General features: G+C 66.9%; 206 protein-coding genes and 4 pseudogenes (1 of these 210 only partly in view). 112 read left to right on the forward strand and 98 right to left on the reverse strand.

The genetic code is table 11. The annotated features are described in order from the left end of the window. Positions 1-295 carry the end of an ankyrin repeat domain-containing protein gene (locus tag IB257_RS01780; RefSeq protein WP_175213251.1) on the forward strand. 608 nt of this gene lie to the left of the window's left edge, so 295 of the gene's 903 nt are visible here — the last part of the coding sequence; the start codon falls outside the window, past its left edge; the stop codon is at positions 293-295. A 44-nt stretch (positions 296-339) separates the two neighbouring features. Here the strand turns inward: IB257_RS01780 and IB257_RS01785 are convergent, their stop codons facing one another. Continuing rightward, the gene (locus tag IB257_RS01785) at positions 340-1,038 is read right to left on the reverse strand and encodes a GntR family transcriptional regulator (protein WP_054456751.1); all 699 of its coding nucleotides are present in this window, start codon (positions 1,036-1,038) and stop codon (positions 340-342) included. Between the two features lie 164 nt (positions 1,039-1,202). On the opposite strand from IB257_RS01785, the gene gabT reads away from it, so the two are divergent. The 17 genes from gabT (at position 1,203) to IB257_RS01870 (ending at position 18,863) form a co-directional block, all read left to right on the forward strand. Next, positions 1,203-2,561, forward strand: a complete 1,359-nt coding sequence (gabT, locus tag IB257_RS01790; RefSeq protein WP_054456752.1) for a 4-aminobutyrate--2-oxoglutarate transaminase — start codon at positions 1,203-1,205, stop codon at positions 2,559-2,561. Between the two features lie 10 nt (positions 2,562-2,571). Then, positions 2,572-3,552 carry an aminopeptidase gene (locus tag IB257_RS01795; RefSeq protein WP_054456753.1) on the forward strand — a complete coding sequence of 327 codons (981 nt, stop codon included), beginning with the start codon at positions 2,572-2,574 and terminating at the stop codon, positions 3,550-3,552. Then, positions 3,549-4,322, forward strand: a complete 774-nt coding sequence (locus IB257_RS01800; RefSeq protein WP_192491772.1) for an enoyl-CoA hydratase/isomerase family protein — start codon at positions 3,549-3,551, stop codon at positions 4,320-4,322. The genes IB257_RS01795 and IB257_RS01800 overlap by 4 nt, the downstream gene beginning before the upstream one ends. Before the next feature lie 29 nt (positions 4,323-4,351). Further along, positions 4,352-5,551: a CaiB/BaiF CoA-transferase family protein gene (locus tag IB257_RS01805; protein WP_054456755.1), complete on the forward strand. Its 1,200-nt coding sequence runs from the start codon at positions 4,352-4,354 to the stop codon at positions 5,549-5,551. A gap of 119 nt (positions 5,552-5,670) precedes the next feature. Further along, the gene (locus tag IB257_RS01810) at positions 5,671-6,906 is read left to right on the forward strand and encodes an ABC transporter substrate-binding protein (protein WP_225588714.1); all 1,236 of its coding nucleotides are present in this window, start codon (positions 5,671-5,673) and stop codon (positions 6,904-6,906) included. Positions 6,907-6,933: 27 nt separating this feature from the next. Beyond that, the gene (locus tag IB257_RS01815) at positions 6,934-7,809 is read left to right on the forward strand and encodes a branched-chain amino acid ABC transporter permease (protein WP_054456757.1); all 876 of its coding nucleotides are present in this window, start codon (positions 6,934-6,936) and stop codon (positions 7,807-7,809) included. Between the two features lie 4 nt (positions 7,810-7,813). Beyond that, positions 7,814-8,716, forward strand: a complete 903-nt coding sequence (locus tag IB257_RS01820; protein WP_088140207.1) for a branched-chain amino acid ABC transporter permease — start codon at positions 7,814-7,816, stop codon at positions 8,714-8,716. Next, complete coding sequence (locus IB257_RS01825) at positions 8,713-9,474, forward strand: ABC transporter ATP-binding protein (protein WP_054456759.1); 762 nt, start codon at positions 8,713-8,715, stop codon at positions 9,472-9,474. The genes IB257_RS01820 and IB257_RS01825 overlap by 4 nt, the downstream gene beginning before the upstream one ends. After that, the gene (locus IB257_RS01830; protein WP_119451090.1) at positions 9,471-10,217 is read left to right on the forward strand and encodes an ABC transporter ATP-binding protein; all 747 of its coding nucleotides are present in this window, start codon (positions 9,471-9,473) and stop codon (positions 10,215-10,217) included. Before IB257_RS01825 ends, IB257_RS01830 begins: the two co-directional genes overlap by 4 nt. A gap of 81 nt (positions 10,218-10,298) precedes the next feature. Next, complete coding sequence (locus tag IB257_RS01835) at positions 10,299-11,651, forward strand: amidase (protein ID WP_192491773.1); 1,353 nt, start codon at positions 10,299-10,301, stop codon at positions 11,649-11,651. 184 nt (positions 11,652-11,835) lie between these two features. Further along, positions 11,836-12,582: an IclR family transcriptional regulator gene (locus IB257_RS01840; RefSeq protein WP_054456762.1), complete on the forward strand. Its 747-nt coding sequence runs from the start codon at positions 11,836-11,838 to the stop codon at positions 12,580-12,582. Positions 12,583-12,656: 74 nt separating this feature from the next. Next, positions 12,657-13,400, forward strand: a complete 744-nt coding sequence (locus IB257_RS01845) for a transporter substrate-binding domain-containing protein (protein ID WP_119451092.1) — start codon at positions 12,657-12,659, stop codon at positions 13,398-13,400. Further along, positions 13,397-14,065 (forward strand): amino acid ABC transporter permease, encoded by a 669-nt coding sequence (locus IB257_RS01850; RefSeq protein ID WP_013393489.1) that lies wholly within the window; start codon positions 13,397-13,399, stop codon positions 14,063-14,065. The genes IB257_RS01845 and IB257_RS01850 overlap by 4 nt, the downstream gene beginning before the upstream one ends. 47 nt (positions 14,066-14,112) lie before the next feature. Beyond that, positions 14,113-14,871: an amino acid ABC transporter ATP-binding protein gene (locus tag IB257_RS01855; protein WP_175162966.1), complete on the forward strand. Its 759-nt coding sequence runs from the start codon at positions 14,113-14,115 to the stop codon at positions 14,869-14,871. Continuing rightward, entirely contained in the window at positions 14,868-15,815 is a 948-nt protein-coding gene (hutG, locus tag IB257_RS01860) for a formimidoylglutamase (protein ID WP_054456765.1), read from the forward strand. Before IB257_RS01855 ends, hutG begins: the two co-directional genes overlap by 4 nt. Positions 15,816-16,112: 297 nt before the next feature. Next, the gene (locus tag IB257_RS01865) at positions 16,113-17,402 is read left to right on the forward strand and encodes a Glu/Leu/Phe/Val dehydrogenase (protein WP_054456766.1); all 1,290 of its coding nucleotides are present in this window, start codon (positions 16,113-16,115) and stop codon (positions 17,400-17,402) included. Between the two features lie 351 nt (positions 17,403-17,753). Beyond that, positions 17,754-18,863: a porin gene (locus IB257_RS01870; RefSeq protein ID WP_054456767.1), complete on the forward strand. Its 1,110-nt coding sequence runs from the start codon at positions 17,754-17,756 to the stop codon at positions 18,861-18,863. A gap of 197 nt (positions 18,864-19,060) precedes the next feature. On the opposite strand, the gene IB257_RS01875 is transcribed toward IB257_RS01870, so the two are convergent. The 6 genes from IB257_RS01875 to IB257_RS01900 form a co-directional block, all read right to left on the reverse strand. Further along, positions 19,061-19,879: an RsiV family protein gene (locus tag IB257_RS01875; RefSeq protein WP_054456768.1), complete on the reverse strand. Its 819-nt coding sequence runs from the start codon at positions 19,877-19,879 to the stop codon at positions 19,061-19,063. A gap of 34 nt (positions 19,880-19,913) precedes the next feature. Continuing rightward, the gene (locus IB257_RS01880; protein ID WP_054456769.1) at positions 19,914-20,690 is read right to left on the reverse strand and encodes a biotin/lipoate A/B protein ligase family protein; all 777 of its coding nucleotides are present in this window, start codon (positions 20,688-20,690) and stop codon (positions 19,914-19,916) included. Then, positions 20,687-20,962: a lipoate protein ligase C-terminal domain-containing protein gene (locus IB257_RS01885; protein ID WP_013393496.1), complete on the reverse strand. Its 276-nt coding sequence runs from the start codon at positions 20,960-20,962 to the stop codon at positions 20,687-20,689. Before IB257_RS01885 ends, IB257_RS01880 begins: the two co-directional genes overlap by 4 nt. Before the next feature lie 30 nt (positions 20,963-20,992). Next, positions 20,993-21,457, reverse strand: a complete 465-nt coding sequence (locus IB257_RS01890; protein WP_054456770.1) for a GNAT family N-acetyltransferase — start codon at positions 21,455-21,457, stop codon at positions 20,993-20,995. A 10-nt stretch (positions 21,458-21,467) separates the two neighbouring features. Beyond that, a complete protein-coding gene (locus IB257_RS01895; RefSeq protein WP_119451095.1) occupies positions 21,468-22,169 on the reverse strand; it encodes a glutathione binding-like protein in 702 nt (233 codons plus the stop codon). Between the two features lie 138 nt (positions 22,170-22,307). Beyond that, a complete protein-coding gene (locus tag IB257_RS01900; RefSeq protein WP_175213257.1) occupies positions 22,308-23,213 on the reverse strand; it encodes a DMT family transporter in 906 nt (301 codons plus the stop codon). A 122-nt stretch (positions 23,214-23,335) separates the two neighbouring features. Here IB257_RS01900 and IB257_RS01905 point away from each other — a divergent pair, with 122 nt between their 5' ends. Next, positions 23,336-23,803, forward strand: a complete 468-nt coding sequence (locus IB257_RS01905; protein ID WP_054456773.1) for an Lrp/AsnC family transcriptional regulator — start codon at positions 23,336-23,338, stop codon at positions 23,801-23,803. A gap of 8 nt (positions 23,804-23,811) precedes the next feature. On the opposite strand, the gene IB257_RS01910 is transcribed toward IB257_RS01905, so the two are convergent. Together IB257_RS01910 and IB257_RS01915 are read right to left on the reverse strand one after the other, a co-directional pair. Beyond that, on the reverse strand, positions 23,812-24,303 hold the full coding sequence (locus tag IB257_RS01910) for a glutathione peroxidase (RefSeq protein ID WP_059380299.1): 492 nt from the start codon (positions 24,301-24,303) through the stop codon (positions 23,812-23,814). 9 nt (positions 24,304-24,312) lie between these two features. Then, a complete protein-coding gene (locus IB257_RS01915; RefSeq protein ID WP_054456775.1) occupies positions 24,313-25,518 on the reverse strand; it encodes an MFS transporter in 1,206 nt (401 codons plus the stop codon). 264 nt (positions 25,519-25,782) lie between these two features. Between IB257_RS01915 and IB257_RS01920 the strand changes: the two genes are divergently transcribed. Beyond that, entirely contained in the window at positions 25,783-26,118 is a 336-nt protein-coding gene (locus IB257_RS01920) for a tetratricopeptide repeat protein (protein WP_082401201.1), read from the forward strand. On the opposite strand, the gene IB257_RS01925 is transcribed toward IB257_RS01920, so the two are convergent. Further along, the gene (locus IB257_RS01925; protein WP_119451096.1) at positions 26,078-27,037 is read right to left on the reverse strand and encodes a PAS domain-containing protein; all 960 of its coding nucleotides are present in this window, start codon (positions 27,035-27,037) and stop codon (positions 26,078-26,080) included. The genes IB257_RS01920 and IB257_RS01925 overlap by 41 nt on opposite strands. 123 nt (positions 27,038-27,160) lie before the next feature. Then, positions 27,161-28,579: a deoxyribodipyrimidine photo-lyase gene (phrB, locus tag IB257_RS01930; RefSeq protein WP_119451097.1), complete on the reverse strand. Its 1,419-nt coding sequence runs from the start codon at positions 28,577-28,579 to the stop codon at positions 27,161-27,163. 281 nt (positions 28,580-28,860) lie between these two features. Here phrB and IB257_RS01935 point away from each other — a divergent pair, with 281 nt between their 5' ends. Both IB257_RS01935 and IB257_RS01940 read left to right on the forward strand, forming a co-directional pair. Next, entirely contained in the window at positions 28,861-30,309 is a 1,449-nt protein-coding gene (locus IB257_RS01935) for a CoA transferase (protein WP_192492141.1), read from the forward strand. A gap of 548 nt (positions 30,310-30,857) precedes the next feature. Then, entirely contained in the window at positions 30,858-35,579 is a 4,722-nt protein-coding gene (locus IB257_RS01940) for an Ig-like domain-containing protein (protein WP_192491774.1), read from the forward strand. An 86-nt stretch (positions 35,580-35,665) separates the two neighbouring features. Here the strand turns inward: IB257_RS01940 and IB257_RS01945 are convergent, their stop codons facing one another. The 6 genes from IB257_RS01945 to IB257_RS01970 all read right to left on the reverse strand — a co-directional run bounded on the left by IB257_RS01945 (position 35,666) and on the right by IB257_RS01970 (position 41,194). Further along, entirely contained in the window at positions 35,666-36,202 is a 537-nt protein-coding gene (locus IB257_RS01945; RefSeq protein ID WP_119451100.1) for a peroxiredoxin, read from the reverse strand. 98 nt (positions 36,203-36,300) lie between these two features. Then, positions 36,301-37,866 (reverse strand): adenylate cyclase, encoded by a 1,566-nt coding sequence (locus tag IB257_RS01950; protein WP_192491775.1) that lies wholly within the window; start codon positions 37,864-37,866, stop codon positions 36,301-36,303. A gap of 30 nt (positions 37,867-37,896) precedes the next feature. Next, complete coding sequence (locus IB257_RS01955) at positions 37,897-38,061, reverse strand: hypothetical protein (protein WP_166738291.1); 165 nt, start codon at positions 38,059-38,061, stop codon at positions 37,897-37,899. 231 nt (positions 38,062-38,292) lie between these two features. Beyond that, positions 38,293-38,700, reverse strand: coding sequence for a DoxX family protein (locus IB257_RS01960; RefSeq protein WP_054456781.1), 408 nt, complete (start codon positions 38,698-38,700; stop codon positions 38,293-38,295). A gap of 167 nt (positions 38,701-38,867) precedes the next feature. Next, entirely contained in the window at positions 38,868-40,256 is a 1,389-nt protein-coding gene (gene dbpA / locus IB257_RS01965) for an ATP-dependent RNA helicase DbpA (RefSeq protein WP_119451102.1), read from the reverse strand. Positions 40,257-40,435: 179 nt separating this feature from the next. Beyond that, positions 40,436-41,194, reverse strand: a complete 759-nt coding sequence (locus IB257_RS01970) for an IclR family transcriptional regulator (RefSeq protein ID WP_054456783.1) — start codon at positions 41,192-41,194, stop codon at positions 40,436-40,438. Between the two features lie 160 nt (positions 41,195-41,354). Here IB257_RS01970 and xsc point away from each other — a divergent pair, with 160 nt between their 5' ends. The 12 genes and pseudogenes from xsc (at position 41,355) to IB257_RS02030 (ending at position 55,261) form a co-directional block, all read left to right on the forward strand. Continuing rightward, a complete protein-coding gene (gene xsc / locus IB257_RS01975) occupies positions 41,355-43,166 on the forward strand; it encodes a sulfoacetaldehyde acetyltransferase (RefSeq protein ID WP_054456784.1) in 1,812 nt (603 codons plus the stop codon). 87 nt (positions 43,167-43,253) lie between these two features. After that, entirely contained in the window at positions 43,254-44,174 is a 921-nt protein-coding gene (locus tag IB257_RS01980; RefSeq protein ID WP_192491776.1) for a bifunctional enoyl-CoA hydratase/phosphate acetyltransferase, read from the forward strand. Positions 44,175-44,307: 133 nt separating this feature from the next. After that, the gene (locus tag IB257_RS01985; protein ID WP_192491777.1) at positions 44,308-45,885 is read left to right on the forward strand and encodes an ABC transporter substrate-binding protein; all 1,578 of its coding nucleotides are present in this window, start codon (positions 44,308-44,310) and stop codon (positions 45,883-45,885) included. A 12-nt stretch (positions 45,886-45,897) separates the two neighbouring features. Then, positions 45,898-46,866: an ABC transporter permease gene (locus IB257_RS01990; RefSeq protein ID WP_054456787.1), complete on the forward strand. Its 969-nt coding sequence runs from the start codon at positions 45,898-45,900 to the stop codon at positions 46,864-46,866. After that, complete coding sequence (locus IB257_RS01995; protein ID WP_192491778.1) at positions 46,863-47,765, forward strand: ABC transporter permease; 903 nt, start codon at positions 46,863-46,865, stop codon at positions 47,763-47,765. The genes IB257_RS01990 and IB257_RS01995 overlap by 4 nt, the downstream gene beginning before the upstream one ends. After that, a complete protein-coding gene (locus IB257_RS02000) occupies positions 47,762-48,763 on the forward strand; it encodes an ABC transporter ATP-binding protein (RefSeq protein WP_192491779.1) in 1,002 nt (333 codons plus the stop codon). The genes IB257_RS01995 and IB257_RS02000 overlap by 4 nt, the downstream gene beginning before the upstream one ends. Further along, the gene (locus IB257_RS02005) at positions 48,760-49,782 is read left to right on the forward strand and encodes an ABC transporter ATP-binding protein (protein ID WP_192491780.1); all 1,023 of its coding nucleotides are present in this window, start codon (positions 48,760-48,762) and stop codon (positions 49,780-49,782) included. The genes IB257_RS02000 and IB257_RS02005 overlap by 4 nt, the downstream gene beginning before the upstream one ends. Positions 49,783-49,810: 28 nt before the next feature. Further along, positions 49,811-51,466 (forward strand): amidohydrolase, encoded by a 1,656-nt coding sequence (locus IB257_RS02010; RefSeq protein ID WP_192491781.1) that lies wholly within the window; start codon positions 49,811-49,813, stop codon positions 51,464-51,466. A gap of 1 nt (position 51,467) precedes the next feature. Then, positions 51,468-52,439, forward strand: a complete 972-nt coding sequence (locus IB257_RS02015) for a GTP-binding protein (RefSeq protein ID WP_192491782.1) — start codon at positions 51,468-51,470, stop codon at positions 52,437-52,439. Positions 52,440-52,589: 150 nt separating this feature from the next. After that, a pseudogene (locus IB257_RS02020) lies at positions 52,590-53,230 on the forward strand (SDR family oxidoreductase). Between the two features lie 189 nt (positions 53,231-53,419). Next, positions 53,420-53,812 (forward strand): nuclear transport factor 2 family protein, encoded by a 393-nt coding sequence (locus tag IB257_RS02025; RefSeq protein WP_192491783.1) that lies wholly within the window; start codon positions 53,420-53,422, stop codon positions 53,810-53,812. Positions 53,813-53,857: 45 nt separating this feature from the next. Then, complete coding sequence (locus IB257_RS02030; protein WP_199728321.1) at positions 53,858-55,261, forward strand: FAD-binding oxidoreductase; 1,404 nt, start codon at positions 53,858-53,860, stop codon at positions 55,259-55,261. Here IB257_RS02030 and IB257_RS02035 read toward each other — a convergent pair. The 7 genes from IB257_RS02035 to IB257_RS02065 all read right to left on the reverse strand — a co-directional run bounded on the left by IB257_RS02035 (position 55,241) and on the right by IB257_RS02065 (position 62,643). Further along, on the reverse strand, positions 55,241-56,818 hold the full coding sequence (locus IB257_RS02035) for a PLP-dependent aminotransferase family protein (protein WP_054456795.1): 1,578 nt from the start codon (positions 56,816-56,818) through the stop codon (positions 55,241-55,243). The two genes, IB257_RS02030 and IB257_RS02035, sit on opposite strands and share 21 nt — an antisense overlap. Before the next feature lie 107 nt (positions 56,819-56,925). Further along, entirely contained in the window at positions 56,926-57,753 is an 828-nt protein-coding gene (locus IB257_RS02040; RefSeq protein WP_054456796.1) for an ABC transporter permease subunit, read from the reverse strand. After that, the gene (locus IB257_RS02045) at positions 57,746-58,579 is read right to left on the reverse strand and encodes a taurine ABC transporter ATP-binding protein (RefSeq protein ID WP_054456797.1); all 834 of its coding nucleotides are present in this window, start codon (positions 58,577-58,579) and stop codon (positions 57,746-57,748) included. The genes IB257_RS02040 and IB257_RS02045 overlap by 8 nt, the downstream gene beginning before the upstream one ends. Before the next feature lie 91 nt (positions 58,580-58,670). Then, a complete protein-coding gene (gene tauA / locus IB257_RS02050) occupies positions 58,671-59,699 on the reverse strand; it encodes a taurine ABC transporter substrate-binding protein (RefSeq protein ID WP_192491784.1) in 1,029 nt (342 codons plus the stop codon). Between the two features lie 215 nt (positions 59,700-59,914). After that, positions 59,915-60,460 carry a GTP cyclohydrolase I FolE gene (folE, locus tag IB257_RS02055; RefSeq protein WP_119451110.1) on the reverse strand — a complete coding sequence of 182 codons (546 nt, stop codon included), beginning with the start codon at positions 60,458-60,460 and terminating at the stop codon, positions 59,915-59,917. A 111-nt stretch (positions 60,461-60,571) separates the two neighbouring features. Then, positions 60,572-61,228: a response regulator transcription factor gene (locus IB257_RS02060; protein ID WP_054456800.1), complete on the reverse strand. Its 657-nt coding sequence runs from the start codon at positions 61,226-61,228 to the stop codon at positions 60,572-60,574. Then, on the reverse strand, positions 61,225-62,643 hold the full coding sequence (locus IB257_RS02065) for a cache domain-containing protein (RefSeq protein ID WP_054456801.1): 1,419 nt from the start codon (positions 62,641-62,643) through the stop codon (positions 61,225-61,227). The genes IB257_RS02060 and IB257_RS02065 overlap by 4 nt, the downstream gene beginning before the upstream one ends. Positions 62,644-62,958: 315 nt before the next feature. On the opposite strand from IB257_RS02065, the gene IB257_RS02070 reads away from it, so the two are divergent. Continuing rightward, entirely contained in the window at positions 62,959-65,040 is a 2,082-nt protein-coding gene (locus IB257_RS02070; RefSeq protein ID WP_054456802.1) for a carbon starvation CstA family protein, read from the forward strand. Positions 65,041-65,060: 20 nt separating this feature from the next. Continuing rightward, entirely contained in the window at positions 65,061-65,273 is a 213-nt protein-coding gene (locus IB257_RS02075; RefSeq protein WP_013393534.1) for a YbdD/YjiX family protein, read from the forward strand. 56 nt (positions 65,274-65,329) lie between these two features. Here the strand turns inward: IB257_RS02075 and IB257_RS02080 are convergent, their stop codons facing one another. Next, a complete protein-coding gene (locus tag IB257_RS02080; protein ID WP_192491785.1) occupies positions 65,330-66,505 on the reverse strand; it encodes an MFS transporter in 1,176 nt (391 codons plus the stop codon). Positions 66,506-66,697: 192 nt separating this feature from the next. On the opposite strand from IB257_RS02080, the gene IB257_RS02085 reads away from it, so the two are divergent. Beyond that, the gene (locus IB257_RS02085) at positions 66,698-67,249 is read left to right on the forward strand and encodes a Dps family protein (RefSeq protein WP_013393536.1); all 552 of its coding nucleotides are present in this window, start codon (positions 66,698-66,700) and stop codon (positions 67,247-67,249) included. Between the two features lie 58 nt (positions 67,250-67,307). Here IB257_RS02085 and IB257_RS02090 read toward each other — a convergent pair whose 3' ends face one another. Next, entirely contained in the window at positions 67,308-69,512 is a 2,205-nt protein-coding gene (locus tag IB257_RS02090; RefSeq protein ID WP_217472151.1) for a TonB-dependent siderophore receptor, read from the reverse strand. Between the two features lie 325 nt (positions 69,513-69,837). On the opposite strand from IB257_RS02090, the gene IB257_RS02095 reads away from it, so the two are divergent. Further along, positions 69,838-70,704, forward strand: a complete 867-nt coding sequence (locus IB257_RS02095; protein ID WP_192491786.1) for an AraC family transcriptional regulator — start codon at positions 69,838-69,840, stop codon at positions 70,702-70,704. Between the two features lie 26 nt (positions 70,705-70,730). Here the strand turns inward: IB257_RS02095 and IB257_RS02100 are convergent, their stop codons facing one another. Further along, positions 70,731-71,231, reverse strand: a complete 501-nt coding sequence (locus IB257_RS02100) for a hypothetical protein (protein ID WP_054456804.1) — start codon at positions 71,229-71,231, stop codon at positions 70,731-70,733. Positions 71,232-71,595: 364 nt separating this feature from the next. On the opposite strand from IB257_RS02100, the gene IB257_RS02105 reads away from it, so the two are divergent. Then, the gene (locus IB257_RS02105; protein WP_175163744.1) at positions 71,596-72,330 is read left to right on the forward strand and encodes an SDR family oxidoreductase; all 735 of its coding nucleotides are present in this window, start codon (positions 71,596-71,598) and stop codon (positions 72,328-72,330) included. Here IB257_RS02105 and IB257_RS02110 read toward each other — a convergent pair. After that, on the reverse strand, positions 72,211-73,218 hold the full coding sequence (locus tag IB257_RS02110) for a LysR family transcriptional regulator (protein WP_119451115.1): 1,008 nt from the start codon (positions 73,216-73,218) through the stop codon (positions 72,211-72,213). The genes IB257_RS02105 and IB257_RS02110 overlap by 120 nt on opposite strands. A 184-nt stretch (positions 73,219-73,402) precedes the next feature. Here IB257_RS02110 and IB257_RS02115 point away from each other — a divergent pair. Next, a pseudogene (locus IB257_RS02115) lies at positions 73,403-73,567 on the forward strand (nitrilase-related carbon-nitrogen hydrolase); the annotation flags it as partial. 265 nt (positions 73,568-73,832) lie between these two features. Beyond that, positions 73,833-74,003 carry a hypothetical protein gene (locus IB257_RS02120; protein WP_166738482.1) on the forward strand — a complete coding sequence of 57 codons (171 nt, stop codon included), beginning with the start codon at positions 73,833-73,835 and terminating at the stop codon, positions 74,001-74,003. A 75-nt stretch (positions 74,004-74,078) separates the two neighbouring features. Here the strand turns inward: IB257_RS02120 and msrA are convergent, their stop codons facing one another. The 5 genes from msrA to IB257_RS02145 are packed head-to-tail and all read right to left on the reverse strand — an operon-like array spanning position 74,079 to position 77,142. After that, a complete protein-coding gene (gene msrA, locus IB257_RS02125) occupies positions 74,079-74,771 on the reverse strand; it encodes a peptide-methionine (S)-S-oxide reductase MsrA (protein ID WP_192491787.1) in 693 nt (230 codons plus the stop codon). 31 nt (positions 74,772-74,802) lie between these two features. Next, positions 74,803-75,303 carry a peptide-methionine (R)-S-oxide reductase MsrB gene (msrB, locus tag IB257_RS02130; RefSeq protein WP_119451117.1) on the reverse strand — a complete coding sequence of 167 codons (501 nt, stop codon included), beginning with the start codon at positions 75,301-75,303 and terminating at the stop codon, positions 74,803-74,805. A gap of 35 nt (positions 75,304-75,338) precedes the next feature. Continuing rightward, the gene (locus IB257_RS02135; protein ID WP_119451118.1) at positions 75,339-75,668 is read right to left on the reverse strand and encodes a pentapeptide MXKDX repeat protein; all 330 of its coding nucleotides are present in this window, start codon (positions 75,666-75,668) and stop codon (positions 75,339-75,341) included. A 42-nt stretch (positions 75,669-75,710) separates the two neighbouring features. Then, entirely contained in the window at positions 75,711-76,502 is a 792-nt protein-coding gene (locus IB257_RS02140) for a molybdopterin-binding protein (protein ID WP_119451119.1), read from the reverse strand. 10 nt (positions 76,503-76,512) lie between these two features. After that, positions 76,513-77,142: a cytochrome b/b6 domain-containing protein gene (locus tag IB257_RS02145; protein ID WP_054456811.1), complete on the reverse strand. Its 630-nt coding sequence runs from the start codon at positions 77,140-77,142 to the stop codon at positions 76,513-76,515. Positions 77,143-77,291: 149 nt separating this feature from the next. Between IB257_RS02145 and IB257_RS02150 the strand changes: the two genes are divergently transcribed. Together IB257_RS02150 and IB257_RS02155 are read left to right on the forward strand one after the other, a co-directional pair. Beyond that, a complete protein-coding gene (locus IB257_RS02150; RefSeq protein WP_054456812.1) occupies positions 77,292-78,020 on the forward strand; it encodes a response regulator transcription factor in 729 nt (242 codons plus the stop codon). Further along, positions 78,017-79,489 (forward strand): HAMP domain-containing sensor histidine kinase, encoded by a 1,473-nt coding sequence (locus tag IB257_RS02155; RefSeq protein ID WP_192491788.1) that lies wholly within the window; start codon positions 78,017-78,019, stop codon positions 79,487-79,489. Before IB257_RS02150 ends, IB257_RS02155 begins: the two co-directional genes overlap by 4 nt. Before the next feature lie 7 nt (positions 79,490-79,496). Here the strand turns inward: IB257_RS02155 and IB257_RS02160 are convergent, their stop codons facing one another. The 6 genes from IB257_RS02160 to IB257_RS02185 all read right to left on the reverse strand — a co-directional run bounded on the left by IB257_RS02160 (position 79,497) and on the right by IB257_RS02185 (position 87,620). Then, positions 79,497-82,070 carry a PEP/pyruvate-binding domain-containing protein gene (locus tag IB257_RS02160; RefSeq protein WP_192491789.1) on the reverse strand — a complete coding sequence of 858 codons (2,574 nt, stop codon included), beginning with the start codon at positions 82,068-82,070 and terminating at the stop codon, positions 79,497-79,499. Beyond that, positions 82,067-82,732 (reverse strand): TetR/AcrR family transcriptional regulator, encoded by a 666-nt coding sequence (locus IB257_RS02165; RefSeq protein WP_119451123.1) that lies wholly within the window; start codon positions 82,730-82,732, stop codon positions 82,067-82,069. Before IB257_RS02165 ends, IB257_RS02160 begins: the two co-directional genes overlap by 4 nt. 81 nt (positions 82,733-82,813) lie before the next feature. Beyond that, positions 82,814-83,971: a nitronate monooxygenase family protein gene (locus IB257_RS02170; RefSeq protein ID WP_054456816.1), complete on the reverse strand. Its 1,158-nt coding sequence runs from the start codon at positions 83,969-83,971 to the stop codon at positions 82,814-82,816. Between the two features lie 367 nt (positions 83,972-84,338). Continuing rightward, on the reverse strand, positions 84,339-85,727 hold the full coding sequence (locus IB257_RS02175) for a tripartite tricarboxylate transporter permease (RefSeq protein ID WP_119451124.1): 1,389 nt from the start codon (positions 85,725-85,727) through the stop codon (positions 84,339-84,341). Beyond that, positions 85,724-86,209 carry a hypothetical protein gene (locus IB257_RS02180; protein ID WP_054456818.1) on the reverse strand — a complete coding sequence of 162 codons (486 nt, stop codon included), beginning with the start codon at positions 86,207-86,209 and terminating at the stop codon, positions 85,724-85,726. The genes IB257_RS02175 and IB257_RS02180 overlap by 4 nt, the downstream gene beginning before the upstream one ends. A gap of 121 nt (positions 86,210-86,330) precedes the next feature. Next, complete coding sequence (locus tag IB257_RS02185) at positions 86,331-87,620, reverse strand: hydroxymethylglutaryl-CoA reductase, degradative (RefSeq protein ID WP_175160763.1); 1,290 nt, start codon at positions 87,618-87,620, stop codon at positions 86,331-86,333. Positions 87,621-87,751: 131 nt separating this feature from the next. Between IB257_RS02185 and IB257_RS02190 the strand changes: the two genes are divergently transcribed. Beyond that, positions 87,752-89,170 carry a PLP-dependent aminotransferase family protein gene (locus tag IB257_RS02190; protein ID WP_192491790.1) on the forward strand — a complete coding sequence of 473 codons (1,419 nt, stop codon included), beginning with the start codon at positions 87,752-87,754 and terminating at the stop codon, positions 89,168-89,170. On the opposite strand, the gene IB257_RS02195 is transcribed toward IB257_RS02190, so the two are convergent. From IB257_RS02195 to IB257_RS02215, 5 genes are all read right to left on the reverse strand, one after another. Further along, complete coding sequence (locus tag IB257_RS02195; protein ID WP_192491791.1) at positions 89,161-89,973, reverse strand: anaerobic ribonucleoside-triphosphate reductase activating protein; 813 nt, start codon at positions 89,971-89,973, stop codon at positions 89,161-89,163. The two genes, IB257_RS02190 and IB257_RS02195, sit on opposite strands and share 10 nt — an antisense overlap. Then, on the reverse strand, positions 89,939-90,121 hold the full coding sequence (gene nrdD / locus IB257_RS02200) for an anaerobic ribonucleoside-triphosphate reductase (protein WP_054456820.1): 183 nt from the start codon (positions 90,119-90,121) through the stop codon (positions 89,939-89,941). Before nrdD ends, IB257_RS02195 begins: the two co-directional genes overlap by 35 nt. Before the next feature lie 71 nt (positions 90,122-90,192). Further along, the gene (locus IB257_RS02205) at positions 90,193-92,187 is read right to left on the reverse strand and encodes a ribonucleoside triphosphate reductase (protein ID WP_192491792.1); all 1,995 of its coding nucleotides are present in this window, start codon (positions 92,185-92,187) and stop codon (positions 90,193-90,195) included. Positions 92,188-92,298: 111 nt separating this feature from the next. After that, positions 92,299-92,649 carry a DUF3325 domain-containing protein gene (locus IB257_RS02210; RefSeq protein ID WP_042793406.1) on the reverse strand — a complete coding sequence of 117 codons (351 nt, stop codon included), beginning with the start codon at positions 92,647-92,649 and terminating at the stop codon, positions 92,299-92,301. Further along, positions 92,646-94,253 carry a PepSY domain-containing protein gene (locus IB257_RS02215; protein ID WP_192491793.1) on the reverse strand — a complete coding sequence of 536 codons (1,608 nt, stop codon included), beginning with the start codon at positions 94,251-94,253 and terminating at the stop codon, positions 92,646-92,648. Before IB257_RS02215 ends, IB257_RS02210 begins: the two co-directional genes overlap by 4 nt. Before the next feature lie 288 nt (positions 94,254-94,541). Between IB257_RS02215 and IB257_RS02220 the strand changes: the two genes are divergently transcribed. The 3 genes from IB257_RS02220 (at position 94,542) to IB257_RS02230 (ending at position 98,266) form a co-directional block, all read left to right on the forward strand. Continuing rightward, on the forward strand, positions 94,542-95,156 hold the full coding sequence (locus IB257_RS02220) for a hypothetical protein (RefSeq protein WP_054456822.1): 615 nt from the start codon (positions 94,542-94,544) through the stop codon (positions 95,154-95,156). A gap of 9 nt (positions 95,157-95,165) precedes the next feature. Continuing rightward, positions 95,166-97,559, forward strand: a complete 2,394-nt coding sequence (locus IB257_RS02225; protein ID WP_192491794.1) for a catalase — start codon at positions 95,166-95,168, stop codon at positions 97,557-97,559. Positions 97,560-97,711: 152 nt separating this feature from the next. Continuing rightward, positions 97,712-98,266, forward strand: a complete 555-nt coding sequence (locus IB257_RS02230; protein ID WP_225588717.1) for a lipid-binding SYLF domain-containing protein — start codon at positions 97,712-97,714, stop codon at positions 98,264-98,266. 23 nt (positions 98,267-98,289) lie between these two features. Here IB257_RS02230 and IB257_RS02235 read toward each other — a convergent pair whose 3' ends face one another. Together IB257_RS02235 and IB257_RS02240 are read right to left on the reverse strand one after the other, a co-directional pair. Next, on the reverse strand, positions 98,290-99,270 hold the full coding sequence (locus tag IB257_RS02235) for a tripartite tricarboxylate transporter substrate binding protein (RefSeq protein WP_192491795.1): 981 nt from the start codon (positions 99,268-99,270) through the stop codon (positions 98,290-98,292). Positions 99,271-99,284: 14 nt separating this feature from the next. Next, positions 99,285-100,706 carry a M20 family metallopeptidase gene (locus IB257_RS02240; RefSeq protein ID WP_192491796.1) on the reverse strand — a complete coding sequence of 474 codons (1,422 nt, stop codon included), beginning with the start codon at positions 100,704-100,706 and terminating at the stop codon, positions 99,285-99,287. A gap of 118 nt (positions 100,707-100,824) precedes the next feature. Between IB257_RS02240 and IB257_RS02245 the strand changes: the two genes are divergently transcribed. Further along, on the forward strand, positions 100,825-101,736 hold the full coding sequence (locus IB257_RS02245; RefSeq protein ID WP_054456827.1) for a LysR family transcriptional regulator: 912 nt from the start codon (positions 100,825-100,827) through the stop codon (positions 101,734-101,736). A gap of 32 nt (positions 101,737-101,768) precedes the next feature. On the opposite strand, the gene IB257_RS02250 is transcribed toward IB257_RS02245, so the two are convergent. The 6 genes from IB257_RS02250 to IB257_RS02275 form a co-directional block, all read right to left on the reverse strand. Next, positions 101,769-102,743: a tripartite tricarboxylate transporter substrate binding protein gene (locus IB257_RS02250; protein WP_192491797.1), complete on the reverse strand. Its 975-nt coding sequence runs from the start codon at positions 102,741-102,743 to the stop codon at positions 101,769-101,771. Between the two features lie 114 nt (positions 102,744-102,857). Beyond that, complete coding sequence (locus tag IB257_RS02255; RefSeq protein ID WP_192354220.1) at positions 102,858-104,006, reverse strand: FAD-dependent monooxygenase; 1,149 nt, start codon at positions 104,004-104,006, stop codon at positions 102,858-102,860. Then, complete coding sequence (locus tag IB257_RS02260) at positions 104,003-104,479, reverse strand: thioesterase family protein (RefSeq protein WP_054456830.1); 477 nt, start codon at positions 104,477-104,479, stop codon at positions 104,003-104,005. The genes IB257_RS02255 and IB257_RS02260 overlap by 4 nt, the downstream gene beginning before the upstream one ends. Then, entirely contained in the window at positions 104,466-106,154 is a 1,689-nt protein-coding gene (locus IB257_RS02265; protein ID WP_054456831.1) for an AMP-binding protein, read from the reverse strand. The genes IB257_RS02260 and IB257_RS02265 overlap by 14 nt, the downstream gene beginning before the upstream one ends. A 24-nt stretch (positions 106,155-106,178) precedes the next feature. Continuing rightward, positions 106,179-107,078, reverse strand: coding sequence for a VOC family protein (locus IB257_RS02270; RefSeq protein WP_192354221.1), 900 nt, complete (start codon positions 107,076-107,078; stop codon positions 106,179-106,181). Between the two features lie 23 nt (positions 107,079-107,101). After that, positions 107,102-108,361, reverse strand: coding sequence for an alpha/beta hydrolase (locus tag IB257_RS02275; RefSeq protein WP_175160634.1), 1,260 nt, complete (start codon positions 108,359-108,361; stop codon positions 107,102-107,104). A gap of 219 nt (positions 108,362-108,580) precedes the next feature. Here IB257_RS02275 and IB257_RS02280 point away from each other — a divergent pair, with 219 nt between their 5' ends. Further along, positions 108,581-109,291: a TetR/AcrR family transcriptional regulator gene (locus IB257_RS02280; protein WP_054456834.1), complete on the forward strand. Its 711-nt coding sequence runs from the start codon at positions 108,581-108,583 to the stop codon at positions 109,289-109,291. A gap of 807 nt (positions 109,292-110,098) precedes the next feature. Here the strand turns inward: IB257_RS02280 and IB257_RS02285 are convergent. After that, positions 110,099-110,827, reverse strand: a complete 729-nt coding sequence (locus IB257_RS02285; RefSeq protein ID WP_054454791.1) for an IclR family transcriptional regulator — start codon at positions 110,825-110,827, stop codon at positions 110,099-110,101. A gap of 199 nt (positions 110,828-111,026) precedes the next feature. On the opposite strand from IB257_RS02285, the gene IB257_RS02290 reads away from it, so the two are divergent. The 4 genes from IB257_RS02290 (at position 111,027) to IB257_RS02305 (ending at position 115,254) form a co-directional block, all read left to right on the forward strand. Then, positions 111,027-111,965, forward strand: a complete 939-nt coding sequence (locus IB257_RS02290) for a hydroxymethylglutaryl-CoA lyase (RefSeq protein ID WP_175180845.1) — start codon at positions 111,027-111,029, stop codon at positions 111,963-111,965. Positions 111,966-112,054: 89 nt separating this feature from the next. Then, complete coding sequence (locus tag IB257_RS02295) at positions 112,055-113,251, forward strand: CaiB/BaiF CoA-transferase family protein (RefSeq protein ID WP_175180846.1); 1,197 nt, start codon at positions 112,055-112,057, stop codon at positions 113,249-113,251. A 2-nt stretch (positions 113,252-113,253) separates the two neighbouring features. Next, positions 113,254-114,240: a tripartite tricarboxylate transporter substrate binding protein gene (locus tag IB257_RS02300; RefSeq protein WP_054454785.1), complete on the forward strand. Its 987-nt coding sequence runs from the start codon at positions 113,254-113,256 to the stop codon at positions 114,238-114,240. Positions 114,241-114,273: 33 nt separating this feature from the next. Next, a complete protein-coding gene (locus IB257_RS02305) occupies positions 114,274-115,254 on the forward strand; it encodes a tripartite tricarboxylate transporter substrate binding protein (RefSeq protein WP_233564587.1) in 981 nt (326 codons plus the stop codon). 21 nt (positions 115,255-115,275) lie between these two features. On the opposite strand, the gene IB257_RS02310 is transcribed toward IB257_RS02305, so the two are convergent. The 6 genes from IB257_RS02310 to IB257_RS02335 form a co-directional block, all read right to left on the reverse strand. After that, positions 115,276-118,365: an efflux RND transporter permease subunit gene (locus IB257_RS02310; protein WP_175213278.1), complete on the reverse strand. Its 3,090-nt coding sequence runs from the start codon at positions 118,363-118,365 to the stop codon at positions 115,276-115,278. Further along, entirely contained in the window at positions 118,362-121,442 is a 3,081-nt protein-coding gene (locus IB257_RS02315) for a multidrug efflux RND transporter permease subunit (protein ID WP_192491798.1), read from the reverse strand. Before IB257_RS02315 ends, IB257_RS02310 begins: the two co-directional genes overlap by 4 nt. Beyond that, the gene (locus IB257_RS02320; RefSeq protein WP_192491799.1) at positions 121,439-122,605 is read right to left on the reverse strand and encodes an efflux RND transporter periplasmic adaptor subunit; all 1,167 of its coding nucleotides are present in this window, start codon (positions 122,603-122,605) and stop codon (positions 121,439-121,441) included. Before IB257_RS02320 ends, IB257_RS02315 begins: the two co-directional genes overlap by 4 nt. 104 nt (positions 122,606-122,709) lie before the next feature. Beyond that, complete coding sequence (locus IB257_RS02325; RefSeq protein WP_054454776.1) at positions 122,710-123,387, reverse strand: N-acetylmuramoyl-L-alanine amidase; 678 nt, start codon at positions 123,385-123,387, stop codon at positions 122,710-122,712. 221 nt (positions 123,388-123,608) lie between these two features. After that, positions 123,609-124,382, reverse strand: coding sequence for a hypothetical protein (locus tag IB257_RS02330; RefSeq protein WP_192491800.1), 774 nt, complete (start codon positions 124,380-124,382; stop codon positions 123,609-123,611). Between the two features lie 14 nt (positions 124,383-124,396). Continuing rightward, a complete protein-coding gene (locus IB257_RS02335) occupies positions 124,397-124,960 on the reverse strand; it encodes a hypothetical protein (protein WP_054454773.1) in 564 nt (187 codons plus the stop codon). Positions 124,961-125,330: 370 nt separating this feature from the next. On the opposite strand from IB257_RS02335, the gene IB257_RS02340 reads away from it, so the two are divergent. The 7 genes and pseudogenes from IB257_RS02340 to IB257_RS02370 form a co-directional block, all read left to right on the forward strand. Then, complete coding sequence (locus IB257_RS02340; protein ID WP_054454772.1) at positions 125,331-126,176, forward strand: DUF4189 domain-containing protein; 846 nt, start codon at positions 125,331-125,333, stop codon at positions 126,174-126,176. A 103-nt stretch (positions 126,177-126,279) separates the two neighbouring features. Continuing rightward, positions 126,280-126,759 (forward strand): YMGG-like glycine zipper-containing protein, encoded by a 480-nt coding sequence (locus IB257_RS02345; RefSeq protein WP_225588720.1) that lies wholly within the window; start codon positions 126,280-126,282, stop codon positions 126,757-126,759. 99 nt (positions 126,760-126,858) lie between these two features. Continuing rightward, on the forward strand, positions 126,859-127,527 hold the full coding sequence (locus IB257_RS02350) for an RNA polymerase sigma factor (RefSeq protein WP_192491801.1): 669 nt from the start codon (positions 126,859-126,861) through the stop codon (positions 127,525-127,527). Then, on the forward strand, positions 127,524-128,576 hold the full coding sequence (locus tag IB257_RS02355; protein ID WP_192327590.1) for a FecR family protein: 1,053 nt from the start codon (positions 127,524-127,526) through the stop codon (positions 128,574-128,576). Before IB257_RS02350 ends, IB257_RS02355 begins: the two co-directional genes overlap by 4 nt. Before the next feature lie 120 nt (positions 128,577-128,696). Next, positions 128,697-131,171 carry a TonB-dependent siderophore receptor gene (locus IB257_RS02360; protein ID WP_192327593.1) on the forward strand — a complete coding sequence of 825 codons (2,475 nt, stop codon included), beginning with the start codon at positions 128,697-128,699 and terminating at the stop codon, positions 131,169-131,171. A 70-nt stretch (positions 131,172-131,241) separates the two neighbouring features. Further along, positions 131,242-133,113, forward strand: coding sequence for a PepSY domain-containing protein (locus tag IB257_RS02365; protein ID WP_192491802.1), 1,872 nt, complete (start codon positions 131,242-131,244; stop codon positions 133,111-133,113). A gap of 106 nt (positions 133,114-133,219) precedes the next feature. Further along, positions 133,220-133,993 (forward strand): annotated as a pseudogene (locus tag IB257_RS02370) (FAD-dependent monooxygenase); the annotation flags it as partial. Between the two features lie 22 nt (positions 133,994-134,015). Here the strand turns inward: IB257_RS02370 and IB257_RS02375 are convergent. Beyond that, positions 134,016-135,101: a calcium:proton antiporter gene (locus IB257_RS02375; RefSeq protein WP_054454757.1), complete on the reverse strand. Its 1,086-nt coding sequence runs from the start codon at positions 135,099-135,101 to the stop codon at positions 134,016-134,018. A gap of 116 nt (positions 135,102-135,217) precedes the next feature. Between IB257_RS02375 and IB257_RS02380 the strand changes: the two genes are divergently transcribed. From IB257_RS02380 to IB257_RS02400, 5 genes are all read left to right on the forward strand, one after another. Further along, positions 135,218-135,688 (forward strand): low affinity iron permease family protein, encoded by a 471-nt coding sequence (locus IB257_RS02380; RefSeq protein ID WP_082401036.1) that lies wholly within the window; start codon positions 135,218-135,220, stop codon positions 135,686-135,688. Then, positions 135,685-136,767, forward strand: a complete 1,083-nt coding sequence (locus IB257_RS02385) for a flavodoxin family protein (RefSeq protein ID WP_054454755.1) — start codon at positions 135,685-135,687, stop codon at positions 136,765-136,767. Before IB257_RS02380 ends, IB257_RS02385 begins: the two co-directional genes overlap by 4 nt. A gap of 40 nt (positions 136,768-136,807) precedes the next feature. Beyond that, complete coding sequence (locus IB257_RS02390) at positions 136,808-137,074, forward strand: hypothetical protein (protein ID WP_192491803.1); 267 nt, start codon at positions 136,808-136,810, stop codon at positions 137,072-137,074. A gap of 84 nt (positions 137,075-137,158) precedes the next feature. After that, positions 137,159-137,365: a hypothetical protein gene (locus IB257_RS02395; protein ID WP_125470364.1), complete on the forward strand. Its 207-nt coding sequence runs from the start codon at positions 137,159-137,161 to the stop codon at positions 137,363-137,365. Between the two features lie 61 nt (positions 137,366-137,426). After that, positions 137,427-138,257, forward strand: a complete 831-nt coding sequence (locus IB257_RS02400) for a hypothetical protein (protein ID WP_192491804.1) — start codon at positions 137,427-137,429, stop codon at positions 138,255-138,257. Positions 138,258-138,260: 3 nt separating this feature from the next. Here the strand turns inward: IB257_RS02400 and IB257_RS02405 are convergent, their stop codons facing one another. Beyond that, on the reverse strand, positions 138,261-139,511 hold the full coding sequence (locus IB257_RS02405; protein WP_192491805.1) for an NnrS family protein: 1,251 nt from the start codon (positions 139,509-139,511) through the stop codon (positions 138,261-138,263). Positions 139,512-139,745: 234 nt separating this feature from the next. Here IB257_RS02405 and IB257_RS02410 point away from each other — a divergent pair, with 234 nt between their 5' ends. The 16 genes from IB257_RS02410 to IB257_RS02485 all read left to right on the forward strand — a co-directional run bounded on the left by IB257_RS02410 (position 139,746) and on the right by IB257_RS02485 (position 158,121). Next, positions 139,746-141,023, forward strand: a complete 1,278-nt coding sequence (locus tag IB257_RS02410) for a nitrate/nitrite transporter (RefSeq protein ID WP_054454748.1) — start codon at positions 139,746-139,748, stop codon at positions 141,021-141,023. A 10-nt stretch (positions 141,024-141,033) separates the two neighbouring features. Continuing rightward, positions 141,034-142,422 (forward strand): NarK family nitrate/nitrite MFS transporter, encoded by a 1,389-nt coding sequence (locus tag IB257_RS02415; protein WP_054454746.1) that lies wholly within the window; start codon positions 141,034-141,036, stop codon positions 142,420-142,422. 154 nt (positions 142,423-142,576) lie between these two features. Beyond that, complete coding sequence (locus IB257_RS02420) at positions 142,577-146,317, forward strand: nitrate reductase subunit alpha (RefSeq protein WP_175213289.1); 3,741 nt, start codon at positions 142,577-142,579, stop codon at positions 146,315-146,317. Further along, complete coding sequence (gene narH, locus IB257_RS02425; RefSeq protein ID WP_192491806.1) at positions 146,314-147,879, forward strand: nitrate reductase subunit beta; 1,566 nt, start codon at positions 146,314-146,316, stop codon at positions 147,877-147,879. Before IB257_RS02420 ends, narH begins: the two co-directional genes overlap by 4 nt. A gap of 14 nt (positions 147,880-147,893) precedes the next feature. Next, positions 147,894-148,541, forward strand: coding sequence for a nitrate reductase molybdenum cofactor assembly chaperone (narJ, locus tag IB257_RS02430; RefSeq protein ID WP_054454743.1), 648 nt, complete (start codon positions 147,894-147,896; stop codon positions 148,539-148,541). Between the two features lie 19 nt (positions 148,542-148,560). Beyond that, a complete protein-coding gene (gene narI, locus IB257_RS02435) occupies positions 148,561-149,244 on the forward strand; it encodes a respiratory nitrate reductase subunit gamma (RefSeq protein ID WP_054454742.1) in 684 nt (227 codons plus the stop codon). A 22-nt stretch (positions 149,245-149,266) separates the two neighbouring features. Beyond that, entirely contained in the window at positions 149,267-150,028 is a 762-nt protein-coding gene (locus IB257_RS02440; protein WP_054454740.1) for a peptidylprolyl isomerase, read from the forward strand. Beyond that, positions 150,025-151,023 carry a GTP 3',8-cyclase MoaA gene (gene moaA / locus IB257_RS02445; protein WP_192491807.1) on the forward strand — a complete coding sequence of 333 codons (999 nt, stop codon included), beginning with the start codon at positions 150,025-150,027 and terminating at the stop codon, positions 151,021-151,023. The genes IB257_RS02440 and moaA overlap by 4 nt, the downstream gene beginning before the upstream one ends. A gap of 1 nt (position 151,024) precedes the next feature. Next, positions 151,025-151,684, forward strand: coding sequence for a carbonic anhydrase (locus tag IB257_RS02450; RefSeq protein WP_054454736.1), 660 nt, complete (start codon positions 151,025-151,027; stop codon positions 151,682-151,684). Next, positions 151,681-152,178, forward strand: coding sequence for a molybdopterin-guanine dinucleotide biosynthesis protein B (mobB, locus tag IB257_RS02455; RefSeq protein WP_082401034.1), 498 nt, complete (start codon positions 151,681-151,683; stop codon positions 152,176-152,178). The genes IB257_RS02450 and mobB overlap by 4 nt, the downstream gene beginning before the upstream one ends. A 79-nt stretch (positions 152,179-152,257) precedes the next feature. After that, positions 152,258-154,195, forward strand: coding sequence for a type IV pili methyl-accepting chemotaxis transducer N-terminal domain-containing protein (locus IB257_RS02460; protein WP_192491808.1), 1,938 nt, complete (start codon positions 152,258-152,260; stop codon positions 154,193-154,195). Between the two features lie 11 nt (positions 154,196-154,206). Continuing rightward, a complete protein-coding gene (locus IB257_RS02465) occupies positions 154,207-154,878 on the forward strand; it encodes a response regulator transcription factor (RefSeq protein WP_054454724.1) in 672 nt (223 codons plus the stop codon). 78 nt (positions 154,879-154,956) lie between these two features. Next, a complete protein-coding gene (locus IB257_RS02470) occupies positions 154,957-155,973 on the forward strand; it encodes a peptidase U32 family protein (RefSeq protein WP_175160669.1) in 1,017 nt (338 codons plus the stop codon). Then, positions 155,970-156,863 (forward strand): U32 family peptidase, encoded by an 894-nt coding sequence (locus IB257_RS02475; protein ID WP_175181062.1) that lies wholly within the window; start codon positions 155,970-155,972, stop codon positions 156,861-156,863. The genes IB257_RS02470 and IB257_RS02475 overlap by 4 nt, the downstream gene beginning before the upstream one ends. Next, entirely contained in the window at positions 156,860-157,282 is a 423-nt protein-coding gene (locus IB257_RS02480; protein ID WP_054454721.1) for an SCP2 domain-containing protein, read from the forward strand. The genes IB257_RS02475 and IB257_RS02480 overlap by 4 nt, the downstream gene beginning before the upstream one ends. Before the next feature lie 122 nt (positions 157,283-157,404). Further along, positions 157,405-158,121, forward strand: a complete 717-nt coding sequence (locus tag IB257_RS02485; protein WP_192491809.1) for an SDR family oxidoreductase — start codon at positions 157,405-157,407, stop codon at positions 158,119-158,121. A gap of 35 nt (positions 158,122-158,156) precedes the next feature. Here IB257_RS02485 and IB257_RS02490 read toward each other — a convergent pair whose 3' ends face one another. Then, positions 158,157-160,319 (reverse strand): ABC transporter permease subunit, encoded by a 2,163-nt coding sequence (locus tag IB257_RS02490; RefSeq protein WP_192491810.1) that lies wholly within the window; start codon positions 160,317-160,319, stop codon positions 158,157-158,159. 24 nt (positions 160,320-160,343) lie between these two features. Then, the gene (locus IB257_RS02495; RefSeq protein WP_119451162.1) at positions 160,344-161,366 is read right to left on the reverse strand and encodes an amino acid ABC transporter substrate-binding protein; all 1,023 of its coding nucleotides are present in this window, start codon (positions 161,364-161,366) and stop codon (positions 160,344-160,346) included. A gap of 168 nt (positions 161,367-161,534) precedes the next feature. On the opposite strand from IB257_RS02495, the gene IB257_RS02500 reads away from it, so the two are divergent. The 4 genes from IB257_RS02500 (at position 161,535) to IB257_RS02515 (ending at position 166,074) form a co-directional block, all read left to right on the forward strand. Then, on the forward strand, positions 161,535-162,674 hold the full coding sequence (locus tag IB257_RS02500) for an aminotransferase class V-fold PLP-dependent enzyme (protein ID WP_054454713.1): 1,140 nt from the start codon (positions 161,535-161,537) through the stop codon (positions 162,672-162,674). A gap of 37 nt (positions 162,675-162,711) precedes the next feature. Continuing rightward, positions 162,712-164,007: an O-acetylhomoserine aminocarboxypropyltransferase/cysteine synthase family protein gene (locus IB257_RS02505; RefSeq protein WP_192491811.1), complete on the forward strand. Its 1,296-nt coding sequence runs from the start codon at positions 162,712-162,714 to the stop codon at positions 164,005-164,007. Between the two features lie 3 nt (positions 164,008-164,010). After that, complete coding sequence (locus tag IB257_RS02510) at positions 164,011-164,838, forward strand: alpha/beta fold hydrolase (protein WP_225588721.1); 828 nt, start codon at positions 164,011-164,013, stop codon at positions 164,836-164,838. A 123-nt stretch (positions 164,839-164,961) separates the two neighbouring features. Next, on the forward strand, positions 164,962-166,074 hold the full coding sequence (locus IB257_RS02515) for an acyl-CoA dehydrogenase family protein (RefSeq protein WP_192491812.1): 1,113 nt from the start codon (positions 164,962-164,964) through the stop codon (positions 166,072-166,074). A 29-nt stretch (positions 166,075-166,103) separates the two neighbouring features. Here IB257_RS02515 and IB257_RS02520 read toward each other — a convergent pair whose 3' ends face one another. Then, positions 166,104-166,568, reverse strand: a complete 465-nt coding sequence (locus IB257_RS02520; RefSeq protein ID WP_054454705.1) for a surface-adhesin E family protein — start codon at positions 166,566-166,568, stop codon at positions 166,104-166,106. A gap of 119 nt (positions 166,569-166,687) precedes the next feature. After that, positions 166,688-167,377: a GntR family transcriptional regulator gene (locus tag IB257_RS02525; protein WP_054454703.1), complete on the reverse strand. Its 690-nt coding sequence runs from the start codon at positions 167,375-167,377 to the stop codon at positions 166,688-166,690. A 123-nt stretch (positions 167,378-167,500) separates the two neighbouring features. Here IB257_RS02525 and araD point away from each other — a divergent pair, with 123 nt between their 5' ends. The 3 genes from araD to IB257_RS02540 are packed head-to-tail and all read left to right on the forward strand — an operon-like array spanning position 167,501 to position 171,045. Continuing rightward, a complete protein-coding gene (gene araD / locus IB257_RS02530; protein WP_175160679.1) occupies positions 167,501-169,231 on the forward strand; it encodes an L-arabinonate dehydratase in 1,731 nt (576 codons plus the stop codon). 55 nt (positions 169,232-169,286) lie between these two features. After that, on the forward strand, positions 169,287-169,997 hold the full coding sequence (locus IB257_RS02535) for a ribonuclease activity regulator RraA (protein ID WP_054454693.1): 711 nt from the start codon (positions 169,287-169,289) through the stop codon (positions 169,995-169,997). A gap of 58 nt (positions 169,998-170,055) precedes the next feature. Beyond that, on the forward strand, positions 170,056-171,045 hold the full coding sequence (locus IB257_RS02540) for a tripartite tricarboxylate transporter substrate binding protein (RefSeq protein ID WP_192491813.1): 990 nt from the start codon (positions 170,056-170,058) through the stop codon (positions 171,043-171,045). Positions 171,046-171,110: 65 nt separating this feature from the next. On the opposite strand, the gene IB257_RS02545 is transcribed toward IB257_RS02540, so the two are convergent. Both IB257_RS02545 and IB257_RS02550 read right to left on the reverse strand, forming a co-directional pair. Then, a complete protein-coding gene (locus IB257_RS02545; protein WP_054454686.1) occupies positions 171,111-172,076 on the reverse strand; it encodes a tripartite tricarboxylate transporter substrate binding protein in 966 nt (321 codons plus the stop codon). Positions 172,077-172,092: 16 nt separating this feature from the next. Then, positions 172,093-172,995: a dihydrodipicolinate synthase family protein gene (locus IB257_RS02550; protein ID WP_054454681.1), complete on the reverse strand. Its 903-nt coding sequence runs from the start codon at positions 172,993-172,995 to the stop codon at positions 172,093-172,095. Between the two features lie 279 nt (positions 172,996-173,274). Between IB257_RS02550 and IB257_RS02555 the strand changes: the two genes are divergently transcribed. Beyond that, complete coding sequence (locus IB257_RS02555; RefSeq protein WP_225588722.1) at positions 173,275-174,003, forward strand: GntR family transcriptional regulator; 729 nt, start codon at positions 173,275-173,277, stop codon at positions 174,001-174,003. Here IB257_RS02555 and IB257_RS02560 read toward each other — a convergent pair. The 3 genes from IB257_RS02560 to IB257_RS02570 are packed head-to-tail and all read right to left on the reverse strand — an operon-like array spanning position 174,000 to position 177,190. Further along, positions 174,000-174,950: a PDR/VanB family oxidoreductase gene (locus IB257_RS02560; protein ID WP_054454679.1), complete on the reverse strand. Its 951-nt coding sequence runs from the start codon at positions 174,948-174,950 to the stop codon at positions 174,000-174,002. The genes IB257_RS02555 and IB257_RS02560 overlap by 4 nt on opposite strands. A 1-nt stretch (position 174,951) precedes the next feature. Beyond that, positions 174,952-176,016, reverse strand: a complete 1,065-nt coding sequence (locus IB257_RS02565; protein WP_192491814.1) for an aromatic ring-hydroxylating dioxygenase subunit alpha — start codon at positions 176,014-176,016, stop codon at positions 174,952-174,954. A 16-nt stretch (positions 176,017-176,032) separates the two neighbouring features. Continuing rightward, complete coding sequence (locus tag IB257_RS02570; protein ID WP_192491815.1) at positions 176,033-177,190, reverse strand: ABC transporter substrate-binding protein; 1,158 nt, start codon at positions 177,188-177,190, stop codon at positions 176,033-176,035. A 107-nt stretch (positions 177,191-177,297) separates the two neighbouring features. On the opposite strand from IB257_RS02570, the gene IB257_RS02575 reads away from it, so the two are divergent. Continuing rightward, positions 177,298-178,245 (forward strand): LysR family transcriptional regulator, encoded by a 948-nt coding sequence (locus IB257_RS02575; protein WP_166738268.1) that lies wholly within the window; start codon positions 177,298-177,300, stop codon positions 178,243-178,245. Here the strand turns inward: IB257_RS02575 and IB257_RS02580 are convergent. The 6 genes from IB257_RS02580 to IB257_RS02605 all read right to left on the reverse strand — a co-directional run bounded on the left by IB257_RS02580 (position 178,242) and on the right by IB257_RS02605 (position 181,925). Continuing rightward, entirely contained in the window at positions 178,242-178,958 is a 717-nt protein-coding gene (locus IB257_RS02580) for an immunity 52 family protein (RefSeq protein WP_054454904.1), read from the reverse strand. The genes IB257_RS02575 and IB257_RS02580 overlap by 4 nt on opposite strands. 10 nt (positions 178,959-178,968) lie before the next feature. Next, positions 178,969-179,595: a restriction endonuclease fold toxin 5 domain-containing protein gene (locus IB257_RS02585; RefSeq protein ID WP_166738269.1), complete on the reverse strand. Its 627-nt coding sequence runs from the start codon at positions 179,593-179,595 to the stop codon at positions 178,969-178,971. 6 nt (positions 179,596-179,601) lie between these two features. After that, complete coding sequence (locus tag IB257_RS02590) at positions 179,602-179,958, reverse strand: hypothetical protein (RefSeq protein ID WP_054454673.1); 357 nt, start codon at positions 179,956-179,958, stop codon at positions 179,602-179,604. Then, positions 179,948-180,487, reverse strand: a complete 540-nt coding sequence (locus tag IB257_RS02595; RefSeq protein WP_192491816.1) for a DUF4123 domain-containing protein — start codon at positions 180,485-180,487, stop codon at positions 179,948-179,950. The genes IB257_RS02590 and IB257_RS02595 overlap by 11 nt, the downstream gene beginning before the upstream one ends. Beyond that, positions 180,459-180,842, reverse strand: a complete 384-nt coding sequence (locus tag IB257_RS02600) for a PAAR domain-containing protein (RefSeq protein WP_192491817.1) — start codon at positions 180,840-180,842, stop codon at positions 180,459-180,461. The genes IB257_RS02595 and IB257_RS02600 overlap by 29 nt, the downstream gene beginning before the upstream one ends. A 96-nt stretch (positions 180,843-180,938) precedes the next feature. Beyond that, positions 180,939-181,925, reverse strand: coding sequence for a tripartite tricarboxylate transporter substrate binding protein (locus IB257_RS02605; protein ID WP_192354241.1), 987 nt, complete (start codon positions 181,923-181,925; stop codon positions 180,939-180,941). Positions 181,926-182,119: 194 nt separating this feature from the next. Here IB257_RS02605 and IB257_RS02610 point away from each other — a divergent pair, with 194 nt between their 5' ends. From IB257_RS02610 to IB257_RS02645, 8 genes are all read left to right on the forward strand, one after another. Beyond that, positions 182,120-183,001: a LysR family transcriptional regulator gene (locus IB257_RS02610; protein ID WP_192491818.1), complete on the forward strand. Its 882-nt coding sequence runs from the start codon at positions 182,120-182,122 to the stop codon at positions 182,999-183,001. A 19-nt stretch (positions 183,002-183,020) separates the two neighbouring features. Next, positions 183,021-183,932, forward strand: coding sequence for a LysR family transcriptional regulator (locus IB257_RS02615; protein WP_175160773.1), 912 nt, complete (start codon positions 183,021-183,023; stop codon positions 183,930-183,932). A 120-nt stretch (positions 183,933-184,052) separates the two neighbouring features. Then, positions 184,053-185,240 carry a CaiB/BaiF CoA-transferase family protein gene (locus tag IB257_RS02620; RefSeq protein ID WP_192491819.1) on the forward strand — a complete coding sequence of 396 codons (1,188 nt, stop codon included), beginning with the start codon at positions 184,053-184,055 and terminating at the stop codon, positions 185,238-185,240. Between the two features lie 57 nt (positions 185,241-185,297). After that, positions 185,298-186,257 (forward strand): tripartite tricarboxylate transporter substrate binding protein, encoded by a 960-nt coding sequence (locus tag IB257_RS02625; protein WP_125470389.1) that lies wholly within the window; start codon positions 185,298-185,300, stop codon positions 186,255-186,257. A gap of 53 nt (positions 186,258-186,310) precedes the next feature. Then, positions 186,311-187,516 carry a 3-sulfinopropanoyl-CoA desulfinase gene (acdA, locus tag IB257_RS02630; protein ID WP_192491820.1) on the forward strand — a complete coding sequence of 402 codons (1,206 nt, stop codon included), beginning with the start codon at positions 186,311-186,313 and terminating at the stop codon, positions 187,514-187,516. Between the two features lie 67 nt (positions 187,517-187,583). After that, positions 187,584-188,321, forward strand: a complete 738-nt coding sequence (locus IB257_RS02635; RefSeq protein ID WP_192491821.1) for an SDR family oxidoreductase — start codon at positions 187,584-187,586, stop codon at positions 188,319-188,321. A 34-nt stretch (positions 188,322-188,355) separates the two neighbouring features. After that, positions 188,356-188,673, forward strand: a complete 318-nt coding sequence (locus IB257_RS02640) for a multidrug efflux SMR transporter (RefSeq protein ID WP_054454653.1) — start codon at positions 188,356-188,358, stop codon at positions 188,671-188,673. Beyond that, positions 188,670-189,299, forward strand: a complete 630-nt coding sequence (locus IB257_RS02645) for a TetR/AcrR family transcriptional regulator (protein WP_175160693.1) — start codon at positions 188,670-188,672, stop codon at positions 189,297-189,299. The genes IB257_RS02640 and IB257_RS02645 overlap by 4 nt, the downstream gene beginning before the upstream one ends. 39 nt (positions 189,300-189,338) lie before the next feature. On the opposite strand, the gene IB257_RS02650 is transcribed toward IB257_RS02645, so the two are convergent. Further along, on the reverse strand, positions 189,339-189,596 hold the full coding sequence (locus IB257_RS02650; RefSeq protein ID WP_192491822.1) for a DUF2798 domain-containing protein: 258 nt from the start codon (positions 189,594-189,596) through the stop codon (positions 189,339-189,341). Between the two features lies 1 nt (position 189,597). Further along, entirely contained in the window at positions 189,598-190,494 is an 897-nt protein-coding gene (locus IB257_RS02655; protein WP_054454646.1) for an NmrA/HSCARG family protein, read from the reverse strand. Positions 190,495-190,603: 109 nt separating this feature from the next. Here IB257_RS02655 and IB257_RS02660 point away from each other — a divergent pair, with 109 nt between their 5' ends. Further along, positions 190,604-191,497 (forward strand): LysR family transcriptional regulator, encoded by an 894-nt coding sequence (locus tag IB257_RS02660; protein WP_192491823.1) that lies wholly within the window; start codon positions 190,604-190,606, stop codon positions 191,495-191,497. Between the two features lie 110 nt (positions 191,498-191,607). Continuing rightward, positions 191,608-192,018 carry a VOC family protein gene (locus IB257_RS02665; protein ID WP_192491824.1) on the forward strand — a complete coding sequence of 137 codons (411 nt, stop codon included), beginning with the start codon at positions 191,608-191,610 and terminating at the stop codon, positions 192,016-192,018. Between the two features lie 30 nt (positions 192,019-192,048). On the opposite strand, the gene IB257_RS02670 is transcribed toward IB257_RS02665, so the two are convergent. Further along, positions 192,049-192,975, reverse strand: a complete 927-nt coding sequence (locus IB257_RS02670; RefSeq protein WP_225588723.1) for an alpha/beta hydrolase — start codon at positions 192,973-192,975, stop codon at positions 192,049-192,051. A 179-nt stretch (positions 192,976-193,154) separates the two neighbouring features. Here IB257_RS02670 and IB257_RS02675 point away from each other — a divergent pair, with 179 nt between their 5' ends. Beyond that, on the forward strand, positions 193,155-193,673 hold the full coding sequence (locus IB257_RS02675) for an O-acetyl-ADP-ribose deacetylase (protein ID WP_054454641.1): 519 nt from the start codon (positions 193,155-193,157) through the stop codon (positions 193,671-193,673). Between the two features lie 44 nt (positions 193,674-193,717). Here the strand turns inward: IB257_RS02675 and IB257_RS02680 are convergent, their stop codons facing one another. From IB257_RS02680 to IB257_RS02730, 11 genes are all read right to left on the reverse strand, one after another. Continuing rightward, positions 193,718-195,004 carry a hypothetical protein gene (locus IB257_RS02680; protein WP_192352061.1) on the reverse strand — a complete coding sequence of 429 codons (1,287 nt, stop codon included), beginning with the start codon at positions 195,002-195,004 and terminating at the stop codon, positions 193,718-193,720. Between the two features lie 180 nt (positions 195,005-195,184). Beyond that, complete coding sequence (locus tag IB257_RS02685; protein WP_175213306.1) at positions 195,185-195,439, reverse strand: hypothetical protein; 255 nt, start codon at positions 195,437-195,439, stop codon at positions 195,185-195,187. Positions 195,440-196,044: 605 nt separating this feature from the next. After that, the gene (locus IB257_RS02690) at positions 196,045-196,824 is read right to left on the reverse strand and encodes an SDR family oxidoreductase (protein ID WP_175160704.1); all 780 of its coding nucleotides are present in this window, start codon (positions 196,822-196,824) and stop codon (positions 196,045-196,047) included. Continuing rightward, positions 196,821-198,365, reverse strand: a complete 1,545-nt coding sequence (locus IB257_RS02695) for a class I adenylate-forming enzyme family protein (protein ID WP_175180882.1) — start codon at positions 198,363-198,365, stop codon at positions 196,821-196,823. Before IB257_RS02695 ends, IB257_RS02690 begins: the two co-directional genes overlap by 4 nt. A 24-nt stretch (positions 198,366-198,389) precedes the next feature. Further along, on the reverse strand, positions 198,390-199,277 hold the full coding sequence (locus tag IB257_RS02700; protein WP_175160708.1) for an ABC transporter permease: 888 nt from the start codon (positions 199,275-199,277) through the stop codon (positions 198,390-198,392). A gap of 1 nt (position 199,278) precedes the next feature. Further along, positions 199,279-200,250, reverse strand: coding sequence for an ABC transporter permease (locus IB257_RS02705; RefSeq protein ID WP_088140359.1), 972 nt, complete (start codon positions 200,248-200,250; stop codon positions 199,279-199,281). Between the two features lie 9 nt (positions 200,251-200,259). Further along, the gene (locus IB257_RS02710; RefSeq protein ID WP_175180884.1) at positions 200,260-201,903 is read right to left on the reverse strand and encodes an ABC transporter substrate-binding protein; all 1,644 of its coding nucleotides are present in this window, start codon (positions 201,901-201,903) and stop codon (positions 200,260-200,262) included. A 28-nt stretch (positions 201,904-201,931) separates the two neighbouring features. Next, on the reverse strand, positions 201,932-202,381 hold the full coding sequence (locus IB257_RS02715; protein ID WP_054454625.1) for a PaaI family thioesterase: 450 nt from the start codon (positions 202,379-202,381) through the stop codon (positions 201,932-201,934). Continuing rightward, entirely contained in the window at positions 202,378-203,391 is a 1,014-nt protein-coding gene (locus tag IB257_RS02720) for a zinc-binding dehydrogenase (RefSeq protein WP_192491825.1), read from the reverse strand. The genes IB257_RS02715 and IB257_RS02720 overlap by 4 nt, the downstream gene beginning before the upstream one ends. Positions 203,392-203,421: 30 nt before the next feature. Continuing rightward, on the reverse strand, positions 203,422-204,531 hold the full coding sequence (locus IB257_RS02725) for a DUF2817 domain-containing protein (protein WP_192354460.1): 1,110 nt from the start codon (positions 204,529-204,531) through the stop codon (positions 203,422-203,424). Further along, positions 204,531-205,400 (reverse strand): VOC family protein, encoded by an 870-nt coding sequence (locus IB257_RS02730; protein ID WP_192491826.1) that lies wholly within the window; start codon positions 205,398-205,400, stop codon positions 204,531-204,533. The genes IB257_RS02725 and IB257_RS02730 overlap by 1 nt, the downstream gene beginning before the upstream one ends. Positions 205,401-205,610: 210 nt before the next feature. On the opposite strand from IB257_RS02730, the gene IB257_RS02735 reads away from it, so the two are divergent. The 8 genes from IB257_RS02735 to IB257_RS02770 all read left to right on the forward strand — a co-directional run bounded on the left by IB257_RS02735 (position 205,611) and on the right by IB257_RS02770 (position 213,861). Next, positions 205,611-206,447, forward strand: coding sequence for a transporter substrate-binding domain-containing protein (locus tag IB257_RS02735; RefSeq protein WP_054454619.1), 837 nt, complete (start codon positions 205,611-205,613; stop codon positions 206,445-206,447). 13 nt (positions 206,448-206,460) lie between these two features. Beyond that, the gene (locus IB257_RS02740; protein ID WP_119451531.1) at positions 206,461-207,198 is read left to right on the forward strand and encodes an amino acid ABC transporter permease; all 738 of its coding nucleotides are present in this window, start codon (positions 206,461-206,463) and stop codon (positions 207,196-207,198) included. Next, positions 207,188-207,997 carry an amino acid ABC transporter permease gene (locus IB257_RS02745; protein ID WP_192491827.1) on the forward strand — a complete coding sequence of 270 codons (810 nt, stop codon included), beginning with the start codon at positions 207,188-207,190 and terminating at the stop codon, positions 207,995-207,997. The genes IB257_RS02740 and IB257_RS02745 overlap by 11 nt, the downstream gene beginning before the upstream one ends. After that, complete coding sequence (locus tag IB257_RS02750) at positions 207,984-208,850, forward strand: amino acid ABC transporter ATP-binding protein (RefSeq protein WP_175213314.1); 867 nt, start codon at positions 207,984-207,986, stop codon at positions 208,848-208,850. The genes IB257_RS02745 and IB257_RS02750 overlap by 14 nt, the downstream gene beginning before the upstream one ends. Positions 208,851-208,912: 62 nt before the next feature. Continuing rightward, positions 208,913-210,127: a cystathionine beta-lyase gene (metC, locus tag IB257_RS02755; protein WP_192491828.1), complete on the forward strand. Its 1,215-nt coding sequence runs from the start codon at positions 208,913-208,915 to the stop codon at positions 210,125-210,127. Positions 210,128-210,249: 122 nt separating this feature from the next. After that, entirely contained in the window at positions 210,250-210,600 is a 351-nt protein-coding gene (locus IB257_RS02760) for a glyoxalase/bleomycin resistance/dioxygenase family protein (RefSeq protein WP_054454611.1), read from the forward strand. Between the two features lie 8 nt (positions 210,601-210,608). Then, the gene (locus tag IB257_RS02765) at positions 210,609-211,538 is read left to right on the forward strand and encodes a CysB family HTH-type transcriptional regulator (protein WP_054454609.1); all 930 of its coding nucleotides are present in this window, start codon (positions 210,609-210,611) and stop codon (positions 211,536-211,538) included. Positions 211,539-211,656: 118 nt separating this feature from the next. Further along, positions 211,657-213,861 carry a rhodanese-like domain-containing protein gene (locus IB257_RS02770; protein WP_192491829.1) on the forward strand — a complete coding sequence of 735 codons (2,205 nt, stop codon included), beginning with the start codon at positions 211,657-211,659 and terminating at the stop codon, positions 213,859-213,861. A 25-nt stretch (positions 213,862-213,886) separates the two neighbouring features. On the opposite strand, the gene IB257_RS02775 is transcribed toward IB257_RS02770, so the two are convergent. The 6 genes from IB257_RS02775 to IB257_RS02800 form a co-directional block, all read right to left on the reverse strand. Next, positions 213,887-215,260: a 3-deoxy-D-arabino-heptulosonate 7-phosphate synthase gene (locus tag IB257_RS02775; RefSeq protein ID WP_192491830.1), complete on the reverse strand. Its 1,374-nt coding sequence runs from the start codon at positions 215,258-215,260 to the stop codon at positions 213,887-213,889. Positions 215,261-215,325: 65 nt separating this feature from the next. Continuing rightward, a complete protein-coding gene (locus IB257_RS02780; RefSeq protein ID WP_054454605.1) occupies positions 215,326-215,811 on the reverse strand; it encodes a heme-binding protein in 486 nt (161 codons plus the stop codon). Positions 215,812-215,952: 141 nt separating this feature from the next. Next, on the reverse strand, positions 215,953-216,561 hold the full coding sequence (locus tag IB257_RS02785) for a response regulator transcription factor (protein ID WP_119451527.1): 609 nt from the start codon (positions 216,559-216,561) through the stop codon (positions 215,953-215,955). Between the two features lie 17 nt (positions 216,562-216,578). Next, complete coding sequence (locus IB257_RS02790; RefSeq protein ID WP_192491831.1) at positions 216,579-218,015, reverse strand: ATP-binding protein; 1,437 nt, start codon at positions 218,013-218,015, stop codon at positions 216,579-216,581. Positions 218,016-218,079: 64 nt separating this feature from the next. Beyond that, positions 218,080-219,240 carry an HPP family protein gene (locus IB257_RS02795; RefSeq protein WP_370127593.1) on the reverse strand — a complete coding sequence of 387 codons (1,161 nt, stop codon included), beginning with the start codon at positions 219,238-219,240 and terminating at the stop codon, positions 218,080-218,082. Between the two features lie 92 nt (positions 219,241-219,332). Beyond that, entirely contained in the window at positions 219,333-219,785 is a 453-nt protein-coding gene (locus tag IB257_RS02800) for a MarR family winged helix-turn-helix transcriptional regulator (protein WP_054454602.1), read from the reverse strand. A gap of 80 nt (positions 219,786-219,865) precedes the next feature. Here IB257_RS02800 and IB257_RS02805 point away from each other — a divergent pair, with 80 nt between their 5' ends. After that, on the forward strand, positions 219,866-221,653 hold the full coding sequence (locus tag IB257_RS02805; protein WP_175180890.1) for a chloride channel protein: 1,788 nt from the start codon (positions 219,866-219,868) through the stop codon (positions 221,651-221,653). Here the strand turns inward: IB257_RS02805 and IB257_RS02810 are convergent. Next, complete coding sequence (locus IB257_RS02810) at positions 221,639-222,532, reverse strand: LysR family transcriptional regulator (protein ID WP_175180891.1); 894 nt, start codon at positions 222,530-222,532, stop codon at positions 221,639-221,641. The two genes, IB257_RS02805 and IB257_RS02810, sit on opposite strands and share 15 nt — an antisense overlap. A 132-nt stretch (positions 222,533-222,664) precedes the next feature. Between IB257_RS02810 and argC the strand changes: the two genes are divergently transcribed. Beyond that, positions 222,665-223,597: an N-acetyl-gamma-glutamyl-phosphate reductase gene (gene argC / locus IB257_RS02815; protein ID WP_192491832.1), complete on the forward strand. Its 933-nt coding sequence runs from the start codon at positions 222,665-222,667 to the stop codon at positions 223,595-223,597. 39 nt (positions 223,598-223,636) lie between these two features. On the opposite strand, the gene IB257_RS02820 is transcribed toward argC, so the two are convergent. Then, a complete protein-coding gene (locus IB257_RS02820) occupies positions 223,637-224,542 on the reverse strand; it encodes a LysR family transcriptional regulator (protein ID WP_254593287.1) in 906 nt (301 codons plus the stop codon). A 122-nt stretch (positions 224,543-224,664) separates the two neighbouring features. Between IB257_RS02820 and IB257_RS02825 the strand changes: the two are divergent. Beyond that, a pseudogene (locus IB257_RS02825) lies at positions 224,665-226,245 on the forward strand (ATP-dependent acyl-CoA ligase); the annotation flags it as partial. Positions 226,246-226,258: the final 13 nt, after the last annotated feature.

Below are 226,258 nucleotides of genomic sequence, written 5' to 3' on the forward strand. Positions count from 1 at the left end.
GGCCGATTGGGCCAGGACGGGCAAGTCCACGGCAGTGGCGGCGGAACTGGACAAGCTGATCGCGCAACAAGAAGAAACCCGCCGCAAGCTGCGGGCGGCGCGGCCGGCCGAAGAAGGCGCCGAGGCGGCGGGGACGACAACGGGCGCGGCAGCGGGCGCGCCGGCCAGTGCGGAGCAGGGCGCGGCAGCCGCGCAGGCTCCCGCCGCAGAAAAGAAAGCCCCGGCCGCGTCTTCCGCGGTCCAGGGCGTTTCGGGCGTGAAGCTCAATAACTACGACGAGCCCGCCGCGCCCTGAGGCGCGGGCTTGCCCAAGGCCGGCCCGCAAGGGGCCGGCCCGATTCAGATCACGTAGTTCTTGTAGCGCTCGATGTAGTCGCGGGCGCTGCCGTTCAATTCGCGCACGCAGCGCTCGGCCTCGTCGCCGTCGCCGCGCACCATGGCGTCCAGCAGGGCGCGGTATTGCTTGATCCCCATCTCTGAGCGGCCCGGCAGCAGGGCCACGCGGCGCATCGACACGCGGGTGCGGTCGTAGATGCGCTCGATCATGTCGCTCAGCACCGGATTGCGCGCCAGTTCCTTGATGTGGTTGCGGAACTGCTCGATCGTGGCCACGTGCGCCTCGATGTCGCCGCTTTTCAGGCTTTGTTCGAAGGGCTCGCCCAGCAGGGCCTGCATCGCTTCCCAGTCGGCGGGCGTGGCGTTGGCCATGGCCAGCCGCACCGCCAGTCCATCCAGGGCTTCGCGCACCTGATACAGGCGATAAGTGGTTTCCATGTCGACCAGGGCCACCACGGCGCCCTTGTTGGGCACCCGTTCCACCAGCGCGCGGTCTTCCAGCGTCGCCAGCACTTCGCGCGCCTTGGCGCGCGGGATGTCATAGGCCTGCGCCAGGTCTTCTTCCGGCACGCGGGTGCCGGGCAGCAAGGCCTGCGACGCAATGCGTTCCCGCATATCCAGTATGACTTCGTGGGTGGAGGCCGCCTTGCGTGTTTCGGGGGCGGCGGCGTCAGCAGAGGCAGTCGCGCGTTTAGTGGGCATGTAGGCACCTGGGTTGAGTGGGGCAAAGCATATCACAATTTGAACGCAAGATTGTGCACAATTTAGAATGCGTAGTTGTAAATCAGCATTGACACAATAAAACGCACAAGAATATAGTGGCTTCACTTCGTCGCCGTACCCACTCATCCAAGGAGCCCTGGGCAATGAAAGACGCCGCGCAGTCCCCTCAACTTCCCGGCCCGCAGTGCCAGGCGTATCTGGCCCGGCGCAATGCCGCGGTCGCGCTGGGCGTGGCCAATGGCCCTCCGGTGTTCGCGGCCGCTGCCCGCGGCGCCACGCTGACCGACCTGGACGGCAACGCGTACATCGATTTCGCCGGCGGCATCGGCACCCTGAACGTGGGACATGCGCACCCCGAGGTGGTGGCCGCCGTCCAGGCGCAGGCGGCGCGCTACCTGCACACCTGCTTCAACATCGTCATGTATCCGGAATACATCGAGCTGGCCGAGACGCTGGTCGGCCTGGTCCCGGGATCCTGGCCCAAGAAGGCCATGCTGCAGACGACTGGCGCCGAGGCCGTCGAAAACGCCATCAAGGTGGCGCGCCGCGCCACCGGCCGGCAGGCGGTGGTGGCCTTCGAGAACGCCTTCCATGGCCGCACCTACATGGCGCTGTCCCTGACCGCCAAGGCGCCCGCCTACAAGACCGGCTTCGGTCCCTTCGCATCCGAGGTCTATCGCGCGCCGTTCCCGGTGCGCTACCGCTCGGGGCTGACCGAAGCCGAATGCGCCGAGGCCGCCTTCAATGAATTCCGCCGCCTGGTCGAAACCGAGGTCACGCCGGAGCAGGTCGCCGCGGTGATCATCGAGCCGGTGCAGGGCGAGGGCGGCTTCCATGCCGCGCCGCCCGCCTTCCTGCAGGCGCTGCGCGCCTACTGCACCCAACACGGCATCGTGCTGATCGCCGACGAGATCCAGTCTGGTTTCTGCCGCACCGGTGAATGGTTCGCCACCCAGCATGCCGGCATCGAGGCCGACCTTTACACCCTGGCCAAGTCCATGGGCGGGGGGCTGCCGATAGCGGCGCTGGTGGGGCGCGCCGACCTGATGGACGCGCCCGCCGTGGGAGGCCTGGGCGGCACCTATGGCGGCAACCCGCTGGCGTGCGCCGCGGCGCTCGCCACCATTGCCGTCATGCGGCGCGAAGACTACGCGGCGCGAGCCAGCGACCTGGGCGGCCGGGTGCGCACACGCTTTGCGGACTGGGCCGGCCAGTACGGCATCGTCGGCGACGTGCGCGGCCTGGGCGCCATGGTGGCGTTCGAAGTCGTGCGCGGCGCGGGCGACGACAGTCCCGCTGGCGATCTGGCGGCCCACATCGTGCAGGCCGCCTACCAGGGCGGGCTGGTGCTGGTGAAGGCGGGCTTTTACGGCAACGTGATCCGCTTCCTGGCGCCGCTTTCCATTACCGACGAGGAACTGGCCCGCGGCCTGGACATCCTCGGACGCGCGGTGGCCGACGCCCAGCGCATCGCCGACGCCCGCGCGTCGCAAGCGGCTTGAGGAGCGCGCCATGCATACATTGTTGAAACTGAAGAACGCGCGCAAGGTGGTCAGCCAGCTGGGCGCGGCCAAGCCGGGCATGGAAGTGCTGGTGCTGTATGACCTGCATACCCACCATAACGTGGAGCCCCTGGCCATTGCGGTGGACGAGGCGGGCGCCGGCCTGCATCTGCTGCAGATCGCCGGCTCCGCGCGCCACGGCCGGCAGTTGTCGCCGGTGGTGGCCCAGGCCATGCAGGCGGCCGACCTGGTCATCGCGCTGACCCGCGCCAATGCCGCGCACACCGATGCGCGCCAGCAGGCCACGCGCGCCGGGGTCGGCGTGATCGTGCTGCCCGAATCACACCTGCCCGATTTCTTTCTGGCCGAAGGCTGGGACTGCGATTTCGATGCGTTGCGCCCGCAGATCCAGGGGCTGGCCGACGCGCTGACCCGCGCCGACACCGCCCGCGTCACCAGCGAACTCGGCACCGACGTGACCATGAGCATCGCCGGCCGCCGCGGCCGCGCGCTGCACGGCTTTGCCAACACCACCGACATTTCGGCGGGCTATTGCCTGGAGTCCAGCCTGGCGCCCGTGGAAGGCACGGCCGAAGGCGTGATCGTGGTCAACGCCAGCATCCCCGGCGTCTCGCTGATCCGCGACGAACCCGTGCGCATCCATATGGAAAAGGGCATGGCGGTGGCGATCGAGGGCGGCGCGGTGGCGCGCCAGTTCCGCGATCTGCTGGCCAGCTTCAACGATCCGCTGGTCTACAACCTGGGCGAGCTGGGCGTGGGCATGAATCCGCGTTGCCAACTGGACGGCACCATGCTGTCCGACGAATCGGTCTACGGCTCGATCCAGCTGGCGCTGGGCACCAGCGCTTATATCGGCGGCACCGTCAAGGCGGCGGCGCACTACGACACCATCGTCACCGACGCCACGCTGGAACTGGACGGCAGGGTGGTGCTCAAGGGCACCGAGCTGCGCCTGGAGGACGCGGCATGAGCATAGACCTGAGCCGCGACGCCGACGGCGTGGCCACCGTGCTGATGAACCGCCCGGAAAAGCGCAACGCGTTCACGCTGGACATGTACCGGGAATTCGGCCGGGTCATGCGCGAGCTCGACGCCGACGACGCCGTGCGCTGCGTGGTGCTGCGCGGCGCGGGCGGCGCTTTCTGCGCCGGCAGCGACATCGGCGGCTTCGAGGAAGACCGCGACGGCGCCGCGCAGGCGGCCGAGTACGCGCTCTTCACCCTGTCCATGACCGACACGCTCAAGCACCTGCGCCACCCCACCGTGGCCTGCATCGAAGGCGTGTGCGTGGGCGGCGGGCTGGAGCTGGCCGCCCTGTGCGACATCCGCATCGGCGGGCGCAACAGCCGCTACGGCATCCCGGTGAATCGCATCGGCCTGACCGTGGACCACCAGGAACTGGCCGACCTGATCCGCGTGGTGGGCGCTGCGCGCGTGCTGGAAATCCTGCTGGAAGGAAACATCTTCGGCGCCGAAGAAGCCATGTCCAAGGGGCTGCTGACCCGCGTGGTGGATGACGAACGCGTGGCGGAACAGACCTACGCGACCGCCCGCCGCATCGCCGCGGCGGCGCCGCTGGTCAACCGCTGGCACAAGCGCTTCGTGAGCCAGCTGCGCGAAGGACGCGCATTGACTCCGGACGAACGCAGCGAAGCCTACGAATGCTTCGGCACCGAGGACTACCGGCGCGGCCGCGAAGCCTTCGCCGCCAAGCGCATTCCTGAATTCATCGGCCGCTGATCCGGCCACCGACCCAAGACGGACCGCATATGACTCAAGCTGCATCCCCCCTTGCCGGCATCAAGATCCTGGATCTTTCGCAGATCATGGCCGGGCCGTATTGCACCATGGTGCTGGCCGATCTGGGCGCCGAGGTCATCAAGGTCGAGAAGACCGGCGCCGGCGACGACTCCCGTGAAATGGGCCCCTATGTGAACGGCGAATCCACCTGTTTCGCCCAGATCAACCGCAACAAGCAGGGCGTGGCGCTGAACCTGAAGGACCCCGAGGCCCGCGAGGTGCTGTACGAGCTGGCGCGCTGGGCCGACGTGGTGGTGGAGAACTACCGCGTGGGCGTGACCAAGTCGCTGGGCGTGGACTACGAAACGCTGTCGCGCATCAATCCGCGCCTGGTGTATTGCTCCATCTCCGGCTACGGCCATTCCGGACCCTACGCGGGCAAGGGCGGCTTCGACCTGGTGGCCCAGGGCATGAGCGGCATCATGAGCATGACGGGCGAACCCGGCGGGCGGCCCCTGAAGTCGGGCATCGCCATCTATGACGTGGGGGCGGGACTGACCGCGGTCTACGCCATCCTGGCCGCCTGCATCCACCAGATGAAGACGGGCGAGGGCCAGCACATCGACATCGCGCTGGCCGAGTGCGGACTGCCCTGGTTCGTCTGGGAAGCCGCCGCCTATTTTGCCGACGGCACGGTGCCGGAAGGCACCGGCAGCCGGCACCGCGTGTCGGCGCCATATCAGGCGTTCAACACGCGCCAGGGCTACATCATGATAGGCGCGGCCAACCAGCGCACCTGGGAACGCCTGTGCGCGGATGTGCTGGAACGGCCTGAACTGATCACCGATCCGCGCTTCATCACCAACTCCGACCGGCTGACCCACATTGCCGAGCTGGAACCCATATTGGAAGCGGAGTTTGCGCGCGCCGATGCGGCCGAATGGATCGAGCGCTGCGAACGGGCGTCCGTGCCCTGCGGTCCGATCAACGATTTCGGCCAGGCCATGCAGGACCCGCATTACCTGGCGCGCGGCATGGTGCAGGAACTGGACCATCCCGCGCTGGGCAAGATGAAGACCATCGGCATTCCGACCAAGTTTTCCAAAACGCCAGGCGCCTTGCGCACGGCGGCGCCGCTGATGGGCCAGCACACCGACGAGGTGCTGCGCCGCTTTGGCGTGGCGGAAGACAGAATTGCAGGCATGCGCGCCCGAGGAGTCATCGCGTAGCAGGCAAACCGCAGCAGGCAGTATCGAAGTCGCATCCAAGCTACAAGGGGACGCCGGCGTTGCTGACGCCGGCGGCTATTCGAAGTTGAACAAAGATGTTCACGCCGCAAGGAACCTTCATGACACAGCCCATCCATCTCTCCCGCCGCGGCTTTATCGCGGCCAGCGCCGCGCTGGCCGCCTGCGCCGCCGCGCCCTCCCTGGTCCGGGCGCAGTCGGCCCAGCCGTTCCGCCTGGGGGCGCTCAATTCCATCACCGGCGTCGGCGGCCCCTACGGGCCGGCCATGCTGGAAGCCATCAAGATCGCCATCGACGAGGTCAACGCCGCCGGCGGCGCTGCCGGCCGCAAGATCCAGCTCTACGCCGAAGACGACCAGACCAAGCCCGACGCCGCCGTGCTGGCCGTGAAGAAGCTGATCGAGATCAACAAGGTCGAGGCGGTGGTGGGCATTTGGCCGTCGTCGGTGGGCCTGGCCGCCATGCCCATCACCAATGCCGCGGGCCTCATCACCATGAACACCTGCGGCGCGCCGGAAATGCTGACCGAGAACAAGCAGGGGCTGGCCTGGATGTTCCAGGCGTCCAACGCCGTGTTCGGCCGCGCCTTTGCGGAAGTGGCGCGCCAGCGCGGCTTCAAGCGGCCGGCGGTCATGGCTTTCAATAACTCCACCTTCGTGGGGCAGGCCAACTACTTTCGTGATGCCTGGCAGGAGAAGGGCGGCAAGGTCAGCGCCTTCACCATCTACGAACCCAACCAGACCACCTACCGCACCGAGCTGACCAAGGTGCTGGCCTCCAAGCCCGACGTGATCTCGCTGAGCGCCTACCGGCCCGACGCCACCATCATCCTGAAGGAGTGGTTCCAGACCGGCCAGGACTGCAAGTTCATCATGCCCGGCTGGACCGCCAACGAAGACCTGGTGAAGGCGCTGGGCAAGGAAGCCACCGAGGGCATCATCTCGATCTCCAACGTCGCGGCCCACGAGCACCAGGCGTACAAGACCTTCGCCGCCGAATTCCGCAAGCGCACCAAGCGCGAGCCGGACATCTTTGCTTCGCAGTCCTACGACATGGTGATCACGCTGGCGCTGGCGATCGAGGCGGCGGGGGCCACCGCGGACGTGGCCGCCATCAACGGCAAGATCCGCGCCGTGACCGCGCAGGGCGGCGGTGAAAAGGTCAGCGGCTTTGCGCAAGGCCAGGCGCTGCTGCGCGCAGGCAAGCCGGTGGACTACGACGGCGCATCCTCGCGCCTGGACTTCGGCAAACAGGGCGAGACCGTGCCGGACTTTGGCGTCTTCGACATCCGCGACGGCAAGCTGGTGCTCAATGAAGTCATCGCCGGCAAAGTCTGACGATAAAAACACTAGGGGAACACAAGTATGGATGCAATCACCGTCATCAACGCCGGGATCAACGGCGTTGTGATCGGGATGCTGCTGGCCTTGCCGGCACTGGCGATCACGCTGGTGTTCGGCATCGCCCGCTTTCCCAATGCCGCCAGCGGCGACTACATGACGTTGGGCGCCTACGCCGCCGTCTTCACGCAGGCGCTGGCCGGCGGCTCGATGCTGGCGGGCGGCCTGGCCGCCGTCGCCGGCACCACCCTGGTCAGCCTGTTCTTCTATGCCTGGGTGTTCCGGCCGCTGGAGTCGCGCTCCAACGTGTCGCGCCTGATCGCGTCCATCGGCGTGGCGTTCGCGCTGCGCAGCACGATCACCTTCTTCGCCGGGCAGGACCAGTACACCTTCGACCTGCCGCTTACGCGCGCCTGGAATTTCGGCGGCGTGCGCATTTTGCCTACCGATCTCTACATCGTCGGCACGGCGGTGGCGGCGCTGGCGCTGGTGTTCGCGCTGATGCACATGACGCCCACCGGGCGGCGCATGCGGGCGGTGGCCGACAACCCGGAGCTGGCCGCGGCCAGCGGCATACGCGGACGGCGCGTGATGATCACGCTGTGGAGCATCGCGGGCGCCTATTGCGGGCTGGGCGGCGTGCTGCTGGGCATCAAGGCAGTGGTGATCCCCGAACTGGGCTGGGAACTGTTGATGCCCATGTTCGCGGCCGTGATCCTGGGCGGCATCGGCAATCCGGTGGGCGCCATCGTCGGGATCATGGTGTTCAGCATTGCGCAGGAAATCGCCAGCCTCGTGGTGGGACCTGCCTACAAGATCGTGTTCGCCTTCGCGGTGCTGCTGTGCGTGCTGCTGCTGCGTCCCCAGGGCATCTTCGGCCGTCCGATGGCGGCGAGGTGAAATCATGGAAGCCTATCTGATTGCTATCGCCATCGGGATCCTGATCTACATGCTGCTGGCCTTCGGCCTGTCGCTGCATTACGGGTTCACCGGACTGATCAACTTCGGCCACGTCGGCTTCTTCGCCATCGGCGCCTATACCTCGGCCCTGCTGTCGCTCAAGGGCGTGCCCATCCCCATCTCCATGGCGGCGGCCGCGGCCTTCGCGGCGCTGGCCGCGTGGCCGCTGGGCATGATCGCCTTGCGGCTGGGCAGCGACTACCTTGCCATCGTGACGCTGGGCTTCTCCGAGTCGGTGCGCATGATGCTGCAGACCGAGGAATGGCTGACGCGCGGGATGCACGGCCTGCCAGGCATCCCGCGGCTGTTCGCGGGCTGGGCCTCGCCGCAGACGGTGGACCTGTGGATCATGCTGCTGCTTCTGGCGGTCAACGCCGGCGCGTTGTTCCTCATCCATCTGGTGATACGCAGCCCGTTTGGCCGCGTGATCGAGGCGGTGCGGGACAACGAAGTCGCGGTGCGGGCGCTGGGCAAGGACCCGGCCCGCTTCAAGACCCGTTCGCTGATGCTGGGCGCGGGCCTGGCCGGCCTGGCGGGCGCCTTCCAGGCGCACTACCTGACCTTCATCAGCCCTGAGCAGTTCGTGCCGCTGATCACCTTCTACATCTGGATCGCCATCATCCTGGGCGGAGTGGGGCGCTTGAGCGGCGTGGTGGCCGGCACGGTGCTGCTGGTCGGATTCCTGGAAGGTTCGCGCTTCGTGCGGGACTTCGTCGGCGGCATCTCGGAGGTGCAGATGGCCAGCGTGCGCATCGGCGTCATCGGCCTGGCGCTCATCTGCGTGGTGCTTTACCGGCCCCAGGGCATTTTCGGCAATGCTGCCGCTACCCGCAGGAGAAAGGCATGACGCTGCTTTGCATCAAAGGGCTGAGCGCCAGCTTCGGCGGCTTCAAGGCGCTGGACGACGTGTCGCTGGAAGTGCGCAAGGGTGAAATGGTGGGGGTGATAGGCACCAACGGCGCGGGCAAGAGCACGCTGTTCTCGGTGGTCACGGGCTACATTCCGCCCAGTTCCGGGTCCGTGCGCTTCGCGGACGAGGACATCACGGGCGTGGCCGTGCACCAGCGCGTGCGCCGGGGCCTGGCCCGCACCTTCCAGGTGCCGCGCGAGTTCAGCCAGCTGACGGTCTTCGACAACATGATGGCGGCGGCGCCGGACCAGCGCGGCGAAAAGCTGGCGGCGCTGGTGTTCGCCCGCCGTGAGGTGGCCCGCGAAGAGGCGCGCAACGCCGAGCGCGTGCATGAACTGCTGGCCTTCCTGAACCTGTCGCGGGTCGCGGACGAGCCCGCCGGGAAACTGTCGGGCGGCCAGAAGAAGCTGCTGGAGCTGGGACGGCTCTTGATGCTGGAGCCGCGCTGCATCCTGCTGGACGAGCCGTTCGCCGGCGTCAACCCGGTGCTGATCGAGGAGCTGTCGGCGCGCATCGTGGAACTCAACCAGCGCGGCCTGACCGTCGCCATCATCGAACACAACCTGGAAGAGCTGTCGCGCATCGTGCCGCGCATGTACGTCATGGACCGCGGCCGCGTCATCGCCGAAGGCACGCCCGACAGCGTCCTGGCCAATGAACAGGTGCGCGAGGCGTACATGGGGGGAGTGATATGAGCCAGCTCGTCATGCAAGGCCTGTCCGGCGGCTACGGCGAGGTCGATATCGTGTCCGGCATCGACATGCACGTGGCGCCGCGCGAGATCGTTACCATCGCCGGCACCAACGGCGCGGGCAAGTCCACGCTGGTCAAGGCGGTGATGGGCCTGTTGCCGCGCATCGCCGGCACCATGGCCTTTGACGGCCGCGACCTGCTCACGCTGCCGGTCGAGGAGCGCGTGCGCATCGGTATCTCCTATGTGCCGCAGGTGCGCAATGTGTTCGGCGCGCTGACCGTGCTGGAGAACCTGCAGGTGGTGGAACACGTGCAGGCGCGTGAAAAGCGCATCCGCGACATGTTCGAGCTGTTCCCGGCGCTGGCCGGGCGGCGCAAGACCCACGCCGAGAACCTGTCCGGCGGCGAACGCCAGCAACTGGCCTTCGCCCGGGCGCTGATGTCCTCGCCGCGCCTGATGGTGCTGGACGAACCGTCCGCCGCCTTGTCGCCGGCGTTGACCGAGCAGGTGTTCGCCGAAGTGCGGCGGCTGCCGCAGATCGGCGTGGGCGTGCTGATGGTGGAGCAGCGCGCGCGCCAGGCGCTGGCGTTCAGCGACCGCGGCTACATCCTGGATTCCGGCCGCATCGTGCTGACCGACACGGGGCAGGCGCTGCTGGCCAACCAGCATATGAGCGATCTGTACATAGGACGGGGCGGCCACGCGGGCGCGGACCGTCCGCCCAGCGGCAGCATCCCCGCTTGAAACCGCCAGAGCCATCCCGCCGGCAGCCGCCGTCGCGGATGGCAAATCCATATTTCCATATCTCTTTGCAGGAGCCGTATCTTGCCTACTTCCGAAACCATGGTTTCCCCGGCGTCCGTTGCGCGCCGCCCGGCGCCCGGCGCCATCGCCGCCTTGACCGCCACCCAGGGCCTGGCCGCGCTGGAGCAGGGCACGCTGACCTGCGAAGCCTGGGCGCGCGCCTGCCTGGACCGCATCGAAGAGCGCAACGGCGGCGTCAAGGCCTGGGTCCGGGTGGACGCCGAGGGCGCGCTGGCCCGCGCCCGTGAATGGGACCGCCACGGCCGGCGGCGCGCGCTGGACGGCGTGCCGCTGGGCATCAAAGACACCATCGACACGGCGGCCATGCCCACCGAATTGGGCGACCCCGAGATCTTCCCCGGCCGCCAGCCCGAGGCCGACGCGCCCGTGGTGACGCAGGCGCATGAGCTGGGGTTCAACGTGCTGGGCAAGAACACCGTGTCGCGCCACGCCATCATGCTGCCGGGGCCTGCGCGTAATCCGCATGACCTGACCCGTACGCCGGCCGCGTCCTCGGCCGGTTCGGCGGCGGCCGTTGCCGATTTCATGGCGCCGCTGTCCATCGGCACGCAGACGGCGGGTTCGATTCTGCGGCCCTCGGCGTTCTGCGGCGCGGTGGGCTTCAAGCCCACGCTGGACGCCATTCCCTACGTGGCGATCCGGCGCTATTCGCGGGTGCTGGACGTGATCGGGCCGATCTCGCGTTCGGTCGACGACGCGGCCTTGTTCATGCGGGCGTTTACCGGCGATCCCCGGTTCGATCCGGCCTCCGCATTGCGCAGCGATTTCCGCCTGGGCGTTTGGCGGCCGAAGGACTGGGCCGACACCGAGCCCTGCATGCGCGAAAGCTTCGAGGCCAATCTGCGCGCCTTGTCGGCCGCAGGCGTCAAGGTCACGGAATTGGCCATGCCCGCGGCCTTCGACACCATGGGCGAGGCGCAGGACGTGATCATGGCCTACGACCTGGCGCGCGAGTACGCCGCCATCAAGCGCGATCATGCGGCGCTGTGCGATCCCGGGCTGATCGAGTACCTGACGATGGGCGAGGGCCTGTCCGCGGCCGAGTACGCGGGGGCGCTGGATGCCGCCGACGCATGCCGCCGGGCGTTCTACGACGTTGCGCGCGAAGTCGACGCAGTGGCCATGCCGTCCACGCTGGGCGAGGCGCCGCCGGCCAGTTCCACCGGCAGCTCCGCCTTCATCCGCATCTGGTCGCTGCTGCACAACCCGTCCATCACCTTGCCGGTGGCGCGCGGCCCCAATGGCCTGCCGCTGGGCTTCCAGATGGTCGGCTTCGTGAAGGAGGACGCGCGGCTGCTGTACTGGGCGCGTTGCGCCGAGCGCATCCTGGGGTCGACCGCGCACCAGCCCTGACCGGCCCCTGGCCGCGGCTTGCGCCGCCGTGCGCCGCCGGGGCGCGGCGGATGCTTTGGCGCCTTCGGGCGCTTTTTTTGCGTCTGGGCTCTGGGGTTTTCCCTATTAATTCTCAGTATTCGGGAATAAAAAGCAGGGTAAGAGCCATAAATTGATAATCTGCGCTCCGTTAGCTTGGAGCCAAATGTTGAAAGCGGATCTATCAGTCGGGGCAGGCGCGGATCGCGTGCTGTATGTGCTGGCCACCCTGGCCAGGCACGACGGCCCCCTCAGCATCGCCGCGCTGGCCGAGCAGACCGGCCTGGCGCAAAGCACCCTCTACCGCCAGGTGGCGCTGCTCAAGCGCTGGGGCTTCGTCGCCGAGCACGATGGCGAGTACGGTCCCGGCCCGCTGTGCGTGCAGTTGGCCTGGGGCTTTGACCAATCCTCGTTCCTGATCCATGAAGCGCAGCCCGACATGGCCGCGCTGGCCGCCGCTTCTGGCGAAACCATAGGCTTGCTGGTGGCGGTCAAGGATCAGGCCGTGTGCCTGGACATGATCGAGAGCCAGCATCCGCTGCGCTGTTCCTTCACCAAGGGGCGCGGCCTGCCGCTGGCGCGCGGCGCCTCGGCCAAGTCGCTGCTGGCTTTCATGCCGCTTGCCCGACAGCAGGCCGCGTTGGCGTATCTGGCGGCCGAGGCCGACGTGGACGCCGGCCGGCTGGGCCACGAACTGGAAGCCATCCGCACCCAGGGCTATGCCGTCACCGACAGCGAAGTCGATGCCGGCGTCTGGGGCGTCAGCGTCCCCATTTTTCAACGCGCCAACCAGGCCGTGGCCTCGATCACGCTGATGGCGCCGTCGACCCGGGCCGCCCAGCGGCCCGAGGCATTGACCGAAATGACCGTGGCCGCGGCCCGGCGCATCTCGGCGAAGCTGCAAGCTCATTAAGACCGCCTTCTTCCATTCCACGCCGTACCCGTAGACACCCGACTGCCGTATCCATATTCCATAGAGGACCCACCATGACCACTCGCCGCACACTGCTGACCGCCGCCCTGACGCTGGGCCTCGCCTGGAGCGCCGCCCCGGCGTTTGCCCAGGACACCATCCGCGCCGTCACCGACGCGACCTTCCCGCCGATGGAGTTCGTCAAGGACGGCAAGCGCACCGGCTTCGACATCGAACTGGTGGAAGCCCTGGCCGGCGCCATGGGCAAGAAGGTCGAATGGATCGACATCGACTTCAAGGGCCTGATTCCCGCGCTGCAGGCCGGCCGCGCCGACATTGCCGTGTCCGCCATCTACATCACGCCCGAACGCGCCAAGGTGGTGGACTTCACCGATCCGTACTACGCGGGCGGCCTGGTCGTGATGACCAAGAAGGACGGCCCGGTCAAGACCCTGAAGGACCTGGACGGCCGCAAGGTGTCGGTGCAGGTGGGCACCAAGTCGGTCAACTACCTGAAGGAACACTACCCGGCGGTGCAGCGCGTGGAAGTCGAGAAGAACCAGGAGATGTTCAACCTGGTGCAGATCGGCCGCGCCGAAGCCGCCGTGACCGGCAAGCCTGCCGCCAAGCTGTTCGCCCAGAGCACGCCGGACCTGACGGTGCTGAACGACCAGATCACCACCGAGGACTACGGCATCGCCGTGCCCAAGAACAAGCCGGAGCTGACCCGTGAGCTGAACGCCGCGCTGCAGAAGCTCAAGGCCGACGGCAGCTACCAGGCCATCGTCAACAAGTGGTTCGAGGCCCCCGCGAAATGAACCTGGATTTTTCTCCCGTCTTTGCCGACTTCGGCGCGCTGATCAATGGAGCCGTGGTCACCGTCGAGGTGACCGCGGGCGCCTTGCTGCTGGCCTGCGTCATCGGCCTGCTGGTGGGCGTGGGACGCCTGAACCCCAAGCGCTACGTCATCTACAACCTGTGCAGCGTTTATTTGCTGCTGTTCCGCGGCACGCCCTTGCTGGTGCAGCTGTTCATCTGGTTCTTCGGCCTGCCGCATTTCGGCATCACCCTGCCGGCGTTCGCCTGCGGCGTGCTGGGCCTGGGCATGTACTCGGGCGCCTACGTGTCCGAAATCGTGCGCGGCGCGATCCAGTCGGTGGACCGCGGCCAGACCGAAGCGGCGCGCTCGCTGGGCATGTCGTCCGGCCAGGCCATGCGCATCATCGTGCTGCCGCAGGCCGTGGTGCGCATGATCCCGCCGCTGGGCAATGAATTCATCGCGCTGATCAAGAACTCGGCCCTGGTGTCGCTCTTGACGATCCATGACCTGATGCATGAAGGCCAGAAGATCATCAGCGTGTCCTATCGCTCGCTGGAAACCTATCTGGTGGTGGCGCTGATTTATCTGATCCTGACCACGGCCACCATGCTGGTGCTGCGCAAGGTTGAACACCGCCTGCGCGCGGGAGGGATGGTGCAATGAACTCCGCAATGAACTCCGCTACGACCCGGGCCGCGGATCCGCAAGAAATGATCCGCATCCGCGGCCTGCGCAAGTCCTACGGCGACCACGAGGTCTTGCGCGGCATCGACTTCGACGTGCTGCCGTCCCAGGTGGTGGTGGTGATCGGGCCCAGCGGCTCGGGCAAGAGCACCTTGCTGCGCTGCTGCAACGGCCTGGAAGTGGCGCAGACCGGCACCATCGACATCTGCGGCCAGACCCTGCTGGACCACGGCGAGCTGTTGCCCGAGGCCGAGCTGAACCAGCTGCGCATGCAGGTGGGCATGGTGTTCCAGGGCTTCAACCTGTTCCCGCACCTGTCGGTGCTGGACAACGTGACGGTCGGTCCGCGCAAGTTGCGCGGCATGGGCCGCGAAGAAGCGCATGCGCTGGCGGCGGACCTGCTGGACAAGGTCGGCCTGGGCCAGAAGATGTCGGCCATGCCGGCCAGCCTGTCCGGCGGGCAGAAGCAGCGCGTGGCCATCGCCCGCGCGTTGGCCATGCAGCCCAAGGTCATGCTGTTCGACGAGCCGACCTCTGCGCTGGATCCGGAGCTGGTGGGCGAAGTGCTGCAGGTCATGAAGCTGCTGGCCAAGGAAGGCATGACCATGATGGTGGTCACGCACGAAATGGGCTTCGCCCGTGACGTGGCCGACGTGGTGGCGGTGATGGACGGCGGCGTAATCCTGGAATCCGGTTCGCCCGACGTGATCTTCACGCAGCCGCGCGAGCCGCGCACCCGCGAGTTCCTGCAGGCGGTGCTGAACGCGGGGCAGGGGGCGGCATGAGCGTGGCGCAATTCGACCCAAGTCTCTGGAAGGCCCGCGACGACAGCGCCGAACAAGGCGACACGCGCCGCCTGGCGCATATCGTCGAAGCGGCCAGTGGCCAAGCCCGCAAGGGCGAGGCGGTGCTGCTGGGCTTTGCCTGCGACGCCGGCGTGGCCCGCAACCAGGGCCGCATCGGCGCGGCCGAAGGCCCGTCGGCCATCCGCAAGTTCCTGGCGGGCCTGCCGGCGCACGGCCTCACGCGTTTGCTGGACGCGGGCGACGTGGCCTGCGAGGGCGACCGGCTGGAGGACGCGCAGGAGCAACTGGGCTTGCGCGTGGCGGAACTGATGGAGCAGGGCGCACGCCCGCTGGTGCTGGGCGGCGGCCATGAGATCGCCTGGGGCAGCTTCCAGGGCCTGGCGCGCTGGCTGGACGCCCGCGGCGACACGGAACCCGTGCTGGTGCTGAACCTGGACGCGCACTTCGACCTGCGTACCGGGCGGCCCGGCAGTTCCGGCACGCCCTTCGACCAGATCTCGCGCTATTGCGAGGAACGCGGCCGGGCCCTGCAATACGCCTGCCTGGGCGTATCGCGGCTGGCCAATACGCCGGCGCTGTACGCACGCGCCGCCGAAGTCGGCGCGGTCTGGGTCGAGGACCGCGACATGCAGGAGCGCCATCTGGCCGCGCGCCTGGCCAACGTCGACGCCTTGCTGGCCCGGGCCCGGCACGTCTACCTGACCATAGACCTGGACGTGCTGCCCGCGGCGGTCATGCCCGGGGTGTCGGCGCCGGCGCCCTATGGGGTGCCGCTGGCGGTGATCGAGGAAATCGTGCTGCGGGTCAAGGCCAGCGGCAAGCTGCGCCTGGCGGACATGGCGGAGTTCAACCCGCGGTTTGACGTGGACGGCCACGGCGCGCGGGCGGCTGCCCGCCTGGCCTGGCAGTTGTTGAACGATTGAGCGGACCGGCGTCTCATCCTTCGGATGGGGGCAGGACCATACGGGGCGGTTTCCTGGGAGGAAACCGCCCCGTTTTTCGTCCTCCTTATGGCGGGCGGCAGGGCTTGCAGCTTATGGCTGGCAGGCTGGACGCTGCCGATTTGGCGGCTTAGGATAAGGGCAGCATCAGGCTTGGGTTTGCGGCCCGTTCAACCGCCGCAACAGTTATGTGTCCCCAATTAAAATATTTTCGTTTTAAATGGGGACGCTATAACTTTCGTGGATAAAATGGCGCAACTTTGTCAGGAGAGCCAGCTCATGTCTCAAACTCCCACCCACGCATTGCCGTCTTATCTGAACGCCGAGGACCTCGGCCCCTGGGGCAACTATCTGCAACAAGTCGACCGGGTCACCCCGTATCTTGGTTCGCTGGCGCGTTGGGTCGAGACCCTGAAGCGCCCGAAGCGTTCCCTGATCGTCGATGTGCCGATCGAACTCGACAACGGCAGCATTGCCCACTTCGAGGGCTACCGCGTCCAGCACAACACCTCGCGCGGCCCCGGCAAGGGCGGCGTGCGTTTCCACCAGGACGTCACGCTCTCCGAAGTGATGGCGCTGGCAGCCTGGATGTCGATCAAGAACGCTGCGGTGAACCTGCCTTACGGCGGCGCCAAGGGCGGCGTGCGCGTCGATCCGCGCAAGCTGTCGGCCTCCGAACTCGAGCGCATGACGCGCCGCTACACCTCGGAAATCGGCGTCATCATCGGACCGTCCAAGGACATCCCGGCGCCTGACGTGAACACCAACGCCCAGACCATGGCCTGGATGATGGACACGTACTCCATGAACGAAGGCGCCACCGCCACCGGCGTGGTCACCGGCAAGCCGATCGCGCTGGGCGGCAGCCTGGGCCGCGTGGAAGCCACCGGCCGCGGCGTGTTCGTGGTGGGCTGCGAAGCCGCGCGCGATCTCAACATCGACGTGTCCAAGGCGCGCGTGGTGGTGCAGGGCTTCGGCAACGTGGGCGGCACCGCCGCCCGCCTGTTCCATGAAGCCGGCGCCAAGGTCATCGCCGCGCAGGACCACACCGGTACCGTCCACAATCCCGCGGGCCTGGACGTGCACAAGCTGCTGTCCTACGTGTCGCAACATGGCGGCGTGGGCGGCTTCTCCGGCGGCCAGGCGATGGACAAGAACGAGTTCTGGACGCTGGAAACCGAATTCCTGATCCCGGCCGCCCTGGAAAGCCAGATCACCGTCGACAACGCCGCCAAGGTGCGCGCGAAGATCGTCGTGGAAGGCGCCAACGGCCCGACCACGCCGGAAGCCGACGACATCCTGGCCGAACATGGCGTCTACGTGGTGCCGGACGTGCTGGCCAATGCCGGCGGCGTGACGGTCAGCTACTTCGAATGGGTGCAGGACTTCTCCAGCTTCTTCTGGAGCGAGGACGAGATCAACCAGCGCCTGGAGCGCCTGATGCGCGAAGCCTACGCGTCGGTGTCGCAAGTGGCCAAGGAACACAAGGTCACCCTGCGCACGGCGGCGTTCATCGTCGCTTGCACGCGCATCCTGCAAGCGCGTCAGGTGCGCGGCCTGTACCCCTGATACCCGATACGGCGGGGCGTCTCCGGACGTCACGCCGAGGAGGGCAGGAGACAAAAACGGAAATCGCCCCGCAAGGGGCGATTTCCATTTGCGTGGCTGCAAGCGCATCACGTTGCGCGCATGGATAGCACACCGACATTGCAGGCCTGCGGGCGCCGCGCCCTACGTGGGGGCTGTCGGCAGGACGCCACATCCCCCTCACTTTTTTGCGGCCTAGGGAATTTCCCAGCTTGCGTTACAAGAACTGACACATTGCGTCCCTAGAATTCGTTCCTGCCATGCGCCGAGCGCGCCGCACGCGATGCGTGCCAGCCCGGATGCGCATGTCTGTTCAATCAATGGGAATTTGCAATGAAAAAGACTTTGTTCGTCACCGCCATGCTGGCCGCGTTCGGCGCAACGGCGCAAGCGGAAACCTCGGTGACGCTCTATGGCCTGATCGATACGGGTATCGGCTACCAGCGCATCAAGGGCGATGGTTACCATGAGTCCAAGGTTGGCATGGTCAATGGCGTGTCCAGCGGTTCGCGTTGGGGCCTGCGCGGCGCCGAGGACCTGGGCGACGGCCTGAGCGCCGTGTTCACGCTGGAAAGCGGCTTCAACTCGGCCAACGGCACGTCGGGCCAGAACAGCCGCCTGTTCGGCCGCCAAGCCACCATCGGCCTGAAGAGCACCTCGTGGGGCCTTCTGGAACTGGGTCGTCAGACCAACATCGCCTCGAAGTACTTCGCCGCGATCGATCCGTTCGGCGGCAGCTACGGCCAGGCCAACGTCGGCGTGGCCTTCAGCGCCGCCAACACGGTCCGCTACGACAACATGGTGCAGTACTCGACGCCGTCGTTCAGCGGCCTGCAGTTCGGCATCGGCTACTCGTTCAATGCCTCCGACACGACCACCGCGCAGACCGGCTTCAAGACCGCCGACAATACCCGCGCCATCACGACCGGCCTGCGCTATGTCAGCGGCCCGGTGAACGTGGCGCTGACGTATGACCAGCTGAACCCCGCGAACCAGTTGAACACCGACGCCACGCCCAAGTCGTGGATGATCGGCGGTTCGTACGACTTCGAAGTGCTGAAGCTGGCGCTGGCCTACGGCCAGACGCGTGACGGCTGGTTCACCGGCCAGGGCGCCAATGCCTTCGGCAGCGGCAGCCCCACGGCCAAGGGCTTTGGCACCAACGTGGCAGTGTCGGGCTTCAAGGCCAATTCCTACCTGGTGGGCCTGAGCGTGCCGATCGGCGGCGCCAGCAACATCCTGGCTTCGTGGCAGCGCGCCGACACCGACAGCACCAAGCTGACCGGCGACGACGCCACCATGAACATCTACAGCCTGGGCTACACCTACAACCTGTCCAAGCGCACCAACCTGTACGCCTTGGGTTCGTATGCCACCAACTTCGCGTTCACCGACGGCGTGAAGAGCACCGTGGCCATGGTGGGCGTGCGTCACCGCTTCTAAGACGAGAGGCGCGCATGGGCGGCGCTGGGGCGCCGCCCTGCCGCCGCGGTTGCACTGAGCGGACTGGGCGTCTTACCCGGCCACAGACGCGAAAAAAGCGGCCACCTCCCTAGCTCCATCCTCAGTCCGCTCAACCGAACCCCGGCTTGCTGCCGCAGGGAGCGCCCGCGCAGGCCGCGGGCGTTTCCAGGGGCGGCTTATGAAGCCGGCAGCAGCTCAGGCTTCAGGATCCCGCGCAGTTCCGAATACGGAATGTTCAGCTCGGGTTCGCCATGCGAGTACGGCGCGATGGAATAGGCGTCGTACTTGACCACGATGCCCTCGCGCGTCAGCGCATAGTTATCGCTTTCCTGGAACGGCCACATCTTGTTGTAAGCCGTCGGATCGCGGCGCGCATCCGGATTGCCGGCCAGCCACTTGGCATGCGCCTGGCGCAGCGCCGCCACGTACTGCGGATGGCGGCCCGGTATCAAGGCTTCTTCCAGGCTCATCACGCGGCCGTGGCTGCGCTCCCAGTTCAGGTACTGGGTGGCCGGAATGCCGTGCGCCGCGCCAGTAAGGAATTGCTCGGTGTGCAGTTCGACGGCCACGATGTCGCCTACCGTGTCCTTCACGCTGGCCTTGAAATAGGTGGCGTCGCGCGCGCGAGCCACCGACCAGAAATACTGCGTGTATTCGGACAGCGTGTCATAGGGCCCGCGGCGGTTGGCATCGGTGCCGGTCATGTAGGCCAGCACGTGGTCTACCAGCGCGGTCAGCTTGGGGATGCCGGGAAACGCGACGCTGTCGATTTCGATGCGGGGGCAATCGCCCTCGCAGCCTGGCTTGCTGGACGCCCACTTGATGCGCTCGGTGGACAGGTCGCCGACTTTTTCCGGCGTGGACGCCGAGGCCGGAGCCTGCGTGGCCAGGGTGATGTCCGCGGGCGGCGTACTGCCGCAGCCCGCCAAAGCCAGCAGGGCCGCGCCCAGGATGAGACCGCTTATCGCGCCTTGCGGCGTGAATGTGCGACGCATTGAAACTACCTCCAGAAAATCGGGGCGCGGCCGTTCAGGGCACCACGCCGGTCCACTCGGGCGTGGCGAACTTCTCGGCCGCCTGCGCCTGCGCGCGAGCCAGCGTGTCGCTGCCTATCTGCCCGGGGGTCAGACGGTGCAGGCCGGCAAAAGTTTCCACCATGCGGTCGATGATCACTTCCCGCGCCAGCCCGGTCTGGGTGCGCAGGGGATCGACGCGCTTCTTGGCGCTGGTGGTGCCTTTGTCGGACAGTTTTTCGCGGCCGATGCGCAGGACCTCGACCATTTTATCCGCGTCGATGTCGTAGGACATGGTGACGTGGTGCAGCACTGCGCCGCCGCGGCGCGCCTGCGCCGCGCCGCCGATCTTGCCGATGTCCGAAGCGATGTCGTTGAGCGGCTGGTACCAGGCCTTGATGCCCAGGCCCTGCAGGGCGGTCAGCACCCAGGCGTCCAGGAAGGCGTAGGATTCCTGGAAGCTCATGCCATGCACCAGCGCCTGGGGGGCGCTGAGCGAATAGGTGATGGAGTTGCCGGGTTCCATGAACATCGCGCCGCCGCCGCTCACGCGCCGCACGACCTGGATGCCGTGGCGGCGCGCGCCTTCGGGGTCGACTTCGTTCTTCAAGGATTGGAAGCGGCCGATCACGACCGCGGGTGCGGCCCATTCCCAGATGCGCAGCGTGGGCGGACGCAGGCCGGCGCCGACCTCGTCGGTGATGACGGCGTCCAGCGCCATGTGCAGCACCGGGTCCTGCGGCCCTTCATGGATCAGCTGCCAGTCGTAGTCGTTCCAGTCGGTGCGCGTCATGCCAGCGCCCTCCGCAGCACCACGGCAACGGCCTCGGCCGAGAAGCCGAACATTTCGGCATCGGCGGGCAGGGCCGATTGCACGGCCAGCGCCAGTTCCAGTTCGCCGGCGTCGGCCGGCAGGCCGTTCAGGCCGCTATTGATGGCGTCCAGCGCCTCGGGCGGCTCAAGAAAAAAGTCGCCGCTGATGCGCACGTCGGCCAGGCGGCCGTCGCGCACTTCCAGATCCGCGACGACCAGTTTGCCGCCGGGGACTTTGTATTCGCCATGCATGGGCGCTCCTTGCTGTATCAGTACCAAAAACTACAGGCTGAGCTTCATGCCGTCATGGCTGGCTTTGAAGCCCAGGCTTTCATAGAACCTGCGCGCGTCGGGCCGGGCGCGGTCCGTGGTCAGCTGCACCAGGCTGCAGCCCTGGATGCGGCATTGCTCGATCGCCCATTCGAACATCTTGCGTCCGAGGCCCGCGCCGCGCGACGACGAGGCGATGCGCACGCTCTCGATCTGTCCGCGCCATTGGCCCAGCCGCGACAGGCCGGGTATGAACGATAACTGCAAACAGCCGACCAGGTTCGAGTCCTGCTCGACCACGGCCAGGAATTGATTGGGGTCCTGGCCGATTGCGGCAAAGGCGGCAGCATAGCGCGGGTCCAGCGGCAGCGCGGGATTCTCGCGCGTGGCGCCGAGTTCATCGTCGGCCAGCAGGGCGACGATGGCCGGCAGATCCCCCAGGCGCGCGCGGCGGAAAACCAGTTGCGGGTCGGGCATGGCGGCTCCTTCAGCGGGTGGTGTTCTGGGCGGTCTGGCCGAACAGGATGCGGCGCGATTCCTCGTCGCTGATGGACGGCGCCGTGTTGATGGTGTCGGCCAGGGCATAGGCGCGCTGCGTGGCGGGGCGGGCCGCGATGGCGTCGAACCAGCGCTTGAGGTGCGGGAACTCGTTCAGGTCCTGCCCCTGCTTGGCGTGCGGCACGATCCAGGGATAGGCCGCCATGTCGGCGATGGAATAGTCGCCGGCGACGAACTCGCGGTCCGCCAGGCGCTTGTTCAGCACGCCGTAGAGGCGGTTCGTTTCCTTGACGTAGCGGTCAATGGCGTAAGGGATGCGCTCTTGCGCGTAGCCGGAAAAGTGGTGGTTCTGGCCGGCCATGGGACCCAGGCCGCCCATCTGCCAGAAGAGCCATTGCGACACTTCAGCGCGGCCGCGCACGTCGGCGGGCAGGAATCGGCCGGTTTTCTCGGCCAGATACAGCAGGATGGCGCCCGACTCGAACAGCGAGATCGGCGCGCCGCCGCCGGCCGGGGCCTGGTCGACGATGGCGGGAATGCGGTTGTTCGGGGCAATGGCCAGGAACTCGGGCTTGAACTGATCGCCGCGGCTGATGTTCACCGGATGGATCTTGTAGGGCAGGCCGGTTTCTTCGAGGAACAGCGTGATCTTGTGGCCGTTGGGGGTGGTCCAGTAGTAGAGATCGATCATGGGATGTCCTGTGCGTCGCGCCGGCGGCGGCCGGCGCAGGGAAAGGCCATGATAGCGGGGCCGGCTTCGCGCCGGCCCCAATAACCGGGGGGCGGGTACGGGTTTGCCCCGGGGGCTTGCCCTGGCAGCGGCCCGCGTTCAGGCCGTGCCCGCGCGCGGCCGCCCCGGCAGGCGCCAGCTCCAGTTCAGGCTTACGCCCGCCGCCGCCAGGAAGATCATGGCCACGCCCGCGATCTGCGTGGCGTCCATGCGGTGGCCGTAGACCATGAAGTCCAGCAGGATCGCGACGGCAGGATAGATGAAGCTCAATGCGGCGGTGGACGTGGTAGGCAGCTTCTGGATGGCCGAATACATCAGGATGTACATCAGGCAGGTGTGGATCAGCCCCAGGGCCACCAGGTAGCCCCATTGCAGGGGCGCGGCGGGCAGGGCGTTGAAGTCCGCCATGGGCAGCAGCATCACCGCGCCCAGCGTCACCTGCACCAGCGCCAGCACCTGCGGCGGAATGTGCTTGAGCCGCTTGACGATGATGGCGGTGACGCCATAGAGCGCCGCCGCGCCCAGCCCCAGCATCAGGCCCGACAGATAGGCGCGGCCGTCCGCGCCGCCAGCTTCGGACAGGCGCAGCACCAGCATCAGGCCGGCGAAGGCCAGCACCGACCAGGCCAGCTTGCCGCGCGTGGGCCGCTCGCCCAGGAACAGCACGCCCAGGCCGATCAGGAAGAAGGGCTGCACGTTGTAGACCGCGGTGGCCAGCGAAATGGACGCCAGCCGATAGGCGGAAAACAGCAGCACCCAGTTCAGCACCAGCGCGGCGCCCGCGGCCAGGGCCAGCATCAGCGTGCGGGCGGTGAACAGGCCCGGCTTGAGCAGGCCGCGCGCCCAGCAATACACAAACAGGGAGAGGGCGCCGAACACGCAGCGGAAGAAGACCACGTTCCAGGCGCCTTGCCCCGACTCCAGCACAAACACGCCCAGGGTGCCGGACAGGGTCATCGCCGCGGCCATCTGGGCCAGGCCCACGCGTTCTGATGAGGGATTCATGAGGGTTCTCCAGGGCCTTGCGGCCACGATATTCGATGGAGAAATTATCCCAGGCGGATCAAGCTGGTTATATGATGTTGATGTGGTGAATCGATTCCGAAACCTTTGTTTAGGTGGAATTTATGCAAAACGACCTAAAAAGTGAAAACCCGGTCCTGGACGGTATCGACCGCCGCCTGGTGGAGATGCTGACCACCAATGCGCGCACCACCACGGCCGACCTGGCGCGCCAGGTCGGGATGTCCGCGCCCAGCGTCGCGGACCGCCTGCGGCGGCTGGAAGAATCGGGCGTGATCCGGGCCTACACCCTGGACGTGGACCCGGTCGCGTTGGGCTACGCGCTGGAGGCCATCGTCCGCATCCGCCCCTTGCCCGGGCAGCTGCGCCACGTGGAAGGCCTGATCCAGCAGATTCCGGAATTCGTGGAATGCGACAAGGTGACGGGCGACGATTGCTTCATCGCCCGCGTGGTGCTGCGCTCGATCTCGCATCTGGACGGCATCCTGGAGCGCGTGACCGAATTTGCGGAAACCAATACCGCCATCGTCAAGTCCCACACGGTGCGCCGCCGGCTGCCGCCGCTGCGCTGACGCGCGGCTCAGACCGGCGCGGACAGCGCCTTTTCGATGTCGTCCTTGATGCCGGCCGGGGTGTCGGTGGGCGCATAGCGCTTGATGACCTGGCCGTCGCGGCCCACCAGGAACTTGGTGAAGTTCCACTTGATGCCCTCGGTGCCGAAGACGCCGGGCTTCTCGCCCTTGAGCCAGCGGTAGAGCGGGTGGGCGTCCTCGCCGTTGACGTTGATCTTGGCGTAGAGCGGAAAGGTGATGTCGTACTGCGTGCTGCAGAAATTGCGGATTTCGGCTTCGTCGCCGGGTTCCTGGTGGCCGAACTGGTCGCAAGGAAAACCCAGCACCGCGAAACCATCGTCGTGGAACGAGCGGTAGAGTTCTTCCAGGCCGGCGTACTGCGGCGTGAAGCCGCATTTGGAGGCCACGTTCACCACCAGCAGCACGCGGCCGCGGTACGTGTCCAGGGACTGTTCCGTGCCGTCGATGGCGCGGGCGGAAAAATCGTAGAGGGTGCTCATGCGGGCTCCTTAGGCGTCCGAACGCGAGGGCGTCAGCGCGCCGGCTTGTTGTCCAGCGAGTGTAGCCCCGGCATCGCGGCCGTAGTAGCGCGTACCCCACAAGGTCAGCAGCAGGACGGCGGCGGTGATGCCGGCCGACATCCAGGGCAGGTCCGTCAGCGGCAGGCCGTGGCCCAGCGCCACGCTGCCCAGCCAGGCGCCGCCCGCATTGCCCAGGTTGAAGGCGCCCTGATTGAGGGTCGACGCCAGGTTGGGCGCGTCGGCCGCCTGGTCCACGATCAGCGTCTGCAGCAAAGGCACGACGGCAAAGCCCAGCACGCCCCAGATGAAGGTCATGACCAGCATGGGCGCCAGCGCGTGGATGGCCTGGCTGAGCGCCAGGAAGACCAGCAGCAGGCCGATGAAAATGCGGCGCAGCGACACTTCCAGGTTGCGGTCGCCCAGCTTGCCGCCCAGGGTGCTGCCCACGGTCAGCGCCACGCCGAAGAGCAGCAGCACGCCGGTGACGCCGCGTTCGGACACGCCGGTCACTTCGCGCAAGAGCGGCGCGATGTACGTCAGCACACAGAACAGCGCCGCGGAGGCCAGCACGCTGGCGGCCAGCGGCCAGACCACGCGCACGTCGCGCAGCACCTTGAATTCGCGCAGGATGTTGCCGGGCTGCATGGGGATGCGGGCCGGCAGCCAGGCGGCCAGCGCGGCCACGGCCAGCAAACCGATGCCGCTGACCACCCAGAAAGTCGAGCGCCATCCGGCCACCTGGCCCAGCGCCGTGCCCAGCGGCACGCCCAGCACGTTGGCCAGTGTCAGGCCGGTGAACATCAGCGCAATGGCGCTGGCGCGCTGGTTGCGCGGCACCAGGTCCGCGGCCACCACGGCTCCCAGGCCGAAGAAAGCGCCATGGCAGAAGGCGGTGAACACGCGCGCCGCCATCAGCAGCGCGTAGTTCGGCGCCAGCGCGCACAGCAGGTTGCCCACCACGAAGGTGCTGGCCAGGCCGATCAGCGTGGCCTTGCGCGGCAGCCTGGCGGTGAGGATGGCCATGATGGGCGCGCCGATCACCACGCCCATGGCGTAACCGGTGATCAGCAGGCCTGCGACGTCAATGCTGACTTGCAGGTCGGCGGCGACGTTGGGCAGCAGGCCCATGATGACGAACTCGCTGGTGCCGATGCCGAAAGCGGCGGCGGCCAGCGCGATAAGGTGCAGGGGCATGGGACAGGGCCGGGACGAAAGGAAGGCCCCGGCGCAAAGAGAAGGCAAGGGCGGAATTCTAGGGCAGCGCCGCGCAAGCGTCGGGGGAAAGCCCTATTCTGAATAAGGGTATACCCTTAAATTGACGCGGCGCGGGCCTTTGTTCCGGACCGGCCGCGGCGCCGCCAAGGGCTTGCGCGGCGCGGGGCCATTGGGCGGGTTTCGCCGCAGCCGTCCTATCATGTCCATCAGATCCAAATGCGCGCGCTGTAGGAGAAATCGGCAATGGAAGGAATGATTGAACGCCTGGAGGCGATGCTGGCCAAGGGCACGGACAACATGCTGCTGCGTTTTTCGCTGGGAAAGGCCTACGCGGAGCAGGATTGCTTCGCCGATGCCGAGCCCCATCTGCGCGCGGCGCTGGCATTCGATCCCGCCTATTCGGTGGCCTGGAAATGGCTGGGCAAGGCTTGCCTGGGACAGGGCGACAAGAGCGGCGCGCGCGCCGCCTGGGAATCGGGCCTGCAGGCCGCGCAGGCGCGCGGCGATCAGCAGGTGGTGAAGGAGTTGCAGGTGTTCATCAAGCGCTTGGACAAGGAGGCTGCGGCTGGGCACGCGTGAGCCGGAATACCTCGATGGCGTGGCGCAGCTCCTCGGTTTCGGCCCGCTGCGCAACCGTCCCAGGCGCATCCGCTATGCCGGTGTGCACGTCGCGGGCCAGGCCCACCAGATTCCTGCGCGTGGCCTCCAGCGAAAATCTTAATGCGCCGATCTCATCGTCCGGATTGCCCGGCGCCAGCGGCGTGCCCAGATTGCCGGCCGCGATCTGCCGCGTGAAGTCGGTGGCCGTGGCCAACAGGCCGGACAGGGAGCGGCCATAGGCCCAACCCGATGCGAAGATCAGGCAGACGCCAGCGGCCAGCACTGCCGTGGCCAAGGCCAGTTGCTCGATATTCAGGTTGGCCGCCATGCCATGCAGCGCGAAGCCGCCGGCGGCCAGGAACAGCGCGGACGAAAGTCCCGCCCAGGCCAGCATGCGCGCGCGTATGCCCGACGCCCGCCAGTCGCGCAGACGCGCCAGCGGGCCTCCGGGCAGGATCCGCCCCGCGCGCAACCGCAAGCCGCCGGTAATGCCGGTGCGCAGGCGCCGGTAGGCGCTGTCCGCGGTGTCGATCTGGGCGCGCGTTGGTTTGACGCGCACGCAGGCATAGCAGACGGTGACGCCGCGCTCCACCACCGGGGTGATGCTGGCCAGCGACCAATAGTGGCCGCCATGCTTGCGCCGGTTCTTGATCACGCCCGTCCATGACTGGCCCCGCTGTATCGTGCGCCACAAGTCGTCGTAGGCGGCCAGCGGCATGTCGGGATGCCGCATGGTGTCATGGCCCTTGCCCATCAGATCCGCCTGCGTGTAGCCGCTGACCTCCAGGAACGCCGGATTGGCGTAGATGATGCGGCCGCGCGCGTCGGTGCGGGTGATGAGGCACTGCTCGTCGTGCAGCGTGTATTCCTGGTCGTGGACCTGCGGATGGTCGCGCATGGCTGTGTCGTCCTGCGATCGGCGTTGGCGGAATGTCGTAGACCGATCATCCGGGACGCGGACGGAAGCGGCGTTGACCTAGGTCAAGCGGGGCCGACGTCGTTCCCGCCCGCGGCCAGCGTCTCAGGCCGGCGGCAGCCCGCTGAACGCCTCCAGCGCGCGCAACCGGCTCTGGGCCAGGTCGACAATGGGCAGCGGATAGCCGGCGGCGGCGCGCTCCATCGGGCTGGGATCATGGATGGCGCGGCCGTCCAGATGCGCCAGTTCCGGCAGCCATTCGCGCAGGAACACGCCGTCCGGATCGAACTTGCGCGACTGCGACAGCGGATTGAAGATGCGGAAGTAGGGCACGGCGTCCGCGCCCGTGGACGCGCTCCATTGCCAGCCGCCGTTGTTGGCGGCGAGGTCGCCGTCCACCAGCTGCGCCATGAACCAGGCTTCGCCCAGCCGCCAATCGATCAGCAGGTTCTTGGACAGGAACATGGCCGTCACCATGCGCAGGCGGTTGTGCATCCAGCCCAGCGCCAGCAACTGCCGCATGGCCGCGTCGACGATGGGAATGCCGGTCTGGCCCTGCTGCCAGGCATGCAGGTCCTCAGGCGCGTCGCGCCACGGCACCGCGGCGGTCTCCGGCTTCATGGGCTGGTGCATGGACAGCGCCGGGTAGGCGGCCAATAGATGCTGATAGAACTCGCGCCACAGCAATTCGTTGATCCAGGTGGCGGCGCCGCGCTTCCCGCCCTCTATTTCCCCGTGGTTTGCGGCCTGCGCCGCGCGCAAGGCCTGGCCCGGCGACAGCACCCCCGCCGCCAGATAGGGCGACAGGCAGCTGGTGGCGGGCAGCGAGGGAAAATCGCGTTCTTCCTGGTAGGCGTCGATGACGCCGTCGGCAAAGGCTTCGAGGCGTTCGCTGGCCGCGTCCTCGCCAGCGGGCCAGAGCGCGCGCACAGGCTCGGCGGGCGCAGCGAAACCCTCGAAGGCCGCGGGCAGCGGATCCGCCGGCCAGGGCGGCGGGGTCTGCGCGCGCGGGGCGGGCAGGGCGCGCAGCGGCGCCGTGCGCAGCCGTTCGCGGCAGGCCCGCGCGTATGGGGTATAGACGCGGTAGCACTCGCCCTTGCCGGTCAGCACCGTGCCGGGCCGCAGCAGCGAAGCGCCATGATGCAGGGTCCAGTCCACGCCCAGGGCTCGCAGGCTGGCGGCGACCGCGGCATCGCGGCGGCGTTCGTTGACGGCCCATTCGGCGTTGGCGTGGACCTGGCCGATGGCGTGGTCGCGGCAGAAAGCGGCCAGCGCGTCCGGCGCCTCGCTCCAGTCATGCACCGTCAGCAGCCGCAACGGAATGCCCAGGCGGCCGAGTTCGCGAGACAGTTCGCGCAGATTGCGCAGCCAGAAATCCACCTTGGCCGGCGCGTCGCCGTGCTGCCGCCATTGGCCGGGCGCGGCCAGGAACAGGGCGGTGACCGTGCCGGCTTCGGCGGCCGCGGCCAGGGCAGGGTTGTCATGCGCGCGCAGGTCGGTGCGCAGCCAGAGCAGCGTGTTCATGGGTGGTCCAGGGCAGGGGCGGCGAGGCTGGCATTCTATATTGCGCCCGCCGCGCGGACGCGCCGGCAGACCGGCCTTGGAAGACGATGTAAAAACTACGAGTAGATGTGTCCTGGCTTGCGCCGGCTGGCGCCGCGGGCCTCGCGGGGGAAAGCGGCCGGCGCGGCCGGATTGCGCCGCTTTGCGGTCAAACCATGAAACACGCTGGCGCGCCGCGGATATTGACGCCGCCTGGTCCCCGCCCTGTAATTCAAATAAACGACTAGAGCAAGATGAACGCTATGGGAAATCTGATGGACCTACGCCCGTCTTTTCTGAGGGGCCGCACACCCGCAGGCAACGCGTCCCGCGACGTCTTGCAAAAGCTCTGGCGCTCGGTGGATCTGCCCGGCGAATCGCTGGACCATGTGGTGTTGACTGGCGCCGATCCGGTACTCCCATCGTCCTTCGCTGTCGGCATGGCGGCGCAGACCAGCATGGCCGCGGCCGCGCTGGCCGCCGCGGAGATCTGGAATCTGCGCGGCGGCGCCAGGCAGCAGGTCGGCGTCGACATGCTGCACGCCGCGCAGGAATGCCGCAGCCACTACACCATCAACGGCATCACGCCCAATCCCTGGGACCCCATCACCGGGCTGTACCGCTGCGGCGACGGCGGCTGGGTCCGCATCCATGCCAATTTCGCTCATCACCGCGATGGCGCGCTGGCGCTGCTGGGCTGTCCGGCCGGCGAAGACACTACCCGCGCGATGGTCGAGCGCGCCTTGAGCCGCTGGAAGGCCCTGGACTTCGAACAGGTGGCCGCCGACGCGGGCCTGCCCGTGGCCGCCATGCGCAGCTTCGACGAATGGGACCGCCACCCCCAAGCCCTGGCGGTGGCCGCGCAGCCCCTGCTGACCATCGAGCGCATCGGCGAAGCCGATCCGCGTCCCTTGCCCAAGTACGGCAATGGCGCCCGGCCGCTCAAGGACATCCGCGTGCTGGACCTGACCCGCATCATCGCCGGCCCGGTCTGCGGACGGGCGCTGGCGGCGTACGGCGCCGATGTGATGCTGCTCAATTCCCCGCATCTGCCCAACATCGACAACATCATCGATACCAGCCGCGGCAAGCTGTCGGTGCTGGCCGATCTGGATACGGCCGACGGCCGCATCGCGCTGGGCAACCTGCTGCGCAGCGCGCACGTGTTCGTGCAGGGCTACCGCCCCGGCGGCCTGGCCGCGCTGGGCTTCGGCCCGCAGGACGCGGCGCGCATCCGTCCGGGCATTGTCTACGTGTCCTTGACCGCCTATGGCGACAAAGGTCCCTGGGCCGGCCGCCGCGGCTTCGATTCCCTGGTGCAGACCGCTACGGGCTTCAACCACGCCGAGGCGCAGGCCGCGGGCCAGGACATGCCCAAGCCCATGCCCATGCAGATCCTGGACCATGCCTCGGGCTTCCTGATGGCGTTTGGCGCGCAAGCCGCGCTGGCGCGCCAAATGACCGAAGGCGGCAGCTGGCATGTGCGCGTGTCGCTGGCGCAGACCGCGCATTGGCTGCGCGGCCTGGGCCGTGTCGAGGGCGGCCTGGCCTGTCCGATGCCGGGTTTCGACGGCCTGCTGGAAACCGAGCCCTCCGGCTTTGGCGAACTGGTGGCTCTGCGCCACGCCGCGCAGTTCTCCGATACGCCGGCCCGCTGGACGCGTCCGTCCAGCCCGCCCGGCACGCATCCGCCGGTCTGGCCATTCAACTAGGAACACCCGCTCAAGCCTGCGCGCCGCCGGCGTCTGGCTGGAAGCAGCGCGTCTCCAAGCAAGGGCCGCGGTTTCATCTGCGGTTCTGTCTGATTTTCATGTAAGCGCCTCAGCACGGCCCCGGAGCCTGTGGCCGGCGCTCTGCCTGCACTTCTTGCGTCCAGCCATGGCTGAGGCGCTTCCATCTCTTCCCACGCAAGCCCGCCCGATACCGCCATGCGCAGCTATCGGGTTTTCTGTTATGGAATCAATAAATTACATATTGATATCAACAGTCATATAAATAGCATGTCGTCATATTTTGTCATTGTTAAGTAACAACCAGAATCCCCGGGTGTAGTCGCTGGGAGTGCGCGCAGGACTTCGTCCTGGATGTGGCTCAGAACGGATCCGCCGACGCCGCAGTTCAGTAGCTTGGCGACTTTGCCTGGCCGGCGCATCTCCCGCCCGCGGGATTCCTTTCAGACAAGGTCATGACGATGCTGAAGCCATCCAAGGCACACGCTTGGTGCATAGCGGCTGCGCGCCAAGTCAGAAAGGCGCTGTGCGTGGCGCTTTCCAGTTTGCTCCTGTTCCAGGGCTGCGCCGCGCCGCTAGCCGGCGAACACCGCAAGCCGCTCCCCGACGCCGAAGGCCGAGCCGCATCCGCCAGCATTGCCGTTCAGGACCGGGCGCGGGCGATGGATCCAAGCGCGGCCGCGGCCAGCGCGCCTATCCCCGGCGGCATGGATCCCGCGCCCGATCTGGAGGGACGCCCCTTGCCCGCCAATCCCAACCAAATGGCGAGCGCGGACGCCAGGTCGACGGCCAGCGGCAAGGCCATCGGTGCAGCCCAGCAAGCGGCGGAAAGCTGGCTGCGCCAGTTCGGCACGGCCAGGCTGGACCTGCTGGGCAGCTTCCATGGCGGCGCTCTGGATATGTTGTTCCCGCTGCGCGATTCCGGGACGAGTCTGATTTTTTCCCAATTCGGCGCGCGCCGGACCAACCTCCTGCAAGAGTCATATCGGACCACGGTCAACCTCGGGCTGGGCTACCGCCATTTCGGCGATGGCTACATGGCTGGCGTCAACGCATTCCTGGACCAGGACGTGTCGCGCGGCCATCGGCGCCTGGGTCTGGGCGGCGAATGGTGGGCGGATTATCTGAAGCTCAGCATGAACGGCTATTTCCGGCTGAGCGACTGGAAGCGTTCGCCCGATGCGCGGGACTATCAGGAACGCCCGGCCAGCGGCTGGGACATCCGGACCGAAGGCTATCTGCCGCAGTATCCGCAGTTGGGCGGCAAGCTGATGTTCGAGAAGTACTACGGCGACGAGGTCGGGCTGTTTGGCGCCAGCAACCGGCAAAGAAATCCCAGCGCCTGGACCCTGGGTGTTTCCTATACGCCGGCGCCGCTGGTCACGCTGGGCCTGGACCATCGCATGGGGCAGGGCGGGCAGTCCGACACCAGCTTCAAGCTGGGCCTGAAGTACGCGCTTGGCGTGCCTTTGGCCAAGCAGTTGCAGCCGGGTGAAGTCGCGCGCAGCCGCAAGCTGGCCGGCATGCGCATGGATCTGGTCGAACGCAACAACGAAATCGTCCTGGAATACAAGAAGAACGATCCCATGACGATACAGCTGCCGGCGGCTGCTTCCGGATATCCTCGGACGGCCCTCAGCTTTCCGGTAACGCTGACGGCCGCGGATGCCGCGCCCCGGATCGAATGGTCCGGTTCCGCGGCGCCGTTTGCGATGCCATACAGCGGCGGCGCGTCCGCATCGCTGATGCTGCCCGACTACCGCAGCGGCGGCATCAACAGCTATCAGCTGATGGCGTCCGCTACGGATGTGCACGGCCGCAAGATCAGGTCCAACGTCATGACCGTGAGCGTCAACCCGCTCAGCGTCAGCGTCGCGCGTTCCAAGGCCGCCGCCATGGCGGACGGCGTGGACAACGTCAGATTCACGGCCCAGGTTCGCGGCGTCCAGGCCGAACCCATGGGGGGGCGCACCGTCACATGGGTGCTGCAGGGGGCCGGCACGATCCGGGAGTCTTCGGACCGCACCGATGCCGATGGCGTGGCGTACGCCCTGGTCAGCAGCACTGTCTCGGGCACGATCGGGGTCGAGGCAATGGAGGCGCAAGGGTTCAAGGGCAGGAGCGAGGCAGAGTTCCTCGAAGCGCCGGGCACGGCCAGCGTGGCGCTGCTCGTTGCGCAGCCCGCGTCCATTCTTGCAAACGGCAGGGACAAGACTGTATTGAAGGCGACAGTCAAGGACGGCAAGGGCAACGCAGTGGGCGCGGGCGTCGCGGTGAACTGGACCGCCACCGGCGGGCGGCTTTCCAGTAACAGCAGCAATACCGACGCGAGCGGCATTGCCGTGGCGGAACTGCTGTCCGCCACTGTTCCAGGCCTTGCGGCCATCACCGCCAGGGCCGGAGCCGAGGATCCGGGCAAGACGGGATCCGTCGCATTCCTGCTCGATGCATCCGATGCCCAGGTGCTGCGGCTCACGCCAAGCAAGACCACCGCCCTGGCCGATGGCCTGGACACGGTGACCTTCACCGCCACCGTCGCGGATGGCCGAGGCAATCCGGTGGGAGCGGGCGTCGCCGTCAACTGGGGCGCCAGCCTGGGCACGCTGGGCGCCGCTTCCAGCAACACGGACGCGAGCAGCCAGGCCACGGTCGTACTGACCGCGCCGACCGCGGCTGGCGCGGCGACCGTCACCGCCAGGGCCGCAAGCGGCGACCCGGGCAAGACCGCCGCGGTCGCGTTCGTCGCGGATGTCGCTAACGCGCGCGTCGTCCAGCTCACGCCCAGCCAGGCCAGGGGCACGGCCAATGGCGCGGATGCCGTGGTTTTCACCGCCATGGTTGAAGACGGCCGCGGCAATCCGGTGGGGGCGGGCGTCACCGTCAACTGGAGCGCCAGTCTTGGGACGCTCGCCGCTACCAGCGTCACCAACGCCAGCGGCCAGGCTTCCGCCTTGCTGATCGCGCCGATCGTTCCCGGCACGGCAACCGTCACGGCCCGGGCGGCGGATGGCGATGCCGGCAAGGCCGCGTCAGCCGTCTTCGCGGCAGACGAACTGAGGGCCCGCGTGGCCGCGCTAAGCCCAAGCAAGACCACCGGCCTGGCCAACGGCACTGACACCGTCACACTCACGGCCACGATCGATGATGGCAGAGGCAATCCGTTGGGGGCGGGCATCGTCGTCAACTGGAGCGCCGATCGGGGCTCGATAGGCGCTTCCAGTATCACCAATGCCAGCAGCCAGGCCACCGTCGTCCTGACCGCGCCTACCGCGACCGGAGCGGCGACTGTTACCGCCAAGTGCGCGCCGGCCCGCCAGGCGAAGAGCGCCGGCGGAGATCCCGGCAAGACCGCCGCCGTCGATTTCATCGCTGACGCCTCCAGCGCCCACGTCATCGAGCTGGCCGCGAGCAAGACCGACGCGGTGGCTAACGGCGCCGATACCGTGACCCTCCGGGCCGTCGTCGTCGACAAGCAAGGCAATCGGGTGGGCGCAGGTGTTACCGTCAACTGGAGTACAAGTCTGGGCCAGCTCCCGGCGGCCACCACGACCGATAGCAAGAGCGAAACCTCGGCCGTCCTGATCGCGCCGACTTCCACGGGCGTCGCGACGGTTACCGCCAAGGCTGCGGGCGGCGATGCGGGGCAGGTGGTGTCTATCACCTTCATGGCCGACGCGTCGACCGCCCGTGTGGCGACAGTCGCGGCGAGCAAGACGAGCGGCTTGGCCGATGGCACGGATACCGTGACCTTCACGGCCACGGTTGCGGACGCCAAGGGCAATCCGGTGGGCGCGGGCGTCCCGGTCAACTGGGGCGCCAGTCTGGGCACGCTGGCTGCAACGGTCAGCAAGACCGACGCCAACAGCCAGGCCTCGGCTGTATTGACCGCGCCGACTGCGGTGGGCACGTCGACCGTCAACGCCCGGGCCGCGGGCGGCGACGCGGGCCAGACTGCCACGATAGCCTTTACGGCCGACGCTTCCAGCGCCCGAGTGGTTAGTTGGGCGTTCAGTAGCAATAGCTCGCCGGTACGGGCCAATGGCGTAGACGCCATTATCCTCAGGGCCCACGTGAAAGACGCCATGGGCAATCGCGTGGCCGGGGCGACGGTCGACTGGACCACCAGCCTGGGCAGCCTTGCTAGCGCGACAAGCGTTAGCGACGTCACTGGCGAGGCTCTTGTCAAGCTGGTGTCCACCACCGCCGGTGAAGTTGTCGCCACGGCCAAGGCAGGGGCGGCGGATCCGGGCAAGATCTTGCGCGTGGGTCCCTTCGTGGCCGATCCCGGCACCGCCCGCGTGGTCGTGCTTACGCAAAACAAGACCAATGGCGTCGCCGATGGCGCAGATACGGTGAGATTTACGGCCACGGTACAGGACGCACACGGCAATGCGATGGTGAGGTGGGACGTCAACGGCACGCCGAGGCCGCTCGACATTCCCGTCAATTGGACCACTTCCGGCGGCAGGCTGGCCGCAACTGCCAGCAGCACCGATGAGACCGGCAAGGCCACAATGGTATTGACCGCGCCGAAGGTTGCCGGCAGCGTGAATGTCACCGCCATGGCCCCTGGGCGGGATGCGGGCCGGACAGCCAGCGTGACCTTTGCGGCCGCCACGCCCCGCACCCGCGTCGGCAGCGCTTCGGCCAGCAAGACCAGCATCGTGGCCAATGCCCGCGATACCGTGATCTTCACGGCGGTAGTGCTGGACGGCAACGGCAATTCAGGAGGCGCAGGCCACGTGGTCAACTGGAGCACCGATCTCGGCACGCTGGAGGCGTCATCCACCAGGACCAACGCCAAGGGCGAGGCCACGGTTGTGCTGACGGCGGGAAAGCTCGCGGGGCAGGCCACGGTGACTGCCAAGACGGGCGCAGACGATTCGGGCCGTGCCTTCCGCGTGGCATTGACCGCTGATCCGATAACCGCCCGCGTCGCTTCCCTGGCCAGCAGCAAGACCTCTGCCCGGGCTGACGGTCAGGAAAAGCTGATCCTTAAGGCGACCGTGAAGGATGCCAACGGCAATCTGGAGGTCGCGGGCGTCACGGTCAACTGGCGGACCAACCTCGGCACGCTGGCCTCGGCAACCAGCAGTACGGATAGCAATGGCGTTGCCACGATGGAACTGCGCGCGCCAGGCGCTCCAGGTATCGCCGTGCTTACCGCGAGGGCAATCGCGGCGGACGGGGGCAAGACCGTGCGCGTGGAGTTCATATCGTCGAGTACGATCCCGCCGCGGCCATGGCAATGAGCAGGCATGTGCGCGGATAAATGCGGGACTGCCGTCATGGACGGACTTGCGGCCGAACAGTAGCGGCGCATGCCCGCCAGCGCCGCCTACTGCTTGGCCTTCCAGTCGCGCAGTGCGCGCATGGTGTTGGCCACGTGGGAGTCCGGATTCATGTCGGTGTATTCATACAGGATCTTGCCTTGCGGCGAGATCACGTAGGAGATGCGCTGCGCGTACTCGGGACGCTTGTCGTGGACCGCGTCGTAGGCCTTCATGATCTTGCCATCGCCGTCGGCCGCTACCGCGAACTTGCCGCGGCATTCGCTGACCGAGAACTTGTTCAAGGTGTCGATATTGTCGGTCGACACACCGATGACGGTAGCGCCCAGGGACTTGTAATCATCGGTGGCTTCGGCGAAGTTGTGCGCCTCTATCGTGCAGCCCTGGGTGAACGCGGCGGGGAAGAAATACAAGACCACCGGACCTTGCTTGAGCGCCTCGCTCAGCGAGAACGTGTAGACCTTGCCGCCCAGCGATGCCTGGGTGCTGAAGTCCGGGGCGGGCGCGCCCACGTCCAGCGCGGCCTGGGCCGAGGGACCGGCCAGCAGGCCGCAGAGGAGTAACCAGGGGGCAATGCGCTTCATCGGAATCTCCAGGAATTTCAGGGGCCGCGCGGCAACGGGTCTACTGTAGCCGTGCAGGAGGCGAGGGTCCAGTAAGCGGCGCGGCGGCGTCGCCCGTCCTAGTCGCGTCCGGAGCCGCCGCGGCCATTCCCGTTGCCATTGCCGTCTCCGCGCGGTTGGTCGCGCTGCTGTTGTTGACGCGCCTGCTGCTGGGCCTGCTGGTCGCGCTGCTGCTGTTGACGCGCCTGCTGCTGGGCCTGCTGGTCGCGCTGCTGTTGTTGACGCGCCTGCTGCTGGGCCTGCTGGTCGCGCTGCTGTTGTTGACGCGCCTGCTGCTGGGCCTGCTGGTCGCGCTGCTGTTGCTGACGCGCCTGTTGCTGGGCCTGCTGGTCGCGCTGCTGCTGTTGACGCGCCTGCTGCTGGGCCTGCTGGTCGCGCTGCTGTTGTTGACGCGCCTGCTGCTGGGCCTGCTGGTCGCGCTGCTGTTGTTGACGCGCCTGTTGCTGGGCCTGCTGGTCGCGCTGCTGTTGCTGACGCGCCTGTTGCTGGGCCTGCTGGTCGCGTTGCTGCTGCTGGCGTTCCTGCTGCTGGGCCTGTTGGTCACGTTGCTGTTGCTGACGCGCCTGTTGCTGGGCCTGCTGGTCGCGTTGCTGTTGCTGGCGTTCCTGCTGCTGGGCCTGTTGGTCACGTTGCTGTTGCTGACGCGCCTGCTGATCGCGCTGCTGTTGCTCTCGCGCCTGTTGCCCCTGCGGCTGCTGGGGGCGGCCTGTCTGCCCGGCAGACATATCGCGTCCGCGTTGCATGTCGCCGTGGTCCGCGTTGTTCCGGTCAGCGCCGCCGCGGTTATCGCGCCCGTTGTTGTCCTGGCCGCGGTCGCGTCCGTCGCGTCCATTGTCCGGACGCTGGCCTTCATGCGGCCGGCCATTGGATTGATGGTCCACGTAGGCCTGGGGCGGCCGGCCCTTGTTGTGGTCGTAGAACTGAGCCCGGTTATTGCCGGCGTCGCGCGCGTAGCCGCGCTGTATGTCGGTCTGCGGAGAATGGCGGTCCTTGCGCGCGGCAAGTTCGCGCGGGTCCGCGTTGCGCCGGATGCCGGATGGGCCGCCGTGGTAGCTGACGCGGCGGTTGTCCACGTTGTTCACGACCACGGTGTGGTTATAGACATTGGTCACGCGCGTGACGTTCACGTTCGTGACGGAACGGTTGTAGTAGAAGCGGTCGCGCTTCCAGTAACCGCCCACATAGCCCAGGCCGTTGTAGCCAAAGCCGTAGTTGATTCCGCCATAGAAGCCCACGTGTGGACCCCAATAGCCGGGGGTCCAGAGGTAGATGCCATTGCTGAAGCCCCAATAACCGGGTGTCCAGAGCGCGCCGGCATAGGGCGCGAGCACCCATGCGCCGGGTACCCAGAAAAACCCGTAGCGGTTCAGGCTCCAGTAGCCCGGCACCCACATATAGCCGTCGGCGGGCGCTGGCGGCTGGACATAGACGGGTAAGGGGGGCGGCGGCTGGGGGCTGCGGTCCACCAGCGCCAGGTTGGCGTTGGCGGGATCGCCGTCGTCATAGACGGGCGCGGCGGGCGCCGGCGGCGGCTCATAGGTCTGCGCCGCCACGCTGGCACAGGCAGCCATCAGGACAGCCGCGGCCAGAGGGCGGGGGCGCAGGATCCGGGAACAGGTATTCATGGTTTTTCCTTGGCGCAACGGGCGCGCGGATCAATAGCCACGATAGTAGTAATGGGGGGCTGGATACGCCGGGTAGTAATAATGCGGCGTGTAGTAGACCGGCGCGGGACGATAGTGCGCGGGCCTGGCGGGTACGACCACGCAACCGGTCAATGCGCTGGTCATGGCCAGCATCAGCAATAGGCTTTTCTTCATTTTGCGACTCCTGCCGAGCGCCTGGCGTGGTTCACGCCTTTTTTGCGCTCGTCAGGATTAGGCCACAGGCCGGTCTCCACGGTTCTGCACTGTAATCGTTCCGAAACAGCTTTCCGGTGACGGATATTTGCGCCTGCGTGACCGTCGATGTCGTTCGTATCAATGTCCGCGCAAAAGAAAAGGGGCCGCCTCGGCGACCCCCTCATAGCGCGTAGCGCCGTGTTACGGCTGTCAGTTCCAGCGGCCGCCGTTACCGGCGAGGCTGAAGCGGCCCGCGCCCATGAAGGCGATGGCCAGGCCGGTGAACAGGAACATGCCTTGCAGTTCCAGCGCCCAGCCGCCGTTGTTGGTCATGCTGCTGATCTGGCCGGAGTGGGCCAGCAGGATGGCGACGACCATGTTGATGGCGATCAGCAAACCGCCCAGGCGGGTGTAGATGCCGACGATGAGCAGCACGGGGGCGAGGATTTCGCCGACGTAGGCGCCATAGGCGAGGAAGCCGGGCAGGCCGTGCGAGGACAGCATGCCGCTGATGCCGCCGACGCCGCCGCCGGTCAGTTTGAACAGGCCATGCAGCAGAATCAGAATACCGAGGGTCAGGCGCAGGATCAGCTTGCCGGTGTCGTCGGATTTGATCATGGTGAGTTTCTCATCTATTGGTTGAAAGGGGACCGCGGCCGTTGGAACAGGGCGCGAGCCTTTGGTTCCGCGCCCCGGTGATCGCGGGCAGGGCGGCCGCCGGGGCAGGCCGCGCCATTATTGCAAAACCCGAGCAAAACCATCAAGTTTTTGTCGCCCGCCGACACTCAGAACTCTTCCAGATAGCGCATGCGGAAGCGCCGGCCCTTGATATTGCTGTTGGACAGACGCGAGAACGCCTGCTTGGCGATCTGCCGGTCCAGCGCCACGTAGGAGTTGAATTCGGTGATGTTGATCTTGCCAACCTGCTCGAACGTCAGGCCACCGTCGCCGGTCAGCGCGCCCAGCAGGTCGCCGGGGCGCAGCTTGTCCTTCTTGCCGCCCTGGATGCACAGCGTGATCATGGGCGCGCGCAAGGGACGATCCGCCTTGGGCCGCAAGGCCTTGATGTCGCCCCACACCAGCGGCGCGCCCTGATACTGCTCGATCAGGTTGGCCCAGCGCATCTCCTCGGGCGAGCACAAGCTCAGCGCCAGGCCCTTTTGTTCGCCGCGGCCGCTGCGGCCGATGCGGTGCACGTGGACCTCGGTGTCCTTGGTCACGTCGACGTTGATCACGGCGCCCAGGTTCTGGATGTCCAGGCCGCGCGCCGCCACGTCGGTGGCCACCAGCACGGCGCAGCTGCGGTTGGCGAACTGGATCAGGATTTCATCGCGCTCGCGCTGTTCCAGGTCGCCGTTCAGGGCCTGGGCGCTGATGCCCTCGGCCTGCAGCCGTTCCACCAGGTCGTGGCTGCGGATCTTGGTGTTGCAGAAGGCCAGCGTGGATTCGGGGCGGAAGTGCGCCAGCAGGCGCGTCACTGCGTCGAGCCGGTCCTTTTCGTCGATTTCGTAGAAGATCTGCTCGATGCGGCTGGCGTCATGCTGCGCCTCGACCTTGACCTCGGCGGGATTGCGCAGGAAGCGGGCGCTGAGCTTGCGGATGTTGTCGGGATATGTTGCCGAGAACAGCAGCGTCTGGCGCTTGGTCGGGCAATGCGAGGCGATGGCCACGATATCGTCATAAAAGCCCATGTCGACCATGCGGTCGGCCTCGTCCAGCACCAGGGTGTTCAGGCCCGACAGGTCCAGGCTGCCGCGCTCCAGGTGATCCTGGATCCGGCCGGGCGTACCCACCACCAGGTGCGCGCCGCGCGCCAGCGATTCGGCTTGGGGACGGGCGGCGGCGCCGCCGCACAGGGTCAGGATCTTGACGTTGGCGATCTGGCGGGCCAGCCGGCGCAACTCCTGTGCGACCTGGTCCGCCAGTTCGCGCGTGGGGCAGACCAGCAGTGCCTGTGGGGTCAAGCGCGCGGGATCGAGCTTCTGCAGCACGCCCAGGCCGAAGGCCGCGGTCTTGCCGCTGCCGGTCTTGGCTTGCGCAATGAGGTCGCGGCCTTCCAGGATGAGCGGCAGGCTCTGGGCCTGGATGGGTGTCATCTGCTCGAAGCCCAGGCTCTTCAGGTTGTCGAGCAGGGCGGGCAGCAGGGGCAGGGAGGTAAAGGAAGTGTCGGTCACGATAGAAGAGTGTCGCTTTCTGCCCGGCATCGGCCTGGCGGCAAAAGGAAGGGGCGGCTGCGTCATGAGGCAGGCGCGCGTACGCCCAAGAGTGTAATGCCTGCGGCCGATGGCCCTTGCAACAAAGGCGGAACATAGCGTTCCAGACGCGCCCCTGGGCGGGCGGGAGCCGCCGGCCGCTAGGCGTCAGGCCCGTAGGTGCCCGCCAGCGCCCGGGCGGCCTCTTGCATGCGCGGCAACCAGGCGCGCGCGCCTTCGATGGACAGCCGGGCCACCGGTGCGTGCAAGGCGACCGCGGCGATGGCGCGCGTGCCATGCAGAATGGGCACCGCCATGCAGACGATGCCCAGCAGGAATTCCTCGCGGTCGAAGCTCGCGCCTTCCTTCTTGATGGTGCGCAGTTCCTGTTCCAGCGCGGCCACGTCGCACAGCGTGTTGGGCGTGTAGCGCGGCAAGGGCGCCGCGGCCAGCAGCCGCTGGCGCGCCTCGCGCCGCATGTGGGCCAGGAACAGTTTGCCGCTGGCCGAGCAATGCAGCGGCACGCGCGAGCCCGATTGCAGGTTCACCCGCAGCGGCCAGGCGGTTTCGACGCGGTCCAGGTAGATGACCTCGTCGCCGTCCAGCATGGTGCAGTTGCAGGTTTCGCCGATTTCGTCGACCAGGCTGTCCAGGATGCGGTGGCGTTCGCCGCGCAAGGGCGAATTCAGCAGGGTTTCACGTGCCAGCGCGCTCAGACGCGGGCCGCTGACGTAACTTTTGCCGGCGGGCTCGCGCAGCAGCATGCCGGCGTCGACCAGCCGCGACAGGATGCGCAGCACGGAGGGCTTGGGCAGGCCGGTGGCGTCCGTCAGCGCGGCCAGCGATACCGGCTGCCCCGAGCGGGCGACCTGTTCCAGCAGGGTCAGCGCGCGCAGCGCTGCGGAGGATTCGTCTTTCATCTTTCAATAATTGAAGATTCGGCGGCTTGCTGCGCATCGTCGCACGGATTTTGCAGAAAATGAAACGCCATGGGCTGGGAACGGGCAGGTTTCTGCTGCAGTATCGGATCATGCCGGCCCAGATGCAATCCGACACCGCCGGCCTGCCAGGAGAGAGACCATGAGCAGCAAGCAACACATGACCCCCAGCGAAGCGTTTGTGGAAACGCTGGTCGCGCAGGGCGTCAAGGACGTATTCGGCATCGTCGGCTCGGCCTTCATGGACGCGCTGGACCTGTTCCCGGCGGCCGGCATCCGCTTCGTGCCGACGGTGCACGAGCAGGGCGCCGCGCACATGGCCGACGGCTACTCGCGCGTGACGGGGCGCCACGGCGTCTGCATCGCGCAGAACGGCCCCGGCATCACCAATTTCGTGACCGGCGTGGCGGCGGCGTACTGGGCGCATAGCCCGGTCGTGGCCATCACGCCCGAGACCGGCACCGCGGGCATGGGGCTGGGCGGCTTCCAGGAAACCGAGCAGTTGCCGATCTTCTCGCGCATCACCAAGTACCAGGCCCATGTGAACCGGCCCGACCGCATGGCGGAATTCACCGCCAAGGCCTTCGACAATGCGCTGGCCGAGCGCGGTCCGACGCAGTTGAACATCCCGCGCGACTATTTCTACGGCGAGATCGACGTGGCCATTCCGGAACCGCGCCGCATCCGCCGCGGTCCGGGCTCGGAAGAGGACCTGGAGGCGGCTGCGCAAATGCTGGCGCAGGCCAAGTTCCCCGTCATCGTGGCGGGTGGCGGCGTGCTGTTCTCGGAAGGGCAGGCGGAATGCGTGGCTCTGGCCGAACTGCTGGGCGCGCCGGTGGTCACCAGCTACCTGCACAACGACGCATTCCCGGCCAGCCACCCGCTGTGGTGCGGCCCCTTGGGGTACCAGGGCGCCAAGGCCGGCATGAAGCTGCTGTCGCAGGCCGACGTGGTGCTGGCGCTGGGCACGCGCCTGGGACCCTTCGGAACCTTGCCGCAGCACGGGCTGGACTACTGGCCGCAGGGCGCGCGCATCATCCAGGTGGACGCCGACCACCGCATGCTGGGCCTGGTGCGTCCGGTGTCGGTGGGCATCTGCGGCGATGCCAAGCCGGCGGCTGCGGCGCTGGCGGGCAAATTGCGGGGACGCGAGATCGCTTGCGCCGCCACCAAAGGTGGCCGCGCCGAACAGATCGCGGCGCAGAAGGCCGAATGGGAAAAGGAACTGGACAGCTGGTCGCACGAACGAGACGACTGGAGCCTGGACATCATCGAGCACGGCGGCGGCCGCATGCATCCGCGCCGCATGCTGCGCGAGCTGGAACGCGCCATGCCCAAGCATGTCATGGTGTCCACCGACATCGGCAACATCTGCTCGGTGTCCAACAGCTATCTGCGCTTTGACGAGCCGAACTCCATGCTGGCCGCCATGAGCTTCGGCAATTGCGGCTACGCCTTGCCGGCGCTGATCGGCGCCAAGCTCGGCCGGCCCGACCGTCCCGCCGTGGCCTACGTGGGCGATGGCGCCTGGTGCATGAGCTTCCAGGAATTGCTGACCTGCGTGCGCGAGAAGATACCGGTGACGGCCGTGGTGTTCCACAATGGCCAATGGGGCGCGGAAAAGAAGAACCAGGTGGACTTCTACGGCCGCCGCTTCGTCGGCAGCAACCTGAAGAACCCGAACTTTTCGGAGTTGGCGCGGGCCATGGGCGCGGAAGGCATCAGGGTGGAGCATGCCGACCAGGTGGGCGCCGCCTTGCAGGCCGCATGCAAGGCGCAGTCCGAAGGCAAGACCACCGTGCTGGAGATGATGGTCAGCCAGGAACTGGGCGACCCGTTCCGCCGCGACGCGCTCAAGCAGCCGGTACGCTTCCTGGACAAGTACAAGCAGTACGTGAACCAGCCTTTCCATCCGGGCGAGGTGCCGCTGTCGATCGATCCGGCCAAGCGCTGATCGCGTAGCGTGCGTCCGGCGCGGCGGCGGCCGCGCCGGATTTCTTCCGCCAGGCGCCGCGGATCTCCGCGGCAGGAGCAGACAGAAATGGAAAGCGATCGCTTGTTCGAGCCGCTGCGCAATGCCGCGCTGTCGGCCGGCCGCTTGCGCACCGCGGTAGCGTATCCGCTGTGCCCGACCAGCCTGGGCGCGGCCGTGCAGGCGCGCGACGCCGGCTACATCGAACCGGTGCTGGTCGGCCCGGCCGCCAGGCTGCGCGTCCTGATGGCGGAACTGGGGCTGCGCGACAACGAAGTGGAAGTGGTCGACACGCCGGATGACGAGTGCCAGGCCGCGCGCGCGGCGGCGGCGCTGGCCCGGGAAGGCGCGGTGCGCATGCTGATGAAGGGCAGCCTGCACACGGACCACTTCATGTCGGCCGTGGTGGCGCGCGACGCCGGCCTGCGCACCGATCGGCGCATCAGCCACGCCTTCGTGATGGCGGTGGCGGCGTACCCCAAGCTTTTCATCCTGACCGACGCGGCCGTCAACATTGCGCCCACATTGCAGGAGAAAGCCGACATCGCGCAGAACGCCATCGACCTGGCGCGCGCGCTGGGCGTGGACCGCCCCAAGCTCGCGGTGCTGTGCGCTACGGAGTCCGTCAATCCTTCCATGCCCGCCACGCTGGACGCGGCGGCCCTGTCGAAGATGGCGGACCGCCAGCAGATCCGCGGCGGCGAGATCGACGGCCCCTTGGCCTTCGACAACGCCATCTCGCGCGAGGCAGCCGATCAGAAGGGCATCGTCTCGCGCGTGGCGGGCGATGCCGACATCCTGCTGGTGCCCGATATCGAGGCCGGCAACATGCTCTACAAAGAGCTGACCTGGCTGGCCGGCGCAGGTACCGCCGGACTGGTGCTGGGTACGCGCGTGCCTGTGCTGCTGACCAGCCGCTCCGATTCCATGCAGGCCCGCGTCAACAGTTGCGCAGTCGCTTCGCTGTACGCGCGGGCGCTGGCAGCCTGAATCCAGACCGTCCGCGGCGCTGGCTCCAAAAAGTCCGGCGGTTTGGTACTAAGCCTGGACCAGCAGGCTGGATACGCTAGCCCCAAGGCCATCCGATGAATGGCTCGTGACACTGGACATCAAGGGGTAGAACATGCGCAGCGCAAAAAAATGCCTGACCACGATACTGACGGCGTTGGCCCTTGCGGGCGGGGCCACGGCTGCGGACGCGCCCAAGTCCGGCGGTACGTTGGTGATAGGGTCGACGCAGGTGCCGCGGCACCTGAACGGCGCGGTGCAGTCGGGCATCGCAACCGCCTTGCCCAGCACGCAGCTGTTCGCCAGCCTGCTGCGCTACGACGCCGAATGGAAGCCGCATCCCTATCTGGCGCAGTCCTGGGAACTGGCGCCGGACGGCAAGTCGCTGACCCTGCATCTGCGCAAAGATGCGGTATTCCATGACGGCAAGCCAGTGACTTCGGCCGACGTGGCGTTCTCGGTCATGGCGGTCAAGAAGAACCATCCGTTCCAGACCATGTTCGCGCCCGTCGAGGCCGTGGACACGCCGGATCCCTACACCGTGGTGCTGCGCATGAGCAAGCCCCATCCGGCCATCCTGCTGGCGCTGTCGCCGGCCCTGATGCCGGTGCTGCCCAAGCACATCTACGACGATGGACAGGACCTCAAGAGCCATCCGCGCAACTCGGCCGACGTGGTCGGATCGGGTCCGTTCAAGTTCAAGGAATTCAAGCCGGGCCAGGAAATCGTGCTGGAGAAGTTCGACAAGTTCTTCCTGCCCGGCAAGCCCTACCTGGACCGGATCGTGGTGAAGATCAATCCCGACGCCACCAATCTGCTGATCGGGTTGGAGCGCGGCGACATCGGCGTGTTGCCCTTCATGACCGAGCCCACCATACTGCGGCGCGCCAAGGAAAATTCCGCCATCGTCATGACCAGCAAGGGCTATGAGGGCATAGGCGCCCTGAGCTGGCTGGCTTTCAATACGGCGCGCAAGCCCTTGAACGACGTGCGGGTGCGGCAGGCCATCGCCTATGCCACCGACAAGGGCTTCATCACCAAGGCGCTGAACGCGGGCTTCGCCACGCCCGCCAACGGCCCCATCATCGGCACCAGCCCGTTCGCCACGCAGGACGTGGCGAAGTATCCGCTGGACCTGAAGAAATCCGAGCAACTGCTGGAAGAGGCGGGCTACAAGAAGGACGCCAAGGGCGAACGCCTGTCGCTGACGGTGGACTACATGCCGGGTTCCGACGTGCAGGGCAAGAACGTCGCGGAGTATCTGCGCAGCCAGTTGAAGAAGGTCGGCATCGCGGTGCAGGTGCGCGCCTCACCGGACTTCCCGACCTGGGCCAAGCGCATCGCCGGCAAGGACTTCGACATGACCACCGACATCGTCTTCAACTGGGGCGATCCGGTGATCGGCGTGCACCGCACCTACCTGTCCAGCAATATCCGCGACATCATCTGGACCAACACGCAGTCCTACTCCAATCCCAAGGTGGACGAACTGCTGGAACAGGCCGGCACCGAAACCGACGCGGACAAGCGCCGCGCGCTGTACGCGGAATTCCAGCGCCTGGTCACGGCCGACGTGCCCATCGACTTCCTCACGGTCATTCCGTACCACACCCTGTCGTTGAAGAAGGTGCACGGCCTGCCGGACGGCATCTGGGGCGTCATATCGCCCATGGACGACACCTACCTGCAGTAGGGCGGAGCCGCCATGACGCGCTATCTCTTGCGCCGCCTTGCCTATGCGCTGGTGCTGCTGCTGGCCGTGGTGACGCTGAATTTCCTGCTGATCCACATCTCTCCGGGCGATCCGGTCGAGACCATCGCGGGCTCCATGGGTGGCATCAGCGAAGAACTGCGTGCGCAGCTGCGCGCGCAGTACGGGCTGGATAAGCCCTTCCTGACGCAACTGGGCATCTACCTGATGCAGGTGCTGCGGGGCGACCTGGGCTATTCCTATTTCTTCAACGTGCCGGTGGCGCAGCTGATCTGGGACCGCGTGCCTGCCACGCTGCTGCTGGTGGTGACCTCGGTGCTGAGCGCGTTCCTGGCCGGCACGCTGCTTGGCACGCTGGCCGCGCGCAAGCCCAATGGGCCGCTGTCGCAAGGCATCACGCTGTTGTCGGTGGTGGGCTACTCCGCGCCGGTGTTCTGGACGGGCATCATCCTTATCATCCTGTTCGCCTCGGCGCTGCCGATCTTCCCGGTGTCGGACATGCGTTCCGCCGGCGGGCCGCAGGACGGCTGGGCGGGTGTGCTGGACGTGCTGCATCACCTGGTGCTGCCGGCCTTCACCCTGGCCTTCGTCTACCTCGCGCAGTACAGCCGGCTGGCGCGCGCCAGCGTCATGGAGGCGCTGTCGGCCGACTACATCCGCACCGCGCGCGCCAAGGGCCTGCCGGAACGCTCCGTGCTCTACAAGCACGCGCTGCGCAACGGCGTGCTGCCGGTGGTGACCATGCTGGGCCTGCAGTTCGGCAACGTGCTGGCCGGCGCGATCCTGGTCGAGACGGTCTTCAACTGGCCCGGGCTGGGCCGGCTGGCGTTCGACTCCGTGCTCAGGCGCGACTATCCCACGCTGCTGGGCATTCTGTTGTTCGCCTCGCTGCTGGTGGTCGTGATGAATCAGCTTACCGATCTGGCCTATCGCCTGATCGATCCCAGGATCAAGACCTCATGAGCCAGACGCCTCCCGCCGTATCCATTGCCGCCATGCCGGGCCAGGCGGCGCGGCCGCCGGCCCGCCCGTCGTACGAGGCCTTGCGGGTGTTCGCGCGCAATCCCTCGGCGCTGGCCGGCGTGCTGCTGCTGGCCGCCATCCTGGCGGTGACGCTCTTCGGGCCCATGATCATGGAGGCGGATCCCTTCGAGATCGCCGGCGCGCCGATGACGCCGCCGGGCGCGGACGCGCTGCTGGGCACCGACTACCTTGGACGGGACGTATTGACCGGCATGGTCTATGGCGGCCGCGCCACGCTGCTGGTCGGCGTGGTGGCGGCGGTGCTGTCCATGGCCATCGGGCTGACGGTCGGCGCGCTGGCGGGCTACTACGGCGGCTGGATCGACGAAACCCTGATGCGCATCACCGAATTCTTCCAGGTGCTGCCGACCCTGCTGTTCGCCATGGTGCTGGTGACGCTGTTCTCGCCCTCGCTCGCGACCATCGCCATCGCCATCGGCGTGGTCAGCTGGCCGGGCACGGCGCGGCTGGCGCGCGGCGAGTTCCTGCGCCTCAAGCGCCGCGAGTACGTGCTGGCCGAGAGGGTGATAGGCGCGGGCGACGCGCGCATCATCTGGCGCGTGATCCTGCCCAACGCGCTGGCGCCGCTGATCGTATCGGCGACGCTGGCGATAGGCACGGCGATCCTGTTCGAGGCCGGCCTGTCGTTCCTGGGGCTGGGCGATCCCAACATCATGAGCTGGGGCCTGATGATAGGCAGCAACCGCCCCTACATCCTGACCGCATGGTGGGCGGTGACCCTGCCGGGCGCCGCCATCTTCCTGACCGTGCTGGCCGTCAGCCTGATCGGCGATGGGCTGAACGATGCGCTCAATCCCAACTCGCGGGGGCGGGCATGAACGCCGCGCTGCAGGCGCCCGTGCTGGAGGTCGACAGCCTGAGTCTGGAGTTCCAGTCGCGCGGCCGCGTGGCCGAGGTGCTGAGCGCGGTGAGCTTCGACCTGAACCCCGGCGAGACCCTGTGTCTGGTGGGCGAGTCCGGCTGCGGCAAGAGCATGACGGCGCTGGCCATCATGCGGCTGATACCGGCGCCGGGGCGCATCGGCGGGGGCAGCGTGCGCCTGCGCGGCGACGACCTGGCCGGCCGCGACGAGGAGGCCATGCGCCAGGTGCGCGGCAACAAGATCTCCATGATCTTCCAGGAGCCCATGACGGCGCTGAATCCCGTGTATACGGTCGGCGACCAGATCGCGGAGCCCCTGCGGCTGCATCAGGGCCTGAGCAAGAGCCAGGCGCGCGAGCGTGCCATCGAAATGCTGAAGTCGGTGGGCATCCCCTTGCCGGAGCGGCGCGTGGACGATTATCCGCACCAGATGTCCGGCGGCATGCGGCAGCGCGTGATGATCGCCATCGCGCTGGCCTGCGATCCGGATGTGCTGATCGCCGACGAGCCGACCACGGCGCTGGACGTGACGGTTCAGGCGCAGATCTTCGACCTGCTGCGCGAACAGCAGGCGCGGCGCGGCACCGCGGTGCTGCTGATCACGCATGACATGGGCGCGGTGTCGGAGATGGCCGACCGGGTCGTGGTCATGTACGGCGGACGGGTGGTGGAGCAGGGCGGCGTGCGCGAGATCCTGGCGCAGCCCCGCCATCCCTACACCCAGGGGCTGATCGCCTGTCTGCCGGAGCTGGACCGCGAGCCCGACGACGTGCGCCCGGACCTGCCGGAGATTCCCGGCGTGGTGCCTTCGATCTGGGAGCGCGGCGCGGGCTGCCCCTTCATGGAACGTTGCGGGCAGGCCATGGCGCGCTGCCGCGACGCGTTTCCGCCCCTGACCCGTGTAGGCGAGGGGCAGGAAGTCGCCTGTTGGCTGTATCCGGAGACCGCGCAATGACGTCACCGCAATCTTCCGCCTTGCTGTCCGTGCGCGATCTTGCCGTGCATTTTCCCATCGGCGGGCGTGGCCGCGACGGCAAGCCGGTGGTCGTGAAGGCCGTGGACGGCGTGTCCTTCGAGCTGCAGCGCGGCCGCACGCTGGCGATCGTGGGCGAGTCCGGTTCGGGCAAGACCACCACGGCCTTGTCCGTGCTGCGGCTGGCGGACCCGACCGCGGGCTCCATCCACTTCGACGGTACGGACATGACGGCGCTGAACGGCTCCGCCCTGCGCCGCATACGCCGCCGCGTGCAGCTGGTGTTCCAGGATCCGTATTCCTCGCTCAATCCGCGCCAGCGGGCGGGCGACATCGTGCGTGCGCCGCTGGACCTGATGGGCATCGATCCGCCCGGCGGACGCGAGGCGCGCGTGGCCCGCATGTTCGAACTGGTGGGCCTGCGCCCGGAGCAGCGGCAACTGTTTCCGCACCAGTTTTCCGGCGGCCAGCGGCAGCGGCTGAACGTGGCGCGGGCGCTGGCCAGTGCGCCGGACCTGATCGTCTGCGACGAACCGGTGTCCGCGCTGGATATCGCCATCCGCGCGCAGATCCTGAACCTGCTGCGGCGCATTCAACGCGAGCAGGGCCAGTCGTTCCTGTTCATCTCGCACGATATGGCGGTGGTGGAGCACATCTGCGACGACATCGCCGTCATGTACCTGGGCAAGATCATCGAGCAGGCCACCCGCAACGCCTTCTTCACGCGGCCGCTGCATCCCTACAGCGTCGCCCTGATGTCGGCGGTGCCGACCGTGAAGGGCGGGCGCGAGCTGGCCGCGCGCCGCGTGCGGCTGGCGGGCGATCCGCCCAGTCCGGTCGATCCGCCGCCGGGCTGCCGTTTTGCCGGACGCTGTCCGGCCGCGCAGCCGCTCTGTACCACGCGCGAACCCGGCTTGCGCGAAGTCGCGCCGGGCCACCGCGTGGCCTGCCATTTCGTCGAATCCCGCGATGGCGTCCTGGCGTCGCCGCTGCAGGGATGAGCCCACCCTCCGATAGAAGGACAGACAGATGACCGACTCCCGCGCCCGAACCACGATCTATGCCGCGCGCAGCATCCTGACCATGAACCCGATGCAGCCCCGCGCCACGCACGTGGCGGTGCGCGAGGGCCGCGTCCTGGGAGTGGGCAGCCGCGAGGAACTGGCGGGCTGGGGTCCGGCCGACCTCGATGAGCGCTATGCGGACAGAGTGCTCATGCCAGGCCTGGTCGAAGGGCATTGCCATCTGCCGGAAGGCGGCATGTGGAAGTTCGTGTACGTGGGCTTCTACGACCGGCGCGGACCCGATGGCAGGCTGTGGGAAGGCTTGAAGAGTTTCGATGCGGTGGCCGCGCGGCTGCGCGAGGCCGAACGCGTCCTGGCGGCCGGCGAGACGCTGATAGGCTGGGGCTTCGACCCGATCTTCTTCGAAGGCGCGCGCATGCGCGTGCAGGACCTGGACGCGGTGTCCGCCGAGCGGCCCGTGGTGGTCATGCATGCCAGCATGCACCTGATGAACGTGAACACGCCCATGCTTGCGCGCGCCGGCATAGACCGCGATACCGACATCGAGGGCGTGACGCGCATGGAAGACGGACGGCCCAGCGGCGAACTCTGCGAATTCGCCGCGATGTTCCCCGTCATGCGCCTGATCGGCAGTCCATTCCGCACCGTGGGCGTATCGGAAGAGGGCCTGCGCATGTTCGGCAAGGTGGCGCAGTGGGCGGGCGTCACCACGGCCACGGACCTGGTCAATGAGCTGGGCGACGAGGGCCTGGCGACGCTGGCCCGCATTACCTCCGAACCGGACTATCCCGTGCGCATCGTGCCGGCCGCGTCCGCGCTGACCTACGCGGGCGATCCGCAGCGCTGCCTGGCGAAGCTGGCCGAGGCCCGGCGCCTGAACAACGACAAGCTGCATCTGGGCATGGTCAAGCTGGTGGTGGACGGTTCGATCCAGGGCTTTACCGCCCGGTTGCGCTGGCCTGGCTACTACAACGGCGCGCCCAACGGCATCTGGGTGATCGCGCCGGCCGAGCTGGACGCAATGGTCCAGACCTACCACGACGCCGGCGTGCAACTGCACATACACACCAATGGCGACGAAGCCACCGAGCTTGCGATCGACGCGGTGGATCGCGCCTTGCGCCGCAGCCCGCGGCGCGATCACCGCCATACCTTGCAGCATTGCCAGATGGCCGACGCGGCCCAGTTCCGGCGCATGGCCAGCCTGGGCATGTGCGCCAATCTCTTTGCCAACCACATCTTCTACTGGGGCGACGCCCATCACGCGCTGACCATGGGGCCGGACCGCGCCAGGCGCATGGACGCCTGCGCCTCGGCGGCGCGCGCCGGCGTGCCGTTCTCCATCCATTCGGATGCGCCCATCACGCCGCTGGGACCGCTGTTCACGGCCTGGTGCGCCGTGAACCGCCAGACTTCGTCGGGCAAGGTGCTGGGGGAGTCCGAACGCATCGGTGTGGAGCAGGCCTTGCATGCCGTCACGCTGGGCGCGGCCTACACCTTGCACCTGGATCACCTGGTCGGCTCCATCGAGGTCGGCAAGCATGCGGACTTCTGCGTGCTGCAGGACGATCCGCTGGAGGTGGCGCCCGAGAAGCTGAAGGACGTGCGCATACTGGGCACCGTGATCGGCGGCAGGCCCTTGCCACTGCGGGAAGCCTGAGATGGCAGCCCATGGCGCACCGCGAATTGCGCTGACCGTGGTGGGCGGATTCCTGGGCGCGGGCAAGACCAGCTTGCTCAATCATGTGTTGTCCCGCAGCCAGCGCCGCGCGGCGGTCCTGGTCAATGACTTCGGCCCGGTCGATATCGATGCCGGGCTGATCGCGCAGCGCAGCGACCAGGTGATCAGGCTGGCCAACGGCTGCGTCTGCTGTTCCATGGCGGGCGGCCTGGACGATGCCCTGGCGCGCGTGCTGGCGCTGGACCCCTTGCCGGAATGGATCGTGATCGAGGCCAGCGGCGTGTCGGATCCGGGCCGCATCGCGCAGGTCGGCATGTCGGATCCCATGCTGCAGCTTGAGGGCGTGGTGGTGCTGGCAGATGCCGCGAACGTGCGCACGCTGGCGGCGGATCCCTTGCTGGCCGATACCGTGGAACGCCAGCTCAAGGCTGCGGATCTGCTGGTGTTGAACAAGACCGATCTGGCGTCCGCCGCCGAACTGGCGTCGTTGCGTTCATGGCTGCAAGCGGCGACACGCGGGGCCGCGATGGTCGAGACGCGCGAAGGGCGCGTGGACCTGCGCCATCTGCTGGGCGAAGGCGGGTCTTGCGGCCTTGCGCAGGCATGCGCCAGCGGCGCTTGCAACCATGCGGGACACGTCCACGCCGCGATGCCCGACGACCCCGACCATCCATTCCAGAGCTGGCTGTGGCACGCGCCCGCGCTGCTGGACGCCGACCGGCTCGCCAGCCGGTTGCGCGACGCGCCCAGGCAGCTGCTGCGGGCAAAGGGCTGGGTGCGCACCGATCGCCACGGCCTGGTGCTGGTGCAACTGGCGGGCCGGCGCGTGCGCTACGACACGCAGGCCAGGCCGCCCGAGGATCTGGACGAGCCGTCGCTGGTGCTGATCGGCATGCGCGGCGCCGTTGATCCCGCGGACGTCGACGCCTGGCTGGCGCCGGCGGCGGCGTGAGGGGCGGGCGTAGATAGGTATAGATTTATTGGATTGCTTGTCAATTTTTTCCTTGTTGACCGATTCGAGGCAAACGGGAGAATTCGCCGGTTCGATAGCCGGCCCTTCTCCCGGCTGCTTACTGACCTATCGGCTTACAAGGAGCGAATCATGACAGACATTTCCGGGGGCTTGCGCAAGGCCGCAATCGTATTCGGCGGCTCGCGCGGCATCGGCGCCGCCATTGTCCGGCGGCTGGCGGCCGACGGCGCGGACGTGGCGTTCACCTATGTTTCCGCGCCCGAGCGCGCGCGGCCGAGCATTTCGGACGGCTCGACATCGTGGTGGTCAACGCCGGCATCCTGAAGTTGGGCGGGGTGGCCGACGTGAGCGTGGCGGATCTCGACCAGATGCTGGCCGTCAATGTGCGCGGCGTGTTCCTGGCGATCCAGGCCGGCGCTGCGCACCTTGCGCGCGGCGGCCGCATCGTTACCATCGGCAGCAATTTGGCCGCGCGCATCGGCGGGCCGGCCGTGAGCGTCTATGCGATGACGAAGGCGGCGGTGGCGACGATGGTCAAAGGCATCGCGATCGACCTTGCACCCCGCGGCATCACCATCAACAACGTGCAGCCCGGGCCGATCCAGACCGATATGACGGTCAACCATCTTGATGCGGTCGTTCCGCTGATCCCGTTGCAGCGCGCCGGCAGCGCCGATGAAATCGCGTCGCTGGTGGCATGGCTTGCCGGCGCGGAATCAGGATACATGACGGGGGCCAGCCTGACTGCCGATGGCGGGATGACGCTGTAGCCGGCGCCGTCCGCAACACGGCGGGACGCCCAACCGGGTGGCCGGTTGCGCATTGCGCGGCCTGCCACCCGATGTCGCTTCTGGTGCAAGCGATTTCCCGTTTCTGGTTCTAGACCCTGCCTGGGGGCTCACTTACCTTTGGTCCTGAATGCTGGCGCGTGTTGCGCCCGCGTCTACCGGAGGTATGCAATGCAGAAGACCGTCACCGCGGACATGCTGGCCGAATTCGCGGCGGCCTGGAACCGCCACGATATCGACGCCTTGATGTCCTTCATGAGCGACGACTGCGTGTTCGAGACCGTGGCCGGCCCCGAGCGATGGGGCGCGCGGCACGAAGGCCGCGAGGCGGTGCGGGCGGCCTTCGCGGCGGCCTGGGTGAATTTCCCCGATGCGCAGTGGCAGAACGGCACGCATTGGGTCGCAGGCGACCGCGGCGTGTCCCAATCGACCTTTACCGGCACCGCCGCCGACGGCTCCCGCGTGGAGGCGGACATGGTGGACGTCTTCACCTTCCGGGACGGCAAGATCCGCGTGAAGAACGCCTACCGCAAGCAGCGCCCGGTATTGCCGGCCCGCGGTTGAACACGCACCCGCATCCAGCAACCGGAACGCAGCATGGATACTCAAATGTCCTTCCAACCTGTAGGTCCGGCCCCCGCTGGCCGGACGGCGATCAGCGCCTACAACCCGGCCTACGATCCGCTGGTGTCCCCGCCCGGCCGCGGGCAGGACTACGCGCCCACCTACTGGGTCGCGACCGCCGGTGAACCGCCCGAGGATGACGGCCCTGTCAACGGCGATATCGACGCCGACGTGGTGATCGTGGGCTCGGGCTTTACCGGGCTGTCGGCGGCGTTGACGCTGGCGCGCGACTTCGGCGTGAAGGCCGTGGTGCTCGAGGCCAATCGCGCGGTGTGGGGCTGCACCAGCCGCAACGGCGGACAGGGACAGAATGCGTCCGGACGCCTGTACCGTTCGCAATGGATAGCGCGCTGGGGCCTGGCGACCGCCAAGCGCCTGGACGCCGAGATCCGCGAAGGATTCGAATATTGGAAGAGCCTGGTGGCCCAGGTGGATTGCGACGCGCAACCTGGCGGCCATCTGTACACGGCGCACCGCCAGAAGAAGATGGCGTTCCTGGAAAACGAAGCCCGCGTGATGCGCGAGGTGTTCGGCTATGACGCCCGGATGTTGAGCCGGGAGGAACTGCGCGAACGCTACGTGTACGACCGCGAGGCGGTGGGCGCGATGCACGAGCCGGATGGCGTAGGCGTGCATCCGTTGAAGCTCGCCTATGGCTATATGCGGCAGGCGCGGGCCCTGGGCGTGCGCATCCATCCGGGCAGCCCGGTGCTGGGCTGGCGCGCCGAGAATGGCGGTGTGCGGCTGCAGACTCCCAACGGCTACGTGCGCGCGCGGCGCGTGGCGTTCGCCACTGGCGGCTATACCGCGCAGGGCGTCAACCGTTTGCTGGACAACCGCATCATGCCGGTGCTGTCGAACTCGCTGGTGACGCGGGTGCTGACGCCGGCGGAACGCGATGCAGCGGGCCTCAAAAGCACGGTGTTCATCACCGACACGCGAACCCTGCGTTTCTATTACCGTCTGCTGCCCGACGGCCGCATGCAGATCGGCAGCCGCAGCGCGCTGCGCGGCGCCGACGCGCAGCATCCGCGCCATCTGGCTCTGCTGCGCGAAGGGCTGGCGCGCAAGTTCCCCACGCTGGCGGGCGTGGACGTGGACTATTCCTGGTGGGGCTGGGTGGACGTGAGCCACGACATGATGCCGCGCGTGACCCAGCCCGACCCGGCGCAGCCGGTCTATTACGCCTTCGGCTACGGCGGCAATGGCGTGGCGTTCTCGGCCCACGCGGGCAAGCGCCTGGCGCAACGCATGATGGGCAAGGACGGCGTGGCCTGGGACCTGCCGATCTACGACTCGCCCTTGCCGGGGCATATGTTCGCGCCGTTCCGCAGGCTGGGCCAGGGCCTGCTGTACCGCTGGTACTACCTAAGAGACGAAGTGCTCTAGCGCGTGCAAGTCCGGGCCCTGCGGGGCCTGCTTGCCGTCCGCGGCGCGGCCGCGGTAGCGGTCGACCACCTTGGCCAGCCGGGCAATCCCCGGCTCGATGTGTTCCGGCCGGATCGATGTGAAGCCGACCCGCAGGAAGTTGCGCGGCGCGTCGGCTCCGTTCATGAAGAAGACGTCGCCGGGCTCCACCACCACGCCCTCGGCCAGCGCGGCCTCGGATAGCTCGCAGGCGTTGAGCCAGGGCGGGCCTTGCAGCCAGCAGGACGAGGATCCGGTAATGGGTATGACCTTGAAATCGGGCAGGTGCCGCGCCAGCGCGCGGGCCAGTTCGGTGCCGCGCTCCTGGTAGGCCTGCGATTGCCTGCGCAGCAGCGAATGGTGGTGCCCCAGCGAAATGAACAGCGAAAACGCCCGCTGGATGTAGGCCGAAGGGTGGCGCAGCATGAGCCGGCGCAGGGCGCGCAGTTCCGCGGTGAGTTCGCGTGGCGCCACGATGTAGCCGATGCGCAGGCCGGGCGCGAAGGACTTGGCCAGGCTGCCCACGTAGATCACGCGGCCGTCGCGGTCCAGGCTCTTCAAGGCGGGAATCGCGCCTTCGCCCCAGCGGCTTTCGCTTTCGAAGTCGTCCTCGATGATCAGGCTGTCGGCCTGGCGCGCCAGCGTCAGCAGGTTCTGGCGGCGCTCCGGAGATAGCGTGACCGTGGTGGGGCACTGGTGGCCCGGCGTGACGAAGAGGTAGTCGCAGCCCAGCAGATGGGTGCCGGTGCATAGCCCTTGTTCGTCCACCGGCAGCGGCAGCAGGTTGCGCGTGTGACTGGCGAAGATGTTGCGGGCGTCGGGGTAGCCGGGATCTTCCATGCCGACCACCGTGTCCTCGTTGACCAGCAGGTCGGCCAGCAGGTAAAGCGCATGCTGCGCACCCACGGTGATGACGATTTCCTCGGCGTCGGCCCAGACGCCGCGCCGGGGCAGCACCTGGGTGCGGATCTGCTCGATCAGCGCGGGGTCGTCGTGGGTGATCAGGTCCGGCGCCCAGCTGCGGATGTCCAGCACCGACAGCGCCTTGATGCAGCATTCGCGCCATTCCGCGGTGGGGAACAGGTCCTGGTCGAACTGGGCGTAGACAAAGGGATAGGGCTGCTTCTGCCAGTCGCGCGGCTTGGTGATGTTGCGTTGCCGGGACGGGCGGAAGCGCAGCCTTTCGTCCCAGCGCACGTCCGGCTCGCCGCCGTCGGCGGGCGGGGCGTCGGAAGCGGGCCCGGAATGGCCGCGCATGACCGTGTCGCTGACGAAGTGGCCGCTGCGTTCGCGCGACACCAGATAACCCTCGCTCACCAGTTGCTGGTAGGCGAACACGACGGTGTTGCGCGCGATGCGCAGTTGGTCGGCCAGATGCCGGCTGGACGGCACCGGCGTGCCGGGCGGCAGGTGGCCGCTGAGGATGGCGGACACCAGCATCTGGCGCACGCAGCCCTGCAGGCTGAGGTTGGGCGCGCTTTCGCGTTCGAACAGGCGCTCCCACAACACAGGCTTGAGCATCGAGGCCTGGCTGGACATGACGGCTCCTTGTCTAGGCCGCGCAGCCGGTAGCCGCTGCGCAGGCGCCGCTCTTGAGGATAGAGGAGCCGGATGGGGGACGAAATGAGGGATTGCCCGGGCGCGTTTCAGACCCGTCCCTTCCACGGAATGGCGAACTTCTCCAGATAACGGACCAGCAGGTCGAAGGCGAAGGCGAACACGCCGATCACGATGATGCCCATGATGACGGTGTCGCTGGCCAGGAACTGGGCGGCGTTCAGCACCATGAAGCCCAGGCCGCGGTCGGCGGCCACCATTTCGGCGGCCACCAGCGTGGTCCAGCCCACGCCGATGCCGATGCGCATGCCCGTGAAGATCTCCGGCATGGCGGCCTTCAGGATCACGTGCCAGACCACCTGCGCAGGCGTGCCGCCCATGGCGTAGGCCGCGTGGATCTGTTCGATCGACACCGAGCGCACACCGGCGCGCGCCGCGATCGCCATGGGCGCGAAGATCGCCAGGTAGATCAGCAGGACCTTGGGGAATTCGCCGATGCCGAACCAGATGATGATGAGCGGCAGATAGGCCAGCGGCGGCAGCGGGCGGTAGAACTCGATGGGCGGATCGAAGATGCCGCGCGCGTACCGGTTCACGCCCATCAGGATGCCGACGGGAATGGCGGTCACGCAGGCCAGGAAGAAGGCCCCGAACACCCGCGACAGGCTGGCCAGCGCATGTTCGGTCAGCGTGGAGTTGGCCACGCCGTCGGTCATGGCCGAGACGAACTTGTCGTACACCGCCAGGGGCGAGGGCAGGAACAATGGCCGCACCCAGCCGGCGCTGGTCACCAGGAACCATAGCCCGATGAGCGCCAGGCTGGTGATCAGGCTGATGTGGCCGCTGTAGCCCGCGCCCGGCGCGCCGTAGACCTTGCCCGGCGCGGCGGGCTTGTGTCCCGGGCGGCTGCTAGCCATGGAAGCCTTGGGGGGAGGAGGCTCGCTCGTCGCCATAGATGATGCCGAGGACTTGTTCGCGCATGGCGATGAAGTCGGGACTGGATTTGATGCTGCGGCCATCGCGGGTCTCCAGGTAGCGCCGGTTGAAGTCCGGCGTGAAGGTGTGCGTGATGCGGCCCGGGCGGGGCGACATGACGATCAGCCGCGAACCCAGAAACAGCGCTTCTTCGACGCTGTGCGTGATGAAGAAGAACATCTTGTTGGTCTGCCGCCAGATGTCCAGCAGCAGCTCCTGGATGGTCTCGCGCGTCAGCGCGTCCAGCGCCGCCATGGGTTCGTCCATCAGCAGCATGGCGGGGTTGCAGGTCAGCGCGCGCGCGATGCCCACGCGCTGCTGCATGCCGCCGGACAGCTGGTAGATCATGTGGCGGTGGAAGTCCTGCAGGCCCACCAGCTCCAGATTGCGGCGCGCGCGGGCGCGGCGGGTTTCCTTGTCCACGCCTTGCAGCTTCAGGCCGAACTCGGTGTTCTCCAGCACGTTCAGCCAGGGCAGCAGGGCATGCTTCTGGAACACCACGCCGCGGTCGGCGCCGGGACCCACGATAGGCCGGCCGCCCAGCGTGATCTCGCCCTCGGTGGGCGACAGGAAGCCGGCCAGCAGGCTGAGCAAGGTGGTCTTGCCGCAGCCCGAGGCGCCCAGCGCCACGACGAACTCGCCAGGCTGGATGGTCAGGTTGACGTTCTGCAACGCGATGACCGGACCGCTTTCGTGCAGGCCGGGGTAGGTGACGCTTACTTTTTCCGCGCACAGGCTATGCGTGGCGGACGAGGACTGCATGGTCATGCCGGCTCCCCTGGTTGCGACGGGCTGCGCGCAGCCCTGCGTGGCGCTGGGCAGGCGGCGCCGGACGGGCCGCCTTGGCCGCAAGCGCTCCTTACTTCTCGGCCGCCTTGGCGTACTTGTCGGTGACGTGCGGGCTGTAGTCGGCCAGGGCGCGGTCGATCTGCTTCTGGTCCTTCAGGAATTGGGCGCTGGCCGCGAAGGCGCGCGCGGCGCCCGATTCCTTGCCGCCGCCCAGCCAGACATTGGAGGCCTGTTCCTGCACGGTCGGGAAGACCAGCAGCTGGAGCGCTTCGACCATGTCCTCGGGCTTGCCGCCGATCAGCTTGACGATGCTCTTGACCTGCGGGGAATCGGCGGTCCACTTGGCGCTGTTGGCGCGGTAGTCCGCATAGGACTTGGCCAAAACGCTGGTGAAGGCGGCCATGAACTTCGGATTCTTGGCGGCCCAGGCGCGATCAACCACGATGCCGTCGAAGGTTGGCACGCTGGCTTTGCCGATCTGTTCCGAGTCGGCAATGATCTTGCCGCTCTTGGCGATCTCGGTCAGGGCGGGCGGCCAGACGTAGGCCGCGTCGATGTCGCCGCGCTGCCAGGCGGCCACGATCTGCGGCGGCTGCATGTTCAGGATGCGCACGTCGCGCGGATTGATCTTCCAGACCTGTTCCAGCCCGACCAGCAGATGGAAGTGCGAGGTGGACACGAAGGGCGTGGCGACGCGCTTGCCCTTCAGGTCCGCCGTGCTGTTGATGCCGGAACCGTTGCGCGCCACCAGCGCCTCGGATTTGCCGATGTTGTCCAGGATCCAGAACAGTTCCATGTCGACGCCGCGGGTGGCGGCCGCGGTGATGCCGGTGGAGCCCAGCACACCGACCGGCACTTTGCCGGAAGCCAGCGCGGTGGAAATGTCGCCGCCGGAGGTGAACTGGCGCCAGTCCACCTGGTAGCCGGCGTCCTTCAAGGCCTTGTCGAAACTGCCGTCGGCGATGGCCGTCAGGAATGGCCCCACGATCAACTGGTAGCCGACCACCAGCTTGGTCTGGGCATAGGCGGGAGCGGCCAACAGCGCGGCGGCCAGGCCGGCCAGGGTGCAGCGGCGGATGAGGCGGAATATCGCGTTCATGGAGATCTCCGGGAGGGAACGGCCGCGCTCCGGCGCGACCGGCATGCTGGAGCCAGTTTGCCCGGATGGAGCCAGAACGCTAGGGCCAGATGCCCTAATCAGTAGGAGCCAAAAAGGCCCGGGCCCGCCCGCCGCGCCGGCAACGCCAGTCCTGGCGCGGCCGGCGCGGCGGGCGGGCCCGCGATATGCGCCAAAAGGGGGAGAGGGGGATCGGCCTAGCGGATGAGGCTCAGGAACTCGGCCCGGGTCGACGGATTGTCGTGGAATTCGCCCAGCATGACCGAGGTGACCATGGACGAGTTCTGCTTTTCCACGCCGCGCATCATCATGCACATGTGCTGGGCCTCGATCACCACGGCCACGCCGGCCGCGCCGGTCACGGACTGCACGGCCTCGGCCACCTGGCGGCTGAGGTTTTCCTGGATCTGCAGGCGGCGCGCGTACATTTCGACGATGCGGGCGACCTTGGACAGACCCAGCACCTTGCCGTTGGGCAGGTAGGCCACGTGCGCCTTGCCGATGAAGGGCAGCATGTGGTGTTCACAGAGCGAGTACAGCTCGATGTTCTTGACCAGCACGATCTCGCGCGTGTCGGAGGTGAACAGCGCGCCATTGACGATTTCGTCCAGGTTCTGGCCGTAGCCGCGGCACAGGTGGCGCATGGCCTTGGCGGCGCGGGCGGGCGTATCGGCCAGCCCTTCGCGGGACGGATCTTCCCCTAGTTCTTGAAGAATGGCGGTGTAGTTCTTTTCCAATGACATCGGGGACTCCTGGGGGCGGCGCTGGTTGCGGCGCTTTACTGTGTAGCGTAGTGCTGCAAGTCTACCGCAGCGCGGGAAAACGATCAGGCTGGGCTCAGGTCCAGGCCCGGGTCAGACCCCGCGGTTCTCGACGGCGTACTTGATCAGTTCCGCCTGGCCGTCTATGCCCAGCTTGCGCTTGATGTTCAGGCGATGGGTCTCCACCGTGCGCACCGACAGTCCCAGCGCCTGCGCGATCTGCTTGTTGGCCTCGCCGCTGGCGATGTGGCGCAGCACGTCGCGTTCGCGCTGCGTCAGCATGGTGGCCGGCGCCGTGGCCTGCGACAGGCGCACCGCGACCGCAGCGCTGAAATAGCTGCGGCCTGCCATGACCGCGTCGATGGCGGTGACGATCTCATGCGCCGGTTCGTCCTTCAGCAGATAGCCGCGCGCGCCGGCCTTGACCGCCTGCACCATGTATTCGGGGTTGTCGTGCATGGACAGCACCAGCACCGCGATCTGCGGGTAGCGCTCGTGCAGCAGGGCGGTCAATTCCAGCCCGCCCACGCCGGGCATGTTCAGGTCCATCAGCGCCAGGTGCGGCAAGGTGCCTCCTTGCGGGTCCTCGGCCAGGCAGGCGGCCAGGAAGGCCTGGGCGGCGGCGGCGTTGCCGGCTTCGCCCACCACCCGCAGTTGCGGCACGGTTTCCAGGCGCAGCCGCAGCCCGTCCCGCACCAGCGGGTGGTCGTCGATCAGCAGCAGCCGGATGGCGTCGGGCTTGTGGTTCATGCGTCGGAACTCGCGGGGAGAGGGGCGGCGGGCAGCGGCAGCCAGGCCTGCAGCACCGTGCCGTGGGAAGTGGAGCGGAAAGTCAGCGTGCCGGACAGCGCGTTCATGCGTTCGCGCATATTGCGCAGGCCGATGCCGCGGCGCGGATCCTGCTGCACCTCGGCATAGTCGAAGCCGCGGCCGTCGTCGGCGATGGTCAGGCGCAGGTCGCGTGGCGAATAAGCCAGCGTCATGTCGGCGCGGGTGGCGCCGGCGTGGCGGATGACGTTGGTCAGGGCTTCCTGGGTGACCCGGAACAGGGCGGTGGCATAGGCCTCGGGCAGCTTCACCGGCTGCCCGGCGGTGTGCAGGCGCACGGCCAGAGGCGGGGCGCCATCCTGGCTGGGAATGGCGAATTCCCGGCCCAGATGTTCGAGTGCGGCCGGCAGGCCCAGGTCGTCCAGCAGCGTCGGCCGCAGGTTGTGCGAAATGCGGCGGACTTCGCCCACGGCGGTATTCAATCGGTCCAGCGCGCCGCCCAAGGGGGTGTCGATATGAGCGAGGACGCGTGGCTCGTCCGGCAGCGTCTGCCGCAGCCGTTCCCGCGCCGCTTCCAGCGACAGCTTGATCGACACCAGCACCTGGCTGATGCCGTCATGCAGCTCGCGCGAGAGCCGTGCGCGCTCGTCTTCCTGCGAACGCACCAGCTGGCGCGCCATCAGCCGCAGCTTGGCGTCGGACTGGCGGTGGTCGCTGATGTTCAAGGCCAGGCCGCAGGCCGCCACGCCCAGGATGGACACGGCGGCAATCCCGGCCACCCAGGCGAACATGCTGCGGATATTGGCCTGGGCGGCGGCGTCGATGCGCTCGAGCGCCTGCTGCACGTCGTCCAGGTAGATGCCGGTGCCCAGCATCCAGCCCCAGCGCTCCAGCACCACCACGTAGCCCAGCTTTTCCTCGGTCTGGTGGGTGGACGGCTTTTCCCAAAGGTAGTGCACCGCTTCGCCGTCCTGGCCGCCGCGCCGGGCGGCGGTCAGCAGATTCTGGATGACGGGCTGGCCCTTGGTGTCGCGCAGTTCCCAAAGGTCCTGCCCAACCAGCTCCGGCTGGCGCGGGTGCATCAGGTTCCTGCCCTTCAGGTCGTAGACGAAAAAGTAGCCATCGTGGCCGAATTCCATTTGCGCCAGCAGGTCCAGCGCGCGCTGGCGGGTGGCGTCATCGTCGGCCGCCGCCTGCAGGGGGGCGATGGCGCTGTAGGCCAGGTTGACGTAGTGGCGCAGCTCGCCTTCCTTGCTGGCCAGCCAGGCGTTTTCCACGACCTGCTTTTCGCGCTGCGCCAGCTGCAGGCCCTGCACGTAGACGGCCACCGTGATGGCGGCGACGGCCACCAGCAAGGGCACCGCGGCGAGCAGCAGGATTTTCAGGCGCAGCTTCATGAAGGATTTGTATCAGCGCGAACGCGAATATTGCGGCGCAGCATTTTGCTTGCCGCAGTCAGGATCGGGAAATTTCAGCCGTGATTTTACGGTTTTCGCCAAATCATGCTGCGGCGCATTGCGTAGTAACACGTAGCGGAATTGCGTAGTTTCGCGCTTGTTGCTGCGTAGTCAAAACGAAATACTAGCGTCCGCGTCGACACGGCGCTGCGTGGACGCGCGCGCGTCCGCCACCCCACAACAATGAGTCTGCCTTCCGCGGGACGATAAAAGCGTTTCACGCCAAAAGCATGGCGGGAGGCTAGAGGAGCACTTATGCAAACCAGCAGTAAGGGACTGGGTCAGCACCTGGTCTGGCTGGCGGTTGCGGTACTGGGCGCGTTCGCGCTGGGCACCGTGGCGCTGGCCAGAGGGGAGACCATCAATGCGCTATGGGTGGTGATCGCCGCCGTATGCGTGTATTTGATCGCATACCGTTATTACAGCCGCTTCATCGCCAAGAACGTGTTCCAGCTGGATCCGACGCGCATGACGCCGGCCTGGAAGCACAACGACGGCCTGGACTACGTGCCCACCAACAAGCACGTGCTGTTCGGCCACCACTTCGCCGCCATCGCTGGCGCTGGCCCCCTGGTGGGCCCGGTGCTGGCCGCGCAGATGGGCTATCTGCCGGGCATGCTGTGGATCCTGGCCGGCGTGGTGTTCGCCGGCGCCGTGCAGGACTTCACGATCCTCTTCATCTCGACCCGCCGCGACGGCCGTTCGCTGGGTGACCTGGTCAAGTCCGAGCTGGGCAAGATCCCGGGCGTGATCGCGCTGTTCGGCGCCTTCATGATCATGGTCATCATCCTGGCCGTGCTGGCGCTGATCGTGGTCAAGGCGCTGACGCATTCGCCCTGGGGCACCTTCACGGTGGCCGCGACCATTCCCATCGCGCTGTTCATGGGCGTGTACCTGCGCTACATCCGCCCGGGCAAGATCGGCGAAGTGTCCATCATCGGTTTCGTCGGCCTGATGGCCGCCATCACCTTCGGCCAGGACGTGGCCGCGCACCCGGTGATCGGCCCCATGTTCGACTTCGACGGCAAGGGCCTGACCTGGATCCTGATCATCTACGGCTTCATCGCTTCGGTGCTGCCGGTGTGGCTGCTGCTGGCCCCGCGCGACTACCTGTCGACCTTCCTGAAGATCGGCACCATCGTCGGCCTGGCCATCGGCATCGTCGTGGTCGCGCCCGAGCTGAAGATGCCCGCGCTGACCCAGTTCGTCGACGGCACCGGTCCGGTGTGGTCGGGCAACCTGTTCCCGTTCCTCTTCATCACCATCGCCTGCGGCGCGGTGTCGGGCTTCCACGCCCTGATCTCCTCGGGAACCACGCCCAAGCTGATCGAGAACGAAACCCAGGCCCGCTACATCGGTTACGGCGGCATGCTGATGGAATCCTTCGTGGCCATCATGGCGCTGGTGGCGGCTTGCGTGATCGAGCCGGGCATCTACTACGCCATGAACAGCCCGGCGGCCGTGATCGGCACCACGCCCGACCAGGTGGCCCAGGTGGTCTCCAGCTGGGGCTTCGTGGTGACGCCCGCGGACCTGATCCAGACCGCCAAGGACGTGGGCGAAAGCACCATCATCTCGCGCGCCGGCGGCGCTCCGACGCTGGCCGTGGGCATGGCGCACATCCTGCACCAGGCCATCGGCGGCCCGGGCATGATGGCCTTCTGGTACCACTTCGCCATCCTGTTCGAAGCGCTCTTCATCCTGACCGCTGTCGACGCCGGCACCCGTGCGGGCCGTTTCATGCTGCAAGACCTGCTGGGCACCTTCGCCCCGTCGCTCAAGCGCACTGACTCGCTGCCTGCCAACCTGATTGCCACCGGCCTGTGCGTGGCGGCCTGGGGCTACTTCCTGTATCAGGGCGTGGTCGATCCGCTGGGCGGCATCAACACGCTGTGGCCGCTGTTCGGCATCGCCAACCAGATGCTGGCCGCGATTGCGCTGACGCTGGGCACCGTGGTGCTGTTCAAGATGAAGCGTGACCGCTACGCCTGGGTCACGGTGCTGCCGACCCTGTGGCTGCTGGCATGCACGCTGACCGCCGGCTGGCAGAAGCTGTTCCACGCCGACCCGCGCGTGAGCTTCCTGGCCCATGCCGACAAGTACAACGCGGCCATCGCCGAAGGCAAGGTCCTGGCTCCGGCCAAGTCCCTGGGCGAAATGTCGCGCGTGGTCTTCAACGACTACATCAACGCCGGCCTGTGCGCGATCTTCATCTTCGTGGTGGTGAGCATCGTGGTGTTCGGCCTGCGTTCGGTGCAGCGCGCGCGCAACGAGAACAAGCCCACCGCCCGCGAAATGCCGTACGAAACGCTGCCGGCCGCCGCCGGCGCGGACTGAGCGCAACAGGGAGACGACGCATGCTGTTCACCAACATGAGTTCCGCGGCCGGCGCCGCCGGCCGCTACCTGGGGCAGACGCTCCGGCTGATGGTCGGCGTGCCGGACTACGAGACGTATGTGGCGCACATGCGGCGCACGCACCCTGACCAGGAGCCGATGACTTACGAAGCATTCTTCCGCGAGCGCCAGGACGCGCGTTATGGCGGGAAGAAGCGGATCGGTTGCTGCTGACAGGAAAGGCCTCGCTTGCGAGGCCTTTTTTTTCGTTGGGCGCAGGCGGCGACGGGTTATACCGACTTTCTGCGTACCCTTTCGGCGTAGACCACCAAAGGCACCGCCCCGATCGCGCACAGCGACATCACCAGAAATCCCCCTGGCGCATAGCTGCGGTACAACGCGCCGCCCAGCTGGATGCTGGCGAACATGAAGACCCCTCCCGACAGCAGCGCGTAGAGCGCGATGGCCGACGTCTTGATGGCGGCGGGCACGTGGCGCGTGATGTACCACATGATCGCTGCGTTATTGCCCGCCAGCGTGAAGCACTGCAGCAGTTGCAGGCCCGCGATCAGCGCCGGATCGGTGGTGGCGGACAGACCGGCCCAGCGGATCGCGGTCATGACGGCGGACGCCAGGATCAGCCATTGCGCGCCCGTGCGGGCCAGGATGCGGGGAGCAAGGAAGAAGAACAGGACCTCGCTGGCAACGCCTACCACCCACAGCATGGAAATCAACGCGGTCGACAGGCCGCTGGCGGTCCAGTACAGCGTGGAATAGGAATAGAGGAAGCCGTTGCTGGCCTGGACCAGCGAGGCCGCAGCGATGCACATCAGCAGCGGGCGGTCGCGCAGGACTTCGAGCATGGGCAGGCGGACCGCCGGCGCGGGCGCTTCGCCCGCAGCGGGGCGCGCCGCCCGAGGCAGCAGCCGCACGCAGGCCAGGCAGGCGATGATGAGGACGATGGACAGCCACATCACCCAGTCGGCGTCGAACGTCTTGATCAGGTAGCCGCCCGCCAGGGTGACCACGGCAAAACCCAGCGAGCCGCAGGCGCGCATGACGGTGTAGGAACTCCCCTGGGCCCGGCCGCTGGCGATGGCCATGCGGTCCATCAGCGGCAGGACCGCCGGGAACACGGCATTGAGCAGCAGCGTGATGGCCAACAGCCAGCCGGGCGCGCTGCTGAACGGATAGCAGACGAACAGCGCCAGCGACGCCGCCAGCGCCGCCGCAATCAGCGCATGGGCGCGGCCGGTCTGGTCGGCGACGTGGGCGACCACGGGCGTGGACAGGATCTTGGGCAGGAAGGACGTGGCGACGATCAGGCCGATGACGGCGGGATCCAGTCCGCGGCTGGCGAACCACAGGGGCAGAAAGGGGATGCTGACTCCCTGCAGGCCGTAATACAGGAAGTAAAACCCGTGCAGGGCGATGGCGCCTTGCCTGGGGTCGGGGTTGCCGCGCATAGCGATGGAGGGATCCGGCTGAATTGACGCGCCGTAGCATACTCCTAGCCGGACCGGATTTCAGAAGGGAGGGCGCCTTGATCCCGGACATTGGCAAAAGAACGCGTGCGGATTTACGCTAGCGAAGTCGCGGCGCAAGCAAGCCTCGCGCCGCGCGTGTGTTTTCACCATCATTCCTAGGAGTTGCGACCCATGGCCAAGAAACTGGATGAGAAGACCACCAAAGCCCTGAAAGAGCGGCGCAAGCGCCCGCTGGCGACGCCGACCGACCTGGCGTCGGCGGCCACCAGGGATATTTCCGCCGCGCTGAACCAGATACTCGCCGACGTGTTCGCGCTGTATCTCAAGACCAAGAATTTTCATTGGCACGTCAGCGGCCCCCATTTCCGCGACTACCACCTGCTGCTGGACGAGCAGGGCGACCAGCTGTTCGCCATGACGGATCCCATCGCCGAACGCATCCGCAAGATCGGCGGCACGACGCTGCGTTCCATTGGCCACATTGCGCGTTCGCAGCGCATCTCGGATAACGACGCGGACTACGTGCAGCCGCTGGATATGCTGGCCGAGCTGCGCGAGGACAACAAGGTCCTGGCCGCGGCACTGCGCGAAGCGCACAACATCACCGACGAGCACCGCGACATCGCCAGCTCCAGCCTGATCGAGAACTGGATCGACGAGACCGAACGGCGCACCTGGTTCCTGTTCGAAGCCAGCCGGGAAGGGGATTCGACCGGCCATTGAGGCCGCAGGCGAGCCCCGCGCGCCCTGTCCACCGGGCCGCGCGGCTGGCTTGCCCGCCTTAGAACGACGCGGTGACCGTCGCGTAGTAGGCGCGGCCCGGTTCGTTATAGGTGGCGGCGCCCGCTTCGCCCGCGTTGCCTTCGCGGTAGAGCTTCTTGTCCAGCAGGTTGCTGACGCCGACGCGCAAGCGCAGGTTCTTGTTGAGCTCGTAGCCCGTGCTCAACCCGACCAGGGCGTAGGGGCTGACGCTTTGCAACCCCTGGCCCGTGATGGTTTCGCCGCGGCGCGGGTTCAACGTCGGGGCTTCCTGCTTGCCGTAGTAGGTCAGGTTGGCCTGGAACGACAGCTTTTCCGTGGCGAACCAATCCAGCGTGGAATTGATCGTGTACTTCGGGATGATGCTCAGCGGCTGGCCATTGTCCTTGCTCTCGCTCTGGATCATGTAGGTGAAGTTGGTGTTCCAGTCCAGGCTGGGCGCCAGCGGAATGAAGAGATTGCCTTCCAGCCCCTCGACCACGGCCTTGCCCGAGTTGCTCCATTGCAGCACGCGCGCGCCGTTGGCCAGGCGATAGGCGATGTCCGTGCCGGCCACGATCTTGTTCTTGTAGTCGTTGCGGAAGTAGGCCGCGCTCATGCGCCAGCTGCCGGGGTCGTACTCGAAGCCGATTTCCTTGTTGACGCTGGTTTCGGGCGACAGGTTTTCATTGCCCACCAGGTAGCAGCCGTTCTGATTCGCCTGCGAGGCCAGGCAGCCGAAGCCGCGGCTGTACATCAGGTAGTTCGGATTCGACTGGTACAGGTTCGGCGCCTTGTATGCCCGCGCGATGCCGCCCTTGAGCCTGAAGGCCTCTGTGACCTTGTAGGCGGCATTCAGGCTGGGGCTCCAGTTGTTGCCGAACTTCTCGTTGTGGTCCAGGCGTACGCCCGGCGTCAGGGTGGTGCGTTCCCCGGCCTCGATATTGTCCTCGACGAACAGCGCGTAGCTGTTCTGCGTGGTCTTGGGATCGCGGTTGCCAGGCGCCACGCCGCCGATGACGCCGCCCGTGTAGGTCTGGCGCAGGCTGGCGGGATCGTCCAGGGATTCGCGCAGCCATTCCACGCCTACCGTCGCGACCTGCTCGAAGCCGAGCTTGAACGGGACGTTGACCTCGCCCGCCGCGCGCAGGTTCTTCAAGCGCGAGGTGGACCAGCCCAGGTCCATCGGGCTGCCTTCGCCGCTGCCGGCCAGGCCTTCGTTCTGGCGCGCGTTGCGGGTGTAGTCATAGCCTATCGAGGCGCGCGAGGTACCCCAGTCCCAGGTGCCGCGATGCGTCAGGCTCAGGCTCTCGCGGTAGAGCACGTTGGTTTCTTTGCCGTACAGGCTGTCGGTGAACTTGGTGGTGGAGTTCAGCATCGTGTCGCCGGCATAGAGGTTGCCCTGGCGGCTGAAGGCGGCTTCCAGGTCCAGCGTGTTACGGTTGTCGGGACGCCAGGAGAAGACCGTGTTCAGGTCCTGGTTGATCACGCCTTCGCGGCCGGCCGATTCCGCCTGGCCGTCGCCGTTGAGCAGCGAGCGGCCGGCGTTGATGTTGCGGGCGTCGGGGTTGGTCTTGTTGTAGTTGCCATAGAGCCGGAAGCTGAGGGTGTCGCTGATGGGGCCGCTCAGGCGAATGCCGACCCGGTTGGTATTGCCTTCGTCGCTGTTCTCGGGCTGGTTCAGATAGTAGGTCAGCGAACCGCTGAGCTTGTCCGTGGGCCGCTTGGTGATGATGTTCACCACCCCGCCCATCGCGCCCGAGCCATAGCGCGCGGCGGCGGGGCCGCGCAATACTTCGATGCGCTCGACTTCCTCGGCGGGCACCCAGTTGGTGTCGCCGCGGGTGTCGCGGTCTCCGCTCCAGCCATAGCGGATGGCGTTGCGGGAGGTGGCGGGCTTGCCGTCGATCAAGATCAAGGTGTTTTCCGGCCCCATGCCGCGGATGTCGACCTGCCGGCTATTGCCGCGTGAGCCGCTGGCGCTGTTGCCGGTCAGGTTGACCCCAGGTTCGCGCCGGATGATGTCGGACAGGTCGTTGGTGGGAGGACGGCGGGCGATTTCCTCGGCCGTGATCACCGAGACGCCCAGCGCTTCCTTCACTTCCTCTTCGGCGGTGCCGAGCACCTGCACGGTGGGGAACTGCTGGATGTGATCATCCTGCGTCGAGGTCGTCTGCGCGGCGGCGCCGGCGGTATGAAGCGCGCAGAATAGCGCCGCTGCGGCGTAGTTCAGGCGTTGGTTGGACAGGGACAGCACGAAGTTCTACTCCACAGGCAACGCAGCATGCGGACCGGGCGGGCAGGGTGGGGTTTTCACAACGCCCGCCGCAGATGCTCAACCCAAAGCCGGATGTGCATGATTTAATTGAGAACGATTTCTATTTGAAGCGTTCAGAATTATGTCAGCGGGAGTGCACGCCGGGTTTTGCGCCGGCACCACAATGCTTTGCGGCATCGCCAATCCTCCGGAATCCGGCATGGACGAGCTTCGGCCCGTAGCCGTTGCGGAATCAGCACATCGGGTCGTCCATTACGGGATGGCGCCTGTGGTCCCTGCGCGCGCGCAGACCGTCATGGAAGGCTGGTCTGACCTGGCCGAACTGGACCCGGGCATGGTGTTGTGGCGGCTGGACGCGCGCGATCTGCAAGGTGCGCGCATGCGTGCGGCGGTGCGGCCAGGCCTGCACCTGGCCCTGGTGGTCGGCGGCCGCGTGAACGTGACGCTGGGGGAACACAGGCTCACCCTGGGGCCCGGCGCCGATGGTAGCGTGCAAGGGGTGATGCTTTCCGCGCTGCGGCCGGACGCCTTCCTGCGCGAGTCATGCCGTGGCCATATCGAGCGCACGGTGATGCTGACCTTGCAGCCGCAATGGCTGGATCGGCATCTTCCCGGCGAAGAGGGACTGGCGCTGCGCGCGTTCGCGCAGCGCCATCTGGCGTTGCAGACCTGGAAGGCATCGGACCAGGCCGTGGCCGCCGCGCAGCAGATGTTGCGTCCGCCCGTGCTGCCGCCGCCTTTGTGGCGCCTGTACCAGAAGTCGCGCGCGCTCGACATCGTGGTCGAGGCGCTGGCGCATGCGCACGGCACGGCCACCGAGGAGGCCGCGCCGCTCAGCCCGCGCGACCGCCGCCGCATGGCCGCGTTGCGGGAATGGATAGACCAGGGCGGCGCCGATGCCTTGCCGCTGGCGGAAATTGCCGCGCGGGCGTGCGTCAGCGTGAACACGCTGCAGCGGCACTTTCGCGCCATGTGGGGCACCACGGTGGCGCAATACCTGCGCGAGGGCAGGCTGTCGCGCGCGCGGTTGGCGCTGGAGCGCGATGGCTTCAGCGTCGCGCAAGCGGCTTGCATCGCCGGCTACGGCAGCGCAGCCAACTTCGCCACCGCATTCCGGCGCCGCTTCGGCGTGCCGCCGGGGCAGGTCCGCGCGCGGCGCTAAGGCGCGGCCGAGGCCGGGGTTTCAGGTCAGCCGTGCTTGCCGAAGCCGCCGCTGGCCCACTCCGAGGCGCGCTGCACGCTCAGCTTGTAGGTCGGCGCGACATGGGTCTGGGCCAGTTGTTCGCCGGATTCATCGTAGGCGCTCAACACGGCATACGGCTCGTCTTCGTCGGGAACGATATCCAGCTTGACGGTCAGGCGGCCGGCGGCGGCGTCGATCTTCACGCTTTTGTGTAGCGTCGCGTGCAATTGCTGCTCGTGGCGGCGCAGGACTTCCCGGGCGGTCTTGACCAGGGTGATGAAGGCCGGGGAGTCGAGCGGCTTGGGGTTTTTCTTGTCGCGGCCCATGGTCCATGGACCGACCAGGGCCGGCTCGGCCTCGCCGTCCATGGTCATTTCCACGGCCCAGCCGTCGTCTTCCTCGTTCTTGATGATCCGGGCGGTCCAGCCATCGTCGCGCCACAGCGTGGGCAGCTGTTCTTTGCGGTCTTCGGGGGTTTCCGTTTCCGGTATGTGGGTATCGTTCACTGCTGTACTTCTCCTGGACTCGTTTGCCGGCAGGCCCGCGATTGGCGGGCATCGCAGCTTCCGGCTGTTGCCGGAAACCGTTGCCGCAGCGCGAACGCCATCGCGATGGCGGCAATTCCGCCTGCCGACAATAGGGTGCCGGCAACGCCGGTCTTGGCCAGCATGATACCGCCCAGCGTCGCGCCGCGGCCGATGGCGCAGGATGCAGCATTGCTTTTCCGTTTTCGTCATTCACGCAAAGCGCCGGAACCTGGACACGCCCGCATCGGGCAAGCCGATACCCCGATCGGACATTCCTGCTGGCGCCCGGCACTTCGTAGCGCCACCATCGCCTGCTCCAAACACGTATTTCAAGGAAACGAGCATGGACAATGGTCTTGCAGGACAACGGGTGGTGGTGGTCGGCGGTAGCTCGGGCATGGGGTTGGCCGTCAGCGAGCGATTGCTGGGGATGCACTGCGAGGTACTGATCGTGGGCAGGTCCCGCGACAAGCTCGACGCGGCGCGCGAGCAGTTGCGCGCGTTTGGCGCGCCTCGCCTGCACCAGGCGGATGTGACGAGTGAAGCGCAAGTGCAGCGGCTGTTTGAAGAATCAGGTCCGGTGGATCATCTGGTCTGCACGGCTGCCGACATACGCGGCGCCTACGAGCTACTGCCGCAACTCTCGCTGGACGCGCTGGACCGAGCCATCCGCTCCAAGGTCGTCGCGCCCATTCTGCTGGCCAAACATGGCGCCCCGCGCATGCCGGCGCACGGTTCCATCACCCTGACGTCGGGCATTGCCGCCTACCGGCCCCGGCCGAAGGGCATCGCCGTGGCGGCGATCAATGCCGCGTTGGAGGGTGTCGTGCGCGCCATGGCGGTCGAGCTTGCGCCGCTGCGGATCAATGCCGTATCGCCGGGCTGGGTGGATACGCCCATCTGGAATGACGTAGCCGGCGCCGACAGCGGACCGCTTTTGGCATCGATGGCCGAGCGGCTACCGGTGGGCCGGGTCGGCGCCGGCAGCGATATCGCCGATGCCATCGGCTTCCTGATCGGCAATGGCTACACCACCGGCACCGTGCTTCATGTCGATGGCGGCCATCGGCTGGTCTGAGCCAGTCACCGCGAGGCGGATCATCTCGATGAAGGCGGCCACCTGGCGCGTAGGCGTCCGGTGCAAGGTGAGCAGGCAGATGGGAAGACCTGCTCCCGCGGTCGACAACGGCCGCCACCGGACGCAAGCGGTTGTCGCTGCGGGATCCATGGCCATCCGCGGCAGGATCGATACCCCAAGGCCCGCGGACACCATCTGTATCAGGGCCGGTACGCTGTCGGCGACACCGCGGATACGCGGCTGCACCGGGGCTTCCTGCAACACGGCCTCCAGGTATTCCCGGTATCGGCAGCCGTCCATCGTGACGACCAGCGGGAATGCGGCAAGCGCGTCGGCCTTTATGTCTACGGCCTCGGATAGCGGATGCCCAGGGGGCATTACGACCACCGGCATGTCCCGCGCAATGGCTTGCGCCCGGAGCTTGGCGTCGCTTGCCGGCCATCCGTGCACCAGACCGAGGTCGGCCGTCCCATCGAGCACCGCCTGAGCCGTCGCCAGGGAGTTTCTTTCTTGAACTGCAACCTGCGTTCCGGGGTGCATGCCGGCAAAGCGCAACAGTTGCGGAACCAGCACACTGGTGCACAAGGTCTGCGGCGCGGCGACCCGGATCGTGCCTCCTGAATCGTCGACGTTGTCGCGAACTTCCCGGAAGGCGTCATCGGCCCGGGCAAGCAATTCGCGTGCTCGAATGGCCAGTCTCTCTGCGGCCGGGGTGGGTTGCAGGCGATTGTTCTGGCGGATGAAGAGCGCCTGGCCGACGCTCTCTTCCAGCGCCCGTATCTGTTCCGTAACGCTGGGTTGCGACAGATGCACCTGTTTGGCGGCTTTCGTGAAGCTCAACGTTTCCATCGCCGCGACGAAGATCTTCAGCTGTCGTAGTTGGAACATGTGGGTACGCGGTTGTGCTGGGTGGGCCTGTGTGCAGGTGGCTGTCTGCTGCCGAGTGTACTTCCGGTCCAAGACGGGCGGTTCAGGCATAGCGGGCGCCCTTGGCCAGCTCAGGCCGCGGGCAGGCATGACACCCCGAAGGCATCGAACCGCATGCGCCGGTGCTGGGCTCGGCTGGCGCAGCAAGCAACGCAAATTGATGCCGACCGTCGTGGAACGGTTGATCTGGGGCTATGGCGACGGCTCCACCATGCCCGTGTTCGATACACCCCGCGGAAAACTGGGTGCCGTGATCTGCTGGGAAAACTACATGCCGCTACTGCGCATGGCGATGTACGGGACAGGCATGAGCCGCCGTGGCCGAACTGATACGGTCGCGGATACGTAGCAGTTTCCGGTGCAGCAAATTGCATGAAGTTCGACGGTAAACTCCGATTGTTTGCAGGGCGTATGGCGCTCGCTCTGCCCATTTCCAACCTCTTTTTGCGTTGCCATTTTTAAGCAAGCGTCAGAGGAAGGCATGGGGAAAAATCTCCGGTTCCTATTTGCGGTACCTGCTGATAGCGCTCGGCGGCGCTGAGGTCGTTTGTCGTTGCCTGGCCCGCGAGTCGTAAATGAAGCTGCTGAAGCAGCGTTTTGAGGAAATGATGAATTTTTGGGTCCCTGTAGTCTTCGGTACGTTCAAGCTTCTGGTGTTGGGCACGGGCATGTTTCTCGCCATCAAGTCCCATTACGATGGAGAAAAAAAGGAGAAAGAGGAAAAGAAGGAGATAAAGGCTCCGTAAGCGAGCCTTCGTTGCTACGCAAGGGTTTAGAGCGCGGCCGACTTTATTCAGCGCGGCCGGCTCCATTTATCGTCTTCAGTTCACCAGCACAGGCTTGTCCCGATACTGCTGCGGAAACGTCTTGGCCAGGTTTTCGACCTTGGGCACGTCGTTGACCATGATGTACATGCTGTACGGATGGCGCACGAGATAGTCCTGGTGGTAGTCCTCGGCAGGATAGAAGGCTTTCAGCGGTTCTATCGTCGTGGCAAGCGCCTTGGGGTACACACCTGTCTTATTCAGCTGCGCGATGTAGGCTTCGGCCACTTTGCGCTGGCCGTCGTCCGCAGGAAAGACCGTTGAACGGTATTGGGTACCGCTGTCCGGACCCTGGCGGTTGAGCTGGGTGGGATCGTGGGCCACCGAGAAATAGATCTGCAGCAGCTGGCCGTAGCTGACCTGGGCGGGGTCGTAGGTGATCTCGACCGCTTCGGCGTGGCCGCTGCGTCCGCCGCTGACGGTATCGTAATTGGCGGTGGACGCCTGGCCGCCGGCGTAGCCGGAGACGGCGGAGCTGACCCCCTTGACGTGCTGGAACACGGCTTGCACGCCCCAGAAGCAGCCGCCGGCGATGACGGCTTTTTGCGGTGCGGCGGCGGCGGGCTGGTCCATGGCCGGGGGCGGAATGATGAAGGCGGTTTCCGCGGCGCTGGCCGGGGCGGCGCCCAGCAGGCCGCAGGCGGCGGCCAGCGCGGCGCAAAGTTTGCGGGGCAGGTGGATGGCGGACATGGTGTCTCCTGATGGATGGGGCGGCCGGAGTTCAGGCCTGCGGGGTGAACGCCAGGGCCACGCCATTCATGCAGTAGCGTAGCCCGGTCGGACGCGGGCCGTCGTCGAAGACGTGACCCAGATGGCCGCCGCAATTGGCGCAATGCACGGCGACGCGCGTCATGCCGAAGCTGCGGTCCTTGGTTTCGCCCACGGCGCCGTCCAGCGGCTGCCAGAAGCTGGGCCAGCCGGTGCCGCTGTCGAACTTGGTGGAAGAAGAGAACAGCGGATGGGCGCAGCCGGCGCAGGCGTAGGCGCCCTTGCGATACTCCTTGTCCAGCGGGCTGGAGTAGGGACGCTCGGTGCCTTCGCGGCGCAGCACTTCGTATTGTTCGCGCGTGAGCCGTTCGCGCCATTGCGCGTCGCTTAGCGTGTAGGGGAAGGCCTGGGCGGCGGCGGCCGGGCCGCCGCGCGCCGCCAGGACCGGGGCCAGGCCGGCGGCGATGGCCGCCGCGCTGCCCAGGCCCAGGAAATGCCTGCGGTCTAGTTTCATGACATGCTCCGGATCAGGGGCGGGCCGGGTGGGCGCTATTGCTTCATGCCATCCTTGGACATGCCGCCTTTCGACATGCCGTCCTTGGACATCGAATCCTTGGACATGCCATCCTTTGACATGCCATCCTTGGACATCGAGTCCTTCGACATGCTGTTCTTGGACATCGAATCCTTGGACATGCCTTCCTTCGACATGCCGTCCTTGGACATGGAATCCTTGGACATCCCGCTCTTGGCCATTCCGTCCTTGGCCATCGAGCCGCCGCCCATGGCGTCCTTGCTCATGCTGTCCGCGGCATGGACCGCCGCGGCGCCGAAAGCCAGGCACAGGGACAGCGCGGCGGTGGTAGCGATTTTCTTCATGATGCGTTCCTTTATGGAGAGTGAAAGCGTGAAAGATTCCACCTAGCTGCCGCCGAACCAGTTGTAGCCCTGGTCCTCCCAGTAACCGCCCGGGTAGGTGTTGGTGACGAAAATTGCCTGTATGTGCTTGGGGTTCTTGTAGCCAAGCTTGGTAGGCATGCGCAGCTTCATGGGGAAGCCGTACTCTGGTGGCAGCGTCTGGCCGTCATAGGTCAGCGCCAGGATGGTCTGGGGGTGCAATGCGGTGGGCATATCGATGCTGGTGTAGTAGTCGTCGGCGCACTTGAAGCCCACGTACCTGGCGCTCAGGTCCGCGCCCACGCGCTTGAGGAAGGCGGAGAACGGCACGCCGCCCCATTTGCCGATGGCGCTCCAGCCTTCGACGCAGATGTGCCGCGTCACCTGGTCGATCTGCGCCATGGCGCGCAGTTCCTCCAGCCGCCAGCGGCGCTTGTCTGCGACCAGTCCGCTGACTTCCAGGCGGAACGATTCCTCGTCCACATGCCGCACCTCGTCAATGCCGTAGTAGGCATTGAAGGGGAAGGGCCGCGTGATCATCGATTCGGGATAGGTCGGCGCCAACTGGTCGGGGTCGAAGATCCAGCCCTGCACCCGGTCGTTGAAGCGCGAAACCGCGGTCAGCGCTTTCTCTACGCTTTCGTCGTCCGACAGCGAGCAGCCCGACAGCATGGCCAGTCCGCCCAGGGTCAGGCTGCTGCGCAGGAAGGCGCGGCGCGAGGGCTGTTCGACCCGCTTTTCCAGGATCCTGCCGGCTTCCTTGAGGATGGCCGGGCCGTCCAGGCCGGGCAGGGAGGGGCGCTTGTGCTTGTTCACGGATGGCTCCTTATTTGCCGCGGATCATGGCGATCAGGCTGCGCGGCACCAATGCAACCATCACCAGGTGGACCGCCACGAACGCCGTCAGCAAGGCCATGGCAATGAAGTGCACGCGGCGCGCGGTCTCGTAACCGCCCATCAGTTCGCGCAGCAGTTCGAACTGCACCGACTTCCACAGCACCAGTCCGGAAAGCACCAGCACCGCGATGTCGAGCATCACGAACAGATAGGCCAGCCGCTGCACCTGGTTGTAGCGGCGCGGATCGGCGTGGGCGAGCTTGCCGCGCAGCGCCGCGCCCAGGTCGGCGGCAATGCCGCGGATGCTCAAGGGGAAGAACTTGCGCCAGAGGCGGCCGGTGGCCAGATTCATGGCCAGGTACAGGATGCCGTTGAAGAACAGCAGCCACATGCCGGCGAAATGCCATTGCAGGGCGCCGCCCAGCCAGCCGCCCAGCGTGATCTCCCGTGGAAACACGAAGTCGAACAAGGGCGAGGCGTTGTAGATGCGCCAGCCGCTCATTACCATGACCACCACGGCCAGGGCGTTGAGCCAGTGCATGGCGCGCAGCCAGCCGGGATGGATGGGTACATTGGCCGGCGGGACCGGAACGTCGTGGCTTGCGGGAGGGGCCAGCATGGCGGGACTCCGGGGGGGCTTGTTGTCGTTGGAGCCATTCTTCCCCGGGGCCGATACCGAAGTCCTCACGCAAACTTAAATTAATTGTGATAACTCGGCGGCGCGGATTGGCGACAATAGGCGCATAACCCCTTTAGAGTTTCCTGCCCATGGACACGCCCCGACGCGTACTCATCGTTGAAGACGACGCCCACATCGCCGAACTGCTGCGCCTGCATCTGCGGGACGAAGGCTACGCGGTCGAGCATGCCGCCGACGGCAACGAAGGCATGCGCAGGCTGGAGGAAGGCGGCTGGGACGCCCTGGTGCTGGACCTGATGTTGCCCGGCATCGATGGCCTTGAAATCTGCAAGCGCGCGCGCGCCATGGCGCGCTATACGCCCATCATCATCACCAGCGCGCGCTCCAGCGAAGTGCACCGCATCCTGGGCCTGGAACTGGGCGCGGACGACTACCTGGCCAAGCCGTTCTCGATGCTGGAACTGGTGGCGCGGGTGCGGGCGCTCCTGCGCCGCAGCGACGCGCTTGAGCGCAACGCGCGCATCGACGCCGGCAGCCTGGCCCTGCACGGCGTGGCCATCGACCCGGTGGCGCGCACGGCCGAGGTCGACGGCCGCCGGCTGGACCTGACCCCGCGTGAATTCGATCTGCTGCATTTCTTCGCGCGGCACCCGGACAAGGTTTTTTCGCGCATGGATCTGCTGAACCAGGTATGGGGCTACCAGCACGAAGGCTATGAACACACGGTCAATACCCACATCAACCGGCTGCGGGTGAAGATCGAAGCGGACCCGTCGGATCCGCAGCGCATTCTGACGGTCTGGGGCAAGGGCTATAAATTCGCCGCGGGGCCGGGCGGCGCGGGAGGCGCATCATGAAGCGGTTCACGCTTACCCAACGGCTGTCCGCCGTGTTTGCGTTGCTGTTGCTCGCCAGTTGCGGCGCCTCGGCCTGGCTGCAGATCGCGGCCAATTCCCGCTACGAGCAGGAGGTGGTCCAGCGCCTGTCCGGCGGACTGGCGCAGCATATCGCCGGCGCCAACGAATTGATGGACACCAACGGCTGGAAGCCCGCTGCGGTGCGCTCGCTGTTCGACATGCTGATGGCGGTGAATCCGGCGGTCGAGGTCTACTTGCTGTCCAACGACGGCCACATCGTGGGCGATGCCGCGCCCGCCGGCCAGATCAAGCGCGAGCGTGTCGACCTGGGGCCGGTCAAGCGCCTGTTGGCCGGCGAGATGCTGCCCATCACCGGCGACGACCCGCGCAGCCTGGACGCGCAGAAAGTCTTCAGCGCCGCGCCGGTGCGCGTGGGCGGGCAGGACAAGGGCTACGTCTACGTGGTGTTGCAGGGGCAGGCGCACGACGCGCTGGCGATGGCCGTGTCGCGCAGCTCCGTGCTGCGCACGACCTTGTGGTCGATCGCGCTGGTCGCGTTGCTGGGCCTGGTGGCTGGCCTGGCGGCGTTCGCCTTGATCACGCGGCCGCTGCGCGGGCTGACGCGCGCGGTGCGCGCCTTCGACGGCGACGACGGGCAGGCCCTGGCCGCGCTGGAGCGCCCGGGTGACGCCTCGGAGCGCAATGGCGACGAGATCGCGGTGCTGCGGCGCAGCTTCGTGCAGATGGGCAAGCGCATATCCGACCAATGGCGCGAACTGACCCGGCAGGACCAGCAGCGGCGTGATCTGGTCGCCAACATCTCGCACGATCTGCGCACGCCGCTGACCTCGCTGCACGGCTATCTGGAAACCCTGAGGTTGAAGGACCAGACGCTGGACCCGGACGAGCGCCGCCGCTACCTGGACATTGCGCTGGCCCAGAGCCGCAAGGTCGGCCGCCTGGCGCAGGAACTCTTCGAACTGGCGCGGCTGGAGTCCGGGCTGGTGCGGCTGGAACCCGAGACCTTTTCGTTGCCGGAATTGGTGCAGGACGTGATCCAGAAGTTCGAGCTGGCGGCCGAGGCGCGCCAGCAACGCCTGACCACCGACATCCCGCGCGAACTGCCGCCGGTGCGCGCGGACCTTGGGCTGATCGAACGCGTGCTGACCAACCTGCTGGACAACGCCATCCGCCACAGCCCGCCCGGCGGCCTCATCGAACTGCGGCTGGGCAGCGCGCATGACCTGGTGCAGGTGCAGGTCAGCGACACGGGCGAGGGCATTCCGCAGGCGCTGCGCGCGGGACTTTTCACGCGGGCCAGCGCCTTGAATCGAAGCCCTGGCGACGGCGGCGGGCTGGGGCTGGTGATCGTGCAGCGCATCCTGCAGCTGCACCACAGCGAGATCAGGCTTGTGGACCGCGCCGGATCGGGCGCGGTGTTCCAGTTCGACCTGGCCGCGGCGCGCTAGCGGGCTTCTACGAGTCGGATGCGCCCAGGCTGGAAGCGGCTGCCAGCCGCCGCACCGTGCCGCGCGACGCGTCCACTTCCAGGACGTCGCCTGTGACGACCTGCCGCATGATGCCTTGCACATTGACGATAGCCGGTATGCCGAACTCGCGCGCCACGATGGCGCCGTGCGACAGGTAGCCGCCCGCCTCCATGACCAGGGCCCCGGCCCGCAGGAACAGCGGCGTCCAGGCCGGGTCGGTGGACGCGGCGACCAGGATGCCGCCGGCCGGCATGGCCAGTCCTTCGGAGGGCGAGCGGGCGACGAAAGCGCCGGCCCGCGCATGGCCGCCCGCGGCGGGCGTGCCGCGCCAGGATCCGGCGGCGCCGGCATCGGCAGGCGCAGGGGGCGGCATGTCCGTGGCGGCGCCTGCGGCATCTTCGGCGATGACGTCCTGATCGGGGGCCGCGGCCCAGGACTCCAATTGAGCGCGGCGCAGGGCGGCGCGGCGGCCCGCGGCGGCGGGCGTCAGCCTGGCGTCGGCCAGGGCGAAGAGTTCGGCCGCATTCAGGTGGAAGATGTCGTCCGCGGCGGCCAGGCCGTCGGCGTGGACGTAGCGGCGCCCCAGCGCCAAGGCGTTCTGGCGCGCGGCGGCAAGATAGGCCACCAGTACGCTGCGCGCGGCCTCGCGCTGCCGGCCCTCGATGCGGGCAGCGGCCAGCAGACGGGCGATCAGCGGGCGCTGCCAGAAAGGTAGCGCCGCGCGCAGGCGCAACCGGGCCTGGCTTGCGGCGCTGTCCTGCCGGGCGCGCAACGCGGCAGGGTCGGCGTCGGTCAACTGCAGCACGCTGTCCAGCAGATAGCCGGGGTCCTCGCGCCAGCGCGGGTTGCGCAGATAGGTTTCATAAACGGCGCGATGGCCGTATTGGCGCAGGAAGTCCGCGAAGGCTTGCTTGAAGGGAGCTCCATCCGGCAGGGCGCGCTGCCAGCCGGCGCTGTCGCGCAGGGGATCGCGCAGCCACTCCATCACGCTCGCGTCGCCGGCGGCCAGTTTGGCCAACGCCATGAGGGCATAGCTTTGCGCCGCGGTCACGCTGGGTTCGCCGCCGGCCATCAACGCGGCCGTGAGCGCATGGCCTTCGCCCGGGCAGGCTTTCTCCACCAGTTCCAGCAGCTTGTGCAGCGCGCCGCCGCCCGAGCCCTGCAGGAAGAACAATTGATCCGCCGCCAGCACCGTGTGGAACTGTTCCCGCAGGCGCGCGCCCAGCGCGGCGTTGGACGCGGGCGCGGGCTCGTCCAGCCAGGCCTGGGCGCGGGCGAACAGGCGCGGCAGGTCCTGTTCCGCCTGCTTGCGCAAGGGGGCTGCGCGGCGCAGGTAGCGCAGGATGCGCGCGCCATGCCGCAGGCGTTGCGCCAGCGTCAGGGGCGTCACTGCGATTTCGGGCTGGGGACCGCCCAGCAGCGCATTCATGGCTTTCGGCGGCACGCCCAGCGCGTCGTAACCCAGCCATTGGATGACCGAGGCGTCCAGATAGACCCGGCCCTGGAACAGCGCCGCCAGCCGCACGCCCGGCAGGGTGGAATAGCCGCTCAGTTCAAAGCCCGTGGTCAGCATGCGCTGCGCCATGACGCGCCCCGTATCCCATTCCAGCGCCGACATGGCCAGCGGCAGCACTTCGCGGGTGTTGCCGCGCGACCAATAGGCTGGCTGCGCGCGCAGCGCCGGATAGGTGTGGCGCGCCGCCGCGGTGATGGGACGGGCCTGCACGATCCAGAAGCGCCGCCCATCCCAGACCCATTCGATGTCGTAGCCGCCGCCGGCATAGTCCAGCGCGCGCGCCGCGTCGCGCACGATATCGCTCAGGGCTTCGGCCTGCGCGTCGCTCAGCACGGCCTGGGCAGCGCGCGCGGCCGGCGTCGGAGCAAGCAAGGTGCCGGCGCCTTCCGCGGCTTGGCTGGCGTGGCGCTTGGCGCCGATGCGCCGGCCGACCAGCGGCCAAGCCTGGCGCAGATAGTCTTCGCGCAGGCGGTACTCGTCGCCTTGTGCCGCGCCGTCGACCAGCGACTCGCCCAAGCCCCAGTTGGCGTGGATGACCATCTCGTCATGCCGCCCCGACACGGGATCGAGGGTGAAAGCGATGCCCGAGGCGACCGCGTCGATCAGCGGCATGACGACCACGGCCATTCCGGCCGGGTTCAAGCCGAGCTTCTGCCGGTAGGCGCAGGCCTGCGGCGTCCATTGCGAATCCCAGACCTGCCGGACCGCGTCGATCGCCGCATCCGCGCCGCGCACGTTCAGGCAGGAAAGATGGATCCCCGCGAACGAGGCGCCCGCGGAATCTTCCTGTGGCGCGGACGAGCGCAAGGCCAGCGGCCGTTCGAGCCAGCCGCGCGCGGCCAGTTCATCGCGCAGCGCCTGGGATACAGCGGGCGGCGATGCCTGGCCCGGTTCGCGAGCCAGGCTCAACGCTGCCGGCAGCACGAAGCCGTCGGGCACCGGCACGCCCAGTTGCGACATGCGGCCCAGCTGCCAGCCCTTGCCGCCGGCCGTCTGCGGGCCGGCCAGGGCGGCGGCGGCCCAGTCCAGCGCGGCGGCGCTCATGCCGCCGCCTCGGGCGTCACGCCGCGCACGAAGAGGCTGATGGCGGCATCGAACTCTGCCTTCAGGCTGCTGCGGGGCTGGTCCAGCCAGCGCAGCATCGCGCCCAGGTACAGGAATTGCAGCTGATGGGCCAGTTGTCCGGCGTCCAGATCGGTCCGCGCCTGGCCTGCCGCCTGCGCCTCTTCGATCAGCGCGGTGTACAGCGCCTGCATGCCGCTGCGCGGATAGCGGCCGTCGTCGCGCGCGCCGGGCTGCAGCGTGGATAGCCGGTAGCGCAAGTACGGCCCCAGATAGGTCCGATGCGATTCGGACCAATGTGCCGAAGCATGCAGTATCCGCGTCAGGCGCTGTGCGAGGGTGGGCAGGGCGCGCAGCGCGGGCTGCAGTTCCCGCTGGCTTGCCGCCAGTTCGCCATGGAAGCGGTGCGCAAGCAGGGCTTCCTTGACGGGAAAATGGTTGTACAGCGTGCCCTTGGAAACATCCGCCTGCGCGGCGATCTGTTCCATGGTGACCACGTCATAGCCCAGGGTCTCGAACAGGCGCCAGGCGGTTTGCGCCAGGTGGTCCAGGGTCTGCAAGCGCTTGCGTTCGCGGCGTCCGGCTTCGGGTGCGGCGGCTTCGGGTGCGGCGGATTCGGATGGAGATAGGGCGGAGGTATCCATGGGCGGAAATAATTGAACGACGAATAATATTGTACGTCGTTCAATTATTTTAGGAAGCCCCCGCGTTTGGGCCGACCTGTTTCAGGCGGAGGCGGGCATCTCGCCGTGCAGCAGGTAGTCCATCAATTCACGCACCGAGCGCATGGCGCTGCCGAACGGCAGCTTGGACGCGCCGCGGAAGAACAGGCCGCGGCTGACCTCGCCGCGCATGGCGGCCGCCAGCTTCAGGTCGATGCAGAATTGTCCGAAGCGCGCCAGGCCGTCGCGCAATCCGCATTGCGTCAGGCAGTCCATGCGCTGGCTGCAGCGGCGCGCATCGCAGCGGGTGTTGGCTTGCAGGGTCTTTTCCTGCCGCAGATAGCGCGTCAGCCAGGGCGTTTCCACGGCGCGGGCGGGCAGGCCGGCCACGCTGGTGAATTCGGCCAGCTTGTCCGGGTCGGCGTCAATCAGCACCCGCTTGAAGTTCTCATGCGCGTCGCCTTCGCTGGTGACGGCAAAGGCCGTGCCGACCTGCACGCCGTCGGCGCCGTTGGCCAGCCAATGGCGCACCTGCTCGTGGCTGCCCACGCCGCCCGCGACGATTAGGCGGGGCGCGTCCGAACCCAGCGCCAGTTCCTGGAACAGCTTGTGGCAATCGGCCAGCACATGCTGGAAGTCAAAGCGCTCGCTATGCACGTCATCCAGCCGGGCCGCGCCCAGATGGCCGCCGGCGTAGCCAGGGTGTTCGATCACCACGGCATCGGCCATGCGGCCCTTTTTCATCCATTTCTTCAGCACCACCGCCACGCCGCGCGCCTCGGACAGAATGGGGACCAGCGCTACCTTCGGGTAGTCGGCCGTCATCTCGGGCAGGTCCAGCGGCAGGCCCGCGCCCATCACGATGGCGTGGGCGCCGCTCTCGCAGGCCTGGCGCACCAGGGCGGGATGGTCGCGCACCGCCTTCATGACGTTCACGGCCACCAGGCCGCGGCCTTGCGCGGTGTCCAGCGCGGCGCGTACCTCGCGGTCCAGCGCGACCTGGTTGGCGCTGTCGATGACGTCGCGATCATGGCAGCGTTCGGTTTTTTCCAGCAGGTCGGGATGGTGGTGGCGCAAATCCACACTGGCGATGGTGCCCATGGCGTTCTGGCTGGCGACCGCGCCGGCCAGGCGATGGGCGGATACGCCGACGCCCATGCCGCCCTGGACAATGGGCAGCAATTCGCGTCCGGCGAGGGTGAGTGATTTGAACCACGTCATGATGAGTCTTTCCTCTTTTCAAGTGGAAAGAGGCTAGAGCAAGGGAGTTCGCGTCGCCTTGCGCAGGATCAAGCGGCGAACAATGGAGGGCCCGGCTTAGGCGCAGGCCCACCGCCGGGCCGCCCCAAGGTGGGCCAGCCCCCTCGGGGGGCAGCTAGCCCCGCAGGGGCGCGGCGTGGGGGCCCTACCAGGCGCAGGCCCACCGCCGGGCCGCCCCAAGGTGGGCCAGCCCCCTCGGGGGGCAGCTAGCCCCGCAGGGGCGCGGCGTGGGGGTCCTCCCAGGCGCAGGCCCACCGCTGGGCCGCCCCAAGGTGGGCCAGCCCCCTCGGGGGGCAGCTAGCCCCGCAGGGGCGCGGCGTGGGGGCCATTAGCCTAGCAGCTTGACGATTGCCGGCACCGACAGCACGGCGGTGTAATAGCCCATGAACTGCACGCCCGTATTGAAGCCGAACAGGCGCGACAGCAGGCCGCCGATCAAGCCCATGGTCAGGATCACCAGCAGGCCGAGGAACTGGCCTTCCCAGATGCTGATGACGATGATCAGGCCGACGAAGGTGGCGATGATGGCTTCATGGCTGACCTTGCGCGACACGAAGAGCGCGGCGCGGCGTGCGAAATTCATCGCGAACGGATAGGACACGACCGCGGCCAGCAGCACCGCCAGCATGCCGTAACCCAGGAATTCCCAATGGTTGAGCAGATTGTGCAGGTTGTGGGTCTGGCCCGATGCGGCATCCACCGTGAAGCGCGGCGGCGCGTTGAAGAGCGGCGCGGCCGGGCCGGCGGCAACCGGGCTTAGCGGCAGGCCGAAGGCGATCAGCGGGATCAGCGCCTCGGCGATGTAGGTGGCCTCGGTCACGCCGTTGCGCGCGCTCAGCACCGTCGTCAGGCGGTGGTAGGCATGCTTGATGCGCGAGCCGACCAGTTCCCCCAGCACCACGGTCATGGCCACGGGGCTGAACACGAAAGTGGCGCTGGAGATCGCGGCCGTGGCCAGGGTCCAGCGCGTCTGCGTGCGGTCCATGACCTTCAGCGGGTTGGGAAAATAGCCCGACCAGCCCTTGACGTCGGGCGCCAGCGAGAACGTGCGCACCTTGTCGCGCATCATGCGCGAGCGGCCCTGGGGCGAGATCACCGTGAACAGATCCGCGATCAACGGGCCGATGGCGATGCCCAGGAAGTAACTGATGCTCAGCTTGACGCCGTACTTGGCCGTGAGGCTTTGCAGCGCGATGATGACCACCACGAAGGGCACCAGCAGCGCCACGGCGGCCCAGCGTCCGGCCGAGAAATAGGCGATCAGCACCGCGGCGGCCAGGAAGATCCAGGGCGCGGACTTGGTGATGGCGGCGCCGAACGGAGCCAGCAGCACCGCGAACAGCACGGCCAGGGGCACGGCCACGAAGGCCGCGACGATGGCGCCGGACACCATCTTGCGCAGAGCGATGTGCGGCACGCCCAGCTTGCGCAGCATGTTCGCGTCCTGCAGCAGCGGCGTGGCCAGCGTATCGCCCGGGATGCCGAGGAGGGCCGTGGGCACTGCGTGCGTCATGTGTTTGGCGACCGCGCCGGCCAGGAAGAAAGTGAATACGCCAGCGGGCGGCACGCCCAGCAGTACCACCAGCAGGGTCAGCGGCGCCAGTGTGGTGGTTTCGTCGGTACCGGACACCAGGCCGATGGCCGCGAACACCACCGCGCCCAAAAGCCCCATCGCGGCGGCCACCATGATTTGTTCAAGCAGGATGGGGTCGCTCATGCCAGCGCCTCCTTGCTTGGGCCGGCCTGCGCTGCCGCGGCGGGTTGCGGTTGCGCGGGTTGGGCGGCGGCTTCGGCGAACAGTTCGTACAGACCCAGTTCCTTCAGTTCGCGCTTGGTGGGTTCAGGCAGGTCCGCCAGGGAGCCCAGGCCGCCCGGTTGCTCGGCCAGTTCAGCCAGGACTTCGGCGCGCCAGGCAGGATCATGGGCGGCGCTGTGTTCGATGACTTCGCGCTTGGGGGGAAACAGCCGGGCGCAGATCACGCCCGCCAGCACGCAGCCGGCCAGGCCGGCCAGCATGGCGTAGGCGTGAGCAAGTTCGGGTGATGCCACGATGCCGCGCAGCCAGCGGCTGGCGGCGTAGAAGCCCGCCACGCTGATGACGATGCCGAGGCCGATGGCCCAGGCCAACTGGCGCAGGTCCACCGTGTCGCTCCAGACTTCCGCCAGGCGCCAGGAGGGCGCCGGGGTGCTTGGTTTCATGTCTCTCTCCTCTGTGGTCGGGCGGCATCCGGGGAGTCCGTGCGCCGCCTCTGTCGTTGTCCAGGGCCCGCGAGGGGCGCCTGTCGCTGCATGCAAAGCCGCCTGACCTTGCGGGACAAACTCATCGCGGGTTGCGCAGTTCCTCCAGCAAGGCCAGCGCGCGGTCGGTGCGGACGTCTTTTTCCGCCGCCATGCGCTTGGCGACCGCGTCGATCTCCGCGCCCGTCGCGCCGGCCACCAGCGCGATATTGCGGGCGTGCAAGGCCATATGGCCGCGCTGTATGCCTTCGGTGGCCAGCGCGCGCAGCGCGCCCAGGTTCTGCGCCAGGCCCACAGCCACGGCGATTTCGCCCAATTCCTGGGCGGAGCGCAGGTCCATGATCTTCAGCGCTACCTGCGCCAGCGGATGCGTCTTGGTCGCGCCGCCCACCAGGCCCACCGGCATCGGCATTTCTATCGTGCCGACCAGCGCGCCCGAATTGTCTTTCTCCCATTGCGTCAGCGAGGTGTAGCGTCCCGAGCGGCTGGCATAGGCGTGGGCGCCGGCTTCGACCGCGCGCCAATCGTTGCCGGTGGCAACGATGACGGGGTCGATGCCGTTCATGATGCCCTTGTTGTGCGTGGCGGCGCGGTAGGGATCGACGGCGGCGAAGGTGTAGGCGTCCAGCACGCCCTCGATGATCTCGGCGCCGCTGCGCTCTTTGGTGTCCAGGACTTGCGGCGTGAGACGCACGCGGGCGCGGGCCAGGCGCAGGTCCGCCAGGTTGGACAGGATGCGCAGCCGCACCGAGCCGCCGGTGATTTGTTCGACCAGCGGCGCCACGGCCTCGGCCATGGTATTGACCGTATTGGCGCCCATGGCGTCGCGCACATCTACGATCAGATGCATCACGATCATGGGACCGCGCGGCGTGTCGGGGAATACATGGACCTCGATGTCCTGGCAGCCGCCGCCCAGCTCGATCAGCACCTTGTCGCGGCTGTTGGCCAGCGTGACGATGCGTTCGCGCTCGCGCAGCAACGCCAGGCGCGCCCCTTGCGGGTCGCCCAGTCCCAGCACCTGCACCTGCGCGCGCATCAGCGGGCGGGTACTGGAGGTTTCGAAGCCGCCGCATTCGCGCGCCAGCTTGGCCATGTAGGATGCGGCCGCCACCACCGAGGGCTCTTCGACCGCCATGGGCACCAGCACGTCGCGGCCATTGACCTGGAAATTGCCGGCTACGCCCAGCGGCAGCTCGAACGAACCGATGACGTTCTCGATCATGCCGTCGGCGCGGTCCAGACCAAGCGCGCCCGGTTGGGCAAGCAGCGCGCGCTCCGCGGGCGTGAGCGCGGCGGCGTCGGCAATGGCTGTCAGGCGTTGCGCGGGGGTCAGGGCGCGGAAGTTGGGCAGGCGTGAATCGGCCACGATGAGGTGTCTCCGTATAAGAATCAAGTGGCCTGATTCTAGGTAAACTGTACCGCTATTGAGAGGTACAGTTTTGGCAAACAGTACCATTGCACTGCACCAATTCTGATAGTCCAGCCAACAGGAATACGCGCGTGGAAGCAGCACACACCGGCGGCAGGCCCCAGCGCGCCGCGCCCATCGCCGAAAGCCTGGCCAAGTTGATCGGCCAGCAGATTGCCGATGGCCTCTACCGGCCGGGCGACAAGCTGCCGTCCCTGCGCGAACTGGCGCAGTTGCATCGCTATGCGAAGAACACGGTGGTGGTGGCGTTTGAAATGCTGGTGGCGCAAGGCTTGGTGGAACCGCGGCGGGGCTCGGGCTTTTTCGTGCTGGAGACGGAGTTCGCGCGCCAGGCTGCGGAAGAAGAGCCAGGGCAGTTGAGCCGCGCCATGGACATCGTGTGGCTGATGCGCGAACAGCTCAAGACCCAGCCCGACGCCGTGGCCGTGGGGGACGGCTTTCCGCCCGTGGAATGGCTGGCGGACATGCGCATGGACCGCTATCACCAGAAGGTGGTGCGCACCGGGTTGGGCGCCTTGTTCCGATACGGCAGCCGCTTCGGCTATGCGCCGCTACGCGAGAGCCTGGTGCGCAAACTGGGCGACGTGGGCATCAACGCGGCGCCGCCGCAATTGGTGCTGACACAGGGGGCGAACGAAGCCATGGATCTGGTGATCCGCTATTTCGTGCCGCCGGGCGCCGCCGTGCTGGTGGACAACCCCGGCTACTACCCTCTGTTCGGCAAACTGAAGCTGGCCGGCGCGCGCATGCTGGGCGTGCCGCGCCTGGCGGACGGCCCCGACGTGGCTGCACTGGAAGCGCTGCTGCAACGCGAAAAGCCGCGCCTGTTCTTCACCCAGTCGCTGGCGCACAACCCCACTGGCTCGGACATCTCGCTCGCCAAGGCCTACAGGGTCCTGCAACTATCCGAACGCTACAACCTGACGGTGGTAGAGAACGATCCGCTGGCTGATTTCAAGCCCACCTCGGCCGTGCGCCTGTCGGCGCTGGATCAGCTGGAACGCACGATCTACATAGGCAGTTTTTCAAAGTCCTTTTCGGCTGCGCTGCGGGTGGGCTTTATCGCATGCAACGCGGCCCTGGCCAGCGATCTGGCCGACCTGAAGGCGCTGGTGCATGTCAGCAGCTCAGAGTATTGCGAACGCATGGTGGACGTGATGCTGCGCGAAGGGCACTACGAACGGCATCTGGTCAGGCTGCGCCAGCGGCTGGAGGCGGCGACCGGCCATGCCTTGCAGGTGCTGGACGCGCTCGGCGCCGGGGTATACACCCGGCCGACCAGTTCGCTGTACCTGTGGTCGACCTTTCCGGGTGTAGAGGACTCCCTCAAGCTGGCGGCCGATTTGATACCCGAGAAGGTCACCATGGCGCCGGGGCGCGTGTTCAGCGTGGATCCCACGGCGGTGTCGCCGTGGTCCCGCTGCAACGTGGGCGCGGTGGGATCGCCTCGTTTTCTGGCCACCATGCGGCAGCACCTGGCTCAGCGATAGGCGAACTCCTCGAACCATTGCATCAGCAGCGCCAGGGCCGGCGAGCTTAGCGCGCGTACCGGCGGCGCATCGGGCGAGCGGCGCGCGCCTTGCACGGCAAAGCGGCGCACGCCGCGACGCGCCAGCTCGCGGGCCAGGGTCAGCAGCCGGGTCTCGTCCAGCCAGTCCGGGTGCCAGGTGATGCGGCACTCGAAGTCGATGTCGGCCGCCAGCAGTTGCGTCAGGCAGGCCAGCGCGGGGCGCTGGGAATCGCGGCGGCCGGTGATGTCGTCATAGCCCTGGGCGTCGGCCTTGATGTCCAGGCCGATCCAGTCCAGATGGCGCAGCAAGTCGGCCAGGCGTAGCGGATAGATGCCGGCGGTATGCATGCCGACGCGGTAGCCCATGCGCCTGACGTCGCGGATCATCTGCGGCAGGCGCGGTTCGCTCAAGGGCTCGCCGCCGGAGAAAACAATGGCGTCGAGCAGGCCCTTGCGCGTCTCCAGGAAGGCGCGGACCTCGCGCCAGTCGTAGCGGGCGGCGCGGGTCTGGAGCTCGACGTTATGGCAATAGTGGCAGCGCCAGGGGCAGCCCGAAATGAATACGACCGCCGCCAGTTGCCCGGGCCAGTCCACGGTGGAAAACGGCACCAGCCCGCCGACGGCATGCGAATGCCGGGGCAAGGGCTGGGCCACCGGTTGCGGCGCGGCCGGGTAGGCCGGGCGCGCCGTCAGCCGCCGCGTGCCCGGGCCGCAGCCCGTGGCTGACGCGGCGGCTCGCGTGGCGCCCTCAGGCGCGGCGTTCGACGAAGAAGCGGCGTTCATTGAATTCGCCCTGTTTGCCGGTGTTGAAGGAAGTGACGGGGCGGTGGTAGCCCATGACGCGGGTCCAGATCTCGCAGCGCACGCGCTGGCTGTCGTCCAATTGCGCGGCGGGAGCGGTGGTGACTTCGGGAGCGATCAAGGTTTGCATGGCGGTTCCTTATGGAGTGGATGCCGGGCGGTTGCCCGGCGGTCCGGTCCGGGGCCTGTCGTTTACAGGTCCTAGGCCGGGGTGCAGCATGCCGCTTGCTTGGCCAGCAGTTCGGCATCGCATTTCGGGCAGAACTCATGGTGCCCCGCCAAATAGCCATGGTTGGGGCAGATGGAGAAGGTCGGCGTGACCGTGATGTAGGGCAGCCGGAAGTTCGACAGCGCGCGGCGCACCAGCTGCTTGCACGCGGCGGAAGAAGAAACCGCTTCGTTCATGTACAGATGCAGCACGGTGCCGCCGGTGTACTTGCCCTGCAGCGTTTCCTGCAGTTCCAGCGCATGGAAAGGATCGTCGGTGTGGCCGACCGGCAGCTGGCTGGAATTGGTGTAGTAGGGCTGCGTCTCGCTGCCCGCCTGCAGGATGGCGGGATAGCGCTTCCTGTCTTCGCGGGCGAAGCGGTAGGTGGTGCCTTCGGCGGGCGTGGCTTCCAGGTTGTACAGGTGGCCGGTCTCTTCCTGGAACTCGGTCATGCGGTCGCGCACGCGGTCCAGCAAGCGCACGGCCAGGGCATGGCCCGCGGCGGTGGTGATGTCCTCGGCGTCGGCCGTGAAGTTGCGGACCATCTCGTTGATGCCGTTCACGCCCAGCGTGCTGAAGTGATTGCGCAAGGTGCCCAGGTAGCGGCGGGTATAGGGGTAGAGGCCTTGATCGATGTAGCGCTGCACCACCTTGCGCTTGGTTTCCAGCACGTCGCGGCCCAGTTCCAGCAGGTGGTCCAGCCGCTGCATCAGCCGTGCTTCGTCGCCGCGGCAGGTGTAGCCCAGGCGCGCGCAATTGACCGTCACCACGCCGACCGACCCCGTCTGCTCGGCCGATCCGAACAGGCCGTTGCCGCGCTTGAGCAGTTCGCGCAGGTCCAGCTGGAGGCGGCAGCACATCGAGCGCACCATGTGCGGCTCCAGGTCCGAGTTCAGGAAGTTCTGGAAATAGGGCAGGCCGTAGCGCGCTGTCATCTCGAACAGGCGCTCGGTGTTGGGGTGGTCCCAGTCGAAGTCGGGCGTGATGTTGTAGGTCGGGATGGGGAAAGTGAACACGCGGCCCTTGGCGTCGCCGGCCATCATGACTTCGATGTAGGCGCGGTTGATCATGTCCATCTCGGTCTGCAGGTCGCCGTAGGAGAAGGGCATTTCCTCGCCGCCGATATACGGGATCTGGTCCTTCAGGTCCGGCGGGCAGGTCCAGTCGAACGTGAGGTTGGTGAAGGGCGTCTGCGTGCCCCAGCGGCTGGGCACGTTCAGGTTGTAGATGAGTTCCTGCATGGACTGCTTCACGTCCGCGTACGTCATGGCGTCGCGGCGGATGAAGGGCGCCATGTAGGTGTCGAAGGAGCTGAAGGCCTGCGCGCCGGCCCATTCGTTTTGCAACGTACCCAGGAAGTTGACGATCTGGCCGATGGCCGCGGACATGTGGCGTGGCGGCGTGGCTTCGACCTTGCCGGGGATGCCGTTGAAGCCTTCGGTCAACAGCTGGCGCAGCGACCAGCCGGCGCAATAGCCGCTCAGCATGTCCAGGTCATGGATGTGGATGTCGCCTTCGCGATGGGCGCGGCCCGCCTCGGGCGCGAATACGTTGGACAGCCAGTAGTTGGCGGTGACCTTGCCGGCCACGTTCAGGATCAGGCCGCCCAGGCTGTAGCCCTGGTTGGCGTTGGCGTTGACGCGCCAGTCGCGCTGGTCCAGGTATTCCTCCATCGCGCTTTCCACGTCCACCAGCGTGTGGCGCAGCGCGCGCAGCCGGGCGTGCTGTTCGCGGTGCACGATGTAGGCGCGCGCAGTGCGCCAATGGCCGGCCTGCACCAGGGCTTCTTCCACGCGGTTCTGGATGGTCTCGACGCCCGGGCAGGGGTTGTCTTCCAGTGCGGCGATGACGGTGTCGGTCAAGGCCTGCGCGCCCGCCAGGTCCAGTTCTCCCGTGCTGTTGCCGGCCGCCGCCATGGCTTGGGCGATCTTGTCGCGGTCGAACTCCGCGACCCGGCCGTCGCGCTTGAGGATGTGCTGGATATGCATGACTGACACCATATGTAGTAGGGTGTGAAAACTCTACCACCACATATGGTGCGGGCGCCGCCCGGCACCGCCTGGATATCAGGCTTGCTTGATGCGCGTCAAACCTGCGCTTCAGAAGCCGATGCCGACCCCGGCCAGGGATATCGCCACGGCCAGCGCCGCGGTGCGGGCTGCCGGACGCGGCGCCCACGACAGCATGCCGACCCAGAGCAGCGCGCCGGCCGACAGCCAGCCCAGCCAGGCCACCACGCCTACGGTGTTGCCCCAGAGTCCCACGCAGGGCAGTAGCGCCAGCGCCAGCAGCAGCACGCCGGCGCCGCGCAGCACGCGGGTATGGCCGGCGGAGGGATCGCGTCCCCAGACCTGGTCGTAATGGCGCGGCATGGCCAGGCTCAGGCAGGCCATGCCTGAATAGGTCAGCAGCAGCGCCATGGAAATCGCGTACAGGTCGTTGGTGTTCATGCGGCCGCCTCTGCGTCACTGCGGGGATTGCGCCGGATGGGCGCGGATGCGGGCCGTCGCCACAACAGCAGGGCCGCCCAGCCCGATAGTACGCCGAATGCGGCGGACGTCAGTTCGACGCCCGCGCTCTCCCAATCGCCGCGTGCGATCTGCGCTGCCGGATGGTCGCCCAATGTGACGAACGATAGCGCCGGCAGCAGCAGGCACAGCGCCGACAGCAGGACCAGTTGCGAGATCCAGGCGCGGCGCGGGCTGCACAGCCAGGCATGCGCCAGGGTCAGCGCCCACACCAGGAAGAAGCAGCGCAACTCCCATAGCGCGCGGTTTTCCAGCGCCACGGGCAGCAGGCGGTTGGCCCAGAGGTAGCTGATGCAGGCGATCGCCAGCCCGGCCAGCGCGGCCACGTTCAGGCCTTCTATCAGCCGGTACATGCGCGCCGTCGCGCTGCCGAATTCTCCGCCATGCTTGGCGCGGCGCTTGACCATGAATAGCAGCGCGCCGGTACCCATCATGGCCGCGCCCGCCAGGCCGCAGACGAAGTACAGCCAGCTGACGGCCAGCCCGCCGAACCTGGACATGTGCAGGTCGCTCATCACCTGGAACGCCAGCGCCGGCGCGCCGCCGTGCACGCCGCCCGCGGGGCGCAGGCGCAGCAGTTCGCCGCTGGCGGAGAACTCCGCCATGCCCGTGGTGGCGCTGATGTTGTGGAAGGTGTCGGCGTCTTCGTTCCAGCCGTAGACGCCGATCCGCATGGAGCTGTCTTCGGGATTGTTGATGACGATGGCGCGCGCCGTCTGTCCGATCAACTGTTCGCCTCGGGCCACGATGGGTTCGAGCGCCGGCATGGCCAGCGCCACACCCGTGCGCGAGGGACGCTCCTCGCCGGACAGTTCGGCCAGATAAAGGCGGCTGGCCTGGGGACCCGGGCCGTAGGTGGCCGTGATGGGGGCGGGCATCAGTATCGCGCTCGAAATCACGATGCCCGTGTAGGCGATCATGAATTGGAAAGGCAGGGTCAGCACCGCCACGGCGTTGTGCGCATCCAGCCAGGACCGTTGGCCCTTCCTGGCGCGGAAGGTGAAGAAGTCCTTGAAGATGCGCTTGTGCGTGACCACGCCGGAAATCAGCGCGACCAGCATCGCCATGCTGGCGAAGGCAACGATCCACAGCCCCAGGCCGGCGTCGTGCAGCGTGTAGTGGAAGTTCACGAAATGCGTGCCGCCCATCGTCGCGCGGCCTTCGGCGTCGTGGTGGTCCGCCAGTTCGGCGCCCGTGTCGGGGTCGAGTTCGGCATCCGCGTACTGGCCGTTTTGGTCGAACCAATAGGCCGTCAGGCCGTTGTCGTGAAAGCGGTCCACCGGCCAGATTTCCCACATGCCGGCGCCCGCATGGTTGCGCGCCATATAGTCCACCGCCAGTTCCAGCCGGCGCGCGCGGTCCACCGGAACGCTTTCCTTTTGCGCAGCCTGCGCTTCCGCCTCCTGGTGCTCGGGTGTCATCCAGTGCGTGATGGGTTCGGAGAAGACGGCCAGCGATCCCGTCAGGAAGATGGCGAACAGCAGCCAGGAAAACCACAGGCCGACCCAGGTATGGAGCCAGGCCATGGATAGGCGGAAACCGGATTTCAGGACGAGCCTCTTTCTTGTTGGCGCCGCCGCGAGCCGGGCGGTCTGATTTTATTGAGAATGGTTCCAATTCTAGTCTAAATGGGGACGAGGTTGTCCCTGCCGTCGGCCTTGTATTTTTTGCCGCGCAAGCGGCATCCGCTCCGAGCTGCCGCAGGCAATTGCCATCGTGCGGGCCGGGCACGGCGATTGCTGGGTAGGCGCTCCATCCGCATATCCGCCGCGGGCATGCGCGGATGCCCGCAAGACATGAAAGAGGAGCGCCACATGAAACGCAAAGCTGCAAACGCCTCGCAGATCGAGGAATTGCTGTACCAGGCCCTGGAAACCGAAATAGGCGGCCTGGCCGTGTACGAAACCGCCGTGTCCTGCGCGGTGAACGAGGACCTGAAAAAGGAATGGCTCGGCTACCTGGAAGAAACCCGCACGCATCGCCGGGTGCTATTGACCGTATTCGAGCAGCTGCGGCTGGATCCGCAGGCGCAGCCGCCGGGCCGCCAGGTCGTGCGCCATATCGGCGAGGCATTGGTCAAGGCCATGAAGATGGCGATCAGCGCGGGCGATCCGGACGCGGCCCAACTGGTCGCCACCGAATGCGTGGTGCTGGCCGAGACCAAGGACCACGCGAACTGGTCCCTGATCGGCGTGATAGCCGAGCAGCACAGCGGCGACGAGGCCAAGGTATTGAAGCAGGCGTATGACGCCGTGGCCACCGACGAGGACCACCACCTTTATCACACGCAGGGCTGGTCGCGCGAACTGTGGATCCAGTCGCTGGGATTGCCGGCGGTGCTGCCGCCGCCCGAAGAGGTCAAGCAGGTGGAGACCGCCATCGGCGCATCGCGGGCCGAACAGGCGCGCGGCAAGATGTTGAGCCACTAGGAGATTGCGATGCCAGCCAAGAAAGCAGCAGGCAAGGGCGGCGCAGGCGCGGCCGTGGACACGGCCTACCTGAATACGGACAGCGGCCCCGCGTCCGGACCCGCGGGCAAGCCCAGCCATCCGGCGCTCAAGCGCGCCGCGGCCGTGGGTGATACGGCCGCCGCGATTCCCCACAATGCCGGCAAGGCGGCGGAGTACGGTGAAGCAGGGGCGCGGTGCCCCTATGCCGGCGCGCACGTCGCGGCAGCGGATCCTTCCGCGACGGCCAGTTCGCTGTCCGAAGCCGAGACCTCGGCCAAGACCGGGGGCGCGGCCGCGGCCGGCATCAACGCGGCCGACGGCCGGCTGGAACGCGTGCGTGCGGATTCAAGCGGACAGAAGCTGACCACCAACCAGGGCGTGCGCGTCAGCGACAACCAGCACTCGCTGAAGGCGGGTTTGCGCGGGCCGGCGCTGCTCAAGGACTTCATCCTGCGCGAGAAGATCACGCATTTCGACCACGAGCGGATTCCCGAGCGCATCGTGCATGCGCGCGGTTCGGCGGCCCACGGCTACTTCGAATGCTACAAGCCGCTGACCGACCTGACCGCGGCCTCTTTGTTCGCCGAAGCCGGCAAGCGCACGCCGGTGTTCGTGCGTTTTTCGACGGTGGCAGGTGAGCGCGGCTCCAAGGACACGGCGCGGGACGTGCGCGGTTTCGCCGTGAAGTTCTATACCGACGAGGGCAACTGGGATCTGGTCGGCAACAACATGCCGGTCTTCTTCATCCAGGACGCGATGAAGTTTCCGGACCTGGTGCACGCCGTCAAGCCCGAGCCGCATCATGGCATGCCCCAGGCCGCGTCCGCGCACGACACCTTCTGGGACTTCGTGTCGCTGATGCCGGAATCCACCCACATGCTGATGTGGCTGATGTCGGACCGTGCCATCCCGCGCAGCTACCGGATGATGCAGGGCTTTGGCGTGCACACCTTCCGCTTCGTCAACGCCGCGGGCGAGTCGCGGCTGGTGAAATTCCATTGGAATCCGCTACTTGGCACGCATTCGCAGGTCTGGAATGAAGCCGTGAAGGTATCCGGCGCGGATCCTGACTTCCACCGCCGCGATCTTTGGGAGGCGATCGACGCCGGCAATGGCCCGCAGTGGGAGCTGGGCGTGCAGGTATTCACCGAGGAGCAGGCCGAAGGCTTCAGCTTCGACGTGCTGGACGCCACCAAGATCGTGCCGGAGGAACTGGTGCCCGTCGTGCCGGTGGGGCGGATGGTGCTGGACCGTAATCCCGACAACTTCTTCGCCGAGACCGAGCAGGTCGCTTTTTGCGCTGCCCACATCGTGCCGGGCCTGGACTTCACCAATGACCCGCTATTGGCCGGGCGCATCCATTCCTACGTGGACACGCAGATTTCGCGGCTGGGCGGTCCCAACTTCCATGAAATCCCGATCAATGCGCCGCTTGCGCCCGTGCACAACAACCAGCGCGACGGCATGCATCGCCAGGCCATCCATCGCGGCCGCGTGGCCTACGAGCCCAACTCGCTTGCCGGCGGCTGTCCGTTCCAGGCCGGCATGGATGGCTTCGTGTCGTTTCCGGAGCCGGAGACGGGCGACGAACTGCGAGGGCATCCTGAAAAATTCGCCGAGCATTACAACCAGGCGACGCTGTTCTACGACAGTCAGGCAGACTGGGAAAAACGCCACATCGCCGACGCCTATGCCTTTGAATTGAGCAAGGTCACGGTGCCGGCGGTGCGCCAGCGCATGGTCGCGTCGCTGCGCAACGTGTCCGAAGAACTGGCGCAGGGCGTGGCCGACCAGTTGGGCATGGCCTTGCCCGCGCCCTTGCCGCGGGCGATCGAGCGTCCGCCCAAGGCGGAAGTCGAGGTGTCGCCGGCATTGTCATTGGCCGCGCGCCCTGGGGATGGCGGCATCGCCACGCGCAAGGTCGCAATCCTGGTGGCGGAGGGCGCGGATGGCAAGAGCGTGTCCGCCGTAGCCCAGGGGCTGATCGCGGCGGGCGCCATCGTGCGGCTCGTCGGGCAGCGCATCGGGCCCGTCCCGGCTGCCGGGGGCGGCACGCTGGATGCCGATGCTTCCCTGGACAACCATCCTTCGGCGCTGTTCGATGGCGTGGTTGCGGCGGGCGGCGAGGCTGCGGTGGCCCGCCTGGAATCGGACGGACGCGCGCTGGAGTTCCTGCGCGACGCCTATCGCCACGGGAAGACTTTGATGGGCATGGGCGAGGGCGTGCAGCTGTTTGCCGCGGCGGGCCTGTCCGCCGATACGGCGGATGGCGGACTGCTAAGGATGGACGCGGCGGCCGCCGCCAAGAGCGTGACCGCCTTCATCGAAGCCCTGGGCCGGCATCGCCACCCGGAAAGGGAGACCACGCCGCCCAGGGTTTGATGCCGCCGCTGTGGCCAGGTGCATGTGTATCTTGACAAGGCATCGGCGCCTGCCAATACTGATCCGGCAAGTCGGGGCGAGCGCGTCGGGCGCTTGCCGTCCTTTTCCTTTCGAGATCAGGGGGCTGTATGCGTCGCGCGTCCGTTTTGCCTATGAGTATCCGCGGCTGGCTTTGGGCCAGCCTTTTTTTGTGGGTCGCCTGTATCTTCCTGGCGCCGCAGGCCAGGGCGGAGTCCGCGGCCGAGCTCAGCCGTGAAGCGCAGAGTGCGCTGGATCGCCTGTACCAGCAGGAACCCAAGACGCGTGTACTGGGCAACAAGGCGGTGGGCGTGCTGGTGTTTCCCCGCATTCTGAAGGGCGGCCTGCTGGTCGGCGCGGAAACCGGCGACGGCGCGCTCATCCGTCGCGGCAAGGTCCAGGCCTACTACAACATATCGGCCGTATCGTTCGGTCTTCAGGCCGGCGCGCAGGAGTTCAGCTATGCGCTGTTCTTCATGAACGAGCCGGCGATGCGATACCTGGACCAGAGCGACGGCTGGTCGCTTGGCGCCGGCCCCAGCCTGGTCGTGGTGGATGACAGCTATGCCGCCAGCATTACCACCACCACCCTGAGCCAGGATGTCTATGCCGTGCCATTCGGCGGACAGGGGCTGATGGCGGGCATGGGCCTGGAAGGGTCCAAGATCACCCGCACCCAACCGGACTGAGGCCAGGCGTCAAGCTGCCGCGGTTAGTCCAGCGTGATGCCGGCGCGGGCCGCTACTTCGGAAAAGGTGTGCAGTTCCTTCGTGATCTGCGCCTTGAATGCCGGCCCGGGCAGATAGACCGGATCCAGCGCCAGGTCCGCCACCGATTTGCGGACCTGCGGATCCTCCATGATTTCCGCCACGGCGCGGCTCAGGGTATCCACCACAGGGGCCGGCGTGCGCGCCGGCGCCACCAGCGCGTACCAGCCCACGAAAGAAACGTCCGCCATGCCGGCTTCCGCGAAGGTCGGCACGTCGGGCAGTTGCGGCATGCGGCGTTCGCCCGTCACGGCCAGCGCGCGGATCTTGCCGGCGCGGACCTGCGGCGCGGCGGAAGACACGGTGTCCACGCCCAGGTCGACCTCGCCGCCTATCATGGCCGTGACCAGCTGCGCGCTGCCCTTGTAGGGCACCGGCAACATCTTGGCTCCCGCGGCCTCGGCGTACATCTCGCCCGCCAGGTGTGGCGCGGATCCGGGACCGAAGGTGCCGTACATCAGGCCGCCCTTGGCGCTTTGCTGCCGGGCCAGCGCCGCCGCTTCCTGCGCAGTGCTGGCCGCAAGGCCGTTCTTGGCCAGCAGCACCACGGGCGCCATGGCGACGATGGCGATGTGTTCATAGCTCTTTTGCGGGTCGTAGGGCAGCCCGGGCTTGAGCGCCGGCAGCACGGTATAGGTGGTGCTGCCCGACAGCATCAGGGTGTAGCCGTCAGGCTGCGCGCGCGCCGCCGCTTCCGCGCCGATCACGGTGGATGCGCCGGGGCGGTTCTCCACGATGACCGGCTGGCCGAACTTGCCGGACAGCTTGTTGGCCAGCAGACGCGCCACGGCGTCGGTCGCTCCGCCCGGCGTGAAGGGTACGACGATCTTGATTGCCTGTTCAGGATAGGCGGCTTGGACGCCGCCCGCATGCGCGGCGGCGGCAAGGCTTGCGGCGACCAGGGCGGCGCGGAGTTTGACGTTCATGTCGGAGATTCCGGTCAGTTGGCGTTGGAAGACGGGCGCGCAGCCGCCTGGCGCAGGGCGCTGCCCTGATCGCCCAGGTCCCAGTACAGGCCAGCCATGATGGCCAGCCCCTCGCGGGCGACGCTGCCCAGCAGGTGTTCGTTGGGCGCGTGCTGGGCGCAAGCGGGATAGGAATGCGGCACCCACAATGTGGGCAGTCCCAATTGGTCGGCGAAGATGTCGTTGGGCAGCGAGCCGCCCAGGTTGGGCAGCAGCGCCGGCCGCTTGCCGGTGCTGCGTTCCAGCGAGGCCGCGGCCCAGCGCACCCAGGGATTGTCGGGCGATAGGCGGGTGGCGCCGGCCTGCATGCCGATGCGCACCTGCACGTCCTCGAAGCCCGCCGCGCGCAGGTGTTCCCGCACGTGCGTTTCCAGCGCGCGCCAGTCCGTGCCGACCACGAAACGCAGCTGGCACCAGGCCACGGCCTCGGGCGGTATAGCGTTGACCGGCTTGGCCGGATCGCCGGCGCCAAAGGTCAGGACGTCCAGGCTGTTCCAGCCGAACACTTTTTCGGGCGCGCTCAGCCCGGGTTCGCCCCACCACGCGTTGATGTCGGGGTCGTCTTCGCCGCCGCCGACTTCCAGGTCGGCCAGCGCCCCGGCCACCGCCTCCGGGATGGGGGGCGGGCGCAGGCCGGGCACCGTGATTCGGCCGCGCGCATCGACCAGCGTGGCGATGGCGTGCGCCAGCACGATGGCGGGGTTGGCCAGCAGGCCGCCCCAGTTGCCCGAGTGGTAGCCGCGTTCGCGCGCGCGCAGTTTCAGTTCGAAGTTCACCGCGCCGCGCGAGCCCATGAACAGGGTGGGACGCTGCGCGCTCAGCCGCGGGCCGTCGCTGGCAATGAAGACATCCGCCGCCAGCGCCTCGCGCTGTGCCTCGCAGAAGGCGGCCAGTCCGGGGGAGCCCGCTTCCTCGCCGGTCTCGATCAGCCAGGTCGTGTTGAAACCGAGCCTGCCGCCGCGCGCGGCGATGACCTGGCGCAAGGCTTCCAGATTGATGCTGTGCTGGCCCTTGTTGTCGGCGGTGCCGCGTCCGTACCAGCGGTCGCCTTCGACCTGCAGGCGCCAGGGATCGCGGCCGGCTTCCCACTTGGCGGCGTTGCCGCGCACCACGTCGCCGTGGCCGTACATCAGCACCGTGGGCAGACCGGCCTGCTCGATGCGGCGCGCCACCAGGATGGGCAGGTCGGCGCCCGAGGGGTTGGGGTGCACCTCACAGGCGAAACCCAGTTGCTGGAGCAGCGGAACCAGTTCTTCGTTCAGGTAGGCATGCTGGGCCGGCGCCTGGTCGGGCACTTCGCTTTCCGTCGCGTAGGCGACGCGGCGGGTCAGCGCGGCATGCAGGTCGCCGTTGTCGTAGGCTTGAACGGCTTGGAGCAGGGCTTGTTCGCGTGTCACTTCGGTGCCTGGGATGGGATGCAGAGGGAGGCACAAAGTTATTACGCTTCACTACATGCCACAATTAGATAATTAGCATTCTTTCATTGCCATAAAGGCATGGATAAGAGGGACCGCCATGATTTCGCTGGGCTTGAGGTATTTTCTGGAGGTCGCGCGCTGCGGTTCCATCGCGGGCGCCGCGGCGGCACAGCACGTGGCGGCTTCTGCCGTAAGCCGGCAGATCGCCAAGCTGGAGGACGGGCTGGGCATCGCGCTGTTCGAGCGGCAGGCGCGCGGCATGGAACTGAGCGAAGCCGGCCGCCAATTGGCGGCCTACGCCAATGCCGCCGCCCTGGAAGCCGAGCGCGTCACCACCGAGATCCGCCAGCGCGGCCACCTGGGCGACGTGACCATACGCCTGGCCTGCACCGAGGGTTTCGCCCACCGCTTCCTGCCCATGTGCATGGCCGAGTTCAAGCGGGTCAGGCCCGAGGCCCGTTTCCATTTGCACGTGGAGCGCCCCGAGGAGGTCAGCCGCCAGATCCTGGAGGGCCTGTCGCAGCTGGCGCTGCGCTACACCACCGCGCAGGACGACCGGCTCAAGACCGAACTGCTGGTGCGCGCGCCGGTCTATGCGGTCATGTGCCGCAACCATCCGCTGGCCAGCCGCCGCAGCCTTGGCGTGCGCGACCTGACCAAGGTGCCGCTGTCGCTGGGCGACCATGGCACTACGGTGCGGCAGCTGTTTGACGCGGCCTGCGCCAACGCCGGGCTGCACATCGAGCCGGCCTACGTGTCCAATCATTCCGCGGCCTTCCTGCCCATGCTGCCGGGCAGCGACATCGTGGCGCTGTCGGGCTACCTGACGGTGCTCGGACAGCGCGACGGCGAAGGCCTGGTCGCGGTGCCGTTCAGCAATCCGGAAATGCGGCAGCGGAGCATCCAGGTCCTGACCTTGCAGGGGCGGACCTTGCCGGCGCTGGCGCGCGAGTTCCTGGAGTTCATGGCGCAGCGGCTGACGGCCACGCCCAAGGCGCCGGAAGGGTAGCGGGGCCGCGCGGGCGGCCCCGGGACTGCGCTTCAGTCCAGCGAGATATTGGCCTCTTTGACCACGGCCGCGAAGCGCGCCGAATCCGCGTCGCGGGCCTGGGCCAGCACGGCGGCATCCTGCGGCCAGGCGTCGAAGCCATAGGTCTCGAAGCGCTTGCGCACCGCGGGCGTGACCACGGCCTGGGCAATGGCGGCGTTGATGCGCTTGACCACGGCATCCGGCGTGCCTTTGGGCGCGAAGGCCGCGACCCAGGTCTTCAACTCGAAGTCCTTGGGGCCGCCGGCCTCGGTGACCGTGGGCACGTCGGCGTAGGAACCGAGGCGGGACGGCGCCGCCAGCGCCAGCAGCTTGACCCGCTTGGCCTGGTACAGGTTCTGCACGGTGGCGGCCGTGCCGAAAGCCCAGTCGACCTCGCCATTGGCCACCGCCGTGTAGAGCTGGGCCAGGTCCTTGAAAGGGACGTGCGTCATGCTGGTCTGCGTGGCGGTCTGGAACATGGAGGTGCCCACATGCGCCACGCTGCCCATGCCCCAGGTGCCGTAGGTCAGCTTGCCGGGCTGGGCCTTGGCCGCGGCGATCAGGTCGGTGACGTTGTTCCAGGGGGACGAGGCCGACACCACCATGAAGAAATGCGTGGTGTAGATCGGCGCCACAGGGACGAAATCCTTGACCGGATCGAAGGGCAGATTGCGGTAGAGCTGCGGCTGCAGCGTCATGTGGGTGTTGTCCACCACGGCCAGCGAGTAGCCGTCGGGCGTGGCGCGCTTGACCTCGCCGATCGCCAGCCAGCCGTTGGCGCCGGGCTTGTTCTCCACGATAAGCGGCTGCTTCCAGGCCGCCGTGAGCTGTTCGCCCAGCATGCGGGCGACGGCGTCGGGGCCGCTGCCCACCGAATACGGCAGCACGATGCGCACCGGCCGTTCGGGGTACTTGTCGGATTGGGCCTGTGCCGAGGCGCAGGCCAGGGCGCCGGTCAGCAGCATGCACCAGAGAGTATTTTTCATGTCTCCTCCACTTTCCATGGATGGTTTTTGCGGCGCTTCCCCGCGCCGCTTATCGTCGGGGCCGCATGCGCGGATGCGCCGCGGCCGGGTACTTACAGCAAAAGGGTGCGTGGCTCAGGACACCGCTGCCACCTCCGGGTGCAGCGCCTCGTAGGCGGCGGCGAAGCCGGGGTCGCGCTGGCGCAGGTCGTCGTGGCTGACCTGGCCCGTGCGGCGCATGTAGTCGTAGGCGAAGGACACGGGGTCCAGGTGCATCTTGTCGGCCACGTTCTCGTACCAGTCCAGGCTGCGCGCGGCGGCGGTCTGGAAATTGGCCGATGCCGGACGGCGCTGCGCCTCGAAGTGCGCGAAGGCGGCCTGCGTGTCTTCCGGATGCTGGGTGAGGCCCTGGTGCAGCGCGATCGCGTCCTGCATCGCCATGCGGGTGCCGGAGCCGAGCGAGAAATGCACGGTGCGCAGCGCATCGCCCAGCAGGACGATGTTGCGATGCGACCAGCGTTCGTTGCGCACGATGTTGGCCTCGAACCAGAGGGAACGGTTGCCCAGCAGTTCGTTGGCGCCCAGGTCGGCGCGGAACACCTCGGCGCAATATTGGCGGCTTGCGTCCTCGCTGGCCGTGTCCAGGCCGGCGCGCTGCCAGGTGTCCGGGTCCACTTCCACCAGGAAGGTGCTGAGGTCCTTGCTGTACTGGTAGCTGTGCGCGATGAAGATACCGTGGTCCGTTTCGCGGAAGATCAGCGATACCGGATGAAAGCGCTGGCGTGTGCCGTACCAGGCGAACTTGTTGCGGCGGCGTTCGAAGCTGGGCCGGAAGTGTTCGGCGTACTGCTTGCGCACGGCGCTGTTGCTGCCGTCCGCGGCCACGACCATGTCCACTTCCGCGGCCAGCCGCTCCACGTCGTCGATCTGCTGTTCGTGCAGGATCTGGACGCCGGCCTCCAGGCAGGCTTTTTCCAGGACTTCCAGCATGTCGATGCGGGCCGTGCGCGAGAAATGGTTGCCCTGGACCTGGACGCGGGCGCCTTGGTGGATGATCTCCATGTAGTCGCAGCGTTCGTGGTGCGCGACGAAGGCCTTGAAGAATTCGGGGTCCGCTTCGCGCAGGAAGGCCAGGCCGATGTCCGAGAACACCACGCCCCAGCCGTAGGTGGCGCCGCGCGGGTTCCGTTCGTAAACGGTGATTTCATGTTGCGGCGCATGCTTCTTGGCAAGCAGCGAAAAGTACAGGCCGGCGGGGCCCGCTCCGATGACAGCGATCTTCATTTGGCTTCACTCCTGTTTGCTTCGGCCTGCGCGCAGGCTTGCCGATATGACTGCAGCGCGCCGCGCAGCGCGGCGGGTACTTCGATGGCGCGCCGTTCGCCGCGCGCCACGCAGATCGGGGTCAGCCTGGCGTCGAACGCGGGCTGGCCCCGCACGCTGCCGGCGACGTGCAGGGTGTAGGTGCGGGTGCGGATTTCCTCGACCCTGACGCACATGTCGAATTCCTCGTCCGGCCACAGCGAGGCCTGGAAGTCGAACGACAGCGCGCGCGTCGGCGTGCCGAAGCCGTGCTCATCCTTGATGCGCTGCGGCGTGCCATTGAACAGGTGGCCGTAGAACAGTTCGGCGGCCGATAGCACGTATTCGCCGAACGTGACGGTGTAGACCACGCCCGCGGGATCGCAGTCGCCCCATTTGACGCGGCGGCGCACGATGAAAGGCGTTTCGCTCAGGACGTATTCAGTGCTGGTCATTGCCGTTCTCCCGGGCCTTGGCGGCTTCCTGGTTGAGCATTTCCGCGACGCTATGGCGCAGGGCCGCCTTGTCGAGCTTGCCGACCTTGGTGACGGGGAAGGCTTCGATCTGCTCGATGCGTTCCGGACACTTGTATTTGGCGAGCCCCTGGCCGGTGAGGAAGTCCGCCAGCTCCGTCAGGCCGGGCGCCGTGTGGCCGGGCCGGACGATGATGAAGATGCAGCCTTTTTCGCCATAGAAGGGGTCGGGCATGGCCACCAGGCGCGCTTCGGAAATGGCCGGATGCGCGCCCACCAGCGCCTCGACTTCCTCGCAGCCGATCTTCTCGCCGCCGCGGTTGATGTTGTCGCGCAGGCGGCCTTCGAAGGCGTAGCAGGTTGCGCCATCGACCACGCGCGCCGTCATCATGTCGCCGGTACGGTAATAGCCGTCCGAGGTGTACGCGGAGGCGTTGGCCGCGGGAGCGTCGAAGAACCCGGGCAGCGTGGCGGGGCCGCGGAAGCAGAGTTCGCCCATCTGGCCTTCGGCCACGGGTTCCTCGGTGCCGGGCGCGAGCAGGCGGATGTCGTCCTCGGGACAGCCCGAGCGGCCTTGCGTATGGTGCCGTTCGTACTCGGACGCGTCGGCGGGCGAGCCCAGCAGCAATCCTTCCGTGATGCCGAACAGGTTGGAGCAGGGCACGTTCAGGTGCGCTTCAAGCCGGTCCGCGGCGCTCATGGTGATGAACAGGCGCAGGGACGACAGGTCGTAGTTCGCCAGGTCGGCGAAGGCCATGATCTGCGGCGCTATCGGCCCGATGGACATGGCGCGGGTGACGCGGTGGCGCTCGATCAGTTCCAGCATGCGTGGCACGTCGACCCGCGGCATCAGCACCGCGGAAACGCCCATGGCGATGACGGGAATCAGCACATAGACCTGGGCCGCGTTGTGCAGCAAGGGCAGGGCCCAGATGATGCGGTCGTCGTCCTGCATCTTGTAGCGCCGGGCGCAGGCCAGTGAATGGCCCAGGTACTCGGCATGGAAGCGCGGGATGATCTTGGGCATGCCGGTCGTGCCGCCCGACAGCTGGAAGCTCAGCACGTCTTCGCAGCCGGGGCCTTGCTCGGCGAGGATGAGGCGGGCCTCGGCCAGCGGCATCGCATCCAGCAGCGCGTGCAGGGACACGCCATGCGGCGAGTCGCCGCGCGCCACGACCAGGTGCTCCAGCGTGTCGCTGGCGGCCAGCATGCCGGCGGCGAAGGCGGGCAGATCGAACTTGCCGAAGTCGGCCTGCACGAAATAGCCGCGGGCGCGGGTCTGGCGCGACAACTGGCCGATCTCCAGTTCGCGGTGCTGCGGCAGGGAACAGACGGGGACGATCCCCGCCTTGTAGCAGGCAAGCAGGGCCAGCGCCGTTTCCAGCGTGGTGCCCATCTGGAAGATGGCGCGGTCCGCGGGCGCGAGGCCCAGCTTCAGCAGCGCGGCGGCCAGCCGGTCGGTCTGTTCGTCCAGCTCGCGAAAGCTCAGGCTGCCTTCGTCGATGATCAGCGCGGTGCGCTCGGGGCAGCGCTGGGCGGTGGCGTGCAGCGCCGCGCCGACGGTCGAAGGTTCCCAGGCGCCGCTGGCGAAGTACTGGCGCGCCCGCTCGGGGTGGTGGTAGATCACGCCCTCTATGGGGTGGCGTATATCTCGCATGATGGTCTCCTCCAGGCCCGTGTCTCAGTGCCGCGCGGCCGAGATCCGCACGCGGTCCCGGTCCAGTACGTCGATCGTGCCGCTGACGCCGCCGGTGAACAAGCCATACCAGACGGCGGGCTTGAGTCCCAGGGCCTTGCGCTGGAATTCCACCGGGCCGTCGGAGACGATGCAGTCGAAATGCTCGCCCGGCACCACGGTGCAGTTTTCGCGACCCGAGGCGTCCTCGACCAGGGATGAAAACTCTTCGACGCGCGGCACGAAGATCCGCACGGACGGTTCGACGCCGCCATCCGCCAGCTCCAGCCGCTCTTCCAGCAGCGCCGCCTTGCGCGCCCAGACGTCGTCGATGTGCTGGATGCGCCCGCCGGTTGATTCCGCATCGGCTTCGGCCTGCATGGCCGCCTGCAGCGTCAGGGCGGCGTCGATCGAGTCGACTTCGCCCAGCGGCCGCAGCTTGCGCGTGAATTCGATGAAATAGCCGTTCGGATCGCGCACGTAGATGGATTCGATCACTTCATGGCGGGTTTCGACCGAGACTTCCAGCCCGGCATCCTGCAACTTCTGCTTCCAGGCCTTGAGCTCGTCCTCGCTTTCCACCAGCCAGGCGGTATGCGTGGCGTCGAACACGTGGTCTTCCGGCAGCGGCCGCATGCGGCTGCGTCCGCGCAGCGCCTCGGGTTCGTCGGAACCCAGGTAGTAGAAGAAGGCGATGGTGCTGCCCTGGCCGCTGTCGAAGAAGAAATGCAGGAAGTCCGGGTGCGTGGCGGGACCCCAGCCGCGCGCCGAGATCACATGCACCAGCGGCAGGCCGAGGATGTCGCGATAGAAGGCGACGGTTTCGCGCAGGCGCCAGGTGGGCCGCGCCGTATGGTCCACGCCGTGCAGGCGCAGGGGGGCGGGGGTCTTGGGAGTTGCAGTCATGACTTGCTCCGTCGGCATTCGGATTACAGGAAACGTTGGCGCAGCCAGGCGGCCAGTTCGCGGCCGGCCGCGTAGCGCCCGGGCTCTTCGCCTTCAACCAGCGCGCGGCCGTGGTGATCGCCGCGGATGCGCAGGTGGGTCTTGTCCGGCGCGGGGATGGCGTCGTGGATGGCGCGCACGTCGGAAGGGAAACAGGCCTGGTCGCCCGTGTATTCGACGATCAGGGTGGGCTGACTGATGCCGCCGGCGGTGCGCGCCATGCTGGCGTTGGAAGACAGGCCGGACCAGGTTGACAGCCAGCTCTCGGGCGTGCAGAAGCGGGCGAAGCCGACGGCGCCGTAGTTCGACGCGTACGGATCCTTGCCCCAGAGCGAGCCCGGGTGGCGGTCCGAAGGATCCAGGCTGAGGTCCAGGCAACGCAGGTCGGCGTCGGTGCGCCAGACCACCAGCACCGGCGTGTGTGCGGCCTGGCGCCGGCGTTCGGCCGAGGCGTCGGCGCCGCTCTTGACGTCGGCGCGGGCCGCCAGGCGGTCGGCGATCATCTGCCGCGCCTGCGCGTCCAGGCGCGCCACGCGGTCGCGCTGCGCCTGGCGGTAGCGGGCGACGAACTCCGGCGCATAGCGCGCCTGGCCCTTGGGCCGATAACCGTTCTCGGGCGCCAGCGGATCCAGGTCCGGCGTTACCGACAGCGCGTCGTTCTCGTCGGCGATGGACGGATCGATGCAGTTCAGCAGCAGCGAGCCCTGGCCCGGGTGCGGGCCCACCAGCACCAGGCCGTGCACTTCGGGCATGTCCAGTTCATCCAGCCCGCTGGACTTGCCGCCCGGTGTGCGAGCGACGCGCTCGCCAGCGGGCAGGCCGGCCTGCTGCGCATAGAACGCGTACAGGCCGGCGCCGCCGGAATTGCCCAGCAGCACGATTTTCTTGAAGCCCTGTTCGCGCAGGAAGCGCAGGCCGGCGGCCACGTCCTGCAGCGCCTGTTCGTGTTCCAGCCTGAGATCGTTGCCGACCGAGCGCGCCCCTTGCGACCACGCCGCAAGACCGGCGCCGACGATGTCGGGGATCAGGTAGTGGCAGGCCATGAACTCGCGTGGATGCATCACGCAGACCACGGTGTCGGGACGGGGGCCGGCCGGCTGGTACAGCGATCCGGAAGTGGCGGCGCCGTCGGCGGTGCGCAGCACGACGTTGCGGGTCGAGGCGCCGGCGGGCAGGTCGCGCGGATTCCAATCGGTGTTGAGAAAGCCTGCGGTGATCTGGCTGGAGGGGGCGGCGGTAGTCACATTCGTCTCCTGTGGCGATGGTCCTGGGACCTCGGTTTGACGTATTAGACGAATATTTGACTTTAGTGTCAATTAAATTTAAAAAACTGACAGTGGCGTCAAAAATTGGGGACTCACTCACGGGAAAACGCCGGCCGGCGCGGCTTGGAGACGTAAACGCGCATGCCATAATTTCGGGACGGGGCCGTCCCGGACGGTCCATTCGAGGAACATCGCAACGTGAACGACGCAAGCACCAAGGGAGCGCTGAAGGGCGAAGCGCTGCGCACCGCCATACTCGACGCCGCGGCGACGCTATTCATCAAGCGCGGCAGCGGCGGCACCAGCATCCAGGACATTGCCGAATCCCTGGGACTGAGCCGCACCGCCGTCTACTACTACTTCAAGAGCAAGGACGAGATCCTGCGTTCGCTGACCGAGGACGTGCTGAGCGCGGCCAAGAAAATGGCCGGCGAGACCGCCACCCGCGAGGACCTGGATCCGGTCGAGGCGCTGCGCGCGCTGGTCACGCGGCATGCCGACCTGATCCTGTCGCGCACCGCCGAGTTCCGCGTGGCCGACCGTACCGAGGCCGACATGACGCCCAAGCAGCGCGCCGCCGTGCAGGCGTCGCGCCGCAACGTGCTGGAGAACTTCAGCCGCGTCATCGAAAACGGCATCCGCGACGGCCAGTTCCGCATGGTCGATCCGCACGTCGCCGCCTTCAGTCTCATCGGCATGTGCAACTGGTCTGCGTGGTGGTACAAGCCGGATGGCCGGCTGAGCCGCGCCGAAGTCGCGGCCATCATGGCCGATATGGCGGTGCAATCATTGCTGCGCGACGCGTCGCGGCGCCCCAGGTCGCCGGACGTGAGCGAGTCCTTGCGGCTGGTGCGCGAGGACCTGGACTACCTGGAAAAGCTGGTGCTGCCTGGCGGGCAGCAGCCCTGATTTCCAATGCGCTGGTCGTTCATGGGCAGATACCGTGAGCCGGTGGCCGGACGGAGGGATCCGAAGCGCAGCCCCACCGGGGCGAGCATCGGAATCCCGCAGTCTGGGCGCCGGCGACTCAAGAACCCTGTTTCACAAAACTGAAACGCTAGGGCTTCGAGCTTGCGGATGCCGGAGTTCTTTAGCCGCCGAGGCTGCCCTGCGCCATTCCGATGCTCGCCCCGGTGGGGCTGCGCTTCGGATGGCTCCGGGGTCCTCGGCTGGCAGTCGCCTGATGCATTGGCTTTGGATCCCGTTCATGGGCAGATGCCGTGAGCCGGTGGCCGGACGGAGGGATCCGAAGCGCAGCCCCACCGGGGCGAGCATCGGAATCCCGCAGTCTGGGCGCCGGCGACTCAAGAACCCTGTCTCACAAAACTGAAACGCTAGGGCTTCGAGCTTGCGGATGCCGGAGTTCTTTAGCCGCCGAGGCTGCCCTGCGCCATTCCGATGCTCGCCCCGGTGGGGCTGCGCTTCGGATGGCTCCGGGGTCCTCGGCTGGCAGTCGCCTGATGCACTGGCTTTGGATCCCGTTCATGGGCAGATGCCGTGAGCCGGTGTCCGGGCGGAGGGATCCGAAGCGCAGCCCCATCGGGGCGAGCATCGGAATCCCGCAGTCCGGGCGCCGGCGACTCAAGGACCCAGTCTCGGGGGACTCCAGCGGTGGCGGAAGTGCATTGTTTATCCGCTTCGGCCTTGCCCGTCGTACGCAAGCATGGGTTCTCTTGTACCGCCTGGCTGCAGCAATGCCCGCCGTGCCCGGGTCTGCTAACCGACTTTCCCCGTCAGACGTCGCGCCGCCTCCTGTACCGACGCCAGATGGGCGGCGACATAACGGTGGACGGGCGCGGTCAGCGTCACCGCCGCGGCGATCTCGCCATCGAGCAGAAAGACGGGCGCGGATATGCCCGCCACTTCCGCCAGGCGGTCACCGATGGCGGCGAAATAGCCGTCGGTGCGGATGCGGGCGTACAGCTCCTGCTCAGGCCCCGGCGCGTGGCCCAGCACCGGGTCATAGGCCGTCAATACGCGTCCGCCACTGCCGCGATCCAGCGGCAGCAGATCGCCTGCGCGGATGTGGTCGCGCACCGGGTGCGGTGAATCCACGCGGTACAGACACAGGCGCGCGTCGCCCTGGCGCACGTGGTAGGCCGCGCTTTCGCCTGTCGCCGCGACCAGGTCGCGCAGCACGGGCAGGACTACGTGTTCCAGCGAAAACGAAGAGGCGTAGATGCCGTGCAGGCGCGCGATCTCCCCGCCCAAGGCATAACGGCCGTCGTCCAGGCGTTGGATCCACCCGGCATGTTCCAGCGACGCCAACAGCCGCAGGACCGTGCTCTTGTACAGGCGCGTGCGCTCGGCCAGTTCGCCCAGCGACAGGGCCTTGTCCCCCGGCGCATAAACCGACATCAGGCTGAGCGCGCGGTCTACCGCAGCCACGCCGCCTTGGGCGGCATCGGTATCGGCCAGTGATTCCGTGGCGGCTTTACGCGGCATGCGCGGCTCCGTGGGGTTGATTCCGGGGCGGGACCATATTCCATCCTTTAGAACGAATGACGGCATTGTAGGCGCTGCCTAATGCCCCGCTCGTGGTTTTCCTGTACGCCCCGGCGCTTGACAGCTACGGTCGGTGAATTCAATAATTCTATCTAAAGAAACATCGTTCTATTAGATAGAATTATTGGAGATTTCAAACATGGCCCAGCCCAACGACCGCAAACCCGACGTCCTGATCAGCGAGGTCGGTCCGCGCGATGGCTTGCAGTCGGTCAAGGCGACCATGCCCACCGCCGACAAGCTGCGCTGGATCGATGCGCTGGTCGCGGCCGGCGTGCGCGAAATCGAAGTGGCTTCCTTCGTGCCGGCGCGCCTGCTGCCGCAGATGGCGGATGCTGCCGAGGTGGTGCGGCATGCGGCGCGCCATCCGGCGCTTACCGTCATGGCGCTGGTGCCCAACCTGCGCGGCGCCGAGGCGGCGCTGCGGGCAGGCGTTCACAAATTGACGATGCCGGTCTCCGCCAGCCGCGAGCATTCGCTGGCCAATGTGCGCAAGACGCCCGAGGAAATGGTGGAGGAGGTCCGGGCGATCGCGCGGCTGCGCGACGAGCTGGCTCCCGCGGTGAAGCTGGAGGCCGGCATTTCAACGGCCTTCGGCTGCACCTTGCAGGGCGTGGTGCCCGAAGACGAGGTCATCCGCCTGGCGGCGCTGTGCGTGGCCGCGGGCGCCGACGAATCGGGGCTTTCGGACACCGTGGGCTATGCCAATCCCGCGCAAGTGCGGCGGCTGTTCCGTCGCCTGCGCGCAGAAATCGGGGAGCAGGCGGGCGCGGCCCACATGCACAACACGCGTGGCCTGGGCCTGGCCAACTGCCTCGCTGCCTGGGAGGAAGGCGTGCGCACTTTTGATAGTTCGCTGGGCGGCCTGGGCGGATGCCCCTATGCGCCGGGCGCGTCCGGCAACGTCGTCACCGAAGACCTGGTCTTCATGTTCGAGGCCATGGGCGTGCGCACCGGCATTGACCTGAATGGAATCCTTGCCGCACGCGCGCCGCTGGCGGCCGGCCTGCCCGGCGAGCCGTTGTATGGCATGACCCCCGACGCCGGCTTGCCCAAGGGATTCGTCCAGCGGGCCTGATCGGCCATTCCCGCAGGCCTACGACCTAGATACACGCGGCCAGGCCGGCCTTTGCCGTAATGGCCCTTACTTGCAGAAGATCCACACCCATGTCCAGCCACGCCCATCCGCGCCTTCCGTATGAAAACATCCGCGTCGTCGAATTCACCCACATGGTCATGGGTCCTACCTGCGGCATGCTGCTGGCGGACCTTGGCGCCGAAGTCATCAAGGTCGAACCGGTAGGCGGCGACAGCACGCGCCGGCTGTTGGGTTCGGGCGCGGGCTTCTTCCCCATGTTCAACCGCAACAAGAAGAGCATCGCCCTGGACCTGAAGCAGCCCGAGGGCATAGAGGCCGCGTTGCGCCTGATCGACTCGGCCGACATCGTGAGCGAGAACTTCAAGGCCGGCGTCATGCAGAAGCTGGGCCTGGACTACGCCACGCTCAAGCAACGCAATCCCCGCCTGATCTACGTGAGCCACAAGGGCTTCCTGCCCGGACCCTACGAACACCGGACGGCGCTGGATGAAGTCGTGCAGATGATGGGCGGTCTGGCCTATATGACGGGGCGTCCCGGCGATCCGCTGCGTGCGGGCGCCAGCGTCAACGACATCATGGGCGGCATGTTCGGCGCCATCGGCGCCATGGCGGCCCTGGCGCAGCGCGAGCAGACGGGAGAGGGCACGGAAGTGCAGGCCTCGCTGTTCGAGAACAACGTCTTCCTGGTGGGGCAGCACATGATGCAGTACGCCGTCACCGGACGCGCTGCCGCGCCCATGCCCGGCCGCATCTCGGCCTGGGCCATCTATGACGTGTTCACCGTCAAGGGCGGCGAACAGATCTTCCTGGCCGTGGTCAGCGACAAGCAATGGGGCACCTTCTGTCGCGCCTTCGGCTTGGCCGAGCTGCTGGCCGATCCGCGCCTGGCCAGCAACAACGACCGCGTGCAGGCGCGCGACTGGCTGATGCCGCAGCTGCGCTCGCACTTGGCGGACCGCAGCGCGGCCGAGTTGGCGGCGGTGTTCGAGCATGAAGGGTTGCCCTTCGCGCCGATCACGCGGCCTGAGCAACTGTTCGACGATCCGCATCTGGCGGCTACCGGCGGTCTCGCGCCCATCACCCTGGAGGACGGGCGCGAGTCCCTGGCGCCGCTCGCGCCTTTCACGCTGGGCGGCGCCCAGCCCGGAATACGCCTGCAGCCGCCTGCGGTGGGCGAACACACCGACGCGCTGCTGCGCGGCGTCGGCTATCGCGACGACGAAATCGCAGCCTTGAAAGCAAGGCAAATCACACAAGGAGACTAACCATGATCACGCTATCCCGCCGCGCTTTCCTGGGCGCGGCGATGTGCGCTGCGGCCTTGCCGCTGCGCGCCCAGACCGCAGCCGCCTATCCGAACGGGCGGCCTGTGCGCCTAATCGTTCCCTATACGCCGGGCGGCGGCACGGATTCAGTGGCGCGCGCCATCGCGGCCAAGGTCACTGCGCTGGCCGGCTGGTCGGTGGTGGTGGAGAACCGTCCCGGGGCGGGCGGCAACATCGGCATGGATTTCGTCGCCAAGGCCAAGCCGGACGGCTACATGCTGGGCCTGGGCCAGACCGCCAACCTGGCCATCAATCCCGCCCTGATGCCGCAGATTCCCTTCGACGCGGAAAAGGACTTCGCGGCGGTCTCCCTGATCGCATCGCTGCCGGTCGTGCTGGTGGTCAAGGCCAACGCACGTTGGCAAACCTTGGCCGACTTGATCAAGGACGCGCGGGCCGAGCCTGGCGCCATCAAGCAGGCGCTGGCGGGTTCCGGCACGGTGGGCCATCTGGCGGGCGAACTGCTCGCCTATCAGGGCAAGTTCCAAGTGCTTAACGTGCCCTATCGCGGCGCGGCGCCTGCGCTCAACGACTTGTTGGGCGGCAATACCGACTACATGTTCGCCACGCCGCAGGCCGCGCAGGAAATGCTCAAGGGCAAGGTGCTGCGGCCGTTGGCCGTCAGCTCGCGCGCGCGGCTGGAGATCCTGCCCGATGTGCCCACCGTGGCCGAGTCCGGCTACGAGGGCTTCGAGGCGCTGGACTGGAAGGCGCTGGTCGCGCCGGCCGGCACCCCGCCCGAGGTGGTCCGGGCCGTCAACGCGGTAGTGGAGAAGGTGCTGGCGGATCCGGCCACAGTTGCCATGTTCACCGCTGAGGGCAGTACGGCCATGGGCGGATCTCCGGAGGCCGCGCAGCGCTACATCCAGGAAGAACAGAAGAAGTGGGCGCGCCTGATACGCGAAGCCGGCATCCAGACCGCCGCCTGACGCGCGCCGCAGACCATACCAGGAGACAAATCCGTGAAGCATCTTTTAGGAATTGCCGCGCTTGCCTGCGCTGTCGTGGCACAGCCCGCGCTGGGCAGTACCGGGTCGCAATGGCCCGAACGTTCCATCCGCCTGGTCGTACCGTTTCCCGCAGGCGGTCCGACCGATATCGCCGCGCGCGTGGTCGGCAAGGCGCTCTCCGACCGCTTGGGCACGCCTTTCGTCATCGAGAACAAGGCCGGCGCGCATGGCTTCATCGGCGCAGGCGACGTCGCCCGCAGCAAGCCGGACGGATACACGCTGATGATGGCCAGCATCGGCACCATGGCAATCAACCCGGGGCTCTATCCCGACATTCCCTACGATGCGAACAAGGACTTCACGCCCCTGGCGCTGGTCCTTACGGTGCCCATCGCAGTCGTGATCAACCCGCAACAGATGCCGGCGCAGACCGTGGGCGAGCTCGTGGACTACCTGAAAGCCCACCCAGATCGCGTGAACTACGGCTCGGCGGGGAATGGCGGCTCTTCCCACCTGGTGCCGGAGTATTTCAAGTACAAGACCGGCACCTCCATGACCCACATTCCCTACAAGGGCTCAAGCCCGGCAGTGACCGATCTGGTGGCGGGTCAGGTCCAGGTCATGTTCGATACGCTGCTGACCAGCACGCCTTTCGTGAAGGCCGGCAAACTGCGCATGCTGGCTGTCACGACAGCGCAGCGGCTGCCGGACTATCCAGAAGTGCCAACCATGGCCGAGGCCTTGGGCGCGCCGGATTTCGAAGCCTCGTCCTGGTTTGCGATGTATGCGCCGGCAGGCACGCCGCAGGCGGTGCAGCAAAAGTTGTCCCTGGCCATCAACCAGGCCCTGGGCGACGCGGCGGTGAAGCAGCGCTTGGCTGAACTGGGCGCGATTCCGGCAGGCGGCACGCCGGGCGAACTGGCGGACTTCCAGCGGGCTGAGCAGCGCAAATGGGCGCAGGTCATCAAGGCGGCGGGAATACTCCCGGACTGACCCTGCAGGCTGGGCCATGCGTCAGGCCTCGGGGCCAGGACGCAGCCGGCCAGCCTTCCACTTCAACCGCAGCCTCTCCAGCGCCAGATACACGATCGGCGTGGTGTACAGCGTCAGGAACTGGCTGATCATCAGCCCGCCGACGATGGCGATGCCCAGCGGGCGGCGCAGCTCGGAGCCTTCGCCCATACCCAGCACCAGGGGCAGGGCGCCCAGCAGCCCCGCCAGGTTGGTCATGACGATGGGGCGCAGCCGCAGCATGGCGGCGCGGTGGATGGCCTGTTCCGGCGTGAGCCCTTCGCGCCGTTCCAGGCTGAGCGCGAAGTCGATCATCAGGATGGCGTTCTTCATGACGATGCCCACCAGCAGGAACAGTCCCAAGAGCGCGATCAGCGTGAATTCGATGCCGGCCAGGCGCAGCGCCAGCAGCGCGCCCACGCCGGCGGACGGCAAGGTCGACAGGATGGTGAGCGGATGCAGCGGGCTTTCGTACAGGATGCCCAGCACCAGGTAGATCGCTACCAGCACCGCCAGGATCAGCCAGGGCTGGTCCTGCAGGCTTTGCTGGAAGTTGCGCGCATCGCCGCCCAGGCGGGTCTGGATGTACGAGGGCACCATCAGCTCGGCCATGGTCTTGTCGATGGCGGCCAGGGCCTGTTGCAGCGATACGCCCTCGGCCAATGAAAAGCCCACGCCCACGGCGGCGAACAGGCCGTCATGGAACACGCGGTCGTTCACCAGGCCGTAGTCATAAGTGGCGAAGGCCGTCAGCGGCACGCGCGTGCCGTCGGCGGCGACCACCTGCACCTGCTCCAGCACCTCGGGGTCCTCGGTGTAGCGCGGGTCCAGCTCCAGCACCACGCGGTACTGGTTCATGGCGTCGTACAGCGTGGCGACCTGGCGCTGGCTGAACGAGTTGCTGAGCACGCTGCTAATGGTGCCCATGTCCACGCCCAGGCGCTGCGCGGCGGCGCGGTCTATGTCGATCACGACCTGCTGGGTGGCGCCGTCGCCTTCCGCGTCGACGTCGCGCAGTTCGGGGATCTCCTGCATGGCCTTGGAGATCTTGCGCGACCATTGCCGCAGCGCCGGCACGTCGCTGGCCATGATGGCCAGTTCATGGTCGCCCGAATTACCGAACCCGCCGGGCATGCGCAGGTCCTGGTCCACGTTCAGGAAGAACATGCCGCCCGGCACTGCCGGCGCATTGGTGCGCAGCCAGTTGATGACCTCGGTCGACGATTCCTGGCGTTCGGCGGCGGGCTTCAGGCGGATCAGGAACAGGGAATTGCTGATGCCCAGGCTGCCGCCGTTGTAGCCGATGACGTCCTGCACCGCCGGATGCTTGAGCACCAGTTGGCGGTACTGGTCGATCTTGGGCTGCATGACCTGGAACGAGAAGCCGTCGTCGCCGCGCACGAAGCCCACCAACTGGCCGGTGTCCTGCACCGGCAGGAAGCCCTTGGGCGCCTGCACGTACAGGTAGACATTCAGCCCCACCACGCCGGCCAGCAGCAATAGCGTCAGGCGGGCATGGCCCAGCACCCGCCACAGGGTGTTGCCGTACCAGGCATGCAGGCGTTCGAAGATCGCCTGCATGCGCGATGGACGCGCGTTCGCCATGTGCGCGGCGGGAACGGCGGGCCTGAGCCAGCGGGCGCACAGGCTGGGGATGATGGCGACCGAGACCACCAGCGAGATGACGGTGGCGGCGACCAGGGTGATGGAGAACTCGCGGAACAGCCGCTCGACCAGGCCGCCCATGAACAGGATGGAGACGAAAACCACGCTCAGCGCCACGGTCATGGCCACCAGCGTGAAGCCTACTTCGCGCACGCCGCGCAGCGCGGCCTTGCGCGGCGAGAGGCCGCGCTCGATATGGCGCGAGATGTTCTCCAGCACCACGATGGCATCGTCCACCACCAGGCCGGCCGCGACGATCAGCGCCATCAGCGACAGATTGTTCAGCGAAAAGCCCCACAGGTACATGACGGCGAAGGTGGCGATCAGGCACACCGGAATCGCCACGCTGGGAATGGCCGCGGCCCGTGCATTGCCCAGGAACGCCCACACCACCAGGATCACCAGCGCGGTGGCCAGCCCCAGCGTGATGTGCGCTTCGCGCAAGGTGGCGTTGATGCCAGGCGAGCGGTCCAGCGCCACGGTCAGGTCCACGTCGGCCGGCATCAGCGCGCGCAGGCCGGGCAGGGCCTGGTTGATGGCGCCTATGGTTTCGATGATGTTCGAACCGGGCTGGCGGCTGATTGTCAGGACCACGGCCGGGTTGCGGTTGTGAAAGCCGCTGCTGTAGCGGTTTTCGACGGAATCGCTGACGCGTGCGATCTGCGACAGCCGGATCACGGCGCCGTCCTGGTGGCGCACGATCAGGCTTTCGTAGTCCCCCGCGGCGCGGGGTTGTTCGGGCGTACCGACTTCCCAGCGCCGGCTGGCGGAATCCAACTGGCCTTGCGGCCGCATGGGCGCGGCGTCGGCGATGGCCTGGCGCACTTCATCCAGCGCCACGCCATAGTGGGCCAGGGCGTTGGAATTGACCTGTACGCGCACCGCGGGCAGGGAGCTGCCGCCCATGGTTACTTCGCCCACGCCGTTGATCTGCGAAATCTTCTGCGCCAGCACGGTCGAGCCCAGGTCGTAGAGTTCGCCCGCGGGACGGGTGGGCGAACTGAGCGCCAGTGCCATGATCGGCGCCTGGGACGGGTTGACCTTGCGATAGCTGGGATTGCCGGGCATGCCGGCGGGCAACTCGGCGCGGGCCGCGTTGATGGCCGCCTGCACGTCGCGCGCGGCCTCGTTGATGTCGCGATCCAGGTCGAACTGCAGCTGTACGCGGGTCGCGCCCTGGTTGCTGGAGGACGTCATGGCGCTGACGCCGGCGATGCTGCCCAGCGCGCGCTCCAGCGGCGCGGCCACGGTGCTGGCCATGCTTTCTGGACTGGCGCCCGGCAGTTCGGCGCGCACCTCGATGGTGGGAAAGTCGACCTGGGGCAAGGGCGCGACCGGCAGCAGCCGCCATGCGACCGCACCCAGCAGGGTCAGCGCGATCGCCAGGAAGATGCAGGCGGTCGGGCGGTGCAGCAAGGCGCGGATCATGGCGCGGGGCCTTCAACCCCGGGTTTGGCGGCTGCGGCGCCGCGGCGCTGGCCCAGGCGGTGGAAGAACAGGTACACGGCGGGCGTGGTGAACAGGGTCAGCACCTGGCTGACCAGCAGCCCGCCCACCATGACCCAGCCCAGCGGCTGGCGCAGTTCCGCGCCCGAGCCCGTAGCCAGCATCAGCGGCAGCGCGCCGAACAGCGCGGCCAGCGTCGTCATCAGAATGGGACGCAGGCGCAGCAGCGCGGCTTCGCGGATGGCGGCCTGCGGCGCCAGGCCGCGCGAGCGTTCTGCCTCCAGGGCAAAGTCCACCATCATGATGCCGTTCTTCTTCACCAGCCCGATCAGCAGGATGATGCCGATGACGGCGATCAGGTCCAGCGGACGCCCGGTAAGCAGTAGCGCCAGGAAGGCGCCCACCGCGGCCGAGGGCAGGGTGGACAGGATGGTCACCGGGTGGATGGCGCTTTCATACAGCATGCCCAGCACCAGGTACATGGTGACCACCGCGGCCAGCATCAGCCACAGCGTGTTCGACAGCGAGGCCTGGAAGGCCGCGGCAGCCCCCTGCAAGCGCAGCTCCACGCTGACCGGCATGCCGATCTCCTGCCGCGCCGATTCGATGGCGGCGATGGCCTCCCCCAGGGAGCCGCCGGCGGGCAGGTTGAAGGACAGATTGACCGCGGGGAACTGCGACAAGTGGTTCACGGCCAGCGGCGTCGCGCGTTCGCTGACGGTGGCCAGCGCCGACAGCGGGATCGCCTGGCCGTCCTCGGTCTGCAGATGGATGCGTTCCAGCGCGTCCGGGTTCAGCGCCAGCTTGCGGTCCACTTCCAGCACGACCCGGTACTGGTTGGACTGCGTGAATAGGGTGGCCACCTGGCGCTGCCCAAAGGCGTTGTAGAGGGTCTGCGCCACGTCGTCCATCGTCACGCCCAGGCGGGCGGCGGCGTCGCGAGAGACCTGCAGGTAGGCCTGGCGGCCGTCGCCTTGCAGGTCGGTGGAAACGTCGGCCAGCGCGGGCGACTGCGCCAGGCGTTCGGCCAGGGCATGGGTCCAGCGCGCCAACAGCGCGCTGTCGGGGGAGGTCAGCGTGAACTGGTACTGGCCGCGGCTCACGCGGTCCTCGATATTGAGTTCCTGCACCGGCTGCAGATAGAGCGAGATGCCCTGGACCTCGCGGGCGCGCGCATCCAGCCGCGCCATGATGTCCGCCAGCGGCGCGCTGCGGTCCGACCAGGGCTTCAGGTTGATCAGCAAGCGGCCGGTATTCAAGGTGGTGTTCATGCCGTCGATGCCGATGAAGGACGACAGGCTGGCCACGTCGGGGTCGGCCAGCAGTGTCTCGGCCACCGCCTGCTGGCGCCGCGACATGGCGTCGAACGAGGTGCTCTGGGACGATTGCGTGACCCCTTGCAGCGTGCCGCCGTCCTGGGTCGGGAAGAAGCCCTTCGGCACGGCCAGGTACAGCAGCCCGGTCAGCGCCACCGTCGCCAGCATCACGGCCAGCGTCAGCCGTTGATGGCGCAAGGTCAGGTCCAGCCAACGGGCGTAGCCGGCCTGGATGCGGTCCAGCAGCCCCGGGCGCGTCGCTTCGTGCGCGGGCAGCAGCCGCGCGCACATCATCGGCGTCAGCGTCAGCGACACCGCCAGCGATATCAGGATGGCGACCGCCAGCGTCACAGCGAACTCGCGGAACAGACGGCCCACCACGTCTTCCATGAACAGCAGCGGAATCAGCACGGCGATCAGCGACAGCGTCAGGGACACCAGCGTGAAGCCGATCTGGCCGGCGCCCTTGAGCGCGGCCGACATGGGGCTGTGGCCTTGCTCGCGGTAGCGCGCAATGTTTTCCAGCATCACGATGGCGTCGTCCACCACGAAGCCCGCGCCTATCGTCAGGGCCATCAGCGTCAGGTTGTTGGTGGAGAAGCCCGCCAGATGCATGAAGCCGAAGGTGCCGATCAGCGACAAGGGGACCGCCAGGCTGGGGATCAGCGTGGCGGGCAGGTTGCGCAGGAACAGGAACGTCACCAGCACCACCAGGCCCACGGCGAAGGCCAGTTCCCATTGCACGCCGCGCACCGATGCGCGGATGCTCTCGGTGCGGTCCGTCAGCACGCGGACCTGCGCGGCGGCGGGCAGGCTGGCCGTCAGTTGCGGCAGCAGCGCCTTGACCTGGTCGGCCACGGCGATGACGTTGGCGCCCGGCTGGCGCTGGATGTTGACCAACACGGCCGGCTGCTTGTCGACCCAGGCGGCCAGATAGCGGTCTTCCGCCCCGTCTTCGACCGTGGCGACCTGGCCCAGCCGCACCGGCGCGCCGTTGCGCCAGGCCACGATCAGTTCGCGGTATTCCTCGGCGCTTTGCAGCTGGTCGTTGGCGTCCATGATGACCGAGCGCACCGGCCCGTCGAAGCTGCCCTTGGGCTGGTTCGAATTGGCCTTGCTGATGGCTTCCTGCACGTCGGCCAGCTGCAGGCCGCGCGCGGCCAGCGCCATGGGATTGACCTGCACCCGCACCGCCGGCCGCTGGCCGCCCGCCAGGCTGACCATGCCCACGCCGGACAACTGCGACAGGCGCTGCGTCATGCGGGTGTCGACCAGGTCGTAGACCTGGGGCAAGGGCAGGGAATCCGACGTTACCGCCAGCGTCAGGATAGGCACGTCGGCGGGGTTGACCTTGCGGTACACGGGCGGCGTCGGCAGGTCATTGGGCAGCAGCGCGCCGCTGGCGCTGATGGCCGCCTGGACTTCCTGCTCGGCCACGCCCAGCGACACGTCCAACGCGAATTGCAGCGTGATCACAGAGATGCCGCTGCCGCTGGTGGAGGACATCTGCTTCAGGCCCGGTATCTGCCCGAAGCGCCGTTCCAGCGGCGCGGTGACGGTGCGCGCCGTCACGTTCGGACTGGCGCCGGGGTACTGCGTGGTCACCTGGATGATGGGGTAATCCACCTGCGGCAGCGCCGCCACGGGCAACATGCGCCACGCCAGGATGCCCGACAGCAGCAGGGCGATCATCAGGAAGGACGTGGCGACGGGGCGCAGGATGAAGGGGCGCGACAGGCTCATGATTTCTGCGATTCGACAATTTGCACGTCGCGGCCGTCGTGCAGGCGGTCTACGCCTTCGACCACCACGCGTTCGCCTTCGGCCAGGCCGGCCTGCACCACGATGCGGCCAGCGTTGGCCGGGCCCAGCTCCAGCACGCGGCGCGTGGCGCGCGTGTCCTCGCCGATCACGAACACGAAGGCGCCCTCGGAGCCGTACTGCACCGCGGCCGTGGGAATGGAAATGACGTTGTCCTGCTGTACCACCGCCAGCCGGATGTTCACGAACTGGTTCGGAAACAGCGATTCGTCGGCGTTGGCGAAGCGCGCGCGTAGCCGGACGGTGCCGCTGGCGGCCTGGATGCGGTTGTCCAGCGCCTCCAAAGTGCCTTCGGCCAGCAGACGGCGGTCGTCCGCGTCCCAGGCCTGGACCCGCAGCGCGGCGTCGCGCGCCTGGGCCTGGCGCAGGATGTCCAGGCGCGTTTCGGAAATGCTGAAGAGCGCCGAGATCGGCCGGGTCTGGACCAGCGTGGTCAGGCCCTCGGCGTCAGCTGCGCGCACATGGTTGCCGGCGTCGATGCGGCGCAGCCCGATGCGGCCGTCGTGGGGCGCAACGATACGGGTGTGGTCCAGCAGGCGCCGGGCGTCGGCCACCTGGGCCTGGTTGCGTAGCCGCTGGGCCGCATAGGCGCGCACCTGGGCTTCGGCGGTATCCAATTGTTGACCCGACACCGCTTCCTGGCGCGCCAGCTTGCGGTAGCGCTGCAGATCGGCCTCGGCGTTCTCCAGCAGCGCCTGGGTGCGCGCCAGTTCGCCTTCGGCAGCGGCCAGCGCCGCAAGGTAGGGACGCGCATCGATCTCGGCCAGCAGTTGCCCGCGCGTCACGGCCTGGCCTTCAGTGAAATGCAGCTTCAGCAGTTCGCCATCGACCTGGCTGCGCAGGGTCACCTGCGCCAGGGGCGTGATGGTGCCAAGCGCATGCAGGTCGCGCTGCAGCGGACCGGCGCTGGCAGCCTCGACCGCGACGGCGACAGGGATCTGGCCATACTCGGGCGGACGCGCGGCGGGTGTGCCCTTGGACCCGACGTACCAGAGCGCCAGGGCAGCCAATATGACCAGCGCGGCGGCGATCAGGACCAGGCGTTTGCGTGGGAAATGAGGGCCCGTGGAAAGGGGCAGGGACATCGGGACTGCCAGGCTAGGGGGTTACGGACAGTCCGGATTCTATATGAATAAAAACTATTCGCGTTTTTAAGTCAGTGAAATGTCAGCTTCGAGCGGCTTCGCGATCAGGGCCCGCAGCAGTTCCCCGGATAATCGGCTCGCGGCGCGCCGGCATAGGCGGCAAACACAAGCGGGTTCCGTTGCGCTACCGCAGTATGGGACAACACCAGATTCTCCAGCTTGGACCAGGGAAAGTTGATTCCGGGATCCGACCGGCGATTCGGGTCCAGCTTGGCATGCGAAATGACATGCTTCAGGTTCGGATACTTGCTCCAGGCATAGGTAATGATCCGGGCCGTCGCTTCGATTTGCCAAGCCGAATAGGGGTCCTTGTAATTCTGGACATCCTGGGTGTTGACGATCTCGATCCCCAGGCTGCGGTTGTTGACGTTCGGACCCTGGCCCAGATGCGGCGCGTAGTTGACGTCCCCGACATGGAATGCCGCCTTGGCTTCGGCGACCACGGACCAGACGAAGTGGCCATGCTGCGGCTCGTCTTCATCCGGGACGATCCAGTGGGCGCTCGCCTTTCTGACTTTCCAGTTGTCAATGGCGTGCTGCGTGGCATAACCCGCCGTCGCGTGGATCACGATCGTGTCGATGACCGCGAAGACGTCCGCTCCGCGCGACCGAGCGCGATTCGCGGTCAGCCAGGGGAAGTCGGGGTGTACCTCCTCGTTCAGCGGGCTGAATGACGGGCGCTTGTCCGCTGGAAGCAGGAAATGAAAACTCTTGGGGTCCATGGCGACACCTCCTGATTCCTCGTGCTCATAAGTACTTGGGGGAGGGGCCTGCGGCATCATGATCGACGACGCGGTGGCCCGGGAACCGCTGTCAGCGACTTTTGCAGTTCTGGCGTGGCCGGGCAATACTCCAAATCGAGTATCCGCGATCGTCGGATCTGGACTAGGGCATGGGAGCAAAAGACGTGCTTCACGCCTCGTTGGACGGCCTGCACTCGGGCTCAAGAACGGCTGGAGAGTGTCCGCGCAGCCGGTTCGCAGGAATCGCGATAGGCAACCGCATACATCGTTGCCACCACAAACACGAGCGGGACGCAGAGCAGTGCGCTCATCGCTGCCCGCGCCAGTCCAACGTCCGGGTAGCCGTACGCGAGCATGCCCAGGATGTAGCCGGCATGGCCGGCCGCCGCGATCAACATGAGCAGCGCCAGCATCAGCGGCCAGGGCTTGTACGGCATGGCGGCGCGCGCGGCGTGGAAACGGTACTCGCCGGCTACCGCCGCGCGCGGCAGGCTCAGTCCATACATTGCCAGCGCGTACAGCGTGGGCACCCAGATCAGCGCCAGCGCGGCGCACAAGACGCTCCAGAACACGGCGTCATTCGATCCCGCCAGCACCATGTAGATCACATAGGGCAGGTCCCCGGTGGCGCGGGCCATCGCAGTGCCTGCAATAACGAGCGCGCAGAGCAACGCCAGATGACGGGCCTGCGCCGCGCTGCCGCGGGTGGCGCCGACGTCCGTCAAGTCCGCCGGCTGGACGACGCGATGCCAGGCGCAGGTCATGCGCGCCAACGCAATCAGGTTGATCAGCGCCAGCGCCATGAACAGCCCATTCCCGTACGGAAACAGGTTGGTGATCAGTAAGGCGAAAGGCAGCGACAGAATGAATAGCGCCAGCGACCAGGGGGCCGCGGCCAGCATGGCGCGGCCCTGCTGGCGCATGGCGTCAGCCGTCGCCGCGAGGAAATGGCGGGCTCCGAGTTTGTTCGACAAGAGGGGGCGCTGCCTTAATTGCTGCGGTAGTTGTTGGCTTCACGCTCGCCCGCCCACTTGCGCAGCGCGGCGATGAATTCGGGGCAGACATTGCCGTCCACCTGGCTGTCGATGATGACGCTGTTCTGCATGCGCATCACCACGGTGCATTCGTAGACCTTGGTGCGGTTGTTGTAATAGCCGTGGTTGGTGTTCTGGAAGACGGGGGTCGCGGCGCTGGTCGAGGTGGCCGGAATCATGCCCACCACCTGCTGGGAGGTGCCGGTCGAGACCCATTCCGTATAGGGCGCGGTCTGGTAGTCCGACCAGATGAGCTCCATCGTGTTGCCCACGCCGCGCTTCTTCGACGGTTCGCCCAGCGCCGTGATGGCGTCGCCGACCGGACGGCCCTTCATGTTCTTGGCCACGTTCACGCTGGGCGAGAACGACAGCCCGGACGAAAAAATGTTGGTCAGCGAGGGCAGCGTGGAACTGCCGCCCGTGGGCATCGGCGCGCAGCCGGCCAAGGCGGCAAGGACCAGGGCCGCCGGCAGGGCGCGGCCCAGCAACCAGGTCGAACGGAGTCGCGATTTATTCATGCTGAGCCCTAGCTCCCTCAAAGATCCGGCGTGCCGGAACATAAATCAGCGGCCGCAAGATTTTGTCTTGTTTTAGTTTCGTTTCGTGACTAGTCGTATCGCGGCGCCCGAGCACTGGGCAGTGCGGCGTACACCTGCAGGCGGTCGTCTGACGCTGCACTGCGAGGGCAGAATGTTAACGAAAAAATAGTGGCGCATCGGCTTTCTCCCGCTGAAAAATTGGTTACGTAATACCTGGAAACGCGAGAAAGCGGGGCGATGAAGACAAACTGTAACGTGTTACGATCCGCGCGTTCTGCGCCCCGGGGGCGCCTTGGCGATGGCAGATCGCGAGGCGCACGGCGCCACAACCACTGGATATTGCACACCCATGATGCTCGCGCGATTGCTCGTTCAGTTCCGTTCCACCGTGGCCGCATTGGCCGGCGCAGGCGCGCTGGCGCTGGGCTTGGCTGCCCCAGCGGCGCACGCCGACACGCTGTACGGCGCCGTGGCCACCGACGAAGCGCACGCCAAGCTGTATTGGGTCATGCCCGAAACCTCCACCAAGGAAGCGCAGGACGCCGCGCTGGCCAAGTGCAACAAGGCCGGGGGCAAGGGCTGCAAGAGCGTCACCTCATTCTCCGACAGTTGCGTGGCGTTCTCGCGCAATTCGCGCGGCGACCTGTTCTGGGGCGCCAGCGTGTCGTCGGAGGTTGCCGCGAAGAAGGCCATCCGCACCTGCACCAACGACAGCGCCGACGGCAAGTGCAAGCTTGCCGTCATGCCCTTGTGCGTCGGCCCGGGCTACAGCGAAGCCGACCTGAAGGCGCCCGACACGGCCACGCCCGCCCAGCTCGAAGCCCTGTCGGCCAAGCTGGATTCGCGCGGCTATTGGGGCTCCGTGGCCGAGAAGGACTCGGGCCAGCTGACCTATGCCGATGGCTATCCGAGCGAGAAGGAAGCCGTCGACGCCTTGCTCAAGTGGGAAGATTGCGTGGGCTGCCGCACGGTGCTCACCTATACCGACACCTGCGTCGGCATGGCCTGGGGCAAGGGCAGCAAGGGCCGCGGCACCAGCTTTACCGCGAAGAATCCCGACCCCGTGGCCGCGCGCAACGAAGCGCGCGCCACCTGCGACGCCAAGAGCGGCGGCCTGACCTGCGTGGCCTTCGTGCGCTGCTCGGGGCGGGCTTATATCAGCGGTTACAAGGGCGAGGACGAGAAGGCGAATTGATCGGGGCCTGCGGCGAAACCTCAGTCCTTTGGCTGAGGATTGCAGGCGAACGCGGCCGGGAATGCAGCGCTACACTGAAGCACCCAGGGTTCCTCGACAATCAATGGAGTTTTTCATGAAAAAGTCCATACGCCCCTGTACCGCGACGCTTCTTTCCTTGTTCTGCCTGTGCGCCACCGCACAGACGGTAACCCCGCTCAAAGGGCAATCGCCCCAAACCACCCAGCAGGACATCAGCGCATGCCAGGCTCTGGCAGGCAGCGGCGCCAGCACCAGCACGAACGATCCTAAATCCGGCGGACGGGTCCGTGGCGCCGCTGCGGGCGCGGCTGCGGGTGCGGCGGCAGCCAGCGTGCGCGGCAATCAGCACGAGGAGGTCTATGACCGGATGAGCGACGATGCCAAGCAGCAGTACCGGCAGAACCAGGCGAAAGACGCGGCGGCGGCAGGGATGGTCGTGGGCGGTTCGCGGCAACGCCAGGACCGCCGCCAGGATCGCGCCGAAGCGTCGCAACAGAATGCGGCAGCGGCCTCTACATATAGCAATTGCATGCAGCAGCGCGGGTATCAAGTGGCGCCGTGAGGCGCGAGGGTTGACGGGTGAACGGGCTGGGGGTGCGCTGCATTGCGACTGAGAATAAATCTCAGTACAATCCGGCCACTTTCAACCGACCCGCGCCGCATGAGCCGCAACCCTTTGCTGGCGTCCGACACGACGCCCGCATCCGCCGACGACCAGAACGGAAATTCCAGCGCGATCGCCAAAGCCTATGCGCGCTGGCGCTTGCCGCTCATGCGCGGCCTGGCCCGCTTCAAGGGCAGCATCGGCAGCGCCGAGGACGCGCTGCACGATGGCGTCGTCAAATGGGTGGCGGCCAATCCCGCGCTGGATTCTTCCGATGAGCAGGGTGCATACCTGCGCAGGACGGTATTGAACGGCGTGGCGGACGAATTCCGCGAGCGCAAGGCGGGGCGGCGCCTGCAGACCGTGTCGCTCGATGAAGCAGAAGAGGGCGTGGGGGCCCTGGCGGCGGGCGATGCTTCATGTCCCATGCGCGCTGCCGCGCATCAGCAACGGTTGGCGCGCCTGGGCGAGGCCTTGCAGGAACTCCCCGAACGCCAGCGCGAAGCCTTTGTGCTGAGCCGTTTCGATGGATTGACACAGGACGAAGTCGCCGCCCGCATGCAGATATCGCGGCGCATGGTGGTCAAGCATCTGGCGCGGGCAATCGCTTACTGCGAGGTCCGCGTGCACTATGCTACGGTTGCCCAGATGCAGCAATTGCATCGGCCCGCTGGCGATGACGCCGGCCTGGACAAGAACAACAATAGCGACTCCGCCTCGTCATGACCGAACCGTCTTCCTCTGCCTCGCCGGACACGCTCGCCTTGCACGAAGCGGCGGCTGAATGGCTGGTGCGTCGCCAGGACGCCAGCTGGTCGGACGCTGATGAACAGGAATTGCATGCCTGGCTGGCCGCCCAGCCCGCGCATCGGCAGGCCTATTCGCGGGTATCGCGAACCTGGGATGACCTGTCGCAGGCGCCTCGCCCCGTCTTGGCCCGCGACGCGCAGGCGGCCAGCCGTCCATCCCCGCGCTTGCCGCGACGCGCCTCGCGGAAGGCCTCCACCCAGCCGCGTTTCTGGGGCGCGCTGCTGGGGCAACCCGTCTTTTCGAAGACCTTCGCCGCCGCCTGTGCGGCGCTGGTCGTGGGCGGCGGCTACGGTTGGTATCGCTGGGACAACACGCCCGGTTATGTGTTGAGCGTGAACACGGCGGCGGGAGAGGTGCGTCAGCTGGACCTGCCCGACGGCTCCCATGTCGCGCTGAATTTCGGCAGCACGCTGGAGGTCCGCTACTACCCGCGGCGCCGCGAGCTGGTGCTGAACCAGGGCGAAGGGTTCTTTGACGTGGCGCCGGATACCAGCCGTCCGTTCACCGTCGATGCACGGCAAAGCCGGATCACCGTGGTGGGCACGGCCTTCAATGTGCGCAACACCCCGGATCAGGTCGTCGTCAAGGTGTCGCACGGCCGTGTGCGTGTGCAGCCCGATCGCGACAAGGCCACGCCGGAATTGTCGCTGAACGCCGAGCAAGGCGTGACCGTGGATGCGCGAAACGCCACCTATCAGGCAGTGGCAGCGGTGCCGGACGGCGTGGGCGGGTGGCGCAATGGCCGTCTGGTGTACCGGCGCACGCCGCTGGGCGAAGTGGTCCAGGAAGTCGCGCAGTACCTGGGCAAGCCGGTGGCGCTGGCCAGCCCGGGCCTGAAGTCCCTGCCGGTCTCGGGCTTTGCCGCGACCAATGCGCCCGCCGCATTCCTGGAAGCCTTGCCGGATCTGCTCCCGGTGCAGGTCAAGCGCGCGCCCGACGGCGGCTACCTGATCCTGGATCGCTGAGCGTCCAGGCGCCTGCCTGAAAATTATTTTTATTCGCATGTGGTGTGCGGGTTCCCAATCCCGCCCCGGAATCCGTTTACTCCCGCAAGGCCGGTAGCGGCCAACAACGATGGAGCGGGAATGGGACGGGGATTGTTGAAGGGCGCGCTTGTTGGCGGCGCGTTGACGACGGGCATGCAGCTCAGGGCGATGCCGGCAATGGTGGCGGGCGCGCTGGCTGCGCTGGCATGGCCCGCTGCGGTGCATGCGCAGCCGCAAGCGTCGCAGGTGGATTTCAGCATTCCGGCTCAGCCGCTGGAGCATGCCTTGAGGATGTTTTCGGAGCAGTCCCGGCATCAGGTGCTGTTCGACGAGGCCGTGGTGGCGGGCAAACGCTCGCCAGCGGTCAACGGCCGTTACACGCCGCGGGAAGCGCTGGACCAGTTGCTGTCCGGTAGCAACGTGCGTGTGAACAGCGCCAGGCCGAATGTGTACACCTTGACGGTGGTCGGGCAAGCCTCGGGCGATGCTGTCACGCTGCAGTCGGTGACAGTCACCGGCAGCGGCGTGGGCAATCCCACCACCGAAGGAACCGGCTCATACACGAGCGATGCCATCACGATCAGCAAGATGACACAGTCGGTCAAGGAGACGCCGCAATCGGTCAGCGTGCTCACGCGCCAGCTGCTGGACGACAAGAACCTGACCACGCTGGACGAGGCGCTGGCGCAGACCACCGGCGTGACCAAGACGGCAAGAAACTTCGGCAACCACAAGTTCTCGATCCGCGGCTTCACGGTGGACGACAGCAATTACCTGGTCGACGGCGTGGCCGGCGTGGTCTATGCCCCGGTGGGCTGGCTGCCCATCGACACCGCTGTCTTCGATCGTGTGGAAGTGCTGCGCGGCGCGGCCGGCTTGATGCTGGGCTCGGCGGATCCCAGCGGCGCGATCAACATGGTGCGCAAGCGTCCGCGCGGCGAAGGCCATTTCGAGGGCTCCACCACGGTGGGATCCTGGGACAACTACCGCATGGAACTCGATGGCGGCGGCCCGCTCAACGAGTCCGGCACGGTGCGCGGCCGCCTGGTGACTGCCTATCAGGATCGCCATTACTTCTACGATGGCACGAAGTCGAAATCGCCCCTGGTCTACGGCGTGATCGACGCCGATCTCGGGCGCGACACGACGCTGACGTTCGGGGCGCGCCACCAGGCCACCGATACGGACGGCTATTGGTTGTTCGGCCTGCCGCGCTATACCGACGGCGGCGCGCTGGACGTTTCGCGCTCGACCTCGCTGATCCAGGATTGGAACCGGCAGAAGGGCCAGGTGAACGAAGTGTTCGCCGAAGCCGAGCACCGGCTCGACAAGGACTGGAAAGTGCGCCTGTCGCTCAATCACACCGAGGTCGACCTGGACCAGCGCGTGGCCATTCCGGTCGGCGGCGTGGATCGGGCGACCGGCGTGGGTTCCAGCTTCTATACCATCTATTTCAACAATGCGAGCGTGAAAAGCGATGGCATCGATCTGAACACCACGGGCAGTTTCCAGGCGCTGGGCGGCACGCACCAGATTCTGCTTGGCACCAGCTGGTCGCGCCAGCGCGTCAACCAGAAGTCGGCGAATCTGGACAGCGACTCGCCCATCAACGTGTACGACCCGGACCATTCCTCCATTCCTGAGCCCACGCGTCCAGCGTGGGGCAGCAAGGAAACGTCGCGTTTGGAGCAGACCAGCCTGTACGGCAGCATGCGCCTGCAATTGGCGGACCCGTTGCATTTGCTGCTGGGAGGCAAGTTCAGCTGGCTGAAGTACCGGTCCGACGATGGTCTGACGGGCGCGAGAACCCGGGACTATGAGCAGAAGCATGAATTCACGCCCTATGCCGGACTGGTCTACGACCTGGACCAGCAATGGTCGGTCTACACCAGTTATGCGGACACCTACCAGCCGCAGAGCACCTACGTAACGTCTTCGGGCAAGCCACTGGACCCGTCCATCGGCGCCAACTACGAGGCGGGGGTGAAGGGCGAACTCTACGACGGACGCTTGAACCTATCCGCAGCGGTATTCACCGTGAAGAAGTCCGGCATCGCAGTGGAGGACTTGTCTGCCCCCGGAAACTGCCCGGGTTCGCTGGCCTCGCCCAATTGCTATCGCAACGGCGGGACGCTGCGCAGCAAGGGCTTTGAACTGGAAGCCAGCGGGGAACTGTCGCCGGGTTGGCAAGTGATGGCCGGCTACACCTACGTCACCAGCCGCGACGACGAAGGCGAGACGATCAGCGCGGAAACCCCGCGCCATCTGTTCCGCCTGTCCACCACGTACCAGCTGCCGGGGCGCTGGAACGCCTTCAGCGTCGGCGGCGGCGTGTCGGCGCAAAGCGGCTACTCGTACAAGGCCTATGACGACATGTCGGTGCGGATGGGCGCGCCCGGCCGCGCGGTGTGGGACCTGCGCGCGGGCTATCGCATCAACAAGCACTGGTCCGCCAGCCTGAACGTGGCGAACGTGTTCGACAAGGACTACTACGGCATGGTCAGCCAGATCCGGCGCGGCAACCACTACGGCGAGCCTCGCAACGTGATGCTGACCTTGCGGGGTACGCTGTGACCGGCCGCGTGTCGGCCGATGATCACGGCGGCCTGCGGACCCAGTTGTGAAAGGGGGATTTCGCCAAAGCATGTCATGGCTGCACACCTGGTGCGGCCTGACCTGCGGCTGGCTACTGTGCGCGATCTTCCTGACCGGCACGCTCAGCGTGTTCCGGGAACCCATCACGCGCTGGATGGAAGCAGGGCCGCCGGCCGATCCCGCTGCCGCGGCCGTGGACGCCCGGCAGTGGCTGCCGCGCGCCACGCAGGAGCTGTCGTCCCGCGCGGCGGCGGCTTCCGCCTGGGACATCTCCCTGCCGGTCCGGCCCGGCTGGCCGGCGCAACTTTCCTGGCGCACCGACGACGGCGCACGCCAAGAGATCTGGCTGGACTCGCGCACGGGCGCAGTGCAGCCGCCGCCCCAGATCCGCGAGACCGAGGGCGGCCGGCATTTCATGTCCTTCCACTACACCTTGCACGGCGGCTTGCCGGGCTACTGGCTGGTGGGCTGGATATCCATGTGCATGCTGGTCGCGCTGGTCTCCGGTGTGGTGGTGCACAAGCGCATCTTCAAGGACTTTTTCACTTTTCGTCCGGGCAAGGGACTGCGCAGCTGGCTGGACGCGCACAACGCCACGGCGGTGCTGACGCTGCCGTTCCTCTTCATGATCGGCTACACGGGCCTGGCGTTCTTCTACACCAGTTACATGCCCTGGCCGCTGCATGCGGCGTATGGCGGAGACGCCGGCGCCTATTGCCGTTACCAGGCCGAGCTCGCGCCAGCGCAGCCTGTGCCGCGCATCGCGGGGCCGGGTTTGGACGGGGTTCCGGATCTATACCCGTTGCTGTCGCGCGCGCGCGAACTGACCGGGCAGGAAGCGGCGCGCCTCACGATAGAGCGTCCCGGCGATGCGCGCGGCATCGTCCTGGTGTCCGGGCGCAAGCCCCTGGCCGGCGCCGCCCCGCGCCTGCTCACAGATGCCAGCCGCGTCGTGTTCGATGGCGCGAGCGGAGCGGTCTTGCAGGTCGTGCCCGCTCATCACGAGGGGTTTGAAGCAAAGCAGGTCCATGAGACGATCGAAACCCTGCACAAGGCAGACTTTGGCGGATGGACCATCAAGTGGCTGTATTTCTTCAGCGGCCTGATGGGAACCGCCATGATCGCCATCGGCACGCTGCTGTACTCCATCAAGCGGCGCAAGAAGAGCGAGCATGAATTCGGGAGGGGCACGGCGCGGGTCTACCGTTGCGTGGAGGCATTGAACGTGGCGGCGCTGGCGGGCGTCGCCGTGGCAAGCATCGCCTACTTTTACGGCAACCGCCTGATCCCCGCCGCCTGGCCGGAACGCAGCGCCTGGGAGATCCGCATTTTCTTCGCCGTGTGGGCCGCGACCCTGGTCCATGCGCTGTTGCGCGCGCCGCGCAGCGCATGGATCGAGCAACTGGCTGCGGCTGCCGTGCTCTGCCTGGGGCTGCCGATATTGAACTGGGTGACGACGGGCCGGCATGCATGGATCTATGCAGCCCGCGGAGAATGGCCGCAGGCGGCAGTGGAGATCACTGCGCTCGGGTTTGGCCTGCTGCTGGCCTGCATGGCTCATGCGCTGGGGCGGCGCTGGAAGGCCGTGCCGGCGGTCGCCGCGCCGTCGTCGCGCAAAGCGCCTCCTGCCAGCCACGATGATGCAGTTTATCGCTGGGGAATCGCGAGCCGCGTGATGGCTGCGGCAGCGGGCGGCTACCTGTTATCCGCCCTGGCGATGTCGGTCCTGGCGCTGGCGTGGCCTGCCAGGGCCGGCGTCTCGCCGGCTGCCGGCGTGCTCGGCGGAACGCTTTTGAGCTTTGTCGTATACACGGCGATCGGCGTAGGCGTGTTCGGCGCCCGCAGCGCGCAACGTGCTTGGGCGCTGATCGCGGTGGCCAGCCTGGCGTCTGGCGCGTTGGTACTCGGTCTGCGCCCATAAGGGCGGGTTGCGCTATCCGTTGGCTACCGATGGGAAACGTCAGGAACGGCGGCCCATCGCACCCAGCCGCGCCTGCATCAGTTCCAGCAGCGCCCGAACCCGCGCCGTGATCATCGGCGCCGATGGCCGCATGGATTCGGTGGCGCGCCGATTCGTCGCGGGAGACAACGCGCCGGTTTATCAGGGCTTCGTGAATTGGATAGGGGTGGCGCAGGCGGACGGTGTGCTGGTCGACGAAATCGCCATCCAGGACTATTGGGGCGCGGGCGAGCGCTTTGGCGCCGTGGCGGTGCGGCCGGGCCTGGTCCACTGGGCGGGCGCGCAGGCGCGGCCCTTGTCCGCGGCCGGGCCTGCGGCGGACCTGCGCCAGGAGGTCGAGGCGTTGTTCGGGAAATGGCCCGACCCTGTCGCGCGCATCATCCGCGCGACGCCGGCGCACGCCATCCGCCTGATCGCCGTGCACGACCTCGATCCCCTGACAAGCTGGAGCCGGGGCAACGTGCTGTTGGTGGGCGACGCCGCGCACGCGCCCCTGCCGACCTCGGGGCAGGGCGCGTGCCAGGCGCTGGAGGATGCCTGGCACCTGGCCCGATGCCTGAACGGCCCGGACGCGGGCCTAGCGGCGGCTCTGAGTGAATTTGCGCAGATACGCATTCCCAAGACCACGCAGTTGATCGAACAGGCGCGGGTATCTGCGCGCGGCCTGTTCGCCACGGACCCGCAGACCTGCCGCATCCGCAACGAGCACGCCAAGACGGCAGATCCCGTGCATGTTGCGCAAGCCCTGGCGGCGGGTTGGGCCCAAGAATTGCCTATGCCCGGACTCGGGAGCAGCGCGCCCGTTCACGGCGCCGGATTCGGCCGCCTGGCCCGCATCTGAACGCCTGAGCCGGGTCAGAACGCTACAAGCCCAGTCCCAGCAGCATGAGGAAGGTGCCAAACAGGATGAAATGGGTCATGCCCTCGATCGCGTTGGTCTGGCCGTCATTGAGGTTGATTGCCGCCACCAGCAGGGTGACGAGCATCATCAATGTCTGCGCCGGCGTCATGGCCATGACGATGCGCTGACCTGTGATCAAGGCCAGGGCCTCCATCGCCGGCACGGTCAGTATCACCGTGGACAACGAAGCGCCAAGCGCGATATTGACCACCGATTGCATCCGGTTCGCGAGCGCCGCGCGCAATGCGGTCAGCATTTCCGGCGCGGCGGAAATGCCGGCCACGATCAGTGCCACCAAGCCAGGAGGCACTTCGATGCCTTCCAGGCTGCGATCGAGGGAATGGGACATCAGTTCGGCAAGCGCGCCCACGGCAATGATGCCGATCGCCATGACCGCCGCCGATTGGCCTCGGGTTGGGTAGCCTGAGGTTGGCAGGGGCCTGCGGGTTTTCTTGTCCGGATAGCTGTAGCTGAAGAAGTAGCTGTGCGGGCCGGTCTGCATGCGCAGGAACACGCCGTACAGGAGCAGCATGGCCGCAATCGTGAAACTGCTATACGCGCGCCAGCGCGACTGCGGAATGAACTCGGGAATGATCATCGAGACCGTAACCGCGGTCAGGATCATCACGCTGTAAGTTCGGGCGGAATCGTCGTTGTATGCCTGCTCGCCGTGCTTGAAACCGCCGATCAGGGCGGCTACGCCCAGGATGCCGTTGATGTCCAGCATGACGGCCGAATAGATACTGTCGCGCACCAGCGTGGGTGAGTGGGCCTTGGTGGACACGATTGCCAGCACGATGACCTCGACCAGCACGGCGGATAGCGTCAGGATCATGCTGCCGTAAGGGTCGCCAAGCTTCTGCGCGACACGCTCGGCGTGGCGGGCGACGCTCAGCGAAGCGGCCAGGATGGCGGTGATCAAAACGGCAGTCTCGACCAGGCTGGCAAGGCGGCCGTAACCGCTTGCGCCGGAATCGGCCAGGTATCCGGCGGCGGCCAGCGCGCAGGCCAGCAACAGGAGCTTTTCGGACTGCAGAATGGATTTCATCTGGGCTCCGCCGGCCGCAATCCTGTCAGCCTAGCACGCCGCATGTATTCTTTCCCTGGCCGGAGGCGGGCACGGAACTTGCTGAACAGGATGTCCCGTGGAGCAAGGGGGCCAGCATGCTCAACACTCGCGTACCCAGGCGGCGTCCGGCGCCGAAGCGTTCGGCTGCACCCGACGCGGGCGGTGCTGACCATCCGGTAGCGCGCTTCTTTGATCATTTTGCCGCGCATGTGACCAAGTGGGTGGGGTCGCCCATCGCCTTCGGATTGGCGGTCATCACTGTTGTGCTGTGGGGGGCCTCCGGTCCTGCGTTCGGCTATTCCGAAGTGTGGCAATTGGTGATCAATACCGGCACCACCATAGTCACGTTCCTGATGGTGTTCCTGATTCAACAAAGCCAGAACAAGGACAGCGAGGCGTTGCACCTCAAACTCGATGAATTGCTTATTGCGCTGGAGGGCGCGGACGAAGGGCTGGTCGACGCGGAGCGCCTGGACGAAGACAAGCTGCTCGCCCTGGCCGCGGCCTGTACCGCTCGCGCCAGGCAGGAACGCCGCCGCCGCGCCCGCAAAAGGAGGCAGCCATGATCGGAATCAAGCCAACGGTCCGCAAGGGCCAATACGACGGCCCGCTAGCGCGGGAAGAATTCCGCCTGCGCTTCATGCGGCGCTTTTACGATCCAGCGTTCGAGGCCGAGCGCGACGCGCTGGAGCGCCTGGAAGCGATTGCCTGGGAAGGCTACGAAGCAGGGCGCAAGGCGCCTGTCACGGTGAAAGCCGGCCAGGGCTACGCCGATCCCGATTACGATCTTTCCCAGGAGTGGAAGGAAACGCGCGACCGCCTGGAGCGCGCGGAGGCAGTTCAGCGCGATCCGGACACCCCGTCTCGCGTCCTGGTGATCGTCGGCGCCGCGCGCAATGACGGCACCTGTCCCGGGGAGGTCTCCAAAAGCTGGCGGCTGGCGCGCCTCGTCCTGGATGAGCTGCAGACGGCCGGCGTGCAGACGGACCTGTTGGATCTCAGCCGCCTGGTTTCCGAATATGAGTACCGCATCCATCCCTGCAAGGGCTGCGTGTCGACCGCGATGCCCCTGTGCCATTGGCCATGCAGCTGCTATCCGAACCACTCGCTGGGACAGTCCAACGACGCCATGGCCGGGATCTACGAGCAATGGGTCGCGGCACATGGCGTGATCCTGGTGGCGCCCACGTACTGGTACCAATCGCCCAGCCCCTTGAAGCTGATGATAGACAGGCTGGTGTGCGCCGACGGCGGCAATCCCGATCCCACGCTGACTGGCGGCAAGGATCCGCTCAAAGCCAAACAGGTCGAGCTTGCCGGTTGGCCATACCCCAAGCATCTGGCCGGCCGCGCCTACGGCCTGGTGGTGCATGGAGACGTGGCCGGCGTCGAGGCGCAGCGGCGCGGGTTGGCCGATTGGCTGGACTGGATGGGGCTGATGGACGCGGGCGCGGCGTCGCGGCTGGACCGCTACATCAGCTATTACCGCCCGTATGCCACCAGCCACGACGACTTGGACCAGGACCAGGCGGTGCAGCAGGAAGTGCGCAACGTGGCGCAGGCCATGGCCAATTTCCTGCCGCGCCTGCGGCGCGGCGAATTCGAGGGACTGGATCAGGGCATCCGTGATCCCAGGCCGAAGTAAACCGCAGTAGCATGAAGGGAGGATTCGACAGGAGGCCCCTATGGAACACGCCAGTTGGGATTTCGAGCTCGAGCGTCCGGTTGAGCATCAGGGCAGCTGGAGCATCGCTTATGTGCTGGTGCCGCCGGAGGCGGGAGCGCCGCAGGAGCGGATAGCCGTCGAGGAGCGCTTCGCCTCGGCCCAGGTTGCGATAGACGAGGCGACGCGGCTGGCCCAGATCCACGTCGCGGACTTGAACGGGGATACCGCGTCGTTCGAGAAGCCGACAGACACGGAAGTGCCGTTCGGCAAGAATCCACGGTTCTGACGCCTCTTGCGCGGGCGTTGTGGCATGGCGCTTGCTGATACCGGGCTGCGGCGGATTTCGCCGCACTTCCTGATAGGTGCTGCGATGCCCCAGATCCAATTCGAGTTGGCTTTGCATCCGATAACGATGGCGTCCGTGCCGCCGCCCGGGACCCCAGCCCATCGGCCGCCGGCGCAGAATCCGGATGACGCCAACGACAGCGCTCAAGGCGATGAGGTGCCCGACGAGGACATCGAGCCCGCCGACACGACGTCCAAGGACAACGCCGCCGAGGGTTCGGCGGACAGGTAACCTAAAATGGCGCTCCGATCATTTCAAGGCGCCTATGGCGCCGCCTGCCCAGGTTCCCTCCATGCAAGAAAACACGTCCGCCGCGCAGCCGGCATCCGGAACGCCGCAACGTCAGAGATTCGAGTCGCTCGTGCGCACGCTCGAAGCGCAGCGCGCCCGCCTGCGCGGCTGGCAGGCCGTGCTGCCGGAATACCAGAAGAAATACGAAGACGTGCTGGCGCCGCTGGAGACGGTCGAGGTCGAACTGAAGGCCAAGCTGGTGGCCTGCTTCGACCATGCCTGCAAGCAGAAGGAACTGACCAAGGCGGAACGCGCCCTGGCGTCGGAGATCGCTGCGCAGCTGGCACAGGAAACGCTGGACGCCATCGTGCTGGATGGCACGCCGGCCGAGTGCGACACGGACAGGCTGAAGGCCTTGTATCTCAAGCATGCCGGCTCGGACTACGACGCCGGCGTGGAAGACGGACAGGACGAGGACGATGCCGCAGCGCTGCTGACCCAGGCGGCGGGCGATAGTCCCGCACCCGCGCCCGAAACGCTGGCGGAAATCGAAGCCTTGGCCGCTGCCGGTCCCGATCGTCTGGCTGGCGTCGATGAGGAACGCTACGCGCAGTACATCCAGGCACTGGACGCGCAGCTCGCCAAGCTGGCCGGCGAAATCGCAGCCGCGGAAGACGGCTTCAAGGCCAAATACCATTTCGATCCCGCGCAATCTATAGACCCTTCCGAACTGATGGAAGACCTGGACGCGGAGATCGCCGATGCCGAGGAATACATAGGCGAACTCGAATTCGAGCTGTCGCAGTTCGTCGACATGCAGCAGGTCAAGGCCTGGCTCAAGGCCATGAAGCAGCAGCTGGCGGCCACACGCCGGCGCGAGGGGCGCGGCTGAGGCTCAGGCGGCCGGACGCCGAGCGACCGGCACCACCTTCATCACCGGCGCGGCCGTCTTGCCCGCATCGGCCCGCGGCCGGATCATCATCGGGAAGAAGCGCCACAGGTATAGCGCGAAGGCCAGCGCCCAGGCGGTCGCCGAGGCATGCAGGAAGCCGATGGTGGCGGCGGTCGGGAGCAGGGCGGCCAGGCGCAGCAGGGCCGCCAGAATCATCAGCGCATAGCTCAACACCATGCTGCGGTCGGTCTGCAGCGGCCGGCCCAGGTGACCGAGCGCGGTGCGCGTGACCATGCCCAGGATCAGCGCCGAGAATCCGGCCACGCCGATCACGTGGGCGGGCCAGGCGGGCCGCAGCACATAGCCGGCCAATTGCGCCGCGCCTGCCAGCAGGCCGATGCCCAGGCCGCAATACCCCGCATACAGGATCCACAACAGCGGCACCTTGCGCACCGCCCAGGGCTTCCAGGATATCCATTGCGCCAGGGCGATCAAGCCGGTCGCGGCCAGCGCCAGCGCCGCAGCTTGCGGCTGGCCGGCAAGCAGGCAGGCGATGGCGACGATGCCCGTACCCAGCTGCCAGTGGCCGCTGCGGGTGTGCGGCGGGATGTCCAGTCCCGCCACGGCGCGCTTGGCGAAGAAGGGGATGACCCGGCGCGCGATCAGCAGCGTCAGCACCGCCATGCACAGCAATCCGGCATTGAAGTAGCGCATCAGCGCATAGTAGTCGCCCTGGACCGAGGCCCAGAGGTAGAGCGCGTTGGTGGCGGCAAGGCCCAGCAGCAGGAAGGGTATGCCGTAGTTGCGCTGGTTGCGCGTGACGGCGACGGCGCGGCCCAGCGCGCCCGCGGCCCACAGGAAGAACAGCAGGTCCGCCGCCGCAGCCACCACGAAGGCCGGACGTCCGGGTACGAGATAGCCCGCGCGCGCCACGATCCACACCGCGCACAAAATGGCCAGGGGCGTGCCGCGCAAGGGGTTCTTGCCGGTCCAATTGGCGCCCGCCGTCAGCAGGAAGCCCACCGCGATGGTGGCGACGAAGCCCCACAGCATCTCGTGCGCGTGCCAGAACATGCCGTTCAACACGCCCGTGAGGCGTGCCGGCGCATGCACCCATAGCAGCACGGACGCCAGCGCCCAGAAGCAGCCGGCCAGGTAGAGCGGCCGGAAGCCCATTTCCGTGAAGGCGCGCCATTGGGGCCGCGGACGGGGAGGGGCAGCGGCGGGTTCTTCGATGCTAAGCAGCGTGCTCATGAAGGCAGTCGCGGCGCCGTTTCGGCTTCGCGTTTAAAGGTGTATTTGAAATGCATATTAATGCCTCCCGCGCGTTGCCGCCAGCGCGGCCGCTTGATCCAGCGCAAGCCGGGCCGCCAGGAAAGGGGTGACTAGTCACATCGGCAAGGGGCTTCTGGTCAGCTGGCGAATGGTCCGCAAGGCCCGCCATGCCTAGGCTAGCCACATGTCTTCGTGAGTAAAGCGAGAGTAACCATGGCAGCAAGTCAACCTTCCGCCGGCGCGCCGATGCGGGTCCTGATTTCAAGCACATTCGCCTTCACCATCTGTTTCGCGGTGTGGATGATCTTTGCGGTGCTGGGCATTCCCATCAAGCAGCAACTGGGCCTGTCCGAAACCGAGTTCGGCCTGCTGGCCGCCATGCCGGTGCTGACCGGTTCGCTGGTGCGGGTGCCGCTGGGCATCTGGACGGACCGCTACGGCGGCCGGCCGGTGTTCTTCATCCTGATGCTGCTTGCGGTGGTGCCGATCTGGCTGCTGTCCTACGCCACCGAGTACTGGCAGTTCCTGGTGCTGGCGCTGTTCGTCGGCCTGACTGGCGGCTCGTTCTCGGTCGGCACGCCCTACGTGGCGCGCTGGTTCCCGCGCAACAAGCAGGGCCTGGCGATGGGCGTGTTCGGCGCCGGCAACTCGGGCTCGGCCATCACCAAGTTCGTGGCCCCCGCCCTGATCGCGGCGGCGGGCGGCGCCTGGGTCATCGTGCCCCAGGTCTATGCCGTGGCGCTCCTGGTCACGGCCATCCTGTTCTGGCTGTTCTCTTCTTCCGACCCCGCGCACCGCGTCAAGAGCGGCGCCAGCCTGTCGGCCCAGATGGCCATGCTGAAGGACCCGCGCGTCTGGCGCTATTGCCAGTACTACTCGGTGGTGTTCGGCGGCTACGTGGCGCTGGCGCTGTGGATGACCAAGTACTACATCGGCGAATACGGCTTCGACATGAAGCTGGCGGCGCTGCTGGCAGCCTGCTTCTCCCTGCCCGGGGGCGTGCTGCGCGCCGTCGGCGGCTGGATCTCGGACCGCTACGGCGCCTACAAGACCACCTGGTGGGTGATGTGGGTGTGCTGGGTGGCGTTCTTCCTGCTGAGCTATCCGCAGACGGAATTCACCATCGTGACGGCCAACGGTCCGCGCAGCTTCGGCATCGCGCTGGGGCCGGTCACCTTCACCGTGCTGCTGTTCGTGGTCGGCATCGCCATGGCCATCGGCAAGGCCTCGGTCTTCAAGTTCATCTCGGACGAGTTCGGCGAAAACATCGGCGCCGTTTCCGGCATCGTCGGCCTGGCCGGCGGGCTGGGCGGCTTTGTGCTGCCGATCATGTTCGGGATCCTGCTCGACCTGACGGGCGTCCGCTCCAGCGCCTTCATGCTGCTGTACGGCACCGTCTGCGTCTCCCTCATCTTCATGCACTTCAGTTTCCGGCCGGAAAGCGCGGCCATTGCCCGGCAACACGCCGCCTCTCCCTCCACCACCTCCTGAGAGTATCCCTATGTCTTCCACTCAAGTCCTTGCGCGCTGGGAGCCGGATAATCCCGGTTTCTGGAAGCAGACCGGCGCCCGCGTCGCCAACCGCAATCTCTGGATCTCCATTCCGGCGCTGATGCTGGCGTTCAGCATCTGGATGCTGTGGAGCGTGGTGGTGGTCAATCTGGACCGCGCCGGCTTCATGCTGTCCAAGAACCAGATGTTCTGGCTGACGGCGCTGCCCGCGCTGTCGGGCGCGACCCTGCGCATCTTCTATTCCTTCCTGGTGCCCGTCTTCGGCGGGCGCAAGTGGACGGCCATTTCCACGGCTTCGCTGCTGATTCCGGCGCTGGGCATGGGCTTCGCCCTGCGCGACCCGACGACTTCGTTCCCGACGCTGCTGATCCTGGCGCTGCTGTGCGGCCTGGGCGGCGGCAACTTCAGTTCCAGCATGGCCAACATCAGCTTCTTCTTTCCGAAGGAGAAGAAGGGCCTGGCCACCGGGCTGAATGCCGGTATCGGCAACCTGGGCGTGTCCCTGGTGCAGTTCGTGGTGCCGGTGGTGATCTCCATCGGCGTATTCGGCGTGGCGGGCGGCGAGCCCCAGGTCATCAACGCCAATGGCGCGCAGCAGAACCTGTGGCTGCAGAACGCCGGCTTCATCTGGGTGATCCCCATTGCGCTGGCCTCGATCGCCGCGTGGTTCGGCATGAACGACATCGCGGATGCCCGCGCCTCGTTCGCGGACCAGGCCGTCATCTTCAAGCGCAAGCACAACTGGCTGATGTGCTGGCTGTACGTGGGCACCTTCGGTTCCTTCATCGGCTTTTCGGCCGGCTTCGCCATGCTGACCAAGACGCTGTTCCCGCAGGTCGACCCCATGGCCTATGCCTTCCTCGGCCCGCTGGTGGGTTCGCTGACGCGGCCGTTCGGCGGCTGGGTGTCGGACAAGCTGGGCGGCGCGCGGGTCACGCTGTTCACCTTCGCGGCGATGATCGTCGCGGTGCTGGGCGTGGTGATGTTCCTGCCGGTCGCCGGACAGCCCGGCAACTTCAACGGCTTCCTGGCCATGTTCATCGTGCTGTTCGCGCTGACCGGCGTGGGCAACGGTTCGACCTTCCGCATGATTCCCGTGATCTTCCTGCGTGAACGCACGCAGGCGGCCGAAGGCAAGGGCGCCGCGGCGCAGAAGCAGGCCCAGGCGGACGCCGCCAAGGAGTCGGCCGCGGTGCTGGGCTTCTCGGGCGCGATCGGCGCATACGGCGGCTTCTTCATCCCGCGCAGCTTCGGCACCTCGCTCGAGATGACCGGCAGCGTGCAGGCGGCCCTGTATTGCTTCATCGGCTTCTACGCCACCTGCATGGTCATCACCTGGTGGTACTACGCCCGCCGCAATGCGCCGGTGCCTTGCTAGAGCGAAACGGACGCGGCCGGAGTGACTAGTCATTCTGCCGCGCCCGGCCTGTGCCACCGGCGAATGGTCCGGCAGGCGGGCCGCGCCCACAATGGATTCAACAGCATTGATCGCAGTACGCGCCGGCCGGACCGGCGCTCTTGGAGAATAGAGAATGAGCCATTTTCTGGACCGCTTGAAGTTCATGTCGCGGGTGAAGTCCACCTTCGCGGACGGTCACGGCGAAACGGTCAACGAGGACCGCAAGTGGGAAAACGCCTACCGCGCCCGCTGGCAGCATGACAAGGTGGTGCGTTCGACGCACGGCGTGAACTGCACCGGCTCCTGCTCCTGGAAGGTCTACGTCAAGAACGGCCTGATCACCTGGGAAACCCAGCAGACCGACTACCCGCGCACGCGGCCGGACCTGCCCAACCATGAGCCCCGCGGCTGTCCGCGAGGCGCTTCGTACAGCTGGTACGTGTATTCGGCGCAGCGCGTGAAGTACCCGATGATCCGCGGTCGCCTCATGGAAATGTGGCGCGAGGCCCGCAAGACCATGGACCCGATCGCGGCCTGGGAGTGGATCAGCCAGGATCCCAAGCGCGCCAAGCGCTACAAGGCCGTGCGCGGACTGGGCGGCTTTGTGCGCGCCGACTGGGATACGGCGATGGAAATCGTGGCCGCCGCCAACGCGCTGACGATCAAGAAGTTCGGCCCTGACCGCGTGATCGGCTTTTCGCCGATCCCGGCCATGTCCATGGTCAGCTACGCCGCCGGCGCGCGCTACCTCAGCCTGCTGGGCGGCGCCTGCCTGAGCTTTTACGACTGGTACTGCGACCTGCCGCCCGCCAGCCCGCAGATCTGGGGCGAACAGACCGACGTGCCGGAATCGGCCGATTGGTACAACTCGACCTACCTGATGGTGTGGGGTTCCAACGTGCCCCAGACCCGCACGCCGGACGCGCACTTCTACACCGAAGTCCGCTACAAGGGCACCAAGACGGTGGCCGTGTCCAGCGACTTCGGTGAAATGGTCAAATTCGGCGATATCTGGCTGGCGCCCAAGCAGGGCACCGACGCCGCGCTGGCGATGGCCATGGGCCATGTGATCCTGAAGGAATTCCACCTCTCCGGCGCGTCGGACTACTTCCGCGACTACGTGCGCCGCTACACCGACATGCCCATGCTGGTGCAGCTGAAGGAGCGCGACGGCTTCTACGCGCCGGACCACTTCCTGCGCGCCTCGCACCTGGACGGCGCGCTGGGCGAACAGAACAACCCGGACTGGAAGACGCTGGTGCTGGACGCCAAGAGCGGCGACCTGGTCGCGCCCAACGGCAGCATCGGCTTTCGCTGGGGCGAGGGCGCGGTCAACGGCGGCGAAAAGGTCGGCCGCTGGAACCTGGAGTCCAAGGACGGCGGCAGCGGCCGCGAGATCGAACCCACGCTGAGCCTGCTGGACCAATCCGACGCCGTGGTCGGCGTGGGCTTCCCGTATTTCGGCAGCGAGCATGGCGAGCTGCAGGTGCGCAATGTGCCGGCGCGCCGCATCCGCCTGGCCGACGGCAGCGAAGCCCTGGTGGCCACGGTGTACGACCTGCAGATGGCCAACTACGGCCTGGACCGCGGCCTGGGCGGCGGCAACGTCGCCAGTTCCTATGACGATGACGTGCCTTACACGCCCGCCTGGCAGGAAAAGCATACCGGCGTGCCGCGCGCGCAGGTCATCCAGGTGGCGCGCGAATTCGCGCAGAATGCCCACGACACCGAAGGCAAGTCCATGGTGATCGTCGGCGCCGGCCTGAACCACTGGTACCACATGGACATGATCTACCGCGGCATCATCAACATGCTGATGATGTGCGGCTGCGTGGGCAAGAGCGGCGGCGGCTGGGCGCACTACGTGGGCCAGGAAAAGCTGCGTCCGCAGTTCGGCTGGGCCCCGCTGGCCTTCGCCGCGGACTGGGTCCGTCCGCCGCGCCAGATGAACGGCACCTCGTTCTTCTATGCGCATACCAGCCAGTGGCGCCATGAAAAGCTGAACGTCCAGGAGATCCTGGGTCCGACGGCAGACCGGGGCCGCTACGGCGACCTCAGCATGATCGACCTGAACGCCCGCGCCGAGCGCATGGGCTGGCTGCCGTCGGCGCCGCAATTGCGCACCAATCCGCTGGACGTGGTGGCGCAGGCCGAAAGCCAGGGCAAGGATCCGGTGGCATTCGTCGCAGAGCAGCTCAAGTCGGGCGAATTGCGCATGTCGTGCGAGAACCCGGACGATCCGGCCAACTTCCCGCGCAACATGTTCGTGTGGCGCTCCAACATCCTGGGCTCCAGCGGCAAGGGCCATGAGTATTTCCTGAAGTACCTGCTGGGCACGCAGAACGCGGTGTTCGGCGACGAAGCCGAGGCGATCAAGCCCACCGAGGTGACCTACCAGGAAGACGCGGCCGAAGGCAAGCTGGACCTGCTGACGGTGCTGGACTTCCGCATGAGCACCACCTGCCTGTACGGCGACATCGTGCTGCCCACGGCCACCTGGTACGAAAAGGACGACCTCAATACCTCGGACATGCACCCGTTCATCCATCCGCTGAGCGAAGCCGTGCAGCCCTTGTGGGAAAGCAAGACCGACTGGGAGATCTACAAGCTGCTGGCCAAGAAGTTCAGCGAAATCGGCGGCCCCTACCTGGGCAAGCGCCGCGACGTAGTGCTGACTCCTCTGATGCACGACACCCCGGGAGAACTGGGCCAGGCCTTCGAACCCAAGGACTGGAAGCTGGGCGAATGCGACCTGGTTCCCGGCAAGACCGCGCCCAACATGACCGTGGTCGAGCGCGACTACAACGACATCTACCGCAAGTTCACGTCGGTGGGGCCGTTGCTGGACAAGCTGGGCAACGGCGGCAAGGGCATCAACTGGAACACCGAGCACGAAGTGCATGAGCTGGCCGGCATCAACGAGGCCGTGACCGAGCCGGGCGTGAGCCAGGGCCGGCCCAAGCTCGACACCGCCATCGATGCGGCCGAGATGATCCTGACCTTCGCGCCCGAGACCAACGGCCACGTGTCGGTCAAGGCCTGGGAAGCCCTGGGCAAGATCACCGGGCGTGACCACGCACACCTGGCCATCGGCCGCGAGCACGACAAGATCCGCTTCCGCGACATCCAGGCGCAACCGCGCAAGATCATCTCCGCACCCACCTGGTCGGGCCTGGAAAGCGAAGAGGTCAGCTACAACGCCGGCTATACCAACGTGCACGAGCTGATCCCGTGGCGCACGCTGACCGGCCGCCAGCAGTTCTACCAGGACCATCGCTGGATGCTGGACTTTGGCGAAGGCTCCTGCGTGTACAAGCCGGCCATCGACACCAAGACGGTCGCGCCCATGCTGGGCCGCTACCCGAATGGCGAGAAGGAACTGGTCCTGAACTGGCTGACGCCGCACCAGAAGTGGGGCATCCACAGCACGTACTCGGACAACCTGCGCATGCTGACGCTGAGCCGCGGCGGTCCTCACGTGTGGATTTCGGAAGCCGAGGCCAAGCAGGCCGGACTGGTCGACAACGACTGGGTCGAAGTCTTCAACGTGAACGGCACCCTGACGGCGCGGGTGGTGGTGAGCCAGCGCGTGCCGGTCGGCATGTGCCTGATGTACCACGCGCAGGAAAAGATCGTGAACGTGCCGGGCGCCGAAACCAGCGGCAAGCGCGGCGGCATCCATAACTCGGTCACGCGCACGGTGCTCAAGCCCACGCACATGATCGGCGGCTATGCCCAGCAGGCCTACGGCTTCAACTACTACGGCACGGTGGGCGCCAACCGCGACGAATTCGTGGTGCTGCGCAAGATGAAGAAGGTGGACTGGCTGGAAGGTCCGCTGGTTGAAACGCAACAAGAAGAGAAGCAATCATGAGGATACGCGCCCAAATCGGCATGGTGCTGAACCTGGACAAGTGCATCGGCTGCCACACTTGCTCGGTCACCTGCAAGAACGTCTGGACCAGCCGCGACGGCGTCGAGTACGCCTGGTTCAACAACGTGGAAACCAAGCCCGGCATCGGCTATCCCAAGGAATGGGAGAACCAGGAAAAGTGGAAGGGCGGCTGGAAGCGCACCGCCGCCGGCAAGCTGGAACCGCGCCAGGGCGGCAAGCTGCGCATCCTGGCCAATCTCTTCGCCAACCCGAACCTGCCGCAGATCGACGACTACTACGAGCCGTTCACCTTCGACTACGAGCACCTGCAGAAGGCGCCGCTGTCGCAGACGCCGCCCACCGCGCGTCCTGTGTCGGTGCTGACCGGCAAGAAGATGGACAAGATCCATTGGGGCCCGAACTGGGAAGACGACCTGGGCGGCGAATTCAGCGCGCGCAGCCGCGACGCCTTGTTCGAGGGTGTGCAGAAGGAGATGTACTCGACCTTCGAGAACACCTTCATGATGTACCTGCCGCGCCTGTGCGAACACTGCCTGAACCCGGCCTGTGTTGCCAGCTGCCCGTCCGGTTCCATCTACAAGCGTGAAGACGACGGCATCGTGCTGGTCGACCAGGACAAGTGCCGCGGCTGGCGCATGTGCATCTCCGGCTGCCCGTACAAGAAAATCTATTACAACTGGAGCAGCGGCAAGGCCGAGAAGTGCACCTTCTGCTATCCGCGCATCGAGGCCGGCCAGCCCACGGTGTGCTCGGAAACCTGCGTGGGCCGCATCCGCTACCTGGGCGTGATGCTGTACGACGCCGACCAGATCGAGCACGCCGCGTCCACCGCCAGCGAGCAAGACCTTTACCAGTCGCAACTGGACCTGTTCCTGGACCCGCATTCGCCCGAGGTGATTGCCGCCGCGCGCGAACAGGGCATCCCGGAATCGTGGCTCGAAGCCGCCCGCAAGTCGCCGGTCTACAAGATGGCGGTGGAGTGGCGCGTCGCCTTCCCGCTGCATCCGGAATACCGCACCTTGCCCATGGTCTGGTACATCCCGCCGCTGTCGCCCATCCAGACGGCTGCCGAGTCCGGCCAGATGCCGCGCCGCATGGTGGGCAAGAGCGGCATGATCCCCGACGTCTCCAGCCTGCGCATCCCGGTGCGCTACCTGGCCAACCTGCTGACCGCGGGCAAGGAAGCGCCGGTGGTGCAGGCGCTGGAACGCATGCTGGCCATGCGCGCCTACAAGCGCTCCGAGACCGTGCACGGCGAACGCGACACGGCCTTGCTGGACCAGGTCGGGTTGACGGAGGCCACCGTGCAGGACATGTACAAGATCATGGCCATCGCCGACTACGAAGACCGCTTCGTGGTGCCCAGCAGCCACAAGGAAGTGGTCGAGGACAGCTTCAACGAGAAGGGCAGCTGCGGCTTCACCTTTGGCAACGGCTGCTCGGGCGGGGTGTCGGAAGGCACCTTGTTCGGACGCAAGCCCCAGGGCAGCGAGATCTTCATCGAGATGCCGAAATCCCGCAAGAAGGCCGCCTCGGTCTAGGAAAGGAGAAAAACATGAGTCTGTACCGTCTGCTTTCCGCCTTGCTGTGCTACCCGGAACCCGAGCTGCTGGACGCGCTGGGCGAAGTCGAGACCGCCTTGGCCGACTATCCCGACGCGGAGGAAACCCTGCAGCCGCTGGTCGGCTACCTGGCCACCAACGACCTGATCGCGCTGCAGGAGAACTACGTCGCCACGTTCGACCGCAACCGCTCGCATTCGCTGCATCTGTTCGAGCATGTGCACGGCGAAAGCCGCGACCGCGGCCAGGCCATGGTGGACCTGCTGGATACCTACCGCGAGCACGGTTTCGAGCCGGTGGTGTCCGAATTGCCGGACCATGTGCCGCTGTTCCTGGAGTTCCTGGGCGTCATCGACCCGGCCCAGGCGCAGGATCTGCTGGACGACGCCATCCACGTGCTGGCCGCCATCGGTGCGCGCCTGGCCAAGGGCGAAAGCCCCTACGCCTGCATTTTCGCGGTGTTGCGCGCGCAATCCCGCGTGATTCCGCGCGAGCAGACCGAGGCGCCCGTGCGCGACATGGACGAGGCGATGGAAACGTTCGGCATAGGCGCGGACGGCGTGGAACCGCTACTGCGGCCGTTCTCGGGCGATGGCGCGCAGACCGTGCGCTTCTATCCCCGCGCGCCCGCGGCTCATTAAATCTTCAGGACGACGCATCATGAACTCCCTGAATCAGTTCTTCTTCGGCATCTATCCCTACATCGCGCTGACGATCTTCCTCTTGGGCAGCCTCGTGCGCTTCGAGCGCGAGCAATACACCTGGAAGACGGACAGTTCGCAGTTGCTGCATCGTGGGCAATTGCGGTTGGGCAATATCCTGTTCCACATCGGTATCCTGGGTCTGTTCTTCGGCCACTTGGCTGGCTTGCTGACGCCGGTGGTGGTGTGGGACACGCTGGGCGTATCGCACACGCTCAAGCAGACCGTGGCCATGGTGGCCGGCGGCGTCATGGGCGGCCTGTGCCTGATCGGCCTTCTGATCCTGATCCATCGCCGCCTGAGCGACCCGCGCATCCGCGCCACCACGCGGCCCGGCGACAAGCTGTTGCTGCTGTGGATCCTGGTCACGCTGTTGCTGGGCCTGTCCACCATCGCGCTGTCTGCAGGCCACATGGACGGCGAAATGATGGTGCGCCTGATGACCTGGGCGCAGCACATCGTCACCTTCCAGGGCGACGCGGCCAGCCATGTTGCCGACGTGCCGCTGCTGTTCAAGGCGCACCTCTTCATGGGCCTCACGCTGTTCGTGATCTTTCCGTTCACGCGCCTGGTCCACGTCTGGAGCGGCTTCGCGTCGGTGGGCTACCTGGGCCGCGCCTGGCAGCTGGTCCGCCCGCGCTGATTCCCTGTCCCAGGAGCCGAACATGCCTGTCATCGTCAATGGCGTCGAACTGAACGACGCGGATCTGGAACGCGAACTGCCGCTGCATGCAGAGGCCGGCAACCCCATGCGCGAGGCGATCACTGCCCTGGTGTTGCGCCGCGTGCTGCTGGACGAGGCTGGCCGCCTGGGCCTGGACGCCGCGGACGAGGAGGGCGCCATCGGCGCCTTGCTGGCCCGCGAGGCGCCCGCGCCCGTAGCCGACGAGGCCGCCTGCCGCCGCTTCTATCAGATGCATCCGCAGCGCTTCATGGTGGGCGAGCTGATCGAGGCGGATCACATCCTGTTCCAGGTCACGCCGGGCGTGAATCTGGACATGCTGCGGGCCCACGCCAACGTGGTGTTGGCCGAGCTGCTGGAAGATCCCTCGCGCTTTGCGGAGGTAGCGCGCGAGCAATCGAACTGTCCGTCCGCCGCGCTGGGCGGCAGCCTGGGACAACTGGGCCGGGGCGACACGGTGCCGGAGTTCGAGCGGGCGGTATTCGCGCTGCCCGCCGGCGGCCTGCTGCCGCAGCTGCTGGAAACCCGCCACGGCCTGCATATCGTGCGGGTGACGCGCCGTATCGAGGGCCGCATGCAACCCTACGAGCATGTGGACAAGCAGATCGCTGCCGCGCTGTCGTCCATGAGCCGCGATACTGCCTGGCGCCAGTATGCCAAGCTGCTGGTGGAGCGCGCCGATATCCAGGGCATAGATTTGCAGGGCGAGGAGCCCGAGCGCGTCTACGGCGGGAGCGCCGCATGATGGACGAGCCGGCTGCGGGACCTCTAACGGATGGCTACGGACGCCGCATCGACTATCTGCGCGTCTCTGTCACGGACCGCTGCGACCTGCGTTGCAGCTACTGCCTGCCCAAGGATTTCAAAGGTTTTGAAACTCCCGCAAACTGGCTGCGCCACGAGGAAATGGCGCGGCTGGTGGGGCTGTTTGTCGGGCTGGGCGTGCAGAAGGTCCGGCTGACCGGCGGCGAGCCCCTGCTGCGCCGGGGCGTGGCCGGACTGGCCGGCGTCATCGCCGCCATGCCGGGATTGCAGGACTTGTCCGTGTCCACCAACGGCACCCAATTGGTCCGCCATGCCCAGGAACTGCGCGCCGCCGGCGTGGACCGGCTGAACATCAGCCTGGACACGCTGGATGCCGTCGCCTTCAGCCAGATCACCGGCCGGGATTGCCTGGAATCGGTGCTGGCGGGGCTCGCTACAGCCAAGGAAGCGGACTTTGCGCCGATCAAGCTCAACAGCGTGGTGCACGCGGCCACGCCGGAGGCCGAAGTGCGCAGGCTGCTGGACTACGCGATGGCACAGGGCTTCGTGCTGCGCCTGATCGAGCCCATGCCCATGGGCAGCTGCGGCCAGGGCTACGCCCACACCGACCTGAACGCCATGGGCGCGCGGCTGGCCGCCGAAACCGGCCTGGTTCCCGCGCTGAACGGGGCGGGCGCGGGACCGGCGCGCTACTGGACCACGGGCCATGGCACGCCGGTGCTGGGTGTGATCACCCCCATGTCGCGCCACTTCTGCGCAAGCTGCAACCGCGTCCGGCTGGGCGTGGACGGCACCCTGTACCTCTGCCTGGGCCAGGAAGACCAGGTGCCGCTGGGTCGCCTGCTGCGCGCGGGCGCCAGCGACGCCGAACTGGTAGCGGCGATCCGGGCCGGTATCGCCGCCAAGCCGGAGCGCCATGATTTCGTGGCCCGTCCGGAACGCATCGTGCGCTTCATGGCGCAGACAGGAGGCTGACATGCGCGACATCGAACGGTTGGTCGACGGCTTCCAGCGCTTTCAGCAGCAGTACTACGAGGACGCGCCATCGCTTTACCGCAATCTGCGCGAAGGCCAGCACCCCAGCACCTTGCTGGTTGGCTGCTGCGATTCGCGGGTGGATCCGGCCATGCTGCTGGGCTGCGACCCCGGCGACATCTTCACCGTGCGCAACGTCGCCAATCTGGTGCCCCCGGCCAGCACCGACCGCGGCCTGCAAGGCGTGCTGGCCGCGATACAGTTCGCGGTGGAGCAGTTGCAGGTCAGCCGCATCATCGTGCTGGGCCACGCCCACTGCGGCGGCATACGGGCGCTGATGGACCGACGCACCCGGGGCGACGGCGAGACCGACTACCTGGAACGCTGGATGGACATCGCCGAACCGGCCCGCAGGCAGGTGCTGCAACAGATGCCGCAGGCAACCGCGGCCGAGCGCCGGCGCGCCTGCGAACAGGCCTCCATCCTGATTTCGCTGCGCAACCTGGAGGACCTGCCCTTTGTGCGGCGTGCGGTGGAGGCGGGCAGCCTGACGCTGCACGGCTGGTATTTCGACCTGGTGGCAGGCGCTTTGCTGGCATACTCGGCGCGGGCGGACGCATTCCTGCCCATCGTATGCCCATTGTTCACGGAGCTTGCATGACCCCAGTTTTCGGCATCGCCGGCCGTTCCGGCAGCGGCAAGACCACCCTGATCGAGGCGATGCTGCCGCTGCTGGCCGCGCGCGGCCTGCGGGTCAGCGTCATCAAGCACAGCCACCACGATTTCCAGATGGAGCCGCCTGGCAAGGACAGCGCGCGCTTCCGCCAGGCGGGGGCCCTGGAGGTGATGGTAGCCTCTCCGTTCCGCTACGCCATCGTCCACGAGCTGCGCGACGCGCCCGAACCCACGCTGGACGAGCAACTGGCGCGCCTGTCGCCGGCCGACCTGGTGCTGGTCGAAGGCTTCAAGCAGGCCGCGATCCCGCGCATCGAGGTGTACCGGCCCGCCGTGGGCAAGCCGCCGCTGCATGCGGAAGACAGCAGTTTCGTGGCGGTGGCCACCGACGCGCCGCTGGATACCGGTTTGCCCTGCCTGCCGCTCAACGAGCCGGCGCAAGTCGCGGATTTCATTTGCCGTACCCTGGGGCTGGCTTGAGGGCCTGGCTCGGGAACGGGAGGCGCAGCGGCTACACTGGAAGCCGCAGCATTCCTACAGCAAGACCGCGTTGAAAGCCATGAAGCCCACCGATACCGCCGCCCCAGCCGACGGCCTGCCTTCGCCCTGGCATCGCCTGTCCACGCGCATCGTCATCAGCTCCCTGGTGGCGCTCGTGGTGGTGCTGTCCATGGTCAGCTGGACGCTGTGGCTGTCCTGGCAGCTGGAAGGCGCGGGCGCGGCCATCAACGATACGGGCAGCCTGCGCATGCGGGCCAACCGGGTGGCGGTGGAGCTGATGCGGCCGCAGGCCGGGCGCGAGTTCCGCACCAACGAGCAGGTGCAGCTCATGGATGACACCATCGCCCGCCTGGCGCGCGGCAATCCTGCGCGCCCGCTGTTCATTCCCAACGACGAAGCCATCCGCAAGCAATGGCATGACGTGGCCGCCTACTGGTACGACGTCATGAAGCCGGCCGCCACGCGCGCCCTGGCGCAGCCGGATGCCGCCACCTATCTGGAGACCCTGCCGGAATTCGTGGCCCGGGCCGACACGCTGGTGCGCATGATCGAACAGGACAACGCCGGCAAGACCACCTCGCTGCGCCTGTCGCAGGGCGTGCTGGCGGCCATTGCCAGCGCCGGCACGCTGGCGATGATCTATCTGTTGTATCTCTGGATCATCTCGCCGGTGCTGCGCCTGCGCGACGGCCTGCAGCGCATGGCGGCCAGGGAATTCAGCACCCGGCTGCCGGTGGAAAGCCAGGATGAGTTCGGCGTGCTGGCGCGCGGCTACAACCGCATGGCCGATGAATTGCAGGACCTGTACACCGGCCTGGAGCGGCGCGTCGAAGAAAAGACCGCGCAACTGGCCGCGCAGAACCGCGACATCGGCGCGCTTTACGACATGGCTGCCTTCCTGAACCAGCCCAACGAGATCGAAGCGCTGTGCGACGGCTTCCTGCGGCGCGTGATGCTGCAGTTCGACGCCGAGGGCGGCAGCATCCGGGCGCTGGATCCCAACAACGAAAAACTCAACCTGATGGTGTCGGTGGGCTTGTCCGACGAACTGGTCGAGTCCGAGCATTGCATGCGCGTGAACGACTGCTATTGCGGCGTCGCCACGCGCCAGGCCGGGGTCATCGTCATCCAGGATTTCCGCGAGTCGCCGCCAGCCATGGAACTGAACTGCCAGCGCGACGGCTTTGCCAGCGTGGCCGTGTTCCGCATCGTCACGCGCGACGAGGTGCTGGGCTCGTATTCCTTGCATTTCCGCCAGCAACGCCGCCTGTCGCCCGCAGAATCGCAGCTGCTGGAAACGCTGGGCCAGCATCTGGGCGTGGCCCTGGACAACCGCCGCCTGAGCGCGCAGGCGCGCCAACTGGCGGTGGTGCGCGAACGCGGGCTGGTGGCGCAGGGGCTGCACGACAGCCTGGCGCAGGGCCTGAACTTCCTGAACCTGCAATTGCAGATGCTGGACGCTGCCGTCAAGCGCGGCGACCAGGCGGAGATCGACGAGATCCTGCCGCTCTTGCGTACTGGCGTCGACGAAAGCTACCAGGACGTGCGCGAACTGCTGACCAACTTCCGCACCAAGCTGTCACAGGGCGACCTGCAGGCCGGCATCGAAGACACGGTGGCGCGCTTCCGCCGCCAGACCGGCATCGAGACCGAACTGCGCTTCGGCCGGGGCGAGGGCGCGCCGCTGCCGCCTGACGAGCAGTTGCAGGTGCTCTTCATCCTGCAGGAAGCGCTGTCCAACGTGCGCAAGCACTCGGAAGCCAGCTACGTGCGCATCGACGTCTCCAATGACCGCGACTTCAGCCTGGTCATCGCCGACGATGGCCAGGGCTATGACCCCGCGGAGGTGGCCGAGCGCGGCGAATCGCATGTGGGCCTGCACATCATGCGCGAACGCGCCGCGCGCATGCGCGCCGTGATAAAACTTGAATCGCAGCCCGGCGCCGGCACGCGCGTCGCGCTGACCTTGCCCGGCAGCGAACGCCAGGCCGCTTGAATTTTCCCACCATGCCCATCCGTATCCTCCTCGTCGACGACCACACCCTGTTCCGCTCGGGCGTGCGCCTGCTGCTGCAACGCCAACCCGACTTCGAGGTCGTGGCCGAGGCCGGCGACGGCGTCGAAGGCCTGAAACGCGCCAAGGAACTCAAGCCCGACGTGGTGCTGCTGGACCTCAACCTGCCCGGCTTGTCCGGGCTGGAAACGCTGCAGCTGCTGACGCAGGAGTTGCCGTCTTGTGCGGTCATCATCCTGACGGTGTCGGAAGAGGCAGACGAACTGGGGCAGGCGTTGCGCGACGGCGCGCGCGGCTATCTGGTCAAGAACATCGATGCCGAAGCGCTGACCGCCGCGATCCGCCGCGCGGCGGGCGGCGAGCCGGTCATCGCCGAGAGCATGACCGCCAAGCTGGTCGAACAGTTCCGCGGACAGGCCAGCCTGGCCGCGCAAGCGCCGCAGCCGGGGGGCAGCGCCGAGCGCCATCGCCTCACCGCGCGCGAGACCCAGATCGTGCAATGGCTGGCGCGCGGCGCCAGCAACAAGGTCATTGCGCGCGAACTGGACGTCAGCGAAAGCACGGTCAAGATCCACGTGCAGAACGTGTTGAAGAAACTCAATCTCACCAGCCGGGTGCAGGTCGCGGTGTACGCGGTCGAGCACGGCCTGTACACGGAAGAATAGGGCGGCATGCGGCGTTCGGCATAGGCCGTTTGATCTGCGACAAGGCCAGGGGCGTGACGGCCCCATAGACTGGCCGGCATGGAAACTCGAACCTCTCCCCTGGAGCTCGTGGCCCCCGCCGGCAGTCTGGCCGCGCTGAAGGCCGCCATCGATGCCGGCGCCGACACCGTCTACCTCGGGCTCAAGAACGCCACCAATGCCCGCAACTTCGCCGGGCTCAATTTCACCGAAAGCGATATCCGTGCGGGCGTGGAACTGGCCCACAGCCGCGGACGACAGGTGCTGTTCGCCATCAATACCTTTGTGCAGGCCGGACGGGCGCCCGAATGGCGCGCCGCCGTCGACGCCGCCTACGGGCTGGGCGCCGATGCGGTCATCATGGCCGATGCGGGGCTGCTGGCCTATGCCAGTGACCGCTATCCGGACTTGCGCCTGCACCTGTCGGTGCAGGGTTCCGCCACCCATACGGACGCCATCGAACTGATGAAGGAACAGTTCGGCATCCGCCGCGTGGTGCTGCCGCGCGTGCTGACGCTGGCGGAGATCGCGCGCATCTGCACCAACGTCAGCGTCGAGGTCGAGGTGTTCGGCTTTGGCAGCCTGTGCGTCATGGCCGAAGGCCGCTGTCTGTTGTCGTCCTACGCCACCGGCGATTCTCCCAATAACAAGGGCGTCTGTTCGCCCGCGCATGCGGTGCGCTGGTCGGAAGAGAACGGCCGCATGGACGCGCGCCTGAACGGCATCCTGATCGACCGTTACGAGCCGGGCGAACCCGCTGCCTATCCCACCTTGTGCAAGGGCCGCTTCGACGTCGACGGCCAGGCCGACCACGCGCTGGAGGAACCCACCAGCCTGAACGCCATCGGCCTGTTGCCGCGCCTGGCGGAAATGGGCGTGTCCGCCATCAAGATAGAAGGGCGGCAGCGCAGCCCGGCCTATGTCACCCAGGTGGTGTCGACCTTGCGCGCCGCGCTGGACAGCGCGCATGCGGACGCTTCCCGCTTTTCGCCCCGTCCCGAATGGAACGCCATGCTGGCGCGCCATTCCGAAGGTTCCCAAGTCACGCAAGGCGCATTCGAACGTCCATGGAAATGAAACCTAGCGCGTACCGGATATCGGTCGCACCGTTGCAGTATTACTGGCCGCGCCAGCACACGCTGGATTTCTACGCGTCGCTGGCCGACAGCCCCGCCGACATCATTTACGTGGGCGAAACCGTCTGTAGCCGCAGGCACGAGCTGCGCGCAGAGGACTGGATGGAGCTGGCGCGCGACCTGCGCGCCGCGGGCAAGGCGGTGGTGCTGTCGGGCCGCACGCTGATCGAGACCGGGGCCGAGGCCAGCGCGCTGAAGAAGCTCTGCGGGCAGGACGACTTCATGGTCGAAGCCGGCGAGCTGGGCGCGGTGCGTCACCTGAACGGCCGCGCCTTCGTGGCGGGGCCTCATGTCAACGCCTATCACGGCGGCACCCTGGAATGGCTGGCCGCACGCGGCGCCGCGCGTTTTGTCGCACCGCTGGAAATGGACAGCAAGACGCTGGCTCTTCTGATGGCGGAAAAGCCCGCCGGTCTGGAGACGGAAGTCATGGTCTGGGGCCGCATGGCGCTGGCGTTCTCCGCACGCTGTTTCACGGCGCGTCATTTCCGTTTGAAGAAGGACGACTGCGGCTTTCGCTGCATCGAACATCCGGACGGTCTGGACATGCGTACACGGGAGTCGAGCGATTTCCTGGCGATCAACGGCATCCAGGTGCAGTCCGGAGCCTGCCTGGACCTGCTGTCGCAGGCGCCGGCGCTGGCCGCCCTGGGCGTGGAGGTGCTGCGGGTGAGTCCTCAATCGGCCGGCACGCTGGAAGCGATCGCCGCGCTGGATGCGATGCGGCGCGGCTTGGCGCCGATGGAGGCGCGGCCGCCTGCCGGCATGGCCCGCTGCAACGGCTACTTCCATGGCAAGCCGGGCATCGACCTGCTGGAGGCCGTGGCATGAGCGCGGCGATTCAAGTACCGGGCGTGCTCGCCAGGCTGGGGCGGCGTCTGCCTGCGCCGTTTGTCTCGCTGCACTTCACCGCCGGACTGGAACTGGCGCGGCGGCTGAAATGGCTCACACCGCCGGCCGAACTGGAGGGCCGCAGCTTCGGCATCACGGTCGAGGACCTGGGCCTGCGCAGCAGTTTCGCCGTGCGACAAGGCGCTTTTCGCCCGGTATGGAACGGCGCTGCCGCCGAACTGGAACTGGGCGCGAAGCTGGCCGATCTGCTGGCCCTGATGCGTTCGGAAACGGACGCCGATACCTTGTTCTTCCAACGCCGGCTGCGGATCTCCGGCGATACGGAGCTGGGGCTGATCGTCAAGAACTGGCTGGACGCGGCGCCACGGCCGGCGTGGCTGCAGGGCGCGGCGCGTTGACGGCGCAATGCCCGCCGTCGCTTGCGGGCATTGCTTGAATCCGCAAGGGATCGTGCTATACCGGGCGTCGTTGCCGCGGGGGAGCTTGGCGCTTTCCCGGGCGTGATCGGATGGAGACAGCAATGCGGATCATGGTGGTGGGCGCCAGCAAGGGGCTGGGCAGGGCGTTCGTGGAAGGACTGGGCCAGGATGCCACGCTGATCGTGGGCGTGGCGCGCCGCGCGCCGCTGGATATCGCCGTTGCGCCCGGCTGCGAACTGCGCTGGATCGAGGCCGATCTGTCGCAGCCAGTGGCCGCCGTCGAGCAGATCGCGGCGCAGGCCCCGGACGGTCTCGATGCCATCCTCTACAACCTGGGCGTGTGGGAAGAGCACGCATTCAGCGAACACTACGACTTCCTGACGGACTCGCCCGCGGAGATCGCGCGCATGGTGGACATCAACGTCACCGCGACCATCCTGTTGCTCCAGCGCTTGATCCCGCGCGTCCTCGGTGCGCGCAAACCGCAAGTCATTCTCACTGGTTCGACCTCCGCGTTGGCCGGCAGCGGCCGTCCCGAGGTGACGTTCGGCGCGTCCAAGCACGCGCTGCGGGGTATCGCGGACGCCCTGCGCGAAAGCTTCAGAGCGCGAAGGCTGGCGGTGACCTGCCTACAATTGGGCTACTTGAACACGGAAGACGGCTTGGGCGTGCCGCGCGACGCGGCCAGCCTGCGGGGAGAGGGCGGCCTGATACCCGTGCACGACGTGGTGACGATGACACGCGCGCTGCTGAATCTGTCCGATGCGTCGTTCGTGCGGGAAATCGTCATGCCGGCGCTGATGGACGAGCGCTTCTGAAGCGGGTCCACCGCGCCAACGGCGTCATGCCGGCCTCAACTGCGGCCGGGCTTGCCTTCCATGGCGCGGGCCACGCGCGATAGGGCCAGGCTGGCGGCGAAGTACAAGGCGGCCACGGCCAGGTAGACTTCGACGTGGTAGGGCCGCCAATCGGTGCCGGCCACCACCGCCTTTGCTGCGCCCAGCACGTCGAACACGCCGATGATGCTGACCAGCGAAGTGTCCTTGACCGCGCCCACGAATACGCCCAGGGCTGCAGGCGCGGCAATGCGGCGGGCCTGCGGCCAGATCACCGAACCGTAGGCCATGGCCGCAGGCATGCCCAGGGCGCGCGCCGCCATCATCTGGCCGGGCGGTATGGCTTGCAGCGCGCCGCGCAGCACCTCGGCCAGCAGGCAGGCGGTGTGCAGCGTCAGGGCGGCCAGCGCCATGGCGAACTTGGACACGCCGCCGCCCAGCAGCATGGGCAGCACGAAGGACGCGAACAACAGCTGTGTCACCAGCGGCACGCCGCGGACGGCCTCGATCAGGCCGGCGGCAGCCAGCGAGGCGGCGCGGTTGTGGCTACGGCGCAATAACGCAAGCGCGAAAGCCAGCGGCACGGCCGCCAGCAGGGCGGAGATGGCCAGAATCAATGTGACGAGCAACCCGCCCCAGCGTTGCGGACCGATGGCGGCGCCGCCCCAGGGCCAGCCGGACAGCGCGCTGATGGCCGCGCCCAGCAGGACGGCGAGCAGGGCCGCACGCGTCGCGGGACGGACACGCGGAGCAGTCAACGCCAGCGCAACTCCGGCGAGCAGGGCTGCGCAGGCGGCCAGCGCGGGCGCCCGGTCGGCCTGGGCCATGGTGCCGAAGAACAGCACTGGCAGGTTCTCGCTCACGGCGGCCCAGCATGCGCCCGCCGCGTTCGCGCATGCTGCGGGATCGCCGCGCCACACCGCGTCGAGCAAGGCCCATTCCAGCAGCCGCCATAGGATCAAGCCCAGGACAGCGGCCAACGCGGTCGATAACAGCCCGCCACGCCAACTGCGGCGTTCGCCCGCAGCGTTCCACGAAGGCCGCTCGCCCAGGCGCGCGCCATGCGTGTCGCCGGGGCCGTGGCGGGTATTGCGCGCGTTCCATGCCGACAATCCGCCGCCCAGCGCCAGCGCCAGGCCCAGATAGACCGTGACGGCCAGCGCGATGCCCTCAAGCGCCAGGCCGGTCTGCGTGATGGCGGTGTTGATCACCGCCATCAATTCCTGATAGCCGATGGCAATGGCCAGGGTGCTGTTCTTCACCAGCGCCAGGCACTGGTTGGCATACGGCGGCAGCGCCACGCGGGCGGCATAGGGTGCTATCACCAGCCGCAGCACGCTGCGGGGCTTCAAGCCTAGCGCCTGCCCGGCCTCCACAAGTCCAACCGGCACGGCGCGCACGGCCGCGCGTGCGATGTCGGCGATGTAGGCCGCATGGAACACCACCAAGCCTATCGTCAGCGCCGCGAATTCTATGCTGGGCTGCCAGCCGCCCTGCAGTCCCAGGCCGCGCCTGACCGGCATATCGATGCGCATGGGCGGCAACAGGACCCACGCGAGCAGCGCGCCGGCCAGCGCGGCATACAGCGCAGGATTGCCCCAGCGGCGTCGGACCAGGCCGCCCAGCGCCAGCGCGGTCACCGTTACGGCCGCGTAGGGCAGCCAACCGTGCACGGCTGGCAGAGCCAATCCGCGATTGGACAGCAGCATGTGCGGCAACGGCGACCACGCCTGGCGCAGATCGGGCAGGCGCAGCAGCAGCCCGTACCAGACGAAGAGTTGCAGCAGGACCGGCGTATTGCGCAAGGGCGCGATGATGGCGGCGGCGCAACGCGCGGCCAACGGGTTGCGCGACATGCGCAACAAGCCCAGTCCCAGGCCCAGCGCCGTCGCCAGCGGGATTGCCACGGCGGCGACGGTCAAGGTGTTGACCAGGCCGGCCGCTATCGACATCCAGTAGGGATCCTCCGGCGTGATATCGAGCAGGCTTTCGGAAATGCGGAAGCCTGCGGGCTGGAACAGGAATCCGAAGCCGCCTTGGATGCCGCGTGCAGTCTGCACCGATTCGATGTGCCAGAGCAGGACCGCGGCCATGCCGCCCAGCGCGAGCGTCCACGCCAACGCTGGCAGCCAGCGTCGCCACGGGCCGGTGGAGGGAAAACGGAGAGCGGTCGCTGCCATGGTCGAGAAAGAGTCGGGCCAGGATCACTGGAACGGCGGCGAGTACAGCAGCCCGCCCTGGTTCCATTGCGCGTTCAGGCCGCGCTCCAGCTTCAGCGGCGTCGCGGCGCCCAGATTGCGGTTCCAGACTTCGCCATAGTTGCCCACGGCCTTGATGGCGTTGCGGGCCCAGCCTTCGTCCAGCCCGAAGCTCTTGCCTATGCCGGGGTCCACGCCCAGCAGGCGGCGTACCTGGGCATCGCTGCTTTGCGCCTGGTTGTCGGCGTTCTGCGCGGTGATGCCGAGTTCCTCGGCCGCCACCAGCGCGTTGATGGTCCACCGGACGATGGCGGCCCAGTTGGCGTCGTCTTGCCGCACGAAGGGGCCTAGCGGCGATTTGTTGATGCGTTCAGGCAGGATGACGAAGTCGTCCGGCTGGCCGGCTCGCGCCGCGCGGCTGGCGGCCAGGGTGGACGCATCCGACAGGTAGACGTCGCAGCGTCCTGCGTAAAAGGCTTGTTCGAGCTCGACCAGATTCTCGATGACGACCGGACGATAGCTCAGCTTGTGCTTCTTGAAGTAGTCGACCAGGTTCTGCTCGTTGACCGTACCGGGCTGCACGCAGACCTGCGCGCCTTCGAGCTCCGTCGCGCTTTTGACACCCAGCTTGCGCGGCACCAGAAAGCCCTGGCCGTCATAGAACACGATGCCGGCGGACGCGATGCCCAAGCCGGCGTCGCGGCTGGAGGTAATCGTGGTGTTGCGGTTCAGCACATCGATCTCGCCCGACTGGAGCGCAGGAAAACGTTGCTGCGAACTCAACGGCACGAAGCGCGTCTTCTCCGGATCGCCGAGCACGGCGGCGGCCAGCGCGCGGCAGAGGTCCGCATCCAGGCCGGTCCAACGGCCTTGCTTGTCGGCGATGGACAAGCCGGCAGATCCCTGGCTCACGCCGCAGACCAGTTCGCCGCGTTTCTTGATGGTCTCGACCGTGCCCGCATGAGCCGCGCCGGCCAGCGCCAGCATCGCCGCCACGCCCGCGATCTTCAGTTGTTGAGTCAAACGCATGCCATTCCTTTGTTTGATGCAGTCCGGAAAGGCAGGAATTCTATGGGTGCTATGACGTTCGGCGAGCGACTATATGGTCATATGGATATAAAAACTAAGCCTTACTCAAATCCGCGTCATATACCTAGAATCGCTGCATACCAAGTTGAAATGACGGAGCGGTGGCGCATGAGCTGGCAGGACGAATTCAGGCAGTTGTTTCCGATCACGCAAGACCAGGCTTACGCCAACATTGCCTACACCAGCCCGCTGGCGCCCAAGGTGGCCGAGGCGGTCGGCGCATTTTTCCAAGGCATAACCTACGCACGCAGCGACAAGCCCCAGTGGCTGCGGGACGCAGATGCGTTGCGCTTGCGGCTGGCCCGCCTGATCGGCGGCGACGCCAAGCGCCTGGCTTTCACCAAGAACACCACCGAAGGGTTGAACATCGTTGCGCAGGGGCTGGCCTGGCAGGAAGGCGACAACCTGGTGGTGGACGACCAGGAGCATCCCACCAATGCCTTGCCCTGGTTGAACCTGCGGCGCCGTGGCGTCCAGGTGCGCGTGGCGCAGGCGAATTCGCATCGCTACACGGTGGATGACCTTTGGCAGCATGTGGATGCGCGCACGCGGCTGATTGCAGTGTCCTGGGTGCAGTACGGCACCGGCCTGCGCACCGATATCGCCGAACTGGGCCGGCGCTGCGCCGAACGCGGCATCTTTCTGGTCGTCGACGGGATTCAGGGCGCGGGGCTGTTGCGCGTCAACGTGGATGAATGGGGCGTGGATGCCTTTGCTTGCGGCGCGCATAAGGGCATGCTTGGACCGCTGGGCGTGGGCCTGCTGCATGTATCGCCCCGGCTGCTCGAAGCCCTGGATCCGCTGTATATCGGACCTTCCGGCGTCAACACGCTGGATAAATCCGGACTGCAATGGCAGGTGGGCATCGCCGATGCTACTGACGCCCGCAGGCTCGAATCGGGCAACCTGAACTATCCGGGCATCGCGGGCTGGGCCGGCGCGCTGGACCTGATCGAAGGCGCGCGGCCCGAACGTATCGAGCCCTGGGTGCTGGAGCTTTCCGAAGCGCTGAGCACGGGCTTGCGCGGAGTGGGCCTGCAGGTCGTGTCACCGGCCGGTCCGGAATTCCGCAGCACGACGACGGCGCTGCGCGTGCCGGATCCCGCGGCCGCGCTGGCGCATCTGACACAATCCGGGATCGTGGCCAGCATAGTGGAGTATGGTTACGTGCGCTTGTCCGTCGGCGCCTATAACAATCATGCGGACGTGGAACGCATACTGCGCGCAGCGCGGACGCTTCCCGTCTGAGAAGAATCATTGATAAGCAACACTTCAGGAGATACTGATGACCGAAGCGAAGAAGCCCCAGTGGCGGCTTGAAACCGTGGCCGTGCATGGCGGCTACCGCCCCGATCCGACCACGCGCGCCGTGGCCGTGCCCATCTACCAGACCGTGGCCTACGCGTTCGACGACACGCAGCACGGCGCCGACCTGTTCGACCTCAAGGTGCCGGGCAATATCTACACCCGCATCATGAACCCGACCACCGACGTGCTGGAGCAGCGCGTGGCGGCCCTGGAGGGCGGCATCGCCGCGCTGGCGCTGGCCTCGGGCCAGGCCGCGGTGACCTACGCCATCCTGACCATCGCCGAAGCCGGCGACAACATCGTCTCGTCCAGCACACTGTACGGCGGCACCTACAACCTGTTCGCGCACACGCTGCCGCAATACGGCATCACCACGCGTTTCGCCAATCCTTCCGACCTGGCCGCCTTCGAGGCCCAGATCGACGACCGCACCAAGGCCATCTTCGCGGAATCCGTGGGCAATCCGCTGGGCAACATCACCGACATCGCCGCCTTGGCCGACCTGGCGCACCGCCACGGCCTGCCGCTGATCGTCGACAACACCGTGCCGTCGCCGTACCTGCTGCGTCCCATCGAGCACGGCGCCGACATCGTGGTGCAGTCGCTGACCAAGTACCTGGGCGGCCACGGCACCAGCCTGGGCGGCGCCATCATCGACTCGGGCAAGTTCCCGTGGGCCGAGCACAAAGAGCGCTTCAAGCGCCTGAATACGCCGGACGTCAGCTACCACGGCGTGGTCTACACCGAAGCCTTCGGTCCGGCCGCCTACATCGGCCGCGCCCGCGTGGTGCCGCTGCGCAATACCGGCGCGGCGATCTCGCCCTTCAACTCGTTCCAGATCCTGCAAGGCATCGAGACCCTGGCGCTGCGCGTGGACCGCATCGTCGAGAACACCGTCAAGATCGCCAAGTACCTGCGCGAACATCCGAAGGTCGAGTGGGTCAACTACGCCGGCCTGCCGGACCATCCCGACCACGCGCTGGCGCAGAAGTACCTGGGCGGCAAGGCGCCCGGGCTCTTCACCTTCGGCGTGAGGGGCGGCCGCGAGGCCGGCGCGCGCTTCCAGGACGCACTGCAGCTGTTCACCCGCCTGGTCAATATCGGCGACTCCAAGTCGCTGGCCACGCACCCCGCATCCACCACGCACCGCCAGCTCAATCCCGAAGAGCTGCAGAAAGCCGGCGTGCGCGAGGAAACCGTGCGCCTGTCGATCGGCATCGAGCATATCGACGACCTGCTGGCGGATCTGGATCAGGCGCTGGCGCAGGTGTAAGCCATGACGATGCTTCCCCGCAGAACCTTGTTGAAGCTGGCCGCGGGCTTGCCCGCGCTGGCAGCCGCGGGAGCGGCCGGGGCGGCAGCCCCGGCTGCCCCGACCGCAAAGGCCCGCAACTACGTCCTGGCCCACGGCTCCTGGCATGGCGGCTGGTGCTGGCGTCCGGTGGCGGACCGCCTGCTGGCGGCCGGCCATCGCGTGTACGCGCCCAGCTACACCGGCATGGGCGACCGCGCCCATCTGCTGAGCAAGAACATCACCATCGACACCTTTGTCGAGGACCTGGTCCAGGTCATCGATACCCAGGAACTGAAGGACGTGATCCTGGTGGGCCATAGCTTCGGCGGCATCCCGATCACGGGCGTGGCCGACCGGATTCCGCAGCGGCTGGCGCATCTGGTGTACTTCGACGCCATCGTGCTGCAAAGCGGCCAGAATGCATTCTCGGTGTATCCGAAGGCGGATGCCGACGCGCGCATCGCCGCAGCCTCGAAGGCCACCGATGGACTGGCCGTGCCGATTCCCGATCCGCTGCCGGCGGCCTGGGGATTCACGCCGGGCAGCGCGGACCATGATTGGGTCAAGCGCCGCCTGACCGCCCATCCGCTGGCCAGCTACACCACGCCGCTGAACCTGAAGCACCCCATCGGCAATGGCGTGGCCCGCACCTACATCCATTGCACCCAGCCCGAGCTGGCCGTGCTGGATGAATCGCGCAAGCTGGTGCAGTCCCAAGCGGGCTGGAACTGGGTCGACATCGCCGCGCCGCACGAAGCCCACATCACGCATCCGGCCTTGCTGGCGGATCTGCTGCTGGGCCTGGCCTGAGCCGGCACGGCCAGGATGGGCGGCTGATACGGTCGCCCGGGCATCGCAGTTTGCGGGCATCATGCGGGATTGCGCCGGGCCGCCAGTGCCCGCGCGTCCGATGCCGACCCGCAGGAGACCTCCATGGCCCGTCCGACCGTCCACGCCGCGCTGCCCGCGGATCTGAAAGCCTGGCTACGACAGCATGCCGATGCGCTGGACGACGGCAGCATGGATGCGGCGGTAGTGTTGCCGCAACTGGCTGCCGCCGACGTGTTGCGCCATGGCGTGCCCGTGGTGCAGGGCGGCTTGCCAGACACGGATATCGGCGACGCGATCGAAATGATCGCGCAATTGGCGGAGCTTTCCGTTGCCGCGGCCTTCGTGGCCTGGAGCCAGCGAGTCTTCATCGAGTATCTGCTGCGCAGCCCCAACAAGGCTCTTGCGGAAGCCTGGCTGGCGCCGCTGCTGAAGGGTGAGCAGGCCGGTGCGACCGCGCTGTCGAACGCCATGAAGTTCCTGAGCGGCATCGAGTCGCTGCAGATCGCCGCGCGCGAGGCGGACGGCGCGTGGGTGCTGGACGGCCGGATGCCCTGGGTCACCAATCTGCGGCCCCAGGGCTTCCTGGTGGCCGCCGCTGTTGCCGCGCCCGATGGAACGCCGGCGGTGGTCGCGCTGCCGCATGGCATCGCGGGACTTGCCCGCAGCCCGGATCTGCCTTTGTTGGCGCTGCAATCGACCCACACCGCGGCGCTGGACCTGCGCGGCGTGCGCATGGGTCCCGAATGGATCATCCATCCTGATGCGCGCGAGTATCTGCCCCAGGCCAGGCCGGCCTTTGCGGGCATGCAATGCGGCCTGTCCATCGGCCTGGCGCGGGGCGCTTTGCGCGCCGCGCAACAGGCAGGGCAGGGCCTGGCCTCGCGCGGCATCCTGGGCCAGCCGCTGCAAGCGCTGGAGACGCAGTTGCACGCGCTGACGGCGGGTTTGATCGATGGGGTGCGCAGCGGGAGCTTCGTCTCGCAGCCCTGGCGGCTGTTCGAGCTCCGCATCGCCTTGGCCGAAGCGGCCCAGCAGGCGGTGCAGCTGGAACTGCAGGCCAGCGGCGGCGCGGCCTATCTGCGGCCGGCTGGCGCAGGCTTTGCGCGGCGCTGGCGGGAAGCGGCATTCCTGCCCATCGTCACGCCCAGCCTGGTGCAATTGAAGACGGAGCTGGCCAAGCGCCAGGCGCGGCTGGCGGCCGAAGCGGGTGGATAGCGGCGCGGCGAGGCCGCGACGGCCGGGTCTTATCGCCGTATGCCTTTGCCATTGACCGGGCAGACAATCTCGCGCAGCTTGCGCTGCACGGGGTCTTGCGCGATTGGCGCGTTGCGGATGCCGGGCGGAGGCAGGGACTCGACGATGGGGCCGGTGGCGTTCTCGCCCGCATGGTGCACGACCTGGCTGACGGTATAGGTGCCGGCGGTGCAGTTCATGGTGACCGGCTGGATCACGGAGCGGTAGGGTTGCCCGTTGGCGGCGGAAATCTTGGGCTGGGCGTAGAACCAGGCTACGTTCACGGCCATCACGGCCGGGCGCTCCGATACCACCTTGATCGACGCGCTGTCGTAGAACACGCCAGGCATGGCTTGGGGGTCCAACGGCAGCCAGGCTGCTGCGGCGGACGGCATGTCGCCGGGCGGCGCGGCCTGCGCGGGGTGGACCCAGGCGGTCACGGCCAGGGCGATCAGGAATGCGTGCCTTGCGGTCATTGGTGTTTTCCGGTGGTGGCGCGGCGCGCCGGCGCCAGGCTTGTGGCCATGGCGTGTACCTGATCATACCGGGCAGGGCGCGTGCGCGCGGAGCGAATACGTCCGAGGGGCGGCGGGGCCTAAGCCGTCAACACATATTCCGGATAGCGCCTGCAGATCTCGGCTACTTGGCTGAGGGTGCCCGAAAGGTGTTCCCGCAGCACCTGCTGGGCGCGCTGCGGGTTCTGCGCGACGATGGCGTCCAGCAGGCGCTGGTGGTCGTCCAGGATGCGCTCGGCCTTGCCGGCCTCGGGCAGGTGCAGGCGGCGCAAGCGGTCCAGGTGGCCGCTGTAGCGTTGCGCCAGTTCCCACAGCCGGGTCACGCCGGCGGCTTCGTGCATGTCGCGGTGGAAGGCCTGGTCGGCGTCGATGAAGCGCTGGTACTGGCTGCTGGCGTGGCTGGCGCGCTGCAGGTCGATGCTGGCCTGCAGGCGCTGGAAGAGCTGCGGATCCGGGCGCTGCGCCAGCATCTGCACGATCTCGAGCTCCAGCGAGCGGCGCAGGAAATGCGCCTCGCGGGCGGCGTCCACATCGATGCGGCTGACCACCGTGGTGTGCTGCGGATAGATCTCGACCAGCGCTTCCTCGGCCAGCCGCATCAGCGCGTCGCGGATCGGGGTCTGGCTCAGGCCGTAGGTTTCCGCCAGCGTGATGCGCGACAGGGGCGTGCCCGGAGCCAGTTCCAGGGACACGATCTGTTCGCGTAGATGTTCGAAGACCTGGGGCGCGGCGTGGCGCGAACGGTCCAGTCTGAGCTTGGTGCTTTGCATCGGGTCGCGTGCGGAGTTGGGCCTGAAGAGTAACGGAGTTTAGCGGGTTTTTACCTAGCTGACGCACTAATGTATTAGTGTTTAAATGGCCCGGTCAACATTGCGAAAGGCCGCCTCACCCCTATGAAACGCTCCTACGAAAGCCTGCGCAGCGCCGCCTGGATGGCCCGGGACGACCTGCGTTCCTTCGGCCACCGCTCCCGCATGATGCAGATGGGCTATGGCCCCGACGACTGGGCGGGCCGCCCGGTCATCGCCATCATCAACACCTGGTCGGACCTTAATCCCTGCCACAGCCACTTCAAGCAGCGCGTCGAGGACGTCAAGCGCGGCGTGTTCCAGGCGGGCGGGTTTCCGGTGGAGCTGCCCGCGATTTCGGTATCGGAATCCTTCGTCAAGCCGACCACCATGCTGTACCGCAACTTCCTGGCCATGGAGACCGAAGAGCTGCTGCGCAGCCATCCGGTCGACGGCGCGGTGCTCATGGGCGGCTGCGACAAGACCACGCCGGGTCTCATCATGGGCGCGGTCAGCGCCGGGCTGCCTTGCGTCTACGTGCCCGCCGGCCCCATGCTGCGCGGCAACTGGAAGGGCAAGATCCTCGGGTCCGGGTCGGATGCCTGGAAGCTCTGGGACGAGCGCCGCGCCGGCAAGATCACGCAGGAGCAATGGACCGAGGTCGAGGGCGGCATTGCCCGCAGCTACGGCACCTGCATGACCATGGGCACGGCCAGCACCATGACCGCCATCGCCGAAGCCATAGGCATGACGCTTCCGGGCGCCTCCTCGATCCCGGCGGCGGACGTCAACCATATGCGCATGTCCGCCGAATGCGGCCGGCGCGTGGTGGAGATGGTCTGGGAGGACCTGACGCCGCAGCGCATCCTGAGCCTGGCCTCCTTCAAGAACGCCATCAACGTGGCGATGGCCATGGGCTGCTCCACCAATGCCATCGTGCACCTGGTCGCCATGTCGCGCCGCGCCGGCTGCGCCGTGGGCCTGGACGACTTCGACGCCGCCAGCCGCAAGGTCCCGGTGATCGCCAACATCCGGCCCAGCGGTGACACCTATCTGATGGAAGACTTCTTCTACGCGGGCGGGCTGCCGGCGCTGATGTCGCGGCTGCAGGACCATCTGGATCCGTCCGCCATGACAGTCACCGGCAAGACCCTGGGCGAGAACATCGCCGGCGCCGAGGTCTACAACGACGACGTGATCCGCCCGCTGGACCAGGCCATCTACGACGAAGGCGCGCTGGCCGTGCTGCGCGGCAATATTGCGCCGGACGGCTGCGTCATCAAGCCCAGCGCCTGCGCGCCGCAGTACCTGCGCCACACCGGGCCGGCCCTGGTGTTCGACGACTACCCCAGCATGAAGGCCGCGGTGGACGACGAGAACCTGGACGTCACGGCCGACCACATCATGATCCTGCGCAATGCCGGCCCCCAGGGCGGTCCCGGCATGCCGGAGTGGGGCATGCTGCCCATTCCGACCAAGCTGGTGAAGCAGGGCGTGCGCGACATGCTGCGCCTGTCCGACGCCCGCATGAGCGGCACCAGCTACGGCGCCTGCATCCTGCACGTGGCGCCGGAAAGCTATATCGGGGGCCCGCTGGCCCTGGTGAAGACGGGCGACCTGATCACCGTCGACGTGCCCGCGCGCAGCATCCACCTGAACGTCAGCGACGAAGAACTGGCCGCGCGCCGCGCCGCCTGGACGCCGCCGCCCCGGCGCTACGAGCGCGGCTACGGCTGGATGTATTCGAAGCACATCCTGCAAGCCAACGACGGCTGCGATTTCGATTTCCTGGAAACCGCTTTCGGCGCGCCCGTGCCCGAACCCGAGATCTTTTAAAGCGTCATCCGCGCCCATCCCACCGTCTTCAGAATACGGAGCCATCGTGTCCCAAATGAATCCCGAAACCCGCGCCCGCCTGGCCGGCGTCAGCACCGCCACCCTGTGCACGGCCTTGTTCAAGCGCGGCCTGCGCAACCAGTTCATCCAGGACGTGCGTCCACTGAACGCCACGCTGCCCAATATGGTCGGCCCGGCGTTCACCCTGCGCTACATCCCCGCGCGCGAGGACCTGAACACCATCAAGGTGTTCGAGGACCGCGCCCATCCGCAGCGCGTTGCAGTCGAGACCTGCCCTGAAGGCGCGGTGCTGGTCATGGACAGCCGCAAAGACGCGCGCGCGGCTTCCGCCGGTTCCATCCTGGTGACGCGGCTGATGAAGCGCGGCGTGGCTGGCGTGGTGACGGACGGCGGTTTTCGCGATTCGCCCGAGATTGCCGAACTGGGCTTTGCCGCCTATCACCAGCGGCCTTCGGCGCCCACCAACCTGACCCTGCACCAGGCCTTGGATATCAACGCACCCATCGGCTGCGGCGACGTGGCGGTGTGGCCGGGCGACATCGTCGTGGGCGACCGCGAGGGCGTGGTGGTGATCCCCGCCCACCTGGCCGACGAGATCGCCATCGAGGCCGTGGAGATGACGGCCTTCGAGGACTTCGTGACCAGCGAGGTGCAGCTGGGCGCATCCATCCTGGGGTTGTATCCGCCCACGGATCCCGGCACCAAGGACAAGTTCGCCGCATGGCGCAAGCAACAGGGCCGCTGAGCCTTGCCGCCGGCTCAGCCGGCAACCCCATAAGCCAAACAAGTGGCAGGAGACAACCATGAACACGCAACGACGCGGCGCGCTGGCCGCGCTGCTGGCCGCCGCCATGCTGGGCACGTGGGCGGCGCCCGCGCAGGCCGCCGACTGGCCCGCGCAGAAGCCGATTTCCTATGTGGTGCCGTTCACCGTGGGCGGCTCGACCGACGTGGTGGGCCGGGTGCTGGCCCAGAAGCTGGGCGACCGCCTGCATCAGAACGTCATCGTCGAGAACAAGCCCGGCGCCGCGGGCGGCATCGGCGCGACCTATGTGGCCAAGGCGCCGCCGGATGGCTACACCCTGTTCGGCGGCACCATCAGTACGCACGCCATCAACGCCAGCCTGTACAAAAACCTGAAGTACGACCCGGTCAAGGATTTCGAGCCGGTTTCGCTGATCGCCTACCTGCCCAACGTATTGCTGGTGGATCCGAACCTGGGCGTGAATTCCGTGGCCGACCTGATCGCGCTCCTGAAACGCGATCCTTCCAAGCGCACCTTCGCGTCCTCGGGCGCCGGCACCTCCACGCACCTGGCGGGTGAACTGTTCTCCAGCATGATAGGGGTGCCGCTCACGCACGTGCCGTACAAGGGCACGCCGCCCGCCATGGTCGACGTGTCCTCGGGCGCGGTGACCTTCATGTTCGACCAGATGACGGCGGCGTTGCCCCTGCTGCAGACCGGCAAGCTCAAGCTCCTGGCCGTGACCACCAAGGACCGCATCGCCTTGGCGCCGGAGGTGCCGACCATGCAGGAGGCCGGCGTGCCGGGCTTCCAGATGGCGTCCTGGCAGGCGGTGTACGCGCCCAAGGGCACGCCCAAGCCCATTCTCGACAAGCTGTCGCAGGAAATCGCGGTGATCCTGAAAGAGCCGGACGTGCAGGAGAAGCTGGGCAAGACCATGGGCATGGAACTGGTCGGCAGCACGCCCGAACAGCTGCGCGACCTGATGGCGACGGAGATCCCGCGCTGGGCGGAAGTGGTGAAGAAGTCGGGCGCGACGGTCGAGTAAGCGGATCGGGCAAGGGGGGGGACGGCATATCGGCGCCGTCCCCGCCGCCGCTCAGGATGTCACCATCAGGGCTTCAAGTTCAGCTTCGGCACCAGCGCCTTGAACGCCTCTTCCTGGCGCGCCACGTCGGCCGTGAATTGCGGCTGGTCGGCATAGGAGGGCGTCAGGTTCTGCTTGCGCATCAGCGCCTGGAAGTCCTGCGATTGCGCGACTTGGCGGGCCGCGGCGCGCCATTTTTCAACCGCGTCCGCGGGCGTGGCCTTGGGCAGGCCGATGCCGCGCCAGACGCTGAATTGCAGGTCCGCGCCTTTTTCCTTCATGGTCGGGACGGAGGGCAGGTTGTCCAGGCGCTTGGGCGCCATGACCGCCAGGGTGCGCAGCTTGCCGGTTTCCACGTGCTGCTGCAGTTCGGCGTAGGCAACCGTGGTGGCCTGCACGTCGCCCGCCAGGAGACCCATGATGGCCGGGGCCGAGCCCTGGTAGGGCACGTGCACGAACTTCACGCCAGCCTGTTCGCCCAGCGCCGCCGCCGCCATGTGCGGCACCGTGCCGATTCCGGCGTTGGACACGGCGACGCGTTCGGGATTCTTCTTGGCGTCCGCCAGGAATTCCTCCACCGTCTTCCAGGGCGCATCGGCGCGTACCGTGACCGACGAGGGATCGTCGGTGAAGCGGGCGATGGGCTGGAAGTCGCCGACCGTGGTCTTGCCTATGCCCATCAGGGGCACCACCAGCATTTCAGGCGTCATCAGCACCAGCCGGTAGCCGTCGGGCTGCGCGTTGGCCACGTAGGCCCAGCCGATGGAGCCGCTGGCGCCCGGCTTGTTGATCACCACCGTGGGCTGCGCTAGCATGGGCGGGCGCACCGCCTCGGCGATGGCGCGCGCGGTGTTGTCGCTGCCGCCGCCGGGCTGGTAGGCGACCACCAGTTCCATCGAGCGGGCGGGGTAGTCCGCGGCGTGCGCGGCGGACAGGACGGAAACTGCGGACAGGGCGCTGAAGGCCAGCGCGGACAGGCGGTATGGGCGCATGGTGGCGGCTCCGGTATCAGTAGCCCAGGGCGGAAAGATCCGCGAGCGTCTGTTTGGTGATGGCGATGGTGCGTTCGCGTTCGGCCCCGGCCAGGTCCAGGCGCGGCGGCTTGACGGTTTCGGCGCTGCCGGTGATCAGGTGCTCGGCCAGCTTGATGTGCTGCACCAGCTTGACCACCGTGTCCAGGTGGAACAGCGGCGTCAACGCGGCGTAAAGCTTGCGGGCCCGCACGAAATCGCCCTCGACGGCCAGTTTCAGCAGGTCGACCGAGGCGCGGGGCACGGCGTTGGCCATACCCGACACCCAGGCCGTCACGCCCAGCGCGGCGCTTTCCAGGATCAGGTCATCCACGCCGCAGACCACGGCAAGACGGTCGCCGAAGCGCGTGATCAGGTCGGTCACGCGGGTGGTGTCGTAGGACTCTTCCTTGATGGCGACGATGGTCGGCTCTTCCAGCAATTCGGCCACCAGGTCCGGGGTCAGGTCCACGCCGTAGCCGCGCGGATTGTTGTAGAGCAGGATGGGCAGGGCGCTGGCGCGCGCCACCTCGCGATAGAAGGCCACGGTCTCGCGGCCGTCGGACTTGTAGGTCAGGCCGGGGAACACCATCAGGCCATTCACGCCGATGCGCTCGGCTTCCTGCGCGAAGGCCGCGGCGCGGGCGGTGCCGGTTTCCGCCACGCCGGAAATCACCGGCACACGGCCGCGCACGGTGTCGACGGCGGTGCGCAGCACCTGCAGTTTTTCTTCGGGCGAGAGCTGGGCGTTTTCGCCCACCATGCCCATCATCACGACGCCGCCCACGCCGTTCTCGATCAGCCGTTCCAGTCCCTGGCGGATGGCCTCCAGATCCAGCGAAAAATCGGGTTTCAGCTTGGTGGTGACGGCGGGAAATACGCCTTGCCATTGAATGCTCATGCTGCGGCTCCTGATGCGTGATCCATCCGGTGCAATCCGGTTGGATAGTGGTTATTGGATATTGGATCCAAAAATATGGGGCTTAAAAAAACGAGGCTCGGGCCTCGGTCCGTCGCCCTTGGGGGCGCAGGCTTGAACTGGATCATGGATCCAATATACTCACATTAAAAGGGCTGCGGGTAGCGGCTGTCTCTCGGGGTTTTCCTGGGCATGGCGGCCCTGTTTTCCACCCAGTCCTGCCGTGCCGCCCCCGCCGCACGGTGCAACCAGGCAGGTTTCATGTCCCAGAATTCGCCGCTTTCCGCTTCCAATCCGTCCCGTTCCCAGGCCGCCAGCCCCGGCCGCCTCGTGCGCAAGACCGCCGTCGAACTGGTGGTCGACGAACTGCGCGACCGCATCCTGTCCGGCGCGATTCCCCCCGGTTCCGCGCTGCGCCAGGAACTGTTCGCCGAGGAACTGGGGGTGAGCCGCCTGCCTGTGCGCGAGGCCATCCGCCAGCTCAGCGCCGAAGGACTGATCGACATGATCCCGCATCGCGGCGCCTACGTTTCCATGCTGTCGCGCGCCGAGGTGCAGGAGTTCTTCGACATCCGCCTGCGGCTGGAGCCGTGGCTGTTGCGCCTGGCAGTGCAGCAGCATCAGACGCAGGATCTGGATCTGGCGAGCCAGGTGGTGGCGCAGATGGGCACGGCCGAGCCTGAGCAATGGGGCCGCCTGAACTGGCAGCTGCATGAACTGCTGTACCGCTCGGCGCAACGTCCCGCCGCGCTGGCCATGGTGCGCGCGCTGCATGAAAAATCCGAACGCTATTTCCGCTTCCAGATCGTCAACGCGCCGATCCGCCAGCAAGCCCACGACGAGCACAGCGAACTGATCGCGCTCGCCCGGCAGGGGCGGGCCGAAGACGCCGAGGCCGCGCTGGAGCGGCACATCGGCGAAGCCGCCGAGCAGATACTCGCCATCGTCGACCATCTGCTGGATGCGTCGGCGCTGCAGGAACCTGCCTAGACGTCCAGCTCCAGCGTGCCGCAGCCGCGCGATACGCAGACCATCATGCTGCGGTTGGCGGCGCGTTCCTCGTCGCTGAGCACGTAGTCGCGGTGGTCGACCTTGCCGGACAGCACGCCGGCTTCGCAGCTGCGGCACAGGCCTTCCCGGCAGGAGTACGGCCAGGCAACGCCGGCCGCTTCCAGCACATCCAGCACCGACTTGTCCGCGGGCACTTCGTGGCAGCCGCCGCTGCGCGCGAGCCGCACGGCAAAGCTTGAACCGGGCTCGGCCGCAGCAGGCGCGCTGGCGGAAAAGCGCTCGAAATGCACGCGCGCCGCGGCGATTCCGCCGCGTTCGCAGGCCGTGGCCACGGCATCCATCAACGGCCCGGGGCCGCAGCAATAGACATGCAAGCCTGGTTCCCCCAGCGCGCCCAGATAGGCGTCGAGGTCGCAGCGCGCGCCGCCTTGTTCGCTGTCGACATGCAGCGTCACGCGCTCGCCGTGCAAGGCCAGTTCAGACAGGTAGGCTGCCGCGTCGCGGTCGCGCACGCAGTACAGCAGCCGCCAGGGCTCGCCGCGCCTGACGCTTGCATGGATCATGCTGAGGATGGGCGTGATGCCTATGCCGCCCGCGATGAATACATGGCCGGCGGCCTGCGCATGCAGCCCGAACAATTGCCTGGGCTCGCCGATATCCACCAGGTCGCCCTCGCGCAGCTGTTCATGGATGTAGCGCGAACCGCCGCGCGTCTCGGCCGCCAGGCCGATGCCCAGCCGGTACACGCCCAGTTCCGCCGGGTCGCCGCAAAGGGAATACTGCCTGACCAGGCCATTGCCCAACGCCACATCCACATGCGCGCCGGCCTCGAAGGCCGGCAGCATGGCGCCGTCAGGACTGCGCAGCGTCAGGCCGAGCACGCCGCGCGCCTCGCGCACGATGCGGCTGATGACTAGCCGGCGCATTTCAGGCCACCGCCTGCGCCGGGCGCACGCCGGACGCGCCGGCTGCCTGCTGCTCTTCTTCGATGCGGCGCGCCACCACCCAGCGGAACTGGGACAGCGCGGCGTCGATGGACAGCGGCACCATCTTGAAGTCGGGCGCCAGGGACAGCGAGCGCTGCTGCGCGGTGATGATGTCGCGGTCTTCGTCGAAGGCATCCACCACGCTCTGGTGGATGGAGGCAGTGACCTCGGGCCGCTCGATCGAGAAGTTGTGCGGATGCGCGAAGAAGTAGTGCGTCGAGGTTTCGGTTTCGGGCGTCAGGGCCTGGCAGCCGCGGAATTCGATCGCGCCGGCGCGGTTTCCTTCTTGTGCGCCGTCTCCGGCCGGGGCCATGCCCGAGTCCATCAGCAGGATGCCGGGCAGGGTGAAGTTGTAGATGTTCCAGCGGTCCACCAGGCCTGGCCATTCGCGGACCTTCTTGGCAAAGGCCGGCGCTTCGGTATTGAGCGTCCAGCGCGTGATGCGCACGCCGTCGGGCAGCCGGTCGACCTTGGGCGAGACCGAGGCATAGTCCTCGCTGCCGCCCAGCGTGGTCGGGTGCACGAAGGGCAGGTGGGAGAAGTCCAGCAGGTTGTCTGCGATCAGCAGATAGTTGACGTCATAGTGGATATAGCCGTCCAGGCTGCGCCAATCGGGATGGTCCAGCCATTGGGTGTCGGGGATGAGGGCCGGATCCGCGCGTTCCGGATCGCCCATCCAGATCCAGATCCAGCGGTGCCGCTCCACCACGGGAAAGGTCCGCACCCGGGCCTGAGGCGGAATGCGCGCCTGCGCCGGGGCCTCGACACAGGCGCCGCTGGGATCGAACTTCAGGCCGTGGTACATGCAGCGCACGCAGTCGCCTTCGCGCCGTCCCACCGACAAGGGCGCGCCGCGATGGCAGCAGCGGTCTTCCAGCGCCACCAGCCGGCCGGCGCCGTCGCGGTATATCAGCACGGGCACGCCGCTGATGGTACGAGAGAACAGGCCGTCGGCGCTGACTTCCTGGTCCCAGGCGGCGACGTACCAGGTGTTTTTGATGAACATGGATGAGCTCCTTGGTTTACTTGACGTAGCGCCAGGCGCCGTCCTTGATCTGCACCATGACAGCGGCGCGCTCGTCATAGCCCACGTGGTCGGTGGGCGACATGGTGGACACGCCTTGCGAGGTCACGGCGTCGCGCGTGGCTTCCAGCGCGTCGCGCAGGCCCGCCCTGAATTCCGGCGTGCCCGGCCTGGCCTTGGGCAAGGTGGTCTTCAGCGCCTGTTGCAGCACGATCCCGGCATCCCAGGCGTTGGCCGCGAACACCGACATGGAATCCTTGCCGTGGGCGGCTTCGTAGCGCTGCGTCAGGTCCATGGCGACCGCGCGTATCGGGTTGGCCTGGTCCAGCTGGCTGGCGACCACGACCGGGCCCACGGCGAACAAGGCGCCCTCGGCGTCCTTGCCGGCGATGCGCAGGAACTCGCGGTTGGCGATGCCGTAGGTCTGGTAGATGCGGCCGGCATAGCCGCGCTCGCGCAGGGACTTCTGCGGCAGCGCCCCGGGCGTGCCGGACGCCGCCACGATGACCGCGTCCGGCCTGGCGGCCAGCAGCTTCAGGGTCTGCGCCGTGACGCTAGTGTCCGTTTTCACGTAGCGCTCGGAGGCAACCAGCTTGATGCCGGCGCGCTGCGCCTGCGCGGAAACTTCGGCCAGCCAGCTGTCGCCGTAGGCGTCCGCAAAGCCGATGTAGCCCAGCGTCTTCACGCCGGCGGCCTGCATGTGCGCGACGGTGCTGGCGACCATCAGGTTTTCGTTCTGCACCACCTTGAACACCCAGTGGCGCTGCGCGTCCATCGGTTCGACCAGCTTGGCCCCGGCCGCCAGGCTCATCAGCGGCACTTTCTTCTCCTGGGCGATAGGCAGCAGGGTCAGGGTGGCGGGGGTGACGGACGTACCCAGCACCACATCCACGTTATGCTCGTCGACCAGCCTGCGGAAGGCGCGGGCGGCGCCGGTGGCGTCCGAGGCATCGTCCAGCACGATGTAGCGCACCGCCTCGCCCGCGATCTCGCGCGGCAGCAGGTCTATCGCGTTCTTGGCCGGGCCGCCCAGCGATGCGGCCGGGCCGGTGAGCGACAGGATGACGCCGACGCCGACATCGGCCGAGGCGGCGTTACAGGACAGCAGGGCGCACGAAACCAGCACCACGCGCACGGGGTGTAGAAGGGGCTTCAAGATGTTGTCTCCTTGTGGAAACGCCGGTCTGCGCGGCGTTTGACAAGACGATAGATAGCGGCGGAATATGCGTCAATGTCATGAGCATGATTCTGGAAATGCACGCTATGCATAACGAGAAACTGGACCTCAACCTGCTCGCCGTCTTCGACAGCCTGCTGCGCGAGCGCAGCGTGACCCGCGCCGGCGAGCAGCTCGGCCTGTCGCAAAGCGCCATGAGCCACGCCGTGAACCGCTTGCGCGCGTTCTTCGACGATCCGCTGTTCGTGAAGACCGGCCAGGGCATGCAGCCCACGCCCAAGTCCGAGAGCCTGGCGCCCACCATCCTGGCGCTGATGGCGACCATACGCGGCCAGGTGCTGTCGCAAGCGCAGTTCGATCCGGCCTCGGCGATGCGCGTGTTCACCCTGTGCATGACGGACATGGGCGAACTGGTGTTCCTGCCGCCGCTGATCAAGCGCTTGCGCGAACTGGCGCCGCATTGCACCCTGCGCACGCGCCAGGTGCCGCTGCAGCAGGTCGAGCCGCTGCTGGCGTCCGGCGAGGTGGATCTGGTGCTGGGATCGCTGCGCGCGGCGCCGCAGGGTCTGTTTCAGCAGCAGCTCTTCATGCACCGCTTCGTGACGCTGGTGAGCGTGAAGAACCAGGAGGTGGGCGACGAGCTGACGCTGGAACAATTCCAGCGCATGCCGCAGATCGTGGTGACCTTGGCCGGACGCTCGTCTGAAGCCTATGACAGCGCACTGGAGGAGCAGGGCGTCAAGCGCAACATTTTCCTGTCCACGCCGCACTTCCTGGTGGTGCCGCTATTGCTGGACCAGCACCCGGATCTCATCGCCACGGTGCCGCAGGAGTTGGGCAATGTGTTCGGCGGCTACGGCGTGGTCAAGGTGCTGGAGCCGCCGCTGCCGCTGCCGTCCTTCGCGCTGCGCCAGCATTGGCATCCGCGCTTTCACCAGGATCCGGCGATCATCTGGCTGCGGGAGTTGGTGAAGGACACGTTCGATGGGTATCCGTGGGACGGGGCGAGGCTCAAGCAGGGTGGGCGCGACTAGAGATCCGCATAGCGCGGCAGCAGGTCCTGGTCCACCAGGCGCATCTCGATGCGGTTCGCCAATTCGACGTGGCTGGCGTTGTCCAGCGAAAACACTTCGTTCGCGACGCTGACGATGATGGTGCCGGTTTGTTTCTTTCCGGCAGCGGGAACGGGAATCAGAGCCTGGGCTTCCGGGACTTGCTCGGGAGTGATCACTTGGGGAAGGTAAAGCATCCAGCCGACGCCGGGTTTGTCGTCGAAAACCTGCTTTTCGTCGTAATAGCGTGGCGAGACGGCTATGTACTGCGCGACGAAGAGCTGGGCGATCGCGGCGACGATGTCCTTCACCGAGGCGGCGCCGCCAAAGCGGTCGTCGCGTCGCTTATGGTAAGAGACGGTCAGAGTGCACGGCCTGCCCCTGTCGTTGCCCTGCAGTTCAAGAACTACGCTGTTGCGCTGTTCTTCAGCGCCATTCCAAATAGAGATGGCAGTAAATGACCGGTCAAGCCGATATTCGTTGTTCAACACGGCAAGAAACGCATTCGAGGGTTCGTCGCCCTCGAATGCAGGATACAACCTGGCTTCGTCAATTGACTCACCCTGCGAGAACCACTCCGTCAATCCGTCGGATTTGTCAGCCAGCAGCTTCGTGATCGCGTGCAGTCGACGAAGCATTTCGGGAAAATCGCCGGACTGATGTTTCGGGTCTTCAAATTGGCATGTGATAAGCATGTCTTTCTCGTCAGGGAACAACTACGGATTCTGCACCCAGGCTATTCAGCAACTGCCGCAGCAGCGCCTGCGTTCTAGGCGTTTGAAAATACCATCTCAATCTTGTTGGAGGGTTGATGCGAACCGCGCCTGCCTGGCGGCTGGCTTGTAAGCGCATGGTCTTGAAGCCGCCAAACCAACCTGCTTGCTCGCCGTCCTCATCGATGAAACTGTCGTAGTTTCCTTTGGTCTCCTGCAGCAGGCATTCCGTCGACACAAAGCCGTCGAAATCGATGTCGAACCCGCCGCCGTGAGCGCCTCCCTGCCAGTTCCATTCATCGCTCCACAAACAATACTCCGTGTCGTAGTCGAATCCGGTAATCCTGGCCTGGTATGCGTAGGCGTTCCAATTTGCCCCATGCCTGCGTCTGACTTTCATCCCCAGGTCCGGCGGGCATTTCTTGCACGGTTCTTCGGTCCTGGGCAAGGCGCGGTCGGTGGGTTTGGCTTCACTGTCTTCCCGAGGCGTATCGCCTGGTAAAGTGGTCACGCCTCCCAGCACGGCACCTGCCGCGGCGCTTGCTGCCGCCCGGGCGAGCGCTGCCGCTATGGCTTCCGCTACCCATCCCGCGATTGGTATTGCCAGAGGTCCGGGCATTCTTCCTTACTCCCTTTGCTCTTGTTGAAGCCGTTGGCGCGATTGCCATTTCATCACTTGCATGTAGTCATGGAATCGTTGATCGGCGGGGCGTCCGGGCTTACGGATCCAGGCAAGAAACCCGGGTTGTTCATAGAATCCAGGAACCAGCGCCTCGGTCCGGAGGAAGTCGACAAGATTCGCATCGTCGTCTATCCCCAAGGCCCGCGCCCGTGCAAGGGCCGTGGCTAGTCTTTCGCTCAAGCCTGCCTCGGCCAGCCCTGGGTAGTCGCGCAGGATGTCTTGCTCGACCCCGTGCAAAAAGCCCTTGGCGTCGATTGCACATAGACCTGCAACCTGTTGTGGAGTGAATTCAAGCACCATGGACGGAATGGATCCTGATGAGTTTGCCGTTGCGCTCCACAAGCCAGTCCTGGAAGGGGGCAAAGAACGCGGCCCGTTGCTCGGGGGTCAGCAGCGCTGCAATGTCGTCCGCAAGTCTTGCGTCGTAATAGCGCAGCAATGCAGTTGTCCCGTTGGGCATGCGCACGTCCAATCGCGCCCGCAGCGCTTCGGCCAGATCGTCCATTGCGTAGCCGCTGACGATCCAGGTGCATCCAAGCTCGCTTTCCGCCAGGCGTTGCAGCGCAGGGATGTGCGCGCTTCGATCGGCGGAGCAATCCAGCAGCCATGGGCCGGCATGAGCCAGCGCTTCATCAGGCGTGCCGTCGAACAGCGCCACGCAAGATGAGGAGCGGAATAAGGGCTGTGTAGCCGACACTTGTGCGTGCAGCAGCGCGTCAACCAGACCGTAAAGCCGCAAGGGAAAATTTGTTTGCTGCAGACGGGCCGCGAAGTGTTCCTCTGCCTGTATCGCCACCGGGCTACCCTCGCGCCACGGTGGTTGCGGCATTGCGGGCAGCGGCCTCCAGGCGCTCCTGGCACAGCGTGTCGCTCTGCGCGGTTGCCATTGGAGCGGGATCGGACAATCCTTGTGCCAGACCGATGCGCGCCACCATCTGTGACGCTATCAATACGGCGCCGCAGGCGGTGCGCATTCCCTCCACGGCGGTGTCCTGGCCCATGAATGTATGATTGCGCCCCGGATCCGCCAGGATGGGAAAGGCGCCCTTGCATTTGGGGCAGGTGACTTTATGCCCCACCAAGGCGATCTCGCGTCCAAGAAGCATCGAGGTGGGGTGGCCCTCGGCTACGGTCCCGCCGTGCGAAGTCCGATCTCCCTTTCTGATGATCGATCGCTCAGACATGCCGCCTCCTTCTTGGTTGAAGGCGAACTTAGCATCGTTCAACCAAGGGGGGCGTTGACGAGAATCATAAGTGGGAAGACGAAGGCCGCGCCGCCCTCAATTGATCTTGATATTGCGTTCCTTCACCAGCGTCTTCCACTGCGCGGTCTCGCGCGCCAGGTGGTCGCGCAGTTCGTCCGGCGTGCCGCCAATGGGCTCGGCGCCGATGGAGTCCAGCGTGGCGCGCACCTTGGCGTCGTTCAATGAGGCACGCATGGCGGCGTTCAGTTTCGCGACCACGTCGGGAGGCGTGCCGGCGGGGGCGAAGGCCGCGAACCAGGGCATCAGTTCATAGCCGGGCAGGCCGCTTTCGGCCACGGTAGGCACGTCGGGCAGGGCGGCCGAACGCTTGCTGGTCGTTACCGCCAGCGCGCGCAGCTTGCCGGCTTCGATGTGCGGCTTGGCGGAGGTGATGCTGTCGAACATGTAATCCACCTGTCCGCCCAGCAGGTCGGCGACGGCAGGGCCGCTGCCCTTGTAGGGCACGTGCAGCATGTCCACCTGGGCCATGGACAGGAACAGCTCGCCCGCCAGATGGATGGACGTGCCCACGCCGGCCGAGGCGTATGTGTAATGGTTGGGCTGCGCCTTGGCCTTGGCGATCACGTCCTGCACGCTGGTGGCGCCGGTGCGTGCGGGATTGGTGACCAGCACGTTGGGCACCACGGCCAGCAGCGAGATCGGGGCGAAGTCCTTGACCGGGTCGTAGTTCAGGTCCGTGTACAGCGCCGGGTTGACGGCCATGCCGTTGGCGACGATCAGGATGGTGTAGCCGTCCGGCTTGGCGCGGGCCACGCTGGCCGCGCCGATGTTGCCGCCCGCGCCTGCGCGGTTTTCCACGATGAAGGTGGTGTTGAGCTGCTTGCCCATGGATTCGCCCAGGGTACGCGCGATGCTGTCCATCGCGCCGCCGGGCGGGAAGGGCACGATCCATTTGACCGGGTGATCCGGGTAGGTTTGCGCCAGGGCGGCGGACGAGCCCCCCAGCAGCGCCAGGCCCATACAGGCCCGGGCGAGTCGTTGGAATGCAGAGCGCAAGCGCATGATGGTCTCCGTATTGCTGGAATTATTGTGTCGCTGCGCGCCGGCGGTCCGCAGATCACGGGAAGATGTTCCCGCGATTCATACTTTCCATGATCAGGTTCGTGCGATAGCTCAGTATGGCTTGCGTTTTCCCTGCGAGTCCAAGACTATATGGGTTCCGATTAATACCTTTATGGTATGTATAAGACCACGCGATGCAATTGAGGCAACTGCGTTATTTCCAGGCCGTGGCAGAGGAAGGCAGCTTCACCCGCGCGGCAGCGCGGCTGCACATGGCCCAGCCCCCGCTCAGCCGCCAGATCCGTCTGTTCGAGGAAGAACTCGGCGTGCAGCTGTTCGAGCGCACCACGCGCGCGCTGCGCCTGACGGAAGCGGGCCGCTTCCTGCAGGAACAATCGCGCCTGCTGACTGCGCGCCTGGAAGAAGTGCTGGAAGGCACGCGGCGGCTGGGGCAGACCCAGCGGCGCTGGTTCGGCATAGGCTTCGTGCCGTCCTCTCTTTACGGTTTCGTGCCGGAGCTGATCCGGCAGCTGCGCAACGCGGACCCGCAGGTCGAAGTGGGGCTCACGGAAATGACCACCTTGCCGCAGCTGGAGGCGCTCAAGGCCGGCCGCATCGATCTGGGCATCGGCCGCATCCTGTTCGACGATCCCGCCATCGAGCGACGGGTGCTGATGACCGAAGCGCTGATGGCTGCGGTGCCGCTGGGCCATCCCATTGCGCGGCTGCGGCGGGTATCCGTCGAACGCCTGGCGCGCGAACCCTTCGTGCTGTATCCGGCGCGGCCAAGGCCGAATTTCTCCGACCATGTGCTGGGCCTGTTCCGCGCGGCGGGGCACGCGCCGCAGGTGGTGCAGGAAGCCAACGAACTGCAGACCGCCATTGGCCTGGTGGCGGCGGGGCTGGGCGTGACGGTGGTACCGGCGTCGGTGCAGCGCTTGCAGCGGCAGGACGTGGCGCATGTGGCGATAGACGCCGATACTTTTGTGTCGCCGGTGATCGTCAGCTATCGCAAGGACGACACGTCGGCGTTCCTGGCGCGGGCATTGGGGCTGGCGCAGGCGCTGGCCGGTTAGCACCTGAGGAAACATGACCATGCCGGATCAGGCCGCCAAATCCCTCTCCCTCAGGCAATTGGAACTGCTGCTGGCGCTGGCCTCCGCCGACAGCATCGCGGGCGCCGGCGCCCGGCTGGGGATGACGCCCTCGGCCACCAGCCACGCCCTGCGCACGCTGGAGGCCACGCTGGGAGCGCCCTTGCTCGACCGCAATGCATCGGGGGTGCACCTCACCTATGCGGGACAGCAGATTCTGCCGCATGTCAGGGACGTGTTCGCGTCCCTGCAGATCGTGCGCGCGACGGCGAACGCCAGCGCGGGCCTGCGCTCGGGCCTGCTGAATCTGGGTTCGCTGGGGGCGAGCTCCTCCTTGAACATCCTGCCGCAGCTGCTTGAGATGTTCAAAGCCCGCTATCCGGGCGTCGACGTGTTCGTTACCGAGAAGCCGGACCCGGAATTGGAGCGCGCGCTGGTCGAACGCCGCATCGAGATCGGAGTGGTGGCCTTGCCCAAGCCGGATTTCGACACGCTGCCGCTCGTTACCGATGAGCTGATGGTGGTGCTTCCGGCTGGCCACCCGCTGGCCGAGCGCAAGACCATCGCGGTGAAGGACCTGATCGACTATCCGCTGATCATGACGCGCGCCGGTTCGCAGCCTGTCATTACGCGCATGTTCGAGCGAGCCGGCGCCAAGCCGCACATCGCGCACGACCTCTCGCAGATCATGTCCATCCTGGAGTTCGTCAGGCGCGGGCAGGGCATCTCCGTGCTGGCGTCGCTGGTGCTGCCGCAGGCTTACGACGGGCTGGTCTACCGCAAGATCAGTCCCGCCTCCAAGCGCAGGATCGGCTTGGCCTGCCTCAATGAACGCAAGCTGTCGCCTGCTGCGCACGCCTTCTGGGCCATGGTCAGGGAAGCTGCGCCCAAGCTGAAGTTTCCGGTCAAGTAAAGCCGCGCGTCAGCCGTCCTGCTTGGCTCGAAGGCTGCCCTTCATATTGAAAAAAAACTCAATTGAAGGTGAGGATTGCGAATTTTAGACTGCATCGATCGACTCTGATGGAGAAGGTGTATGCAGTCAGTGGAAGCTTCCGCGCTCAGCGGCGTGCGTGTCGTGGACCTCTCTCGCATCCTGGCGGGCCCGAGCGCGACTCAGCTGCTGGGCGACCTGGGCGCGGACGTGGTCAAGGTGGAAAAGCCGGAGGAAGGCGATGACACCCGGAAATGGGGGCCGCCCTACATCAACGACCAGGACGGCCGCGCGACCGCCGAAAGCGCCTATTACCTGAGCGCCAACCGCAACAAGCGGTCGATCGCGCTGGATATCGCCACCGAGGCCGGCCGGGACGCGCTGCATCAGTTGCTGGACCATGCCGACGTGCTGGTCGAGAACTATAAGGTCGGCGGCCTGGCCAAGCATGGGCTGGATTATGAACAGCTCAAGAGCAGATACCCGCGCCTGGTCTATTGCTCCATCACCGGATTCGGGCAGACGGGTCCGTACGCCAAGCGCGCGGGCTACGACTTTTTGATCCAGGGCATGGGCGGCATCATGAGCCTTACCGGCGAGCCGCAGGGCACGCCCATGAAGGTGGGCGTGGGCATCGCCGACGTCATGACCGGCATGTATGCCGCCGTCGGCATCCTGGCTGCGCTGCGCCACCGCGACCTGACCGGTCAGGGGCAGCACATCGACATCTCGCTGCTGGACAGCCAGATCGCCTGGCTGGTGAACGCTGGAACCAACTACCTGGCACAGCAGGAGTTGCCCGCGCGCCTGGGCAACGGCCACCCGAACATCGTGCCTTACCAGGTATTCGACGCGGCGGACGGTCCCATGATTCTTGCCGTCGGCAACGATGCGCAGTTCCGGCGTTTCTGCGAGGTTGCAGGCCTGGCCGGGCTGGCGGACGACGAGCGCTACGCCTCCAATGCGGCCCGCGTCGCCCACCGCGCCGAACTTTGCCAACGGGTACAGGACGCGCTGGCCCTGCGCTCCAGGAAAACCTGGCTGGAACAGCTGGAAGCCGTGGGCGTGCCTTGTGGCCCCGTCAACGATTTACGCGATGTGTTCAGCGACCCGCACGTCCAGGCCCGCGGCGCGCAGTTGCGCATGCCCTGCGCGTGGGCGCAAGGCGGCGAGCTCAACCTGTTGGCGAACCCGCTCAAGCTTTCCGCCACGCCGGTGTCGTATCGCAGGCCGCCGCCGCGCCTGAACGAGCATGCGCAGCAGATCCTGCGCGATTGGACGGCGGGCTGACATCACACACCTTAGACAACACCGCTGCGACGACGGCGGATACAAGAGGAGAGAGGCATGGATAGGAGACAGTTGTTGGCGCTGGCCGCATTGACACCCTTGAGCCGCGCATTCGCGCAGGGCAAGTACCCGTCGCAGAGCATCAGGCTGGTCGCGCCCTATGCACCGGGCGGAACCGTGGACATCCTGTCGCGGCAGCTGGCCGAGCCGATGCGCGCCAGCCTGGCCCAGTCGGTCATCGTGGAAAACCGCGGCGGCGCCGGCGGCACGCTGGGAGCTGACGCCGTGGCCAAGGCCCGACCCGACGGCTACGCAATCCTGTTCGGGGCGGTGCATCACGCGATCGCCCAGTCCGTGTATCCGAAGCTGGGATACGACATCCGCGAGATGACGGCGGTGGGCTTTCTGGGGCGCGTCAACCATGCGCTGATCGTCAACAAGGATCTGCCCGCGCAGAATGTGCAGGAGCTGGTGGCGCTGCTGAAGGCCAACCCGGACAAGTACAGCTATGCCACGCCGGGCGCGGGCACCATGCAGCACCTGATGGCCGAATACTTCAAGAACGTCACGGGCACCCAGATGATGCACGTGCCATATCGCGGTTCCGCGCCGGCGATCGTGGACATCATTGCCGGGAACGTCCACATGATGTTCGAAACCATGCCTTCGGCCATCCAGCACATCCGGGCGGGCAGCGTGCGCGCCATCGCGGTGACGTCGAAGGTCCGTTCACCCAGCTTGCCCGATGTGCCCACGGCGGCGGAGAGCGGCGCGGCCAATTACGACGCGACCAGCTGGTACGGCATCTATGCGCCGCCGTCCACGCCCGCAGACGTGGTGCGCGTGCTCAATGCGGCGGTCAACGCGGCATTCGCCGACCCGGCTTTCGTGCAGCGGTGGATCGCACTGGGCGCGGATGCGGGCGGCGGCACGCCGCAGGAGCTGGCCGCGCTGACGCGCAGCGAAGTCGAGCGCTGGGCCGAGGTGGCGCGGCGCGCGGATATCAAGGTGGGTTGATGCCGGCGGCCCTGGCGGCCCGGCCGGAGTTTTGCACGTAGCAAGGATGAACCATGACTGAACTTTCCCAAGAGCAATTGGCACTGCAGCAGCGCGCGCGCGAGCTGGCGCAGACCGTATTCAAACCGACAGCCGCAGCCACCGACCAATCCGAGCAGTATCCCTGGGACAACGTCCGCCAACTGCGCGAAAACGGCTTCATGGGCATGACGATCCCGCGCGAGTACGGTGGGCGGGGCCTAAGCTATCTAGATACAGTCCTGGTCGTGGAGGAAATGGCCAAGGCTTGCGCCACCATGGGGCGCATCACCGTCGAAGCCAACATGGGCGCGATCGGCGCCATCATGCAGTACGGCACCCATGAACAGAAGGCGCTGGCCGCCGAGTGTGTATTGGCTGGCGACAAGCCCGCCATCTGCATCTCGGAACCCCAGGCCGGCAGCGCGGCCAGCGAAATGGGCACTTGCGCAGTGCGCATGGGCGACGATTACCTCATCAACGGCGAGAAATACTGGATCACCGGGGGCGGGGTGTCGCGCCTGCACCTGATCTTTGCGCGCGTGTTCGACGACGGCGCGGATCTGGGCATAGGCGCCTTCATCCACGTGCGCGAACCGGACGCCGCGGACGATGGCCTGGAGATCGCCAAGCGTTCCTACGCCATGGGCGTGCGGGGTATACCCGAGACCTACATCGCGTTCCGGGATCTCAAGGTGCACAAGTCCATGCTGGTGGTTCCGCCGGAGGGCTTGAAGCGCGGCTTTGCCGGGCTGATGCAAGCCTACAACGCCCAGCGCGTGGGCGCGGGCACCGTGGCGTTGGGCATCGCGCAGGGCGCCTTTGAAGAAGCCGTCGACTACGTCAAGCAGCGCCAGCAGTTCGGCCGGCCGATAGCGGAGTTCCAGGGCTTGCAGTGGATGGTCGCCGACATGGCCATCCAGTTGAATGCGGCGCGGCACATGCTGCATGCGGCCGCAAGCAGCGGCACGGCGCGGACCTTTGGCTTTCCGGACCTGTCGCTGGCCGCGCAGGCCAAGATCTACGCGGCCGAAACGGCGCAGCGCGTAACCAACGACGCCTTGCAGCTGCATGGATCGTCCGGCTATGGACGCGACCTGCCGATGGAACGCCATGTGCGCGATGCGCGCATGTTCACCATCGCGGGCGGCACCGCGCAGATCCTGCGCACCCAGGTCGCTTCCGCCGTGCTTGGGATGAAGCTGCCGCAGACGCGGGATGGGTATATCCGCGGGAAGTGATGCTTGACGACGAATTCCGCTGCGCGTAGCATCTTTTTGAACCGATCGGTATAAAAGGAGCTCGGCGATGGAATTCCAAGGCAAGGTTGCGCTGGTCACCGGGGGCACGCGTGGCATCGGCGCCGCTATCGTTCGCAGGTTCGCGGAACGGGGCGCCGATGTCGCCTTCACCTATGCCAGGTCGGATCAGACCGCGAAAGACTACGCCCAGGAACTTGGCGCAATCGGCGCCAGGGTCCTGGCCATCAGGGCGGACAGCCGCGATCCGGCCGCCGTCCGGACGGCGGTGGAGCAGACTGCCGGGAAACTGGGCAGGCTGGACATACTGGTCAATAGCGCCGGCGTGTTCCCCTTCGGGCCTGTCGAGGACGCCACGCTCGAGGAAATCGACGACACCCTGGCGATCCACGCCAAGGCGGTATTCGTGGCCTCGCAGGCCGCGCTGGCTCATATGGGGACCGGCGGACGCATCATTTCCATCGGCTCCTGCTTCGCGCAACGCGTGCCTTATGGGGGCGTGACGCTCTACGCGATGAGCAAGTCGGCGCTCATCGGATTCACCAAGGGCCTGGCTCGGGAGGTCGGCGGCCGCGGCATCACGGTCAACATCGTCGATCCGGGATCGACTGACACCGATATGAATCCTGCCGATGGTCCGGCGGTAGCCGCCGAGTTGGAACTCATGGCGGTCAAACGCTACGCCGAACCCGAGGAAATTGCCGCAGCCGTGGCTTATCTTGCGGGGGCCGAGAGCCAATTCATCACCGGCGCGTCGCTCGCCATCGATGGCGGCTTCACCGCCTAGGGCTGCGGGAAGTCCAACAGAAATGGGGATTCAGATGGCATGGGGTTTCCTGGTTCTGGCCGGCATGCTTGAAATCGTCTGGGCATTGGCACTGAAGCAGGCCGACGGATTGACGAGGTTTTGGCCAAGCCTGATCGGCATAAGCGTCGCCATGCTGAGTCTTGTCCTGCTGGCCTTGGCCCTGAAGCATCTGCCGGTGGGCACCGCTTACGCCATCTGGGTGGGCATAGGCGCTTTCGGCGTGGCGGTTTTCGGCACATTGGTGCTCGGCGAGCACATGTCATCGGCCAAGCTGTTGTTCCTGGGCTTGATAGGCATAGGCGTGGCGGGCCTGCGGATAATTGAAACGTGAATTCTGGCAATCAAGCTAAACCGGCCACCGCGCCGAAAATCGGGCGTCCGAAGGCGTTCGACAAGGACCGGGCCTTGCTGGCGGCCATGCGTACCTTCTGGGCGCAAGGTTATGAAGGCACCTCGATCCAGGATCTGGTCAGCGCCACGGGCGTCAACAAGCCCAGCCTCTATGCGACCTTTGGCTGCAAGGAGGAAATCTTCCGGCAGGCCGTCGAACTTTACGACCGCGTCGAAGGGCGAGCGACGGCGCAGAGCCTCAGCGCAGCGCGGACGGCCCGCGAGGCCGTCGAAACCATGCTGCGATCGAACGCGCGCGCCTATGCCGTCAACGAGGGCCCGCGTGGGTGCATGATCGTGTTGTCATCGCTGCTGGGCGCGCCTGAGAACGAGAGCGTGCGTGCGTTTCTTGCCGCAAATCGGGAGGAAGGAGAATCGACGCTGAGGGAACGGCTTGCGCAAGGCATTGCGGAGGGCGACCTTGCGCCGTCCGCCGATGTCCGGCAGCTTGCCGCCTTCTACACGACCGTGCTTGAAGGCCTGTCGATCCAGGCCCGCGATGGCGCGGGCGCGAAAAAGCTCAACATGATCATTGATGCCGCGATGCTTGCGTGGCCGGCCGGTTGACATTGCCGGCGCAGCTCGTCGCAGCGCTTGCGGGCCAGCTTAGGGCGGGACCACCATCCAGGCGACGATCCGCCGCACGACAGGCAGCAGCAAGAGGCTGGGAAAAGCCACTATCCACGAGGCTCCCCAGGCGCTGGGCCAGTTGAGGACAAAGTCGGGACCCACGCCCACGCTCGCGGCGGTCGCCACCGCTGAAACGATGGCCGACATGAACACGGAAAGAACCAGCGGCATCAGAACGGGGGCATAGTGCCGCGGGAGCTTTTTCAGGGTGGGGCTTGATGAATGGTCAGCCATCTCAATACTCCTTGCCGCCGCGCGCCGCTTGTTTCTCGGCCACCAGGTCCTTGACGTACTCGCGCAGTGAACGCGGATCCCGTCCGAGTGCAGCCTTCAGCACAAGACTGTTTCCTCCAAGCCCGCAGGCCCGGTAGTGATCGAAGACTTTGGACAGAAGAAGCAACTGCTGTTCGCCATAAGGCAGGCGCGCGTCTTGCGCCCACGCGTTGAAACCGGGCTCCAATGCAGTGACCGGAGATCCTAGCTCCTCGGCCAGGGCCGTCACGATGTCCATGCGGCTATACATGCCGGCGCATAGCTCCAAGGTCGCGTAGGCCAGCCTGTCCTCGGTCAGGGCGATCGCGGCAACCTCGGCCACATCGCGATAGTCCACGCGGGCGATTCTCGTGTCTTTGGGAAAGGGCTCGCTGAAGCGGGAATGGTCGCGGATCGACGGCCAGGCCAAACCGATGTTCTGCATGAAGTTCGCGGGATGCAGGATTGTGTATTCCAGTCCCGACGAGTAGAGCGCGTCCTCCACCGGGATCTTGCTGGCGTGATTGGCCAGTCGCACGTTCGTTGGCTGGATGACCGATGAAAAGACGAACCTCCTCACGCCGCTGCGCTTGGCCGCGTCGACCAGGGCAACGCCCATGGGCGCTTCGTCTGCGGTGAACGCGGGGCCGATATGAAAGACGCCGTCCACGCCTTGCGTTGCGGCTGCGAGGCTGTCGACGTCGCGGAGGTCACCGATGGCGGTCTCGGTCGCTCCCAGCGAGCGGGCCTGAGCGGCGCGTGTTTCGTCGCGGACGAGCGCCCGGACCGCGACCTTGCGCCGCTGCAATTCAGGAACGACCAGGCCGGCGAATTTGCCGGTGGCTCCTACGACCAAAACCGTGGGCTGAGTGCCGTTCACAGGGTTTCTCCTTCGTATGCATGTGGGTACGAAGGCAGTGTATTTTCTACCGATTAGTGGAACAATACTTGTGAAATATGAATGTGAATCACGTTATACGAGATAAATAATGAGCCGCCTCGAAGACCTGGAAGCGTTCATCCACATCGCTGAAACGGGAAGTCTGACGAAAGCCGCGCGCCATCTCAGCCGCTCGCTACAGGCCGTCAGCCGTTCTCTTGCCGCGCTGGAAGAGGACGTCGGCGTGCAACTGATCCATCGCACTACGCGGCATTGCTCTCTCAGCGAAGCGGGCGAGGCGTTCTTCCGGCGGGTCAAACCGGCGATGGAGGAAATAGGCGAGGCCCGGCTGGAGGTTGCAGACCGCCGAGCCGCGCCGTCGGGCATATTGCGTGTCGGCGCGCCGGTACTGTTCGGGCCGGACTTCCTGGTTCCGATCATCGCGCAGTACATGCGCGCATACCCGCAGATGGAAGTCGATCTGCAATTGACGGATACCTTTGTCGACCTGTCCGCCGCAGGCCTCGATCTGGTCGTGCGCATCGCAGACCTGCCGGATTCCGGCTTGCAAGGAAGACGATTGGGAGCCTTGCGCAGAGTCGTATTCGGAGCGCCTTCCTATTTCGAACAGTATGGCCGTCCCGCGCATCCTTCGGATCTGCGGCAGCACGCCTGCATTGTCAGGACTCTCGATCAACGCTCGGGGCAGTGGGCCTTTGAGATAGACGGCAAGCGGCGCAGCGTCGGGGTGCGGGGTCCGTTCCGGACCAACACGATGGCGGCGATCTATTCCGCGGTCAGCGCCGGACTCGGCATCGGCTATTCGCCGCTATGGCAGATCAGGCACCTGCTGGATGCGGGGCAGGTGGAAGTCATACTCGAAGCGTTCGAGTCCAAGCCTGTGCCCATACACGTGCTTTGGCAGGAGCACAGGCTTCCGCCTGCCAAAGTGCGGGCTTTTATTGATTATCTGGCGGCTGGGCTGAAGCTCGATCGGTTCTAGGGGCGCCGCGGGAGTCTGCGGGCGAGGGCGCCGCTACTATCCCAAGCGCGGCACGGTAGACTAAGAATCCCCGTATCCTGATGCGCACTTTCGCTCCAAGGAGGATCATCATGCCGGTATTTCAGATCAAGCACTTGGACCATGTCGTGCTCAGGGTTCAGGACCTGACGCGTAGCGTGGACTTCTATACGAAAGTACTGGGCTGCGAGATCAAGAAGAAGAACGATGAGTACGCAATGATCCATCTGAGCGCCGGCGGTTCCATGATCGATCTGGTCGATGTGCAGGGGCCTCTGGGCGCCGCGGGCGGGGCAGCGCCAGGGAAAGACCGGCACAACCTGGACCACTTCTGTCTTCGCGTCGAGCCGTTCGATGAAACGGCCATCCTCGAGCATCTGCGAGCTTTCGGCATTGCTGCGGACAAGGCCGTGTTGCGGTATGGCGCGGAAGGCGAGGGGCTTTCGATCTACTGCTTTGATCCCGACGGCAATCAGATCGAACTGAAGGGGCCTGCGATCTAGGGCTGGCGCAGGTTGGATCTCTGTATTAGGTCAACGCACCGGCAGCAGATATCTCAAGGCCTGCATAAAGCCACGCGGCGCCACGGTGAGATGGTCTTCGTCATTCAGGACAACGGACTTCAGTTTCAAACCTGGATATTTCCGGCTTTGCAGCGCCGCCTCCAGCGCCCGGTTGTCGGCGACCATGTCCACCGTCTGGTTGTAGCGCCGGTCGCCTTTGCGCAGGGCTTCGTAGGCGCCAACATAAAGAAAGACATTCGCCGTCAGGTCCCGATGCTGCTGGGCATAGCCCGCTTCCAGCTTCAAGGCATGCCGTTTGTCGTACCAGAGGGACGGGCTGCCGAGGACATAGCCGTTGAACATGCCGGGCTCGGTGAACAGGATCTGCGTCCCCAGCAGCGCCCCATAGGAGTGGCCGAGAAAGAGGGCTCTGGCCGGGTCGGTCCGGTAGCGGGCGGTGATGTAAGGCTTTACCTGATCGCGCAGATACGCTTGATAGGCCCGCGCCTGACCATGGACCGCATTGGCCGGCGCGGTGCTTGGGCCGTTCGGTGTAGGCGTGTAGTCGCGCTGGCGGCTGACTCCGCCATCCTCGCCTTTGCCATATGACAGGCCGACAAGAATGAACTCCTCGATCCGCGGTCCTTCCACGTTCAGGCGGCGCGCCAACTGCCGGATGATAGGGAAGGCATAGTCGGCGTCGGTAACATAAAGCACGGGGTAGCGCCGTTGCGGCTGCTTCGCATAGGACGGCGGCAAGGCGACGTAGACCTGATAGCCGCGGCCCGACACGGGATCGGGCACGTCCCAGACTTCGCTATCGGCGATTTCGTATGGGCGACCCTCGCCAGATTGCATCTTGGGCGTCGATTGGGCCTGGGCTTGCGTCGGGCCGCCATGTAGGCCGAAGCTGACGAGGAGGGCAATCAACAGGGCATTCAGAAGGCGTCGTTGCATGGGGGAGGGCTCGGCAGCCTGCAAGTTTGAGCACATGAAGTGGGCGGAATTGTAGACTGGCACCATAATCCCGGTCCGTTGCCGCCAGCAGACGTGACGAGTTCCTCAAGCTTGCTGCCAGGAAGATCGCCCTGCAAATGCGCCGCGACGACGGCGTTCGTACCTCCAGGAGCAAAATCATGGCCACAACCCTGCGCGCAATCCGTTCAGACATCACGAAGCTCGAGGTGGACGCCATCGTGAATGCCGCGAACTCCTCATTGCTGGGCGGCGGCGGCGTCGATGGCGCCATCCATCGCGCGGCGGGCCCGGATCTAGTGCACGAATGCAGATTGCTGGGCGGTTGCAAGACGGGGGACGCGAAGGTGACCAAGGCCTATCGCCTGTCCGCTCAATACATCATTCATACGGTGGGGCCGGTGTGGCGGGGCGGGGATGGCGGAGAACCGGCGCTGCTGGCCAGCTGTTATCGCCGATGCATCGAGCTGGCGCAAGAAAGAGCGGTCAAGTCGATTGCGTTCCCCAGCATCAGCACGGGGATATATGGGTATCCTATTGAGCGGGCGACAGAGGTGGCCGTCGCAAGCGTCCGCGAAAGCCTGGCTGAGGACTCATCCATACGGGAGGTGATCTTCTGCTGTTTCTCAGCGGAAGATCTCATTCAATATGAGCGCATCTTGAATGGGCCACATGCATGACTCTGCAAAGGCGCGGTCGCCAAGGCGCAACATGGCCCGCTGACCTAGTTCAGCGTTCGAATGAACCGGTGCAGCCGCCAAAGCGCCAGTCCAACGAAGAGGCTCAGGCAGGCCGAGATGAAGGCTGCCGCGAGCGCGGCCGGATTGACTTTTTCTAGTGTCCAGGCGAGAGCCGCTGCTGCGGACAATGGCAGGGCGGCGGCAGAAATCAGAGTCGCCGCCAGCATGCTGGCCGAAGGATGTAGTCCGAACCATGCTGCGTGATCCGGTTTTTGGTTTGACTTTTGAATACGCCTGAGCAAGTCATGGAGAAGAATCAGGAAGTACGCTTGCACGCAAGCCAAAATGACCATAGCCCCAAAAATCGCACCCTCACGGGGCAGCTTGAGGCCAAATAGATCTACTGCCTGGTCGCTTGCGGAGTGAAGAGCCTTCACGCGCTGAATTGCCTCGTCAATATCAAAATCCTGAAAGCCGTCGGAGACTTCCGCCAACTCATGAAACGCGGCGGCGTATGTGCCGCTGCGCCATGCCGGATACATTTTTTGGAGTGCGTATGGGTCGATGGGCGCCTGCACAAGCTCGAACGGAATGGTGATTTGCACGTCGCGCCTGGGCTCATAACGTGTAGGCCCGAGTTCCAGGATCAGGTCGATTACCTGATTCTTGTCAACCCCGGAAGGTGCATGAGGCTTGCTCAAGCGTGTCGATGCCGGCGGATAGTCATCGTCGGGTGGTTCCGATCGTGCCTTGAAGCACATGCTGTGGATGTAGGAATCGGCTTCAACACCAGAGAACGAGCGGCGAACCCGCACCTTACAGTTCCTTTCCTGGATGTTGCTTGGGAACTTTATGTTGGGGCCCGAGACGACCACGCCGCGTCGTAGTGCATCCCAAAGATCCTCGAAGCTTGCAAGCGAGCGGTTGGACAAAGACAAGTCGGCGTCAAATTGCCAAGCTGCGTATGCCCACAGCTGCTCGGGCTGCAGTTCCGCGTACCCCTGAAACCACAGCTCAATTGGGGGAGGATTGTTCATCTGCATCACTCCGATTGCACTAAGCGATGCAAAGTCGCCTGCCACTGGAATGATCGAGTCCAGGTAAATCTGCTGTCGTAGGGCAGGCCAGCGGCTCATGACCTCCCGGATCTGAAGGGCTTGTGTCAGCGCGGTGTTCAGCTTATGGAATTGGCTATTTACAACGCCGACGAAGATCGCGATCGAGAGCATGATCAAGCCGAATTGCATGCCGCGGAGCTGGCTAAGCAGCTCTGCCGGAAGGCTCGCGGGCACCACAGCGGCGGTTGGCGCCGACTTCTTTTTGCGCTTCATGCGTATTTTTCCGTACTCGTTCGGGTGCGTTGCACCGCTCGCCAACGGTTTTCGGAACAGCAAGTGTGACGCGGATCGCCGGCCTGAACGTCGTGGCGATGACGTTGACTTTAGCGCTGAACGTTCGAGTTCGTCGAGCTTTGGAAGCTGGCAAGGCAGTCGCCTATCTCGGGACGTGCACTAGCCGGTATTCAGTATGGCGATTGTCCACATGGCCGGCACCTTGGTGGCCGGGCCGGCGGGTATTCGCGTATTTCCGGATATGCGCTGCAGGTGCTCATGGAGGACACGTTGACAATGCGCCCATGATCGCGCAGGACGGGCAGGGCTTGCTGGATCAAGAAAGGGGATCTTCAGGTTGACTTGGAGTGCCCAATCGAACGCGTCCACCGGCAGGTGGCCGCGCAGGCCTACGCTTGCATTGTTGATCAGCATGTCCGGGCGCTGGGATAACGCCTCGGCGTTTCTTTGGGGGAAAAACGGGTCGACGCATAACGGCGATACTTCGACAGGCGTCGTACATCCACGGGCACCTATCGGAATATCGGAAGTAGATGAAACCTCATTTCAAGTTCCAGCCAGGCTTCAAATGCCTGTTCAAGGTGGCTGAATTCTCCGTGGATCGTCCTTCGGAGGCCTCGTTCCAGGTACAAGATTGCGTAGCCTGACGCAGTTTCCACTAGCCAATTGCCATCATCGTTTGGCTTCGTAGTGATAAAGCAGCCCAAGCCGCGCCGCCGAGCTTCCGCAGAAATTTCCGAAAACGAAACAGTCCAACTCGGTGGCAGACGGCTCCAGGCGCCACCACAGTAGCGATGGACCAAGTTCCACACGCGGCCCGATAATACGGCGTCGATTTGCTCAAGCTCTGGAATTTCCACCTCATTCCCTTACTCTGACTCCCGGAGAATTGGCGATTTTCAGGGATATCCCTGAGCATGTCTACGACCGTTTTTGGGTCGGTATTTGACTTGGGAATGCTTGGGCTTGCTTCGAGCGGAACATGCGCTGCCGATCAACGATGATGCGGCCAGCCAATCCTACAGCCGCTGCCCGCCCGTCGCATCAATACGCTGCCCCGTGATCCAGCGCCCCTCATGCGACGCCAGAAAGGCGACGATGTCCGCAATGTCCTCAGGCTGCCCCACGCGCCCCAATGCAATCGTCTGGGCGATGACCTTGCTCTGCTCCGGATCGCGTGCGCGGGCATTGAGGTCCGTGGCCGTGGCGCCGGGCAGGACGGCGTTCACGGTAATGCCGCGTGCGCCCAATTCGCTCGCCAGCAGCAGGGTCAGCGCTTCCAGGCCGGCCTTGGCCGGCGCGTAGACGCTCATTTCCGGATAGGCGGCGCGCGTGCCCATGGAGGACACGTTGACGATGCGGCCATGGTCGCGCAGGAAAGGCAGGGTCTGCTGGATCAGGAAGAAGGGGGTCTTCAGGTTGACCTGCAGCACCCGGTCGAACGCGTCAGGAGTGACTTCCGGCAGGCGGGCGCGCAGGCCCACGCCGGCGTTGTTGACCAGGATGTCCAGGCCGTCGTCGGCGTAGCGTTCCTTGAGCGAGGCGCGCAAGTCCCGCGCCAATGCTGCGGCGGCGTCCGCCAGCGCCAGGTCGGCCTGCAAGGCCCAGGCTTGGCCGCCAGCTGCCTGGATCTGGCGCACGACCTCGTCGGCGGCATCGCCAGCGCTGTTGTAGTGCACGGCGACGCGCGCGCCGCGCCGGCCCAGGGCCAGCGCGATGGCGCGGCCGATGCCGCGGCTGGCGCCGGTCACGAGCGCGGTTTTGCCCACGAGGCTGTCGGGGAATTCAGTCTGGCTCATGCCGTTTCCGTTTCGGGTTGGGTCCACGCATGCTGCGCTTCCAGTTCGCGCGCGGCAAGCAGCAGCGCGTTGCGGTCGATCTTGTTGGTGCCGGCCCAGGGCAGTTCATCCACGAAGCGGATGCGCCGCGGATGCTGGTAGGCGGGGCCGTGCTCGAGCGCGTGGCGCTTGAGCGCATCGGCATGCAGTCGGCTGCCGTCGCGGCGCACGACGAAGGCGACGGGGATATGGCCGCGTTCCTCGTCGGCCAAGGGCACCACGCAGCTCTGGCGCACGTCGGGGTGCGATTCCAGCAGTTTCTCGACCTCGACGGGATAGATGTTCTCGCCCGAGCAGACAAACATGTCGTCGGCGCGGCCCACGAAGTAATAGAAGCCGTCGGCGTCGCGCCGCAGCACGTCGCCGCTGTAGTACCAGCCGTCCTTGAGCACCTGTGCGCTCTTTTCCGGGAGGTTGTGATAGCCGGCGAGCACTGCGGGGTTCTTCATCAGCAGCACGCCCTGGTCCGGGCCAGGACCGTCAGCGAGCCGCACCTGGGTGGGATCGAGCGGGTAGCCCAGCGCCAGCGCGGGCGTGGGCAGGCCGTCGGGATGCGGGCCAAACACGGCGGGGCCGGCCTCGGTGGTGCCGTAGCCGTGGGTCACGCGCACGCCGGGCAGGGCGCGCTGGATGCGTTCCAGCAGCGCCACGGTCATGGGGGCCGAGCCCAGCATGACGCGGCTCAGCGCCGACAGGTCGCGTCCTTGCAGCAGCGCCGGGTCCTTGACCAGTCGCGCGAACATGGTGGGCACGGCGGTCAGGACAGAGATGCGGTAACGCTCCAGCGCGTCGGCATAGGCGGCGACATCGAATGAAGGCTGGATCACCAGCAGGCTGTTGCTGGCGAAGGCGCGCTTGGCCATGAACAGGCCGTTCATATGGAATAGCGGCTGGGCCAGCAGGTATCGTTCCTGCACGCCGGCGCGGGCGACGACGGCGGCGGAGGTGGCAGCCAGCGCCCACAATTGGCCGCGATGCGTGAGCGGCACGCCCTTGGGCTTGCCGGTGGAGCCCGAGGTGTACAGCATCTGCGCGATGTCGTCGGCCTGCGGCGTGACGAAGCCGAAGTCCGTGGGCGCGATCTGCGCGGCAAAGCCTTGCGGACCGGCGTCGTCGAAGTCCAGCACCGGCACCTTGGCTTCGAAGGCGGCGCGGCGCGGGCCGTCCACCAGTGCGAGCGCGATGCCGGCGTCGCGCAGTACATAGTCGATGTTCTCTTGCGACTGCTTGATGTTGACGGGAACGGCCACGTAGCCCGCCCGCATGATGCCGAAATAGGCGATCAGGTACTCGGCCCGGTTCAGCGCGGCGATGGCGACGCGGCTGCCCGGCGCCAGGCCGCGCGCGGACAGCCAGGCGGCCACGCCGCCCGCCAGCAGGCGGACCTGGGCGTGGGTGTAATGCCGCGGCGTGTCGGACTGGCGCAGGTCGATGATGGCGGGCAGATCGGAAGACAGTTCCGGGTCGGCCAGATGGCCCAGATTGAGCAGGGAATGCGTCATGGAATTTTCCGGAAAGAATGCGGCTCAGCGCTTTTGCAGCTTGGGGTTGAGCGCGTCGTTCAGGCCGTCGCCGACCAGGTTCAACGAGAGCACGGCCAGCATGATGGCCACGCCCGGCACGGCGCAGATGTACCAGGAAGAGCGGATCAGGCTGCGGCCTTCGCCGACCAGCCGGCCCCAGCTGGCGATGTTGGGGTCGCCCAGGCCCAGGAAGGACACCACCGATTCGTAGAGGATGGCGCCGGCCACGACCAGCGAGGACATCACGATGACGGGAGGCAGGGCGTTGGGCAGGATTTCCGCGGCGACGATGCGCAACGGACTCATGCCCAGCGCGCGGCAGGCCTGCACGAACTCGCGTTCCTTGAAGGACAGGAACTCGGCCCGGGTCAGGCGCGCGATGGGCGGCCAGGACACCAACCCTACGGCCAGTGTGATGTGTTCGATGCGCGGCCCCAGGATGGACACCACCGTCAGCACGAACACGACGTTGGGAATGATCTGGAACAGTTCGGCCACGCGCATCAGGCCCTCGTCGACCCAGCCGCCGGCCCAGGCCGCGGCCGCGCCCACGCTCACGCCGATCAGCGTGGCGGTGGCCGCGGCCACCAGGCCGATCAGCAGGGTGGCGCGCGCGCCGTGGGCGATCATGGCGGCGATGTCGCGCCCCATGGAATCGGTGCCCAGCGGATGACGCCAGGATTCGAACGGCCAGACTTCCGGCGCGCCGACGATGCGTAGCGGGTCGGTGGGATACAGCCAGCCTGCGCCCACGGCCAGGAAGGCAACGAGCGCGAGCAGCGCGGCTCCCGCGACGGCGCCGCGGTTGCGCGCAAAGCGCGCCGCGAACGAGGCGTGGCGGCGGCGCGATGCCGCGGGCAGGGCAGGGGCAAGAGTGGGGGATGCGGACATGTCAGGCAGCCTTGATGCGCGGGTCCAGCCGCGTGTAGATCAGGTCGACGGCGATGTTGGCGATGATCACCACGAAAGAGCTGAGCACCAGGATGCCCAGGACGACGGGATAGTTGCGGCTCATGACGCTGTCGAACAGCACGGCGCCGATGCCGGGCCAGCTGAACACCGCCTCGACCACGATGCTGCCGCCCAGCACCGCGCCCAGTTGCAGGCCCAGCAGCGTGACGATGGGCAGGAAGGCATTGCGCAGCACGTGGCGCAGGACCACGGCGCTGCGCGTCAGTCCCTTGGCGTACGCGGTGCGCACGAAGTCCATGCGGCTGACTTCCAGCATCGAGGCGCGCATCACGCGGGCATAGGCGGCGGAATAGAACAGCCCCAGGGCCAGCGCCGGCAATGCCAGGTGGTGCAGCACATCCAGCGCCTGGCGCCAGGCGCCGCCGGACAGGCCGATGGTCACCATGCCGCCCACCGGAAACCAGCCCAGCTTGACCGAGAACAGCACGATCAGCATGATGCCCAGCCAGAAGCTGGGCGCGGCAAAGCACAGCACGGCGAACACCGACACCGCGCTGTCCCACCAGGTGTTGACCTTGACGGCCGACACGATGCCGGCCGCCATGCCCACCAGCACCGCGATGGCGAGGCTTGCGCCCATCAGCAGCAGCGTGGCTGGCAGGTGCGCCAGGATCACGTCCAGCACGGGCAGGTTGTGGCGGTAGGAATAGCCCAGATCGCCGCGCGCCACGGAGCCTATGTACTTCAGCAACTGCACGGCGGGCGGCTGGTCCATGCCGTAGGTCACGCGCAGGCGCTCGATGAGCGCCGGGTCGGTGACCTGCTGCTCGGCCGTCATCACGTCCAGGAAGGTGCCGGGCACGGATTGGATGAGCGCGAAGTTCAGCACCACCACGCCCAGCAGCAGCGGGACGGCCTGGGCCAGCCGGCGCAAGATCAGTCGGATCGGCATGCGTGCGCCTCAGGCCTGCAGCCAGACGTCGGCCAGGGTTTCGCCCTGGACGTTGGCGCCGGTGGTGAAGTTGCGCACGTTCTTGCCGGCCAGCGTGAACGACTGGATTTCCACCAGCGGCACGTGCGGCACGTCGGTCGAGGCCAGGCGGGCGAACTGGTGCGCAAGCGTTCGGCGCGCGTCCGGGGCGGTCTCCTGGGTCAGCTTGGCGACCAGCGCGTCCATTTCCGGGTTGGAGTAGCCGGTGGCGTTGCGGAAGGCGGCGCCCTTGACGATGCCGTCGGTGGTGTAGAACTGGGTGACAGTGGGCACCAGTTCCAGCGGCGAGGTGAAGTTGGAGACGGCGATGTCGTAGTCGTAGTCGCCATAGATGCGCTTGAGCGCCGTGGCGCGGTCCACGGAATCCAGCTTGACCTCGATGCCCACGTCCTGCAGCGCCTGCTTCAGGTACTGGCCGAGCTTGGCGTTCTCCTCGAACCAGGCGGCGGCCACCAGGTTCACGGTGAAGCGCTTGCCGTCCTTCACCGGCAGGCCCGCGGCGTCCAGCAGCGCGGCGGCCTTCTTGGGGTCGAACGGATAGCGCGGCACGTCCTCGGTGTAGAACAGCGGGTTGCTGCTGAAGACCGGCGCGATGGCGGGCTTGCCGCGGCCGTAGTAGATGGTGTCGACGATGAACTGGCGGTCGATGGCGTGCAGGATGGCCTGGCGCACCTCGCGGCGGTTGACGATGTCGCGGCGCTGGTTGAATTCGGCGGTCACGGTCCAGGCCGAGTTCTGGTAGCCGCGCGTGTCCACCACCACCTTGCCGGTCTTGAGCAGGCGGTCGATGTCGCGGGCAGGCACCGGGTTGGAATAGGCCAGGCCCAGCTCGCCGGCCTCCAGCGCGGCGCCGCGCGTGGCGGGGTCGCCCCACCAGCGGATGATGAGGCGGTCCAGGTTGGGCTGGCCGGCATTCCAGTAGCTGTCGTTGCGCAGGTATTCGACGTGGCTGCCGCGCACCCACTTGCCGTACTTCCAGGGGCCGGTGCCGACCGGTGTGTTGTTCAGCGGGTTGGTGATGATGTCGCGCCCGTCGTACAGGTGTTTGGGTATCAAGAGCTGGAACTGGCCGGCCAGGGTGGATTTCAGGAAGAACTCCGGAACCGGCGCGTCGAAGTTCAGCACCACGGTCAGCGGATCGGTCGCGGTCGCGCCGGTCAGCGACTTCAGCGCGATGCCGGCGGAAATCGGCTTCCAGTGCTGCAGCACGTTGTAGACCACGTCGGCGGACGTGAACGGCGCGCCGTCGTGCCAGGTGACGCCTTCGCGCAGCTTGATGGTGTAGCTGCGGAAGTCTGCGGCGGGCGTCACGGACAGGGCCAGCGCGGGCTGGAACTTCAGGTCGGCATCCAGCTTGAGCAGGCGTTCCAGGATCTTGGTCGCGGTCTGGAACGGGCTGGACCCGCCGCCGCCGGGCACGAACAGGGCCTGGGGCTCCAGGCCGCCCCAGCTGGCGACCAGGGTGCCGCCTTTGCGGGCGGGGCCGGCGTCGGCGCCGGGCTGGGCAGTCGCGGCCAGCAACGCCTGGGGCGCGATGCCCAGGCCGGCGGCCAGGCCGCCCGCGGCGGTACGGGTAAGGAAGGCGCGCCGTCCGGGGCGCTGCGCGGTGGTCATGATGGTGTCCTTGAAGATGAGAGCCCGCTCAGCCCTGGGCGAGCGTGGCGTAGGTGGCGCGGCCGATGGCCACCAGCGCACCCTGGTCGTTGTAGAGGTCCACGTCGGCCACGCCCACGCTGCGGCCGTTGCGGCGCACGCGGGCCACGGCGGTCAGCGCGGTGTTGACGGCGGGACGCAGGTAGTCGACGCGGAAGTTGATGGTCGGCAGGCCGCGGCCCAGCAGCATGCCGACGGCGAAATCGCCGACGGTGTCGATCACCGCGGCCAGCGGGCCGCCATGCCATTGGCCGCTGGCCGCGCCGCGCTCGAATTCCGGGCGCATGGGGGCCAGCACGGTCAGTTCTCCCTGTTCATGGTTCACGTCGCGCACCGACAGGCCGAGCCAGGCGATGAACGGCGAATCGTCGAACCTGGCCTGGATGGCCGCGGCGTCGAGGGTGGCAGCCGGAGCCAGCGCCTTCGGGTTCGCGCTCATGCCGACACCAGCACTTTGCCGACGATCTTGCGATCTTCCAGCGAGGCCAGCGCCTGGGCGCCTTGTTCCAGAGGCCACTTGCGGTCCACGTGGACGCGCAGCCGGCCGTCGCGCACCAGCGCCAGCAGCTCGTGCAGGTCCTCGCGTTCCCAGCCGTTGGAGCCGCGGATCTGCAGCTCGAAGGTCCAGATATAGCGCAGGTCTTCCTTGGGATCGAAGCCCGCGGTCGCGCCGCAGGTCAGCAGGCGGCCGCCCAGGCGCAGGCAGCGCAACGATTTGACCCAGGTGTCGCCGCCCGTGAAGTTGACCACCACGTCCACGCCGCCCGGCTTGCCGCTGCGGCGGCGCGACGGCTTGCCGAAGCGCTCCTGGACCGCCTCGAGGAAGTCTTCCTCGGTGTACAGAATGATGTGGTCGGCGCCCAGGGCGCGCAGCGTCTCGGCCTTTTCGGGGCTGCCGGCGCAGGCGATGACTTCGGCGCCAGCCAGCTTGGCCAATTGCACGGCGCACACGCCCACGCCGCCGCTGGCGCCCAGGATCAGCACCTTTTCGCCTGGCTGCACCTGGCCGATGCGGTTCATCATGCGCAGGGCGGTGCCGTAGGCCACGGGCAGCGCCGCCGCCTGATCGAAGCTGACCTCGTCGGGCAGACGCAGCAGCTGGTGCGCCGGTACGCGGCACAGTTCGGCCAGGCCGCCATGAATCGTCTCGCCCACCAGGCCGCCATCGACCCGGTCTATCGGGTCCACCAGCACGCGGTCGCCCGCCTTCCAGTCGCGCACGTTGGCGCCGGTCTGCACCACCACGCCGGCCACGTCCAGGCCGATGATGACGGGAAAGGGCAATTTGATACCGGGCATGCCGCGGCGAGTGAACACGTCGTGGTAGTTCAGGGACGAGGCCCCGACGCGGATGACCACGTCGTCGGGACCGGCAACGGGATCGGGGAATTCGGTTTCCAGGCGCAGCTTGTCGGTGCCGCCGTGTTCACGCAAAACAATGGCTTTCATGAGTCTCTTGATGGATGGGTAGGGAAAGAATCACCACGCGGCCAGGCCGGCGATGGCCTGGCGCGTGATCTGCAGGCCGTGGGCCACGACATTGCGGCGCCAGACGCTGGACACGGGTACGAAGGCATCGACCAGATCCGCCCGCAACTGCGCATCGCGCGCGGCGTCGGGCGCGGCCGGGGACTTGAAGCGCAGCCATTGGTCCAGCCTCAGGGCCGGCCGCATCTGCAGGCCGCGCGTGCCGAATTCGACGACTGCGCCGGCCAGCGGCCGCTGGCCCAACGCTTGCTGTACGCCACGGAACACCAGTCCCTGGTAGTCGGGACGGGCCAGGCCGTGCGGGCGCTGCCCCAGTACGCGATCCGCGCCCCACCAGGCCGCGGCTTGCGCCTGCTCGGCGCTGCCGTCGGGGTTGAAGCACAGAAAGAAGGGCTCGCCGAATTCGCCGATGCCGGTGTGCCAGTCAATGAAGGCCACCCGTTCGCTCGCGCCCAGGTGCTCGTCGACGATGCGGCGCAGCGTGCGGTTGGACCATTCGGGGCCGTTGCCGCCATAGACCAGGCCGTCCGGGTGCGTGTACTGGCCGCTGGCCGTGACGTTGAAGAGCGCGTCCGCGCCGTGCTCCTGGCGGAAGCGCTCCAGCGCCTCGGCGCCGGCGTCCAGCGCGGCCTCGGTCCAGTGCTGCGGGATCAGGTGCGGATGCAGGCTGGCATAGTGCGGGTTGGGCGGTGCGGCCCGGGTGTGGTCGATGAAATTGCGGTTCAGGTCGACATTGTTTTCGGTGGTGCGCGTGTCGTGCGCATAGCCGTAGGGATTCAACGCATGTACCAGCACCACGTTGACGCCGTCCGGCAAGGGCAGGCCGCCGTCCGCCTGCAGCCACGCGAGCTGCACCGCCGAGCCGGCCGCGCCTTCGAGGCCGTGGGTGCCGCTGATGGCCAGATGGGTGCGGGCGGCGCCGGGGCGGCCCAGCACCGCCACGTCTACGGTCAACGGCCGGCCCTGCGGGTCGCGCGCCGTGGGATGTTCGTGGCGCGAGAGCGCGGCGCCCCGCGCCGCGGCGGCGGCCACGAAGGCCTCGCGCGCTGTTGCGTAGTCGGCGGAAAAGCAGGTCCAGTAGTCGGGCAGGGGCTGGCCCATCATGCCTCCTGCACGAAGACTTGCAGCGCGCCGGCAGCATGCTCGGGCGCCACCGCCAGTTCGCCCTGTGCGTTGGCGCGGTACGGGACCTCGTTGGCGTCGAGCCACGCGCGCGTCTGCCCGATATCGCGCACGCCGATGACCGATCCCGCGAACCAGCCGCCCTGGCTGCTGGCGGGCAGGCCAACTGGCACGCGCACATGGGGGAAACGCTGCTCGAAGGCGGCGGGCGCGAGGAAGTCGATGCGCAGGCTGCCGCGCCGCACTTGCAGGCCCTGGTCAGGAAGCTCGCTGATGGCAATGGGGCCCAGCACGCGTTCATACGCGGCGCGCAGGGCGCGCGGCTCGGGATGCACGGCGATCAGCGACTCGATGCGGCGGGCGCCGTTGGCATGATCCTGCCATTCGGGCCGGTAGACCAGATGGCGCGTGAGATGGCCGCAGGTGAAGAAGTCCGGCACCGCGAAGAGGCCCGCCGGAAACTGGGTGTTGTTCCAGGCCGCGTCCTCGCTGCCGGCGGGCAGGTGCACCGGACGGCCGCCGCGCTGCGGCGCTTCGGCGTCTATGCCCAGGCGGGCAAGCTCGGCGTGCACGGCGCTGCTGTCGGTGGTCTGCAGCGCGACGGAGACCGGGCCTTCATAGGCGTCGTCAAAGCCCGCAAAGCGCGACTGCTCGCGCAGCTCCGGCGGAAATGCCAGCAGCTCCAGGTAATTGGCATCCAGGATCAGGGTCTGGTTGCGCGTGCCGCGATGGTGGCGGCCTTGCGGCGCCAGGGCAAAGCCCAGCTTCTGGTATTGGGCGGTTGCGGCCTGCAGGTCATGCACCCGGATGATGTAGTGGTCCAGTCCGGTGACTGAGGGTATGGACATCGCGTTTCCTGAATTTGCTTGACGGAAGCGGGCAGTCTGGCCGAAGCGCAGGCGGGCCAGAACGATTGAATTCGCATGTGGATATTTGCTTTCTGTTCGCGCCAGGGGACAGGAGGCATCCGCATATTCATATCTGAAAGTCTTCTTTGCTCCTGGGCCAACCCGCAAGCAGCATGGTGGTCCGTTCAAAGCACATCCCTCTACAACGACATGACGACTCGCAAGACTCCGGGCGGCGCCCGCATCGCATTCTCCCTGGCGCTGGCCCTGGCCGCCGGCGCGGCGCAGGCCGACGCCACGCTGGAAAAGATCAAGGAACGCGGCACCATCACCATAGGCGTGCTGGCCAATGGCGGCGTGTTTGGTTCGCTGGACCCCGCGACGCAGCAGCTGGTGGGCTGGAACCCGGAGCTGGCGCGCGAGCTGGCCAAGGGCCTGGGCGTGAAAGCGGAATTGGTGCAGGTGCAGACCGCCACGCGTACGCAGTTCCTGATCTCCGGCAAGGTCGACCTGCTGATCGCGTCCATGGAGCTGAACCCGGAGCGCGCCGAGATCCTGGGCTATGCGCCGACGCCGTTCTTCCGCGTGGGCGGCACGGCCGCCACGCTGAAGACCAGCGGCATCGCCAAGTGGGAGGACCTGCGCGGCAAGCCGGTGTGCGTGTCCCAGGGCAGCAGCTTCGCGCGGCCCTTGTCAGCCGACTACGGCGCGGTGGTCAAGGGCTACAAGAGTTCGTCGGATTCGCTCCTGGCGCTGCGCGGCGGCCAGTGCGTCGCGGCCGTGCACGATTCGACCTTGATCCAGCCGCTGCTGCGCAGCAATCCGGAATGGAAGGACTACCACGCGCCCATCGCCACCGAGGTGCTGCCGGCAAATTCGGTGGTCTGGACCCGCAAGGGCGAGGCCGACACCATCGCCGCCGTTGACAAGGTGGTGCAGGACTGGCATCGCACGGGCTGGCTGATCGCCACGGAAACTCGCCTGGGCATCGCACCGCCGCAGCCGCTATTGCAGGAACTGCATGCCAAGTACAAGCAGGGAAGTTGAGGCGGATCGGCGCATGTTCGAATCGGCACTGCAAGCCTGGGTCGGCCTTTTCAAGCCGCTAGGCCTGAACTACAGCTTCGTGTTGGACGCGGGTGAACTGTCCGCGTTCGGCCGCGGGCTGCTGGTCACGCTGCAACTATGCGCGTGGACCATACCAGTGAGCCTGGCGTTCGGCGTCCTGATCGCGGCGGGCCTGACCAGCGGCCGCGGCTGGCTGGCAAGGCCATTGCAGGCTTTTGTGGAAGTCACGCGCAACACGCCCACGCTGGTGCAGCTGTATTGCGCCTTCCTGGTGCTGAACATGCTGATCACGCAAAAGCTGGGCGGCGGCAGTCCGATAGCGCCGTTCGCCTGGGTGGTGATCGTGGTGGCGCTGCACAAGGGGGTGTTCCATGCCGAGGCCCTGCGCGCGGGTATCGAAGCGGTGCCCGCCGTAACCATGGAGGCGGCTCGTTCGCTGGCGTTCTCACGGCGCCAGATCCTGACCCAGGTGCAACTGCCGCTGGCGTTGCGCTTTGCCTTGCCGGCACTGGTCAACAACCTGGTGGACTTGGTGAAGATGACAGCGATTGCGTCGGCCATCGCGGTGGGCGACGTGACCTATGAGTCCATCATGATCTGGTCGTACCGCGACAACGTGTTGGAACTCTTGCTGCTCATCCTGCTGTACTTCGGCCTGCTGACCTGGCTGGTCGGTCTGGGCGGGAGATGGCTGGAAGAACGTTTGAGGATGCCTGGCTATGGCCAATGACCTGGTCCTGAACGCACAGGCCGCGGGGCGACGGCTGCCGCCGGCCTTGCGCGATCCCTGGCTTGTCGTATTGCTGGCGTTGGCGGCGCTGAACCTGGCGTGGGTGGCCACCAACTCGGCGCCCGCCGCCGTGCGGACGCTGTGGTATTGGTCGCCAGCCTTGCTACGCGGTTTGGCGATGAACGTCCAGATCAGCGTGCTGGCCATGGCGCTGGGTACGCTGGCCGGGCTGGTGGTGGGTGCGCTGTCGTTGTCGCCGTCGCGGCTGATGCGCCGCCTGACACGCGCCTACGTGCTGTTGTTCCGCAATGCGCCCATCCTGGTGTTGGTGTACTTCACCACCTACGTATTTCCCTTCGAGCTGAGGCTGGGCGGATGGAATCTGCCGTTTCCGGACTGGATCAAGGTGGTCATCGGCCTGGGCCTGCCGGCCAGCGCCAACGTCGCCGAGATCTTCCGCGGCGCGATCCAGTCCATCCCCAGCGCGCAATGGGAGGCCGCGCAATCGCTGGCGTTCCGCCGCGCGCAGATCTTCCGCATGATCGTATTGCCGCAGTGCCTGCGGCGGATGCTGCCGTCGTGGATGAACCTGTACGCCAGCATCACCATGAGCACGTCGCTGGCCTCGCTGGTGGGCGTGCACGATCTGGTGGACGCGGCTACGGTGGCCAGCAATACGGTGTCGCGCACCGACTTCACGGTATTGGTCTACTTCACGCTATTGGCGCTTTTCTTCGCCTATTGCTACCCCATCGCGCGCTGGACGCGGTATCTGGAAAAACGCCATGAGCATTATTGAATTCGAGGCGCGCACAGCCGCCTCAAGGGGCGCGGCTACGCCGCCGCTGGTCAGCCTGCAGGACGTGCATCTGGCCTTTGGCCAGACGGAGGTGCTCAAGGGCATGGACGTCGAGGTGCGGCAGGGGCAGGCGGTGTCCATCATCGGACCGTCGGGATCGGGCAAGTCCACCATCCTGCGCTGCATTACCGGACTGCTGCGCCCGCAGCGCGGCCGCATCGAGGTTGGCGGCGTGCGCGTGGACGCCTTGAAGACGGAAGCCGAGCTGATCGGCCTGCGCAAGCGCGTGGGTTTCGTGTTCCAGCAATACAACCTGTTCCCGCACCTGAGCGTGCTGGAGAACCTGACGATCTCTCCCATCAAGGTGGGCGGCGTGCCGCGCGCGCAGGCCGAGAAGCGCGCGCGCGAGCTACTGGCCCAGGTGCGGATGGAGCACAAGCAGGACGCCTATCCCGGCGAACTGTCCGGCGGCCAGCAGCAACGCGTGGCGATCGCGCGCGCGCTGGCATTGCGGCCCGAGCTGATCCTGTTCGATGAAGTCACTTCCGCGCTGGACCCGGAGATGGTCGGCGAAGTGTTGGCCGTGATTCGCGAACTGGTGGAGGACGGCCTGACTTGCGTGCTGGTGACCCATGAGATGCGCTTTGCCGAAGAGATCAGCGACATTGTGTATTTCACCGAGGCCGGCCGGATCGTCGAGTCCGGGCCGCCGGCGCGCCTGTTCGGGGCGCCTGCCAGCGAGCGCACGCGCGCCTTTCTGCAACGGGCGGTCGGCGCGGCGCCCGTGCGCGAGCGGACTCCCGATCCCATACAGAGCTACCTGCATTTCGATCCGCTGCGCCTGGCGGTGTGAACCCTGATGGAGTTGCGCATGACTTTCATATCCCTGATTCCCATTTGTGGCGAGGTGACCGCATGAGCCTTGCAGACGCTCGCGTCCAGACCCGGCTGGTGCATGCCGGCGCGCCCGACCTGAAGCAGGGCGGCGGCCCGGTGAACGTGCCGGTGGTACGCACCAGCACCGTGCGCTTTGCCGACACGGCCGCGCAGGCGGCCCTGGGCCGGCAACGCGCGGCCGGGGAACGCGTGGCGACCTATGGACGCCATGGTCTGGACACCCATCAGGCGCTGGAAGAGGCTGTGACGTCGCTGGAAGGCGGCTACCGCACGCTGCTGGCACCCTCCGGGCTGTCAGCCATCGTGCTGGTGCTACTGGCGACCCTGGCGCCGGGCGAGCACGCCTTGGTGGCCGACAGTGTCTATTCGCCGGTGCGCAAGGTGGACCGCGCGCTGTTGCAGCGCTATGGGATCGAGGTGGAGTATTTTTCCGCCACGCGCCACGACCTGGAACCACTGATCCGTCCGAACACGCGGCTGCTGTACCTGGAATCGCCTAGCTCGCTCCTATACGAAGTGCAGGACCTGCCTGCGCTGGCCGCGACGGCGCGGCGGCATGGCGTGCTGGTGGCGGCGGACAATACCTGGAGCGGCGGCCTGTATTATCAGCCGCTGGCGTTGGGCGCGCACATTTCGATTCAGGCGGCCACAAAGTACCTGGCGGGACACTCCGACGTGATGATGGGCGTGGTCACGGTCGATAGTCCGGAACTGGCCAGGCAACTGGGCGCGACCTACGACGCCCTGGGCCTGTCGGTGGGCGCGGACGATGCCTATCTGACCTTGCGCGGCCTGCGCACGTTGGATGTGCGGCTGGCGCGGCATCATGAAAACGCGTTGGTCGTGGCCGAATATCTGGCGCGGCACGAGGACGTCGCCAGAGTCTATTACCCAGCGTTGGCGCAGGACCCGGGCCATGCGTTGTGGCGGCGGGATTTCAGCGGCGCCAGCGGCCTGGTGTCGTTCGCGTTCCGCCATTCCGATGCCGCTGCCGGCGCGCGCTTCATCGATGCCTTGCGTTATTTCTCCATCGGCGCATCCTGGGGCGGCTACGAAAGCCTGGCGCTGGAGGCGGCGCCCGAGCGCCTGGCCGAGCACAGCCAGTGGCGGGATGGTCCGCAGACCCAATCCGTGGTGCGCCTGCACATCGGGCTGGAAAGCCCGCTGGACTTGGTGGACGACCTGGAGCGCGCATTCGCGGCAACACGCCAGGCCCTGCGGCGCAGCGCCTGAGGCATATGCAAATGAGCGGTTTTCTTTAGGGTTTCCGGCTATGTAGAAGCAACGTTTACCTCTTTGTCCGTCAGTACCCGCGACCACTAGAATTTGCCCTGTTCCATGATTGGCGGCAGGGCATGTCTACTATTCTTTCCATCGGTTCGGTGCAGCTTCCGTTTCTTGTCCAGCGGCAGGCAGCGGTACGCGAGTTCTATGGTCACATCATCGGCCTGGATGAAATGGCCGGGGCCGGCGGCCAGCGGCTGCTGTTCGCGCTGGGCGAAGCGACCTTGTCGCTGTCTCCCGTGGACGAAATCAGCAGGGAAGTGAAGCCCGATTACCTCGCGCTCAGGACCGGCGACTATGACGTCATCCTGGCGCGCCTGCGCCGGGCTGGACACCATCCGGTCTGCTCCTTGCCAGACGCCGAGCCGCGCGTGATGTACGTGAAAGATCCGTCCGGCAATCAGCTGGCATTCCTGGGCTGAGGCGCGCGATGAACTTCCAGCAATTGCGCTCCGTGCGCGAGGCCGTACGCCAGGACTTCAACCTGACCGACGTGTCCGAAAGCCTGCACACCTCGCAGCCCGGCGTCAGCCGTCAGATCCGCGAACTCGAGGAAGAGGTGGGCGTCGACATCTTCGTGCGCTCGGGCAAGCGGCTGATCGGCCTGACCCCGCCCGGAGAGCTTATCCTGCCCTTGGTCGAGCAGATCCTGCAATGCGCCGATAACATCCGCCATGCCGGCGCGGAGTACGCCGACAGCCGGACGGGCGTGCTGTCCATAGCGGCCACCCATTCGCAGGCGCGCTACGCCTTGCCGCCCGTCATCAAGGAGTTCCGCGAACGCTATCCCGAAGTGGTGCTGCATCTGCATCAAGGTTCGCCCAAGCAGGTGTCGGAGATGCTGCTGGAAGGCGAGGCCGACATCGGCGTGGCGACGGAAGCGGTGGCCGATTATCCTGGGCTCGTCAACCTGCCTTGCTACCGTTGGAGCCACAGCATCATCGTGCCTCGCGGCCATCCTCTGGAACGGCAGCAGGACGGGGTGACGCTGTCGCAGCTGTCGCGCCATCCCCTCATCACCTATGGGCGGGGCTACACGGGCCGGGCGCATATCGACGAGGCCTTCGCGCGAGCCGGCATCACACCCGACATCGTCATGACGGCGATGGACGCGGATGTGATCAAGACCTATGTGGAGCTGGGGCTGGGCTTGGGCATCGTGGCCTCGGTGGCCTGGGACGCCGAGCGCGACACGCGCCTGTGCGCCATCGACGCCCGCCACCTGTTCGAGATCAACCTGACGCGGCTGGCGATACGGCGCGGCGCATGGCTGCGCGGTTACGCTTTTCACTTTATCGAGATGTTCGTGCCGACTTTGACGCGCGAGATCGTCGAACGCGAGCTCAAGGGCGAAGGCTGAGGCAAGCGGCGCAGGGACAGTCGTCCCGCGCATATCCATAGTTGCATCGCTTCGTTCCCGCCGCGGCGCCGCGCACGTAGGCTGACTTTTTCTTCCACACGGAATTCAGGGCCATCCCATGAGTACATCTGCACCGCTGTCCGCAACCGCGAGCATCCACAACCAACGCGCACGGGCCGTGCGCGAGTTCATCGCCCATGCACGGCGGCTGGCGCCCGATGCCGCCAGCGTCACGCGCGAACAACTGGCCGAAGTGGCAACGCTGCTGGAAGCGCTGGGCCGCCGCCGCGAACTGTTCCCGGCCGAAGCGTTCGCCTTGGTCCCGGGCAGGCCGAACGCCATCTACCGGCTGGCGGAGGACCTGGACGGCGGCCATGCCCTTTACCTGTCGCTGGGCGCGCCGGGCAAGGCCCAGCCGCCGCACGACCACACCACCTGGGCCATCATCGCCGGCGTGCAGGGCAATGAGCGCAATGAGGTCTATGCGCGCGAGCGCAGCGCCGATCCGCTGCGCGATGTGCTGAGCCACGTCCAGCGCGTGGATGTGCAGCCGGGCAGCTCCATCGTGCTGGGGCCGGCGGACGTACACACCATCGAACTGGTAGGTGACGAGCCTGGCGCGCACCTGCATTTCTATGGCCTGGCGCTGGACCGCCTGCATGGCCGTGTGGTGTTCGAAAGCACGGCGGGCGGCACCTACCGCACATTCTCGCCGCCTGCGGCGATCTATCATGCGCGTATTTCCACGCAGGCGCTGCAGGACGAACTGCGCGGCGCGGGCGAGATCGCCTTGCTGGACGTGCGCGAGGCGGGCCGTCATGCGCGCCGCCATCTGCTGCACGCCGTGCCAGCGCCCTTGTGGCGCCTGGAACTGCTGATCGACAAGCTGGCGCCGCGCCGCGATGCGCGCATCGTGCTGGTGGATGATGACGAGACGCTGGCACACCAGGCCGCGGCCAAGCTGACGCGCCTGGGCTGGAGCGATATTTCGGTGCTGGCGGGCGGGACGGACGCCTGGGAGCGGGAGGGGCGGGAGTTGTTCTCCGGCACCAACGTGCCCAGCAAGGCGTTCGGCGAAGTCATCGAGCATGAGAAGCGCACACCCTGGATCGACGTCGACGAACTCGATGCGCGCGTGGCGCGCGGTGACGACATCGTGGTGGTCGACAGCCGCACGCCGGAGGAATTCCATAACTTCACGCTGCCCTTCGCGCACAGTCTGCCTGGGGCGGAACTGGTCTATCGAATCCGCGAGCTGGCGCCGGACCCGGCTACCTTTGTGGTGGTGAACTGTGCGGGACGCACGCGCAGCATCGTCGGCGCGCAAACGTTGATCGACGCCGGCATACCCAACCGTGTCGCGTCGTTGCGCAACGGCACCATGGAGTGGCTGCTATCGGGCCGCGAGCTGGCCCATGGCAGGCATGCGGCGCTGCCTGAGCCGGACGGCCAGACCTTGACTGCGGCCCGCCAACAGGCGGCCGGCGTCGCGCGCCTAGCAGGCGTCGCGCACATCGATACCGCCGCCTTGCTGGCATTCGAGGCGGAGCAGGACGTGCGCACGCTTTACAAGTTCGATGTGCGCACCCGCGAGGAGTACGAGACCGGCCATCTGGATGGCTGGCGCTGGGCGCCCGGCGGCCAACTGGTGCAGGCCACGGACGAGTACCTGGCCACGCGCCGCGCCCGCGTGGTGCTGGCGGATTGGGACGGCGTGCGCGCCTTGACCACCGGCGCCTGGCTGGCCCAGCTGGGCGCGGTGGAGGTCTATCTGTACCGACCGCCGGCATCGGCCGCGTTGCAGAGCGGGCCGGAGCCGCGGCGGGTGCTGCGCCACCGGCCTGACGCCGGCGGTTTGCGGCCGCAAGCCTTGCGGGCCGCGTTGGAAAGCGGCCAGGCCGTGCTGTTCGACGTCGATGCACGGGTTGCGTATGAGCGCGGCCACGTGCCGGGCGCGCGGTTTGCTGCGCCCGATCGCGTTGCCGAGTTTCTGCCCGAGGACAGCGGCCGGACCATCGTGCTGACGTCTGCCGACGGCGTGCTGGCAAGCGTCGTGGCGGCCGAATTGGCGTGGCGCGGCCAGCGGCCGGTGCGCTACCTGCTGGGCGGCACCCGCGCCTGGACGGCGCAAGGTCTGGAGCTGGCCCAAGGCGCGCAAGACGTGTTGACCGGCGACGACGACCAGAGCGTCAGCCCCTATCTGTTCAAGGACCTGGCCGCGCGGGATCAGGGCTTTCGCGACTACCTGGACTGGGAGCTAGGGCTGGTGGCGCAGGTGGAGCGCGAGGGCAGCCAGGACTTCCGGCTGATCACGCGGGAATGACTGGACCGGCTCGCGGGCGCCGGCCTCACCGTGCGGTGCCTTCGATCGCAGCCATCAGGTCATCGGGATGCACCATCAGTTCGCGTGCCTGGCATAGCGTCGGGTACTGCTGCAGCACGCCGGTCCATTGCGCCGATTGCAGCAGCTGTTGCCATACCGGTTCCAAGGTTTCCGGGTCCGCGTCCAGCCCCTGCGCCAGAAGGCCGGCGTATTCAAGGCTGGGCGGCGCGGACAGCAGTTGCATGCGGCTGGCGGCGCTAAGCAGGCGCGGGATCGCCTCGGCTGGACCGTCGCAGAAATAGAGCACGGTGGAGTCGAGCTGCAGGCCTTCGGCGGGCAAGGCGCGCAGCGCGGCGCCCTGCAGGGGGAACTGGCCCTGGCGTGTGCTGAAGGCGTAGTCGGTGCCAGGATCGGCTTGCGCCAGGAGGCGCAACCCGCGCAACAGGCGCGGGAAGTCGGTGGCGGCTGCGTCGGCCGAGGCCTTGGCTTCGAGCAGCAGGCACAGGTCCCAGGCCTGCGGCGCGCCATCGCTCGCAGCCCGGCGCAGCAGCGCGGCATCCCATTCCGTCTTGGCGCGGTCAGCGCTGGCGGGCATCGAAGGCGGAACGCGCATGGAGGACACGGCCTGGTAGGCCTGGCTGCCATCGGCATCGTTGAGACGGGACGCCAGGGCCTGGAGCGCGTGCAGCGCCTGCGCTTCGACGGCGTCGCCGCGCAACCGCGAGGCGTTGCCTTCGGCCAGCGCGGTGGCGCTGCCCGGGCGTGGGCCTTGCTGTTCCCACAAGGCGCGGTAGCGGCGCACGTCGCTGTCGGCGATCAGCATGTCCAGGCGTTGCAGATGTTCCAGCGCGGGGCTGGCGAGCAGGCGATCGAGAGCGGCGGAAGCAGGCTGGGGGTCGGCGGACAAATTGAGAAGCCGGCGCGCGGCGTCGGGCAGCGCCGCCCAGGACTCGGATGCCGCCGCGGCTTGCAAGGCGGCCATGGCGTCGCGCGCGGGGCCTGCGGCCATGCGTTCAAGCTTGGCAGGATGGGCGATGGCGTTGGCGGCGGCGATGATCTCGCGGCGGTCCTGCGCTGCGCGCGCGGCCAGGGAGGCGTACTCGCGCACGAGCGGCAGGCGGTGCCGCAGCAGCAGGGCCTGGAATGCGGGATCGCCGTCGGATTCGCGCATGGCGTCGCGTATCAGGCGCGCCAGGGCGTCAAGAAAGGCCCGCTTGACCGATGAGGGCGGCGAGCAGCCGTCATCGAGCGACAGCCGGGCCTGTTCGATGGCGACGGCCAGCGCGGTCGCGGGCGCGGCGTCTTCGGCGGGGATGCGGGAAATGGTCGGCACGCGATAGCGCCGGGCGGTGCGGCGCAGGATGGCGTCGAGCAGGGATAGGGAGGGCGGCTGGGGCATGGCGCCCCAAGCCTACCGCGATGCCGCCGGCGCGGCAAACGCACCGCGCCCAGGTTGGCAGCGGCTTATTTGAACAGCGCGGCGTTTTCCTGCAAGGCGGTGTCGGCGCATTGCGCGTCCAGGTTGCCGCCGGGTGCGCCCGCCACGCCGATGGCGCCGATCACGGCCGAGCCGGCCTTCACGGGCACGCCGCCGCCCAACACCAGGAAGCCCGGAATGTCGGTCAGGGTGGCTGCGGCGGGATTCTTCTGGACGTTTTCGAGCATCGTCAGCGTCGGGGTCTTGGCGGACGCGGCGGTAAACGCTTTCGCACGGCTGGCTTCGATGGTGTGCGGGCCGGCATTATCGGCGCGGGCGAAGGCCTTGAGCAGGCCGGCGCGGTCCACGACCGAGGCGCTCACGTTGTAGCCCTTGGCCTGGCAGGCGGCGACGGTGGCCGTCGCCAGCTTCTGCGCGTCGGCCATGGACAGGTTGCTCTCGTTGAGCACGGCGGCGTTGGCGGCGCCGGCGCAGGCGAACAGGGCGGCGAAAGCGATGAATTTGGGCGACATGTCTGTGTCCTTAGTGGGTCGGTGACAGGAACAGACAGATTAAAGATGACGGCCGATCGGCGGTATTCGGTCGGCTACGCTGGGGCCTCCGTAGGGCTACGGAGGGGGGCTGCGCAAGGCCGCCCGCAGCGTCGACAGCCTTCAGGCCAGCAGCCCTGCGTATTCGCGGATCAGTCCGGCCAGGTTGTCCGCTTCCAGCTTGGCGAAGACGTTGGCGCGGTAGGTCTCCACCGTGCGCGGCGACAGGTCGAATTCGCGCGCGATCTCCTTGTTGCTCAGGCCTTGCACGACGCGTTCCAGCACATCGCGTTCGCGGCCGGAAAGCTTGTCCAGCCGTTCCTGCGCGGCCTGCGTCACGGCGAGTTTTTCGCGGCTGGCGATGTGGGTGCGCACGGCGGCCTGCACGGCGTCCAGGAAGACGTCGTCGTCCACGGGCTTTTGCAGGAATTCCATGGCGCCACCCTTGAACGCGCGGCGGCACAGGTCCACGTTGGCGTGGCCGGTCAGCATGACCACGGGCAGGTCCGATTGCTCGGCCAGCCGGCTCAGCACGTCCAGGCCGCTGATTCCGGGCATGCGGATGTCCAGGACCACGCAGCCGATGGCCTGCGGGTGCAACCGGGCCAGGAAGGCCTGCGGGTCGCCATGGCCCTCGCTGCGCAGGCCGACGCTGCGCAGCAGCAGCGCCAGGCCGTCGCGCACGGCGTCGTCGTCATCGACCAGATAGACCAGCGGGGATTGTTCGAACATGGGAGATTCCTGCGTCGTCATGCGGCGGCGGCGCGCGGCAGGCTGACCGTGAAGCAGGCGCCTGCCGGGCTGAGATTGCGCGCGGCGATGCGGCCGTCCATGGAGCCGGCCAGCGTGTCGCACAGCGCCAAGCCCAGGCCCATGCCTTGCGGCCGCGTGGTGTAGAAGGGAGCGAACAGGCGCGGCAGCGCGTCGGCGGCGATGCCGGGGCCGGTGTCGCTGACGCTGAACAGGTAGGCGTCGCCATCGGCGCGGCCTTCCAGCAAGATCTGGCGCGGTCCGGGAACGTCGGCCAGCGCATCGGCGGCGTTCTGCACCAGATTGTGCAGGATCTGCTCCAGGGCCACGCGGTCGCCCAGCGGCCGCACGCCTGGGCTGGCGTTGTGCCAGCTCAGCCGTATGCCCAGCCGGGCCAGTTCCGTTTCGCGCAGAAAGCGCAGCGACGCCACCAAGGCGTCGGGGTCCAGCGCCTCGCGCCGGGCGGGCGAGCTGGGCTGCACCAGGGCGCGCATGCGGCTGATGATTTCGGCCGCGCGCTTGGCCTGTTCGGCGCTGGCCAATAGCGCGTGGCGCACGGCGGGGCGTTCCTCTTCGTCGTCCAGCAGCCGCTCGGCGGCGCGGGTCTGGGCCAGGATGGCGGTCAGCGGCTGGTTCAATTCATGGGCGATGCCGGCGGCCATTTCGCCCAGCGTGCTCAGGCGCGCCATGGCGCCCAGGCGCAGTTGTTCCTGGTGGCGGCGGGCCTGGGCGCGCGAGCGCTGCCACGCCGCGGCGCCGGCCACCAGCAGCGCGCTGGCCAGGCCCCAGGCGAGCCAGGTGGCCCAGGGCCAGGCGCCGGGCGTCAGCGTGCGCGTGCTGCGCATCTGGAAGGGTTGGCTGGCCGCGCCCAGCGGCTTTTGCAGGGCCAGCGGCCAGCCGGGGCTGCCAGCGTCGGGCTGCTTGTCCAGCAGCCGCAGCGGGGTCTGGTCCACCGTCAGGGTGAGGTTGGCGAGGCCGGGAGGAAAGTCGGCCGCGGGTATCAGCTGGCTGGCGTCCAGCAGCAGGCTCCAGCCCGAGGGCGCCACCAGCCAGTAGCGGGCGCTGTCCACTGGCAGCGTCACCGGCCGGCCCAGGCCGCGCGCGCGTTCGACGGCGGCGGCAAGGCCCGGAGGTTCCGCCACGCTGCCGCTCCAGGCGCCGCCGGGCAGGTAGCCCAGCCCCAGCAGTTGGGGCATGGCCGGCCGCAGGCTGGGATAAAGGCGTTCCGGAGCAGGGGGATGGGAAAGGGCGGCCAGCGTCGCCAGCACGGCTTCATGCTGCACCGTTTTTTGGCTCAGCATGCGCTGCGCCACGCTGGTGCTCTGGGTGAAGCGTTCGTACTGGTCCACATAGTCCTGCCGCCCGATCCAGAGGGCGCCGAAGGTGAACAGGACCAGCCAGCAGAAGAAGGCGCGAGCGCGCGATAGGGGATTCACGCCTGAAATTATGCCTTGCGGCCAACGCGGGCAGGAATCCGTAGGGCTACGGAGGGGTGGGCGCTCAGGCCGCCAGCCGCTGGGCGTCCGGGTCCGGCGCCTGCGAGCTGGCCGCGAGCGCGATCTGGTACAGCGCCGCCACCAGGTCCGATTGCGTCACCAGTCCGACCAGGTTGCGCGCTTCATCCAGCACCGGCACGCAATGCAGGCTGTCCGACATGGGGCGGGCCAGCTCGATGACGGGCAGGCCGGGGGTGGCGAAGGGCACTTCGCTGCGCATGCAATCGGCCACCAGCAGGTCGGGCGCGGCATCCGCATCGGCAGCGACGGCAGCCAGCCGGGTCCGGCGCGCCAGCACGTCGCCCTGGCTGACCATGCCGGCGTAGCGGCCGGCCGAATCCAGCACCGGCAATGCCTGCAGGCGATGCTTGTCGAACAGGCGCACGGTGTAGTCCAGCGGGTCCTGGGCCTGTACCGTGACTACGTCGCGCGACATGATGTCGGCGCAATGCACGTCGCCGAAGCGGCGCACGCTGGCGCGCATTTCCGCGGCCAGGACGATTTCTTCCAGGTCTTCCTTGCTGATGTCCAGCAGTTCGCCGCGCTGCGTGAGCGCGTCGTCCAGGTCGGCCAGGCTGAAGCCCAGGCGAGCGCTGGGCGCGAGGTCGCGGGTGTTGTGGCCAGCGGCCGGGTCGGCGTGGCGGCGCGGATAATTGCGCTTGAGCGCGCCATTGAAGACCACGGCGATGCACAGCAGGATGGCGGAGTTCAGCGCCACGGGCCAGAGCGCAAAGCCGTAGCCCAGGCTGGCGACCGCGGGGCCGCCCAGCACGGCGGTCAGCGCCACTGCGCCGCTGGGCGGATGCAGGCAGCGCAAAGAGAACATGGCGCCGATGGCCAGCGCCACCGCCACGGCGGCAGCCACGCCGGGCACAGGGATGAACTGGGCGCAGAAGACGCCGATCAGGGCCGATACCAGATTGCCGGCCATGATGGACCAGGGTTGAGCGAGCGGACTGGCTGGGGCGGCGAACAGCAGCACGGCGGACGCGCCCATGGGGGCGATGAACCAGGGGCTGGCGTCGCCCAGCGCGTGGCGGCCCACCCATTCCGTGCAGAACAGGCCAAGCAGCGCGCCCAGCACGCCGTAGAGCTTCTCGCGTCCGTTGACGCCCACCGGCGCTGGCGCGAACGAGCCCAGCCAGCGCTTGATTGCTACACCCAAAACGATCTCCTCGCGCATCGATATGTCGCGGGGCGACAATTTATCACGCGAGGCAAAGCTGCGCTGCATAAGCTTATGCAGCAGGGCGTGGATCAGGCGTTGCCGGAGTCGTCGCCGATGCGGGTCAGCAGGCGCGTCAGCAGCGGGCGCATGGCGCGTAGCTCTTCCAGGTGCGAGGCCGAGAGGTCTTCGAGCATGCGCTCGGCCTTCGCGGTCAGCACGACCTCTACGCGGCGGCCGTCCTCGGGGTCCGCCTCGCGGCTGACCAGATCCAGGCGCGCCAGCCGACCCACCAGTTCGGCGGCCGTGTGGGGCCGGATCAGGAGGCGTTCGGCGATTTCGCCCACGTACAGGCCGCGGCGGCCAGGGACGTTCTTGCGCGTGCCCTTGATGGCGAGCAGCGCCTGGTGCTGCTGCGGCATCAGGTCCAGTCCGGCGGCGGCGTTTTCGCTGAAGGCGGCAAAGCGGCGCAGCGCATAGCGGAAGTCGGCCAGGAGCTCGTAGTCCGTGGCGGTCAGCTGGGGTGGGGGCGAGGGCGGTTTCACCTGGGCGATTCTAATATATGTCGTGATACGATATATATGACATTTCGCAAATCCCTGCGCAATTCTTCCCGTCTTCGAACATGCCTCCCACTTCTTCCTCCGCCCGGGCCGCGCTGCGCCTGGGCGACTTCACCACGGACAAACGCGTGGTCCTGCTCATGGGCCTGGCCATCCCGGTCGGCCTGGCCAGCGTAGCCGCGGCCTGGGCCCTGCTGCGGCTGATCGCGCTGTGCACCAATCTGGCGTACCACCAGCAGTTCTCTTTCAAGGACCAGCCCATCACGACAGGCCACCTGGGCCTGGCTTCGGTCGCCATTCCGGTGGTGGGCTGCCTCATCATCGGCTTCATGGCGCGCTACGGTTCGGAAAAGATCCGCGGCCACGGGATTCCGGAGGCGATGGAAGCCATCCTGATCGGCAAGAGCCGCATCCAGCCCAAGGTGGCGGTGTTGAAGCCCGTGTCTTCCGCCATCTCCATCGGCACGGGCGGCCCGTTCGGGGCCGAAGGCCCGATCATCATGACGGGCGGCGCCATCGGCTCGCTGCTGGCGCAGACCATCCACCTGGACGACGGCGAACGCAAGACCCTGCTGGTGGCCGGCGCGGCCGCGGGCATGACGGCCATCTTTGCCACGCCCTTGGCGGCGGTGCTGTTGGCGGTTGAGCTGCTGCTGTTCGAATGGAAGCCGCGCAGCTTCCTGCCGGTGGCGATGGCGGCGCTGGTGGCGGCGGCCACGCGCGCCTTCGTGCTGGATGGCGGACCGATATTCGCGTATTCGGGTTCGCTGGGGTTCACGCCCGCGCATCTGCTGGCCTGCGCCGCCGTGGGCGTGCTGGCCGGGCTGGGATCGGGCGTGCTGACCTCCATGGTCTATGCGGCCGAGGACCTGTTCGAGAAACTGCCGCTGCACTGGATGTGGTGGCCGGCCTTCGGCGGCCTGGTGATCGGCCTGGGCGGCTTGATCGAGCCGGCGGCGCTGGGCGTGGGCTACGACAACATCCGCCATCTGTTGGCGGGTGATCTGGCGTTCCAGGCCGTGCTGCTGCTTCTGGCGGTCAAGGTCATCATCTGGTCCGTCGCGCTGGGTTCGGGGACCTCGGGCGGGGTGCTGGCGCCGCTGCTGATATTCGGCGGCGCGTTGGGGGCATTGGCCACGCCGTTGCTGCCGCAGGCCGATCCGGGCTTCTGGGCGCTGCTGGGCATGGCCGCAATGATGGGCGGCACCATGCGCGCGCCGCTGACCGCGACCCTGTTCGCGGTGGAACTGACCGGCGACATGGGCGCGCTGCTGCCAGTATTGGCCGCCTGCGTGTTCGCGTATGGGATGACAGTGCTGCTGCTCAAGCGTTCCATCCTGACCGAGAAGATCGCGCGGCGAGGCCACCATATCAGCCGCGAATACCGCGTGGATCCCTTCGACCTGCTCCGGGTCAGCCAGGTGATGACCACGCCGGTCCAGACGCTGCCGGCCGACTGGACGGTGGCGCAGGCCATCGCGCATTTCACGACGGCGCAGCCGGTGCATACCAGCTATCCGGTGCTGGATGCCGAAGGCGTGGTGGTAGGCGAAGTCACGCGCGCCGATACGCTGGCCTGGGCCATCGACGACGAGCAGACCGGGCGTACGTTGGCCGAGGCCCTGCAAGGCCGCGACCTGGTGTACGGCCATCCCGAGGAACTGGCCAGCCAGATCGCCGACCGCATGGCGCTGACCGGCGCCGGCCGCATACCCATCCTGGACCGGGCCAACGGCCGGCTGGTGGGCATCGTGGGGCGCAAGGACCTGTTCCGCTCGCGCGCGCGGCGGCTGCGCGAGGAAAGCCAGCGCACCGCGTACTTCCGCCGCACGCCTTCAGCGGGCGGGTGAGGCGCGCAGCTCCCACAACACGTCCAGCACGTGCCGGGTGGCTTGCTCCACCTGCCCGGCGCGGTGCGCGATGCCCAGCGGGCGCCAAAGGGCCGGCCGCAGCGCGCGCATGTCGATGCGCGGATCCGGCTGCGGCGCGGTGGCCTCGTGCGGCAGCAGCGTGGCGCCGTAGCCCGCGGCCACCAGGCTCTTGATGGCGTCGTTGTAATTCAGCTGGATGCGGGCGCGCGGGTTCAGGCCGGCGGCGGCGAACCATTCGCCCGTCAGGCGCGACAGCCGCGTGCTGGCGTCGTTCAGGATCAGCGGCCGTTCGGCCAGCCAGGCCGGCGTCAGGCGCGCGGGCGCTTTCCAGCTGGCGGGCAGGAAGGCCATGACCGGGTCGCGCCGCCAGGGGCGCAACACCAGGCCTTCCAGCGGCGGCTGGGGCAGGGCCACCAGGCCCACGTCCAGCGAACTGTCGGCCAGGCGCAGGAGCGTTTCCTGCGAAGTCAGCACAGCCACTTGCACGTCAATGCCGGGATGGTTGCGCCCCAGCGTTTCCAGGGCCTGCGGCAGCAAGTGGGCTATGGCGCCGGTGGAAGCCCCCAGCCGCACGCGCCCGGACAAGCCCTGCACCTGCCGCTGCACGTCGTCCAGCGCCTGGTCGGCATCGGCCAGCAGGCGGCGCGCGCGTTCCAGCAGGGTTTCGCCGATGGCGGTGGGGCGGACCTGGCCGCGCTTGCGCGTGAGCAGCGGCGCGCCAATGCGCTCCTCCAGGTCGGCCACATGCAGGCTGACGGTGGGCGGGGCCAGATGCAGCGCGCGCGCCGCGTCGGCGAACGAGCCCAGGTCGGCAATGGCAACCAGGGTGCGCAGGCGGTCCAGGCTGATTTCACGCATGGCGGTGTCGTTCAGGAAAGCTGAATTGGATAGTCATGATATTCGACTTTTGTTATCTGCCAGTCCAGCCGATGATGGAGTCCTGCGCCCGGAACCCCTTCCGGCGCGCCTTTGATCCAGGACGCAAGCGCCATGACCCAACCTCTAGTTTTCATCGACGGCGACCAGGGCACCACCGGCCTGCAGATCCATGAACGCCTGCATGGGCGCACGGACCTGCGGCTGCTGACGCTGCCCGAGGCGGAACGCAAGGACCCGCAACGCCGTGCGCAGGCGATCAACGGCTGCGACATCGCCATTCTCTGCCTGCCGGACGAACCGGCGCGTCAGGCTGCCGCGTCCATCGTCAATCCCGCGGTACGGGTGATAGACGCCAGTTCCGCCCACCGCACGACGCCCGGCTGGGTCTATGGCTTTCCGGAAATGAACGCGGAGCAGGCCGGACTGATCGCCCAGGCGCTGCGGGTCAGCAACCCGGGTTGTTATCCCACGGGCGCGGTCGCGTTGCTGGGTCCGCTGGTGCGGGCCGGGCTGGTGCCGGCCGACTATCCGGTGGTGGTGCACGCGGTATCAGGCTATTCGGGCGGCGGGCGCGCGGCGGTGGACACCTACGAAGCCGCGGACGGCGCGCCGGGACCGGCGTTCCAGCTCTACGGCCTGGGCCTGGCGCACAAGCACACGCCCGAGATCGAGCGGCATGCGGGCCTGACGCGGCGGCCGGTGTTCGTGCCGGCCTACGGCGCGTATCGCCAGGGCATCGTCCTGACCGTGCCGCTGCAGTTGCGCCTGCTGCCGGCGGGCGTCGACATGGAACGCCTGCACGCCTGCCTGCAGCAGCATTACGAGGGCGCGCGCCACGTGCAGGTCGTGGCCCCGCAGGACGCGGCCGCCCATACGCACCTGGATCCGCAGGCGCTCAATGGCACCAACGACCTGCGCCTGGCCGTGTACGGCAATGCGCAGCACGGCCAGGTGCTGTTGACGGCGGTGTTCGACAACCTGGGCAAGGGCGCGTCGGGCGCGGCGGTGCAGAACCTGGACCTGATGCTGGCCGCGCTGAAATAACCACCATGGCCCTGGGCTGCCGCAACGGCCCGCGCTGGCTCAGGCCGTAGCCCGGTCCGCCAGCGTCTCCACCACCAGGCGGCGCAGCCAGACGGTGCCCGGATCGCTTTCGAAGCGCGCGTGCCAATGCACCGTCACGGACAGCGGCGGCAGCGCGATGGGCAGCGGGCGTATCTGGAACGCGTCGTCGTGGTTGAACCAGATCGCGGCCCGCAGCGGCAGGGTCATGGTGAGATCGGTGCGCCGCACGATCTCGGCGGCCGCCGAGAAATGCGGCAAGGTCAGATATGGCCTGCGCGGCAGGCCGGCCTCGCTCAGCACATCGTCCAGCAAGCGGTGGGCGCTGGCTCGCGAGGCCACCAGGATGTGGTCCAGGCGCTTGTATTGGCTACGGGTGAGGCCCGCCGACAACACCGGATGGCCGCGCCTGCCCATGCAGGTGTAGCGTTCGCTGAACAGTTCCGCGTGGCAGGTCTCGCTGCCCAGCCCGGCCAGGTTGCCGATGGCGAGATCGACCTCGCCGTCTTTCAGCGCCTGCGGCAGCCGTTCCAGCGGGATCTCCAATACTTCCACCTGCAGGCGCGGCGCCAGGGCGTGCACGCGTTCCATCAATGACGGCAGGAACACCATTTCACCGATATCGGACATGGACAGGCGAAAGCGCCGGGTGCTGCTTGCGGGCTCGAAGCGCTGCCGCAGGTTGACCGCTTCCGCAAAGCTGTTCATGCCGCGCTCTATGGGGTCGGCCAGGGCAAACGCGACCGGCGTGGGCTGCATGCCGGACGCCGTGCGCGCGAACAGGGGGTCGTCGAATTTTTCGCGCAAGCGCGCCAGCGCGTAGCTCACGGCGGGCTGCGTCAGGTTCAGGCGCTGCGCCGCGCGCGTGACGCTGCGTTCCTGCAGCACGGTCAGGAAAACCCGCATGAGGTTCAGATCGAAGTCCACGCATGCCTCTCATATCAGCTTGATTTATAAGATAAATAATATCCATAAATTTGACATATAAATAGTTGATTCCTAGACTAATTTCATAAGGCTGGGGCAACGCTTGCCGATGGCCGCAACACAGGGGAAGCACCGCCATGCATGCGTTGACACTGCCGTCGTTGTTGCTGGAGCAGGGCGCCCGATGGGGCGAGCGCACATGGGTGCAGGCGCCAGGCGGCGCACTGCGCTACGGCGATGCTCCCGGGCATGCAGCGGACTGGGCCGCGCGCCTGGCTTCGGCCGGCGTCGCCCGGGGCGACCGGGTCGGGCTGATGGCCGGCAACCGGCATGAATTCCTGTCCATCGTGCTGGGCTGCGGCTGGCTGGGGGCGGTGGTGGTGCCCATCAACACGGCGTCGCGCGGCATGCAGTTGCAGCACATCCTGGCCAACAGCGGTTGCCGCTTGCTGGTGGCCGACGCCGCGTCCTGTCCGGCGCTGGCTGCACTGGACATGCAGCCCCTGGCCTTGAACCGCATCTGGCTGCTGGACGGCTACGCCGACGCGCTGCCGGTGCAAGCGTGTCCGCCTCCTCCCGCACCGGACACGCCGCTGCCGCCGGCAGCCGACCTCGGGCCGGGAGATACGCTGGCCATCCTGTACACCTCGGGCACGTCAGGCCTGTCCAAAGGCGTGTGCTGTCCGCACGCGCAGTTCTATTGGTGGGGCAGGATCGCCGCGCGCAACCTGGAAATCGCCGAGAGCGACGTGCTCTACACGAGCCTGCCGCTGTTCCATACCAATGCCCTGAACGCCTGCTTCCAGGCGCTGGTCACGGGCGCGACCATCATCTGCGACGAGCGCTTCTCGGCCAGCCGCTATTTCGACCGGCTGGAGGCCACGGACGCCACGGTGACCTATCTGCTGGGCGCCATGGTGCCCATGCTGCTGGCGCAGCCGCCTGCCGCAGCCGAACGGCGTCAGCGCGCGCGGATTGCGCTGGCGCCCGGGGTGCCCGAACGCTTCCATGCGGCATTCGCCGAACGCACGGGCATCGCGCTGCTGGAAGGCTACGGCTCGACCGAAACCAACTTCGCGCTGGGCGGCACGCTGGACGAGCAGCGGCCGGGCACGATGGGGCGCGTCGCGCCCGAATTCGATGCGATGGCGGCTGACGAGCACGACGCGGCGGTGCCAGACGGCACGCCGGGCGAATTGCTGTTGCGCTCGCACATCCCATACGCCATCGCCACCGGCTATTTCGGCATGGACGACAAGACGGTGGAAGCCTGGCGCAATCTCTGGTTCCACACGGGCGACCGGGTGGTGCGCGATGCGGACGGCTATTTCCGCTTCCTGGACCGCACGAAGGACGCCATCCGCCGACGCGGCGAGAACATTTCCTCGTACGAGGTGGAGCAGGTGCTGCTGGCGCATCCGGCGGTTGCCGCCGTGGCGGTCTATGCGGTGCGTTCCGATCTGGCGGAAGACGAGGTCATGGCGGCGCTGGTCTACAAGACCGGGCAGGCCATCGCGCCCGAGACGCTGTTGGACTTCTGCCAGCCCCGTATGCCGTATTTCGCCGTGCCGCGCTATCTGCGCGTACTGGACGATTTGCCGCGCACCGAGAACGGCAAGATCCGCAAGTTCCGCTTGCGGGATGAGGGCATTACCGGCGACGCCTGGGACCGCGACGCCGCCGGCTATCGCGTGGCGCGCTGAGCGTCATCAATCC

Source organism: Achromobacter sp. ACM03 (assembly GCF_014851665.1).
In the GTDB taxonomy this organism is placed as follows: Bacteria; Pseudomonadota; Gammaproteobacteria; order Burkholderiales; family Burkholderiaceae_B; genus Achromobacter; species Achromobacter aegrifaciens.

What these genes read in the sequence shown, in the direction of transcription:
- IB257_RS01815 (WP_054456757.1), top strand. Translation starts at nt 6,934, where the DNA reads ATGGATGCAATCACCGTCATCAACGCCGGGATCAACGGCGTTGTGATC.
- IB257_RS02375 (WP_054454757.1), bottom strand. Translation starts at nt 135,101, where the DNA reads ATGAAATCCATTCTGCAGTCCGAAAAGCTCCTGTTGCTGGCCTGCGCG.
- IB257_RS02045 (WP_054456797.1), bottom strand. Translation starts at nt 58,579, where the DNA reads ATGACCATGCAGTCCTCGTCCGCCACGCATAGCCTGTGCGCGGAAAAA.
- IB257_RS02725 (WP_192354460.1), bottom strand. Translation starts at nt 204,531, where the DNA reads ATGGGCCAGCCCCTGCCCGACTACTGGACCTGCTTTTCCGCCGACTAC.
- IB257_RS02665 (WP_192491824.1), top strand. Translation starts at nt 191,608, where the DNA reads ATGCCGGTATTTCAGATCAAGCACTTGGACCATGTCGTGCTCAGGGTT.
- IB257_RS01990 (WP_054456787.1), top strand. Translation starts at nt 45,898, where the DNA reads ATGACGCGCTATCTCTTGCGCCGCCTTGCCTATGCGCTGGTGCTGCTG.
- IB257_RS02385 (WP_054454755.1), top strand. Translation starts at nt 135,685, where the DNA reads ATGATCGGAATCAAGCCAACGGTCCGCAAGGGCCAATACGACGGCCCG.
- IB257_RS02560 (WP_054454679.1), bottom strand. Translation starts at nt 174,950, where the DNA reads ATGCGCCGGCTAGTCATCAGCCGCATCGTGCGCGAGGCGCGCGGCGTG.
- IB257_RS02675 (WP_054454641.1), top strand. Translation starts at nt 193,155, where the DNA reads ATGGCCACAACCCTGCGCGCAATCCGTTCAGACATCACGAAGCTCGAG.
- IB257_RS02575 (WP_166738268.1), top strand. Translation starts at nt 177,298, where the DNA reads ATGCATAACGAGAAACTGGACCTCAACCTGCTCGCCGTCTTCGACAGC.
- IB257_RS02300 (WP_054454785.1), top strand. Translation starts at nt 113,254, where the DNA reads ATGATCACGCTATCCCGCCGCGCTTTCCTGGGCGCGGCGATGTGCGCT.
- IB257_RS02260 (WP_054456830.1), bottom strand. Translation starts at nt 104,479, where the DNA reads ATGACCAGCACTGAATACGTCCTGAGCGAAACGCCTTTCATCGTGCGC.
- IB257_RS02230 (WP_225588717.1), top strand. Translation starts at nt 97,712, where the DNA reads ATGAGTATCCGCGGCTGGCTTTGGGCCAGCCTTTTTTTGTGGGTCGCC.
- IB257_RS02035 (WP_054456795.1), bottom strand. Translation starts at nt 56,818, where the DNA reads ATGTCCAGCCAGGCCTCGATGCTCAAGCCTGTGTTGTGGGAGCGCCTG.
- IB257_RS02345 (WP_225588720.1), top strand. Translation starts at nt 126,280, where the DNA reads ATGGAGTTTTTCATGAAAAAGTCCATACGCCCCTGTACCGCGACGCTT.
- IB257_RS01885 (WP_013393496.1), bottom strand. Translation starts at nt 20,962, where the DNA reads ATGCATGGCGAATACAAAGTCCCCGGCGGCAAACTGGTCGTCGCGGAT.
- IB257_RS02110 (WP_119451115.1), bottom strand. Translation starts at nt 73,218, where the DNA reads ATGTTCCAACTACGACAGCTGAAGATCTTCGTCGCGGCGATGGAAACG.
- IB257_RS02145 (WP_054456811.1), bottom strand. Translation starts at nt 77,142, where the DNA reads ATGCTGGCCCCTCCCGCAAGCCACGACGTTCCGGTCCCGCCGGCCAAT.
- IB257_RS02180 (WP_054456818.1), bottom strand. Translation starts at nt 86,209, where the DNA reads ATGAAACCAAGCACCCCGGCGCCCTCCTGGCGCCTGGCGGAAGTCTGG.
- IB257_RS02290 (WP_175180845.1), top strand. Translation starts at nt 111,027, where the DNA reads ATGGCCCAGCCCAACGACCGCAAACCCGACGTCCTGATCAGCGAGGTC.
- IB257_RS02760 (WP_054454611.1), top strand. Translation starts at nt 210,250, where the DNA reads ATGTCTACTATTCTTTCCATCGGTTCGGTGCAGCTTCCGTTTCTTGTC.
- IB257_RS01890 (WP_054456770.1), bottom strand. Translation starts at nt 21,457, where the DNA reads ATGCCCGACCCGCAACTGGTTTTCCGCCGCGCGCGCCTGGGGGATCTG.
- IB257_RS02135 (WP_119451118.1), bottom strand. Translation starts at nt 75,668, where the DNA reads ATGAAGAAAATCGCTACCACCGCCGCGCTGTCCCTGTGCCTGGCTTTC.
- IB257_RS02635 (WP_192491821.1), top strand. Translation starts at nt 187,584, where the DNA reads ATGGAATTCCAAGGCAAGGTTGCGCTGGTCACCGGGGGCACGCGTGGC.
- IB257_RS02315 (WP_192491798.1), bottom strand. Translation starts at nt 121,442, where the DNA reads ATGAGCCTGTCGCGCCCCTTCATCCTGCGCCCCGTCGCCACGTCCTTC.
- IB257_RS01950 (WP_192491775.1), bottom strand. Translation starts at nt 37,866, where the DNA reads ATGAATACCTGTTCCCGGATCCTGCGCCCCCGCCCTCTGGCCGCGGCT.
- gabT (WP_054456752.1), top strand. Translation starts at nt 1,203, where the DNA reads ATGAAAGACGCCGCGCAGTCCCCTCAACTTCCCGGCCCGCAGTGCCAG.
- IB257_RS01845 (WP_119451092.1), top strand. Translation starts at nt 12,657, where the DNA reads ATGACCACTCGCCGCACACTGCTGACCGCCGCCCTGACGCTGGGCCTC.
- IB257_RS02750 (WP_175213314.1), top strand. Translation starts at nt 207,984, where the DNA reads ATGAGCATTATTGAATTCGAGGCGCGCACAGCCGCCTCAAGGGGCGCG.
- IB257_RS02670 (WP_225588723.1), bottom strand. Translation starts at nt 192,975, where the DNA reads ATGCAACGACGCCTTCTGAATGCCCTGTTGATTGCCCTCCTCGTCAGC.
- moaA (WP_192491807.1), top strand. Translation starts at nt 150,025, where the DNA reads ATGATGGACGAGCCGGCTGCGGGACCTCTAACGGATGGCTACGGACGC.
- IB257_RS02700 (WP_175160708.1), bottom strand. Translation starts at nt 199,277, where the DNA reads ATGTCCGCATCCCCCACTCTTGCCCCTGCCCTGCCCGCGGCATCGCGC.
- IB257_RS01935 (WP_192492141.1), top strand. Translation starts at nt 28,861, where the DNA reads ATGGGAAATCTGATGGACCTACGCCCGTCTTTTCTGAGGGGCCGCACA.
- hutG (WP_054456765.1), top strand. Translation starts at nt 14,868, where the DNA reads ATGAGCGTGGCGCAATTCGACCCAAGTCTCTGGAAGGCCCGCGACGAC.
- IB257_RS02380 (WP_082401036.1), top strand. Translation starts at nt 135,218, where the DNA reads ATGCTCAACACTCGCGTACCCAGGCGGCGTCCGGCGCCGAAGCGTTCG.
- IB257_RS02025 (WP_192491783.1), top strand. Translation starts at nt 53,420, where the DNA reads ATGCAGAAGACCGTCACCGCGGACATGCTGGCCGAATTCGCGGCGGCC.
- IB257_RS02770 (WP_192491829.1), top strand. Translation starts at nt 211,657, where the DNA reads ATGAGTACATCTGCACCGCTGTCCGCAACCGCGAGCATCCACAACCAA.
- IB257_RS01980 (WP_192491776.1), top strand. Translation starts at nt 43,254, where the DNA reads ATGGAAAGCGATCGCTTGTTCGAGCCGCTGCGCAATGCCGCGCTGTCG.
- IB257_RS02405 (WP_192491805.1), bottom strand. Translation starts at nt 139,511, where the DNA reads ATGAGCACGCTGCTTAGCATCGAAGAACCCGCCGCTGCCCCTCCCCGT.
- acdA (WP_192491820.1), top strand. Translation starts at nt 186,311, where the DNA reads ATGACTGAACTTTCCCAAGAGCAATTGGCACTGCAGCAGCGCGCGCGC.
- IB257_RS02065 (WP_054456801.1), bottom strand. Translation starts at nt 62,643, where the DNA reads ATGAAGCTGCGCCTGAAAATCCTGCTGCTCGCCGCGGTGCCCTTGCTG.
- nrdD (WP_054456820.1), bottom strand. Translation starts at nt 90,121, where the DNA reads ATGCAAACCTTGATCGCTCCCGAAGTCACCACCGCTCCCGCCGCGCAA.
- IB257_RS02250 (WP_192491797.1), bottom strand. Translation starts at nt 102,743, where the DNA reads ATGAAAAATACTCTCTGGTGCATGCTGCTGACCGGCGCCCTGGCCTGC.
- IB257_RS02585 (WP_166738269.1), bottom strand. Translation starts at nt 179,595, where the DNA reads ATGCCCGGACCTCTGGCAATACCAATCGCGGGATGGGTAGCGGAAGCC.
- IB257_RS02395 (WP_125470364.1), top strand. Translation starts at nt 137,159, where the DNA reads ATGCCCCAGATCCAATTCGAGTTGGCTTTGCATCCGATAACGATGGCG.
- IB257_RS02705 (WP_088140359.1), bottom strand. Translation starts at nt 200,250, where the DNA reads ATGCCGATCCGACTGATCTTGCGCCGGCTGGCCCAGGCCGTCCCGCTG.
- IB257_RS02545 (WP_054454686.1), bottom strand. Translation starts at nt 172,076, where the DNA reads ATGCGCCCATACCGCCTGTCCGCGCTGGCCTTCAGCGCCCTGTCCGCA.
- IB257_RS02625 (WP_125470389.1), top strand. Translation starts at nt 185,298, where the DNA reads ATGGATAGGAGACAGTTGTTGGCGCTGGCCGCATTGACACCCTTGAGC.
- phrB (WP_119451097.1), bottom strand. Translation starts at nt 28,579, where the DNA reads ATGAACACGCTGCTCTGGCTGCGCACCGACCTGCGCGCGCATGACAAC.
- IB257_RS02015 (WP_192491782.1), top strand. Translation starts at nt 51,468, where the DNA reads ATGGCAGCCCATGGCGCACCGCGAATTGCGCTGACCGTGGTGGGCGGA.
- IB257_RS02070 (WP_054456802.1), top strand. Translation starts at nt 62,959, where the DNA reads ATGCAAACCAGCAGTAAGGGACTGGGTCAGCACCTGGTCTGGCTGGCG.
- IB257_RS02505 (WP_192491811.1), top strand. Translation starts at nt 162,712, where the DNA reads ATGACCGAAGCGAAGAAGCCCCAGTGGCGGCTTGAAACCGTGGCCGTG.
- IB257_RS02285 (WP_054454791.1), bottom strand. Translation starts at nt 110,827, where the DNA reads ATGCCGCGTAAAGCCGCCACGGAATCACTGGCCGATACCGATGCCGCC.
- IB257_RS02400 (WP_192491804.1), top strand. Translation starts at nt 137,427, where the DNA reads ATGCAAGAAAACACGTCCGCCGCGCAGCCGGCATCCGGAACGCCGCAA.
- IB257_RS02785 (WP_119451527.1), bottom strand. Translation starts at nt 216,561, where the DNA reads ATGTTCGAACAATCCCCGCTGGTCTATCTGGTCGATGACGACGACGCC.
- IB257_RS02210 (WP_042793406.1), bottom strand. Translation starts at nt 92,649, where the DNA reads ATGAACACCAACGACCTGTACGCGATTTCCATGGCGCTGCTGCTGACC.
- IB257_RS02610 (WP_192491818.1), top strand. Translation starts at nt 182,120, where the DNA reads ATGCAATTGAGGCAACTGCGTTATTTCCAGGCCGTGGCAGAGGAAGGC.
- IB257_RS02535 (WP_054454693.1), top strand. Translation starts at nt 169,287, where the DNA reads ATGAATCCCGAAACCCGCGCCCGCCTGGCCGGCGTCAGCACCGCCACC.
- IB257_RS02270 (WP_192354221.1), bottom strand. Translation starts at nt 107,078, where the DNA reads ATGACTGCAACTCCCAAGACCCCCGCCCCCCTGCGCCTGCACGGCGTG.
- IB257_RS01865 (WP_054456766.1), top strand. Translation starts at nt 16,113, where the DNA reads ATGTCTCAAACTCCCACCCACGCATTGCCGTCTTATCTGAACGCCGAG.
- IB257_RS02350 (WP_192491801.1), top strand. Translation starts at nt 126,859, where the DNA reads ATGAGCCGCAACCCTTTGCTGGCGTCCGACACGACGCCCGCATCCGCC.
- IB257_RS02085 (WP_013393536.1), top strand. Translation starts at nt 66,698, where the DNA reads ATGGCCAAGAAACTGGATGAGAAGACCACCAAAGCCCTGAAAGAGCGG.
- IB257_RS02780 (WP_054454605.1), bottom strand. Translation starts at nt 215,811, where the DNA reads ATGTCGCCCAAATTCATCGCTTTCGCCGCCCTGTTCGCCTGCGCCGGC.
- narH (WP_192491806.1), top strand. Translation starts at nt 146,314, where the DNA reads ATGAGGATACGCGCCCAAATCGGCATGGTGCTGAACCTGGACAAGTGC.
- IB257_RS02660 (WP_192491823.1), top strand. Translation starts at nt 190,604, where the DNA reads ATGAGCCGCCTCGAAGACCTGGAAGCGTTCATCCACATCGCTGAAACG.
- IB257_RS02745 (WP_192491827.1), top strand. Translation starts at nt 207,188, where the DNA reads ATGGCCAATGACCTGGTCCTGAACGCACAGGCCGCGGGGCGACGGCTG.
- IB257_RS02450 (WP_054454736.1), top strand. Translation starts at nt 151,025, where the DNA reads ATGCGCGACATCGAACGGTTGGTCGACGGCTTCCAGCGCTTTCAGCAG.
- IB257_RS02805 (WP_175180890.1), top strand. Translation starts at nt 219,866, where the DNA reads ATGCCTCCCACTTCTTCCTCCGCCCGGGCCGCGCTGCGCCTGGGCGAC.
- IB257_RS02415 (WP_054454746.1), top strand. Translation starts at nt 141,034, where the DNA reads ATGTCTTCCACTCAAGTCCTTGCGCGCTGGGAGCCGGATAATCCCGGT.
- IB257_RS02475 (WP_175181062.1), top strand. Translation starts at nt 155,970, where the DNA reads ATGAAACCTAGCGCGTACCGGATATCGGTCGCACCGTTGCAGTATTAC.
- IB257_RS02510 (WP_225588721.1), top strand. Translation starts at nt 164,011, where the DNA reads ATGACGATGCTTCCCCGCAGAACCTTGTTGAAGCTGGCCGCGGGCTTG.
- IB257_RS02165 (WP_119451123.1), bottom strand. Translation starts at nt 82,732, where the DNA reads ATGGATACCTCCGCCCTATCTCCATCCGAATCCGCCGCACCCGAAGCC.
- folE (WP_119451110.1), bottom strand. Translation starts at nt 60,460, where the DNA reads ATGTCATTGGAAAAGAACTACACCGCCATTCTTCAAGAACTAGGGGAA.
- IB257_RS02440 (WP_054454740.1), top strand. Translation starts at nt 149,267, where the DNA reads ATGCCTGTCATCGTCAATGGCGTCGAACTGAACGACGCGGATCTGGAA.
- IB257_RS01825 (WP_054456759.1), top strand. Translation starts at nt 8,713, where the DNA reads ATGACGCTGCTTTGCATCAAAGGGCTGAGCGCCAGCTTCGGCGGCTTC.
- IB257_RS01795 (WP_054456753.1), top strand. Translation starts at nt 2,572, where the DNA reads ATGCATACATTGTTGAAACTGAAGAACGCGCGCAAGGTGGTCAGCCAG.
- IB257_RS02710 (WP_175180884.1), bottom strand. Translation starts at nt 201,903, where the DNA reads ATGACCACCGCGCAGCGCCCCGGACGGCGCGCCTTCCTTACCCGTACC.
- IB257_RS01830 (WP_119451090.1), top strand. Translation starts at nt 9,471, where the DNA reads ATGAGCCAGCTCGTCATGCAAGGCCTGTCCGGCGGCTACGGCGAGGTC.
- IB257_RS02410 (WP_054454748.1), top strand. Translation starts at nt 139,746, where the DNA reads ATGGCAGCAAGTCAACCTTCCGCCGGCGCGCCGATGCGGGTCCTGATT.
- IB257_RS02490 (WP_192491810.1), bottom strand. Translation starts at nt 160,319, where the DNA reads ATGGCAGCGACCGCTCTCCGTTTTCCCTCCACCGGCCCGTGGCGACGC.
- IB257_RS02460 (WP_192491808.1), top strand. Translation starts at nt 152,258, where the DNA reads ATGAAGCCCACCGATACCGCCGCCCCAGCCGACGGCCTGCCTTCGCCC.
- IB257_RS02155 (WP_192491788.1), top strand. Translation starts at nt 78,017, where the DNA reads ATGAAGCGGTTCACGCTTACCCAACGGCTGTCCGCCGTGTTTGCGTTG.
- araD (WP_175160679.1), top strand. Translation starts at nt 167,501, where the DNA reads ATGAAACGCTCCTACGAAAGCCTGCGCAGCGCCGCCTGGATGGCCCGG.
- IB257_RS02355 (WP_192327590.1), top strand. Translation starts at nt 127,524, where the DNA reads ATGACCGAACCGTCTTCCTCTGCCTCGCCGGACACGCTCGCCTTGCAC.
- IB257_RS01805 (WP_054456755.1), top strand. Translation starts at nt 4,352, where the DNA reads ATGACTCAAGCTGCATCCCCCCTTGCCGGCATCAAGATCCTGGATCTT.
- IB257_RS02120 (WP_166738482.1), top strand. Translation starts at nt 73,833, where the DNA reads ATGAAGCTGCTGAAGCAGCGTTTTGAGGAAATGATGAATTTTTGGGTC.
- IB257_RS02525 (WP_054454703.1), bottom strand. Translation starts at nt 167,377, where the DNA reads ATGCAAAGCACCAAGCTCAGACTGGACCGTTCGCGCCACGCCGCGCCC.
- IB257_RS02325 (WP_054454776.1), bottom strand. Translation starts at nt 123,387, where the DNA reads ATGGACCCCAAGAGTTTTCATTTCCTGCTTCCAGCGGACAAGCGCCCG.
- IB257_RS02715 (WP_054454625.1), bottom strand. Translation starts at nt 202,381, where the DNA reads ATGAGCGCGAACCCGAAGGCGCTGGCTCCGGCTGCCACCCTCGACGCC.
- IB257_RS02470 (WP_175160669.1), top strand. Translation starts at nt 154,957, where the DNA reads ATGGAAACTCGAACCTCTCCCCTGGAGCTCGTGGCCCCCGCCGGCAGT.
- IB257_RS02245 (WP_054456827.1), top strand. Translation starts at nt 100,825, where the DNA reads ATGATTTCGCTGGGCTTGAGGTATTTTCTGGAGGTCGCGCGCTGCGGT.
- IB257_RS02310 (WP_175213278.1), bottom strand. Translation starts at nt 118,365, where the DNA reads ATGATCCGCGCCTTGCTGCACCGCCCGACCGCCTGCATCTTCCTGGCG.
- narI (WP_054454742.1), top strand. Translation starts at nt 148,561, where the DNA reads ATGAACTCCCTGAATCAGTTCTTCTTCGGCATCTATCCCTACATCGCG.
- IB257_RS02690 (WP_175160704.1), bottom strand. Translation starts at nt 196,824, where the DNA reads ATGAGCCAGACTGAATTCCCCGACAGCCTCGTGGGCAAAACCGCGCTC.
- IB257_RS02680 (WP_192352061.1), bottom strand. Translation starts at nt 195,004, where the DNA reads ATGAAGCGCAAAAAGAAGTCGGCGCCAACCGCCGCTGTGGTGCCCGCG.
- IB257_RS02420 (WP_175213289.1), top strand. Translation starts at nt 142,577, where the DNA reads ATGAGCCATTTTCTGGACCGCTTGAAGTTCATGTCGCGGGTGAAGTCC.
- IB257_RS01900 (WP_175213257.1), bottom strand. Translation starts at nt 23,213, where the DNA reads ATGAATCCCTCATCAGAACGCGTGGGCCTGGCCCAGATGGCCGCGGCG.
- IB257_RS01910 (WP_059380299.1), bottom strand. Translation starts at nt 24,303, where the DNA reads ATGAGCACCCTCTACGATTTTTCCGCCCGCGCCATCGACGGCACGGAA.
- IB257_RS01915 (WP_054456775.1), bottom strand. Translation starts at nt 25,518, where the DNA reads ATGCCCCTGCACCTTATCGCGCTGGCCGCCGCCGCTTTCGGCATCGGC.
- IB257_RS02195 (WP_192491791.1), bottom strand. Translation starts at nt 89,973, where the DNA reads ATGAACGCCGCTTCTTCGTCGAACGCCGCGCCTGAGGGCGCCACGCGA.
- IB257_RS02175 (WP_119451124.1), bottom strand. Translation starts at nt 85,727, where the DNA reads ATGAGCGACCCCATCCTGCTTGAACAAATCATGGTGGCCGCCGCGATG.
- IB257_RS02340 (WP_054454772.1), top strand. Translation starts at nt 125,331, where the DNA reads ATGATGCTCGCGCGATTGCTCGTTCAGTTCCGTTCCACCGTGGCCGCA.
- IB257_RS01895 (WP_119451095.1), bottom strand. Translation starts at nt 22,169, where the DNA reads ATGATCGATCTCTACTACTGGACCACCCCCAACGGCCACAAGATCACG.
- IB257_RS02170 (WP_054456816.1), bottom strand. Translation starts at nt 83,971, where the DNA reads ATGACGTGGTTCAAATCACTCACCCTCGCCGGACGCGAATTGCTGCCC.
- IB257_RS02000 (WP_192491779.1), top strand. Translation starts at nt 47,762, where the DNA reads ATGAACGCCGCGCTGCAGGCGCCCGTGCTGGAGGTCGACAGCCTGAGT.
- IB257_RS02720 (WP_192491825.1), bottom strand. Translation starts at nt 203,391, where the DNA reads ATGAAAGCCATTGTTTTGCGTGAACACGGCGGCACCGACAAGCTGCGC.
- IB257_RS02620 (WP_192491819.1), top strand. Translation starts at nt 184,053, where the DNA reads ATGCAGTCAGTGGAAGCTTCCGCGCTCAGCGGCGTGCGTGTCGTGGAC.
- argC (WP_192491832.1), top strand. Translation starts at nt 222,665, where the DNA reads ATGACCCAACCTCTAGTTTTCATCGACGGCGACCAGGGCACCACCGGC.
- IB257_RS02080 (WP_192491785.1), bottom strand. Translation starts at nt 66,505, where the DNA reads ATGCGCGGCAACCCCGACCCCAGGCAAGGCGCCATCGCCCTGCACGGG.
- IB257_RS02335 (WP_054454773.1), bottom strand. Translation starts at nt 124,960, where the DNA reads ATGAATAAATCGCGACTCCGTTCGACCTGGTTGCTGGGCCGCGCCCTG.
- IB257_RS01985 (WP_192491777.1), top strand. Translation starts at nt 44,308, where the DNA reads ATGCGCAGCGCAAAAAAATGCCTGACCACGATACTGACGGCGTTGGCC.
- IB257_RS02810 (WP_175180891.1), bottom strand. Translation starts at nt 222,532, where the DNA reads ATGCGTGAAATCAGCCTGGACCGCCTGCGCACCCTGGTTGCCATTGCC.
- IB257_RS02010 (WP_192491781.1), top strand. Translation starts at nt 49,811, where the DNA reads ATGACCGACTCCCGCGCCCGAACCACGATCTATGCCGCGCGCAGCATC.
- msrA (WP_192491787.1), bottom strand. Translation starts at nt 74,771, where the DNA reads ATGTCCGCCATCCACCTGCCCCGCAAACTTTGCGCCGCGCTGGCCGCC.
- IB257_RS02695 (WP_175180882.1), bottom strand. Translation starts at nt 198,365, where the DNA reads ATGACGCATTCCCTGCTCAATCTGGGCCATCTGGCCGACCCGGAACTG.
- IB257_RS02265 (WP_054456831.1), bottom strand. Translation starts at nt 106,154, where the DNA reads ATGCGAGATATACGCCACCCCATAGAGGGCGTGATCTACCACCACCCC.
- IB257_RS02105 (WP_175163744.1), top strand. Translation starts at nt 71,596, where the DNA reads ATGGACAATGGTCTTGCAGGACAACGGGTGGTGGTGGTCGGCGGTAGC.
- IB257_RS01820 (WP_088140207.1), top strand. Translation starts at nt 7,814, where the DNA reads ATGGAAGCCTATCTGATTGCTATCGCCATCGGGATCCTGATCTACATG.
- IB257_RS02295 (WP_175180846.1), top strand. Translation starts at nt 112,055, where the DNA reads ATGTCCAGCCACGCCCATCCGCGCCTTCCGTATGAAAACATCCGCGTC.
- IB257_RS02040 (WP_054456796.1), bottom strand. Translation starts at nt 57,753, where the DNA reads ATGGCTAGCAGCCGCCCGGGACACAAGCCCGCCGCGCCGGGCAAGGTC.
- IB257_RS02150 (WP_054456812.1), top strand. Translation starts at nt 77,292, where the DNA reads ATGGACACGCCCCGACGCGTACTCATCGTTGAAGACGACGCCCACATC.
- IB257_RS02650 (WP_192491822.1), bottom strand. Translation starts at nt 189,596, where the DNA reads ATGGCTGACCATTCATCAAGCCCCACCCTGAAAAAGCTCCCGCGGCAC.
- IB257_RS02095 (WP_192491786.1), top strand. Translation starts at nt 69,838, where the DNA reads ATGGAAGGCTGGTCTGACCTGGCCGAACTGGACCCGGGCATGGTGTTG.
- IB257_RS02465 (WP_054454724.1), top strand. Translation starts at nt 154,207, where the DNA reads ATGCCCATCCGTATCCTCCTCGTCGACGACCACACCCTGTTCCGCTCG.
- IB257_RS02735 (WP_054454619.1), top strand. Translation starts at nt 205,611, where the DNA reads ATGACGACTCGCAAGACTCCGGGCGGCGCCCGCATCGCATTCTCCCTG.
- IB257_RS02550 (WP_054454681.1), bottom strand. Translation starts at nt 172,995, where the DNA reads ATGAGCATTCAATGGCAAGGCGTATTTCCCGCCGTCACCACCAAGCTG.
- IB257_RS01955 (WP_166738291.1), bottom strand. Translation starts at nt 38,061, where the DNA reads ATGAAGAAAAGCCTATTGCTGATGCTGGCCATGACCAGCGCATTGACC.
- IB257_RS02740 (WP_119451531.1), top strand. Translation starts at nt 206,461, where the DNA reads ATGTTCGAATCGGCACTGCAAGCCTGGGTCGGCCTTTTCAAGCCGCTA.
- IB257_RS02480 (WP_054454721.1), top strand. Translation starts at nt 156,860, where the DNA reads ATGAGCGCGGCGATTCAAGTACCGGGCGTGCTCGCCAGGCTGGGGCGG.
- IB257_RS02765 (WP_054454609.1), top strand. Translation starts at nt 210,609, where the DNA reads ATGAACTTCCAGCAATTGCGCTCCGTGCGCGAGGCCGTACGCCAGGAC.
- IB257_RS01810 (WP_225588714.1), top strand. Translation starts at nt 5,671, where the DNA reads ATGACACAGCCCATCCATCTCTCCCGCCGCGGCTTTATCGCGGCCAGC.
- IB257_RS01785 (WP_054456751.1), bottom strand. Translation starts at nt 1,038, where the DNA reads ATGCCCACTAAACGCGCGACTGCCTCTGCTGACGCCGCCGCCCCCGAA.
- IB257_RS02515 (WP_192491812.1), top strand. Translation starts at nt 164,962, where the DNA reads ATGGCCCGTCCGACCGTCCACGCCGCGCTGCCCGCGGATCTGAAAGCC.
- IB257_RS02565 (WP_192491814.1), bottom strand. Translation starts at nt 176,016, where the DNA reads ATGTTCATCAAAAACACCTGGTACGTCGCCGCCTGGGACCAGGAAGTC.
- IB257_RS02500 (WP_054454713.1), top strand. Translation starts at nt 161,535, where the DNA reads ATGAGCTGGCAGGACGAATTCAGGCAGTTGTTTCCGATCACGCAAGAC.
- IB257_RS02030 (WP_199728321.1), top strand. Translation starts at nt 53,858, where the DNA reads ATGTCCTTCCAACCTGTAGGTCCGGCCCCCGCTGGCCGGACGGCGATC.
- IB257_RS01905 (WP_054456773.1), top strand. Translation starts at nt 23,336, where the DNA reads ATGCAAAACGACCTAAAAAGTGAAAACCCGGTCCTGGACGGTATCGAC.
- IB257_RS02775 (WP_192491830.1), bottom strand. Translation starts at nt 215,260, where the DNA reads ATGCCCCAGCCGCCCTCCCTATCCCTGCTCGACGCCATCCTGCGCCGC.
- IB257_RS02520 (WP_054454705.1), bottom strand. Translation starts at nt 166,568, where the DNA reads ATGACCGCAAGGCACGCATTCCTGATCGCCCTGGCCGTGACCGCCTGG.
- IB257_RS01880 (WP_054456769.1), bottom strand. Translation starts at nt 20,690, where the DNA reads ATGACGCGCACCGACTGGAACGACTACGACTGGCAGCTGATCCATGAA.
- IB257_RS01800 (WP_192491772.1), top strand. Translation starts at nt 3,549, where the DNA reads ATGAGCATAGACCTGAGCCGCGACGCCGACGGCGTGGCCACCGTGCTG.
- IB257_RS01850 (WP_013393489.1), top strand. Translation starts at nt 13,397, where the DNA reads ATGAACCTGGATTTTTCTCCCGTCTTTGCCGACTTCGGCGCGCTGATC.
- IB257_RS01970 (WP_054456783.1), bottom strand. Translation starts at nt 41,194, where the DNA reads ATGAAAGACGAATCCTCCGCAGCGCTGCGCGCGCTGACCCTGCTGGAA.
- IB257_RS02590 (WP_054454673.1), bottom strand. Translation starts at nt 179,958, where the DNA reads ATGGTGCTTGAATTCACTCCACAACAGGTTGCAGGTCTATGTGCAATC.
- IB257_RS01870 (WP_054456767.1), top strand. Translation starts at nt 17,754, where the DNA reads ATGAAAAAGACTTTGTTCGTCACCGCCATGCTGGCCGCGTTCGGCGCA.
- IB257_RS02495 (WP_119451162.1), bottom strand. Translation starts at nt 161,366, where the DNA reads ATGCGTTTGACTCAACAACTGAAGATCGCGGGCGTGGCGGCGATGCTG.
- IB257_RS01920 (WP_082401201.1), top strand. Translation starts at nt 25,783, where the DNA reads ATGGAAGGAATGATTGAACGCCTGGAGGCGATGCTGGCCAAGGGCACG.
- IB257_RS02555 (WP_225588722.1), top strand. Translation starts at nt 173,275, where the DNA reads ATGTCCCAGAATTCGCCGCTTTCCGCTTCCAATCCGTCCCGTTCCCAG.
- IB257_RS01995 (WP_192491778.1), top strand. Translation starts at nt 46,863, where the DNA reads ATGAGCCAGACGCCTCCCGCCGTATCCATTGCCGCCATGCCGGGCCAG.
- IB257_RS01840 (WP_054456762.1), top strand. Translation starts at nt 11,836, where the DNA reads ATGTTGAAAGCGGATCTATCAGTCGGGGCAGGCGCGGATCGCGTGCTG.
- IB257_RS02580 (WP_054454904.1), bottom strand. Translation starts at nt 178,958, where the DNA reads ATGCTTATCACATGCCAATTTGAAGACCCGAAACATCAGTCCGGCGAT.
- IB257_RS02640 (WP_054454653.1), top strand. Translation starts at nt 188,356, where the DNA reads ATGGCATGGGGTTTCCTGGTTCTGGCCGGCATGCTTGAAATCGTCTGG.
- IB257_RS02060 (WP_054456800.1), bottom strand. Translation starts at nt 61,228, where the DNA reads ATGAACCACAAGCCCGACGCCATCCGGCTGCTGCTGATCGACGACCAC.
- IB257_RS02685 (WP_175213306.1), bottom strand. Translation starts at nt 195,439, where the DNA reads ATGCTGATCAACAATGCAAGCGTAGGCCTGCGCGGCCACCTGCCGGTG.
- IB257_RS02540 (WP_192491813.1), top strand. Translation starts at nt 170,056, where the DNA reads ATGAACACGCAACGACGCGGCGCGCTGGCCGCGCTGCTGGCCGCCGCC.
- IB257_RS02215 (WP_192491793.1), bottom strand. Translation starts at nt 94,253, where the DNA reads ATGGCCTGGCTCCATACCTGGGTCGGCCTGTGGTTTTCCTGGCTGCTG.
- IB257_RS01960 (WP_054456781.1), bottom strand. Translation starts at nt 38,700, where the DNA reads ATGATCAAATCCGACGACACCGGCAAGCTGATCCTGCGCCTGACCCTC.
- tauA (WP_192491784.1), bottom strand. Translation starts at nt 59,699, where the DNA reads ATGAACGCGATATTCCGCCTCATCCGCCGCTGCACCCTGGCCGGCCTG.
- IB257_RS01925 (WP_119451096.1), bottom strand. Translation starts at nt 27,037, where the DNA reads ATGCGCGACCATCCGCAGGTCCACGACCAGGAATACACGCTGCACGAC.
- IB257_RS02390 (WP_192491803.1), top strand. Translation starts at nt 136,808, where the DNA reads ATGGAACACGCCAGTTGGGATTTCGAGCTCGAGCGTCCGGTTGAGCAT.
- IB257_RS02320 (WP_192491799.1), bottom strand. Translation starts at nt 122,605, where the DNA reads ATGTCCCTGCCCCTTTCCACGGGCCCTCATTTCCCACGCAAACGCCTG.
- IB257_RS02225 (WP_192491794.1), top strand. Translation starts at nt 95,166, where the DNA reads ATGCCAGCCAAGAAAGCAGCAGGCAAGGGCGGCGCAGGCGCGGCCGTG.
- IB257_RS01875 (WP_054456768.1), bottom strand. Translation starts at nt 19,879, where the DNA reads ATGCGTCGCACATTCACGCCGCAAGGCGCGATAAGCGGTCTCATCCTG.
- IB257_RS02160 (WP_192491789.1), bottom strand. Translation starts at nt 82,070, where the DNA reads ATGAGCGCCGCCGCGCTGGACTGGGCCGCCGCCGCCCTGGCCGGCCCG.
- IB257_RS02255 (WP_192354220.1), bottom strand. Translation starts at nt 104,006, where the DNA reads ATGAAGATCGCTGTCATCGGAGCGGGCCCCGCCGGCCTGTACTTTTCG.
- IB257_RS01945 (WP_119451100.1), bottom strand. Translation starts at nt 36,202, where the DNA reads ATGAAGCGCATTGCCCCCTGGTTACTCCTCTGCGGCCTGCTGGCCGGT.
- IB257_RS02730 (WP_192491826.1), bottom strand. Translation starts at nt 205,400, where the DNA reads ATGTCCATACCCTCAGTCACCGGACTGGACCACTACATCATCCGGGTG.
- IB257_RS02595 (WP_192491816.1), bottom strand. Translation starts at nt 180,487, where the DNA reads ATGCCGCAACCACCGTGGCGCGAGGGTAGCCCGGTGGCGATACAGGCA.
- mobB (WP_082401034.1), top strand. Translation starts at nt 151,681, where the DNA reads ATGACCCCAGTTTTCGGCATCGCCGGCCGTTCCGGCAGCGGCAAGACC.
- narJ (WP_054454743.1), top strand. Translation starts at nt 147,894, where the DNA reads ATGAGTCTGTACCGTCTGCTTTCCGCCTTGCTGTGCTACCCGGAACCC.
- IB257_RS02075 (WP_013393534.1), top strand. Translation starts at nt 65,061, where the DNA reads ATGCTGTTCACCAACATGAGTTCCGCGGCCGGCGCCGCCGGCCGCTAC.
- IB257_RS02365 (WP_192491802.1), top strand. Translation starts at nt 131,242, where the DNA reads ATGTCATGGCTGCACACCTGGTGCGGCCTGACCTGCGGCTGGCTACTG.
- IB257_RS02220 (WP_054456822.1), top strand. Translation starts at nt 94,542, where the DNA reads ATGAAACGCAAAGCTGCAAACGCCTCGCAGATCGAGGAATTGCTGTAC.
- IB257_RS02205 (WP_192491792.1), bottom strand. Translation starts at nt 92,187, where the DNA reads ATGCATATCCAGCACATCCTCAAGCGCGACGGCCGGGTCGCGGAGTTC.
- xsc (WP_054456784.1), top strand. Translation starts at nt 41,355, where the DNA reads ATGAGCAGCAAGCAACACATGACCCCCAGCGAAGCGTTTGTGGAAACG.
- IB257_RS01855 (WP_175162966.1), top strand. Translation starts at nt 14,113, where the DNA reads ATGATCCGCATCCGCGGCCTGCGCAAGTCCTACGGCGACCACGAGGTC.
- IB257_RS02600 (WP_192491817.1), bottom strand. Translation starts at nt 180,842, where the DNA reads ATGTCTGAGCGATCGATCATCAGAAAGGGAGATCGGACTTCGCACGGC.
- IB257_RS02235 (WP_192491795.1), bottom strand. Translation starts at nt 99,270, where the DNA reads ATGAACGTCAAACTCCGCGCCGCCCTGGTCGCCGCAAGCCTTGCCGCC.
- IB257_RS02360 (WP_192327593.1), top strand. Translation starts at nt 128,697, where the DNA reads ATGGGACGGGGATTGTTGAAGGGCGCGCTTGTTGGCGGCGCGTTGACG.
- metC (WP_192491828.1), top strand. Translation starts at nt 208,913, where the DNA reads ATGAGCCTTGCAGACGCTCGCGTCCAGACCCGGCTGGTGCATGCCGGC.
- IB257_RS02605 (WP_192354241.1), bottom strand. Translation starts at nt 181,925, where the DNA reads ATGCGCTTGCGCTCTGCATTCCAACGACTCGCCCGGGCCTGTATGGGC.
- IB257_RS02485 (WP_192491809.1), top strand. Translation starts at nt 157,405, where the DNA reads ATGCGGATCATGGTGGTGGGCGCCAGCAAGGGGCTGGGCAGGGCGTTC.
- IB257_RS02615 (WP_175160773.1), top strand. Translation starts at nt 183,021, where the DNA reads ATGCCGGATCAGGCCGCCAAATCCCTCTCCCTCAGGCAATTGGAACTG.
- IB257_RS02005 (WP_192491780.1), top strand. Translation starts at nt 48,760, where the DNA reads ATGACGTCACCGCAATCTTCCGCCTTGCTGTCCGTGCGCGATCTTGCC.
- msrB (WP_119451117.1), bottom strand. Translation starts at nt 75,303, where the DNA reads ATGAAACTAGACCGCAGGCATTTCCTGGGCCTGGGCAGCGCGGCGGCC.